The sequence below is a fragment of the Mesorhizobium sp. INR15 genome, assembly GCF_015500075.1.
Lineage (GTDB): Bacteria > Pseudomonadota > Alphaproteobacteria > Rhizobiales > Rhizobiaceae > Mesorhizobium.
In genome coordinates this window covers 3749954-3977959 of the sequence record NZ_CP045496.1, presented here as the reverse complement: position 1 = coordinate 3977959, position 228006 = coordinate 3749954, and the positions used below count along the sequence as shown (strand labels likewise).

Genomic DNA, 228006 nt, shown 5'->3' with positions numbered 1-228006 from the left:
GCCGAACTGGTTCTCGATCTGGCCGCGCACCACGTCACGCAGGCGCTCCAGCGACTCAAGGCCAAGATTCTTGGCGGTCTCGTCGTTGATTTCCAGCTCGCCGGGCTTCGACACTTCCTTGACGGTGACGTCGAAGGTCGCTTCCTTGCCGGCAAGATGCGCCGCCTGGTAGTTTTCCGGGAAGGTCACGGTAACCTGCTTTTCGTCACCGGCCTTGGCGCCGACCAGCTGATCCTCGAAGCCGGGGATGAACTCCTTGGAGCCCAGCACCAGCGGCTGATCGGTGCCGGCGCCGCCATTGAAGGCCTCGCCATCGATCTTGCCGAGGTAATCGATCGTCACGCGGTCGCCACTGGCGGCCTTGCCGGTCTTCGGCTCATAGCTGCGCGCCGATTCGGCAACGCGCTGGACCTGTTCGTCGATCTCGGCATCCGGCACGTCGAACACCTGACGCGTCACCTTGATGTCGGAGAAATCCTTGATCTCGATCGCCGGGATGATCTCGTAGTTCAGGCGGAATTCGAAGTCGGCGCCGCCGGCCAGGATCTTCTCGGCTTCCTTCTCGTCCTCGGTCATGATGACTTCGGGCTGCATGGCGGCCTTTTCGCCACGGCCGGAAATGATCGAGCGGGTCGAATCGTTGAGGATCTCGTTGACCACTTCCGCCATGAACGACTTGCCATAGACCTTGCGCAGGTGCTGCACCGGCACCTTGCCGGGACGGAAGCCGTTGATGCGGACCTTGTTCCTGGCGTCCGAAAGCCTAGCCATCAGCTTGGCTTCCATGTCACCCGCCGGCACGGTGATCTTGATCTCGCGCTTGAGACCGGAGTTGAGCGTTTCGGTGACCTGCATCGTAAAACCTTTGTTTTCACCAATGAGACTGCCAAACGGCTTCTGCCGTTTACAGCCTGCCGGTATATTCTTGCCGGGAATGGCTTTTGGTACGGAACCTGGCGATTTGACCGAAAATACGGCTCAAATTCTCCCAAACTGCGTTCCAAAATGTGAATAAGTTCTTGTTTTTCCTACTTCTTATCACATTTTGCAGAAGCGGATCGTCGCGTCCCGTCACATTTGACACGCCTTTTGTCACAGGCGAGGCTAATTTTCAACCGTCTTCGCGTTTAGGCGAATAACGTCATTTTGGACCTGACATTGACAGAATGATGGCTACATGGGATTGCCGGGCGACGCGGGTATGGCGGAATTGGTAGACGCACCAGATTTAGGTTCTGGCGAGCAATCGTGGGGGTTCGAGTCCCTCTACCCGCACCAAAACGCACCCTGAAATGCCCGGAGACACTGGTTTCTTGCGGTGCATGGGTTGAACGATGGTACAAAGATCGGTACAAAGACCCCTTCAAACGGGGATTGCCGATGACCACACCACACCTCAAGCGCTCACCATCTGGGGCCTATCACTACCGCTTCGTCGTGCCCGAGGCCTTTCGGGACTTCGTTGGACGGCGGGAGATCAAGAAGGCTCTTGGAAAGGACCCAGCGGAAGCCATGCGGCTCTATGCCAGGGTACACCGGGAGACCGAACTGCTCCTCAAGAATGCGAAGACCCAAGCGCCGCCGGGCGATAGAGCCTTGGTCCTCAGAAGAATGCGGCAGATGGGATTTTCTCCGCAAGACATTGAGATCGTTTCGGGGCACCGGGTTGAACCCGCGTCCTATCTGGACGAAGGCCTGAGCATCTTTCAGGACGAACTGATACGCGAATACGAAGACGCTGAGGAACGCGGTAAGAGCCCTGCGCTTTCCCTTGAGGCCATCCGAGCAATCGGTCAGAAGCGTCTTCCCAAGGAAACCTATACCGTCGCCTCTGCCTTGGACGACTATCTCAGCGCGAAGTCGACTGGAGTTCACGCGCGTGACCTCGCCCTGACCAATCGCGTCAACAAGGTGAAAGAGCGCCTCATTTCCGTGATTGGCAAACATGAGATCACCAAACGTCCGCTTGAGAAATTGACCCGCGCGGAGGCGCTATCATTCCGCGACCACCTTGCCGGGGAAATGGCACCTGCATCGGTCAAGCGAACAATCGAGATCGTGAGCCCTGCCATCAACAACCTGATACAGGAACACACCCTCGACGTCCGCAACCCCTTCGCGCAGTTAAAGATCAAGGGTGCTGCAAACAGTCGGGATGCTCGCCTCCCCTTGCATGAAGAAGACATGATCAAGCTCGCCCCTGTCATGGAAAAAGGGGACGCATCACTGGTGGCGATTTGGATTGCACTCAGGGATACCGGCGCTCGCCTTGGAGAAGTCTGCAACCTCAGGAGAATGGATGTCGATGAGGACGCGGAATGCATTCGCATTCGCCCGTATGGTGACCACACACTCAAGACCAAAAACTCAGCGCGTAACGTCCCTTTGTCGCCGACTGCGTTGAGCTACCTTAAGTCCTTGGCTGATGGCCTTGCTCCTGAGGACACATTGTTTGGCCGTTACGCGGGTCCCCGGAAGTCCGAAACAGCATCAGCCGCGCTTATGAAGCGCCTCCGGACCGTGGTCACCGAGAAGAAGAAGACAATCCACAGCTTGCGTCATCGTATGAAAGACCTCCTGCGTAACACCAGTTGCCCTGAGAGTTTGGCTCAGGAGATCATGGGACATTCCGCGCAGACCGTTGCCGACAATTATGGCGAAGGGCCTGCGCTCAGGATGAAACGCGAGGCTCTGGAAAAGGCGTGGTAATTACGGCCCCATCTGGAGAGAGGTAAGGCCATATGAGCGCCTGCTAATCTAAATACAGCTTCATATGGTACATAGAGAACGCGCCTCAATATCTAAAACCCGCTCATATGGTACATAGCGAACGGCCTTGCCTGCGTTTCCTCGCACGTCCTCCCCTCTGTCCGTTGTTTTTGTCCCGGTGGTGCGCTCTGTATCGCCGGGGTACCTCGTCTATATCTTGCGTTCAACAACGCATTCGACACAACATCTAGGCCCCTATGACCTATCCGGCCGAACTCACCACCACCATCGACGCCATGCGTTCCGCCCCACAGGGCACCTCACTTGCCTCGACCTTCCCAACCGGCCACAACTGGCACCACAGCCGCAACGCACCGCTGACCGTCCGCTACACCCGGACAGCCCGCAAGCTGGCCCACTGCGGGGCCATGGCTCCCGAGGGATGCTCCTCGAAGGACATCCAGCGAGCCCGCGACAATCACCGGCTTAACGTCGAGGGTCTTAAGGCGGTCCTCGGAACCGTGTGGTCCTTCCGGCTCCTCGGGTGGCTCCCATCGGACACCAACTATCTGGAGTACGACCAGATTGCCGAGATCGTGGCCAATGGCACCATCCGCCCGGATGACACCCAAGACCTGATGCCCGAATGGTTCACTCGCCGACACTCGGTCGATGAACTCAAGGCCCTTCGGGACGGCAAGGCCGCATAGCGTTTCCTTGAGTCGTGGACGCGCTTTCCAGCGCCACCACGTCCTCCCGCCTTCCTATACCCACCAGAACCTAAAGCCGCTCCTGCGTCCCCCATGACGCAAGGAGGCCCTATCCCATCCAGTAAAGGATTTTCGATGAGCAGACTTATCGAAGCTACCGAGGCCCTTGCGATCATCCGCGCGGCTCTCAACGAACACGGCCCAACGCCGCCAACTTCGGCCGCCAATCTCAGCCTCGACCGGAAAGAGATTTCCATGATGGCTGCTATCTTCCAGCCCCGCGACCGAGACCGGATGTATGTTGCCGACAAGCGGCACATTGCGGCACTCGCGGACGCCATCGGGAAGAATGCGAACAAGCCTCGCTACCTCGACCGCATCGTTGTCTGGTGGGGCGGTGACCGCTGGTATGTGATCGACGGCCACCATCGTCTTGACGCCTACGCCACACGCGCCGTTCGTGAGGCCATCCCCTGCCACGCTTTCTCAGGCACCCTTGACGATGCCATGGCTTTCTCAGGTCTGGCCAATTCCAAGGACCGTCTGCCTATGAGCAAGACCGACAAACTGAATTATGCGTGGCGTCTCGAACTGCTTACTGATCTGTCCAAGGTGAAGATTGCCCAGGCATCGTCTTGCGCCACGCGCACTGTGGCAAACATGCGAACCGTTAAAGCCGCACTTCTGTCCAACCCTGAGAATTCCATCGCTGACCTGTTGGAACAAGGCTGGAAACGTTGTGACGCCATGGCGCGAGGGGTCACGTTTGACACCTCGAATTACGACCATGAAGCAGAGGTCTCAAGACGAGCCGCTATCTACAGGGATCGGCTCTACAAGGCCCTCGGCAACAAACCACATACGGACCCCGAGGCTTTCGCCTTGGCCTTGCTTCGCTCAGATGAACAGTTACCATCATCACTCATGCAAACCGCCGCGTGGCGTGACGCCTTCCACGATGTGGTGATCGCATTGCGGGATGAGCAGGTCGCCGAGGTCTCATCGGTCGCTGCCGCGTATCTCGACGGCGCGGCGAAGCACGACGACTACTAAACCGCTCAGGGTATGCATTTGCACCAGTTATGGAATGCACACCTTGAGGCACCGTGTGCATCTTCCCAGCACCGAACTTTGTCAGAACGTTCCGACAATCTCGCCACCCGAGTTTCCCTCGGCGTGGCTCTTTCTATCCAACCAAAGGACATCGCCATGTGCGACTTAGCCTTCGCCCTGTCTCTCGCAGCCGGGGCCGCAAGTGCTGCCGGTGAGGCAGCGACCGCGAGCAAGAAACAACAGGTTGCTCTCTCCAACTACCAGCTTGACCAAGCCGTCAATGAACGCGAGTTCATCGTGAAAACCAACGCCACCAACAAGGACGCCTATCAGGCCACCCTCGAAGGGGACCGCGCGAAGTCCCTCGCGGTGGCCTCAGGTTCCGGCATGACCGGCAGCACCGCAGGCCTTCGCGTGGCCGAACAGTCCCGCCAGACCGCATTGTCCATCGCGAACGCCAAGGACCAGCGAGACGGTGCCGCAGCGAACTACGTGCTGACTGGCAAGTCCCAGCAGATGCAAACCCAGAATGCCATCAACAGCATCCGGCCCAACCCGATGACATCGTTCATGGACGTTGCGACATCCGGTCTCAAGAACTACGGCGCTTTCAAGTAACCCCAAAGGAAACCCTATGGCCTATCCCACCACGCGGGGGCTCCCGCGCGACTGGCGTGTGGGCATCCACTCTGCCGACCACGGCTACCAGTTGCGTTGCCGCCAAGTCCTCAACGAAACGAAATCCTGCGATTGCCCTGGCTGTGCCCGCAATCGTTCCGGGGTCTCCCGCTACTGCGGACCTCACCGGGACGCTGCGAGTTCTCGCGGTGACCCCTTGGCCCGCCTCCCGGCTCGAAACGAACTGGCCATCTTCAAGAAGGCCATCGGCATCTTCATGCAGGTGGACCCGAAGTTTGCCGCGCGTGTGGCGTTCGACCTCAGGCACCTTGAGCGGCGCATGACCCTCCCGCAGTCCTTCTGCCTCGGTGTCGGTGACCTACACCCGAAGCTACCCCAGATCGCCAAGGCCAAGGGTCTCCTCGCCAACTGGCAGCACAAGGAACAGCGGTCCTATACCGAGGCAGTCATCCACACCGTGGCCTTGATCGGATGGATGCAGGTCTATTTCCATTCCGGCCCCGCAGGGGGCCTTTGGGATAACCGGGAGCGGTTCCTTGAGACCCGCGCGGGAGCCCTCATGGGCGACTTCCGCAAGACCATCGGCTTGTCCACGCTCGTCAAGAAGGCCTCAGGGGCCACCCACAGACGCCTTGGCCGCGACCTCGTCCGCCATGCCCAACACATCTACGGCAAGGCCTTCTGGTCCTCAGCCGTCTCCACCAACGCGCCGAACGGCGCTGACGATGGTCAGCCCATGTCCATCCTCGACTACACCAAGCGAGCCCTCAAGGCCGCTGCCCTGCTCTAGCTGCTCCGCAGCATTTAAGGAAACCACCCTATGTCTTACTCCTCCGATGACGGCATGATGCGTATGCCCAACCCTATCGACAGCCATTCCGGCTGGACCGATCGTTCCGACAATCCCGGCTATGCCAGCGGCTCCGCTCCCGGCCCCGCCCCCGAGGGCAAGGTCTTCATCCCCGGCATGAACACCTACGTCGACCGCGACATTGCCGAAGAGCTTGGCCTCATGGGGCCTCAGGGCAACTCCAATATCCCGGCGAGCAACCCCGCCGCCTTCGATCCCCGCGCGGTCCCTGCCGGTGATGATCCTCTTGAAAGCATCGACTTTGAAGAACTGTCCGATGCAGACCTTGAGGCGCTCCAGCAGGAGCTTGAGATCGAGACCGACCATGAGCCCGGCCCCTCGGAAACCTTCGACGACATCGCCGACTGTTTCGACCCAGCCGACTTCAACGATGGTCTCGACGCGATGGTTGCCACTGGCGACGTCGACGACACCTTGAGGCGTCTTTCCGATGCCACCGGCATGGACCCGGCCACGGCCTCCGTACTGATCGAAACGACAGTGATGGAAACGGCTCCGGTTGCCTCCGAGCATATCGGTGGGGATCGCTGGGACGCTCTGGTCTACGCCGCTTCCCGTACCGATGACCCGTTCGCCCGGCGCATCGTGACCGACATGGTTGCGGGCAATCTGCATCCATCCAAGCTGGCAGGGGCCTATGACCTCTGGTTCCAGTCGCTTCCCGACGTTGACGGCTGACCGATGCTGAACATCACCGTTGCCCTTTACGTCGCATCGCTATGCGGCCTCTGCCTCTACTCATTCATCTAAGAAGGATCACCATCAACATGTCCAAGAAACCAATGACCCGCGAGGAACTCCTCGCCCAACTCGAAACCCTCGACAACTCCACCGAGGTCGCCAAGCTCACCGCAACCGTCTCTCGCCTGACCGGGGAGAACGCCTCGCTACTGTCTCAGCGCAGCGAACTTGAGAGGCAGCTAAAGAGTGAACGGGACGCCCTGCAAGCGATCCGTGACGCCCTCGGCAAGGTTGAGGTTAGCAACCGCACGTTTGGTGCTAATCGCCCAGGCTACGCGGAAACAAACGAAGCCGCTGCACGGTCCAGCCGTATGGCCATGGCATCGGTCCAGCACGGCATTAAGAACGGCACCCATGATCCCTCAACGGGCCTGCCCTTTACCGCCGACACCAAGCCGCAGCGCGTGTTGACCGCAGGGGCCCCCAAGGTAACCAATGCCGAACTCGCATCCTTCTTCCCGTCCCTCAGCGGCCCTGAGGTAGACGTGACGGTCACCGCCGACACCATGCTGGACAGCGAGCTTGGCGAGCTTAAGTCCGCCTTGGACATTGCGAGCGGCAGCTAAAGCCTATCGAAGTTTCCTGCGCTTCCTCCCATCCCGCTTTCGTATGTCACATTCGGTCTGATGGGATCAGGGAGGGGACGCGGGTTGCCTCGGGTGCCCATGCGTTTTCGTTACGGTCTACGCATGGGCACCGGGAGGCTCAGTGCCTCCGGCACGTTGGAGCTTTAGGCACCCAACGTCGCACCCGTCATCTGAATGAATGCGTCTTCCGTGAAGACCTGAAAGTCGTCGGTGCCCTTGAGCGCGTTGTCCCAGCCGAACTCGCAGGCATCCCAGTGGGACCATGCGGCGGTCTGGAGGTGCCCAAGGTGTTGCCCGGCATTGTCGGTGAACATGATCAGGTAGGTTGTCATCGGCTTTTGTCCTCATGGCGTCATTGCCGATGCCCATGTTTCACATGCTTCGGTGATAATGAAGTCAGGTAGTGCAGTCTCTGCAGCATCAGTGGTAATCTTTTATCCGTAGGCCACGGAAGTTCATTATTCCGGTATGTCCCGTAGCAGTTTGCCTTCTTCATTCGCAGCCAGCCGGAAGTGCCTCCGCACCTCTTGCGGGGTTGCCTGATCCGCCAACGCTGCTGAGCAGACCTTGACCGCGAGTTCCCACTTGGGACCCCGCTTGGTCCACTTGAGGAGTTCGGCAAATGCGCCCTCGACGTTGTTGCAGTCGTATCGCTGCCCCAGTCCCGAGCGCACGGCAACCGGAGGTGAAAACCAGCGTAGGCTCATTGGGTTTCTTGGGCCTTCCTGTCTGACCGGTCACAGGCGTTCAAGAGGTCAACCAGAACGTCCGCCTCCTCAACACCCATCCCCAACGCCGTAGCGCCATCAAACATTGCTGGAAGGCCGGTAACCTTGTCGAACACCGTCCACGTTCCGTCCGGTTCTGTTCTCACATCGTACGGTTGCTTCGCCAAGGGTCGCTCCTCTGAAAAATCTATAGCACACCGGACAAAATTTGTGAAAAATCTGTTTCGGTATTCATGTACATGGATGGGCCTCAATCCCCCCGTGGCCCCCTGCGGTGAAGCGTGACGCCGCACCTATACCCGGAGATTTTCGGTACATAAAACAGTCCACATCAGTACATGGCGCGACGTCGAAATCCTTACTGCACAAGGCCTCCAGAGACCCCAAGAGTCCCTCTACCCGCACCAATTATTCAATTTGTCCGTGCCTACGCATCGAACACTTGGCGGTTGAACCACCCGGCCAGTTTGGCCAACTCGGGCCCCAGCACGCGATCGTCGCCAACCGGCGGCATGATATCCCTGATTTCCGCGACAAACGACTGCAGCGCCGGCGGGGCCTCGCGCCCGGTGACATGCAGTGCCTGAGAGGCAATCATGGCCAGCATCGCCAATGCGGCATCGACGCAGCGGCCGGCGATCGCTTCCTTCGTCCAGGCGAAGAATGCTGTGGTGGCGACATCATCCTGGCCGGCGCCGGCCGACTCCGTGCCTGGAATGAAGGTTCGCTGCGCGGCAAGTTTTGCCTGCTCGAGATAGCCGGTTATCGCCATCGGCACGTAACCCACATTGCCGTGACCGTCGCTGTCGGCCCAGTGCCGCCCGGTCATCAGGAGATCGGGCAGCAGCGACACCTTGCCGTTCAGCAATTTCGAACCGTGGCGGTCGCAGAGCAGGCAGATGTCGGCCCAAATCGCGGCCAGATCATCCAAGGCAGGCGTCGCCATGGCATTGTGATAGCCGCCGGTCGAGATGCAGCGCCCGAACGGGTTTGCGGCATCGGGCGGAATATAGACCGGGTTGTCCGATATCGATGCCAGCGACACGGTTGCTGCCCGCTCCGCCGCAGCCAACGCGCGATGCATTTGGCCTAGCACGCGCGGCACGATGCGGTAGCTGACCGGCGCCTGATAGTTGCGCCGTCCGTCGCCGGCGCCAACCAGAAACTCTCGCAGGCCGCGCAGCGCCGCTGCTTCATGTTCGTCGCCCCACAGCGTGTCGAGCGCTGCATCATAATGCTCAAGCGGCGCGCGAAACGCCTCGATAGACAGGGCGAACACCTTTTGCACCAGCCGGACACGCCGGCGCGCGGCAAGCGCTGCGTCGGCCACGAGTGCCGCCGCGCAGGGCGAGCCGTTGATCAGCGATCCGCGTTCCTTGACCTCCAGGTCGAAGCGCGTCGTCAGGTCGGCAAACAGCGGATAGAGCGCGAGGATCTCGCCTGCCCCACCCTGGCCCGAAGCCGCCACAGCCGGCATGGGTCCGCCATCCAGCATCGCGGCGACGGCAAGCGCGATGCGCGGCGTGGTCGCGGCATTGCCTTCGATGAAGTTCGTCAACCGGGCAAGAACGATCGCCCTGACGACGCGGTCGGGCAAGGGATCACCGAACGAGGTGGCGGCGGCGAATGCCTTGATACGTGCATGGCGGTCGCGCTCGTCAAGTTCGAGCTTGCGGCTCGCAAGTTCTCCCATGGCGGTGGTGACGCCATAGATGACCGGTGGCGGATCGGATTCGATCAGCTGCAGGAATGAAGCTCGGCATTCGGCGATGCGCCGCAAGGCTTTCTCGCCAATCTCCACCGTATCCTTCTGCCAGGCGACGCGGAAAACGCTGTCGAGATTGATGTCGTCACGCGTCGTCAGGAGAATGGGCATGCTTCACACCACGGCAAGTACGAACATTAATAGAGCGGCTCTTGAAACAGCGTCTTGTCGCCGTCCACCAGCGCCTTGATTTGCGCCGTCCCATCGCCGGCGATGGCAAGGCGGATGCCGAATGGCCGTATCCGCATGTCGTTCTGGATCGCCATCCCTTCGCCTTCCGGCAGATAGAACCGCTCGATGCCATAGTCCGGTGCGATCGTGTTGCCTTCGCTGAGATCCCAGCCCGCGGCGACGTGCCCAACGATATCGGCTTCATCGGCGGCGGCCGCTCCCGGTGCCTTGCCGAACCAGGCGGCTGTCGAGGTCCAGTAGCCGTCAGCGCCCTTCTTCAGCCTGACGACAACAGATGTATCGTCTGTCGACAGTTTTCCGGCCGGGATGTTGGCGATGAGCTTCACCGGAATCCGCGAGATCTCGTAGCCAAGCACGATGTAGTCGCCGCGCAGCAGGTCGCGTGGATCGATCGGCTCGACTTTCAAAAGCACTTCCGTGCCATTGCGCAGGATTGCTGCCCGGCCAGCGATGATCCAGCTGAGGAAACCGATCTGAACGAGCGCCAGCAGCAGCGCCGAGATAACAAGTCTCTTCCCGGTCATCATGCTGCCGCTCCCTGGACACTTGGCCCCTTCATGCGCGTTTCAACGCGGATGATGATGAGTGCGAGGATGCCGAGCAACACCGCCGCCGCGAGAAAGAAGCCGGCCGTGTCGAGCATCGATTGCAAGGTCACCACATAGATAATGGCAAGTTCGAAGGCGAAGCCGGCATAGGCCAGCCAGCGCAGCCCTCGGCTTTCCCGCCCCGCCAGCACGATGGCTGCGACAACACCGGCCAACGCCACGACCGAGGCCAAGGTAAACCCGCTGTTGTAGATGCTTTGATCCGCCAGTTCGAACTGGATGATCGCCAGGCCGGTGAGGAAGCCGAGCAGTGCGTGCAAGGGCAAGCGGCCGCCAAGCTGCACGATCCTGTCCACGGGTTCAGGAGCAAAAACAGATATGGCAAACAGCAAGGCAGACACGGCAACCAGCGGAATGGCCACCTGCAATGCGGCGTGATCCGAGGCAAACAGCACAAGATAGAAGAGCAATGACAGGATGATCAGATGCCGCGCGGCCTGGCTTCGGGTCCAGAACGAGACGACAAACAGAACGATCGCCATGACAACGAAGAGATGCGGAAACTCACTGCGGCTCGAATAGTCGAACCCTTTGAAGAACAGCCAGGCATCCGCAATGCCGACCGAGGCGACTGTCAACGGGTTCGAGCGCAATGCCACCGCCGCCAATGCGGTGCCCGCTCCCCAGGTGACCAAGGCCGAGGCTTCATCACCCGACAAGTGATACATCTGGCCGATCAGCGCGATCGACCCGCCGAATGCTGCAGCGGCAACAATCCACAGCGCCTCGCCGATCGCCTCGTGGTCACGCATCTTCAGCACCGCGCCGCCGACATAGCCGCCCAGGATAAGCGCAAACAGCGCGACCACACGCGCCAGCCTTGGTATAGCGTCCCAGTTGGCGGCAACGAAAATCAGGATAGCCGCGCCAAACAGCAACGCAGCCAGCATCGCCAGGACAGAACCGAAGCTCAGCGATTTGCGCTTATTGGCCACGACATCCCGCGCCAGCGAATCGCCGGTCGCCGCATCGATCAGGCCTGCTTGCACCCATCGCGCAATGTCCGACCTCACGCGTGTCGAATAGCTCGCCATGCTTCTCCCCTCGCCGATCGGTAATTCAGCCGGCGCCGCCAAACCGTTGACGCAGCGGCATTTTCCGATTCGGGCTTCTTTGTGTCGGCCGCGTGAACGCTCGTTAATGCTGCATTGCACAATTTGCATTGCTGCCATGCAACCATAGCGCTTTTAAATCGATATGAGCCCGCCTATTTATAGTTCGTACACAAACGGAATGATCCGCAACAAAGACGAAATGAGAACTACCATGAACCTGATCCGCAACTACCGCAACTGGCGCCGCTACCGGGACACCGTTTCCGAGCTGAGCCGCCTGAGCAACCGTGAACTGACCGACCTCGGCATCAGCCGCAGCGACATTCCTTACGTCGCTCGCAAGGCGGTCTAATTCTTCGGACCGCGAATGGTCCGAACAAGTTTCTGAAAAGAGAACGACAATGAACCTGATCCGCAACTATCGTAACTGGCGCGTTTATCGCGAGACGGTTACTGAGCTGGGTCGCCTTTCGAACCGCCAGCTCCACGATCTCGGTATCGTCCGCGACGAGATCAAGATCATCGCCCGCAAGGCGATCTGAGCGTAAGGAATTTCGCCAAGGTCGACCTCCTCCCCGACCTTGACGAATATGGTCAACCTTCACCTCCTCCCGAGGGTTGACCCCAAAAACGGCGCCCGCTGCACCTCCTCCCGCGGCGGGCGCTGTTTCCCCCGAGCAAAATGAATTTTGCTCCAGAGGTTTCGCCCCTTTCAAAAATGGCGAACGAGTTTTCGTCAAAGCCGACCTCCTCCCCGGCGATGACGAATATGGTCGGCCTTCACCTCCTCCCGAGGGTCGACCCCCAAAACGACACCCGCCGGACCTCCTCCCCCGGCGGGTGTTGTTTCCCCCGAGCAAAATGAATTTTGCTCCAGAGGTTTCGCCCCTTTCAAAAATGGCGAACGAGTTTTCGTCAAAGCCGACCTCCTCCCCGGCAATGACGAATATGGTCGACCTTCACCTCCTCCCGAGGGTCGACCCCAAAAACGACACCCGCCGGACCTCCTCCCCCGGCGGGTGTTGTTGTTTTCAGGGTAGCCTAGTCACCGCAGCCGGTAGCCGCCGGCAATTGCAATCGCCGCGACAAGCGATTATTCCGGCGCTCATGAGCAAAAATCCAATCCACATCATCGGCGGCGGGCTCGCCGGATCCGAAGCCGCATGGCAGGCAGCGCAGGCTGGCGTTCCCGTCGTCCTGCATGAAATGCGTCCCGTGCGCGGCACCGACGCCCACAAGACCGATGGCCTGGCCGAGCTTGTCTGTTCCAATTCCTTTCGTTCCGACGATGCCCAGAACAATGCCGTCGGCCTGCTGCATGCCGAAATGCGGCTCGCCGGCTCACTGATCATGAGCGCCGGCGATGCGCACCAGGTGCCGGCTGGCGGTGCTCTTGCCGTCGACCGCGACGGCTTTTCCGAAGCGGTGACCAAAAGGCTTGAAGCGCACCCGCTGATCACCATCCAGCGCGAGGAAGTGCCGGGCCTGCCGCCGGCGGAATGGGATCAGGCGATCATCGCCACCGGCCCGCTGACAGCGCCGGGGCTTGCACAGTCCATCGCCGAAGCGACCGGTGCCGATGCGCTGGCCTTTTTCGACGCCATCGCGCCCATCATCCATTTCGACACGATCGACATGAACACGTGCTGGTTTCAGTCGCGCTACGACAAGGTTGGTCCCGGCGGCACCGGCAAGGATTACATCAACTGCCCGATGGACAAGGAGCAATACCTTGCCTTCGTGCAGGCATTGATCGACGGCCAGAAAACCGAATTCAAACAATGGGAAGGCACGCCTTACTTCGACGGCTGCCTGCCGATCGAGATCATGGCCGAACGCGGCGTCGAAACCCTGCGCTACGGGCCGATGAAACCGATGGGGCTGACCAATGCGCATAACCCGACGGTCAAGGCCTACGCCGTCGTCCAGCTACGCCAGGACAATGCGCTGGGCACGCTCTACAACATGGTCGGCTTCCAGACCAAGCTGAAGCATGCCGAGCAGGTGCGCGTGTTCCGCACCATTCCGGGCCTGGAAAATGCCGACTTCGCCCGCCTCGGCGGCTTGCATCGCAACACCTACATCAATTCGCCGACCTTGCTCGACGCCTCGCTGCAGCTGAAGTCGCGGCCAGGCTTGCGTTTCGCCGGCCAGATCACCGGCTGCGAAGGCTATGTCGAGAGCGCCGCCATCGGCCTGCTCGCCGGCCGCTTCGCCGCTGCCGAGAGGCTTGGCCATGCGGCGTCGCTGCCGCCACTCACCACCGCCTTCGGCGCGTTGCTCAACCACATCACCGGCGGACATATTGTTTCCGACGATGAGCCGGGCAAACGATCCTTCCAGCCCATGAACGTCAATTTCGGCCTGTTCCCACCGGTGGAAGCACCGAAAATCGAAGGCAAGCGCATGCGCGGCAAAGACAAGACCGTCGCCAAGCGCCACGCCGTGACATCGCGCGCGCTGGTCGATTGCCGTGAATGGCTGGGGCTTGAGGCGGCTGCAGCCGAGGCTGCGGAATAGGCCGTGCTACTCCGCCGGCTCGGCGCCCGCCATCGGTAGTCCCGGCTTGCCTGCCTCGCCCGGATTTCTCCGGACATAGGCAGCCTTCAGGCTCTCCGAGGTTTCGCGCGAGCCGTCATGGCTCCAGCCCGGCGGCTTGATCAGATAATTCAAGCGGTCACCAAAAGTCAGGCCCGGCGAAAACGCATCCCTGAACATGCCGATCCATTCGTGGAACGCCACCTTCAGCGGATTGAAGGTACCGAGATTTTTCACGATTCCGTAGCGCGGCTGGTCTTCCTCCAACTCCGCGACGAAAGTGCCGAACATGCGGTCCCAGATGATCAGCGTGCCGGCATAGTTGGCGTCGAGATAGCGCGGATTGGTGGCGTGGTGGACGCGGTGATGCGACGGCGTGTTGAAGATGAATTCAAACCAGCCCGACATCTTGCCGATAGCCTCGGTGTGGATCCAGAACTGCCAGACCAGGTTGAAGCCGAAGGTGAAGGCGATCACCGCCGGGTGAAAGCCGAGCAGCACCAGCGGTGCCTGCAACACGAACATGAAGGTGAACAGGCCCGTCCAGCTCTGCCGCAGCGCCGTCGACAGATTGTAATGTTGGCTGGAGTGATGGTTGACGTGCTCCGCCCACACCCAGCGCACCCGGTGCGCGATGCGGTGGTAGACATAGTAGCGCAGATCATCGAGCAGGAAGGCGACCAGGAACACCCAGACCGACAGGCCGAGATTGAAGACGCGGAACTGCCACAACCAAAGCAGCGCCCAGTAGGACACGACGCCAAGCAATAACCCCGCGACGACATTGCCGGTGCCCATCATCAAACTGGTCAAGGTATCGCGCGTCTCGAACGAGCCTTTGGCGCGGCCGGTTCGCACCAGCCAAAGCTCGATCAGGATCGCCGCGACAAAGAACGGAATGGCAAGCTGGGTAACCTGCGGGAAATCATAAGTTTCCATCACGCGGCCTCCTTGGCCGAGATCGAGTTGAGCGGCTCAAGCACCGTCGCCACAGCCTTGGCGTCCGATGCATCCGCGAAGATGAAGCGCCCGCCCTTCCAGGTGAAATCGGCAAGCCGAAATGAGATCGTGGCGCCATCAACGCTCAAGGCCGTGATGTCCGACGGTTCGACGATCCGTGTCAGGAAACAATCGCCGACCGCGCTCACGATACCGACGCGCACTTGCCCAAGATCCAGAAATGCCGTCCGGCCGTCGAGTGTCAGACGAACCGAGGTCACCGCTTCGTCGGGAAAATCCTCAGCGAAACGGCCTCGCGCCTGCTCGGCATTGGCGAGCTTCGCCGTGCGGCTGCCGCCGGTGAAGTGGACGGCGGCGACCGACAGCGCAATGCCGAAGACGACGATCGCGACCAGCACGGGCAAACTCATGAACAGATATCCTCCAGGCCGACCCGTTGTCTGCGGCAACGGTTCCGGTTCGAAGAATCTTTAACACGATTGACGTTTACGTCAAAGTGGAGGCCAGCCCTTTGTCGCGCGGCGCAACAGCAGCCAATGCCGGCGCAAGGCCGAAAGCCTCACAACACCGTTGAGCGGCGAAGAGCGCGGGCTTTCCATCCGGTCGAGATAGGCACGCGACAGGGCCAGCGGCAGAAATGCCGGACGCAGCGAAACCGGCAAGGACGAAGCACCCTTTTCAAAAGCGGAAACATGCTCCCGCGCCAGGGCGGTCATGGCGGCAACGGCGCGTTGCGCACCGGGCCCTCCGTCGCCAGACACGAATTCCTCCGGCGACGAACCGGCAGCAGCCAGGATATCCGCCGGCACGAAACATTGCCCACGCCTGCGGTGCAGCGGCAACAAAAGCAGCAGGCCGGTCGTCGCTTGCGCGCAACCTGCCCTGCCCGCAAGCTCGGCAAAGCCTGGCGCTTCGGTGGGCGCGAGCACCATTGAAGCAAGCTGGATCAGGGCCGCGGCCGTTTCGCCGCAATAGCCTTCGAGATCGGTGCGCGACGGCATCGGATCGTCGTAGAGGTCAAAGATGCGGGCATCCAGCATGTTGTCGAAGGCCCGCTTTGGCAGATCGTGAGCCGAGATGGTCGCCTTTAGCGCGACGGCCACCGGATGTCCGGCTGCGGCGCCATCATCATCCGCTGCGATCACATCGCGCCACCATTGCAACCGCACTTCGCCCGGCAGCGCTTCACGGATACGGTCGCGAATACCGGCTATCTCCGCATTGAAAGCGTAGAGCGAAAACAGTGCGTTGCGTTTGTCAGAAGGTGCGTAGAGCGCGCTGAGATAACGGTCGTGGTCGGCGGCGCGCACCGCGTCCATGACGATCTTGGCCGCGTCCGACATGTCAGTCGACAGCAATCAGCGCGGCAGCCACGGCGCGCTCTTCCGCCAGAAGAACATTGTATGTCCGCACCGCCGCACCCGTCGACATCGGATCCGACGCAATGCCGGCAGCCTTCAGCGCGGCACGCAATGCGGCCGGCAGCGGCCGCAAGTCCTTGCCGGTGCCGACCAGCAGGATCTCGATCTTGCCAGCCTCGGCGAACAGTTTTTCAAAGTCTGTTTCCGCCAGGATCAGCGGGTCGGCAGGTTCCCAGCCGTGAATGCCCGACGGCAGGCACAGCAGCGAGCCGCGATGCGACATGTCGGCAAAACGGAACCCACCATTGCCGTACGCCTCGATCGGCGCGCGGCCTGGGAAGTGCGCCTCACGGATGACGATGCCTTTGCTGGTCACCGCTCTGTCACCCCCTTTGGCAGTCGCGTCAGGTCGCGACGGCCTTGCTGGGAACCGGTGTCTGTTCGTCCGCCGTTCCGGACGAAGGACGCAGCTTGAACAGGATCAGCAGCGGTGCGGCGATGAAGATCGACGAATAGGTGCCGAAGACGACGCCGAACAGCATGGCCATGGTGAACGAGCGGATCACCTCGCCGCCGAACAGCACCAGCGCCAGCAGCGCCAAGGTGGTCGTTACCGAGGTCAGCGTCGTTCTCGACAGTGTCTCGTTGATCGCGTTGTTCAACAGTTGCGGCAGCGGCATCTTCTTGTATTTTCGCAGATCCTCGCGGACACGGTCATAAACCACGATCGTATCGTTCAGCGAATAGCCGATGATGGTCAGGATCGCCGCCAGTGATGACTGGTTGAACTCCAGCCCGGTGATGACGAAGAAGCCGATCGTCATGACCACATCGTGCACGGTCGCGACGATAGCACCGACAGCAAACTGCCATTCGAAGCGGAACCAGACATAGACCAGGATACCGAGCAATGCGACCAGCATGGCGATCGTGCCTTGCTTGGCAAGCTCACCTGATACCGTCGGTCCCACCACTTCGACGCGGCGGAAATCATAACCGTCCTGCAGTTCGCCGCGCACCTTGTCGATCACGCTCTGTTCAGCATTCTCGCCTCCACCCTGCGAGCCAACGCGGATCAGCACGTCGTTCGGATCGCCGAATTGCTGCACCTGCACTTCACCGATGTTGAGCTCAGTCAGCCTGGAACGGATGTCGGCAAGATCTGCGGTACCAGTCTTGGCCTTGACCTCGATCAGCGAGCCGCCCTTGAAGTCGATGCCATAGTTGATGTCGACAGTGAAGAACAAGACGACCGAAAGGATCGACAACGCGCTCGAAAGCGCGAAGGTCCAGCGGCGGATGCCCATGAACGGAATTTTCGTCCCAGGCTTGACGAAGGTCACCGGCGCGCGCGGCAATTCTTTCGGACGGGCGCGGCGCAGCCAGATCGAAACCAGCAACCGGGTGAAGGTGAAGGCGGTAAAGACCGTGGTCAAAATACCGATGGCGTAGGTGATGGCAAAGCCCTTCACCGGCCCGGTGCCGAGATAGAACAGCACCACGGTCGCGATCAGCGAGGTGACGTTGGAATCGACGATCGTCGCCAGCGCCTTCGAGAAGCCGGTATCGATCGCCTGGATCACCGAACGCCCGGCTCTTCGCTCCTCACGGATACGCTCGTAGATCAGCACGTTGGAATCGACCGCCATGCCGATGGTCAGCACGATACCGGCGATACCGGGCAAGGTCAGCGTCGCACCAAGCAGCGAGAGCAACCCGACGATCATCGCCACGTGCACCGCCAGTGCGATATTGGCAAGGAAGCCCAGCAGGCCGTAGGCAACGAACATGAACGCAACGACGAGGATCGAGCCGATGATGCCGGCCACCTTGCCGGCATGGATGGAATCCTGACCAAGGCCTGGGCCCACCGTGCGTTCTTCGATCACCGTCAGCGTTGCCGGCAAGGCGCCAGCGCGCAGCAGCACCGCGAGGTCATTGGCGCTCTGGGCGGTGAAGTTTCCGGAAATCTGACCGGTGCCGCCCAGGATCGGTTCGCGGATCTGCGGCGCCGAAATCACCTGATTGTCGAGGATGATGGCAAACAGCTTGCCGACATTCTGCGCCGTCGCCTGACCGAAGCGAGCCGCCCCTTTCGAGTCGAAACGGAACGAAACCACCGGCTCATTGTTCTGCGAATTGTAGGTCGCCTGGGCATCGACGAGGTTTTCACCCGAAACGATGACGCGGTTCTCGATCAGATAGGGAACCGGCGGATCGTCCTGCGAATAAAGCACCGTGGAGCCTGCCGGCGGACGGCCGTTCAGCGCATCCTGCACCGGCATCGACTGATCGACCATCTGGAAGGTCAGCTTCGCGGTCTGGCCCAGGATTTCCTTCAGCCTTTGCGGATCCTGCAACCCGGGCACCTGCACCAGGATACGGTCGTCGCCCTGGCGCTGCACGATCGGTTCCGTGGTGCCGAGTTCGTTGACGCGGCGCCCCACCACTTCAATCGACTGCGCCAAGGCCGTCGAGGTGCGGTATTTAATGCCTGCATCGGTCACGTTGAATTTGAGCAGCCCGGCCTCGGAATCATCCAGCGTCATTTCCTGGATGGAGCCGCCAGTGAACAGGCCGGCGGCCACGGGATCGGTCAGCGTCTTCAGCGCGGTCTTGGCAGCGTCCAGCTGCGCGGGGTCGGTGATGCGGACCTGTATGACCCGCCCGGTGCCAGCAAGACCGGTGTAGCCGATCTTGGCGTCACGCAAGAGCGTGCGGATTTCGTCACGCGTCGTCTCGAGCCGGTCCTTGATCAGATCGTTCTGATTCATCTCCAGCAGGATGTGCGAGCCGCCCTGCAGATCGAGACCGAGCGTCATCTGGCGCTTCGGCACCCAGCTCGGAAGTTGCGCCAGCGTGCTTGCGGGGAACAGATTGGGCGCAGCGAGGATCACGGTGATGGCCACGGCCACCCAGATCAGGATCATCTTGAAGCGCGAAAAATACAGCATATGGCGTCGTCCGTCAGGGCATGCTGGCGGATCGTTCCGCCGACAATTCGGTTATTTCTTGGCGTTCTGGTTCGCCACCGGCTCACCCTTGACGCGCACATCGGCGAGCGTCGAGCGCAAAGCGGTCACCTTGGTACCACCGCCGAGGTCGATCTCGAGCTCATTGTCGTCGATCACCTTGGTCACCTTGCCGATGAAGCCGCCGCCGGTGACAACCGTGTCGCCGCGACGAACCGCGGCCAGCATCTCGCCACGCTTCTTCAACTGCGTGCGCTGCGGCCGGATGATCAAAAAATACATGATCACGAAAATCAGCACAAACGGCAAAACGCTGATCAGCATGTCGGGAGAGGTGCCCATGGAGGTACTCCGAATTTTGAAAAAGAGCCGCAATGCGGCCCCGTGAAATTTGGCCGGAATATAGTCGGTAAAGTTCTCAATGCAACTGCGCGACCGGCCAAATCGGCTGCTTTTCCGGCCTGTTGAGCCGTGTTAGAGCATGAACGCGAAAAGCGCGAGCCGGTTTTCGGAAAAGATCACGCTCGAACAAAAGCTTGGAACCGGTTTCGAACCCGCCGGATTCGCAAGGGTGGGCAACCTCTAGACGCTCAAGAACGCAAAGCACAAAAGACCGACATGACCGACAGCAGCATTGAAGCCCTGAACCAGAAACTCGACCGGCTGATCGAAGCGGTAGCCCGCCTCGCCCCGCCGCCGGTGCCTAAAACCGACCTCGCCGAGGCCGATTGCTTCGTCTGGCAGGCCGATCCTGGCTTCCTCGAGCCGGTGCGCAAGGTCAATCGCGTCGACATCGGCCTGATCCGTGGCGTCGATCGTGTGCGCGACATCTTGGTCGAAAACACAGAACGCTTCGCTGCCGGCCATGCCGCCAACAACGTCTTGTTGTGGGGCGCGCGCGGCATGGGCAAATCGTCGCTGGTCAAGGCCGTGCATGCCGAGATCAATGCATCGGCCAAGCTCGATCGCCCGCTCAAGCTGATCGAAATCCACCGCGAAGACATCGACACATTGCCGAAACTGATGATGCTGCTGAAGGCCGCCCCCTATCGCTTCATCCTGTTTTGCGACGACCTGTCCTTCGACCATGACGACACATCCTACAAGTCGCTCAAGGCAGCGCTCGAAGGCGGCGTCGAGGGCCGGCCGGCCAATGTCATCTTCTACGCCACTTCGAACCGCCGTCATCTCTTGCCGCGCGACATGATCGACAATGAACGCTCGACCGCTATCAACCCGTCCGAGGCTGTCGAGGAAAAGGTTTCGCTGTCCGACCGTTTCGGCCTGTGGCTCGGCTTTCACAAATGTTCGCAGGACGAATATCTCGACATGATCGACGGCTATGTCCGCCATCATGGCCTGGCCATGGATCCCGAGACTTTGCGCGCCGAGGCGCTGGAATGGGCAACGACACGCGGCAGCCGTTCGGGCCGCGTCGCCTGGCAGTTCACACAGGATCTCGCCGGACGGCTGGGCAAGCCGCTGAAGGATTGATGGATCCACAGGCTGCGTGAACTGAAAAAGCCCGCCCCTTGCGGAGCGGGCTGAGCCGGCGGGCTGGACTGGAGGTCAGACGGCCCGCAAATCGCTTTTTTTCTTCTATTCGAGATAGCCCGACGGATCGACCGGGGCCGAGTTCTTGCGCACTTCGAAGTGCAGCTTCGGCGAGTCGGTGGTGCCGCTCATGCCTGACAGCGCGATCTCCTGGCCGCGCTTGACCTTCTGGCCGCGCTGCACCTCGATCGAGCTGGCGTGGCCGTAGACGGTGACCAATCCATTCTCGTGGCGCACCAGCACCGTGTTGCCGAATTCCTTGAGGCCGTCGCCGGCGTAGATGACGACACCGTTCTCGGCTGCCTTGACCGGCGTGCCTGACGGCACCGCGATGTCGACACCGTCCTTGCCGCCGCCAAAGCCGGAAATTACGCGGCCACGCACCGGCCAGCGCATCTTGCTGATACCGGTGGCATTCGGCGCCACGGCATCATCGTCCTCGGCCGCCGCGATGACCTTCGCGTCCTTCTTCGGCGGCGTGTAGGAGGCCAGCGTTTCCGTCGGCTTGGCCGCTGGCTGCGTGGTGGCCGTGGTCACCGGATCGACCTTTGCCGGCTTGGCGCTGGCAACAGTCGCGGTTCCGCCGGCCGGCACCTTGAGCGTCTGGCCGATCTTCAGAATTCCGTCCTTCATGCCGTTCGCCTGTTTGATGGCAACGGCGCCGACGCCGGTCTTCCTGGCAATGGAGGACAATGTGTCTCCCGACTGGACCGTGTACGTCCCGGCAGCCGCCCTGGGCGCAGCGGCGGCAACCTTCGCGTTCTTCGGCTGATTTGCAGCGGCAGACGTGTCCACCTGCGCGGCGGACTTGCCTTCCTTAAGTTTGGGCTGCTGCGGCAGCACGGCCACTTTTTCCGGCGCGGTAGCCGGCTGGTCATGCTTGCCGTTCGCGGGCTTGGCATCTGCGACCTTCGGAGCTGATGCGGCATCCTTGCTGGAATAGGCATAGGCCGGGATGACCAGCTTCTGGCCCGTCTTCAGCCCCTTGGTTGCACTCAGGCCGTTGACCTTCATGATCACGTCGGCCGGCACCTTGTAGTGCTGTGCCAGAGCGGAAATCGTCTCGCCGTCCCTGACGACGATCTCGGTGGCGCGCGGCGTACCAGCCGTCGCCATCTTCGGCGCGTCGGGCTGTGCATCCTTGAAGGGCTTCGCGGCGGGCGCAACGGTGCCGGTTGTCGTCCTGTCGACATGAGGCGCCGGACGAACCAGAGCCGGCGCCGACGCGGTGCGGACCGGATTGGCGGCAGGTGCGAGAGCCGGAGCCGGCTGCGACTGGGCAACAGGCGGCAGCTGCCGAACCGAAACCGGCTCGAGACTGGAGCGGCTCACCGACTGCGTATGGGCGCCATCGAGCGGGGCCGCCGAAACGTCGCCCGGATAGGGCTGCGCGGTGTCCTGCTTGTTGATGATGTTGCGCTGATTGTTGGTCGAGGAGGTGAAGACGTCGTCGACACCATTGAAACGTGAAGCTTGGGAACTGCATCCCGCAGCAGCACCCGCAACCATCAGTATGGCGCAGCCTCGCGCCAGATTGCGACCGTTGTTCTTCAAAACACTGAGTTGCATCGCACTAACCCGCACATACCCGGTACAAACTAGGCTCGATTAAAGCGCGTTAATGTTACTGGTCGGTTAACCCGTTAGAATCCGACGAAAATTTTCTTAAAACATTTGAGAGTTCTTGGAGAAGGCCGCTGGTTAATGCCAAACCGGGCCGAACACATTCGTTCCGGTTGCCGGCACAGGAGCTCAAGACCGCTCAAAGGCGGCATTGAGCAAGCGGAGCGATTAGATGACGGCGGCCACGCTGCGCAGGATCGGTTGCAGGCGCACAAGGCCGATATCCTCGCGCTCGAAGCGGCTGCCGACCTTGGTCAGCTTGGCCAGCACCTGTTCGCCCTCCTCGGGTCCGATCGGTGCGATGACGATACCGCCGCTCGACAATTGATCGAGCAGGAAGCGCGGCAGGCTGTCGAAGGCGGCCCAGGCAACGATGCGATCGAACGGTCCTTCGTTTGGCAAGCCGCCGGAGCCGTCGGCCTGGCGCGCGATGACATTGCCGATGCCGATTGCCTCGAAGCGCTGCCTGGCCTGCTCCACAAGCGTCTTGTAGCGATCGACGGTGACAACGCGTGTCGCCAGCCGCGACATCACCGCCGCCGTGTAGCCGGAGCCGGTGCCGATCTCGAGCACGCGGTTGGTCGGTTCGATGGCAAGTGCCGCGATGACGGCTGCTTGCAGGTCGGCACCTTCGATCGCCTCGCCGCATTCAATCGGCAGCATGCGGTCTGACCAGGCGATCGGATGCAGCGCACCAGCGAGAAAGCCACGCCGTGGCGTCGCCTCGAAGGCCGCGATCAGCGCCTTCGGCACCGAGCCCCTGCCGCGCAGGCGGAGCAGGAAGGCGGCAAAGCCTTCGCGGTCATCGATCGGCAGGTTCATGAGAGCGCCTTGGTCAATTGGTCCCGGATTTCATAGGCCGTGAGGTCGAGATGCAGCGGCGTCACCGACACCAGCCTGTTGCGCAGGGCGTGGAGGTCGGTGCCTTGCTTGCCTTCGACCGGCTCGCGGCCGAAACGCAGCCAGTAATAAGGCAGGCCACGGCCGTCGCGGCGCTCATCAACCCACAGGCTGTGGATCAGCTTGCCTTGCGAGGTGACCACCGTCCCGGCAACCTCATCAGGCAAGCAGTTGGGGAAATTGACATTGAGCAGCACGCCCTCGGGTAGCGGCATGGCGACCAGCTTCTTGAGCAATGCCGGCGCCAACGCCTCGGTCGTCTCGTAGGGAACAACGCGATCCTCGCCGACGTAACTGTAGGCCTGGCTGATCGCGATCGAGCGCACGCCGAGCAGCGTGCCCTCCATGGCGCCGGCGACCGTGCCTGAATAAGTGACATCATCGGCGATGTTGGCGCCCGAATTGATGCCGGAGAGGATCAGGTCCGGCATACCGGGCAGGATCTTCTTGACACCCATGATGACGCAATCGGTCGGCGTGCCGCGCACGGCGAAGTGTTTCTCGCCGATTTTCCGCAAGCGCAGCGGCTCGGAGATCGACAGTGAATGGGCGTAGCCGGACTGGTCCTGCTCCGGCGCCACCACCCAGACATCGTCGGACAGCGTGCGCGCCACCCTTTCGAGCGACGCAAGGCCCTCGGCATGAATGCCGTCGTCATTGGTCAGAAGAATGCGCATTATCTCGCTTCGATCTTTTCCAGACCACCCATGTAAGGCCGCAGCACTTCAGGAATGGTTACGCTACCATCTTCGTTCTGGTAGTTTTCGATGACAGCGATGAGCGCGCGGCCAACGGCGGTGCCCGAGCCGTTGAGCGTGTGGACGAAGCGGTTGCCCTTGCCATCCTTGTCCTTGTAGCGGGCGTCCATGCGGCGCGCCTGGAAATCGCCGCACACAGAGCAGGACGAGATTTCACGATAGGCGTTCTGGCCTGGCAGCCAGACCTCGATGTCGTAGGTCTTGCGCGCGCCAAAGCCCATGTCGCCGGTGCACAACACCATGGTGCGGAACGGCAGGCCGAGGCGTTTCAGCACCTCCTCGGCGCATTGCGTCATCCGCTCGTGTTCTGCCTGTGAAGACTCCTGGTCGGTGACCGACACCAACTCGACCTTGTAGAACTGGTGCTGGCGCAGCATGCCGCGCGTATCGCGCCCGGCCGAGCCTGCTTCCGAGCGGAAACAGGGCGTCAGCGCGGTGTAGCGCAGCGGCAGCTTTTCATGCGCGGTGATTTCCTCGCGCACCAGATTGGTCAGCGGCACCTCTGAGGTCGGGATGAGCCAGAGGCGTTGCACAGGTGCAGAAATGAACGACTCATCCGGCTGCTTCATCAGGGCGTCTAGAACTCGTTCACGCGGGGAACGGGTATCGACATCTGGAGGACCCGGATCATTTGCCAAAGCGAGAGCTCGAGCAACCTTTTCAATGGAAGTGAGACTCCTCGCTGTGGCAAACAAGTCGTCAGCAAATTTCGGCAACTGTCCGGTGCCAAACATCGCCTCATCGCGCACCATCAGCGGCGGAATGATTTCCTCGTAGCCGTGCTCGGTCGTGTGCAGGTCGAGCATGAACTGGCCAAGCGCGCGTTCCATCCGCGCCAGCCCGCTCTTCAGCACGGTGAAGCGCGAGCCGGACAGTTTCGCCGCCCGCTCGAAATCCATCATGCCGAGCGCTTCGCCGATCTCGAAATGCTCTTTCACCCAGTTGGGCCTCGTCGGCACCTGGCCAACGCTATGCTTGACGACATTGTCATGCTCGTCGTTGCCGACGGGCACATCATCAAACGGCACGTTGGGCAGCACCGCCAATGCGTCGTTCAGCGCCTTGTCGAGCTCGCGTTCGCGTGCCTCGCCATTCTGGATGAAGGCCTTGATGTCGCCGACCTCGGCCTTCAGCTTCTCGGCGAGTGCCGCGTCGCCCGAGCGCATGGCATTGCCGATCTCTTTCGAGGCGGCGTTGCGGCGCTCCTGCCGGGTCTGCAGTTCAGTTAGATGTTCGCGCCGGGCCTCGTCCCTGGCGACCAGATCATCGACCGTGGACTGCGCGTCAGCTCCCGACCACGAGCGCTTGACCAGCGCCTCGACAAGGGCTTTCGGGTTGTCGCGAATCCATTTGATGTCAAGCATGGTCTATTCCGTCCTCAGGAAGCATGTCGCCCAAAAGTGCGCAGCGGTTTTGGGACAGCGACATGCTCAAAACAAAAACTGAAACGCATCGCCGTGATGGCGATGCGTTTCAGCAGAGGGCGTAAACCGCATCCTTGATCGATGCAAGATGAGGGCTTTGCGACGGCGGCGTTTTTCCGCCGGCGCGAGCGCCAAGGCCTATGAAGGAACCTCGGTTGACGGCGCTTCCGCGGCTTTTTCCGCCACGCTCTCGGCGGCATCCTGCTTCTCGCGCGCCGCCCGCTGCTTTTCCTGATCGCGCTCGATCAGCCGTGCAGCCCAGATGGAAACTTCGTAGAGCAGGATCGTCGGAATGGCCAAGCCGATCTGGCTCATCGGATCGGGCGGCGTCAGCACGGCCGCCACGACAAAGGCAATGACGATCGCCCATTTGCGCTTCTCGGCCAGCGCCTTGGACGACAGCATGCCGACCCGCGTCATCAGGCTGGTCACTACCGGCAGTTGGAACACCAGGCCGAAGGAGAAGATCAGCGTCATGATCAGGCTGAGATATTCCGACACCTTCGGCAGCAGTGAAATCTGCACCTGGTCGTCGGTGCCGGCCTGCTGCATGGCGAGGAAGAACCACATCACCATCGGCGTGAAGAAGAAATAGACCAGCGACGCGCCCATCAGGAACAGGAGCGGCGAGGCGATCAGGAACGGCAGGAAGGCGTTGCGCTCGTTCTTGTAGAGGCCGGGGGCGATGAACTTGTAGATTTGGGTCGCGATCAGCGGAAAGGCGATGACCATGCCGCCGAACATGGCGAGCTTGACCTGCGTGAAGAAGAATTCCTGCGGCGCCGTATAGATCAGCTCGACCTTGTGCGGATCGAGCCCCGCCCATTTGGTCGCCCATTTGAATGGGATGACCAGAAGGTTGAACAGCTTCTTGGCGAAGAAGAAGCAGACCAGGAAGGCAACGAAAAAGCCGCCGATCGACCAGATCAGCCGGCGGCGCAATTCAATCAGATGCTCCATCAGCGGAGCGGACGACTTTTCGATTTCGTCCTTTTCCTTGTCTGAAGTACTCACTTGGCGGCTCCCGGCGTTTTTTTGCCGGACGGCTTCTTTGCCGGAACAGGCTTGGGTTCAGCAGGCTTGGGCTCAGCCTTTACCGACACTTTTGGCGCAGCGGCCTTCGAGGCAGCGGGCTTCTCAGCCCTTGACGCTGCGGGCTTTGCCGTCACGGTTGCGCCCTTCGCCGGCACCTTGGATGCCGGCATTGCTTTCGCGGGCACGGCTTTTATCGGCGCGGGCTCCCTCGCCGCAGAAGCTTTGGCTGGCGCCTTCGCGACCGGAGTCACCTTGGCCATCTTCTTTGCTGCTGTCTTCTTTGCAGCAGGTTCTGCCGGGACTGACGCCGTAACCACCGACTCATCGGTCATTGCCGGGAAAATCGGTGCTGCCGGCGCGCCTTCCGACCCATTGACGCCAGGCATCATCGTCGCGCCGTTTTTCAACGGCTCGGCCGCCTGCGGCGTTGAAGCTGCTGGTGTCTCGGGGTCGGCCGCCGGCTTCGGCTTCATCACCCCATCGACGCCGGAGCGGACATCTGCCGCTGCCTGCTCGAACGGATTGAGCTGTTTCCTGATCTCGGCCGCTGGGTTGAGGCTGCGCAATGAATCGACAGACTTCTTGACGTCGTCGAGTTCAGCTTCCTTGAGCGCCTCGTTGAACTGTTTTTGGAAGTCGGCCGCCATGGCGCGCAGCTTCGCCGTCGTGCGGCCGAAGGTGCGCAGCATATTGGGCAAATCCTTGGGCCCGACGACCACGATCATGACGATCGCGATCACCAGCATTTCGGTCCAGCCGACTTCAAACATGGCTATCAGTTCCGACTAAAGACTTTTGGGCTCAGCTCTTGCTGGCCTTTTCCTTCGCTGCCGAAACGGTCTCGTCGGCACGGTGCTCGACGGTGCGCTTGTCCTCGGCAACGTCGTCGTCCGCCATGCCCTTCTTGAAGCTCTTGATGCCCTTGGCCATGTCGCCCATCAGTTCCGGAATCTTGCCGCGGCCGAACACCAGCAGCACGATCACCAGCACGATCATCCAGTGCCAAATCGAAAATGAACCCATAGCAAATCTCTCTCGAATGTTTTCCCTGGCGATGATCTAGGCGTTTTCGCGTTGGGATTCAAACACAACTGCGACAGAGTTTATGAAAGGGTGGCGGATGTCACGCACTTTCCGCGTGATGCCCCGCTACGAATCGGCGCATCCTAGCGATATTGACTCTGGCTGGCGGTCAATCTTCCGTGACGCGTGGCGTCAAAAGCCCGAGTTCCTCGAGGTCGATGTCCGTCAACGGATCCTCGTCATCGGTCAGCGCATCGGGATCGGCTGGCGGCAGCGGGATGGAAAAATTCGACGGCATGCGGCCTGACAGCAGCCCGGCGCCCTTCAATTCGTCGATGCCGGGAAGATCGCGGATTTCCTCCAGCGCGAAATGGTCAAGGAACGTGTCGGTCGTGCCGTAGGTGACGGGCCGACCTGGTGTCCGGCGCCGGCCTCGCATGCGCACCCATTCGGTCTCCAGCAGCGTGTCGAGCGTGCCCTTGGACGTTTCGACACCCCGGATGTCCTCGATCTCGGCGCGTGTCACCGGCTGGTGGTAGGCGATGATCGCCAGCACTTCGAGCGCCGCGCGGGAGAGCTTGCGTTGTTGAACCGTGTCGCGGCTCATCAGGAAGGCAAGGTCGCCAGCGGTGCGAAACGCCCAGGCATCGCCGACACGCACCAGATTGACGCCGCGCCGCGCGTAGATCTGCTGCAGTTCAGCCATGGCGGTCGAAACGTTGATACCGTCCGGCAGACGCGCTGCAAGCTGCTTTTCGCTGACCGGCTGAGCGCTGGCAAAGACGATTGCCTCGGCCATGCGGATGGCTTCCGCCAGATGCAGCCGTTCAGCCGGATTCTGAGCCGAGGTCTGGTCAGTCACCTCATCCTCCGGCTTGTCATCGACCTTGAACGGAATGACCGAAGCGTTGGCGCGTTCGCTCATGATGCCACCTCGATTGCCTTGATGCCTTGCACCCGGCCACGCAGATAGATCGGCGCGAACACCTCGTCCTGCCGCATCTCCATCGTACCGTCGCGCACCAGTTCCAGCGTCGCCGCGAAAGAGCTGGCGATCGCGGTGCGGCGCTCCTCAGGACTGGTCATGTATTCGATCAGGAAACTCTCCAGCGCCGTCCAGTCGCCCACGGCTCCGACCAGCCGGGTCAGGATATCGCGCGCGTCCTTGAGCGACCACACACCGCGCCTGGCGATCGTCACATTGGTGATCGCCTGCTTCTGGCGCTGCTGCGCATAGGCGGTCAACAGGTCGTAGAGCGAGGCCGAATAGGCGTTGCGCTTCTCGATAATGACCATTTCCGGCATGCCGCGCGCGAACACGTCGCGGCCAAGACGGTTGCGGTTGACCAGCCGCGCCGAGGCATCCCGCATGGCTTCCAACCGCTTGAGCCGGAACTGCAGCACCGCCGCCAGTTCCTCGCCGCTTTCGCCCTCTTCGCCTGGCTGCTTGGGGATCAGAAGCTTGGATTTAAGAAAGGCCAGCCATGCCGCCATCACCAGGTAGTCGGCGGCGAGTTCCAGTCTCAGCACCCTCACCTTCTCGACGAAAGCCAGATACTGTTCGACCAGCGCCAGGATCGAAATGCGTGACAGGTCGACCTTCTGGTTACGGGCAAGATGCAGCAAAAGGTCGAGCGGGCCTTCGAAACCGGCAACGTCGACGACCAACGACGGATCGCCGGTCAACCGTGAATCGTCGTTCTCGGCCCAAAGACGGTCCATCGGTGCGGCCTTCCCGGCCTTGCTTTCCAATGTTTCCGCCACTTGCCCTTGCTTCCCTCTGGGTCAGGCCACCGCTTCAAAAAAGGTGGCGAATTCCGCGCGTGTCTCGGCTTCGTCAGCCGCGTCCGATTTCTTTATATAGGTCAGTGCCCGCCTGGCGCGCTCAAGCGACGTTCCTTCGAGCCCTTTGGTGCGCGATGCGATGCCCGCCATCTCGTCGAAAACACCATTGCAGTGAAGGACCAGATCGCATCCCGCCGCAAGGATAGACGCCGCCTTTGTCGGGAAATCCCCAGAAAGTGCTTTCATCGAGGTGTCGTCACTCATCAACAGCCCGTCAAAGCCGATTTCGCGGCGGATGATCTCGTCGATGACCTTGCCGGACGTCGTTGCCGGGTTGGTCGGGTCGATCGCGCTGTAGATGACATGCGCGGTCATCGCCATCGGCAGATGGTTGAGCTCCCGGAACGGGGCAAAATCATGCCGCTGCAAGTCGCTCATCGAGGCATTCACAACAGGCAGTTCGAAATGCGTATCGGCAAGTGCCCTACCATGTCCCGGAATATGCTTCATGACGGGAAGCACGCCACCCGATGTCAGGCCTTCGGCGGCGGCACGGCCAAGCTCGATCACGGCACGTGGCTCCTTGCCATAGGCGCGGGCGCCGATGACGTCACTGGCGCCTTCGATCGGTACGTCGAGCACCGGCAGGCAGTCCGCCGTGATCCCGTAGCGCAACAGGTCGAAGGCATGCAGCCGCGCCTGCAGCCAGGCCGCGCGGGCGCCGGCATCATGATCATCGCGCCACAGCGCGCCCAGCGCACCGCCGGCTGGATAGTTCGGCGCCAAGGGTGGCCGCAAGCGCTGCACCCGGCCACCTTCCTGATCGATGAACACGAGGGCGTCCGGACGGCCGATGCAGTCGCGCATCTCGTCGACCAGATCGCGGATCTGTTCAGGCTCGCTGATGTTGCGGGCAAACAGGATGAAGCCCCATGGGCATTCGTTGCGATAGAAATTGATCTCCTGGCGGGTAAGCGATTTCCCGGCGCAGCCAAGGATCATGGATTTTGATTCGGTCATGCCAGAAGTCTAGTGCCTTCCGCGGCCAAAAGGAATCATCGCGAAATTCAGGGTTTCCGTGCCAGAGAGCCGATCGGCGGCGGGGCGATGCCCGAGGCGCAAACTGCTACCTCCTCTGAAATGAAACCGGCGCAGCCATTGGCCGCGCCGGTTTCAATTGCTTCCTCTAAGGGCGGGCGCTTACCTCGATACGAAGCAGTTGCCGCCAGCGGCCTTGTAGCTGGTGCAAAGGTTGATGGCGTCGTTGCGCGACTGCGCCGGAACGCGAACGCGGTAGAACGTCCCCTTGCCGGCGATTTCGGCCTTGACGATGTTGGCGGTGCGGCCGGCCAGCACGCTGCCATAGCGGCGCTGCAGGTCCTGATAGGTCGACTGTGCGCTGTCGACGGTCGGCTGCGATGCGATCTGCATCGACCAGGAGCCACCGCCGGCCGCCGTTGCCGGATCGATGGAAGCAACCTGATCGGGCTTCACTTCGCCAACCACGTCAACCGGCTGATCGGATGGACGCTGCGGTGCAAGCGGAACCTTGGCCGGCGTGTTGGCCGACTGGGCTTTCGCTTCCGCCTTGACCGCCGGCTTGGCGGCAACCGGCTTGGCGGGCTGATCGGCATTTGCCTGGTCGCTGGCCTGCGGCACGGTGCCGGTCTGGTCTGCGTCAGCCTGAGCCGAGGGCGCAACGTGCTGAGGTGCGGGATCAACCGGCTCCGCCGCGGCAACCTGCGGCGCTACAGGCGCCGGATCCTCGCGCGGCACAAGCGAACCGTCGGACTTGACGACCATGGTCCTCACCTTGCGCGGCGCGACAGCGACCACATCGGGATTGGTAGCCTTCTCGGCATCCTGCAATACCTGCGCAATGCGATCCTCGGACTTCGGCGCAGGCGCAACGGCTTGCGTGCCGCCGACCGCTTGCGTGCCGCCGACTGCTTGCGTGCCGTCGGCTGCATCGGCACCATCGCTCGGCACGGGCGAAAGGTCGACAACGCGGCTTTGCTGATCCTTGGCGGCCACATCCACCGGCTGTTCTGTATTGGTCACCAGCTTTTCCTGGACCGGCGCGGCGGACTTCGCCCCCTTGACCACCGCGTCATAGACCTTGTTGTCCTGGTTCGGCACCACCGTGCCGCCTGGGTTTTCCGGCTTGATCTTGATCGGCGCATTGTCTGCCTTGACGATCACAGGGGCTTGCGTGCCGCCCTTGCCGCCGAGAGACAGCGCGAATGCGCCAAGACCGCCGGCAATCGCCACCGCGCCGACAATGGCCACGATAAAGAGGCCACGACCGCGTGACGGCCTTCCGGTCTCGCGGTCGGCGAGGCCTGGAACCGACATCGCCTCGTCGAGCTCGGGGTCATAATCGAGTTCATCGACAGTGAAGTCGTCGGCTTGCGAAACCGGCTGGCTGCCGGGCAAGTCATCAACGTCGAAGCCATCGGCGGCATCGGCATAGGCCGAGGGCGCAGCCGCCCGGGCCGGCACCTCAACTGGCCGCGCCGCGTAGGTCCGTGCCTCGGGGCGGTGCTGCTCATAGCCTGGCTTGAAGCCGGCATTGTAGGATTCGTCCTCATAGGCAACGGCACGCGCCGGAGCTGGGGCGACATCCGCCGTGTTCATCTCGGTGAGGAGACTGGCGAACTCTGCGTCGAGATCGTCATAGCCAGCTCCCGCCGGCCGGTCCTCTTCGAAATGCAATTCCGGGATATCGAGATCGTCGGCCAGCGCCACGACACGCTCAGGCACATCAACCGTCTCAACATCGGGCATTTCTTCGTAGCGCGGGGATTGCCGATATTGCGGCACGGATACCGGGGCTGCGTAGGCGACAGTCTCAACCGGTTCGGGCGCACGATAGGCTGGCACCACGGCCGGCGCGACGGGCGCAGCCGAAGCGATCGGCTGGGCGGCAAATGCCAGCTGCTGCGGAACGGGGGTAACGCGGCTCCACGAACGGGCCGGCTCTGTCTGCGGCGAGCGCTCCGTCAGCCAATCCATGGAATCGGCCTGCTCGTGGTGCGAAGCCGCCGTGTCGCGCGAATCAAGGCTTTTGGCCAAAGCCGCATCGAAGGCATCATCGTCGAAATCGACATCGCCATGCCCGGCGGCGCCGTCCGAACCCTGGACATGAAGTTCATCGAGCGCGGAGTCGTCAAGATTCCAATCGAGGTCGCCGACAAGATCGGTCGGCTCGTCGATGGACCTTGCAGGCGCGGCGACTGGCTGCTGAACCATGACAGGCTCCTTTGCCACCGGCACGGTGCGTGCGCTCATGGCGCCCAGCAGCGCGTTTAATTCGTCTTCCAGGCTTCGCCCGTCGGCGACGGGTGCTTGCACAGCCGGCTCGGCCATGGCCGCCACGGCGACCGGTGCAACAGCGGCAACAACCGGTGCAACTAGCTCTTCGGAGACCGCATCGTCAAAATTCAGGTCGAAAGCGTCATCCAAAGCGTCTTCGGAGGGAACACCGGAAAGCTCGTCGCTTGCGTTCGCGACAAACATGTCTTGCGCCACCGGCGCTTCGACAGCCACCAACTCGTCGGCATGACGGTCAAAATCCATATCGACATCAGCCATGGCCTCGTCGAAGTGGCCGACGAAGTCATGGTCGGATGCCGCGTGGGCTTCATTCGGGACGACATGGGGCGGGTCGGCATAGTTGACCTCGGCCTCGGCCGCATAGTGCTCGTGCACCGAATGGTCATCGAGCATCAGCTCATCTTCGAGCGAGCCCGCAACCATATCGTCGAATTCATGGTCGAAAGCTGGTTCAACAGCCATCGCAGGCGCTTCAGCGACGCCAATGGCGTACCGCGGCTCCTCGATTTCATCGGCAACCTGGAAGTCCTGATCGAGCGACGCCGCAAGCTCGTCCTGCATCGGCTGGTCGTCTTCGAACGGCGAAACGCCTTCGAGGGAACTGGCAACCGCATTGTCAAAATCAGCGTCAAAAGCCACTTCGGCGGATGGCGCGGCAGCGGCAATGTCGCTGGCGCCAGCGTCGTCATAGGCGACTTCCGCTGTGTCCAGATGGAAATCGTCGTCCAACGACATGGCAAAGTCATCGTCCATCGCCTCGGCGGCGGCCGATTCGAATGCCGGCTCATGAGCCGCGGCGACCGGAACCGTATCGCCCGCATCCGCGCCGAACTCGCCCATCAACTCCTTCTCGAGGTCGATGTCGAAATCGCCCTCCTCCGCCACAGGGTCGGTGACGACGGCTTTCGGCTGGGCAGGCACCTGCGGCTTGACCGGCTGTCGCGGGTCGAAACCCATGATCCTGGTCAGTTCCGCGAACGGATCATCGTCAGCGATGTCGTTGTGGTCGGCTACTCTCAGCTGGGTTCTGTCTGCCATTATTGTTCCCGAACTCGCACTCATTCGGACGCCATGGACGTCGCGTAGGGTTGGCCCTTACCAGCGCAATGTGGGCAAAAGGTGACAGGTGTTTTAGTCAAACCTAACGCATTTCGGTGGGCGCATCAGCCCCGATCAGCGTCAGACCGGACGTCAGAACGTCCGAAACAGCCTGCACCAGCCCTAGTCTGGCATGAGTCAATTGTCGGTCGTTAACCTTAACAAAACGTAAGTCCGGATTCTCGGTGCCACGGTTCCAGTGTCCATGGAAACTTGAAGCCAGATCATAGAGGTAAAATGCCAGCCTATGCGGCTCGAGCGCAAGTGCGGCCGACTCGATCAAACGCGGATATTCGGCAAGCTTGCGGATCAGCCCGATCTCGCCCTCGTCCGTCAGTGACGCCGAGGCCGCTGCCAGTATGTTGCGGTCGAAATTGGCCTCGCCCAATTGTTCGCTCGCCTGCCGGAACACCGAATGGCACCGCGCCGAGGCATATTGAACGTAGAACACCGGGTTGTCCTTCGACTGCTCGGTGACCTTGGCAAAGTCGAAATCAAGCGGCGCATCGTTCTTGCGATAGAGCATCATGAAGCGGATCGCGTCGCGGCCGACCTCCTCCACCACTTCGCGCAGCGTCACGAAATCGCCTGACCGTTTGGACATCCGCACCGGCTCGCCATCACGGAACAGCTTCACCAGTTGGCAGAGGAGCACCGTGAGCTTCACGCGATCGCCGGCAACGGCGCGCGCCAAGGCCTCCAGCCGCTTCACATAGCCGCCATGGTCCGCGCCGAGCACATAGATGAGATCAACGAAGCCGCGATCGACCTTGTCCTTGAGATAGGCAACGTCGGCCGCGAAATAGGTGAACGAGCCGTCGGACTTGGCCAGCGCCCGGTCCATGTCGTCGCCGACCGCTGTCGAGCGGAACAGCGTCTGCTCGCGGTCTTCCCAGTCGTCAGGCTTCTCGCCCTTGGGGGGCGGCAGCTTGCCCTTGTAGATATGGCCCTTGAGCGTCAGGTCATTGATGGCCGAACGGATCTTCTTGGCGTTGTCGGCATGCAGGGTGCGCTCCGAAAAGAACACGTCGTGACGCACGTTGAGCAGCGCCAGATCCTCGCGGATCATCGCCATCATCGCATCGATCGTGCGGTCCTTGACGATGGCGAGTGCCTCATCGTCGGGCATCTGAAGCAAGCCCCGGCCGAATTCCTTGACCAGCGCCTCGCCAACCGGAACGAGATAGTCGCCCGGATATAGCCCGGCAGGGATTTCGCCAATCTGGTCGCCGAGTGCCTCGCGATAGCGCAACAGCGCCGACCGCCCGAGAACATCGATCTGCGAGCCTGCGTCGTTGATGACATATTCCTTGGTCACGTCGTAACCGGCGAACGCCATCAGGTTGGCGAGCGCATCGCCCACCACGGCACCACGGCAATGGCCGACATGCATCGGGCCGGTCGGATTGGCCGAGACATATTCGACATTGGTTTTCTTGCCGCCACCAACTGTCGAGCGGCCATAGTCGCGGCCCGCGCCGAGCAACGCGACCAGATGTGCCTGCCAGAACCCGTCCTTGAGCCTCAGATTGACGAAACCGGGTCCCGCGACCTCGGCGGCCGCAACGTCCTTATCGGCGCGCAGCGCGTCCGCGAGCTTTTCCGCCAGCACGCGCGGATTCTGCCCAGTCGGCTTGGCCAGGACCATGGCCGCATTGGTGGCCAGGTCGCCATGGGTGGCGTCACGCGGCGGTTCGACGGCAATGCGCGACAGATCGGGCGAAACGCCTTCATTGTCTTTCAGATCAAGCGCTTCGACGGCTTTTATGATCCGCGCGTTAAAATCGGCGAAAATGTTCATGGGTCTGGCTCTGGCGACTTTACAGGGAATCCGGCTCGTTGGCCGGCAAAATCGAGCCCGGACTAGCTCAAATCCGGCGTATGGTCAAACAAACGGCGGTGTTCTTTCAACGCGTAAGTATCGGTCATACCGGCCAGGAAGTCGGCGACGCTGCGCGCCTTGATGCGGTCGTCGGCTCGATCGAGCCCTTCACGCCAGCCGTCCGGCATGGCGCGCGGGTCGGCGAAATAGACGTCGAACAGGTCCTTGACGATCTGCTCTGCGTCGGCACGCACCCGCATGACTTCCGCGTGCCGGTAGAGATGTTTGTACAGGAAGGCCTTCAGTTCCTTTTCGGCCTTGGCCATGTCAGCTGAAAAGGTCACCAGCGTCTCGCCCGCGGCCCGAACCGCATCGGCATTTCCAGGCTTGATGCGGGCAAGATTGCTTTTGGTGGAGACAACGACATCCTCGACCATGATCGTGATCTGCCGCCGCAGAAGCTCATGACCGGTGCGCACGTCATCCAGCACCGGATAGCGCTGGCGGACACCCTTGAGAATCGTGCCCGGCAGCGAAATCCCGTCCAGCATGTCCAAGGTCAGGAACCCTGCCCTCAGGCCATCATCGATATCATGCGTGTTGTAAGCAATGTCGTCGGCGATCGCCGCGCATTGCGCTTCGATCCCGGCAAAGCGGTCGAGCTCGAGGTCCTGCAGCTCGGAATAGTCTCGAATCGCTTGCGGCACCGGCCCCTTCAAGCCCTTGCCGTCGGCATCGGTCAACGGTCCGTTGTGCTTGACCAGGCCCTCGAGCGTTTCCCACGTCAGATTGAGCCCATCGAATTCGGCGTAGCGCCGCTCCAGCCTGGTCACGATGCGCAGCGATTGCGCATTGTGGTCGAAACCGCCCCAGGCGGCCATTTTCTCGTTCAGCGCGTCCTCACCGGTGTGGCCAAACGGCGTGTGGCCGAAATCGTGCACCAGCGCCACGGCTTCGGCGAGATCCTCATCGCCGCGCAGCGCTCGCGCCAGCGCTCGCGCGATCTGCGCCACTTCGATCGAATGGGTCAGCCGGGTGCGGTAGTGGTCGCCTTCATGGGCGATGAAGACCTGCGTCTTGTGCTTCAACCGCCGGAAAGCCGTTGAATGGATGATGCGGTCTCGATCGCGCTGGAAGGGCGTGCGTGTCGGGCTCTCGACCTCGTCGAACAGCCGCCCGCGTGACAGCCCCGGATCGCAGGCATAGTCCGCGCGCGGCCGATAACCGAAGCCGATGTCGCCCAACTCATTGCTCATGATCGATGCCGCAGTTGACTGGTCTAGTTGACTTGGCCCCTCGCGCTTCATACCTATCATGTGAAACCGAAAGCAAGGTGACGCCCATGGGCGCGGATGCCAAGACTGCCATGAAAGTCGACATGACCGAGGCCGCCGCCAGGCGGATCGCCAAAATTGTCTCGGGCGAAGCCGGCAAGACGGCGCTGCGCGTGTCCGTCGAAGGCGGCGGTTGTTCCGGCTTTTCCTACAAGTTCGACCTCGTTGACGCCCGCAATGATGACGACGTGGCCATCGAGAAGGACGGCGCCACCGTGCTGATCGACGACCTGTCGCTGGTCTATATGGGCGGCTCGGTGATCGACTTTGTTGACGATCTGATGGGCCAGTCGTTCCAGATCAGAAATCCGAATGCGGTCGCCTCCTGCGGCTGCGGCACCAGCTTCTCCATATAGAAATGCCTGCCATCGGCGCGGTCCGTCAGGTCGCGCTTTCGGCTGGCCGCGACCTGGATGTCACGCTGTCGTTCTGGCGCGATGTGCTGGGCCTCGGCGTGCACGCGCGATTCGATCCGCCAGGCATTGCCTTCATCATGGCCGGCGACGTGCGCCTGCTCTTCACGGACGGGGTTCCGGCTGGCACCGTCTATCTCGACATGACAAGTCTTGACGATTTCCACGCAGGGGCAAAATCCGCCGGCGTGCCGTTCACCGCACCGCCCAAGCTGGTCCATCGCGATACCGAAGGACAGTTCGGCCGAGCGGGGGAAAGCGAGTGGATGGCCTTCCTAAAAGATCCCGCAGGCAATACGATCGGCCTCGTCGAACGTCTTGCGCCGGAAGAGCATTGAGGTCCCCATGAAGATCGTCACCTGGAACATCAATGGCGTGCGCGCGCGCATCGGCAATCTGACGCATTGGCTGACCGAGAGCGCACCCGACATTGTCTGCCTGCAGGAGATCAAGACGGTCGACGAGCAGTTTCCGCGCGCCGAGATCGAGGCGCTTGGCTACAATGTCGAGACCCATGGCCAAAAAGGCTTCAATGGCGTCGCCATCCTGTCGAAGCTGCGTTTCGACGAAGTCATCAGAGGCCTGCCCGGTGACGACACGGACGAACAGGCGCGTTTCATCGAAGGTGTGTTCTCGACCGACAAGGGCGCATTGCGTGTCGCCTCGCTCTATCTGCCCAACGGCAATCCGATCGATGACGAGAGAAAATATCCCTACAAGCTGGCCTGGATGGCGCGCCTGGAGCGCTGGGCCGAGCAGCGGCTTCTCCTGGAAGAGGCGCTGGTGCTGGCCGGCGACTACAATGTCATCCCGGAGCCGATCGATGCAAGGTATCCCGAGAACTGGCTTGGTGATGCCCTGTTCCAGCCGGCAACGCGGCAGGCGTTTCGCCGGTTGAAGAACCTCGGCTTCACCGAAGCTGTCCGTTCGGTGACCGACGCGCCGGATACCTACACGTTCTGGGATTATCAGGCCGGCGCCTGGCAGAAGAACAACGGCATTCGCATCGACCATCTCTTGCTGTCGCCCGAGGCCGCCAACCGCTTTTCATCGGCCTCGATCGAAAAGCACGTGCGCGCCTGGGAAAAGCCATCCGACCACGTGCCGGTGGCGATCGATCTCGCCTTGCAACCAGCCTGACACACGGACGCCAGATCCCTGGCGAGGCCTGAACCCTCATATCGCCACAATCAGGCGCATGATAGGAGATCATCATGGCGGCCGGGGTTCCCATGACCATCAGAATTGCACTTTTTCCGATCGGCTTGGCATTGGCCACGACCATGCCAGCGTTCGCGGCCCCCGAATGCCTTGCCAACGGAAAGTCGTTCCAGATCGGCCAGATTACCTGCCTGACGGTCGCCGACCAGAGCCACCTCGCCCGTTGCGACATGGTGCTCAACAACACGTCGTGGACGAAAATTCAGGATAGCTGTCCGGAAAACACGCTGGCCCCGCACCTGCACGTCACGCCGATCTCGACGCCGGCGCCCAGCATGGTGCCGACGGAACCGACAGAGAACTGATCAGAATAGAAAATCGACGGCGAATCCAGCGCGACCAGTCTATTTCGCCGGAGCGACCAGTTTGTTGGTCGTCGCCGGCGCGACCTATTGATCGTCGCCGCCACCCTTGGTGAGAATGTCGTCGGCCAGTGAAATCGCCGTGCGGCGATCGGCTTCGCCGGCAGCGGCAAAGGCTTCTTCCTGCATGCCGCGAATCCATGGCTGATCGGCGGGGGATGCGCGTTCGAGCGCCGCGGTCATCATTGCCAGACCGCGAACGATCTTGCCGCTCTGGAACAAGAGATTGCCAAGTGTCGCCTGGGCGCCTGCATGGCCCTTTTCAGCGGCGAGCTGAAACCAGCGCCCGGCCTGCTTGACGCTGGCCTTGACGCCGCCCTCGCCCTTCAGGAACATCTGGCCCATCTCGAACTGGGCGTTCGGATTGCGGTAATTGGCGGCGGCGCGCATGTAATATTCCTGGGCCGCCACTTCATTCTCGGCGACCGGGCTGCCGGGAATGCCCTTGCGCAGATAGTCGCCCAGCGCCACCAGCGCGTCGGAGACATAACTCTCCTCGGGCGAACCGGGCTCGACATCCTGGTCGACGATCTCGGAGAAGAACTTGAACGCTTCATAGTCGTCGCGCGCCACGCCGTCGCCCTCGGCATACATGCGGGCGAGTTTCCAGGTGGCGCCAATCTGGCCGTTTTCGGCGGCGTATTTGTAGGCCTCGGCAGCCTGCTCCTTGTGCCCGTTCTTGTAGGCGGAAAAGCCGAACTGGAACACCGCCCACGGGCTGGACTGCGGCTTCACGCCGGTCTTGTCGTCAAACACCTTGTCGTCGAAGGCCATGGCCTGTCCAACGGCGCCCAAGGTCGCGCCAAAAGTGGCGACAACGACCAGTGCCGAAAAGACAGACGACCTCAACAACTCAAATGTCCGCATAGCAGTGTGTTTCTTTCGCACCGCCCGGATGGGTGACTGCGCCCTCGCGCGCCGGCCCTACCGTCTGTGCATATTTCCATATCGCGCCCGACTGATAGTCGGTCGTGCGCGCCTTCCATGTCTTTGCCCTCGCCGCCAGTTCGTCTTCCGACAGTGCCACCTCGATCGTGCCATTCACCGCATCGATCGAGATCACATCGCCATTTTTCAACAGTCCGATCGGGCCGCCGACGGCTGCTTCCGGCCCGACATGGCCGATGCAGAAGCCGCGTGTCGCGCCCGAGAAGCGGCCGTCGGTGATCAGCGCCACCTTGCCACCCATGCCCTGGCCGTAGAGCGCCGCCGTCGTCGACAGCATCTCCCGCATGCCTGGGCCACCGCGCGGTCCCTCGTAACGGATGACGAGAACCTCGCCTTCTTCGTAGCCACGATGCGTCACCGCTTCGAAGCACTCCTCTTCCGAATCGAAACAGCGCGCTGGGCCGGAGAATTTCAGCTCCGACATGCCGGCGACCTTCACGATCGCGCCATCGGGGGCAAGGTTTCCCTTCAAGCCCACAACGCCGCCGGTTTGAGTAATGGGTCTGTTGGCCGGGCGGACCACGTCTTGATGTTCATTCCAGACAACATGCTGCATGTTTTCGGCCAAAGTACGGCCAGTCACCGTCAGGCACTCGCCATGCAGATAGCCGTGGTCGAGCAGCGTCTTCATCAGCAGCGGAATGCCGCCGGCCTCGAACATGTCCTTCGCGACATATTTGCCGCCCGGCTTGAGGTCGGCGATGTAGGGCGTCTTCTCGAAAATCCTCGCGACATCGAAGAGATCGAACTTGATCCCGGCCTCATGCGCGATCGCCGGCAGATGCAGCGCCGCGTTGGTCGAGCCGCCGGTAGCCGAAACAACGGTCGCGGCATTCTCCAGCGCCTTCAGCGTGACGATGTCGCGCGGACGGATGTTTTTCGCGATCAATTCCATGATCTTTTCGCCCGAGGCGAAATTGAAGCGGTCGCGCATCTCGTAGGGTGCAGGCGCGCCGCAGGAATAGGGCAAGGCCAGGCCGATCGCCTCGGCGACAGTCGCCATGGTGTTGGCGGTAAACTGCGCGCCGCAGGAGCCGGCCGACGGGCAGGCTGCCTGCTCGATTTCCAGCAGTTCGGAATCATCGATAGTACCGACCGAATGCTGGCCGACAGCCTCGAACACATCCTGAACGGTGATCTGGCGGCCGCGATAGCTGCCGGGCAGGATCGATCCGCCATAGATGAAGATCGACGGCACATTGAGCCGCACCATGGCCATCATCATGCCGGGCAGCGACTTGTCGCACCCGGCGAGCCCAACCAGCGCGTCATAGCAATGGCCACGCATGGTGAGCTCGACTGAATCGGCGATGACATCGCGGGACACCAGCGACGACTTCATCCCCTGATGGCCCATGGCGATGCCATCGGTGACGGTGATGGTGCAGAATTCGCGTGGCGTGCCACTGGCGGCAGCGACGCCCTTCTTGACCACTTGCGCCTGGCGCATCAGCGAAATGTTGCAGGGTGCGGCTTCGTTCCAGCATGAGGCGACGCCGACCAGCGGCTGCGCGATCTCGGCAGCAGAAAGGCCCATGGCATAGAGATAAGAGCGGTGCGGCGCACGCGCCGGCCCGACAGTCACATGGCGGCTAGGGAGCTTAGCCTTGGAAATGACTTTGGCGTCCATACTCTTCCTTGCCGCGGGCGGTGCGGCCTGTCCCATCGCCGAGCCTTTTGGCGCGTGTCCCGAGACAAATTCGAGGTGCGCCGGGTTTATGGCGGGAAATGGGCAATTTCCTCGCCGAACTCTGTAGCGCAAGGGTTGTTCAGAAAGTGTTGCCAAAACGTCACAATTGCATGAACGGGAGTGAGTGCGGCTTATATGCAACGCAGCTTGGGTACCGGCATCAGCATTGATCGCCGCTCACACGAAAAGGCCGGGCATTGCCCGGCCTTTATTCTGAATTTTCAGCGGTTTAGAACTTGATTTTGACACCGCCGGAAATCGCGGTGATCAGGTCGTTTCCGAAATCATAGCTGGCGTCGGTGCCAGCTATGTAACCGTTTTCGCCTGCCAATGTACCGGAATGACCGCTGGTCAAGACACCGATAGCGCCAGCAACACGAAACTCGATGTTTGGCTTCGGTGTGTAGGCAACGCCGCCACCCAGGGTCCAGGTGTCGGTTTGTGCGCCATAGCCGTGCGAGGTACCGCGATCCCATGAAAGCTGGCCAGCCGCGCTCCATTGATCGTTGAATTTATGGCCGAGGCCGCCTGAAACGGTCCAGCCATCGCGATACATCAGATCAAGCGAAGTCACCTGACCCGGGCCATTGGTAAAGCATGCCGATGAGGGAGCAATCGTCGGGCAAATCGGAACGCTTTGCAGCACGCTCCAATTGACCCACTTGATCGAACCGAAAGCCAGCCAGCCCGGCGCGATGCCCGACTGAACTTTCAATTCCAGCGAATCTGGCATTGACTCGGTCGCGCCATAGATCGCTCGAGATCCAAGCGGAGTCGTAAGCGTGCCGGAGATGTTGTCGAGCTTGACCTGTGAATTGTAGACCAAGCTCGCGCGAAGCGCGATGTCGGGGATTTCGTAAGCAACGCCAGCGCGCCAGCCCCAGCCGTTAGCCTCCAGATCAACACGGCCAACAGCCCCAGGCCCCACCAAGCTCTCCTTGAAGCCCGAAATATCCTGGTAGAATAACCCTCCGATAAAGCGGATCTGGCCCTTGCCGGCATCCATCCTATAGGAGCAGGTCCCTGCGTAGTTGTTGCTCTTGATATCAGTTTCAATGTTGGAAACCGCTCCATTCCACGCACTACCCGGCGCGGTATGCGCACCCCAGGGCTGCGAATAGTCGACCATGCAGTCGACGCCTTGCACGACCTGAACCTTTACTCCCACGCGCGGGACCCAATACCCCTCCGCTCCATCGGCCGTGCTACCCAAGCCGATGTTGGCCCCTCCTGGGCCGAGCGCGTTCTTGTATTTACGATCCGGCATCACATAGGTCGCTTCCGCTTCCGTTGCGACCGGTGCCGGATCAAACAGCAAATCGATATCGTAGCCGCCGCGCTCCAAGCCGCCGGCATGAGCCGAACTCATCGCCGTGCCGATCAAGGCCAGTGAAAAGCACCCTGCCCCCAGCAGCGACTTCAAACGCAGAATGTCCATGAATCTCTCCCGAATTCCAGCACAACCCAAGCTAGAACCAATTCTGTTAGGCAGTGCAAGAACGATTTCAAGAGGCGTACACGTACATGTTTCGCAAATGCATTTGGCTGGGGGTACGTGCAGACAACATGAGCGCTCACGCCATGCCGAATGCCGGTAAGAACAGCGAAAAACTCTTAAAACAGCTTGAAATTGACCAGTTAGCGGCGCGCTCACGTGCTGTTGCACTATGGCAACAGCCGGGCAAAAAACTTCCGTTTACGTCAATTGCAACGTCCTGCACTGCCTGGGAGCCCCGACAAACAAAAAGGCCGGGCAATGCCCGGCCTTTTCTCGTCGATATTAGAGACTTACCACTTCACGCTCATTGACAGGGAACCTGCGTATCCAACATCGCCAGGAGAGTGCCAGATGCCAGGAGCCGCCACCTCTACATGCCCGGCCGCTTGGGTATAATTCTGAGTGCCTTCGGCGAGGAACAAAATGCCAAGGCCGCCGCGCAATTCCACGTTCTTCATCGGCTTGTACGAGCCACCAAAACCGAGCGTCCAGACATCAGACTGGATGTCATGACCGGTGCTGACACCCCTATCCCAGGTCAGACTGACCGTTCCTGCCAGACTATCCGTAAAGGCATGTGCTACGCCGCCCGTGACGGTCCAGCCGTCGCGCCAGAGGAAATTCAAGCTGTTGGGACCCAGAGGGGTGGAGTAATCGACATAATTCATCACACTCCAATCGGTCCACTTGACAGAGCCGTACGCCAACCAGCCGGGAGCGACGCCGCTCTGCACCTTGGCTTCGAAACTCTGGGGGAACTTACCGTGGCCCTCGGCGTGGGGATTTGGGAAACCCGGCCCACCACTTGTCAGAGTCAGGTCACCACTGGCATCAATGGCCGTCCCCGATCGATACATGACCTGAGCGCGAAGCGCGATCTCCGGAATTTCGTAAGCAGCGCCTACGCGCCAACCAACTTGTCCGTCTTCCAGATGGAAGATAAAAGGTCGAGCCGGGCCACCGACCCACTGATCGAAATCGAGGGTCTGATAGAAAACGCCGCCAAGCAGGCTGAACCGGCCTTTGCCCATATTGAAGCCGTAGGCGCAAGTGCCGCCAAATTCGTGCGTAATGAATTTCTGTTCCGAGGAACCAGTAGTTGAGGTCGGATCGAACCCGACGTGACCACCTCCTATTGTCAGGCCCGTAAAATCGGAGTGACCGCCGAACGGCGTGGTATAGGTAAGGGCGCAAGCTAACGCGTCGTTGACCTTATATTTTGCCGCCAGCGAGGGGATCACATAGGTGGGGTTTTCATAGCCGGAGACCGGAACGCCACCAGCGAAGGAGTTCCGACTGCGGTTCGGCACCACCACCGTAAAGCCCGCCCGTGCGGCGTTGCCGTCTTCGAAAAGAATGTCTGTGTCCGCCGTGCCGCGCGAGAAGCCGCCAGCGTGCGCGGTACCGATCAAAGCCAGTGAAAAGCACCCAGCCCCCAGCAGCGCCTTCAAACCAAAATTGTTCATGAAATCTCTCCCCGAAATCAAGTGGCTCAAGCTAGAACCAATTCGGGTTAACGACGCAACAACGAATTCCCGGGTCGTACATGTACGTATTCGTCTGACGCATTTTCGACAAAGTGCGCGAGTTCCCGGCAAGGCCCGAAAGACGCCTTTTGGGATCGGATCAATAGAAAAAATATGAAAAACGACCGAAAACTTCGCGAAATAGCGTGTTTTTCGAGGTCTGCGGCCCCATTGTTACATTAAGGCAACAATGGGGCGAAAACATTCCGTTTACGTCAACATTAACGCAACGGAATGCCTATTTTCGAGGCAAAAACGCCACTTCGAAGGCATCGCAAAGGCCTCACGAATCCACTGTTCAGCCAGCGTCGCGTACCCGCGTCAACGCGACGGAAAGCTTCTCTTGCGCCTCGCGATATTCGGTGAGTTTTTCACGCTCGGCGTCGACGATCTCGGCAGGCGCGCTCGCGACGAACCTCTCGTTCGAAAGCTTCTTGTGCAGGCGCGCGATTTCCTCGGTCACCTTGGCCAATTCCTTCTGCAGCCGTGCCGCCTCGGCGGTGAGGTCGATCAGGCTGCCGAGCGGCAGGCAAATGGTCGCTTCGTTGAGCACGATCTGCGCCGAGCCCTTGGGCGCGGCATCGACCAGCGAAATATCGCCGACGCGCGCCAGACGCTTGATGGCCGACGCATGGCGTTCCAGCCGCGCCTGCGTAACCGTGTTCGCGCCAATCACCATCAACGGCGCGATGGCCGCCGGCGGCACGTTCATCTCCGAACGCACCGAACGAATGCCCGAGACCAGATCGACCAGCCAGTTGATATCAGCGGCGGCCTCCGCGTCCTCGAAATCAGGCGACGGCCAGGCCGCATGACACAGCAGCGACGGCCGCTCCTGGCCCTCGCCCGCGGTCTGAGCCCACAATTCTTCCGTCATGAATGGCATCATCGGGTGCAGCAGCTTGTAGATCTCATCGAGCACGAAGGCGACGCAGGCGCGGCTCTCGGCCTTGGCCGCCTCGTCCGTGCCCATGAACACCGGCTTCAGCAGCTCGAGATACCAGTCGCAGAACATGTTCCAGACGAAGCGATAGGCTGCACCGGCCGCCTCGTTGAAGCGGTAGGAGGTAATGCCGTCGGTGATCTCGCGCGTGGCACGCGTCAGTTCGGTCAGAATCCATCGGTTGACCGCAAGCTTGGCGTCGTTCAGCCAGAATTCGTCGTTGCGCGCCACTTCGTTCATTTCTGCGAAGCGGGTCGCGTTCCACAGCTTGGTGCCGAAATTGCGATAGCCGGCGATGCGCGCTGGGTCGAGCTTCACGTCGCGGCCCTGCGCCGCCATCACGGTCAGCGTGAAGCGCAGCGCGTCGGCGCCATACTCGTCGATCAGATCGAGCGGATCGATGACGTTGCCTTTCGACTTCGACATCTTGGCGCCGTTCTTGTCGCGCACCAGCGCGTGGACATAAACCGTGTGGAACGGCTCCTCCTCCATGAAATGCAGACCCATCATCATCATCCGGGCGACCCAGAAGAAGATGATGTCGAAGCCGGTCACCAGCACATCCGTCTGGTAATAGGTCTTCAGCTCCGGTGTCTGGTCAGGCCATCCCAGTGTCGAGAACGGCCACAGCGCCGACGAGAACCAGGTGTCGAGCACGTCCTCGTCGCGGGTCAGGATTTCGCCCGGCTTGAAGTTCTCGAGCTTGTCCTCGACCCAGGCCTTCCAAGGACCCTCCAGCGCGAGATAATATTCGATTGCCGCGCCCAGCGCCTCTTCCTCGGTCTTCTCGACGAAGACACGCCCGTCCGGTCCGTACCATGCTGGAATCTGGTGGCCCCACCACAGCTGGCGCGAAATACACCAGGGCTGGATGTTCTCCATCCAGTCGAAATAGGTCTTCTCCCAGTTCTTGGGCACGAAGTTGGTACGGCCCTCGCGCACCGACGCGATCGCTGGCTTGGCGAGTTCGGCGGCGTTGGCATACCACTGTTCGGTCAGGAACGGTTCGATCGGCACACCGCCGCGATCGCCATGCGGCACGGCGTGGCGATGCGGCTCGATCTTTTCGAGGAAGCCGCCCGCCTCCATCAGCTCGACAATCTTCTTGCGCGCGACGAAGCGGTCGAGGCCGTTGAGTTCATCCCAGACGGACTGACGCTCTGGCGTCACGTCCAGGCCAGCCAGGAAGTCCTCATTGTCCTTGAGGTTGATTGCAGCCTCGATGGTGAGGATGTTGATGGCCGGCAGCTTGTGGCGCTTGCCAACCTCAAAATCGTTGAAATCATGCGCCGGCGTAATCTTGACCGCACCAGAACCCTTTTCCGGATCGGAATATTCGTCAGCCACCACCGGGATCTTGCGGCCGACGATCGGCAGGACGAGATTCTTGCCGACGAGATGCCGAAACCGCTCGTCCTCTGGATTTACCGCGACCGCCGTGTCGCCCAGCATCGTCTCGGGGCGGGTCGTCGCCACGATGATGAAGGTTGCCGGATTTTCCGGATCGAAGGCCACGCCCTCGATCGGATAACGGAAGTGCCAGAGGTTGCCGTTGACCTCCTGCTGCTCGACCTCAAGATCGGAGATCGCGGTCAACAGCTTAGGATCCCAGTTCACAAGGCGCTTGTCCTTGTAGATCAACCCCTGCTTGTAGAGCGTGACGAAGACTTCAAGCACGGCCTTCGACAGGCCCTCGTCCATGGTGAAGCGTTCGCGCGACCAGTCAGCCGAGGCGCCCAGGCGCTTCAGCTGGTTGAAGATCGCGCCGCCGGATTCAGCCTTCCATTCCCACACCTTGTCGATGAACTGTTCGCGCGTGAGGTCGCGGCGATGGATCTGCTTTTCCATCAGCTGGCGCTCGACCACCATTTGCGTGGCGATGCCAGCGTGGTCCATGCCGGGCTGCCACAACACGTTCTTGCCGCGCATGCGCTCGAAGCGCACCAATATGTCTTGCAGCGTGTTGTTGAGCGCGTGGCCCATGTGCAGTGATCCCGTGACGTTCGGCGGCGGGATGACGATGGTGAAGGCCTCGGCCCCTTCGTCCGCGCCGGCGCCGGCGCGAAAGGCATCGGCCTCTTCCCACACCTTGGCGATCTTCGGTTCGACGGTCTTTGCGTCGTAGGTCTTTTCAAGCATGGGAAAATGGTCCGCGCTGTCGGGATTTTTGCTGGTTCGGTGTAAATCGGAAGGCCTTGGCCAAGTCAACCGCAAGGGTTGCCTGGCACATCAACAGCAAATAGGCCGGCCGATGGTCATTTCAACGGGAGGTAGAGCGCAGGATGCACCATCCCCTTGACCGCAGGCAACATGCCGCCATAGCTTGAAGGGCTGCTGTAGGGCGCATCGGCTTCGGCCGGAGGGGCATTGCCCGCCTACGCCACATCAACTCGAAAAATGCGCTCAGCCATTTCGATATGTCCAATTTCGAAAACCTCAGGAAACAGGCCAAGCTCTATCTGCGCTGGCATCGCGAGCGGTATTATCCGGTTGCCAACATCATCGGATCGACGCTTCCGCGTTTCCATGGCCTCACCGACAGCCAGATCCTCGATCACCATTTCAAGCTCGCCGATGCGCAGGAACTGGTCGCCAGGAAATCGGGCTTCGAAAGCTGGCAGGCGCTCAGGAAAGGACATGATGCAATGACCAGCCGCACAACCGATGCCACGAAACCGTTGCTTGCCTTTGCCGAACCGCAACTCTTTGTTTCCGACATCGAGGCAGCCTGCGATTTCTACAGGCAAAAGCTCGGCTTCGAGACACGCTTCACCCACGGCGAGCCACCCTTCTACGCTCAGGTCGTGCGCGATGGGGCGCGGCTGAACTTTCGCCATGTCGACAAGCCTCCGTTCGCCGATGTGCAAGGTGCGGACCTCCTGGCGGCGACGATCGTTCTCGACAACATCAAGGTGCTGTTCCTTGAGTACCAGGCGGCCGGCGTCCCGTTCCATCAGGCGTTGCGAACCGAACCGTGGGGCGCCCGCACATTCATCGTCAGGGACCCTGATGGCAACCTGCTCTGCTTCGCCGCCAACGCCGGTTGACCTCGCAAACGAAAAACGCCGCCTCGAGGGCGGCGTTTTCTCTCCAAGCAAGCTTGAAAGCTACTGCGCCCCGCGCGCCACGCGCTCGATCTCCTCGCGCACCAGCCGTTCGACCAGTGTCGGCAGATTGTTGTCCAGCCAGTCCTGCAGCATCGGCCTCAGCATCTCTTCGGCCATGTCGTCGAAGGTCTTCTTGCTGCGGCTGGCGAATGCATCGGAAAGCTCGCCGAAAGCAGCGGCAACCTGACGGCCGGTATGTTCGGAAACGATTGTCGGACGGGCTGACTGTGCATCGCCGGTGATCGGTCGAGACGGGCTTGCGTCAGGCAGAGACCTCTCGAAAGCCGGCTCGGCCATCGGTTCGTCCCTGAAAATCTCGACCGTGGGCTCCGCGGGCGGCTTCCGCCCAACAGGAGCTTTCGCCTGTTCGCCAACAGCGGCAATCTCACGCCGCCAATCGGCAATGATGGCGTCGACCTTCCCATCCGTCTCGGCAACCGATCGCGCCTCAATCCGGGCGACAGGCGCAATCGGCTCGGCGGCTATGCGGGCGCTGACGTCGGCAAGCCTCACCGGCGCTCTTGCTGGCGCGGGCTCGGAGCGCGCCGGCATTTCCATGCGGGCAATCATCGGATCGGCGGCCGACAATTGCGCCTGTACATCCGCCAGCGTCGCCGGCCTCCTGACCTCGGGCTCGGCATGGAGCTCGGCACGAAACGCATCCACCTCAGGTGCAGGGCTTGCGATCGCGGCTGGCTCGAGATCCTGACGCAGCCCATCGGCCTCGTCAGGCTGCTTGCGGCCCGTGTCGCTGTCTTCGATGATCCGCCTGATGGAAGCCAGAATCTCTTCCATCGAAGGTTCGCGCTGTGCGCTGCTTGCCGTTGCCATCGTCACATCCGCCGCCTTTGTGACCTGTTGCAGATTTCCGGTCCGGCAAAAGCCGGATTCGAATCATGGCGACAGCGTAACCGACGGATCGTCGCACGAGAATCCCCAATCTGGGGAGTTGTGGGATTTCAACAGATTAGACCGCCAGCCTTGAACCCGTGTGTTCAACGGCCATCCGGGGTGCGCAGGCCAATCCACTTGTCCTTGACCGCGTTGTAATGCTCTTCAGGCTTGTACTTGGTCACCTGCAGGGCAAGGCGGTCGACAGACAGGCGGCCGATCGCGGAGAGGATGGCGTAGCTCGCCACCACCACGTCGCGCTCGGAGCTGGCCTGGTTGATCTTGGCGGTGATCAGCGTTGCCTGCGCGTTCAGCACGTCGAGCGTGGTGCGCTGACCGACATTGCGCTCCTCGATGACACCGTTCAACGCCAGTTGCGCGGCGTCGATCACTTGCTTGTTGGCAGCGACGCTCTCCTGCGCGGCCGTGTACTGCGTCCATGCCGAGGTCACGGCCTGCCGCACCTGATCGCGGCTGACGTCAACGTCGATACGAGCCTTGCTCAGGGATTCCTTGTTCTGGCGCACGATCGCGGAGGTGCGGCCGCCCGAATAGATCGGAATGGTCAGCGTCGCGCCAATGCTGGCCGAATTGGTCGTGCCGTCCTGCGATGACGCAAGGCCAGGCACCGTGTTGCGATAGGCGCTCGAAACGCCCGCGTTGGCGGAAAGCTGCGGCAACAATGCACCCTCAGCCGACTTCACCGAAAACGCAGCCGCATCAACCAGATGCTGGGTAGCAAGGATCGCCGGATGTTCGGCCGAAGCAATCGAGATCGCCGAACCGAGGTTCGATGGCAACAGCTTGCCCAGCGGCGACGCGCCCTTCAGCTTGCCCGGCTCATCACCAACGATCTGGTGGTAGGTCGCCGCGCTTGCCAGCGCCTGCGCACGGGCGGCACTCAACTGTGCCACGGCGGAGGCGCGCTGAGCGTCGGCCTGGGCGACGTCGGTGCGTGTGCCTTCACCGACTTCGAAGCGCGAGCGAGCCGCGCGTGCCTGCTCGGTGAGGAACTGCAGGTTCTGTTCGGTCAGGACTGCGACCTGACGGTCGCGAATCACGTCCATGTAGGCGCTTGCCGCGTTGAACAGGGTGTTCTCTTCGGTGTTCCGCAGGCTCTCGACAGAGGCGCTGACCTGCGATTCGGCCGCTGCGACATTGTTCCTGGTCTGGAACCCGTCAAACAGCGACTGATTGATCGAAACACCGAAATTGCCGGTGGTCAGATTGACGCTCTGATTCGTGCCGTTGAGGTGGCTGCTGGAATAGTCGATGCTCGCCGAACCCGTGATCGTAGGGCGCCAGCCCGACTTGGCGATAGCCACGCCCTCATCGGTGACACGGACGCCGGCGCGAGCCGAATTCAGTTGCGAATTGTTCATATAGGCCTTGGAAAGCGCACCAAGGATGGATTCCGCTGAAGCCGCGAATGGAGAAAGCGCGGTCGCGGAAACGAGGACGGCGGCGAAAAGACTATTGCGTACAGGCAGCACGGTATATCCCTCATTCGTTTTCCATGGGAACCGCGCCGCGCCTACCTCTCCTTCGAGCAGTTGGCGCCGCGTGTTTCATGTTCCCTGCTGCTCAGCCCCAAAGCGCCCCCAGTTTTGCGGATCAGCAACGATTGTTCAAATGCAAGCGACCATGACAAAGCCTCTCCTGCAAGGCAAAATCACTCAGAACTCGAAGGCCCGAATACGTTCAAATCCCGGTAGTGGCTTAATTGCCGCATTAAATGCGCGTCTTCCGGTTACAACCCCCCCAGCTTTAAGAAAAAGTCGGGCCACACCTGAATTCCCCTGCCCTTCGACAGCGACAAGGCGGCCGCCTTCGGCAAGCTGGTCAAGCAGCGCCGCCGGCACTTCCTCGACGCTGCCACCAATGAAAATGACATCATAGGGAGCCTTCGCCGCATGCCCTTTGGCAAGGGGGCCTGTGACCACGGCCACATTGCCGCAACCCAGTTCCGAAAGCGTCGATCCAGCGGTTCCAGCCAATGCTGGGTCACTCTCCAGCGCCACCACCGACTTGGCCAGGTGCGAGAGGATGGCAGCGGCATAGCCGGTGCCGGTGCCGACATCGAGTGCCGAATCGGTCTGGCTGATCTCGGCCAGTTGCATCAGCTTGGCCAGTGGCGATGCCTCCATCAGATAGCGCGGACCATCCGCTCCGGCGGCGATACGGATATCCTCGTCGATATAGGCGAGATCGCGCTGGCCGGCGCCGACAAAGGCCTCGCGCGGCACGATAAGCATTGCGTCGAGCAGCGGTGCGCTGGTCACATCGGTGGTGCGGACCTGACCATCGACCATCTTGACGCGAAGCTCGGAAAAATCAGCGCTCATGTTCCAACCAATCCGCTTGCCGCGCCAAACCGCGGTTCATTTCGACTGGAACCTCAGGCTCCGGCGCGAATGCGCGGGAGCCCGGGTATTGGAGGCCTCGCCCGGAATCGAACCGGGGTGCAAGGATTTGCAGTCCTCTGCGTAACCACTCCGCCACGAGGCCTCATTGCTCCCGGCGTTCCACCCGGTTCCAATAGGTTGCGGCGAAAATGCCGTCAAGCGGCCAAGCTGCATTCCGAACGGTTTCCTCCACGCCAATCGAAGCATTGGCGTGGAAACATCGGTCTTGGTGCTTGGTCAGTACATTAGTTGATTGTTAAACATGGCCAACGATCGCCGGAAACTCTCGCGCGCCGCTCACGTAGGGTAACTAGGAGGATCGCCGCCATGGCCCGGGCACCGGCACAAACCGAACGGAATGCCGCGCGCGGTTTATCGCTGTTAAGATGCGAGGAACTGGCTCGCTATGCGATTGATCGGCTCCACATCGAGGACGCGAGCTGTCTGTCGCCGCACGACCGGGCTCGACTGGCGTCAGCGGCCGCGATTCTCAAGGAGCTTTGCGAGATGCTGACAAAACGCCCGAACCATTGAGCCGTGTCCACCCGCCTTGCGGTAAGGGACCAATCCGGGTCGCCCGGTCCGATCAAGACTGCAAAACTCGCGCGTCTTCAGCTCGGCCGACGCCGCCTCTCCCACCAGACCACCAAGCGGCGCCTATGGCGGCGCACTAGGGCGAATTCATACGAAAGCACCAGAAACCCGAGCGGGATCATCCAGAAGCCAAGGATCGGCAGAAAGCCGAGGATGCCTCCGATGGCAAGCAGGATGCCGATGGTGATTCTCAAGCCACGCGAGCGCGGCATTTTGAATTCGCGCCCGAAAACTGAAATCTTCCGCGCCGGTATCTGATTGTCGTGAGCTGTCATTGTCCTGAAAGATTGACCCGTTTGATCGTTCAAAAATCACCGCTTGACGAATGCCGCAACCGCAGTTTCGGTTCCGTATTCCCGCGCAAGACGGCTAATATGAGGGCGCGTATCAGCGATTGCGAGAAACCGCCGCGCGAAAAAGGCTAGGAAAAATGCGAAAAGCTTCTTTGCAAAGCCGAAAAGGGCAGCTATAGGCTGCCCCACTCACATAAAGAGCCCCGTTCCCCGGTAGCTCAGTGGTAGAGCAACCGGCTGTTAACCGGTTGGTCGCTGGTTCGAATCCGGCCCGGGGAGCCAATATTTTCAAGGCCTTACGCGAGTTTTCCACTCTTTGCCAAACAGCCGTTCTCCCTCTGGGGCTATATTGGGGGCTACAAATGAAAGCCCGCCAGAAATGAAAAACCCGCCAGAAATGAGCCACGAGACGGTTGAGCAGACGCTTCTGCCCCGGCACCGGGACAGCATCCGATCGATTCCGGCATAGTTAGGAACGCATGTGGCGAACGCCGGCCGGCGATCTCTGCCGACCGCCTTTCGACCATAGGTGGCACCCATTGATCTGCGGGCCGCGCTCCACCACTTGCGGTCTACTTGTGGCGCACGGTACAATTCTTTCGGGAAAAATAGCGGCTGTGTTGGGGAACGAGGGTGCCGGTATTTGCAGTGGCGGAAATGCGCTTTAACCAAGTGATCAGGACTAAGGCAATCGAGGCGCCTGATCCTCCCACAGCCGCATCCGAAATGAATGGCGACAAAGTCACCGCGGTGGGAAGGTGGGCCCGGGACTGGATCCGCGTTACTGACGAAGGAACCGGAGAAATATTTGCATACTCTGGCGTTGTGAAAACCCGCTGACCCCGCGTTGAGAACGTTCATATCAGCCAGCAGAAGGGACTTTTCCACTACTAATGCAGACGCCTGCAAGGGTTTAGCTATCTGCCGATGCTCGACTCAGTTAGCGATAGCTAATGGAACAGCGGTACGCTATCCGAAGGGTCAAGGACGAGTTTTGGGAAGTCTACGAGATAGGCAGCGAGGAGGTTGTCTTCGTGGAGAAGGTTGCTCTGACAAATCTTACCGGTGAGGAAGCGCTTGACGCCTTGGAACTGCTAGCGGGAAAATTCCTTGTCCCGGGCAAGCGAAGAGTTTCGTCTCGTAAAAGCTGAACGGCAAGTCGGCGACGATGCCGCCGCGACTACCTAAAAAGGCCCGAAAGCCGAAGTGGTCGGGGCTGCTCAGCCATCTCGTTCGCGTCCCGCTCGCAGTCCGCAATCTCCCATTCAGTTGGCTGCATGGGAGCGTGATCTTGGTTGCAGGCCGTGGCCCAGCCGATCGATGCCTCGTCGTCGTCGTCTGGTTCGAAGTCGCTGAAATCGCTGTTATCCATGCCGCAAGCCTGTGGCCCTCGCTCTGTCCAGCCCAACCAAGGTTCCTCGTCTGCCGTCTCCTCCAGGCCGGGATCTGACGACCGAATTCGAGGCAGGTCTTTTCATCCTTGGCGCCATGGACAGATGGGAGCCTTGGACGCCCTCTAACACATGCGAAGAACACCAGCCGCCGGTCCCTGTCCGTTTGGTGACACCGCTCGCGCCGGAACACCTCCACCAAATCATTGTGCATTTCGCCGTGATCGAGCCGCTGGCCGCCACATGATCAGCGATGATCGCTTGCAAGCCCATATGGCGCGGAACCAAAGCGACTGCGCACAGTTGTCCAAGCACTTGCTAATTCACAAAATGGAGAATTCGCTGTGAAAAAGATACTGATCACGAGCGCTTTGGCGCTTCTGTTTGCTGTTCCTGCAGCTCAGTCGGCCGAGTTGGTCATTAAGACCCACCACCGCCATCATCACGGAAATGTCCAGACCATCAACGAGGACGGCCAGCGCCTGCATCACCGCCACCACGGCACGTTGGCCTTCTACGATCATGGTCGCCGGCATCACCGTCCAGATGCCGCGGTTGTGGTGACGAGTTCTATCCACCGTCATCACAACCACCCCGTCGTCATCGAGAACGACAGCCAGTACTAAGCGATATTGAGGAGCCGGGTCTGGCTGATAGCGTTCGACGTTGGAGCTCTGACGGTCAGCCCTGACTTCTCTTCCCAGCCTTGATTGGAGGGGAGCGCAACCACGGATGCTGAAAAAATGGTTGAACTTTTGAATATGGAACTGGCCAGGGCCAGGCAACGCGTGAACAAGGCGGAACTCGCCCTCGAACGCGCCGAAGAAATGTTGAACGAAGACTGTGGCGTCGGAATCAATCTCGCTCTCTGCAGCAGGATAAGATTCGAACAACGGCGTGTGGCCGAAGCCAAAGACCGCCTGCTTAGGCCGTGTGGACGAATTTGATCAAGCATAGGCCTGCGGCGAAGCTTACGATTGAGCGGAAGTTTCGTGCGGTCTTTTCGCATCGCAGGGCAACGCGTTTGAAGCGCTTGAGCCGCCCGAAGCCTTGTTCGATGCGGGCGCGCGCCTTGTAGAGCGTCTTGGCGAAGAAGGCTGGCCTGTTTTTCTCGTTGGCCTTGTGAGGGATCACCGGGGCGATGCCGCGTGTCCGCGCGGCGGCGCGATTGGCCTTGCTGGAATAGCCTTTGTCGCCCAGCGCGGCGCGTGGGGTGATGTCCGGCCCTATGTCGAGCAGGGTCTCGAAGCGGGTTGTGTCGGCAACCTGGCCACCGGTCAGATCGAACGCGATGATGTCGCCAGAATTGTCCGCCTTGGCGTGGATTTTCGTTGTGAACCCGCCGCGCGAGCGGCCGAGCGCCTGGCCTTGCTGCCCCCCTTTGCGCCCGCTGCCGAGACATGGGCGCGGACAATGGTGGAGTCGAACATTTGGATCAGATGGGCCGATGCGCTCATCTCGGCCAACGTGTCGAAGAAGGCTTCGAACACGCCGGCCTTGCTCAGCCGGTCAAAGCGCTTCCACACTGAGTTCCAGTGGCCGAAGCGTTCCGGCAGCGCACGCCAGCGCACATTCTCCACCGTGAAGAAGTGCATGGCTTCCAGAAACAGCCGGTCGTCCGCAGCCTTGCGGCCTCGCCGTGGCAGGCAGGCCCGGAAAACCTCCAGCGTGTTCGCCCAATCCGTTTCCGTCATCCTCGTGGACATCGCCGACCTCCAAATCAGTCGACAATCCATGAATCAGACTGGATTCGTCAGCGGAACCCCAAAACCTATACCTGAGTCAATTCGTCCACACGGCCTAAGATCGATGCCACCGAGATGAATTGAGGTTTCCCCGATGATGATTGTGACATCAGAGGTCCAAGCCAAGAGAACCCGTGATCACCGCGCCGCTCGGCTCTGGATGATGCGGCAACAGCTTCTGCAGCACATCAAGCGCACGGACGTATCGGCTCATCGAGTTGAGCAAGCTTTGGACAGATTGATCGAAGCAAACGCTCACAGTGCCGCGGCCGGAATGTGTTGGGATCTGCCCGCAACGTGAAACCTCGCGGCCCATTGCGCGTTACCTGTCGTTCAACGGGAGAAATGCATGGATCCGGCAACGGCGGCAGTCATGGTTTTGCTTTCATGCAACCAAGGCACGACGTTGTGCCGGCCCATTGATGCGCACCCGGCGGTCTATTCGTCGATTGATGATTGCCGGACGGACGGCACTCGCAACCAGGTTGGCGCCATGGCCGCACAGCGAAATGGTCGGCCGGTGCGAACAGGTCGACTCCAAGGCGACCAACTCTGTTCCAGAAGGATACACGGCGGTTCAAGTTACCCGTGGCCTGGGCACTGATGCACTTACCACCACCTACTTTGTCCTCAAGGCAGGTGAATAACGGGGCCACCACAGTGGCCTGTTACCCCTCGGCAATGCCTTTGTGCCGGTTCGCAAAATCAAGGCATGCACTCAATTTCGCAATTAAGCTTGGCCGCGCCGGGAATCAAAACGCCGCTGTTGCGAAGTTGGCACGACCGGCTCCTTGTTGGTGGTGTCCGTATCTGGTTCCGCCTGTTGATCGGCAGGCAGATTTGAGATGCGCCTGACCACCACCGCGAAATATCCGACCTGCAACACAATGGCGGCGATGATTGTCCAGACAAGGGCTTTCCAGATTGATCCAGTGGCCGTGTAGGCCCAGATCGCGACGATGCCAGATGTCGCGAACATTCCGATCAGAAATCGCGGGAAATACATACTCACCCTGTACTCAAGCTCTGATGCCATTCGCCTTGATTTTAATCAAATCCGACTTGTGACATTTACAATTCATTCAGGCTGCGAAACCATATGCGCGTGCACAAGCTGCTTTTGCGCGCGCTGCCAGGTTTCGCCTGCTCCATTGTGCTGTAGGCGGACCGGGGCGGCATTCGCCGCTCCGGTCGACGCGGGCCCAGAGCACATCCCAACAAATGCTGCCTCCAAGTCTGCGTCGATCACCACCAAGCAATCGCGGTGCCATGCGCTCTGACCCATTGCGGGACATCTGGAGCGCATGAGCCCTCCGCTGGGCACTTCGGTCCGACACTGTCCCAGCATGGGGGCGGTTACGTGAGCCGATATGCACTCAATCACTAATTTAGATGCTTGGAACGCCTCTTGGGATAGGACGTTCTCGGGCGCCGGGGTTCGATTCGATAGAGAGAACTGCCCACATGTCGTCGAGTGAACCGAAACCAACCGCGCCCACCGGCGGGGCAGCGAACGACAGTCAAACACTCGCGTCCGAGGAATTTTCGCTGGCCGGCCTCGTTGCTGACGACGTCGACATGGCCGAGCTTTCAAGGCGCGCGGAACGGTTGGGAAATATTGTCGTAGTTGGAATGGTCACCTGTTTGACCATTGGGCCCCTGGTGTACTTCGTACTTACCCACTGGATCTAAACGGACGCTGCAGCACCGAAATCATGATTTCTTGACCAGGATCACGGAAGTCACAGAGTTTGGCTGACTTCTCATGGTCAAAAGGGAGGCCGCCAATTCGCCTTTCTTGCGATACCAGATTACTTGCAAGGCACTCTCGAGGGCGCAACGGGATCAGCCCGTCACGCTTGCGCGGGACGATGCGCCGCGCGATGCTGGCGCAGGGGTGGAGAGAATCATGCGAAAAATTCTGGTGTCGGTGCTGCTGATCGCGGCTTCCTTGTCCGCGAATCCCGCTTCAGCGCTGGACAGCAGCGGAACCCCGGTTGTCGTGACGCCACTGGCGTCACGCACGCAGACGGCCTCTGGCCAGCCAATCACGCTGCCGCAAAAGAACGTTCAGGTGCTGGTTTCGACCTACGATATCGCACCGGGCGCGACTTTGCCGGTCCACAGGCATCCGTTTCCACGTTATGCTTATGTTCAGGCTGGCACGCTTCAGGTCACCAATGTCGAGACCGGCAAAAGCAACACCTACAAATCAGGCGACTTCATCATCGAAATGATCGGACAATGGCATCAGGCGACCAATGTCGGTGACGGCCCGGTCAAGCTGCTGGTGATCGACCAGGTTGAAGAAGGCGCCAAGAATACCGAACTGCGCCAGTAATTGCGGCCGGCCTCCGACGAACCGGCCACATCGCACAACCAGTCTCGCCCCGGCCAAGTCAGGCCCAGGCGCCAACCACCTGCCTTGTCGTGGCGTTGAGGCGGTTGAAAGCGTTGATCAGCGCAATCTGGATGACCAGGGCGGCAAGCGCCTTTTCATCATAGTGGCGTGCAGCCTCGTCCCAGACATCATCCGGCACCGCGTCCGGCCGGTCGGCGAGCCTTGTGGCGGCCTCGGTGAGGGCAAGGGCGGCGCGTTCGGCATCGGTGAAATATGGCGTTTCCCGCCATGCCGCGAGGGCAAAGATGCGCTCGTCCTTTTCGCCGGCCTTCTTCAGTTCGCGCGCATGCATGTCGACACAGACGCCGCAGCCATTGATCTGGCTGGCCCGCAGATGGACGAGTTTGCGCATCACATAGGATACGTCCGCAGCCTCCGTCGACTTGTCCAGGGCCAGCAGAGCCTGCAGGGCGCCGGGAATGAGCATCACCGGGTTCTTCAATCGTGATTGCATGGCGGGGTCCTTCATTCCTGGCAGGGTTGATAAAATACATAACTTTACAGCTATGTATTTCTCATAACCAGAAAGTTATGTATTCGTCAAGATGGGTGTTGCCCCTGGACCCAAGCCGCGTTCACGCTTTCGCGGCGGCCGGGCCGATGCTAGGGCTGTCCGCGAAACCATGAATGGATAGAATCTTGACTCAAAACCCTCGCCTGCCTCTGATTGAAATCTGTGTTGAAGGCATTGATGGCCTTCTGGCAGCGCAAGCCGCTGGCGCCGACCGGGTCGAACTCTGCGCCAGCCTGGTTGAAGGCGGTATCACGCCCAGCCTTGGCACAGTGCGCGCGGCACTCGATCAGGCGACGGTGCCTTTTCACGTGATGGTGCGGCCGCGCGGCGGCGACTTCCTTTACAGCGAGACCGAATATCGCTCGATGCTCGCCGATGTCGCGGCACTGCGCGACCTCGGCGTGGCCGGCGTTGTGTTCGGCTGCCTAAACAGCGACGGCACAATTGACGAACAGCGCATGAGTGAGTTGACCAAAGCCGCGGGCCCAATCAACGTCACATGCCATCGCGCCTTCGACATGACGCGCGACCCAGCCGAGGCGCTCGAAACGCTGATCCGCTGCAAGGTCGGCCGCGTGCTGACCAGCGGCCAACGCGACACAGCGGTTGAGGGCTCGGCACTGCTGGCGGATCTGGTCCGGCAAGCCGGCGACCGCATCATCATCCTCGGCTGCGGTGGTCTCGACCTGCACAACATCGCCGATATCCGCGCGAGAACCGGCCTGTCCGAAATGCATTTCGCGGCACTCCGGGAAGGACCCAGCGGCATGGTCTACCGCAATTCCAAGGTCGGCATGGGCGGCTCCGACCTCGACCGCGAGTATCGCAACACGCTGACCGACGAAGCAGCGGTGGCGGCGACGATCGCCGCGGCCAAGGCGTGACTTCGAGAACAGAAGGCAAGGCGCGATGACTGCCCCATCTCCGATCGATCGCATCTTGCCGAATGATGAAGCCGCGATCCTGGCGCTCAACAACGAGCATGCGGCCGAATTGTCCTGGCTTGAGCCAGAGCGATTGTCCTTTCTGCTTGGCGAGGCGTTTTACGCGCGCCGCATTGGCAATCTCGAAGCCTTCATCATGACCTTCGACCAGAATGCCCGCTACGACAGCCCGAATTTCCTCTGGTTCCGCGAACGTTACGAGCGCTTCGTTTATGTAGACCGCGTTGTGGTGGCGGCAGATGCGCGCGGGCGCGGCCATGCCCGCCGAATCTACCAGGACCTGTTCGACCACGCGCTGCGCGCCGAACACACGGTGGTTACCTGCGAGGTCAACAAGGATCCGCCCAATCCGGCCTCGGATGCCTTCCACGCCGCACTTGGTTTCGCCGAGGCCGGCGAGGCGGTGATCCATGGCGGCGAGAAGGCCGTGCGCTACTATGTCAGGCGGATTGCCGCCTGAGGCGGCGGCTCTGGTCAGGCAAAGAAGCCATGGCTACCATGGACGTTTCCGCCATGTGGAGGAAACGCGATGCCAAGCAACGTCTTCCGCTTCGACGAAAGCTGGCATATCCCGGAGGCAACACCTCAGGAAGTGTGGGAGGTCTTGTCCGATGCTGAACTGCTGCCGCTCTGGTGGGGTGATGTCTACAAGGAAGTCGAGCCACTCGACCGAAAGGGCAAGGCGACGGTTTGCTCCCGCGCAAGGGCGCGGGCTCGCGGCGCCCTGCCCTACGAACTGAACTTCATCGTCGAGGCAGCGGAACTCGAACCGGGCCGGCTGGTGGTTGTCAAAACCTTCGGCGATTTCGACGGGCTTTGGCGCGCGGAACTGTCGCCATCAGGTACTAGCACCCAGGTTCAATTGACCTGGCAGGTCACTGTGCTGAGGCCGATCCTGAAGTTCCTCGCTCCGCTGCTGCGGCCAGCTTTCGCCTGGAACCACCGCTGGACGACACCACGCGGCGAGGCTGGGCTTAAGCGGTATCTGGCCGAGAACAAGAAACGAACCGCCTGATCCACCCGCCTCAAAGCCTCACGAACTGCTTGCCTTCCAGCGTGTCGGCAAGGCGCCATAAGGACTGATCCTTCCAGTCCCCCAACGCTGCATGACGCCGTCATTCACCAGTTGCGATTCAGCCATTGCCGTGCCGGCCGCTCGACGACGTAGTAACTGAACAGCGCGCAGGCAAAGGCACCAGCCAGCATCGGTATCGGCGCGCTGCCCTGATCAAAGACGAATTTGTAAAAGGGCTGCTGCCAGAGGTAGAGCGAGTACGACCACAGGCCGAGTGTCGCCATCGGCCAGGATGACAGCATTCCGGATATATAACGGCCGCTGAAATCGAGCGCATTGACCGCCAATGCCAGCAGCGGCACCGCGAGCAGATAGTGGATTGGCGTTGACACCGCGTCGAGGAACAGGATGACCGCACCACAAGTTGCAGCGAGCGCGATATGGTTGCCCCGGAGGATTTGCGGCAGCCTGCCGTCGGCCTTGAGCAGGCAGATGGCGGCCGACAGCAGGATCGACGCGATATGCACGTCGGTGCGCCAATAGGTGGCCTCGTAGTCCATCTTGAACACCCAGTACGAGACCGCGCCATTCGCCATCGCCAGCAGGGCCAGCCCGACCAGCAGCGTGATGACACGGTCGCGGCGCGAAACCAGCACGCTGATCAGCGCCAGGATGACATAGGCGTGCTCTTCGACGCACAGCGACCAGATATGATCGAGCGCCCCTGCCCTTGTCACAAAGGCTCCGGCATAATTGTAGGTGAATGTCAGCGCGGTCAGCGCCGCCTTCCATTTGAACGCGATGAATGTCCCGGTCAGGGCAGTCATCGCCACTGCCACGAAGACCAGAAGCGCGGGGTAGATGCGTGAGAACCGGCGCTTGAAGAATTTTTTCAGCGGATAGCGTTCGACAAACAGGATCTCGGCCATCAGCCGCCCGCTGAGCACGAAGAAAAATTCGACGCCCATCACACCGAGATTGATTCCCGGGACAGGAAAGAAATGGCCGATCAAGACCAGCGCGATCGACAGGCCACGCCAGCCGTCGAGATAGGCGAGCCTTGCCCTGGGCGAACTGTCGGCGACAGACCGGGGCAAGGCACCATGCGTCGCGGAGATGTCGGCCATGCCAGTCCTTTCGCGTTGAACGATGCGAAAAGGGGCCACGGGTCGCGCCGCGATCCGAGCCCCGGTTCGCATTATCCCGCCCGAAAGAGATATTGCAGTGCAATATCATTTTGTGCAAGCGCGAGATGAGTGCAAAGCCCTCGCAAGAGAAAGGGGCCACGAAGGCCCCTTTCTCAAGATAGCGATACCGCCTGGCTCAGCCGTTGGCGGCAGCCACCGCGCGCTTGGCCATCACCACGATCAGATTGGCGCGGTAATCCGCCGAAGCGTGAATGTCCGTCATCAGGCTCTTGGCCGGCACCTTCATGCCTTCCAGCGCGGATGCCTCGAAGCTCTTGGCCAGTGCCGCCTCGATTTCCTTCGAGCGGAACACACCGTCGTCGCCGGCGCCGGTGACGGCTACGCTGACGCCATCCTTGCCCTTGGCCACGAACACACCGACGATCGCGTACCGTGACGCCGGGTTGCGGAACTTCTCGTAGGCGGCCTTCGCCGGTGCGGTGAAAGTGACAGTAGTGACGATCTCACCTTCCTTCAGTGACGTCTCGAACAGGCCCTTGAAGAACTTGTCGGCCGCGATCTGGCGCTTGTTGGTGGTGATTGTGGCACCCAGCGCCAAGAGTGCAGCCGGATAGTCGGCGGCCGGGTCGTTGTTGGCGATCGAACCGCCGATCGTGCCTCTGTAGCGCACCGCCGGATCGCCGATCAGCGACGCCAGATGGGCAAGCGCCGGACAGGCCTTCCGGAGTTTCTCGTCGCGGGCGACGTCGTAATGCGTGGTGCCGGCACCGATGGTGACCGTCTTGCCCGACACCTTGATGCCTTGCAGCTCCTTGAGACGCGACAGGTCGACTAGATCGGAAGGTGCCGCAAGCCGCGTCTTCATCGCCGGGATCAGCGTCATCCCGCCCGACAGCGGTTTTGCATCACCCGTCTTGAGCAACTTGGCTGCGTCAGTGACCGAGGCGGCGCGGTGGTAGTTGACCGAATACATGGGCTTCCTCCTCAGTGTTTCGCGGCGGCGCGGATCGCTGCCCAGACCGTGGACGGCGATGCCGGCATGGCAAGATCATTGCTGCCGATGGCGTCGGTGATGGCATTGATGACAGCCGGCGGCGAGCCGATGGCGCCGGCCTCGCCGCAGCCCTTGATGCCGAGCGGATTGCCCGGGCATGGCGTGTTCGAGGTCGAGACCTTGAACGACGGCAGGTCGCCGGCGCGCGGCATGGTGTAGTCCATGAAGCTGGCGGTCAGCAGCTGGCCGCTGCTGTCGTAGTGGGCGCCCTCGAGCAGCGCCTGGCCGATGCCTTGAGCCAATCCACCATGCACCTGTCCCTCGACGATCATCGGGTTGATGATGTTGCCGAAATCGTCGGCGGCGACGAACTGGATGATCTCGGTCATGCCGGTTTCGGGGTCGACCTCGACTTCGCAGATGTAGCAGCCGGCGGGGAAGGTGAAATTCGACGGATCGTAGAACGCAGTTTCCTTCAGGCCGGGCTCCATGCCGCCCGGCAGATTGTGGGCAGTGTAGGCGGCGAGCGCCATCTGGAACCAGGGCACGTTCTTGTCCGTGCCCGCGACCTTCAGCGCGCCATTCTCGATGACGATGTCGCTCTCATCGGCCTCGAGCAGATGCGCCGCGATCTTCTTGGCCTTGGCCTCGACCTTGTCGAGTGCCTTGACGATCGCGGACATGCCGACCGCGCCCGAGCGCGAGCCGTAGGTGCCCATGCCCATCTGCACCTTGTCGGTGTCGCCATGGATGATCGAGACCGAATCGATCGGCACGCCAAAGCGCTCGTTGACCAGTTGCGCGAAGGTTGTCTCATGGCCCTGACCGTGGCTGTGCGATCCGGTCAGCACTTCGATCGTGCCAACCGCGTTGACGCGCACCTCGGCCGATTCCCAAAGACCGACACCAGCGCCGAGCGATCCCACCGCCGCCGATGGTGCGATGCCGCAGGCCTCGATATAGCAGCTCATGCCGATGCCGCGCAGCAGGCCCTTCTTGGCCGCCGCCGCCTTGCGCTTGGCAAAGCCGGCATAGTCGGAAGCCTTCATCGCCGCGTCGAGCGAGGCTCCATAATCGCCAGCGTCGTAGCACATGATGACCGGCGTCTGATGCGGGAACGCCGTGACGAAATTCTTGCGGCGCAACTCGGCCGGCGACACGCCGAACTGCCGCGCGGCGGTCTCCATCATCCGCTCCATGACGAAGGTGGCTTCTGGCCGCCCTGCCCCGCGATAGGCATCGACGGGTGCGGTGTTGGTGTAGATCGCCTTCACATTGGCGTGGATCGCCGGGATATTGTACTGGCCCGACAAAAGCGTCGCGTAGAGGTAGGTTGGCGTCGCCGACGAGAACAGCGACATGTAGGCGCCGAGATTGGCTTTCGTCTCGACCTTCAGGCCGAGAATCTTGTGGTCCTTGTCGAAGGCCATTTCAGCATGGGTATGATGGTCGCGGCCATGCGCGTCGGTGAGGAAGCTCTCAGTGCGGTCGGCCACCCATTTGACCGGTACTCCGGTCTTCTTCGAAGCCCACAGGCAGACGAGCTCTTCCGGGTAAATGTAGATCTTCGAGCCGAAACCGCCGCCGACGTCGGGCGCTATGACGCGCAGCTTGTTTTCCGGCGCGACATTGTAGAAGGCGCTCATCACCAGCCGCGCGACATGCGGGTTCTGCGACGTTGTCCAGCAGGTGTAGTGGTCTTCGGCCTTGTCATAGTGGCCTAGCGCCGCGCGCGGCTCCATCGCATTGGGCACGAGACGATTGTTGATGATGTCCATCTTGACGACATGGGCGGCCTTCGTGAAGGCGGCCGCCGTCTCATCGGCGTTGCCGATATCCCAGTCGAAAATCAGATTGTTGTCGGCTTCGGGATGTATCTGCGGCGCACCCTTGTCCATCGCCTTGGATGCATCGACGACCGATTTCAATTCCTTGTAGGTGATGTCGACGGCTTCGGCCGCGTCGCGGGCCTGGCTCTTGGTCTCGGCTACGACGATGACGACGGCATCGCCGACATAGCGGACCCTGTCGAACGCCAAGGGCGACCATGCGCCCATCTTCATCGGCGAGCCATCCTTGGAATGGATCATCCAGCCGCAGATGAGGTTGCCGATGCCGTCGGCCTTGAGTTCCTTGCCGGTCAGAACGCCAATGACGCCCGGCATGGCCTGCGCCTGTTTCACGTCGATCTTCTTGATCTGTGCGTGTGCGTGCGGACTGCGCACGAACGCGGCATGCTTCATGCCAGGAACCACCATGTCGTCGACATAACGGCCGGCGCCGGTGATGAACCGCTTGTCTTCCTTGCGCGCAACGCGAGCGCCAACACCTTCAATGCCCATCGCAAAAATTCCTCCCGAATTAAGGCAGTAGGTGATTAGGGGAGTAAGGCAGTGGGGGAAAATCGATCCTGGATTTCCTGCTGCCTACTGCCCTACTCCCTTATTCCCCTGCTTAAGCTGCTTGTTTCGCCTTGCCCTTCGCACCCTTGGACATCGTCTTGGATGCGGCGAGGATCGCCTTCACGATGTTGTGGTATCCGGTGCAGCGGCAGATGTTGCCTTCCAGTTCGGCCCGTACCGTGGCCTCGTCGAGACCTTCCGGATGACGGTTGATCATGTCGGTCGCCGTCATGATCATGCCAGGCGTGCAGAAGCCGCATTGCAGCCCGTGATGTTCCTTGAACGCCGCCTGCACCGGGTGGAGATCGCCGCCGATGGCCAGCCCTTCGATCGTCACCACCGTCGACCCGGACGCCTGGGCGGCCAGCATCGAGCAGGATTTGACCGCCTTGCCGTCGACATGGACGACGCAGGCGCCGCATTGCGAGGTGTCACACCCGACATGCGTGCCGGTAAGGCCGAGATTTTCGCGCAAGAAATGGACCAGAAGCGTTCGGTCTTCGGCAACGCCGCTGACCCGCTTACCGTTCACCATCAACGATACGTCCGACATGAATCCTCCCTGGGTATCAACCTTGGTCATCACGTTGCCGACGCGGTGCTGGCGCTTCGGCCATGCGTTATTCGTACACCGCATAACGCACAAAAAACAGGGCGCCGGAACCTCGCAACATTGTACTTTCGGTCATGGCTGCATCCAAACGTGCCAGCCCCCCTTCCCCATTGCCAAACCGCAGATTGAAGACAACAATGTTGCTCGACGCCCGCGCGCCAGAAGCCTGCAAAAAACAGCCGCGCACCAAGGCAGCGTCGGAGGAATGCGGAGGACGTCGCTGGGCAATTCACGGACGCGCTATGCATGCGGCCTGTCGGCGCTCACCACGGATGAGCCCGACATGGATGCGTTCGCCAAGACGATCGCCTCGGAAGCCGCTGCAATCGGTGCCGGCTTTGCCTTGCTGTTCTTTTCCCAGAGCCTTGTCGAGGCCGGCGCCCTTTCTCAGGCACTCGCAACCCACGCCCCGACGCTCGACCATGCCGGCTGCTCGACCGCCGGCGAGATCACGCCGCAAGGTCTTGAGGACGGCCATGTGCTGGCCATGCTGCTTCCCTCGGCGACCTTTACCGCCGTCAGCACGATGGTCGACAACCTGTCCTCGTCGGGCATGGACAGGATCACCGGCGAAGTCGAGGCCTTGCGGCGGTCACTGCGCGGGCGCCTAGGTCACGGGCGGACCAGAAACACGTTCGCGCTCTGCTTTATCGACGGCCTGTCCTATGCCGAGGAGGCCGTGAGTTCGGCCATCCACTGGGGCCTCGACGATATCCCACTGATCGGCGGCTCGGCCGGCGACGACCTGAAATTCGAAACGACCAGTCTGATCTCGAACGGCAAGGTCACCACCGACAGCGCCATCATCGTGCTCATCGCCACCGAAATTCCCTTCCACGTCTTCAAGACCGACAATTTCATTCCGACCGATGAAAAGCTCGTGGTCACGGCATCCGATCCCGACCATCGCATCGTCAGCGAGTTCAATGCCACCAATGCGGCGGAGGAATACGCCGCCTCGGTCGGCATCCTGCCGCAGACCCTGACGCCGCTGAGCTTCGCTTCCCATCCGGTGGTGGTGAAGGTGGGCGGCGAATTCTATTGCCGTTCTATCCAGAAGATGCACCCGGACGGCTCGCTGTCCTTCTTCTGCGCCATCGACGACGGCGTCGTGCTGTCGATCGCCCAGCCCATGGATCTGGTGGAATCGACACGCGCAGCACTCAGGGATGTCGAGGAGAGACTGGGCGGCATCGACATGATCCTCGGTTTCGACTGCGTGCTGCGCCGCCTGGATGCGCGTAACCGCCAGGTCTTTCGCGACATTTCGGAGCTTTACCGGGTCAACAATGTCATCGGCTTCGGCACCTACGGCGAGCAGTACCGGTCGATGCATCTGAACCAGACTTTCACCGGCATCGCCTTTGGCGAGCGACAGGCGGCGGAATGACATGCCGCTCAGGGACATAAACGACCTCGAAAAACTGAAGAAGATCAACGCCGCACTCGTCAGCCGTGTCGAGCGGTCGATGGACCAGCAAGGCAATGCCTTTTCGCTGTTCCAGACCGCGATTTCGCTTGAGAACCGGGTGCGCACGCGAACCGAGGAACTGCACTCCACCTTGCGCCGGCTGGAGCAGTCGAACATCGACCTGAGTGCCGCCAAGGAGAACGCGGAACTCGCGAATCTGTCCAAGACCCGCTTCCTCGCCGCAGCCAGCCACGACGTGCTGCAGCCGCTGAACGCGGCGCATCTGTCCGTCTCGGCGCTCGCCGAAGTGCAGACCAGCGACGAAGGCAAGAAGCTGGTGCGGCAGGTCGAACGCTCGCTGGAGACGATGGAAGATCTACTACGCACGCTGCTCGACATCTCAAAGCTCGACGCCGGCGTGGTGCAACCGGATATCAGCGACGTCAGCCTGGAGACGCTGTTTTCGTCGCTGCGCTCGGACTTTCAGCCGGTCGCGGAAATGAAAGGCCTGTCGCTGAAATTCCGGCCGGTCAATGCCGTGGTCCGCTCCGACAGGACGCTGCTGCGCCGCATCCTGCAGAACATCCTCTCCAATGCACTGGGCTATACCCGCTCCGGCGGCGTTCTGGTCGGCACAAGGCATCGCGGTGACACGATCCGCATCGATGTCGCCGACACCGGTTGTGGCATTCCAGACGACCAGCGCGAGGCCGTGTTCGAGGAATTCCATCGAGGTACCTTGTCGGCCAATGCTGAACTTGAAGGCGGCGGACTCGGGCTTGGGCTGGCAATCGTGCGCCGCATGGCCGCCGCGCTTGGCCATCCCGTCACCTTTTCCTCCAAGGTCGGGCGCGGCACGATTTTCCACATCGACGTTCCCGTCGGCATCGGCGCCTCGGCCGATGTCATCGCCAGCGTCGCCGAGATGGAGCGGCCACGCGGCTACGGCCTGTTCGGCACCAAGGTGCTGCTCGTCGAGAATGACATCGAAGTGCTGCAGGCCATGACCTTCCTGCTCGAACGCTGGCAATGCATTGTTCGGGCCGCGACCTCCACCGACGATGCGCTTGACCTGCTCGGCGATACCGATTGGGTGCCGGACATCGTCATCGCTGACCAGCATCTCGACGGCGGCGATCTCGGCACCGCCACCATAGCCGAAGTGCGCGACTATCTTGGCCGCGCCGTGCCCGCGTTGATCGTTACCGCCGACAGTTCCGAGGCCGTCGCCAAGGCTACCCGCGCGGCGGGTATAGAATTGATGCGCAAGCCGCTGAAGCCGGCACAGTTGCGCGCACTGCTGGCGCATCTCCTGGCTTAACTGTCAAAATCCGGCCTGATCCCGAAACAGCTCCGCATTGTCGAGTTTTGAAACCTCGATGACGGCCTGCGTGCGGCTGTAGACGTTGAGCTTGCGCAGGATTTCGGAGACATGCGCCTTCACTGTGGTTTCGCCGACCTGCAATTCATAGGCGATCTGCTTGTTGAGCAGGCCCTGCCGCAGCATCTGCAGCACCCGCAACTGTTGCGGCGTCAGCTTGGAAAGCCGCTGCACCATGTCGGCGCGGTCGGTGCTGTCGGCGTCCGGCGGCGCGCCCTCATACGTGACGGGCACGTAGATCGCGCCCTCCATCACCGAGCGTATGGCGGCGGCCAGATCGCTCTTGCGCGCCGATTTCGGGATGAAACCGGCGGCACCATAAGAGAGAGCCTCGGAAATGATCTTGGGTTCTTCGTAGCCTGAAACGACGACCACCGGCAGCCTGGGATAGCGGATCCTGAGTTGCAGCAGCCCGTCGAAACCGTGCACGTCGGGCATGCTGAGGTCGAGAAGCGCAAGATCGAACGGCTTTGTGCCCGCCAGCAGTTCGAGCGCTTCGGTAATCGACCGTGCCTCCACCGTATCGACCTCCGGATAGGCCATTTGCACGGCGCTGTGCAGCGCCTCGCGAAACAGCGGATGGTCGTCGATGATCAGGAACCGGGCGCGGTCGTTGGTAGCGGTCATGGCAATCATTTCAGGTCAGCCATTTCAGTGCGGCCATATCGGCCTGGCGCAGACTAGTCCCGCGACAGTGGCTGCATCATTGGCAAATAGTACACTGCCATCTTTGGCCGCCAGATAGAACCGTTGCTTTTCGAAATGCGACGCCTTGCCGGGCTGTTCAAATCGGCCGAATGTGCCGCCACCCTCGGTCAAACGGTCGTGAAGCGCATGAATGATATCGTCCTCCACAATTACTTCCGCTCCTCGACATCCCACCGCGTGCGGATCGCGCTGGAAATGAAGGGGCTTACCTACAAATATGTGCCGCATCACCTGCGCCACGGCGAACACCTGGAACCCGCCTACCTCGCGGTCAATCCGCAAGGGCTGGTGCCGGCGATGATCTGGAGCGACGGCACGCTGTTGACCCAGTCGCTGGCCATCATGGAATTTCTCGACGAGACCCAGCCGGACCCGCCGCTGCTGCCGAACGACCCGCTTGGCCGGGCCCGCGTCAGGATGCTGGCGCAGATGATCGCCTGCGACATCCACCCGGTGAACAATCTGCGTGTGCTGACCTCGCTCCGCGCCTTGTTCGGCGCTGGCGACGAGGATGTCGCCAACTGGTTCCGGCACTGGGTGAACGAGGGTTTCCTGCCGCTTGAAAAGCTCCTGGCCTCTTCGCCCGAAACCGGCACGTTCTGTCACGGCGGCACACCGGGGCTGGCCGACATCTGCCTTGCCGCGCAAGTCACCAGCAACACCCGTTTTGATGTCGACCTGACGCCCTACCCGACGATCGCGCGCATCAACGCCGCCTGCATGTCGCTGCCCGCCTTCCAGAAAGCCGCGCCCAAAAACCAGATCGATGCCGAATAGAGAACTAGAGAAACCCGGCGGATCCGGAATCCATGGCGTTTCTGGCCATATCGATTTCCCATTGACCCCGTAGGGAATCGGCTATCGTCGACTTCCGGGGCGTAAGCCTTGGGGATTGGGTAGGAGTTGCCAATGAAAGCCGTGGTCTTCGAAAAGTTCGGCGAAGCGCCAACCATCCAGACCGTTCCAGATCCCAAGCCGGCTGCCGAAGGCGTCGTCATCAAGGTCGAGGCGACCGGCCTTTGCCGCAGCGACTGGCATGGCTGGATGGGCCATGACGATGATATCCGCTTGCCCCATGTTCCGGGCCACGAACTGGCCGGCACCGTGGTGGCGGTGGGCAAACGCGTCACCCGTTGGAAGGCCGGCGAGCGGGTCACCGTGCCCTTTGTCAGCGGCTGTGGCCGCTGCTTTGAATGCACTTCGGGCAATCATCAGGTCTGCGAGCACCAGTTCCAGCCGGGATTCACCGCCTGGGGCTCCTTCGCCGAATATGTCGCGATCGACTACGCCGACACCAACCTCGTCCGCTTGCCCGAAGAGATGGAATTCGCAACGGCGGCCAGCCTCGGCTGCCGCTTTGTCACCTCCTTCCGTGCCATCGTCGATCGGGGCCGCGTAACGCCGGGTGAATGGGTAGCGGTGCACGGCTGCGGCGGCGTCGGCCTGTCGGCAATCATGATTGCCAGTGCCATGGGCGCCAATGTCATCGCCATCGACCTCACCGACGAGAAGCTGGACTTCGCCCGGAAGATCGGTGCGGTCGCCACCATCAACGCCTCGACGACGCCCAATGTCGTGAAAGCCGTCAAGCAGATCACCAATGGCGGCGCCCATATGTCGATGGACGCGCTCGGCCATCCAACAACCTGCTTCAATTCAATCTCCAACCTGCGTCGGCGCGGCCGTCACGTGCAGGTCGGCTTGATGCTGGGCGACCACGCCAAGGCAGCAGTGCCGATGAGCAAGGTGATCGCCTTCGAACTAGAAATCCTCGGCAGCCACGGCATGCAGGCTTTCCGCTATCAGGCGATGATGGACATGATCAGCACTGGCAAGCTCAAGCCGGAACTGCTGGTCGGCAAGAAGATCAGCCTCGACGAAGCACCCGCCGCACTGATGGCGATGGGTGGCTTCGAGGGCATCGGCATTGGGGTGGTGACAAAATTTTAGCCGGCTAAAAGAAGTATCGAAACCGGTCTATTTCGCGAACCTTTTCGCGCCGAACACGCACGCCACGACGCCCAGCGTAACAACAATCATCATCGGGCTGACCTGCTCATGCAGCAGCGTCGCAGCCAGGGCGAGGCCGAAGAACGGCTGCAGTAACTGCAACTGTCCTACGGCGGCGATGCCGCCGAGCGCCAATCCGCGATACCAGAACACGAAGCCGATCAGCATGCTGAACAGTGAGACATAGGCAAGGCCAATCCAGGCCTTGGACCCGACCGCGGCAAAGGATGGCGGCTGCGTTGCAAACGTCAGCACCAGCATGACCGGCAAGGACAGCGCCAGCGCCCAGCAGATCACTTGCCAGCCGCCGAGCTTGCGCGACAACGCAGCGCCCTCGGCATAGCCGAGCCCGCAGGCGACGATCGCCGCCAGCATCAGGCCATCGCCGATCGGCGAGGCGGTCACGCCTTGCATCAGGGCAAAACCCGCGACCAGTGCACTGCCCACGCACGAAAACAGCCAGAACGCGGGCCGGGGACGCTCGCCACCGCGCAGCACGCCGAAGATCGCCGTTGCAAGCGGCAGCAGGCCGACGAAGATGATGGAGTGCGCCGAGGTCACGTGCTTGAGCGCCAGCGCGGTCAGCAAGGGAAAACCGACAACCACGCCGAGCGCCACGATCACCAGCGACAGCACATCTCCTCGCTCCGGCCGCTTCTGGCGAAACAGCAGCAGCATCGCCAGACCAAGCAGTCCGGCAATCACGGCGCGGGCCGCGGTCACGAAGGTCGGATCGAAATCCATCACCGCCACGCGCGTTGCCGGCAGCGATCCGCTGAAGATCACAACACCGATGAATCCGCTTAACCAGCCACTCGCTGCCTTGTCCATTTCATGCTCCGTTTGCTTGTTCTGTATCGGCGTCGGGGGCGTGGCATCGCCAGAGACAATGCGGTACAGTTCAACAAAACTGTCGTGGCTGATTGAGCAGTACAGATGGATGAGAAAGCTTTAGGAACGGAAAGAAACGGAACCCTTGTCGGGGGTGTCATGACGACGATACGGCACAGGATTGCCGCGCGGACGCTGACGCCGGGAACACGGCTGCCGTCGATCCGGGCCTTTGCCAAAACCATGCAGGTTTCCAAATCCACGGTGGTCGAAGCCTATGAACGGCTGGCGGCGGAAGGCGTTATCCGTTCCCGGCCGGGCTCGGGCTTCTATGCGGCCGGGCCATTGGCGCCATTGTCCCTCGCCGAGATTGGCCCCCGGCTCGACCGTGCCGTCGATCCGCTCTGGGTCTCCCGGCAGTCGCTTGAAGCCGGCGACGACACCCTCAAGCCAGGCTGCGGCTGGCTTCCGGCCTCATGGATGCCGGAGACCGGGCTGCGCCGTGCCTTGCGGACCGTGGCGCGTGCCGACGCCGTTGCGCTGGCGGACTACGGCACACCGCTTGGTTCGCCGCCATTGCGTCACCTCTTGGCTCGCCGCATGGCGGAACATGGCATCGATGCCTCCCCCGAGCAGATCATGCTGACGGAATCGGGCACCCAGGCCATCGATCTTCTGTGCCGGTTCCTGCTCGAGCCGGGCGACACGGTGCTGGTGGACGACCCCTGCTATTTCAATTTCCATGCCTTGTTGCGCGCCCACAGGGTCAAGGTGGTCGGCGTTCCCTATACACCGTCGGGTCCGGATATCGACCTGTTCGCGCAGGCGCTGACGGAACATCAGCCGCGCCTCTACATCACCAATTCCGCGCTTCACAATCCGACCGGCGCCATCCTGTCACCGGTAACGGCCCATCGCTTGCTGAAACTCGCCGACCAGGCTGGGCTGACCATCATCGAGGACGACATCTTTGCCGACTTCGAACACACCCCCGCCCCCAGGTTGGCGGCGTTTGATGGCCTCAACCGGGTCATCCACATCGGCAGCTTCTCGAAAACGCTATCGGCCTCGATACGCTGCGGCTATATCGCTGTGCCCCGCGACTGGATCGAAGGGCTGACCGGCCTGAAGATCGCCACGACCTTCGGCGGAGGGCGGCTCGCGGCCGAACTGGTGTTGACGCTCTTGAAGGACGGCAGCTATCGCAAGCATGTGGAATTGCTGCGCGCGCGGCTTTCACGCGCCATGGGCGACACGAGCAGCCGCCTGAAGGCGATCGGCATCATACCCTGGATAGAACAGCCGGCCGGGATGTTTCTGTGGTGCCGGCTGCCCGAAGGCGTCGATGCGGCCGAAATGGCGCGCCACGCCTTGTCGGCCGGCATTGTGCTGGCGCCCGGCAATGCGTTCAGCCTGTCGCAGACCGCCAACCGCTACCTCCGTTTCAACGTTGCCCAATGCGCGGACGAGCGCATTTTCGCAACGCTCGAGGCGGCCATGGCGCATTGATTTGACGCCGCCCGGCCCTGTTGCCGCTGTCCGTCAATCGCGCTCAGGTGGTTCCGTAAACGGCAAGCCGCCGAACAAGCGCAATTCGCGGAAGAGCCGGGCAGCGCCACGGATTTTCCGCTTCGCGTTTCGCGACGGAGACACAGCTGCTCGCAGGCCGGCTGAATCTAAAATACGTTAGGCGCCGGCCCGTTTGCGGCGCTCATAGAGCATGACCAGCGTTTCGGCCGTCAGCGCCGGCTTTTGCTCGCCTTCGATCTCAACCGTATTGGCGGCTTTCATCAGATACTGGCCGGGCCCCCTGTCCTCCATCGACAGCAGCGTGACGCGCAGCCTGATCCGCGCGCCAACTTTGACCGGCGCCAGGAAACGCACCTTGTCGAAGCCATAGTTGAAGGCGGCTTGGGTGTTTTCAGGCACTATGCCCATGCCAAGCGCCAGCGCGCCGATGATCGACAATGTCAGATAGCCATGCGCGATCGTGGTGCGGAACGGGCTTTGCCGCTTCGCCCGTTCAGGGTCGACGTGGATCCATTGATGGTCGCCCGTGCACTCGGCGAACTGGTTGATGCGATTCTGATCGACCGTCGTCCAGTCCGACACGCCAAGTTCTTGCCCGGCCATTGTCCTCAATTCTACGTAGGTCGGCGGCGTTTTAGGCCGTATTTCAGTCATTCCTGCTTTCCCGATCGCTTCACATGCCTCCGGACCACGAACCGACAGCCCCTGTCAATTCGCTCCGCACGATTCCGTTCCGCCATTTTTCAGCCGGGATGGCATCCACGCTTGCCGTAACGCGGCGGAAACCGCTGCCCGTACCAATGGGCGGCAGCCAGCGCCTAGGGCAAATGGACGCTGCGGCTCGATCAGCCGCGTCAGCCTCAGGGCTACTTCTTGTCGTATCCGGCGCGGATTTCCTCCATCGCCTCCTTGATACGGGCACGCAGGATATCAACGGAATCGCTGCCGGATTTCTTGACCAGTTCAGCCACTTCGCCGGCATTCTTCAACGCGGCTTCGAAGGATTTGCGGGCGAACTCGGTTTGCTTGGCCATTAGTTCCTGCGGGTTTCCCGGAGCCTTGTAGCTCTGCGCCATATCGGTCACCTCCCGCAGCGTGTCCTGCAGCATCTCGCGCTGCCGCGACAGCAGCGAGGTCGCACCGGCGGCGCCGGCCCGCGCCGACTTTTCCAGCGCCTCGAGATTCTTGCGGTGGTGACTGAGAATTGCCTCGACATCCACATTGGGCATCTTCAGGTCGCGGCCGAACCGGCTGAACATGTCCATGAAGGAATCGGTGTCAGGTTGCTTGGCCATGCTGCTCTTCTCCCCTGTTGCCGCGGATGCAGGCACCCAGGCTGAGAATAGCACCGTGGCGCCACCTGTCCATTCGAGCTTGATGGATTCAGCGCCGGGCTAAAAATGCGCGTCAGCCGACAAGGAACAGCCGCTCGGCGACATAGAGCACGACCCCGGCAAGGCCGCCGATGACCATGCCGTTGAAACGGATATATTGCAGATCCCTGCCGATGTTCATTTCGATCAGCCGCGTCAGTTGGGCGAGGTCCCAGCGCTTGACCTGATCGGCGATGAATTTCGACACGCCGCTCTTCTGGCTTTCGACGAAAGAGGCGAGCGCCACCACGAAACCCTGGTTCATGTCGGCACGGATCTGCGGGTCGCCGGCAAGATGCCGACCAACCTCGACGAACATATTGGCAAGATGCGCGCGGATCATCGAGTTCGGCGCCTTGGCGTCTTGTTCGATGAACAGGCTGAGGCTTTCCCACATGTCGCCAGCCAGCGCCTTCAACTCGGGCCTGGCCAGAAAATCCCGCTTCATCTTCTCGGCGCGCTTGGCGTATTGTTTGGAGGTCCTGAGCCGCTCGATGAAGCTCTGTGCGAAACGGTCGAATTCAGCCCGCATCGGGTGATCGGGATCGGCGCGCACCTCGTCCAGCAGCGAGCCGGCGGATGCGACGATCTTCTTCAAGAGATAGGCGTCAGCGCGAAACAGGTTGAACAGCGACGGCAGTTCCTCGCGGATCTTTTCGCGCATCGTCGCCAGTGCTTGCTCATCACTCAGAAACCGACCGATCACCTTGGTGAATTCGTCGAACAGTTTCTGATGGCGGCGGTCGTCCGTGAGTGCTGAGAGGAGCTCGGCCGCAAGCGGCGCCAGCGGCACCTTCTCGATCTGTTCCAGCATGCGGCTGGTGACGAAGCCGCGCAGCCCGGACTGCTCGACGGCGGCCAATGTCTGCGGCACCAGCCGCACGACAAAGCGCGACAGGCCGGCGGCACGCTCGGCATCAGCCAGCCAATCCGCGACAAGTGCAGAAAAATCGACCTCGGCCAGCTTTTCGCGCACCGGCTCCGGCGCCAGGAAATTGACCTCGATGAACCGGCCGAGATTGTCGGCGATCCGGGTCTGGTTTTCCGGGATGATCGCGGTGTGCGGGATCGGCAGGCCCAATGGCCGCTTGAACAAGGCAACCACAGCATACCAGTCGGCCAGCCCGCCGATCGTCGCGGCCTCGGCGAAGGCGGCGACGAAACCGAGCCACGGATGGGCACTTTCGAACACCTTGGCCGCGGCGAAGACGAGCACGCAGAGCGCCAGCGCCGCGGTGGCCGTGAACTTGGTGCGCCGCAATGCAGAAAGCTTGGCATCCGCGTCGCCATCGATTCGCATTGGGGCCGATTGCGCCATGGTTGAGCTGCTCCTCGTCGACATTGCGGGCTAATCTAATGTCTCGCCGGTCCGAATGCCCGCCCTATCCCGCGCAACTCACGTTTTCCTTGATCACGCACATAAAGTTGACGAGAATATTCATATATCCTGCCTTGCTAGTCTGGAATTATTCCAAGGTATAGGCCATATTCACGCCAGCCTATTGCTTCGCGAGGATAAAATGCGGCTTACGCGCCAGACCAACTATGCCATGCGCATCTTGATGTATTGCGCGGCGAATGACGACCGGTTGAGCCGCATCCCGGAGATCGCGGCCGCCTATTCGGTGTCGGAGCTTTTCCTGTTCAAGATCCTGCAGCCGCTGGTCGAGCATGGTCTCGTCCAGACGGTGCGTGGCCGGAATGGCGGCGTCAAGCTTGGCCGGGCAGCCGAATCGATCAGCCTGTTCGATGTCGTGCGCGTGACGGAAGAAAGCTTCGCCATGGCCGAATGCTTCGAAAACGATGCCGCCGAGTGCCCGCTGATCGACAGCTGTGCGCTGAATTCGGCTTTGCGCGAAGCGCTCAACGCCTTCTTCGCCGTTCTGGCCCGCTACACCATCGCCGACCTTGTGGCCGCGCGCCCCAACGTGCGTAACCTGCTCGGCATCGACATGCTGCAGCAGCGCGCGCCAGCCGCCTGACCCTTTTGCGGCAGCGCACCTCCGCAAAACCGCCTTGCAGACTTGCGGAGCGAGAATAGCAATCAAGCCGCTGATTGCGGCAGTACGAACGGCACATTGCCGGTCGGCAGAACACCGACCTTGAGCCGGCAATCGAACACCTTTTCGATCAGATCGTCGCTCAGCACGTCCTGCGGTGAGCCGGTGGCGGCAAGCCTGCCGCGATGCATGACAAAAATCCGGTCGGCGAACATCGCTGTCAGGTTGAGGTCGTGCAGGATGGCGACCACGCCGCCGCCCCTTCTGGCGAAATCACGGGCAATGTTCATGATGATCAGCTGGTGCTTTATGTCGAGGCTGGAGACAGGCTCGTCCAGGAACAGGTAGCGAGGCTTGCCATCGAGCACAGGCGCCCAGACTTGGCACAGCACACGAGCCAGTTGGACGCGCTGTTGTTCGCCGCCGGAGAGTTCCTGGTAGAACCGGCCGGCGAAACCTTCGAGATCGACGCGCGCCAACGCCCGCTCAGGCAACCGCGTATCCTCGCTAGACAGCACGCCGGAGCGCCCGCCGACAAGGCCAAGCTTGACGATCTCGCGCACCGTGAAGGGGAACGACAGTGTCATTGCTTGCGGCAGCACGGCGCGATGGATCGCGGTCTCGACAGGCTTCATCACCGAGAGGTCGCGGCCGTTGACCGTGATGCCGCCCGAATAGGCAAGCTCGCCCGAAAGCGCTTTGAGAAAGGTCGTCTTGCCCGAACCGTTGGGGCCGACGATGGCTGCCACTTCGCCGGGCCGCGCCTCGAAATCGACATTGGCGACAATACGCTTGCCGCCGATCGCCACGGAAACGTCGCGCGCTTCGATCATGAAAACCTCACAGGTCGATGACGCCGCGCTTGCGCAGCAGGATCCAGAGGAAGAACGGCGCGCCGGCGATCGCGGTGACGATGCCGATCGGCAGTTCGGCGGGCGCCACGATGGTGCGCGCGACCGCGTCGGCGAGAAGCAACAGCGATGCACCAAGCAGAGCCGACGCGGGCAACAGGTAACGATTGTCCGGGCCGATCAGCAGGCGCAGCAGGTGCGGCACGACGATGCCGACGAAACCGATGCCACCGCTGACCGCGACAGAGGCTCCGACCGCCGCCGAGACACCAATGATCGCTATGTATTTCAACCGCTGCACCGGAATGCCGAGATGGCTGGCGGTCGCCTCGCCGAGCGCCAGGGCATTGAGGCCACGCGCCAGGAAAGGCATGGCCGCCAGCGCCAGCACGATAACCGGGCCGACGGAGCCGATCTTCTGCCAGGTCGCGCCGGCCAGCGAACCAAGCTGCCAGAATGTCAGGTCGCGCAATTGCCGGTCGTCGGCCATGAAGATCAGGATGCCGGTCAGCGCCATTGCCAGGGCCGCCAGTGCGATACCGGCCAGCAGCATGGTGGCAACCGAGGTGCGGCCCTGCCGTGTCGCCACCTGGTACAGCACCAATGTCGTGGCGAGACCGCCGCAGAAAGCAGCAAGCGGCAGCGCTAGCGCGCCAAGCAAGGCAGTCACCGGCGCGAGCAGCGTGGCGCCCAGCACAATCACGGCAACGGCGCCGAGACTGGAACCAGCCGAAACACCGATAAGGCCGGGATCGGCCAGCGGGTTGCGGAACAGCCCCTGCATGACGGCCCCAGAGACGGCAAGGGCTGCCCCAACCAGCATGCCGAGAATGACACGCGGCAGCCTGATGTCATAGACGATCAAGCGGTCACGGGCGCTTAGCACCGCATCGGCCGGCGCCGCGCCAGTCAGCCAGTCGCCAATGACATTGACCGCCGACGCGTCCGAAGCGCCTGAGGTCAGGGACAACAGCACGGCAACGGCAAGTGCTGCGCAGAGCAGCAGGATGACCAGACGGGCACGCCCTGAACGATCGCCTTCAGGTGCCATGATCGTGCCCGTCGAACCGGCGATCGATTGCTCTGCCATGATGCGTCAGTTCATTCCGTGACCTGCCCGCCATACAGCGAGACGGCGAGATCATGGATGGCTCCGGCCGTGCGCGGCCCAAAGCCGAGCAGATAGCTGCCGTCAATGCGGATGAGCTTGCGCGCGATGCCGGCCGGCGTCGACGAAATGGCCGGATTGGCAAGCAGCACATCATCAGGCGTCGGGGGCCCGGCATTGCTCATCATCAGGATCATGTCCGGCTTGGCGGTAATGATCGCCTCGTCGGACAATTGCTTGTAGCCGGAAAAGCCTCCGACCGCGTTGATGCCGCCGGCGAGCTTGATGATGCCATCGGCGGCCGTTTCGCTGCCTGCCGCAAGCACCTTGCCGCCTTGCATCGACAAAACGAACAGCACGCGCTTGCGGTCCTTGATCGACGCCGTCTGCTTTTCGGCGGCCTTCAGCTTGGCATCGATCTCCTTGACCAGCACCTCGGCCTTCGCATCGGCGCCAAGCGCCTCGCCGACGACACGGATCTTTTCGAGGATGCCTTCATGATTGTAGTGATCCGGCACCTCGATGAACGGGATGCTGGTCTTCTTCAGCACATCGACGGCTTCCTTGGGGCCACTGCCATGCAGCGCCAATATGCCTGACGGATTGACCGACAGCACGCCCTCGGGTGACAGCTGACGCATATAGCCGACATCTGGCAGCTTGAGTGCGGCCTCCGGATAGCGGCTGGTGGAGTCGCGGGCGACCAGACGGCCCTCCTCGCCAAGCGCGTAGACGATCTCGGTAATCGAACCGCCAATGGCCGCGACTTTCAACGGATCGGCAAAGACCGTCGCACCCTCGGCGGCGCTGGCGGGCTGCGGAGCCGCAACCACCAGGGAAAGCCCGACGACCGGACCAAGCGCCAACCTGAAGAAAGGCGCCAGTTTGGAAAGAGAAGTCATTTCGTTGTCCTCAGGCAGCCGTCGGGCTTGGGATGCGAGGCAGGTTCTCAGCAAGGAAGCGCCAGTCGTCGCGCTCGCCCTCACCTTCATGACGCTTGCCGAAGAACTGGATGATCATGGCGCCGTTGGCGGCATAGACCTCAAGCGAGGTGACATGGCCGTCCTTGGTCGGCTTGCGCACGGCCCAGACCTCATGAATGTGATCGGTTCGCAGATGCAGGTGGAAGGTCTCATCCAGCACGTTGATCCACGGCCCCATCGGCTTGATCGACTTGATCGGACCTGAATGGATCTGGATGCAGCCACGATTACCGACGAAACACATGATCGGCATGGCGCTCTCGGCGGCGTGATGGAACATGGCGCCGACCGCATCATTGTCGAGCAGCCACGCGTAGTCCTGGCCAACCATGCGCACCGCCTGACGGCGGCTGAGCTTGAGCGCCTTCAGCATGCCGAAGAACTGATGGACGTCGGTCAACTGGCTCCAGCGGTTGCGCAGATCGTCGAGATTCGCGGACGTGCTGGCCACTTCGGCTTCGTCATCATAGCCGCCGCCTGAAATGGAGACCGTCGGCTCTTGATTCGACGATTCGAGCGCCGCCACCAGCTTCTGATAAGCGTAGAGGTTTGACGAAGGGCGCAAATGCACCTTGTGCACCGCCTCGCCGGCCGCATCGAAGAACTGCAGGCTGCGGCGGATGTCATCGCCATCGCGCTTTTCCACGGCAAAGCCATGCACCCAGATCTTCGGGAAGATGCGCAGATCTATGTTTTCGCCCAGCACCATGGCGTTGTGATTGCCGGTGACCACCTTGTCGTAAATGCCGATTTTCTCATGCACGGCACTTTCATTGCGGGTCAGCGCCATGACCTCGCCGACAGCCTCCAGGCCGGTCAGCAGGTCGTTGACGCGCGGCTCGACCCGCACGACCCCGTCGCCGCAATGCGCGGCGACCAGTTCGGCCTCCGAAATGCCGAGTTGAGCAGCCAGATCACGCTCGCGCGTTTTCGGATTGTCTATCCGCGCCCGCCGGATTTCATGAGGGGCGGGTTTTACGCGCTGGTCCATGTCCTACTTCCTGTTGCCTTGTCCTACTTGTTAAGGATGAGCTTGCCCTGGCGGGTGATCTTCAGCCGATAGAGCGCGCCGTGATGTTCGATGCCGATCTCGTGCTCGCCCTGGAACAGCGTGTTGCTGGAGAGCGTACGCACCGCCATTGGCACACGTTCGAAACGGGTCACCGAGACATCGTCGGAACGGCGGACGCGATAGCGGAAGTCGTTGGGATTGTGGGTATTCATCTGGATCGTTCCCTTTCCTGTGCCGGGCACACTGGCTAGGCGTTGCACGAATGCCGATTCATTTCTTGACTTGAATAATCATGTTTATTAGTCAGTGCAATACCGGATTAAATGAGTCAACATTTAAGACACCGGACACGATCAAAAATGCCAGCAAGCCCCGGGCCAGCCAGCACGAAACCTGGAATTTTGGAGTTGGGGCATGGGGTTGATGATTTTGGAACGGCGCGGCGAGAAAAGCCGCGCGGGTCGCTCAATAGCGGCTTTGCTGGCAAGCGCGGCGGCGATCGCATTGCTCATTCCCACAGCCAGTGCGCAGCAGGCCAAACCGGCCACCGACCAGCAGAAGCCTGAAGAAGCCAAGCCAGCTCCGGCAGGCGTGACGCTGCTCGACAAGATCCTTGTCCTCAGCCGCACCGGCGAAACCGCAATCGAGTCACTTGCTTCCGCCAGTCACGTCGGTCAGGAACAGCTCGACCGCCGCATGGCGACGACACCCAACGAAATGCTGCTCGGCGTGCCCGGCATCACGGCACAGGCCGATGCAAGGCGCGTCAGCACCAGCATCAACATCCGCGGCCTGCAGGATTTCGGCCGTGTCGCGGTCATCGTCGATGGCGCACGGCAGGATTTCCAGCGTTCCGACCACGGCACGCAATCGACGTTCTATATCGATCCCGAATTGGTCAAATCCGTCGACGTCATCCGTGGGCCTGTCGCCAATACTTATGGGTCGGGCGCTATCGGCGGCGTGGTCTTCTTCGACACCAAGGATGCCGGAGATTTCCTCAAGCCCGAAGAAACCTGGGCCGCATCGGCGACCGGGCGTTACGAGAGCAATGGCAAGGGCTGGACCACCAGCGCCACCGGCGCTTACCGGCTCAACGAGAACTGGGATGTTCTGGGCAACATCGTCTACCGCGACTATGACAACTACAAGGACGGTGGTGGCAGCACTGTCAAAGGCACAGGCTTCGACGTGCTGGGCGGCCTTCTCAAGACAACCATTCGCCCAACCGAAAACAGCGAGCTAAAACTCGGTTGGACCGGCTCAAGCGACAGCTGGAACGAAATCAGCGGCGGCATCCCGACGAACGATCTCGACTTGAAGCAAAACACCTTTACCGGTCGCTACAACATCACCGACGATGCCAAGAGCTGGCTCGATCTGCACATCAACGCTTCCTACAACAAGGCTAATCTCGAGCAGACCAGTCTTGTCGCGATACCGCGCCGCTTCGACCCGGTCACCGGTCTTCCCGTGGTCCTGCCCGCTGGCTCGAAATCGACTTTCGACATCGGCACATACTCCTTTGACATCTGGAACACGTCCAGATTCGAGACCGGCGGCATCGCGCATGAGCTGACCTATGGCGGTGACTGGGTTGGCGACAATGTCAAAACCGGCGGCACCGCCGGCGGCGACAGTTTCTATACGCCCTCCGGCAAGCGCAACGTCTCCGGCGCATATATCCAGGACAAGCTTAGCTGGAATTGGTTCGAGGTCATCACCGGCCTGCGGTATGACAGTTACAGCCTGAAGGGCAGCAACACCGAAACGTCCGGCGACCGGTTGTCGCCGCGGGTTACCGTCGGTGTCTCGCCATTCGAAAGCGCAGGCCTCGCAGGCTTGCAGTTCTACGGTACCTATGCCGAGGGCTACCGGTCGCCGTCCCTGACGGAAACACTCATCAGCGGACGCCACCCGGCCGGCGTCACCTTCCCGTTCCTCCCCAATCCCAATCTGCGGCCAGAGACCGGCAAGACCACCGAATTCGGTGTGAACTACAAGCAGAACGACATCTTGGAAGCCGGCGATGCGTTCCGCCTGAAGGCAGCCTACTTCAACAACAATGTGGACGACTACATTGGCGGGGTTACGTTGTCGCGATTCGATCCGACAGCGGGCTGCCCGAGCGGCCCGGGTGTCCCGATATGCTTCCAGTATCAGAATTTCGCCAAGGCCAAGATCAACGGCTTCGAGCTCGAAGGCGTCTATGACGCAGGATGGGGCTATGCTGGCCTTTCGGCATCGATCATCGATGGCCACACCATCTCCAACAAGGGCGTTCAGGCTGCTCTGCTGACCATCCCCTCGTCGCAGGTCACCGCGCAACTGGGGCTGCGCTTCCTGGAGGACAAGCTCACCATCGGTGGCGAGGTGCAGTACAATGGCAAGCCGAAGGACAATCCCATCGCCGAGGACTATACGCTGGTCAATGCCTTCGCGAGCTACCAAGCGACCGACAATTTGAAGATTGATTTCCGCGCCGACAACCTGTTCGATGTCAAATACGCCAACCCGCTCAACATCCTCCCGCCCAGTCCGCCTTCCACCACGTCGACTTTCGCGGCCTACGAGCCGGGCATAACGTTGAAGCTGGCGGCAACGATGCGGTTTGGAGGCTAAACGGCAATGAAGAGCTTGACGGCATCGCTTCGTCTGCTGACCTCGATGGTGGCGATGCCGCTTGCGACGGTTCCGGCGTGGGCGCAACAGTCCGCGCCGGTCCTGACCCTCGAACTCAACGACGCGCAAGCTTCCGACAAAGGGTGCCGCCTGACATTCGTGGTCAACAACAATCTTGGCGCCGACCTCTCCAAGGCGGCGTTCGAAATCGCGCTGTTCAACGAGGCCGGCGTTGTCGACCGGCTGACGGTGCTCGACTTCAAGGAACTGACGGCAGGCAAGACCAAGGTGACGCGTTTCGACCTCGCCGGCACCGACTGCACCAGGATCAGCCGCGTGCTGATCAACAGCGCGACCGAATGCGCCGGCACGGGCGTCGAGCCGAATGCCTGCATGAACAAACTCAAGACAGACACCAAGACCGGTATCGCTTTCGGCGTCTGAGAGAAGCGTTGGGATTTCACCCCACATTTGCTCGACCGGCAGCGGCGTGGCCCGGTCACCTCGGTTGGCCAATACCGGCAACCGATGTTGATTTGACAATGACGCACTGGTCGCGGCAGGTCTCGCCGCCAGACATGCAGGACATCACCCCTTTCCCCGACACCGGCGCCGAGCTGCCAATAACACCGGCCGAGCCGCTCGCCCCGGCGCAGCCTTCGGCTCGGAACTACAAATGGCAGGCTGCCATCGTCATATCCGGTGCGCTCCATGCCGCCGTGGCGGCTGCGTTCCTCATGTCACCTCCAGGCACATTCGATTTCAAGGACACAGCGCAGAGCGAAGGCACGGATCGGACCGGCGCGGACGTGGCCGGCACCACGCTCGACCGCGAATCGTCAGCACTCGATGTTACCCTGGTGCCCGCCCCGCAACCGTCGAAGCCACGGCAGGCCAAGCCAGAGACGCCAAAATCTGAAACGGCCAAATCCTTGCCGCCAATCGAGCCTGTTCAGGCCGCCAAGCAGCCAAAGGAACAGGCTCCCAAGCCGGAAGCCGTCAAACAGCCAGCGCCCACGCCTGACATCTTGGCGGAAAGCGCTCCACGTCCCGATAACCAGAGCGTCGTTCAAAAGAACGCGGCACCGGCTCAGCCTGCTGTTCAACCCGAAAGCGTAGAGGCGCCCGCTGCCGTTGCAGCCGAGCTGCCTGTCCCCAGCCAAAGGCCAAATCAGGCGATCGCCCCCGCGCCAGAACAAGCAAGCGACGCGGATGAGAAGCGCGGCGCGGCGGATGGCAAGGAACAATCGGCGGCAGCGGCCAGCAAGGGCAAGAAAGAAGACGAGGCAGGCGCCGCAGCCGAAGCCAGCTACCGCAACGATGTCATCAAAAAGCTCAGCCGCGTCAATCGCGGCGTGCCGCCGTCTGTTCAGGCAACCGCTCGCAACAACGCGGTCGTCACATTCGTCATCGGCGGCAAGGGCAACATAAACGAATTGCGTATCCTCGAAAGCTCGGGATCGGAAAACTTTGATCAGGCCGTCCTCGGCATCGTGCGCAAGGCGGCACCCTTCCCGCCAATCCCGAAAAAGGCAGGCGGCAGCTTGGTGTTCACTGGTGCAATCGGCCCATTCTGAGCGATCGCCAAACAATCATCATAGCCCCACGAAAGGAACCACGATGTATATCGCCATGAACCGCTTCAAGGTCGAAAAAGGCTCGGAGGAGGCTTTCGAAGCAGTGTGGAAGAACCGCGATTCCAGCCTCTCGGAAATGAAAGGGTTCGAGCAGTTTCACCTGCTTCGCGGCCCGGTCAACGAGGCCGAAGGCTATACGCTGTTTGCCTCGCACACGGTCTGGGCGAGCCACGACGATTTCGTCGCCTGGACAAAGTCGGAGAACTTTCGCGCCGCCCACAGAAATGTCGGCACCACCAAGGTTCACTATCTCGGCCATCCGCGGTTCGAAGGCTTTTCCATCGTCGAAGGCGCATAGTCGCGCCATGCCGCGGTAGGGAACTCGGACAAGCGAATGCCGCCGGCCGCAAGGCCGGCGGCATTCGTGCCTATCAGTTGTCCTGGAACTGGTTTTGCTCGGTGAACACCACCGTGCGGTCGGTCACGCCCTGGAACACCACCTGGAAAGCGTTCGACGAGGTGGCCGTGTCGATGACCTGGCCCTGCACGAACGAGCCGGCGATGATGTAGTAAGTCGGCTTCGGCGTGAACTGATAGAGCAGGTTTGGCAGCGCCTGCACGGCGATGGTCGGCTTGGCATTCATGGCGATACCGACATTGACGCTGACCGCCTGGCTCGCCTGAACGATCGAGGTCGGGATCAATGCATCCGATTGCACGCAGATCAGGCCCGCCTTGCCGTTCGTCGGGCCCGATGGGAAAGCCGGCGCACCATATGGGAACGGCCCGAGATAGGTAATGCCGATCGAGTTCTGGGTGTTGATCATCACATCGGCGTTGGATGCGGTGGTGAAGCGCCTGGGATTGGTGGTCGTGCCCTGATCCTGGATATAGCCAGTGTTGACCTGATAGTTGATCTCCCAGGAGAAGACCGACTGGCTTGGATTTGAAATGCTGCCGGGTGCCGCACCGCCGAGCATCCAGGCCAAGGATACCGGATTGACGGAAGGGCCGACAATATCGGGAATTGTCTGGAACAGAGCAAACTGCTGGAATTTGCTGTTCTGGTTCAGGACGGTCAGCGAGTAGGGCTGCCCCAAAGCGGCATCAGCCTTGGCATTGACCATATTGCCCATCAAGAATCTCATTCTGGTAGCTCCTCGTCGTTGGGTTGACCGCCGTGTCGCCGGCGGCCGCCAGGGCCGAGCCGGTCACATTGGGTGCAATCCGCTGCAATTGAAGATTGAGCAATTGGGCTTGCACGACCACAAGGTATTCGAAGTTATATTCTTTGACTGTCCCCTATGTAACATCGAATAATCTTTTACAATACTAACATCATCCTGTAGATATTACTGACATCTAAAGTTAACTCGTCTCACACAAGCCGGGCATACATGTCGTATAGCGCGAAAAATGAAGTTCGGATCTCATGGCTTCTTGCGACCAACATCTTTGGCGACTTGGGCCACAGCCGGCTAATAGACATCGCCCAAGCTGCCCACGAATATCGGTATGAACCCGGCCAAGTGATCTTCCAGCCGGGCGATCCGTGCAACCAGCTCTCGATCATCACCTCCGGCAGCGTCAACGTCTCCTTCAACTCGGAAGACGGCAAAGAGGTCATCGTCGCCGAACTTCGGGTCGGCGACACAATTGGCGAAACGGAACTGCTTTCGAACTCGCGACGATTGACCAATTGCGTGGCCAATCGCAAAACGCATCTTCTCGCGCTCGACAAGATGGCTTTCGAAGGCTTGCTGACAAACCCAGCCTTTACCAAGGGCCTCCTCGAAACCATCTGCCGGCGGCTGCAGCAATCGCTGTTGTTCGCCGAGGGCCTGTCAATCCACTCCCTGGAGACGAGGCTTGCCCGCCTGCTGGTTTCCATGAGCGAAACTCATGGCCGGCGTGTTGGCGATGGCGTGATCATTGACCGCGCTATATCGCAAAGTCTCATCGGTCAGATGATCAATGCCAGCCGGCCCAGGATCAATGTTCAGCTTCAATCCTGGAAACAGGAGAAATTGATCAGCCTCAGTGGCAACCGCATCACCATTCTCGACGAAGGGGCGATACGCACCATTTCGCGGCCGCCCCTGGCCGACCGCTAGACCTCCAGGGTCATGTCATCCGCAGGCAAGGCCTGGATGACGTCTTGCGACCCTGCCTCAGTTGCAGCCGCCCTTGACGAAGGCGATCATCGCCTCGGTGGTCGCCGTAAGGGCCGGCCCGGTCATTGCCAGGGTTTTGCCCTGCATGACTTGCGCGGACACAACGCTGACGATGCTGTTGTCGGGTGCGAACCATGCGCCGCCGCTGGCACCGGTGCCGAATTCGGTGGGCGCGGCCAGATATGTGCCGCCGACTTGCGCAAGCTTGGTTGAGACCTGCTTGTACATGTACCTCCCGCCGCCAAAATTGCCGGGATAGCCCATCATGCTGACCGCTGTGAAACCGCCGTCCTGGCTGAGCACGAACTTTCCGGCATCTGAGTTCGCGGTGGTGCGCAGCGCGGCATAGTCGAACGCGCTTTTCTCCGCGCTCGGCGGATTCGGGCTGATCGGAATCCAGTCGGTCAGCACCGCGGCTTGATCGACAACGAACCGCGTCCCGGCGCCATCATCATAGGCGCGGTAAAACACGACGTTCACAGCATGCTTGTCGCCACGCCACATGCTGTGCGCTGCCGCCAGCAGAACATTGTCTTCGGTCACGAACTGTGCGCTTGCGGTGTAGTCGACACCATCGCGCGTATAGAAGAGCTTGCCGCCATATTTGTAGGGCGTCAGCGTCACATCAACCCGTGCCGTGGCTGCAAGCCCCTCGGGTTTCGGCGCTGTCACGGCGCCACCGTCGTTTTCGGAAACAGCCCTGTCGCGACGCTCCTTGGTCCAGTAGCCCTCACCGGCTTCGTTCTCAGCCAGAAGTGTCTTGTTGGGCTGCCAGCAAGCAAAGTCCGCCGCCTCGGCGCCGCTGCAGAAAATCAGCCCACCCAGCACCGCCAGCGAGCCCGATACGATCGACCCTGGTACCATGTCCCATCTCCTCGTCTTCCTCGAAACCGGACCCACCGCCAGTTTGATCTGGCCGAAGAACACCCGGCTGGCGTCGGACCACCCGACACCGGGAAAGACTAGGAGATACTGAAGACGGCGGCAGTTCCGCAGGTTACAGCGCGAACGAATGAAAGCCTCAGGCGCACTTTCTTCAATCCTCGGCCCGAACCAACATACGCCGCAGTGCCAGGACGACGCGCTTGCGATGTCGCCGCCAGCGGTTTTTGCGGTCAAGAAGAGGCACGATGCGCGGATCATCGATCAAGCGATGGAACCGCCGGACATGATACGCGAGGATTCCTGCCACGAAGCCTCTGCCGTGTATTGCGCCAAGAGGTTCGGCATTGGCCACCACGTAGTCGAGAACATCGGCGCCCAAAGCGAATTGCTTGGCGTTGTTTGCCGGCGAAAATTGCACATGTCCACCAGCATAGGGGCTGTTGGTGGAGATATTGGCACCGTGCAGACGATAGAGGCCCAGGGATTCCGACAACAGCAGGCTGCCGGCCACCAAATGCGCGCAAGTCGCCGCCAGGTAGTCCGTCCCCGTCTTAACCTTGAATGGGAAAGCCAACACCGGTTCCAGTGCGCCACGCCGGAAAACCATTGACGATGTCGGCGCCCATATCCAGCCATAGGTTTCGGGTCCGAAGTAGGTGATCGGATATTCCGATGAATAGACGATCCCCGCCACCTCGCCGAGCCGATTGGCGGGCGGTATGGCGACGCCGGTTGGGCCCTTCCCCGAACGTGGCTTGCGCAACGCAACGTAGGTGCCGCTCAGGACGACACAGTCGCGATCGACCAGAAGAACATCGGAACTGGACAGAGACGCCGAGTGTGCCGAGTTCAGATGTGCCGAGAGATGCGCGGCGAGAAAATTCGGCAACCAGACATCGTCGGCATCGAGGAACGCCACGAATGGCTGATTGCCAGCGGCAAAACCATCACGGAATGCTTCAATCTGGCCACCATTTTGCGGTCGCACCAGCAGACTTAGGCGTGGATCGCCTATCGTTTCGAGAAGCTGGCGGACATGTTCGGCTGAACCATCCGCCGAGGCGTCATCAACGATGGCGCAGTCCCACTTCTGGTAAGTCTGCGCCAGCACCGAGCGGATCGCATCCTCGACATAGGCGCGATAATTGTGACAAGTGATGACAACGCCTACGCGAGGAAGCTCAAACGGCGCGGTCGTGCTTGGCATGGGTGGTTTGTCCGTTTTACACCCATGTTCTCGGGCTCACGCCCTTTGCACCGGCCCAAAGCCGATGACAAGCGAAAAGCCTCGTTCCTTATGCTCCAGCCAGCAGGCTCGCATTGCCTCCAGCTGCCGTGGTGTCGACGCAGACCGCGCGTTCATGCGCATAGGCCGCCGGGTTGAGCACCTCGCTGACCAGCGGCACGATCGGACCTATGCGGTCGGCGATGACCTTGCGCACGATACGCGCCGTCTCTGGCGTGCCTGAGAAAGCGACAACATCGACGCGCAGCGAGCGCGCCTCAACCGGATCGGGACGGCCGTCAATAGCCGCCAGCGGCAAGCCCTTGCCGGTCAGCGCCGACAGTGCCGCCGGTGCGCCGGGCGCCACGGCCAGGACAGCATTGCCCGCGGCCAGCGCCTGGATTGTCTGGGCGAGTAGCGTGTCGCCATCGGGGCCGAGGCACAGCACCCGCCCACGCGGCGACAGCGACAGCGTGTTGGCCTCGCCGGTCGGCCCGGGCAGATCGACCTGGCCGAAATCGATGCCGGCGGCGGCAGCGATCGCCGCCGCTCCCTTGCCGCGCAGATGCTTGCGCAGGATGGCGATGCGGTCAGGCCGCGTAGACCAGCCACCCAGGGCCGGATCGGGCAGATTGTCGGCAAGCTCGGTCGCCGTCACCTTGTGGCCTTCGGCAATATGCGTGCCGGCTTCCGGTCCCTTGCGGAAGCGGCGAAGGTAGTGCGGACCGCCGGCCTTCGGGCCGGTGCCAGAGAGCCCCTCGCCGCCGAACGGCTGCGAGCCCACGACGGCGCCGATCTGGTTGCGGTTGACATAGATGTTTCCGGCATGAATGCCGTCGACGAAATGCTGGACGCGGCCCTCGATACGGGTGTGCAGGCCGAATGTCAGGCCATAGCCCTTGCGGTTGATCTCGGCGATGACGGTGTCGATCTTGTCGGCGTCGAAACTGGCGACATGCAGCACCGGCCCGAAAACCTCACGCTCCATCTCCTCGATGCCCTTGACGCGGAAGACATGTGGTGCGACGAAGCGGCCATCCTTCGGCGCCTCGAGCTTGGCGATCAGCCGGCCCTGCAGCCCCATCCTGGTGCAATAGTCGCTGATGGAAGCCTGCGCTTCGTCGTCGATGACCGGACCGACATCGGTCGAGATCCGCCAGGGGTCGCCGATGCTGAGCGCCTCCATGGCGCCCTTGAGCATTTCCAGCATCTTCTTCTCGACGTCCTTCTGGACGTAGAGCACACGCAGCGCCGAGCAGCGCTGGCCGGCACTCTGGAAGGCCGATGCCAGGATATCACGCACCGCCTGTTCGGGCAGCGCGGTGGAATCGACGATCATGGCATTGAGGCCGCCGGTCTCGGCGATCAGCATGGCATCGGGCGCGGCGGTCTCGGCCAGTTGCTTCTCGATCAGCTTGGCAACCTCGGTCGAGCCGGTGAAGCAGACGCCGGCAATGCGCGGATCCGATGTCAGCGGCCCACCGACCGATGGACCATCACCCGGCAGAAGCTGAATGACATCTTCCGGCACGCCAGCTTCGCGTAGCATCTCGACGGCGCGGAACGCGATCAGCGGCGTCTGTTCGGCCGGCTTGGCGATCACCGAATTGCCAGTGACCAGGGCGGCCGCGATCTGGCCGGTGAAGATGGCGAGCGGGAAATTCCACGGCGAGATGCAGACGATGACGCCGCGCGCCTGCGTCCCCGCTTCGGCATTGACGGCCTCGGCGGCGTAATAGCGCAGGAAGTCGACGGCTTCGCGCACTTCGGCGACACCATCGGCCAGCGATTTTCCGGCTTCTCGCGTTGCCAGCGCGAAGAATTCAACCGCATTGGCCTCGTAGAGATCGGCGGCGCGGTCGAGGATCGCGGCGCGCTCGGCGGCGGGACGCTTGGCCCAGGCCGGTTGCGCCTCCACCGCGATGCGCACGGCGGTCGCCACCTGTTTGGCCGCGGCCTCATGCACAGTGCCGACGACTTCCGAAGGCTTGGCCGGGTTCACGATCGGGCGCTGCTTGCCATAGCCGGCGGCACGGGTGATCGGCTTGGCATGCCAGCGGTCCGGCCCGGAAAAAGCCGCCTTGGCCTTGTCGATCGCCGCCAGCGTCACCGTGTCGGTGATGTCAAAACCCTTCGAATTGCGGCGTCCGGCACCGAAGATGGCCGACGGCCGGGCAATCGCCGGATTGGCGGCAGGGCCCTGGCTTTCGACGGTTTCGAGCGGATCGCGGGCAATATCTTCCGGCTCGACTTCCTCATCGGTCAACTGATGAACAAAAGACGAGTTGGCGCCGTTTTCCAGCAATCGCCGGACCAGATAGGCCAACAAGTCGGAATGCGCGCCGACCGGTGCGTAGATACGGCAGCGCGTGCCTTCGGCCTGGCGCACCGTCTCGTGCAGCGCTTCTCCCATGCCGTGCAGGCGCTGGAACTCGAAGGAATCCCGATTGTCAGCCATGGACAGAATGGCAGCAACGGTATGGGCGTTGTGGGTGGCGAACTGCGGGTAGATGCGATCGGTCATGCCAAGCAGCTTTTTCGCGCAGGCCATGTAGGAAACGTCGGTGTTGGCCTTGCGGGTAAAGACGGGATAGCCGGTCAGCCCGAGCGTCTGCGCGCGCTTGATCTCGGTATCCCAGTAGGCGCCCTTGACCAGCCGCACCATGATGTTGCGGTCATACTTCTTCGCCAGCGCGTAGAGCCAGTCAATGGCGAAGGCGGCGCGCGGGCCATAGGCCTGCACGACGACGCCAAAACCGTTCCAGCCGGCCAGTTCCGGTTCGGACAGCACCCGTTCGATGACGTCGAGCGACAGGTCGAGGCGATCCGCTTCCTCGGCGTCGATGTTGAGGCCCATGCGTGAATGACGCGCGGCCAGCGCCAGCGACAAGAGCCGCTCGGCCATCACAGGCAGCATCTCTTCCTTCTGCGCCACCTCGTAGCGTGGATGCAGCGCGGAAAGCTTGACCGAGATGCCGTGGTTGTGACGGATGTCAGGGCCGTTGGAGCCGCCATCAAGCGAGGAAATGGCGTCGGCATAGGCCTTCAGGTAGCGCAAGGCGTCAGCCTCGGTGCGGGCCGCCTCGCCCAGCATGTCGAAGGAGTAGAGATAGCCCTTCTGCGTCATCGGCCGGCCGCGCTTGACGGCCTCGGTGATGGTACGGCCGAGCACGAACTGCTCACCCATTTCGCGCATGGCGGCGGCCACCGCCTTGCGGATGACTGGCTCGCCCAGCCGGCGCACCATGGAACGCAAAGTGCCTTCGATGCCGCCCTCGCCTTCATCGAGAACGCGGCCGGTCAGCATCAGCGCCCAGGTCGAGGCGTTGACGAAGATGGAGCTAGAACCACCGGAATGCGCCGACCAGTCGTGGGGCGCGATCTTGTCGGCGATCAGGTCATCCATGGTTTCGGTGTCGGGCACGCGCAGCAGCGCCTCGGCCAGGCACATCAGCGCCACGCCTTCCTTGGTGGAAAGGCCATAGGCGGAGAGGAAGACTTCCATCAGCCGAGGGTCGGACGAGCCGCGCACGGCGCGCACCAGATCAGCGGCACGAGCCGAAATCGCCTGGCGATCGCCAGCCGAAAGTGCGGTCGCCTCGGCCAGCCGCTTCACGGCCTCGTCTTCATCGGGAAGATAGTTGGCACGGATCTGCTGACGGATGGCATCAAGCGCTGGCATGGCGGTCCTGTGAGACGAGCGTTAGGGAGCGGACCGGCGGCCACCGGACCGAATGCGCCAAGCTAGCACAATTGCGGATTTTGGTCGGTCCAAAGAAATCGACAAGTCAGGCCGATCGATCTATCATTTTGTCAAAATTCACGTGGATGGACTGCCATTTCAATGACAGAAGACCAATTGGACCGCATTGACCGAAACATCCTTTCGGCCCTGGCGAGCGATGGCCGGCTTTCCATGTCCGAACTGGCGGCAAAGGTCGGCCTGTCGAAGACGCCGGTGCAGGCGCGGGTAAAGCGGCTGGAGAAGGACGGCTATATCAGGGGCTACCAGGCAATCATCGACCGTGAGCGCATGGGCGAAGGCCATGTCGCTTTCGTCCAGGTGAAACTGTCGGACACCCGCTCGGCCGCGCTTGATGCTTTCAACCGTGCCGTACAGTCCGTGCCGGAGATCGAGCAGTGCCACATGATGGCGTCGAGCTTCGACTATCTGCTGAAGGTCCGCACCCGCGACATCGCCGCCTACCGGCGCGTGCTGGGGGAACGCATCTCGGCCCTGCCTCACGTCGCCCAGACATCGACCTTCGTGGCGATGGAGACGGTGAAGGACCGATGACCATGAGTTCGAAAGATGGACGCCGGTTTTCGGACAAGATCATGGTCAAACAAGATAGCGATCACTCCGCCAGCGTCTTCAAAAACGCCACCAGGGCGGCGCGCTCGCGGTCCGACAGCTGCAGTGGATGAACCTCTGAGGTGCCTTCGACGCTCGGCGCCGCCGCTGCATAATGCGCCACCACATCGTCGAGCGAGGAAAACTGCCCGGCATGCATATAGGGCGGGCGCGTGGCGGCCCCGCGCAGCGATGGCGTCTTGTAGGCACGGATCAGTTCCGGGCCATCCTTGACCATGAAGCGCAGTTCGCCGCAGGCGCTGGCATCACCGTCGCGGTAGGCGCCGAAGCAGTTGAACGGATCGGCCTGAACTTGCGCTACCGCATCGATGCGGCCACGGTCCAGCGGCAAATCCTTCACCGGCGGCACGCCGGTGTTGTGAAAACCGTTGTCGGTGAAACGCGGTCCGTCATGGCAGGTCACGCAATTGGCCTTGCCGATGAACAGTTTCAGTCCAAGAATCTCTTCCGCTGAAAAAGCATCCTGCTCGGTGGGTTTGGCGCCGGTCGCTAGATCCAGCGCGAAGCGGTCGAAGCGCGTCCGTGAGGGTTCGATCGACCGTTCGAAAGCCGCGATCGCCTTGCCGATGTTAGAAAAGACGCGGTTGACCGCATCGCGCTGCGTGTCGTTCATCGTGTTCCATACCGCCTTGTCGGCATCGCTGCCAAGCGGACTGGCATTGGCCGGCACGGTCGAAAGATCGGGCAACGGGCCAAAAATGCGCTCGTAGCGTTCGCCGAAACGCGCCTTGATGTAATGCGCGTAGGCAGCGCGGTTTCCCGCCTGCTCCAATGGGTTTTCGAGTGGCGTCATCGCCTGTGACCACAGACTGTCGCGCCGGCCATCCCAGAAGAACCAGGGATCGCGCGCTATACCGGCAAGCGGCATGGTCCGCCGGTTGGTGCGGCCAACGCCAACCGCTTGCGGCAGGCCGTCCTGGAACTGGCGGTCGAGCTTGTGGCAGGTCGAGCATGAAACCGTGCCGTCGCGGCTCATGCTGCTGTCGAAGAACAGCGTCGAGCCAAGTGCAGCCGCGGCCGGCACATCGGCGAAGCGGTTGGTCGTGTCAGGTTTCAGCGCCGGCAGTGTCGACAGCGCCAAGGAGGCAATGGTCTTCTTCTCGGCATCGGAGAACTCCGGCTTGCCGCAACCGGCAAGAATGGCCATCGCCACCAGCCCGAAAAGGCGCGCAAGCCGCCTCATTGGCCGCTCACAGCACCACGTTGAAGATGACCGTGTCGGAACCGGCGGTGGCTGAAATGGCAAAATGCAATTGCCACCAGCCACTCATGGTGAACTTCAGCCCTTCGATGCGATAACGCCCGTCGCCGAGATAATCGGTCGCCTGCGGACTGGTCGGCAGGCCGTGATTGTGCTGTGGCATGCCGCCCGATACCGAGATGGCTGCCCCTTCCACGGGCGCGCCGGCCATCGTCTTCAGCGTCAGCAGCCAGGATTGCAGTTCGCCTTGCCGCACAACGCCACGCTCCGGCGCGAAGCTTGCCACGAAAAGCCCGTTGTCGGTCTTCTTCGTGCGCGAGACATCCGGGCCTACCGGCCCCGCCGAACGCGGCGCGGTAAGATAGACCACAGCCAGGATGCCGGCCAGCAAGGCAGCCAGACCAAGACCTGCCAGAAGATAACGCCATATCGATGCCAAACCGGTTCCTCTTGCGCAGATAACGTTGCTGCGGACACATAGCGTCCCGCCAGCCTGTGGGAAAACGCATCTGACGGAAAAAACCGCCTTTGCCAAGCATGGCGCTGCCGATGGCAAAAAGCTACAGCACCAGCGTCACAGGGAGACAGACAGGATGACTGGCAAAGGCGTCGCCTCGATTGGTGAATGCATGCTCGAGCTCTCGGGCCAGACGGGCCCGAACTGGCGCATGGGTTTTGCCGGCGACACATTCAACACGCTGTGGGCGTTGCATGCGCTGAGCAGTGGCCGGCCAGCCACCTTCGTGTCGGCCTTTGGTGACGATCCGTTCTCGCAAGGCCAGATCGGCTTTTTTGCCGAAAACGGCATCGGCGTCGGTGCCAGCCCGGTCATATCGGGCGCGCGGCCTGGCCTCTATGCCATCACGCTGACCGGCGCCGAGCGTTCCTTCACCTATTGGCGTCGCGACGCCGCCGCGCGCCAACTCGCATCCGATCCTATCGCATTGGCGAAAAGCCTTTCAGATCAGTCTCTTGTCTACTTTTCCGGAATCACTTTGGCAATTCTGGAAGAGCCTGCCCGGCACGTGCTGCTTGCGGCTGTCGCCAGGGCACGCCAGGCGGGTTCGCTGATCGCCTTCGACCCCAACTACCGTCCACGGCTCTGGCCTACCCGCGAAGACGCGCAGGCGGCAATCGTCGAGGCACTCGCCGTCACCGACATCGCCTTGCCGACTTTTCCCGACGAGCAGATGCTGTTTGGCGATACAACGCCGCGAGCGACAGCCGAGCGCCTGGGACAATTGGTTGGTGAAGTCGTCGTCAAGAATGGCGAGATGCCCGCTCTGATCGCCGAAAGGGGCACGACGCAGGATATCCCGGCGATCCACGTCGCCACACCTGTCGATACGACCGGCGCCGGCGATTCCTTCAACGGTGCTTATCTCGCGGCCCGCCTCGCCGGCCATCCCCCGGCAGAAGCCGCTATGCGGGCCCACCGCGTCGCAGCCGCCGTCGTGCAAGTGCGCGGTGCCTTGGCGCCGTTCGAGACGCTGCGGGCGGCATCCGAAAACTAGGCTTTCTGACCGGCTCTATGGCAGCCGGAACCGATATTCCGTGACGTGGTGGTAGATCGCGCCCGGCCACAGCGTCGCTTGCGGGAAATACGGCCGGTTGGGCGCATCGGGCCACACCTGCGGCTCCAGGCAGAAGCCGGAAAACGCCTTGTAGTTGCGTCCCTCCAAGCCTGGGCGTGGCGTCACATACTGTCCCGTATAGAGCTGTACGCCAGGTTCCGTGGTCCACACCTCCATCTCGACGCCGGAACTCGCCCCCTGCACCCAGGCTGCATGCTTGAGCGGACCGCGCGTCGGCGCCAGGCAGAAATTCTGGTCGTAGGGCAGTTGTTCGCCCTCAAGCTCCATGCGCAATGGCCGTGCCTGGCGGAAATCGAAAGGTGTGCCGTCGACCGGCTTCACCGTACCGGTCGGGATCATCTCGCTGTCGACGGGCAGATAGGCCGCCGCGTTCAGCATCATCCGGTGATCGAGAATATCGCCGGCGCCGCCGTCATCGAGGTTGAAATAGGAATGCTGGGTGAGATTGCAGGGCGTTGGCTCCTCGCAGGTGGCGGTGAGTTCGACGCTGAGCGTACCGGGAATCTTCAGCCGATAGGTGCAGGTGACATCGAGCGCGCCGGGAAAGCCCATCGTGCCATCCGGATCATGCAAGGTCAGCGTGACAAAGTCGCGGCCATGCAGCGAAACGGTCCAGAGCCGGTGTGAGTAACCTTCCGAGCCGCCATGCAGCGTGTGCTTGTCGAGAAAGTTGCGCTCGGTCTGATAGCGCTTGCCCGCGAGGGTGAAACGGCCATCGCGGAGCCGATTGGCATAACGGCCGACGACCGTGCCAAAGAAGGCGTTGTCCGTCTCATAAGGTTCGAAACTGTCGTAGCCGAGCACCAGCGGTGCGTCGTGCCCGGTCAGGCGCAAATCCTGGACGATCGCACCCAGCCCGATGATGTTGGCGGTGAGGCCGCCGCCCCTGATGGTAAAACGGCGGACGGCTTCGCCCGCCTGCGTTGTGCCGAAAACCTCGCCGTCCTTCATCGCCATGCCCGCAAACGCCAGTTCTTTGATCGACTTCGGCCAGCGATTTCGCCACCCCGAAGATGGCAGGCTATAACCTGCCATCTCAAGGATTGGCTATATCAGAGGCCGAGGCCGCCGATGCAGACATATTTGGTGTCGAGATAGTCCTCGATGCCCTGATGCCCGCCTTCCTTGCCGAGGCCGGATTCCTTGACGCCGCCAAACGGCGCTTCCGGTGTGGTGATCAGGCCTTCGTTGACACCGACCATGCCATATTTCAGACCTTCCATGACCCGGAAGGCGCGACCGAGATCGCCGGTGTAGAAATAGCAGGCCAGGCCGAATTCCGTGTCATTGGCGAGCGCGATGGCCTCTTCCTCGGTCTCGAACTTGAACACCGGGGCAATCGGGCCAAAGATCTCTTCCTTCATGAAGCGCATCTTGGGCGTCGCGTTGGCGATGACCGTCGGCTGGAAGAACGAACCGCCAAGCGCGTGACGCTTCCCGCCGGCGACGACCTTGCCGCCCTTGGAAGTCGCATCGGCGATCAGTTCCTCGACCTTCTCGACCGCCTTCTCGTCGATCAACGGCCCCTGCTGGACTCCGTCCTCGAGGCCGGAACCGACCTTGAGGCCGTTGCTGGCCACGGCAAGCTTCTCGACGAACTTGTCGTAGACACCGGCCTGAACCAGGAAACGATTGGTGCAGACGCAGGTCTGGCCGGAATTGCGGTATTTCGCGGTGACCGCGCCGGCCACCGCACGCTCGAGGTCGGCGTCGTCAAAGACGATGAACGGCGCATTGCCGCCAAGTTCCATCGACACTTTCTTGACGGTGACAGACGACTTCTGGATCAGGATCTTGCCGACTTCGGTCGAACCGGTGAAGGTGATCTTCTTGACCAGGGGATTGGAGCAGATCTCGTCACCGATCTCACCGGCGGCACCGGTCAGGATGTTGATCACGCCCTTCGGGAAGCCGACTTCCTCGGCAAGCGCGCCCCAGGCCAGGCCGGAATACGGCGTCTGCGAAGCCGGCTTGACCACGGCGGTGCAGCCGGCGGCCAGCGCCGGGCCGAGCTTGCGGGCCAGCATCGAAGACGGGAAATTCCACGGCGTGATGGCGGCGATGACGCCGACCGGCTCCTTGGTCACCAGGATGCGGCGGTCCGCCCACGGAGACGGCACGACATCGCCGTAGGTGCGACGGCCTTCCTCGGCGAACCACATGATATAGGCGGCGGCGGAGCCGATCTCGCCCTTCGATTCAAACAGCGACTTGCCTTGCTCGATGGTCAGCAGTTCGGCCAGCACATCCTGATTGTCCATGATCGCGTCATGCAGCTTGCGCAGCAGCTTCGAGCGCTCGAGCGCGGTGGTTTTGCGCCACGATTTGAAAGCGGCCTCGGCGGCTTCGATGGCGCGGCGCGTCTCGGCCTTGCCCGACTTCGGCACGGTGCCGATCTTGAGGCCGGTGGCTGGATTGTTGACGTCGACCGTCAGGCCGCTGTCGGCCTGCACCCATTCGCCATTGATGAGATTGGCCTGCCGCATGAAGTGGCTGGTTTTTTGAAGCATGGTCTCGCCTCCCTTCGGCGCACTGACGGGCCGGTCTGTGGATTTCTTCGATGAGCGTGGCCGATGGCATGACGCCGGCACGCTGGAGCCACTGCTCTTTACCTAGGGCAAGCCCGGCAAGCAATTGCAAGATGGCATATAGGCTTTGGGCCAGTGCAAGACCAGAAAATCGACACGCCCTAGCCGAAGACATGAGCCACAATCATCAGCCAGAAGGCCGTGGTGACGGCGGCACCGGCCGTGGCGATGGTCATCTGGTTCGAGGCCAGGGCCTGGCCGGTGTTGAACTGCACCGCGATAAGGTAGGAATTGACGCCGGACGGCAGCGCCGCAACCATCACCGCCACCTTGGCGGTCAGCGGCGGAAGGCCGAACAGCCAGACGAGGCCGAGAACCAGCGCCGGCATCAGGAGAAGCTTCAGGGCCGAAAGTGCGAGCGCCGGCCGGATGTTGCCGGAAATGCCGAAACGGCGCAGGCTGAGCCCCATTGCAAACAGCGCCACCGGCCCAGCAGTGTTGGCCAGCGCGTCGACCAGCCGCCCGGTGAGTTGCGGCAACGGTTGACCGGTGATGCGCCATGCCAGGCCGGCCAGGATGCCGATGATCAGCGGGTTGACGAAGAGCTTCCCGAGAAAACTCCGGACAACACGCAACGGATGCACCGGCTCGCCGCCACCACGGCCGAACATCTCGAACAGCACGATCGAAGCCATCATCATGGTCGGCAGGTGGACTGAGACGAGCAGCGACAGCACTTCGAACCCGCTTGGCCCGAATACGCCCAGGATGAAGGGCGCCCCAAGCAGCACGACGTTGGAAAAGGATGACGATACGCCGCCGACGATGCCTGCGCGGGCATCCCGCCCGAAGACCCTTGTCATGACCAGATGGCCGAGCGACCAGGTGATCGCCACCGCCGTGAAATAGATACTCCACAGCGACCACGGCGCGGCGCCATGGAAATCGGCCTTCACCATCGTCTGGAACAGGAGCAGCGGCATCGCCACGCGCACCGCGAAGTCGGATATCCCCTCGCCGCTCGCCGGTTTCAGATAGCCGGTCAACCCAGCGAGATAGCCGAGCGCGACCAGACTGAAGACGAAGAGCACGGTTTCGGTGAGCGGAGACATTGTTCAGGGATAGGCGACCCGGAATTGCCGCGCAATCCTGCCCGAATTTGATCATGGTCGGCAGGCAACGTAATAGTGGGTTTGCGATCATCAGGGCGGATACGAACGACAGAATGGCTTTTGTCGAAATCCCGAAACCGTATCTCTTGCGGCGCACATGGCTGGCGGTTTTTGTCGCCATGCTGTTTTGCCTTGCCGCGACGACGCTTCAGGCCGCCGAGACCAGGAGCCTCAAGGGCGTGGCGCTGATCGTCGGCCAGTCGAATTACCAACACATCGCCGCCCTTCCCAACCCGGCGAACGATGCCCGCGACATGGCCAAGATGCTGACCGATCTTGGATTCGACGCCCGCAGCGTTACCGATCGCGATGCCGCCAAGCTGAAGCGCGACCTTGAGAGATTCGCCGAGGATGCCGAGGGCGCCGACGTCGCCTTCATCTACTATTCCGGTCACGGCATCGAAGCCGATGGCGAGAATTATCTGGTTCCGGTCGATGCCGACGTCTCGTCGCTGAAGGATGCCGACGCGGCCCTGGTGCCGATTTCCGCCGTCATGGATGAATTGAAGAAGACGGTGCCTGTGACGATCATCCTGCTCGATGCTTGCCGCACCAACCCGTTTCCACCAGACGCGATGGTACGCAAGGCGCCAACCGCATCGGCTTCGCCGATCGGCGAAGGCGGTCTCGAACCCTTGCGCGGCGCCAAGACCCTTGCCAATGCGCCGGCGGCAACCGAGAGCCTCGGCACCGTGATCGGCTTCGCCGCTGAACCAGGGCGCCCGGCGATGGACGGCGCCGCCGGCGAAAACAGCCCCTACGCGGCGGCTTTGTTGCGCCATCTCGCTGCGATGAAGGGCACCGAGTTCGGCTCGGTCATGCGCATGGTGACCGAAGAAGTCTATCTCGACACCAAGGCCAAGCAGCGTCCCTGGGTCAACGAGAGCCTGCGCCGCCTGCTCTATTTCGGCGTCGCTCCGCCGGAACCGACGGGCGATGACGGGCTGATCACCGGCGAGCGGCGGCAGCTGCTGCTCACCATTTCCGACCTGCCTGATCCCAAGCGGGCGCAAGTGGAACTGGCCTCGCTGCAGGATGGCGTGCCCCTCGACGCGCTCTATGGCGTGCTGAGGGCACTTGGCACGGAAAAGATTCCGGAAGACCCGACCGAGCTGCAAAAGGTGCTCGACGCCCAGTCCGAGCGCTTGAAGAAGATGATGTCCGAGCAGGCCGCATTGCGCACCGACGATCCGGAGATCAAACGCCTTGTCGCGTCCGCCGACAAGGCGATCGGCCAGGGCGCGATCGCGACGGCACGCAAATTCCTCGATGAGGCTGTTGGCCGGGTCGAGGAAACAGGCAGCGCGGTCGATGATGCCGAGGCCTTGGTCAAGCAGAAGCGTATCGCCGACGCCGCTATCTATGCCAGGCGCGCCGATGCCTCGGCGCTGGTCTTCGATTATCTCGCGGCTGCCAATGACTATGGCAAGGCCTTCTCGCTGGTCGAGAAGTGGGACGACAAGCTGCGCTGGAACTACAAGAACCAGGAGGCCGAGGCGCTGAGCGCCCATGGCTATGCGACCGGCGACCTGGACGCGCTGCAGCGCTCTCTCAAGGCCTATGGCGTCATCCTCGATTTCATCCCCAATGGTGAGCAAAACCGTGACTGGGCGATCACCCGCAACAACATGGCGGTGGTGCTGCAGACGATCGGCGAGCGGGAAACCGCAACGGCGCATCTGGAAGAGGCAGCACAGATCTTTCGCGATTCGCTTGTCGTATTCGAACGCGAGAAGGATGATCTCAACTGGGCCGCGGCGCAGAACAACCTGGCCAATGTCTTGTTGAAGGTCGGCGAGCGCGAGAGCGATCCGAAGCGCCTGAACGAAGCGGTGGCAGCCATGCTCGCCACCATCGAGAAACGCCCGCGCGACAAGGTACCATTCGACTGGGCCTCATCGCAGAACAATCTTGGTCTGGCGCTCTATGCGCTGTCCGAACGCGAGCCGGCCGGCAAGCATCTCGCTGAAGCGGAAGCCGCCTATCGGCTGGCGCTTGAGGAATACACGCGGCAAAAGGCGCCCGTGCAGTGGGCGATGGTCGAGAACAATCTCGGCAACACCCTTGTTTCGCTTGGCACTCAGCTCAACGACAAGGCCAAGATCGACGAGGCGGCGGATGCTTTCCGGGCCTCACTTGAGGTTCGGACCCGCGAAACCTTCCCGATCTCCTGGGCAACCAGCCGCCTCAACCTCGGCAACGCATTGAGCGGTGCTGCCCGCTTCGATATGGGCACCGCCGCGCTGGAGGAGGCCGCGCTTGCCTATGGCGATGCATTGACCATCTTCACCCGCCAGCGTTTTCCAATGGACTGGGCCTCGGCGCAGAACAATCTCGGCTCGATCTACCAGACGCTCGGCCAGCGCAACCGCGATCCGGCCAAACTTGAGGAGTCGGTCGCTGCATTCCAGGCGGCGCGTCGGGTCTACACCAGAAGGGCGTTTCCACTCGACTGGGCGATGAGCCATTACAATCTCGGCAACACGCTGCAGCTGCTTGGCGGCCTCGCCGACAAGCCCGAACATTACACAGATGCGATCGCGGCATATCGCGACGCGCTGCGCGAATACAAACGCGAGACGAACCCGCGCCAATGGGCGTTGACCGAGGCGGGTCTCGGCTCGGCGCTGCATTGGCTGAGCATGAGCGATGCCAACCCGAAGACCCTGCAGGATTCGATCGCCGCGCGGCGTGCCGCCCTTGAGGTGCTGACCATCGAGGGCGCACCCGTCGACTGGGCCAACGCCCAGAATGGCATCGGCATGAGCCTGCTCAATCTCGGCAATCTCCAGCGTACCGACAAATACCTCAACGAAGCAGAGGCGGCCTTCACGGCGACCTTGAAAGTCTTCACCCGCGAAAGCCAGCCGCTGCAATGGGCGTTTGAGCAGAACAATCTCGGTGACATCCACTGGAACCGCGCCAGCTATGGCGGCGGCAAGGCCGAATATCTCAAAGCGATCGAGTTCTTCGAGAATGCCAAGCAGGGCTTTACCGAAGCCGGCTACACGATCCCCATCCCGCTCACCGACAAAAAGATCGACCTGGCCAAACAGCAGATGGCGAAGAAGTAGGAACTTTCCCTCACCCTAGCGTGCCTTGTCTTTCGGCTGGCTTTACCGTCCCTATATGTCCTCTCACCGGATCCCATGCCGGGAACCGGAGAAGGATAGCCTATGATTCGATTTGTGCTGGCGCTGCTTCTGTTTGCTATCCCTGCCACGGCCCAGGCGACGGATGCTGGCTGGGCGCTGCTGCGCGACGGCGGCCACGTGGTGCTGCTTCGCCATGCGATGGTCACCGGCACGACTGACCCGGCCAATTTCGACATCGCCAATTGTGCGACCCAGATCAACCTGTCGGCACGCGGCAAGCAGCAGGCGAGCAAGATCGGTGCACTGTTTGCCGCGCGCGCGGCCCCTATCGAGCGCATCTTGTCCAGCCGCTACTGCCGGTGCCTTGACACCGCCCGCATCGCCTTCGAGGCGGAGCCAGTTCTTTTCGAGCCGCTCGACCTCTTGAAAACCGATGAGGCCGAAAAAGCCGCGCAGATCGCAGCGATCATGAAGGAAGTCCGTGGTTATTCCGGCTCCGACAATCTGGTCATGGTCACCCATCTGGAAAACATCCTGGCGCTGACCGGAATTTCGCCGCGTGAAGGCGAAGCCGTGGTGGTTGAGCCGCAGGGCGACGGCCTGCGCGTGCTTGGCCGCGTCACATTCTAAGGCACGCTCCGGTTGCGCTGACTGTTGCCAAAACATCACACTCAAAGAAGCCGCGATTTGGCCACGACAATGCCGCTTGCGACAACCCGTCGCAGGGGCTATAGGCGCGCTCCCGGTCACGAAAACCGAAGCGAGCACAACGGTTGGAGCTTTCGTCTCCGCCCGTGCAGGCGGCTTTGCCGCCCTGTATACGGCGCCGCTTTGGGGATTGGGATCGCGGATGTAGCTCAACTGGGAGAGCGCCGGACATACTCCGGAGGTTGTGGGTTCGAGTCCCGTCGTCTGCACCACGGATAGCTCAGCTGGAAGAGCATCAGATTGTTAATCTGACTGTCGAAGGTTCGATCCCTTCTCCATTGGCCTGATAAGCCAGCACCTTGCCACGGTGTTATCTGAAAAACGGTCCGGGGACTGGAATGCTGAAGATCTGATGGACGGCCCAGACCTTCGGGTGCAGGCCGGACAAAGGATCCGGTGCCATCGGCTCGCGGCCAGGCCCGCGGTGACGATCAAGGCGCAACGATGCCGTCAAGAGAGGCTTTGGCTTCTCAAGCCCGCTTCGCTGCCTCGCGATCCGCTCCCTCGGGCCCGCCACAAGCGGATGCCGCCAGTCCCCGGATCATTCGTGCCGGAATTCGACGTAGGAAGCATGTGAAACGAGAAACGAAAGGAACGATCGACGCATGACGTGACGCCTCGCATGGGGCCATGCCCGACAGGAGTGAAGACAATGACAACCATTCTCGACAAGGTTCTTGGACGCGAACACGTCCTCGTAAAGGAAAACGAACGTGCCCTCACCCTCTACAAGGGAGAGATCAAGGCTGTCCTGCTGCCGGGCGAGCACTCGCTCGTCAACCGGCGCGGCAACCTTGAAGTGTCCCGGCACGATCTGAGGAACCCGGAATTCGTTTCGGCTTATGAGAAGGCGTTGTTCGACAAGCTCCCGGATGTGGCCGCGCGTCATTTCACCATCGTTCGCACCGGGCGCACGGACGTCGCCGTCATCGAGCGTGACGGCAACCTGCACGCCGTGCTGGCGCCGGACCGCAAGCTGGTGTTGTGGACGGATGCCGGGCCGTGGAAGGTGACGCTGGTCGACACGTCGGCCGATCTCGCCATCGACCCAGCGGTCATGCGCCGGCTCGGCCAAAGCAGGAAGGCGGAATTGATGTCCGTGCATCCGGTCGTTGACGGCCAGGCCGGATTGCTGTTCGTCGACGGTGTGCTGGTCCGCACGCTTGCCGCTGGAGTGCACGCGTTCTGGAATGTCGGGCGCATGGTGCAGGTCAAGGTCGTTGATCTGAAGCGCCAGTCGCTCGACGTTGCAGGGCAGGAAGTATTGACCAAGGATCGCGTGACGATCCGCGTCAACATATCAGCCGAGTACCGTGTCGTTGATCCGGTCAAGGCGGTAAGCATGGTGAAGGACTTCTCCGAAGCCCTCTACCGCGCCTTGCAATACGCCTTCCGCAAGACGCTTGCCGCGCTGACGCTCGACCAGATCCTTGAAAAGAAGGTGACGGTCGATGAAGAGGCCGCCGGCAAGGTCCGTGCCGACATGGCCGAGATCGGGGTTGAGGTCAGCGATATCGCTCTGAAGGATGTGATCCTGCCGGGCGAGATGCGCGAAATCCTCAACCAGGTGGTTTCGGCCGAGAAGCAGGCCGAGGCCAACGTGATCCGCCGCCGCGAGGAGACGAACGCCACGCGTTCGCTGCTCAACACGGCCAAGCTGATGGCGGAGAACCCGGTCATGCTGCGGCTGAAGGAGCTTGAAGCTCTGGAAACCATCGCCGGCAAGATCGAGCGCCTGACCGTCCACAACGGAACGGGCGGGCTCTTGAACGACCTGGTCAAGCTCCGCGACAGCTGAGACCGGCCAAAAAATGGGAAGGGCCATCGGTCAAACGGTGGCCCTTCTTGCGTTTCCGAAACAGCCATCCCATCTGCGCCCGGCGCATCAGGCCTTTTCCTGCAGGGAAAAACCGATTAGACAGCGCCCAAACACATGCGGACAGATTCCACCCGCAACCGAAGGAAAAGCCCTTGTCCACCACGTTCGACAAAGTCGCCAAGATCATCGCCGACACCAGCGAGATCGATATCGACACGATCACGCCTGAAAGCCACACCATCGACGATCTCGGCATCGACAGCCTGGACTTCCTCGACATCGTCTTTGCCATCGACAAGGAATTCGGCATCAAGGTGCCGCTGGAAAAGTGGACGCAGGAAGTCAACGACGGCAAGGCTTCGACCGACGATTACTTCGTCATGAAGAACCTGTGCGCCAAGATCGACGCACTTGTTGCCGCCAAGACGGCCTGACCTTGACGCGTCGCATTGCCTGACCGACAACACCCAGCCATGAGCGCTCGCGACGTCGTCATCACCGGCATTGGCCTTGTCTCCTCTCTGGGAGAGGGTCCGGATGCGCATTGGCAGAAGCTCGCACGGCCGGGCCTGGAACCGGTGCTTGAGGCCGCGCGCTTCTCGCCCTACACCGTGCATCCGCTGCCGGAAATCGACTGGAACCTGCAGATTGCCAAGCGTGGCGACCAGCGCCAGATGGAAACCTGGCAGAGGCTGGGCACCTATTCCGCCGGGCTGGCGCTGGACGATGCCGGCATCAAGGGCAATGACGAACTCTGCGCGACCATGGACATGGTGGTGGCTGCCGGCGGCGGCGAGCGTGACGAAGCCGTTGATGCCGCCATTCTTGCCGCTTCGGAAAGCCGCAACGACCGCGACGTGCTGCTCAATGAAAAGCTGACAACCGAACTGCGGCCGACGCTGTTCCTGGCCCAGCTTTCCAACCTTCTCGCCGGCAACATCTCCATCGTCCACAAGGTGACCGGCTCGTCGCGCACCTTCATGGGTGAGGAAGGTGCGGGGGTCGCCGCGGTCGAAACCGCCGCCGCGCGCATCCGCTCCGGCCAGTCGACGCATATCCTGGTCGGCGGCGCGTTTCAGACCGAACATTCCGACATGCTGCTCGGCTATGAACTGGCGGGTTACCTGCATCGTGGCCCGTGGAAGCCGGTCTGGCAACGCCAGGGCGCTGAAGGCGGTGGTGTGGTGACCGGCTCCGGTGGCGCCTTCCTGGTGCTGGAGCAGCGCGAACACGCCACAAGGCGCGGGCAAAGAATTTACGCCGAACTCGGTCCGGTCATGTCCAGCCGCGCCAGACGGCGGCAGGGCGAACTCGATGCCGAGATCGCCGCTTTGCTCAAGCAGGCGGCGCTGCCCAATGGTCAGTTGCTGGCCATGTCGGGCGCATCGGGCGCGCACGCGGCAACCATCGCCGAGAAGACGGCGCTCGAAGCCAATGCGGCAATCGCCGCGCGCGGCTTCTCGACCCTGACCGGCCACATGAAGGAGGCGCAGTTCCCCTTCGCCGTGGCGCTGGCCGCACTCGCTGTCGACCGCAAGGCCGCCTACCCTGTTTTTGATACCGCGGCCGAAAAGCCGTTCGAGGGTATTCCAAAAACCGTGCTTGCAACGGCAATCGGCTATCACCAATTCGAGGGCATGGCTTTGGTCAACGCCGCCTAAGGCGACGTTGAGGATCCATGCCAAAGAGACAAACGGTCGAGGGCACATGGCCAATCTGAACGATCACATGGGCAGGCCAATCGTCGCTGTCACCGGCATCGGCGTGGTAACCTCGCTTGGCGTCGGCAAGACCGACAACTGGGCGGCGCTGACCGCGGGCAAATCCGGCATCCACCCGATCACCCGTTTCCCGGTCGACCATCTGAACACCCGTATCTCCGGCACGGTCGACTTTCTGGCATCAAGCTCGAAGGGTGCAAGCCTCCTTACCTATGAACTGGCCGAGACCGCCGCGCATGAGGCCGTTGCCGAAGCCGGCTTTAACGCGAGCAATTTCGGCGGACCGCTCTTTCTTGCCTCGCCGCCGGTCGAACTCGACTGGAGCGAGCGGTTTTCACTCTACAATTCCGACAAGGAAGATACCGGCACCGAAAGGCTGCTGCGGGTTGCGCGGGGGCTGAAGGAACTCGACATCTTCGAAACCACCCAGTTCGGCTCGATTGCCGACCGGCTCGCCGACCGTTTCGGCACACGCGGCCTGCCGATCACGCTATCGACGGCTTGCGCGTCGGGCGCCACCGCCATCCAGCTTGGCGTCGAGGCGATCCGCCGCGGAGAATGCGATCGGGCGTTGTCGATCGGCGCCGACGGCTCGGCGACCGCCGAGGCGCTGATCCGGTTCTCGCTGCTGTCGGCGCTTTCGACGCACAACGACATTCCGGAAAAGGCCTCGAAGCCCTTCTCCAAGGACCGTGACGGCTTCGTTTTGGCCGAGGGCTCCGGCGCACTTGTGCTGGAATCGCTGGAGGCGGCGCTGGCGCGTGGCGCCACGGTTCTCGGCATCCTGCGCGGCTGCGGCGAAAAGGCCGATGATTTCCATCGCACCCGCTCCAAGCCGGATGGTTCGCCGGCAATCGCGGCGGTGCGTGCCGCTCTTGCCGATGCCGGCCTGAGCGAAGACGAGATAGACTATGTCAACGCGCACGGCACCTCGACACCCGAAAACGACAAGATGGAGCATCTGTCGCTATCGACAGTGTTCGGCGAGCGGATCGGCTCGATCCCGGTCTCGTCCAACAAGTCGATGATTGGTCACACCCTGTCGGCCGCCGGTGCGGTCGAGGCGGCATTTTCGCTGATGACCATGCGTGAAAGCGTCATCCCGCCGACCATCAACTACGACAATCCCGACCCGGCAATCCTGCTCGACGTGGTGCCCAACAAGAAGCGCAACGCCGAGGTCAGCAGCGTTTTGTCGAACTCGTTCGGCTTCGGCGGCCAGAACACTTGCCTTGTCATGGCGCGGGAACCGGTCTAAGCGAGCGCCTTCCGCTCAAACAGAACCGACAGGCTCAATGCGCGCATTGCAACTTATCGAGGACCGCCGTCTTGAAACGGTGGACCTGCCATCTCCCCCACCGCCCGCCCTGGGCGAAGTGACGCTGCGCATCAAGGCCGTAGCGCTGAACCACATCGACGTGTGGGGCTGGCGCGGCATGGCTTTCGCCAAGCGCAAGCTGCCGCTGGTCGTCGGCGCCGAAGCCTCCGGCGAGGTCGAGACGGTCGGCCCCGGCGTTTCCAATCTCCTGCCTGGCCAATTGGTATCCATCTATGGCGCCCGCACCTGCGGGCTTTGCCGCGCCTGCCGCGAAGGCCGCGACAATCTGTGCGAGCATGTCTCCGGCGTGCACGGTTTCCATCTCGACGGCTTTGCCCAGGAGAAGATCAACCTGCCGGCGCGCCTGCTGGTGCCCGCGCCGCCCGGCGTGAGCGATATCGGCGCGGCTGTCGCCCCCGTCACCTTCGGCACCGTCGAACACATGCTCTTCGACAACGCCAGGCTTCAGCCCGGCGAAACGATCCTCGTTCATGCCGGCGGTTCCGGTATCGGTTCGGCGGCCATCCAGCTGGCGAAGCGGATGGGTTGCACCGTCATCACCACCGTCGGTTCGAACGAGAAGATCGACAAGGCCAAGGCGCTCGGCGCCGATCATGTCATCAACTATCGCGACGACCGCTTTGAAGGCGTCGTGCGCAAATTGACCAAGAAGAAGGGCGTCGACGTTGTCTTCGAGCATGTCGGCACCGACACCTTTGCCGCGTCGATGCTGTGCATGAAGCGCGGTGGACGCCTGGTCACCTGCGGGTCGACCTCTGGTGTGTCGACGCAGATCAACCTGATGCAACTGTTCCAGCAACAGCTGAAACTGCTGGGCTCCTTTGGCTGCCGTATGGAAAACATGGCCAACGCCATGCAAAAGATGGCGGCGGGACAGGTCGCGCCGGTGATCGACACCGAAGTCGGCTTTGACGATATCGACGCGGCGTTGAAGCGCATGGAAGGCCGCGACGTCTTCGGCAAGATCATTTTACGCGTCTAGGATCCCGAAAAGTGGCTAGCGGTTTTCGGATCAGATCGTGGACAGTGCCCCACTCCCATTCCATCAGGGTGGAACAGGCTCCAGGAACGCTTCGCCTTGACCAGTGAGTTCAAGAAGGTTCGCCGGGACTTCAAGTTTCGGTATGGCCGGCTGCTCCGCCAGGCCAACTACTGGTTGGTCGCGCGTGTCGCCATGCTGATCATTTCCTTGCTGCGCCTGCTGCCGGTCGACAGTGCGCTGAACTTCGCCGACCGCGTTGCCCGCCGCGTCGGGCCCCGGGTCGGCCGCCATCAAGTGGCTGTCGACAATCTGCGCCTGGCCTACCCCGAAAAGAGCGAAGCCGAAATCCAGGCCATCGCCTCCGACATGTGGGGCAACATGGCCCGCCTCGCCGCCGAGTACATCTTTCTCGACGCCCTGTTCGACTATGATCCGAAGGCGACGACGCCTGGCCGCATCGAGGTCAAGGGCGCCGATCATTTCCTGGAGATCGCCGGCGAGCAGAAGCCGCACATTATTTTCACCGGGCATCTCGGCAATTTCGAGCTGCTGCCGGTGGCGGCGGCTACGTTCGGCATGAACATCACGGCGCTGTTTCGCCCGCCCAACAATCCATATCTCGCCGACTACATCCATTCGACGCGCCGCTCGACCATGGGGTCGCTGCTGCCGTCGTCGACCGGCGCTTCATTCGCGCTGGCGTCGGTTTTGGAGAATGGCGGCAATATCGGCATTCTTGTCGATCAGAAGTTCTCCAACGGGCTTGCGACGACATTCTTTGGCCGGCCCTGCCAGAGCAACCGCGTGCTTGGCACACTTGCCCGGCACTATGACTGCGATGTCTATCCGGCGCGCTGCGTGCGGCTGCCCGGCAACCGCTTCCGGCTGGAGATCGAGGACAAGCTGACATTGCCGCGTGCCGCCAACGGCAGCGTTGATGTTCCTGCCCTCACCCAGCTTCTCAACGACGTGGTCGAGCGCTGGGTGCGCGAGGATCCGGGTCAGTGGATGTGGTTCCACAAGCGTTGGGAAATCAGCATCTGGAAGCGTGGGCCGCGTCCGAAAGCGACGCAGGCAAATTAGGCTGCGCCAGCGAACTGTAAGCGTAAAAAAACCGCGAAGATCGTTCTTCGCGGCTTTTCAAATCGGGTCTTTGGCCCGATGCGCCGTCAACCACCCCCGAACGGCTGGATAATATTCGGCCGATAGGTATCCATCGTGGCGCCGTTACGGTCTTCGTCAAGCAACGTGTCGGAACCGAAGCTCGCCCGCAGGCCGATCACATATTTGTGGATGTTCTCACTCACACCGCTTGTCGACAGATGATCCAGTTGATAGCGGCCAAACACCGAAAGCGGCGTCCCGGAAAACCGATACATAGCCTGCAGTGCCCCGGTTACGGTATTGAGATGCTCGCCACCGAGCGAGATCGTCGAGTAGCCGAGTTCGGCATCGAAGCGAAGATTATCCCGGGCGAAATAGCGCACCACGCCACGGCCGCCCCAGGTGTCCAAATGATCCGACGAACCGCTGGCCCGTATCTGACCATAGTCAACCTGGCCATAGAGTGTCACATTGCCGAAATAGGCCTGAGCCTCGGGGCCGACCGTGAAGTTGTAGAGGTTCTGGCCGCCAAAATTAACGCCGCCATAGCCTTCAATTGTGGCGAATCCGCCAAGAGCGTATGAACTGGGGTCGCGCCAGTAGCCGTGAACCGCGCCGCCATACCCGTAGAGATTCTGTCCCTGGATCCAAAGCGAATCGACAAACGCGTCAGTTTGGACGTTCCAGCGGGAATCGATCGGGAAATTCACCCGACCGGTGCCACCTGCGGTCGTAGCGGACGCATGGTCGCCGGGGACGGTCAGATAGAGCCCCCCGAGATAAGCTTCGACATAGCCTGAGATATGTGGACCTGCGACTTCCGGAGTCATGACGATGGCATCAGCCGCGAACGCGGACGTTGCGGTTGCGGTTGCGGCAATTGCCGCTGCGCCAAGAAGAAGTCGATACATCAGAGCCCTCATAAGTTGCCTGTCAGAAAGCTAGCACAACCGGCGGCGGCTCAAAAACATTAGCGAGACGAAATATGACGTAACGGCACCCTTTTGGGTGCCGATGCGATATTCCTGCAACGTTTTGAGCCGGAATCGCCGAAAACGCGACACCTCGAAGCCTGCCCTCGGGCAATGCGCGGCTGGGGCAGAGAGACAGCGGCATCCGTCTAGTTGGTGACGACGATCCGTGTATTGCCGAAGCCGACTTCCTTCACCATCGAATAGAAGGTGGCGGCATTGGCGGTATGCAGCCTTACGCAACCATGCGAGGCCGGACGCCCAAGCTGCCGGACCGCGCCAGTGCCGTGGATGGCATAGCCACCATGGAAGAACACGGAATACGGCATCGGCGACATATGGTATTTTTTCGAATACCACATCCTCGCCGTCCGCTGCGGCCTATACGTGCCGCGCGGCGTGAAATAGCCGGGCCGCGCGGTGGACACGGTCCACCGGTAAACCTCCATGCCGTACCGGACCGTCATGGTCTGCGAGGACACGTCGATATTTGCTTCCAACATCGCCGCCTGGCTCGCAACCGGCGCGCCAAAGAGTGCGGTTGCCAGCATCGCGGCTACAAGAAAGAACTTTTTCATGCGATCAAACCCCTTTGATTGCCCCTTGCCTGCCTGCCATCACGTTGTTTTTCAGTTTTTTAATGGCAGGTGAACGGGATACCACACACTCCTTGATCAATTGGCCAATTCAATGCGTCCAATTTGAACGATTTTCCCGTGATAGTTGCCGCAACGACACGGCGCCACCGGCCTTCTCCCAACAGGCTTGCAAAACCATCGAGATCGCTGCTCAATCGTCCGAATGAATGAACGACTCCTCAAGGCGATCGATGACCGGGCCGACGACCTGGTCGCACTGACCACCGACCTGATCAGATTTCCAACCATCAACCCGCCAGGCGAGGCCTACCGGCCCTGCGCGGAATACATTGGCGCGCGGCTGAAACGGCGCGGCTTCGAAACCGAGTTCATCCGGGCGGAAGGCACGCCCGGCGACACTGATCGCTACCCACGAGTCAATGTCGTCGCCCGTTTCGACGGGAGATCATCCGGCCCCTGCGTTCATTTCAATTCGCACATAGACGTGGTCGAGGCTGGCGACGGGTGGACCGTCGATCCGTTCGCCGGCCTTGTCAGGGATGGCAAGGTTTATGGCCGTGGCGCCTGTGACATGAAGGGCGGGCTCGCGGCATCCATCATCGCCGCCGAGGCTTTCATGGAAGTTTTTCCCGACTTTCCCGGCGCCATCGAAATTTCAGGCACGGTCGACGAGGAATCCGGCGGCTTCGGTGGCGTCGCCCATCTGGCCGGGCTTGGCTATTTCTCGAAACCCAGGGTCGACCACGTCATCATTCCCGAACCGTTGAACAAGGACCGCATCTGCCTTGGCCATCGCGGCGTCTGGTGGGCGGAGATCGAGACCAAGGGCGAGATGGCTCATGGCTCGATGCCCTTCCTCGGCGACAATGCGGTGCGCCACATGGGCGCCGTGCTCCGGGCATTCGAGGACGAGTTGTTTCCCGCACTCGACCGCAAGATGACGCGCATGCCCGTGGTGCCGGAGGGCGCGAAACGCTCGACCATGAACATCAATTCGATCCATGGTGGCCAGACCGAGGATTTCCGCCCCGGCCTGCCCTCGCCCAACGTGCCCGATTCCTGCCGGCTGACAATCGATCGCCGCTTCCTGCTCGAGGAGGACCTCGGCACGGTCAAAAGCGAAGTGACCGATATTCTCGACCGGCTGAAGCGCGAGCGAAAGAAATTCGACTATAAAATCCGCGACATCATGGAAGTGCTGCCGCTGATGACCGAGCGTGACGCGCCGGTGGTGAAGGCCGTGGCGCAAGGCATCATGGAAATCTTCGACCGCGAGCCCGACTATGTCATTTCGCCCGGCACCTATGACCAGAAGCACATTGCCCGCATCGGCCATATCTATGACTGTATCGCCTATGGTCCGGGCATTCTCGACCTGGCCCACAGGCCTGACGAATGGGTCGGCATCGCCGACATGGTGCAATCGGCCAAGGTCATGGCGATCGGCCTCAATGTGCTGCTACGGAACGGCGCCGGATAGGCCGCCCGCGCCAGCAATCTTCGATCGATCGAGCCGCCTCGAGTAAAAACATTCCTTTTGTTGCTGCAATGCAGCAAGAAACGCAATTTACTCCGCCGCGAAATCACGCTTCTATCCGCCCGGTTCGAGCATTGGGGAGTTGCACGATGAAATTGTGGAAAACCATTCTGGCCGCCGCCACGCTGGCACTGGCAACGGGAACCTCGGCATTTGCCGCCCGCACCGATCTTGTCATCGGCATTCCGCTCGAACCGCCACATCTCGATCCGACCGCTGGTGCTGCCGCGGCGATCGACGAGGTGCTCTACGCCAATGTCTTCGAGGGCCTGACCCGCATTGGTCCCAATGGCGAGGTGCTGCCCGACCTGGCCGAAAGCTGGACGATTTCCGACGACGGCAAGGCCTACACATTCAAGCTGCATACCGGCGTGAAATTCCACGACGGCACCGACTTCGATGCCACCGACGTGAAATTCTCGCTGGACCGCGCCCGCGCCGACAATTCGGTCAATGCCCAGAAAGGCCTGTTCGCGGCCATCGACAAGGTTGATGTCGTCGATCCGGCGACGGTGAAGGTCACGCTGAAGAACCCCGAGGGTTCCTTCCTCTACAACATGGGCTGGGGCGACGCGGTGATCGTGGCGCCGGAATCAGCCGATACCAACAAGGAAAAGCCAATCGGCACCGGTCCCTTCAAATTCCAGAGCTGGGCCAAGGGTTCGTCGATCACCCTGGTCAAGGCGGACCATTACTGGGGCACGCCCCCGTCACTCGAAAAGGCCGAGTTCCGCATCGTGCCGGACGCCGCGGCCTATGTGCCGGCACTGCTTTCCGGCGACATTCAGGCCTTCCCCTTCTTCGATCCCGACAGCCTCGCGCAGATCAAGGACGATCCCCGCTTCAAGGTGGTGATCGGTTCGACCGAAGGCGAAACCATCCTGTCGATCAACAACAAGAAGCCGCCTTTCGACAAGCTGCAGGTCAGGCAGGCGATTTCCTACGCACTCGACCGCAAGGCGATCATCGACGGCGCCTCGGCTGGCCTCGGCCAGCCGATCGGTTCGCATATGTCTCCGGCCAACAAGGATTATGTCGACCTCACCGGCCGCTATCCGCACGATATCGCCAAGGCCAAGGAACTGTTGAAGGAGGCAGGTCTCGAAAACGGCTTCAAGGCAACGTTGAAACTGCCTCCGCCTAGCTATGCGCGGCTTGGCGGCGAGATCATCGCCTCGCAGCTTCGCGATGTCGGCATCAACCTGGAGATCATCCCGGTCGAGTGGGCGCAATGGCTGGACCAGGTGTTCACCAAGAAGGACTACGACCTGACCATCGTCTCCCACACCGAGCCCAACGACATCGATATCTATTCGCGCAAGGATTATTACTTCAACTACGACAATCCTGTCTTCAACAAGGTGATTGCCGACCTGAACCTCACCTCCGACGAGGCCAAACGCAAGGAGCTTTTGGGACAGGCGCAGAAGATCCTGGCCGATGATGCCGTCGTCGGCTTCCTCTACGAATTGCCCAAGGTGGGCGTCTGGGATGCCAAGCTGCAGGGCCTGTGGGAAAACGCACCGATCCAGGCCAATGACCTGACCAAGGTGAAGTGGTCGGATTGATTTTGCCTGTCCTGACAAACTCATGCCCCGGAGCCGAAACAGCTTCCGGGGCATGTGTTTTTCCGGCACGTTGAGCCAATGACCGCCTATCTCCTCAAGCGCCTCGCCATAGCCGCCGCCACGCTGGTGCTGGCCTCGATGGTGGTCTTTGCCGTGCTGGAGATCCTTCCTGGTGATCCGGCTCGCTTGATGCTGGGCCTGAACGCCAGTGCCGACCAGATCGAACTGCTGCGCGACCAGATGGGCCTGAACGCGCCTCTTGCCTGGCGTTATCTGCATTGGGCCGGTGGATTGCTCAGCCTCGATTTTGGCCGCTCCTATACCTATTCGGTCCCGGTCATCGATCTCGTGCGCGAGCGGCTTGCCGTGTCGCTGCCACTGGCGCTGATTGCGCTTGCCCTCTCGACGCTCATCGCCATCCCGGTCGGGCTGTTCTCCGCCAGCCGCCGGGGACGGGCCGGTGACACGATCTCCATGGGCGCTGCCCAGCTCGGTGTCGCCGTGCCGAATTTCTGGTTCGCGCTGATGCTGATCTACCTCTTTGCCGTCTGGCTGCGGCTGGTGCCGGCCGGCGGCTTTCCCGGCTGGAGCGCCGGCATATGGCTGGCGCTGAAATCACTGTTGTTGCCGGCGGTGGCGCTGGCGCTGCCGCAGGCCGCGATCCTGGCGCGTGTTACACGCTCGGCGTTGATCGAGGTGTTGAACGAGGACTATATCCGCACCGCCCGCGCCAAGGGCCTGCCCTATCGCGCCGTGCTGTGGCGGCACGCGTTGCGCAACGCCATGATCCCGGTGCTGACCATTCTCGGCCTGCAATTCGCCTTCCTGCTCGCCGGCACCATCATCATCGAGAACGTCTTCTACCTTCCCGGACTTGGCCGCCTGGTGTTCCAGGCGATCACCCAGCGCGATCTGATTGTCGTCGAGAGCGTCGTCATGCTGCTGGTCGCTGCCGTCATTGCCGTCAACCTCATTGTCGATATCTCCTATGCGGTCGTCGATCCCCGCCTGAGAGGCCGGCAATGACGCTGCATATAGACATCCCCGAGGAGACTTTCGGCGCCATTCTCGCCAAGGCATTCAGGAACCGCTCGTTCGTCATTGGCATGATCGTAACGGCATTTGTGCTTGCGGTCGCTCTCGCCTCCTACATCTGGACGCCTTATGACGTTGCCAAACTGATCATCGCCGACAAGACGCAAAGCCCCTCGCCGGCGCACTGGTTCGGCACCGACCATTTCGGCCGCGATATCCTGTCGATGGTCATGGTTGGCGCCCGCAACTCGATCGCCGTCGCCCTGGTCGCGGTCGGCATCGGCATGGGTGTAGGCGTACCGCTCGGCGCCTATGCGGCCGCACGCGGCGGTCTCGTCGACGAAGCGCTGATGCGGCTCAACGATCTCGTCTTCGCCTTCCCGGCCCTTCTGTCGGCGATCATGATCACCGCCATTTTCGGGCCGGGCGCGGTCAACGCCATCATTGCCATCGGCATCTTCAACATTCCGGTTTTTGCGCGCGTTGCCCGCGCCGGTGCTCTCGCGATCTGGCCGCGCGAGTTCATCCTCGCCGCGCGTGCCGCCGGCAAAAGCAAGGCACGGATCACCATCGAACATGTCCTGCCCAACGTCGCGACTCTGCTCCTCGTGCAAGGCACGATCCAGTTCGCGCTTGGCATTCTCGCCGAAGCCGGGCTTTCCTATCTCGGCCTCGGCGCACAACCGCCCATGCCGAGTTGGGGCCGCATGCTGTTCGATGCGCAAACCCGCATGGTGGTGGCGCCATGGATGGCGATCTTTCCTGGCATGGCCATCGTCATCACCGTGCTCGGGCTGAACCTTCTTGGCGACGGCATCGCCGACATCCTCGATCCGAAATCGCGGCGGCAACGATGAGCCTGCTCGAAATCGAGAACCTGTCGTTGAGCATCGGCGACACTCCGATCCTGAAGAAGGTCGAGCTTGCCGTGGCTCCCGGCGAGGTAATGGGGCTTGTCGGCGAATCCGGCTCGGGCAAGTCCATGACCGCGCTGACGCTGATGCAGTTGCTGCCCCACGCCGCGCGCGCCAGCGGCCGCGTTGTTTTCGACGGCATCGATATTCTCGCCGCGACCGAGGATCAGATGTGCGCGCTGCGTGGCGACGACATCGGCATGGTGTTCCAGGAGCCGATGACAGCGCTCAACCCGGTCAAGACCATCGGCGAGCAGGTTGCCGAAGGCATCCGCTGGCACACCAGGGCAAGCCGCGCCGAAGCCGAGGACCGGGCGAGGAAAATGCTCGACCGTGTCGGCTTGCCCGAAGCACAATTTCCGCTGTCGCGTTATCCGCACGAATTGTCCGGCGGCCAGCGCCAGCGCGTCGTCATCGCCATCGCTTGTGCGTTGAAACCGAAACTGCTGATCGCCGACGAACCGACCACCGCGCTCGACGTGGTGCTGCAGGCGCAGGTCCTCGACCTCCTTCGCGGCCTCGTTGCAGAGAACCGCATGGGCCTGCTGTTGATCTCGCACGATCTCGCGGTCGTGACCGAGATGGCAGACCGCATCACCATCCTGCGCCATGGCGAGGTGATGGAGGCCGGCGACACCGCGCGCACTCTTTCCGAGCAGCTACACCCTTACACGCGCCAACTGGCGCAGGCCTCGATGCATGTGCCGGCGCGCGCCAGGATACATGGCGCCGGGTCGGCCAAGCCGTTGCTCGAGGTCGAGAATGTGACCCGCGATTATCCGGGACGGCGGACCTCTCTGTTCAAGCGCGGGGCCGCGATCCGCGCTGTCGACGACGTCTCGCTGTCGATGACGCCGGGCCAATCCATTGCGCTGGTCGGCCGCTCCGGCTGCGGCAAGTCCACACTCGCCCGCATGATCCTGGCGCTCGACCGGCCGACATCGGGAGACATCCGTTTTCGCGGCGAGATCATCACCGGCAAGGACGAAGCCGAACTGAAGCCGGCGCGGCGCGACATGCAGGTGGTCTTCCAGGACCCCTACGGCTCCTTCGATCCGCGCCAGAAAGTTGAGAAGCTGGTGGCCGAACCACTGCATGTTCTGGAGAAGCAGCCATCCCGCGCCGAGCGGCGCGAAATGGTGGCGCATGCCTTTCACGAAGTTGGCCTCGACCAGCGCGACATGGACAAATATCCGCACGAGTTTTCAGGCGGCCAGCGTCAGCGCCTGTCGATCGCCCGCGCCATCATCACCCGCCCGAAACTGGTGGTGGCCGATGAGCCGGTCTCGGCGCTCGATGTCTCGATCCGCGCCCAGATCCTCGACCTGTTCGCTGACCTCAACCAGAAGCTCGGCATCGCCTATCTCTTCATCACCCATGACCTGACGGTTGCCCGCGCCATCACGGATGAAGTGCTGGTGATGCATGACGGCAGGATCGTCGAGCGCGGCAAGACGAGCGAGGTACTCGATCACCCGCGATCGGACGCAGCCAAGGCTCTGGTTTCAGCAGCGCCTGATCTGCACCGGGCGATCGCCCGGCGGATGCAGGAACAAGGGTGAGCGGCCCGAGGCGCCTATTCTTCAGGCGTCACCACATCGACCGGGCTGATGTCGAGCAAGTCGAGTGTGCGGCGCAGCAGCCGGACTTCGCTCTCGGCAAGCTGCGAATCGGCCTTGGCGATCTCGGCCATGTGGCGCGCCAGCTGCTTGCGCCGCTCGACATCGAGATCGCGGAACAGCGCGATGGCCTGCGAACCATTGGTCTCGTAGCCGAACTCGTTGAGATATTCGATGACGGCGTCGATGCTGGTTTCGGGAATGTCGAAGGCATCCTTGCAGATGCGCCGGAAGGCAACCATCTCGCTCTCGCTGACCGAGCCGTCGGCCAGGATCATGCGGAACAGCATCAGCAATTCCGCCGACAGAATCGGATCGTCCGCCACCTTGCGCACACCCGGGTCGCCGTCGAAGATCGAGCGTATCTGATCCAGCAGAGCAATCGCCATCAGCGTTCCTTTCGAAGCCATCTGGAATACGTAAAGCAATTCGGGGAAAAGTGTGAAGCGGTTTTCCATCCGGGATTGCACCAGACAAGACGTAATCGCGCTTGCGCAAACGGGGTGGCCGTGGTCGAACCCCCATATCCTCACCGCATGCCGCCATCCGCCAATGTTCGATCTCGCCACACAAACTGTCGTCATGCTTGCGCTGGCTGCCTTTGCCGCCGGCTTTGTCGATTCGATTGCGGGCGGCGGCGGGTTGATCACCGTGCCGGCGCTGCTGCTAGCCGGCTTCACACCAGTTCAGGCGCTCGCCACCAACAAGCTGCAAGGCATGTTCGGCTCGGGCTCGGCGACGATCCACTATGCCTCCAAGGGCCATGTCGACCTGCGCCGGCAATTGCCCTCGGCCCTGTTGGCGCTTGTCGGCAGCGCCATCGGCGCCTTGCTGGCGACGATCGTGCCGGGTGATCTGCTGCGGGCGTTGCTGCCGCTGGTGCTGATCGCCATCGCGCTCTACTTCGCGCTCAAGCCCAACATGAACGACGTCGATCGCGCCGAGCGCCTGTCGCCGTTCCTCTTCGGGTTGACGCTCGTGCCGGTCATCGGCTTCTATGACGGCCTGTTCGGGCCGGGAGCCGGTTCCTTCTATATGCTGGCTTTCGTCGCGCTCGCCGGCTACGGCGTGCTCAAGGCGACGGCACACACCAAGCTGCTCAACTTCGCCTCCAACATCGGCGGTTTCATCGTCTTCGCCGCTGTCGGCGTCGTCTACTGGAAGATCGGCCTGATGATGGGTGTTGCCCAGTTCCTCGGCGCCCGCGTCGGCGCCAGCCTCGCCATGCGCATCGGCGCCAGGCTGATCAAGCCATTGCTTGTGGTCGTCTGTCTGGCGCTGGCGGTGAAGCTCCTGGCCGACCCGGCCAACCCGTTGCGAACCCTGATTGGTGTGTAACATCGCGCCTGATAGACTGGCGTTGTTCGAATCATGTTGGAGGAACCAGACATGAATCTCAGCGCACCCACTCAAATTGTTTTCATCATCTCTCTTGTTGTCGCCATCGTCGGCGTTCTCGTCGCACTTGGCGTTCTTGCGTTTATTCCGATCGCATCAGTGTGGATTGTCCTAATCGCTTACATCATTCTTGCCGGCGCCTGCATGATGCGCGGCGCCTGAACAATCCAACTTCAAGCATTTCCAGGCGCTCGGCCAAAAGCCGGGCGCTTTTTTGATTTTAGACAATGCTCTGCTAGGTTCTCCAGCGTAGGGAGAGCATTGATGCCGGTCGAGACGCAGCGCCAGAACGAACAGGATCGGCACATCGCCGGCCGGTTCGAGATGTTGCGGCACATCCCCGGGCCACGGCTTGAAGGCATCGTTACCGACATTCTCGGCTACCGCGAAACGGCTCCCGGCCACTTCCGCAACGTCGAATACGCCTCATTGACCGTGCCGCTGGTGATCAGCTTTGCCGAGCCCTTCGCCATCGGCCTTGGCAAGGACCCCGGCCACAACGACCGCTTCGCCAGTTTCGCCGCCGGCCTCTATGCCGGCCCGGTGGTGATCGAATCCTTCGGCGGCTCCTGCTGTGTCCAGGTCAACTTCACGCCGCTCGGTGCGCGCCGCTTTTTCCGCCAACCGATGAGCGAACTGGCTGACCGCATGCTCGGTCTTGACGATGTGCTCGGCCTCGAAGGCATCACGTTGCGCGAGAGGCTGGGCAATGCGCCGGACTGGAGCGAGCGCTTCGCCATCGTCGAGATGTTCGTCGCCGGCCGGCTCGCCGATGCCCGCGAAACACAGACCGAGATTGCATGGGCCTACGACAGGATCATCATTTCTGGCGGCCGCACGCGCATTTCATCGCTTGCCGAAAAGCTGGGCTGGAGCCGCAAGCATCTCGCGGGAAAGTTCACCGATGCGACCGGCATGGGTCCGAAGACGCTGTCGCGCATCGTCCGCTTCAACCGCGCGCTCAACTTGTCGCGGCAACAGGCCAGCGACTGGGCCGACATCGCCGCCGATTGCGGCTACTCCGACCAGGCGCATCTGGTGCGTGAATTCCGCGACCTTGCCGGCGAAACGCCGACATCGCTTTCAGTACAAGCGTAAATCTGCCGCTCCTTTCCGCGAATGCAGGTAACATTTCTTCAAGACGCCTGAGCGGCCTTCGCCCAGAGTGGGTTATCGACCAACCCAACGAAGGAGAATGTCATGCCCGCATCAAGTGAACCGCCACGGCTCTACCCGACGCTGCGCTACAGGAATGCCTCTGAAATGATCGACTGGCTGGGCGAGGCTTTCGGCTTCACCGTCCGCGAGCGTCATGGCCAGGGCGATGTCGTGCACCATGCCGAACTGGTCTTCGGCTCCTCGGTGATCATGATGGGCACCGCGCGCGAAGACAGGTTCGGCAAGATGGTCGGGATGCCCGGCACCAGCGGCGGCAAGGCGATCTATGTCGCCGTCGATGACGCGGATGCAGCTTATGCCAAAGCGAAGAAGGCCGGCGCCGAAATCCTCGAAGAGCTGAACGACCGCGACTATGGCAGCCGCGAATTCATCTGCCGTGATCCGGAAGGCAATATCTGGTCCTTCGGCACCTATTGGCCGAAGGTTGGAGAAAAGGCCTAGAAACGGAGGCTACCGCGCCAGGCCAAAGATCGCGTCGCAGTCGAGATGGGTTTCCAGTTCGGCGGCGATCTCGTCCAGCGCCCGCTCGACTTCGGCGCGATAGTCGATGCCACCGCCCTGCACGCCCAGGCTTTCGAGAAACCTTGTCCTGAACGCGTCGGCGCCGAACAGCCCGTGCAGGTATGTACCCATCACCTTGCCGTCGGCGGACATGGCGCCGTCATCGACGTTGTTGATGACGGCGGATGGGCGCAGCGTGTCCGGACCGGTGGTGCGGCCAAGGTGGATTTCGTAGCCTTCGAGCGGCAGGTTGAAAGGCACCGAGCGCGCCTTGACATTGCGCACCGTCTTCTCCGGCTCCATCACCGTCTCGACGTCGAGCAGGCCAAGACCTTCTGTCTCGGTGACGCTGCCCTCGATGCCATCGGGGTCACGCACGATGCGGCCAAGCATCTGGAAGCCGCCGCAGATGCCGACGACATGACCACCACGCCTGGCATGCGCGAGGAGATCACGGTCCCAGCCATTCTCGCGGAATTTCAGGAGATCGCCGATGGTCGATTTCGAACCGGGAATGACCACCAGCCCGGCATCGTAAGGCAAGCGCTGGCCAGGTGGCACGAAGACGACTTCGACCTGCGGCTCGGCTTTGAGCGGATCAAGATCGTCGAAATTGGCGATACGGCCCAGCATCGGCACCGCCACTTTCAGCGCGCGCTTCTCGGCCAACGCCAACCGCTCCAGCACGACGGAGTCCTCTGAAGGCAATCGCGCCGCCGCTTTCAACCATGGCACGACGCCGAAGCAGCGCCATCCCGTGAATTCGTCGATCGACCTGATGCCGTCATCGAACAGCGTGACGTCGCCACGGAACTTGTTGATGAGATAGCCGACGATCATGCGCCGGTCTTCTTCCGGCAGGATCAGATGCGTGCCCGCGACCGAGGCGATGACGCCACCACGGTCGATATCGCCGACCAGCACCACCGGCACATTGGCGCGTGTCGCAAAGCCCATATTGGCAATGTCGCGGCTTCGCAGGTTGATCTCGGCGGGCGAGCCCGCGCCTTCGACGATGACAAGATCGGCACCCTCACCGACCTTGGCCCAGGAATCCAGCACCGCGTCCATCAACTGGCCCTTGAGCGCCTGATAGTCGCGTGCCCGGGCCTCGCCGAAAACCTTGCCTTGCACGATGACCTGCGCGCCGACATCGGTCTGCGGCTTCAGCAGCACCGGGTTCATGTGGACTGTAGGCGCGACACCGCAAGCAATCGCCTGCAGCCATTGCCCACGGCCGATTTCGCCGCCGCCCGCCTCGCCAGGAATATCCGCGACGGCGGCATTGTTCGACATGTTCTGCGGCTTGAACGGGCGCACCTTCAGCCCGCGCTTCCTCGCTGCCCGGCAGAGGCCGGCGACCAGCACCGTCTTGCCGACATCCGAGCCGGTGCCTTGCAGCATGATCGCCCTGACCATCAGTCCCTGCCCTGCGCCACGGTTCCGGTGATGTCGGATTTCTGCGCCAATGGTCCGCCGCGCCAGATGTAGAGCGCCAGCAAGGGCTCCCGGCCCGTGCGCATGGCATGGCTGACATTGGACTTGTGGTGGATCACCTCGCCCGCCGTGCGCGTCTGAAAAGTCCCTTCGCCCATGCGCCATTCGGTGCCGCCGGTCAGCGGAATGTAGATCTCCTCGGCAATGTGGTGATGGTCGGGGTAGACGATGCCGGGCCCGAGAATCAGCAAACCGGCCGCCACCGTGTCATTGGCGAAGGCACCGCGTGTGCCAAAAACCTCCAGCCAGCCATAATTGTCGATGAAATCCTTGCCGAAATCGGCTTCACTGTAAGTCTGGCCCCAGCGAAAGTCGGCGCCGTGCTCGGCAAGCAAGCGCACCAGCGGCTTGGCCTCCAACGGCGCCAGTTCAGCAGCGCGGTCGAGGTGACACAGGCAGGCTAGAGGGTGCGGTTCGAGCGCGCGGGCGGACATGTCCCAGTCAATTCGTGCGACGGCATCTCGCACCAGCGCATCCTCCACTGTGCCGAGATAGCCACGGAAATCTTCAAGCAGCTCATCGAATTTTGTTGTCATGTCTCCGTCCGAACATCGATCCACGCACAGCCGGTCCGCGGATGGTCGGGTTGCGCGGCGGCATCATTGGTCTAGATTGGTGCCCGCGCAAAGCCAAAAACGACAGGCCAACGGGCCGAAAACATCAGGGAGCACGCCATGGACGCCGCGGTCGATGCGAGCACCAGCCAGTTCGAACTCAACGAAGAGCAGCGCGCCATCCAGGAGATGGCGCAGGCCTTCGCCACCGATCGCGTCGCGCCCAACGCGCTTGACTGGGATCGCCGAAAACACTTCCCCGCCGATGTGATCCGCGAGACCGGCCCGCTCGGCCTCGGCGGCATCTATGTCCGCGACGATGTCGGCGGCTCGGCACTTGGCCGGCTCGATGCCGTTCTGATCTTCGAAGCGCTTTCACGCGCCGATCCGGCCTTTTCATCGTTCATTTCGATCCACAACATGGTGGCATCGATGATCGACCGCTTTGGCAATGACGAGCAGCGCCAGCGCTTTCTGCCGAAACTGACCTCGATGGAATGGCTGGCCAGCTACTGCCTGACCGAGCCCGGCTCCGGGTCCGACGCGGCAGCACTGAAGACACGGGCAGTGAAAAGCGGCGGCGACTACGTGCTGAACGGCACCAAGCAATTCATCTCCGGCGCCGGCGACAGCGATGTCTATGCCGTCATGGTCAGAACCGGCTCCGATGGACCAAAGGGTATTTCAACCATCGTCGTGCCCAAGGATGCGCCCGGCCTCTCCTTTGGCGCCAACGAGCACAAGATGGGCTGGCACATGCAGTCGACCCGCCAGGTCATTTTCGAGGATTGCAAGGTGCCGGCCGAAAATCTGCTGTCGGGCGAAGGCGCCGGCTTCGGCATCGCCATGGCAGGGCTCGACGGCGGCCGGCTGAACATTGCCGCCTGTTCGCTGGGCGGCGCGCAATCGGCCCTCGACAAGGCACTGTCCTACACTTCGGAGCGCAAGGCCTTCGGCTCGAAGATCAACCAATTCCAGGCGCTGCAGTTCAAGCTTGCCGACATGGAGACGGAGCTGCAGGCAGCGCGCATTTTCCTGTATGCCGCCGCCTCGAAGCTCGACCGCAAGGCGCCTGATGCCGGAAAATGGTCGGCGATGGCCAAGCGTTTCGTCACCGACACCGGCTTCACCATCGCCAACGACGCACTGCAACTGCTAGGCGGCTACGGCTACCTGCATGACTACGGCATCGAGAAGCTGGTGCGGGACCTGCGCGTCCACCAGATTCTCGAAGGCACCAACGAGATCATGCGCGTTATCATCGCACGCACGTTGATTGGCAGGTGAGGCAGTAGGCAGTAGGCAGTAGGCAGTAGGCAGTAGGCAGTAGGCAGTAGAATGAGCGGCAAGATCAATTCATACAAGGATCTTCTCGTATGGCAGCAGGCGATGGATCTGGCCGTCGCTACCTACTCCTTGACCAAGACGTTGCCAAAAGAAGAATTGTATGGGCTGACCAGCCAAATCCGCCGCTCGGCAAACTCTATCCCCGCGAACATCGCGGAAGGGTATGGCCGCGACAACAGAGGCTCTTATCAACAATTCCTCAGGATTGCCCAAGGCTCCCTGAAGGAGTTCGAAACACACCTCCAGATCGCGGAGCGCATTGGTTTTAGCACGCACGATCAAGCTCATCACATGCTACTGGCGGCCGAGGGCATCGGAAAAATGCTTCGCCAACTTATTATAAAACTTGCACCGGAATAGACTGCCTACTGCCTACTGCCTACTGCCTACTGCCTACTGCCTACTGCCTACTGCCTACTGCCTACTGCCTACTGCCTACTGCCTAACACCAATCACGGAGCTCTATAATGACCACGATCGCCTTCATCGGCCTCGGCAACATGGGCAATCCAATGGCCGCCAATCTGGTCAAGGCTGGGCACACCGTGCATGGCTTCGACCTGATGCCGGAGAACCTGGTGGTTGCCCGCGAGCATGGTGTCGTCATCATGGCCAATGCGCTGGCCGCGGTGAAGGACGCCGATGTGGTCATCACCATGCTGCCCGCCGGCAAGCATGTTCTGTCCGTCTATGAAGACATCGCGCCGAAAGCAAAAAGCGGCGCGCTGTTCATCGATTCCTCCACCATCGACGTTGAATCGGCGCGAAAGGCGCACGCCATCGCCAGCAAGAATGGGTTGCTGTCGATCGACGCGCCGGTATCGGGCGGCACCGGTGGCGCCAGCGCGGGAACGCTGACCTTCATGGCCGGCGGCTCAAAGGATGCCTTCGCCGCCGCCGAACCGGTGCTGAAGCCCATGGCCGGCCGCGTCGTCCATTGCGGCGACGGCGGCGCTGGCCAGGCTGCCAAGATCTGCAACAACATGATCCTCGGCATTTCGATGATCGGCGTTGCCGAGGCCTTTGTGCTGGCGGAAAAACTCGGACTGTCGCACCAAGCGCTGTTCGATGTCGCCTCGACCTCGTCCGGCCAGTGCTGGTCGCTGACCACCTATTGCCCCGTACCCGGCCCGGTGCCGACCTCGCCCGCCAACCGCGACTACAAGCCCGGCTTTGCCGCCGCCCTGATGCTGAAAGATCTGAAGCTGGCGCAGGAAGCAGCCCAGGGTTCCGGGGCGGTGACACCGCTTGGCGCCGAGGCAGCGCAGCTCTACGCACTGTTCAACGCGCAAGGGAACGGCGGCGCCGATTTTTCCGGCATCATTAATTTCTTGCGTGGCGAAAATCGATAAGCGGCTCATATGGCTGCGCTTTTTTCGCCGATTTCGCGACAAACAGGCCAAATTTAGGTTTGCTTAAGCTCTCGATAACTCCCCGGTAACGATGTCCCTATACAACGGACTTCGAGGCGGACATATCGCATCCGCCCGGCGCTCCGGATCAGGTCTCGCGTACCGGAGCCCGTAAGTTTCGCAGTGTTTCAGTAGCGAAGCGCCATGCGTATCTGGCAAAGCCGCGTTCCCGATGGAGCGCGGTTTTTGCGTTTATGCCAGCTCTGCTTCCGGCAGCCCTATATTCCGATCGCTGCATTCGGGATCGGAACATGATCTTCATTGAGCAGAACGATTGGCGCCTCGACACCATCAACCCTGACGACAAGCAGGCGCTGGCTCCATGTTCCGGCCGTGCGAATGGCGGTTGAATACACGGTGCCTTTTCCCTTGGCGCCGTGGACCGGAATGCTGAGCTGCGCCGCGCCAGTGCCATTTGCGTTGACATTGATGCTGCCGCCGATCCAGAAATTGGCGGCCAGATCGTCACCGATCGCCGCCTTGACACGGTCGTCGGCACGGACGGCATCCATCGTCATGTGATAGGCGTCGCTGCCCTTCAGGATGTAGGGGATGCTGCCGATCGTGACGGCAAGTCCGCCGAGCGCCACGACCCAGACGAGCAGTCCGGCGATTGCCCAGTTGCGCTGTGTCTTGCGGAACTGTTCCGCGTCGCGCCACGCGCGGTTCTTCCACGCCCAGCGGCTGCCCCGCGCGCCCAGCACGATGATCATGATGATGTTGACGCCCGGGATCAGTGCTAGCAGCGCAATGAAGGTGCTGTTGCCGATGCCCCAGATCCAGTTGAGGAAGAAAGCGCCCCAATTCCAGCGGTCAAGCTCGGCCGGAATTTCGGCGGGCTGGTTCAGCGGTTGTCCGGCCATGATTCCCCCAATAGGCAAACTGCCTCGGCGGGTTCTAGACCTCAAGGAGAGATATGCGCAAGGCCGCCGCTTGATCAGGCCTTGTTGGACAACCGGCGAAAATTGGCCTTCACGGTACGGCTCGCCGGCTTCAGCGCGGCGCTGATCGACTGCTCCGCCGCCACGCCGTTGAACAGAGACGGCGTGCGGCCGGAAAAGACCTCCGGCCAGAACCGCGATGCCGACTGCAGAAATGACATCTGTGCCGCGAACACACCTTCCGCCAAGGCCACGGTCTTCTCGTTTACAGCCCGCGCGGTCTCGGTGCCCCATGGCCGGCTGCTTTGCGCATCCATCGCCATCAAAGGCAGGCGCATCATCGCCACCATCGGTGCCAGCATCAGGTCGCCGCCGATCGCGGCAGCCTCTCGGGTGCGTCTGCCCTTGCCCGTTCTGCTCATGAAACAAACCCCTTGTCGCGGCCGTGCTGGCCGCTGCCTGACACACTACGCGCCAAGCGTAGCATTCGTTCCATGTCGCGGCGGTTTCTGCGAAGAGACCGGGCGCCCCGATCAAGGACGCCCGGTCTTAGTCTGCTTTTTAGCGCTTGTGCAGATCGGCCTGCGCCAGGTCCAGCGCCCTGGCGATGCGATCGCAAGCCATGTCGATGGTGTCGCGGGTCCAGATCAGCGGCGGCGACAGGATCATCGTGTCGCCGGTGGCGCGCAGCATCATGCCCTGCGCGATCGCATGGTCGCGAACCGTCACCGCTGCACTGCCCGCGGGCAGGAAGCGCTCTTTGGTTGCCTTGTCCTTGACGATCTCGATCGCCCCCATCAGGCCGATAGAGCGCACCTCGCCAACCAGATCATGTCCGGCGATGCGTTCCTGCAGCGCCTTGGCGAAGTAAGGGCCGGTGTCGTCCCTGACACGGTCGACCAGCCCTTCCCGTTCGATGATCTCAAGGTTCTTCAGCGCCACCGCGCAGGCCACCGGATGACCGGAATAGGTGTAGCCGTGATTGAACTCGCCACCCTTCTCGACCAGGGTCGATGCGATGCGGTCGCCAACCAGCAGCGCCGACAGCGGCTGATAGCCTGATGTCAGCGCCTTGGCGGTGGTGATCGTATCCGGCTCGATGCCGAGCGTCTGTGCGGCGAACCATTCGCCGGTGCGGCCATAGCCGGTGATGACCTCGTCCAGCATCAGCAGCACATCATATTTGCGGCAGATGCGCTGCACTTCCGGCCAATAGCTGACCGGCGGGATCTTGACGCCGCCTGCCCCCATCACCGGCTCACCGATGAACGCGGCAACCTTGTCGGCCCCGGCCTCGAGGATCGCATCCTCAACCGCCTTGGCTGCGCGCAGGCCGAAATCATCGTCGCTTTCGCCAGGCAAGGCCAATTCGTAGGCGTAAGGCATCATCACATGGACGATGTTGGGCACGGCGCCGCCGAGTTGCTTGTGCATGCCGTCCATGCCGCCCAGCGAGGTGCCGGCAACGGTCGACCCGTGATAGGCCATCTTGCGCGAGATGATGCGGTTCTTCTCGGGCTTGCCTTCCAGCACCCAGTAATGGCGGACAAGGCGCAGCGCCGTGTCATTGGCCTCCGAGCCGGACGAACCATAAAACACCTGGTTGACGTGCTTCGGCGCGATCTCGGCCAGCTTCTTGGACAGAAGCACCGGGGTCGGGGTCGAGCATTTGAAGAAGGAATTGTAGTAGGGCAATTCCTTCATCTGGGTATAGGCGGCCTCGGCCAGTTCATCACGGCCATAGCCGATGTTGACGCACCAGAGCCCGGCCATGCCGTCGAGGATTTCAGCCCCTTCGGAATCATAGATGAACGGCCCATTGGCATGGGTGATGATGCGCGAGCCGGCCTCGCGCAATTCCTTGTGGTCGGTGAACGGATGCAGGTGATGCGCGGCGTCGATCTGCTGAAGCTGCTTCAGCGAATAGTTTTGATAGGTCATGTCTTTGATCTTTCCTCTGGAATCAATCCGGCAGCGCCGGGGGCGGATTCGTCAGAGGGCGGCGGGCGGCGAATAGCCGATTCGGGCGCACAGCCGCAAAAGCTCGGCGCGCAGCGTGCGCGGCGACGGAGTCACCGCGATCCTGAACGCGCGGAGCCCAAATTCGCCAGCCAATGTCGCCACGGTAGCCATGGGCGGCACCTTAGAGCAAAGAATGGTCAACGTGAACCACCCTTTGCCCTGTCTTTTGCGCACGTCGACGGCTGCTCAGGCCTTGGCGCTCAACGCCCTCTGCAGGAAGACATACTTCATCGCCGTCTGTGCCGCCTGCGGCCGGCGATCGCCACGGCCGCCATGACCACCCTCGGTCTCCTCGAAGAACAAGGTCTTGCCGTGTCCGGCTTCCTGCAGCCGCGCCGCCATCTTGCGGGCATGACCAGGATGAACGCGGTCGTCAGCGGTCGAGGTGGTCAACAGCACCGGCGGATAGGCGGCACCGGCTTTGACATGCTGGTAGGGCGAATAGGCGGCAAGCCAGGCGGCATCCTCCGGCTTGGCCGGGTCGCCATACTCGGCCATCCAGGAGGCGCCGGGCGGCAGCTCGGTATAGCGCAGCATGTCCAGCAGCGGCACTTCGATGATGACCGCGCCAAAAAGCTCGGGATGCTGCGTCAGGGAAACGCCGGTCAGAAGGCCGCCGTTCGAGCCGCCCTGGATACCGATTGAGGCCGCCGTGGCGATGCCGCGTTTGACGACATCCTGCGCGACCGCGGCGAAATCGTCGAAGGCGTTCTGGCGATTGCCCTTCAGCGCCGCCTGATGCCAGTTCGGGCCGAACTCGCCGCCGCCACGGATACAGGCCTGCACATAGGCATTGCCCTTCTCCAGCCACAGCCTGCCGCGCACACCGGCATAGCCGGGGAGCAAAGGCACTTCGAAACCGCCATAGCCATAGAGCAGCGTCGGCACTGGCCCCTTCTGGTCGCGCCGCCGTACGACGAAATAAGGGATCATCGTGCCGTCCTTGGAGCGCGCCTCGAACTGTTCCGAGATGAGCGGCGATGCGTCGAAGCGGGCCGGCTGCGCCTTCACGGTCTCCAGCGTCTCGCCATTGTCGTCCGACCAGATGATCGAGCTGGGCGTCAGGAAATCGGTGAACGAGAAAGAGACACTGGACCCGAAATGCTCGGCATGGCTGATGCCGACATTGCCGTTCTCTGGCAGCGCCACGGGCTTAAGCGTCCAAGCGCCATCGTTGCGCTCGCAGACGACGACCTTGCCGCGCACATTGTCCATTAGGTTGATGAAAAGACGGTCCTGCGTCCGCGCCAACCCAGCGATCGAGACGCGATGCGCCGGCTCAAGCAAGATCTGGATCGGCCCAAGCGCCCCGGTATCGGCCCAATGCGCCAAATCAAGCGAATAGAGGCCATCGGACTTGCAGATCGTGCCGTCAGGCGCCGTCCATGGGTTGCGCACGCCGAACACCAGCTGATCCCTGAAGATCGCGGTGTCGGTCATGTCGTCGGGCATGGGCAGCCGCCTGTTTTCGCCGGATGCCAACCGCAGGAAGATGTGCGAGGCGAAAAAATTCAGCGTCCGCGCCAAGATCAGGTAGCGCCTGTCACCATCGAACTCGACGGCGGCACCCACGGCGAGGTCCTCCTTCTCAGCCTCGAAGATCGATGTCGCCTCTTCCAGTGCGGTGCCGCGTTTCCAAAGCTTGATGACACGCGGATAGCCGGATTCGGTCTGGTCAGCCGCGTCGAAGGCCGCCGACACGATCACCGTATCCTGGTCCAGCCAACCAAAACCTGACTTGGAAGCCGGCGCGCGAAAACCGCCATCGACAAAAGCCTTTGTCTCGATATCGAATTCGCGCATCTCGCTGGCATCGCCGCCATCCGGCGACATCGAGAGCAGGCAACGGCTGAAATCCGGATTAAGACGGCTGGCGCCGCTGAACACCCATTTCACGCCCTCTTTCGCCGCCAGTTGGTCGAAATCAAGGATCGTTTCCCACTGCGGCTTGTCGGTCTTATAGGAGGCGACGCTAGTACGGCGCCAGAGGCCGAGAACATTGGTCTTGTCCTGCCAGAAATTGTAGACATGGCCATGGATGGCGGAGCCGACAGCGATGTTGTCTTCGGCGGTCATCAGATCGAGCGCGGTCTCGAATGACGCCTGATAGGACGGATCGCCCTGCAGCTCCGCAACCGTGACTTCGTTCTGGCGATGCACCCAGTCAAGCGACTGCTTGCTGGTTCTCTCCTCGAGCCACAGGAACGGATCGTTGGTCGAGTTGACGGACTGAGGCTTCGGCTTGTTCATAGGCTCTCCGATGGACGCATGGCTTTTCGTGCCGCCAACATCGATATGTTGCGCCCGATATTCAATATGCTCAGGCGAGTTTCCATCGGCCAACGAGGCTGGCAGCGGCCAGCGCCAGGCAAAGCAGGCCGAGCGTCAGCGGCAAGCCGCCTGCGCCCAGAACGTCCATGGCGGCGCCGGCCAGCGGTGGCATGGTGATGCCGCCTACGCCCCACATCAACGAGAAAGCGGCATTGCCGGCAATTAGCGTCGAGCCGGTGAAGCGCTCGCCGAGTTCGATGATCGACATCGTGTAGATGCCGTAGGAGACCGCGCCCCAGACAAAGATCATCGGCCAGATCAGCGGCGTTTCGATCAGCAGCGGCAGCAGCAGGCAGCCGAGCACCGTGATTGCGACACAGGCAAGCCCGACCGCACGCGCCGAGATCCTTTCCGCCAGCAGCCCGAGCGGCACCTGCATGGCGATGTTGCCGGCAATCATCACCGACAGCAGCGCCGACATCCTGATATCCCCGATGCCATAATGCGTTCCGTACACCGGCAGCAGCGCCAGGGCCGCTTGTTCAAAGCCGGCGGCGACAACGACGGCAAACAGCAACAGCCAGGCCATCGGGATGAAGCCAAGAACGGAGACCTGATGCCCCGCCTCCTCGACCTTGGGCAGGCGCGGCAGCACCGACGCCAGGCAGATCCCGCACAGCACGAAAGCGCAAATGCCGACCAGGAATGGCGGCCAGCCTTCCGTGCCGACGGCGAGAAGGCAAAGCGGGCCGGCGGCGAAACCGGCTGAGATGATCGTGGAATAGACCCCCATGATGCGGCCTCGCTTTGCCGCAGGCGCAAGCGAAATCACCCAGATTTCGCTCAGCACGTAGAGGGGGTTGGTCACCGCGCCGATCAGGAAGCGCAGCGGAAACCACAGATAGACATTCTGCGTCCAGCCGATCAGCGCCAGCACGATCGCAGAAAGTGCCGCACAGGTGAGTGCGGTGCGCCCTGCCCCGAACCGCCGCGCCAGCGCCGGGATCAAGGGCGATGACACGATGAAGCCGATCGGCGTCATCGCCGCCGAAATGCCGATCATGGCAGGCGAAACGCCCTGGCGCTGCAGGATGAAGCTCAGCAAGGGATAGGAGAGCCCTTGCGCGATGGCGAATACGGAGACGGTCGCGATCACGCCAGTGATCGCCGCCCATTGAATCCTCGCCTCTTCGTCCCCGCTGACCGCGATCATGCCTTGCCGCTCCGGCGCACGGACGCACGATAGAGTGCGAATGCCACCAGCAACGCATCGAGACCCGCGATCACGACAGGCAAGCCGAGCGGGCCAATTCCTTGCATCAGCAGCCCTGCCCCTGGTGGACCGATAATGCCGCCGGCGCCCCACATCAGCGCGAAGGCAGCGTTGCCGGCGACCAGTGCCGAGCCCTTGAAGCGGCTGCCGAGCTCGACCAGCGCCATGGTGTAGACGCCGTAGCCGACAGCGCCCATCACCAGAAGCACGACCCAGACCAGCGGCGTCAGGATCAGCAACGGCAACAGAAACGCGCAGGCAGCGGTGGCCAGTGCACAGACGACGATCATGGCGCGGCCGCCAAAGCGTTCCGCCAGCAAGCCGAGCGGAATCTGCAGCAGGATGTTGCCCAGCGACAGCGCCATCACCAGTGCGGCGAGCACGGCTTCCGCCAGGCCGTAGCTGGCGCCGAACACCGGGATCAGCGCGTAAGTGCTCTGCTGGACCGCCGCCGAGACCAGGACGGCAAGCAGCAGCGCCGGCGCCATCCTGGCGAAACCGGCAAGGCCGCTGGCAGGTTGGCCATCGTCCTCGAAACCGGTGAGCTTCGAAGAGACCGCGCGCAGGATCACGGCGCAGAGCACGAAGCCGGCGACGCCAACCATGAAGGGCGCCAGGCCTGACGTACCGACCAGGGTCAGCGTGAACGGCCCGGCGGCATAGCCGGCGCCAAGGACTGTGTTGAAGACACCCATCACCCGGCCACGGCGCGATGGCGGCGCCAGCGACAGCGCCCAGACCTCGCCGAGGATATAGAGCGGGTTGATGACCACACCGATGATGAAGCGGATGAGGTACCAGGCCACCCAGTCCTGGAGATAGCCGATCGCCAGGAAGCAAAGCGCGCCGATCAGCGAGCAACCGACGGCCAGGGACCGTGCGCCGACCAACCGGACAGCCGCCGGCACGACGGATGCCGAAAGGATCAGCCCGAGCGGCATCATTGCCGCCGACAGGCCAATCAGGCCCGGTGACAGGCCCTGCTTCTGCATCAGCAGGGTGAACAGCGGCGAGCTCAAGCCTTGAGCCGCGCCGAACATCGCCAGCGCCGCGGTGACGCCGGCAAGCGCTGCCCATTGCACAGGCGGCTCGGTGGATTGAACGGAAGAGGTCATTGCGGCTCGCGGTCGGAGTTCAATCACCCCCTATCGATCGGCCGGCGCTTGCGAAAGCCACAGTGCAACGAAATCGGCGATCCAGCCGCCTTCCCCACCGGCATGTCGCTTCCCTCGCCCTAGTGGTCGCCGCCTCCGCAATCGCCGGACGGCCGCCGGTCCATTATGCCGCTCGTTATTGCATCCTGCGAGGACCATCATGACCGCCGCTCTTCATCCTGCCGAACCGGCCTTGGCTTCCGACCGGGCCCGCCGTGGCGGCCGCGCCGGAAAACGTGCCGGCGGCTCGGCAGCGTTCGAGCAGCCCGCTTTCCGCCAGCTGAAAAACCCGCTGCAGCCGACCAAGCTGGTCTCGGACGATGAGCTGGAATCGATCCACCTCGCCTCGCTGCGGGTACTGAAGGAGATCGGCGTCGACGTTCTGCACGACGAAGCCCGCCGCATCATGAAGGCGCATGGCGCGGACGTGCGCGACGGCTCGGAGCGTGTGCGCTTCGACAGCGACATGATCCTCGAACTGGTCTCGCACTGCCCGTCGGAATTCACCATCCATGCCCGCAACCCGGCGCATAATGTGCGTTTTGGCGGCAACAACCTGATCATTTCGATGATGGCGTCAGCGCCGAACTGCTCTGATATCGATCGCGGCCGCCGGCCGGGCAACCAGCAGGACTACCGCAACTTCCTCAAGCTCGCGCAGATGCACAACATTCTGAACTGCACGGGCGGCTATCCGGTCGAGCCTATCGACATCCATCCGTCGGTCCGGCATCTCGAATGCATCCGCGATCTCGCCACCCTGACCGACAAGGTGTTTCACATCTATTCGCTCGGCAAGGAGCGCAATGTCGATGGTATCGAGATCACCCGCATCGCACGTGGCATCAGCCATGAGCAGATGCTGGAAGAACCCTCCGTCTTCACCATCATCAACACCAATTCGCCGCTAAAGCTCGATGTGCCGATGATGGAAGGCATCATCCAGATGTCGAGCAAGGGTCAGGTCGTCATCGTCACGCCGTTCACGCTGTCGGGCGCCATGGCCCCGGTGACCATCGCCGGTGCGCTGGTGCAGCAGAACGCCGAGGCGCTTTCCGGCATCGCCTTCGCCCAGATGGTGCGCAAGGGCGCGCCAGTCGGTTATGGCGGCTTCACCTCCAATGTCGACATGAAATCAGGTGCGCCCGCCTTCGGCACGCCGGAATACATGAAGGCACAGCTGGTCGGCGGTCAGCTGGCGCGCCGCTACAACATCCCTTACCGCACCTCCAACACCTGCGCCGCCAACACGGTCGATGCGCAGGCCGCCTATGAGAGCGTCTTCTCACTGTGGGGCGCGGTGCAAGGCGGCGGCAATCTGATGATGCATGCGGCCGGCTGGCTCGAAGGCGGCCTGCGCTGTTCCTATGAAAAGACCATCCTCGACATCGACATGCTGCAGATGGTGGCGGAATTCCTGACCCCGCTGGACCTCTCGGAAGAAGCACTGGCCATCGACGCCATCCGCGACGTCGGCCCCGGCGGCCACTTCTTCGGCACCCAGCACACGCAGGACCGCTACAAGACCGCCTTCTATGCGCCGATCCTGTCCGATTGGCGCAATTTCGAGACCTGGGCGGAAGCCGGCTCACCGACAGCGATGGAAAAGGCCAATCGCGTCTGGAAGGAACGGCTCGCGTCCTACGACGAACCCTATATGGACCCGGCGATTCGCGAAGAGCTCAACGCCTTCGTCGAAAAGCGCCGTTCCGAAGGCGGCGCACCGACCGATTTCTGATCATCTGTGTATGGCTTGATGAATAATCGACCCCCACTCCGTCGAGCTTCGCTCGACACCTATCCCCCGATCGACGGGGGAGAGGAAGGGCGCGCGACGATTCCAGCTGGCACCTTTCCTCTCCCTCCGGAGGGGGGAGAGGTGGCGCTGCGAAGCAGCGACGGAGTGGGGGAAGCCATTCCTGAGACGCGCAGCCGCCGCAAGATAGGGTCAACCCGACGGGCACGGCAGCTCAGACAAGCCGGCAATCAGGCGGAAGCATTACTTTGGCTTGAACTGAAGGCGCGCAAACTTGGTGGCTATCGCTTCACACGCCAGCTATCCATCGGCCCCTTTTTTGCGGACTTCGCTTGCCGCGAAAAATGGCTTGTTGTTGAAGTCGACGGACACCAGCATGCAGACAGTACCTATGATCGGCGCCGCGACGATTTAATGCGCGCTGAAGGCTATTCGATCTTGCGGCTCTGGAGCCATGACGTTGTGAAACATCGCACTTCCGCTTGTGAAACCATCCTTGCCGCGCTTGACGGCAAGCTGACCGAAAACATCGTTGCATCCGACATGCGCTTTGTTTTCACGCCCCGCTCTCTCGATTAGAAATCTTCAAAAAACGGACCTATCCCTCATGAAATCTCACGTAAAAGCGGTTGTCATTGGCGGCGGCGTCGTCGGCTGCTCGGTTCTCTATCACCTGGCCAAGGCCGGCTGGACCGACATCATGCTGATCGAGCGTTCGGAGCTCACCTCGGGCTCGTCCTGGCATGCGGCGGGCGGCTTCCACACGCTGAACGGCGACCCCAACGTCGCCAAGCTGCAGGCCTATACCGTGCAGCTCTACAAGGAGATCGAGGAGATTTCAGGCCAGTCCTGCTCGCTGCACCTGACCGGCGGCGTGATGATGGCCGATACACCAGAGCGCATGGACTTCCTGCGCCTTGCCCACGCCAAGGGCCGCTATCTCGGCATGGACACCGAGCTGATCACGCCGTCCGAGGCCAAGGCGATGTTCCCGCTGATGGACGAGACCAATTTCGTCGGCGCCATGTGGGATCCGGTCGAAGGCCATCTCGATCCGTCCGGCACCACCATCGCCTATTCCAAGGCGGCGAAGAAGCTGGGCGCCGAAATCGTGCTGCGCAACCGTGTCGTTGAACTGACGCAGGAAGTCGACGGCACCTGGAACGTCGTCACCGAACAAGGCACGGTTCATGCCGAGCATGTCGTCAACTGCGGTGGCCTGTGGGCGCGTGAAATCGGCCGGATGGTCGGCGTCGAACTGCCAGTGCTCGCCATGGAGCACATGTATCTCTTGACCGAGCCGATGCCGGAGGTCGAGGAATTCAACAAATCGACAGGCCGCGAGATGATCGGTGTGCTCGACTTCAAGGGCGAGATCTACACGCGCCAGGAACGCAACGGCATCCTGCTCGGCACCTATGAAAAGGCTTGCAAGCCATGGTCGCCGGTCAACACGCCGTGGGATTTCGGCCATGAACTGCTGCCGCCGGACCTCGACCGCATCGCACCGTCGCTGGAGATCGGCTTCAAGCATTTCCCCGGCATCGAGAAGGCCGGGATCAAGCAGATCATCAACGGCCCCTTCACCTTCGCGCTCGACGGCAACCCGCTGGTCGGCCCGGTGCAGGGCCTGACCAATTTCTGGTGCGCCTGCGCCGTCATGGCCGGCTTCAGCCAGGGTGGTGGCGTCGGTCTCGCATTGTCGAACTGGATGGTCCATGGCGACCCAGGCTTCGACGTCTGGGGCATGGATGTCACTCGCTTCGGCGAATATGCCGGCTTGCGCTACACCAACGCCAAGGTGCGCGAGAACTATTCGCGCCGCTTCTCGATCCGCTTCCCCAACGAGGAACTGCCGGCGGCACGCCCGGCGCAGACGACGCCGCTCTACGACACCATGCTGGCCAACAACGCCGTGATGGGCGACTCATGGGGTCTCGAAACCCCGCTGTGGTTCGCGCCGAAGGGCAAGGAACCTAAGGATATCGTCTCCTTCCATCGCTCTAATGATTTCGGGCCGATCGGCGAGGAAGTGCGCGCCACTCGTGAGCGCGTCGGCGTCACCGAGATCGCCAACTTCGCCAAATACGAAGTGTCGGGACCGGCGGCGGAAGATTTCCTCAACCGCCTGATGACCAACCGCATGCCGAAGATAGGCCGCATCGTGCTGACGCCGATGCTCAACGAGTTCGGCAAGCTGATCGGCGACTTCACCATCGCCAAGGCCGGCGAAGACCGCTTCATGATCTGGGGTTCGTCGGCGGCGCAGAAGTACCACATGCGCTGGTTCGAGAAGCATCTGCCCAAGGACGGTTCGGTGCGCATTCACCGCTTCGACCAGACGCTGGTCGGCCTGTCGATCGCCGGGCCGAAATCGCGTGAGCTGCTGCAGAAACTGGTCGATGTCGACATCTCGACCAAGGCCTTCCGCTTCATGGATTTCCGCCAGATGGCGGTCGGCGGCGCACCGTGCCTGGTCAACCGCATCACTTACACCGGTGACCTCGGCTACGAGATCTGGATGGCGCCGGCCTACCAGCGTCTCGTCTACAAGGCGATCAAGGATGCCGGCGAGGAGTTCGGCCTTGTCGATTTCGGCATGCGCGCCCTGCTCTCGATGCGCCTGGAAAAGAACTTCCCAACCTGGTTCCGCGAGCTGCGTCCGATCTACGGGCCGTTCGAGGGCTCGATGGAGCGCTTCATCAAGCTCGACAAGAACGACTTCATCGGCCGCGAAGCCGCCGCCAAGGAACAGGCCGAGGGACCGAAACTGCGCCGCGTCTCCTTCATCGTCGACGCCACGGATGCCGATGTCATGGGCGACGAGCCGATCTGGGCCAAGGTCAGCAAGGACTATGGCACCGTCGAAAAGCCGCATGGTTACGGCGCGCCGCGCTTCGACATATCAGGCAAGGAAATCCGCGGTTCCAAGGCGGCTGAGGGTGCTTCCGCCGTGCGTGGCATCGTCGACGGCGAATGGCGCGTGGTCGGCTGGGTAACGTCAGGCGGCTATGCCCACTACGTGCAGAAGTCGATGGCGCAAGGCTATGTGCCGGCTGCCCTTGCCGAGGACGAAAGTGCCGGGCTGTTCGAGATCGAGATTCTCGGACATCGCCGTCCGGCCCGCATCAACGTCGAAGCCCCGTTCGACCCGAGCGGCGAGAAGATGCGGACCTGAGGATCGACCTTGGACAGCGCGGGGCCAAAAGGCGGCTTCGGCCGCCATCGCAAGATCATGCCGTTCGAGCCCGGCTCGATCGAGGCCCTGCGCGACGGCTCCCGCCAGAAGGCGGCGTCACTCAACCAGCATGTGCTGGGCTATGGCGTCCAAGCTGAAGCGGAATGGGCAGCGGCAGGCATAGACGCTCCCGATCTGCCGGCAATGCGAAAGTACCGGCTGGAGCGCATCCGGGCCGAGCTGAAGCGGCGTGGCTATGCCGGCGCCCTGCTCTATGACCCCGTCAACATCCGCTACGCGACCGACTCGACCAACATGCAGCTGTGGGTGGCGCACAACCCGACGCGGCATTGCTTCGTCGCCACCGAAGGCCCGGTGGTGCTGTTCGACTATTTCTCCTGCGAGCATCTGTCCGACCATTCGGGCGTCGTCGACGAGGTCCGCCCAGCGGTTTCGTGGATGTATCTCTATGGCGGCGAACTCACGGAGCAAAAAGTCCGCCGCTGGGCCGCAGGGATAGCCGATCTGGTCAAGGAACATGGCGGCAGCAACCGCCGCATCGCCGTCGACCACATCAACCCGGAAGGCGTCGAGGAACTCGCGCGGCTTGGCATCTCCATCGGCAATGGCGAAGCGGTGATGGAAAACGCGCGGCTGATCAAGTCGCCGGACGAAATCCTGGCCATGCGCCGCGCGATCGTCGCTTGCGAAGCGGCGATGGGCGAGATGGAACAGGCGCTGAAGCCTGGCATCTCCGAAAACGAACTTTGGGCGGAACTCCATCGCGGCAACATCGCACGCGGCGGCGAGTGGATCGAAACCCGGCTACTCGCTTCAGGACCACGCACCAACCCGTGGTTCCAGGAATGCTCGTCGCGCCAGATCGAAGCTGGCGATCTCGTCGCCTTCGACACCGATCTGATCGGCCCCTATGGCTTCTGCGCCGACCTGTCACGCACCTGGCTTTGCGGCGATGCCAAGCCGACCAACGAACAGCGTGACCTGTTCCGGATCGCTGCCGACCAGATCGCGCACAACACGGAATTGATGCAGCCCGGCATCTCGTTCCGCGACCTTGTCGAGCGTTCGGCGGTGCCGCCGGGAGACTGTTTCCCGACCCGTTACGGCGTGCTCTATCATGGCGTCGGATTGGCCGACGAGTACCCGACCTTGCCGCATGCCAGCGATTGGACATCGGACACGCCGGATGGCGTGCTGGAACCGGGCATGGTGCTGTGCGTGGAAAGCTATATCGGCCGGCTTGGTGGACGCGAAGGCGTCAAGATCGAGGAGCAGATCCTGATCACCGGGACCGGCAACGAGCAGCTTTCAACCTACCCGCTCGATGAGCGGATGCTTGCCGTAAGCTAGTCGCGCTCTTCAATATCTGCAATCGCGCTTCTTCTGTGCGGCAGCGACTTGGGCGTCGAAACGAGCGCGTTTGTTTTCGGGACTACCCTGGCTATCGTCGAGCCCCAGATGTTTCCAGATGTCGTCCGGTTGCAAGCCGAAGCCGACAAGGGCTTGAATTGTAATATCCCTGTAGGGGTGGCCTGTTTTTACCATCAGACCGCTGTCGAGGCGGTCCAACACCGGTTCGATTGCCGAAGCCCCCTGGATGCCGAGACCGCAAAGCCCGACCAGGCCGGCGGCGTAATCAGGTTGCCACAATTCACCACGCGGTTTTCCGTACAACCAGGATGCGTCGTCGATCACATGCAGCAAGGTCGGCACGGCGTCAGCGCCAAAAGCGTTCAGCCGGGCCAACGCTTGATAAGCTGAAACGCGCAGCATTTTCTGTCGTGCCAGCCACTCCAGATCGTCGCGGTGCAGCCGGACGACCTCATCGGGAAGTGCCGCAATGGCCATTGCCGCATGGGACGCATTGAGTTCGTCGGTAGAAGGTATACTCGTACTCACGACGATCTTGACCTCACGCAATCGCTCGAACAGAACCTGCCCGAAACGCTGCGAAACACCGTCAGATAGGCCGCGAGAATACTGCACCGGCGCCCAACTGTCCTGAGGTACGGGTAGCCGCCGATCCGCGAGGATTCTGAGCGCCAGTTCTGCATCCGGGGCGCTGATCTTCTTTCCCGCCTCTATGCCCCTGAAAAAACTGAGCGTCAGGTCAGCCAGAAGCGGATTGATTTTTCCTGGCTGGTCCAGGCCTGCGACAAGAGCCGCATTTGTTGCACCCGGGACTCCACCTGCTTGCAGGGCGAGGTCCATCCCGAGCGTTTTGGTGAACAAGTAAGACCAATCCGGGCCTTCACTGTACCAATGCTTGTTATCGATATTCTTGCGTTGGGCGAAGCGCTGAAAACCCGACCTGACGTCGAATTCATAGCCGCCGACATAGGTTGGCAGAAGCAGTGGATACATCATGTAGGTGACGACGCCGGTCCATCGATAAGTCTCCTGATAGGCACTGCCGGATCGCACGTAGACGCTGACGCGATCAGCCTGAACTGTGTCGGCCAATGGATTGAGACCGGCCGCGTAAGTGCTGTCCCCGCGCTTGATACGCCCGATCGATACGATCGTATCCGCCTCGCCCAGCTTGGCATCCTCTTCGATGAGACAATTCCCCGCGTCGATCTGCAGTCGCATGAGATCGACGGCAATCGTGCTTCCGTAGGTGGGTTTCTCGCCTTCGATCTTGATCGGATCGATGCCTGCACTGAGTTTCATTGCGGGGCAGACCCCGCGTCTTTCCATCCGAAACGCCGTGCCGACAGCCGCAGGATCGATGGGGTCGCCCAGATCCTTTGTCTCAACGACCAGCAGCCGTTTGACCGTGCCGTTCAGCAGCGCGCGCAGGCAGAAATCGTCACATCGCGTATCGTCTCGCATCCATCTCGTACCGGGCGGCACACGCATGGCAAGAGTGCTTGCCGAGAATGGAACCTTGAGCTGATGAATATCTTCCGCCACGTAGGTTCTTGCATGCAATTCCAGCATGACGTCGACCAGAATAGGGACAATCGAGAGCAAAACGAGAGCGTAAACGACACTCCCCAGCCATCCAAATGCTGCTCCCTCCCCGCGAAATTTGCCAACCAGGCGAACAAGCAACAGGAAAATGAACAGCGGAGGAAGGATCGGCATGACAAGCGCGAGCGGAGCCCCGATCACGCTGAACAGAGCGTAGATGGACAAAGTGGGAAAAAGAAAACAGACCAACGCCAAAGCACCGAGAACCACCATTCCGATGCTGAACACGGGCCTTGTCTCGATGCCGCTTGCCATTGACATACACCCCGGCAGACTTCAACTCTGGGTAGTTAAGGTCTATCGGATTGAAATTGTCGCTAAGCAACGCCCGCGCAGCCGAAGAAGTGTGGGATTCTCAACGCAAGGTTAGCGCTTACCTAAATGCGGCGACTGAATGAGGGTAATCCGGCTGCAACGCGTCGCGCAGTGCCGCGACGGTCGCGGCCGTCGTCGTTCTCGAGGTGATGAAAGGCAGGCCCTTGCGCCGCGCCGTCCAGCCCACGATCACCACCTTGCGCTCCGCTGGTTCGAAACGTTGCGCCAGTGCCCAGCTTTCGCAATCGATCGCGGCTACATCCGCCTTACCTTCGGCAACGGCGACAATCGAGCCGCGATGGCCACCGCTTTCACTGCGCGATGAAAAGATGTCCAGGCTTTCGCTCGATGCTTCGAGGTCTCGCGTCAGCGCGATGATGCCGGACATGGAATCGAGACTGTTAAAGGTGAACCGCTTGCCGCGCATCAGATCGATCGGGGGCAAGGCCTTGCCGTCCGCAGGCGAGCCAACCTCCGGCCCCTCGCCCGCCCGCATCACCAGCGCGCTGGAATAAAGCTCACCTTGCCCGCCCTCATAGGCGTCATAGCTTGGCTGGCCGACCACCTGCACATGATTGGATAGGCCGAGTTCCATCGGACCCCAGCAGGTCTGCGCGAACAGCAGCGCCGGGTGCAGCCACAATTTGTGGAAGTCCAGTTCGTCTGGTGGCAAGGTTCTGGGATCGGGTGCGATCAGATTACCGGTAGCGTCATGGATGCCGCCAGGCACCGCGGGCAGATCCCCATTGCGGCGCACGATGGTCTCAGGTGCGTCGATGCCCTTCTTCCGAAAAGCATCGCGCATCAGCGCCCATTGCGCGTCGACCGCGTCGCGCATTTCGGGCCAGTCATACATCGGCAACGCCGCAATCAATTCGCTCATGCCGACACTCAATCATCATGTCTGGAGAAGAGATCGCAAAAACGCGGCGTCCAATCAGAATTGGCCGACACGGGTTCCTGGTATCCCCGGTTTTATTCCTTCGGCGGCTCGGCCGGGACCGGCGCGCTGCCAAGCCCGTTGATGCTGCGAGCCCTGACACGCGGCTTGAATGCCCTGCCCGGTTCCGGCGCGCGGCGCAGCACCGGATGAATGATCGGCTCCTTGGGCTTGAAGGCATAGGCTTTGATCAGCGCGAAATAGTTCGGGTAGGCATAGCCATTGTTCATCCGCAGCCATTCGTCCCGGCGGTCACGGAACAGCTTCGGCAACTGATACCAGGCGACGGTGGGGCTCTTGTGATGAACGAAGTGCAGATTATTGTTGAGGAACAGGAACGACAGCGGCGTGCGCTCGATGATCACCGTGCGGCCTTCCGGATGCTCTGACCACTGATGCTCGGCATAGGTGCGGATCGATATCAGCGACTGACCAAGCCAGACCGGCACCAGCACGTAGAGCCAAACCGGAATGCCGAACCCGAACTGGACAATCGGCAGCACAATAGCGAGGCCAATCGCGTGCAACAGCCAAGCCTTGCAGATTGGCTTGTCGCCGGCAATCACGTGCTTGGCGTCGTCGATGAAGAAGCCGATGCAAGAGAGCCATGGGCCAAGCACCAGGCGACCGGCCATGGTGTTGTTGACCTTGAGCAGGAATTTCATCCATGACGGCATGTCTTCGTGCATCCAGAGTGCCTGGTAATAGCTCTCGGGATCATCCAGCGGATCGGTCAACCGCTCGTCGGCATGGTGGCGCAGGTGAATGGTCTTGAAGCGACGAAACGGCCAAGTGACGCCGATCGGCAGGAAAACGAAAGCTTCGTTGACCAGCGCATTGCGGGTCGGATGACCATGCAGCACCTCATGCATGATCGAGGACTGCAGCGCCAGCGTAACCGCCATGACGATGAGGGCGAGAATTGGATAGGATGGCCAGAGGAAGAGGCCGGCGGCGAACCATGTACCGTAGCAGAAGAAGGCGAGGACCACGGTCGGCCATTCGATGGCCGGCTTGCTGCTTCGACGGATGCTCTTGCCTGGTATGCTTGCCATGCTATCGACCACTGTCCCTCAGTCGCCGGAACCCCAACTGGTTCCTGACAGCATTGTGTCAGGAGACGCGATTCCACTCAACGCGACAAAGTGCACAAAATGTTGCGTCTGCGCATTTTTGGCTGCATATGTTGTACATTGTAAACAGCCTTAGGGATTCATTTACGCCTGAAGAGCCGTCCGAGCATCTTCGGCGCAAATTTTTCCTTCCGATGCGTGGAGCAAGAGGATGGATAAACGCGACCTGTCGGCACTCTTTCGGGACCGTTTGAAGCTGCTCCTGACACGGTCCGACCTTAACCAGTCGGCCTTCGCGTCAGCAGTCGGCATCGATCGGTCGGCGTTGTCACAGCTGCTTTCAGGTGTCTCGACACGTCTGCCGCGCGCCGAAACGCTGCTCAACATCGCCGCCGAATTCAAGGTGTCGCTGGACTGGCTGCTCGGTCTCAGCCAGGACGAAGGTCTCACCGGCGAAATCCGCGAAAGCCTGGAGATCGAGGAAGCGCCGGACGGTTTCGACCGCACGCTGCTCGCCAAATGGTTCGCCGAAGCAGCAGGTACCAAGATCCGCTACGTGCCGGCCGGCATCCCCGACCTCCTGCGCACCCGCGCGCTGGTCGATTACGAGGCCAACATCACCAACCGGAGCCGCCTGGCGCAGGCCAGCGAGACCCAATACCGCATCGAATACAACCGGCGCCCGGAAACCGACATGGAAGTCTGCATGCCGCGCCACACGCTGGAGATTTTTGCCCGCGGCCTCGGCGTCTGGGATCGTTTTCCGGAGGCGGACCGCCAGCAGCAGCTTGCCCACATGGCGACGCTGCTCGACGACCTCTACCCGACGTTCCGGCTGTTTCTTTATGACGGTCGCATGCGCTATTCGATCCCGCTCACCATCTTCGGCCCTTACCGGGCGGCGATCTATGTCGGTGACATGTATGTGGTGCTGAACGCCACGCAGCCGATCCAGGCACTGACGCAGCATTTTGACAACCTGATCCGCGCCGCCGACGTCAACCCGCATGAGGCGGCCGCCTTCGCACGTAATCTGGCAGGCATGTCATTCCCATCAGGCTCTGTCTGACCAGAATCTCGCTGTGGATCCAGCCCGGATCGTGAAGAACAGCCTCCGGTCTGGCTCTATCGTCGTAGCTATTTCATTGACTAGACATAAAGACTTCTTTATATCCTTATCTAACTTCGAAACATGAAAGCCGATCCGATGACGCCGACCAATCCGATTGATGCGCTGCTGGCTGAAAAAGGCGTGCTGCTGGCCGATGGCGCCACCGGCACCAATCTGTTCGCCATGGGATTGGAGGCCGGCGAAGCGCCTGAACTCCTCAATGAGACCGCGCCCGACACCATCACCAGCCTGCACCAGAATTTTGTCGACGCTGGTGCCGACATCATCCTGACCAATTCGTTCGGCGGCACCCGCCACCGGCTGAAGCTGCATCATGCGCAGGACCGTGCCCACGCGCTGAACAAGCGTGCCGCTGAACTCGCCCGCGCCGTTGCCGACAAGGCCGGCCGCAAGGTGATTGTCGCCGGCTCGGTCGGCCCGACCGGCGAACTTCTAGTGCCGCTCGGCGCCATGACCTATGACGAGGCGGTCGATGCCTTCGCCGAACAGATCGAAGGCTTGAAGGCCGGTGGCGCCGAAGTCGCCTGGATCGAGACAATGTCGGCCCCCGACGAAATCCGCGCCGCCGCCGAAGCAGCCATCCGTGTCGGCCTGCCCTACACCTATACCGGTTCTTTCGACACTGCCGGCCGCACCATGATGGGCTTGCTGCCGAAAGACATCCACGGCGTCACTGATGGCCTGTCACAGGCGCCGCTCGGCGTCGGCGCGAATTGCGGTGTCGGCGCTTCCGACATCCTGGCCTCGCTGCTCGACATGACCGAGGCGAAGCCGGAAGCAACGGTCATCGTCAAGGGCAATTGCGGCATTCCGGAATTTCGCGGCACCGAGATCCACTATTCCGGCACACCCGAACTGATGGCCGACTACGTCAGGCTGGCGATCGATGCCGGCGCGAAAATCATCGGCGGCTGCTGCGGCACGTCGTTCCAGCACCTTGCAGCGATGCGCAAGGCGCTCGACGCGCATCACAAGTCCGACCGTCCGACGGTTGCCGCGATCGTCGAGCGCATCGGCCCGATGCGCAACAAGGTGGCGACGGAAAACACCGCCGAGACCAGCGAAGCCCGCCGCGAGCGGCGTCGCGGCCGCGCCTGAGCAATTCCAGGAAAGTGTGAAACGGCTTTCCCGGGAAATGCGCATAGCGCTTTCCCTTGGGAATTTGCGTGAAATACAGGGCTGGTTATTCTCTGTTGTCGGCGTAGCTTGACTGCGCCGACTTGAAATCAGTGCCAGCGCCAGCCGCGGAATCGCCGCGCATCGTCATCAAGGCGCCGGATGCGGCTGGATCGCTGATTTGTTCCAGCATGGCGCGAAAGCGGTCATTGTTCAGCGCCGACATTGCCGTGTTTCGCGCTTGCGCGACATCATCCCTGATACGTCTGGATTCCGCTGATGGTGCCTGCGGCGCCGCTCCCTGGGTCGGCATGTCTAGTGTCGTCGGTGTCGAGTTGGCAATATTCGTGATCTGCAATTCTGGCCCCCTCAAGCCCGTACATTAGTCACTCATAACGAGGCAGGGGTTGCGATCCTGTGCGGGAATTCCAGCGCAATTTAACAATTCCAAAAAAAGGCCGGCAAGGGAATGAATCCCTCGCCGGCCTGCCTCACCCGCCCGTGGGTCGGTTTCCCGTATCAGAACGATCCCATCTGAAAGAAACCGGCCGTCATTGCCACTACCGGTTAACGCCCAGCGCCGAGGCAAGGCGCACAAGCGAGAGGAACTCGGACCTGTACCCAAACGGGTCGGCTCCTCGGGCGGCAGTAGCAATCTCCATGATCTTGTCGTAGCCGAACTTCGCGGTCGCATCCTCGTCGCGCAGCTTCTGGCCGAAGGCCGCGACGGCGATCGAGAAACGCTGGTCGGTGCTGGCCTGGTCGAAGGATGATATCTCGTTGGCCGAGGTCACCGGCGTGGTGATCAGCTTCGAGATGTCCTCGTTCGGCAGCTTGTAGCGGATCTTGACGAAGGCATATTCATCCGCATTGGCGACGCCGCCATTGTTCACCGTCGCCTGGCCATAGCGCAGCGGGTCCATCTGCTCGCCGCCACTGCCCTTCGGCGTGATCTCGTAGATGGCGGTGACCGCATGGCCGGAGCCAATGTCGCCGGCATCGACGCGGTCATTGTTGAAATCCTCACGGTTCAAGGCCCGCGTCTCATAACCGATCAGCCGGTATTCAGAGACCTTGTCGGGATTGAATTCGACCTGGATCTTCACGTCCTTGGCGATGGTGAACAGCGTCGAGGACGCGTCCTCGACCAGCACCTTCTCGGCCTCGGCCAACGTATCGATATAGGCAGCGGTACCATTGCCGTTCTGGGCGATGGTCTGCATCATCTGGTCGTTCAGATTGTCGCGGCCGAAGCCGAACACCGACAGGAACACGCCGGTCTTGCGCTCCTTCTCGATCAGCCGCTTCAGGTCGTCATCATCGGACTGGCCGACATTGAAATCGCCGTCAGTGGCCAGCATCACCCGGTTGACGCCATCCTTGACGAAGGATTGCTGGGCAAGCTTGTAGGCTTCCTTGATGCCGGCCTCGCCGGCTGTCGAGCCACCCGGCTGCAGATTGTCGATCGCCGCCAGGATCTTGTCCTTCTCGGACCCCTTGGTCGGCATCAGCACCGTACCGGCTTCACCCGCATAAGTGACGATCGAGACCGTGTCATCGGGCTTCAGCTTGTTGACCAGCAGACGGAACGCCGACTGCAGCAACGGCAACTTGTCAGGCTCGTCCATGGAGCCCGAAACGTCGATCAGGAAGACCAGGTTGGCCTTCGGCTGCTCCGTTGGCTTGATGTCGAAACCCTTGATGGCGACATGCATCAGCTTGGTATGCGTATTCCACGGCGTCGGCATGACGCTGACCGTCGAGTTGAATGGCGTCGAAGCCGTATCAGGGCCCTTCCAGTCATAGGGAAAGTAATTGATCATCTCTTCGACGCGGACCGTGTCGGCCTGCGGCACGAAGCCTTCCTTCAGCGAACGCCGCACGAAGGAATAGGAAGCCGTGTCGACGTCGATCGAGAAGGTCGAGACCGGATCCGCAAGTGCGGCATGCACCGGATTGGTCTTGAAATCCTCGATGCGGTCACGGTTTTCCTCCTGTGGCGCAATCTGATCCGCTGGCGCCATGGACGGCTGCGGCGCCATCAGCTTGGACTCCGCCATGGGCGCCACCCGCGCATTCCTGGGCGCGTTTGTCGCGCCATCCAGCGCGAATTCGCCGGTCGGTGCAGGCGCCGCCTCGGGCACCTGCTTGTAAGTCTGCAAGGTGCCGTACTCAGTTTCGTTGGCTGCCGGAACCCCGGTCGGCGACGCCTTTCCTCCCGATTCGGACTTCGGCGGCGCGGCCGGCGCTACGAGCGCATCGGTGGCGTCACGGCTTTCCACATCCGCGTCGGCCTTCTTGTCCTTGGCCAGTTCGGTCGGAGCCTGTTTGAGCTCCGCGGTGGTCGGCTTGATGGTCGCGGGCTTGTCGGCCAGCGTCTCGGTGACCTTGCCGTTGTCGCCGAAATGGCTCGGCGTCTCCTCAAGCATATAGAAGGTGGCGTATCCGGCGATCGGCAGGGCGACGAGCCCGGCGATGGCTGGCGTGGCGATGAGTTTCTTTTGCATGATCTCGCTCCAGAGCTTTTGTGCTCGCTCAGTGAGACGAAGCCCGGCGGTCGATCCTTGGGTGACGGTCGAAATATTTTCCTGATCGAAGGCGCGCATGGCGGCCTGGAAGGCGCGTGCCTTGGCGTCCTCGCCGGGTGCCGGCACCGCGATGTCGCGCAATCTGTTGAGTTCGTTGTCGTCGACCATGGTCACACTTCCCCGGCTGAGCGCATGAGCACTTTCAGCCGTTTCTTCGCTTCATGGATGTGCCAGGAAACCGTTGTCTCCGAGATCGCCATCGCCTCGGCGGTTGCCGCATGGCTCAAGCCTTCGCCATAGACAAAGAGCACCGCGTCACGCTGCTTGTCCGGCAATTGCCGCACTGCCGCCCACAGCGCCTCGGCCGGGTCTTCCGGTTCGGCTGGCGCCTCGCCAGAGATCAGCGCGTGAACGCCGAAAGCCTCGGTCTTTGCCATGTCACGGGCGGATTTGCGCATCATGTCGCGCGCCGCGTTCAAGGTCATGGTGTAGAGCCAGGTGGTGAAGGCGCCACGGCCATGATAGTCGCGCAGCGCCTTGCCAAGCCGGACACAGACTTCCTGGGCGATGTCTTCGGCATCGGCCTTCTTTCCGCACCACCGATAGGCAGCGCGATAGACAAAGCCATAGTGCCTTTCCAGCAATTTGCCGAAGGCACCCCTGTCTCCACCCTTCGCCCGCCCGATCAGATCGGCGTCGGAGGCTTCGCTTTCATCCAGCATCATCGCCATCATTTGACTGTTGGACGAAGGCTAATGGTGATTCCTTGGGCCGATGGAAAGATTTTTTTCAAAACAGTGCTTTTGAGTGCAGGCATGTTGAGATTCAGGTCAGGCCGAGCCGAGAATGGTTGGGACCGAGAACCGGAACGGAGCGTACGTTTGGGTACGTGAGTACCGGAAGCGCAGGTACTAGCCATTCGCAGGCCGGCATCACCTGAATATCAGCATGCCTGGCCTGCGACCCAGCCAGACGACCACGCCCACTGGAAATTATAGCCGCCGAGCCAGCCCGTGACGTCAACGGCCTCACCGATGAAAAACAGGCCAGGCACGGATTTCGCCTGCATGGTCTTCTGGTCGAGCCCGTTCGTATCCACCCCGCCAAGCGTCACTTCCGCTGTCCGGTAGCCCTCCGACCCGGCTGGCTTGATGCGCCAGTCGTTGACCGCGGCCTCGATGATCTTGATCTGGGCGTCGGATAGATCGGCAAGATTGCCATCGATGCCGGTTCGCTCAGCAATCGCCTGGGCAAGCCGTTTCGGCAGATGATTTGCCAGCACCGTCTGCACCGCCTGCCGGCCATTGCCGCGCTTGGCGGCACGGACGAGCTCGGCCACATCCACCCCCGGCAGCATGGCGATGCGGATTTCGTCACCCTCGCGCCAATAAGAGGAGATTTGCAGGATGGACGGCCCGCTGGCGCCGCGATGCGTGAACAGCATCGCCTCGGAAAACCGCACCTTGCCGCAGGCGACTTCGGCGTCGACCGCATTGCCGGCCAGCGGCGAAAGCCGCTCAAGCGTCATGGCGTCGAAGGTCAAAGGCACCAGAGCCGGCCGCGTCTCGACAACGGCAAGGCCAAACTGCGCCGCAAGCTCGTAGCCGAAGCCAGTCGCCCCCATCTTGGGAATAGACTTGCCGCCACAGGCAACGACCACGGACCGGCAGGAGATTGTGCCGGTGGAGAGCGTGAGTTCAAAACCATCCACGGCTTTGCTGACGTTTTGAACCTGCGTCGACAGCGCCAATTCCACGCCCCTGCCCTGCATTTCCGAGACCAGCATCTCGATGATCTGGCGCGCGGAGCCATCACAGAACAGCTGGCCCAAGGTCTTCTCGTGATAGGCGATGCGGTGGCGTTCAACCATCGCAATGAAATCGCGCTGCGTATATCGGCTGAGCGCCGAGATGCAGAAATGCGGATTCCTCGAGATAAAATTCTTCGGGCTGGCATGGATGTTGGTGAAGTTGCAGCGGCCACCGCCGGAGATGCGGATCTTTTCGCCGGGCATCGCCGCGTGATCGAGGATCAGCACCGAACGGCCGCGCTTGGCGGCCTCCACGGCGCACATCATTCCGGCAGCGCCGGCGCCGATGATCACGACATCATAGTATTGCATCAGGCCAATTCGTTCCCGCTCGGCCCGCGCCGCTTAGCCGGGCGAGCCACTCATTGCGCCTGATACCCTCAAATATGCCCTGCGGCCAACAGGATGGTGAACTCAGGCCAGCGTTTCGGCGAACAAGGCCGTCAATCGCTTCCAGTGGCGCTCGGCCCCGATGGCGTTGAAGACGCTGTGGTCGGGTACACACCAGCCATGCGCCATGCCGAGATAGTTCTCCAGAACATGGTCGACCTCGGCAACGCGCAGCGCCTCGGCCAGCCGCGCCGACTGCTCCGGCGGGAAACTTCTGTCGACGCCCGCCATGCCGACATAGACGCGCGCCTTGAGCGAAGCCGCCTTGCGATGCGGACTGTCGCCGGCATCGCTGGCCAGATTGCCGCCGTGAAAGCTGGCCGCTGCCTCTATCCTGTCGGGATAGGCTGCGGCGGCATTCAGCGCCCGGCCACCGCCCATGCAATAGCCGACGGTGCCGACCGGTCCGGTGACGCCCTCCGCTGCCAGCGCGTCGAGGAACGCGCCGGTGTCGCTGATGGTCATCTCCTGCGTGGTGCCGGTCACCAGGGCCATCAACGCGGCCTTGCTCTTTTCCTCGACGAAAGCTGTCTTGGCATCGAACGGGCCATAGGGCGCGTTGCGGTAAAAAAGATCGGGCACCAGCACCGCATAGCCCTCGCCCGCCAGCCGCTCGGCCATGCCGTCAAGCGCTGGACGCGGACCGAAGGCGTCCTGGTAGAGAATGACACCGGCCTTGGCCGGGGAAGCCGTCGCGGAGTGGAACAGCCCGGCCTTTGCGGTGCCATCCCTGGTCTTGATTTGCAGATCCTGCTTGGTCATCGCCCGCTCCGTTGGTGTATCGTGCGATACATATCCGCACGGCTTGGCAGGGCAAGACTTAGCCTGAACGCAGCAGTCAACATTTCGTGCGGCATTGCTGCGCTCGGCGGTTGACGCGAGAGACGTCAGCCTTCGGTGTGCACGGTTCGGGCGCCGACATGCAGCGCACGTCCGGCACCAAATCCCATGATGGCGACGCCGAGTCCGAGCCCGACAAACAGGAAGGCCGTCTCCGAGAAACTTCCGGTCCAACCCCGGATCAATCCGACCAGCAGCGGACCGAATGCGGCCAGCACATAGCCGACGCCTTGCGCCATGCCCGAAAGGTGAGCGGCGACATGCGAATCCGGCGAACGCAGCACGATCAAGGTCATGGCCGCAGCGATCAAACCACCCTGCCCGATGCCTTGCAGGATCGCCCAGAAAAGCACGGTTGAGGTCGGAGCGAACAGAATGCCGAGCAGTGCAATCACCGCTATGGCGACAAGCGCCACATTGATGACCCGTTGGTCCTTGAGCCGCATTGCCAGGGAAGGTACGCCCAGACAGGTGATGACCTGCGCCATGACGGATACCGAGACGAGGACGCCGGCGGTCGCCGCGTCGAAGCCGCGCTCACGCAGGATCGGCGCCAGCCAGCCGAAGATGCAATAGGCAAGCGCCGACTGTAGCCCCATGAACAGCGTCACCTGCCATGCCAAGCGATCACGCCAGAGGCCAACGACACGAAAGCCGCGATGGCTTGCTTGCCGCCGGCTGCCGAGCGCCTGCGGGATCCAGATCAGCAGCACCACCAATGTCGGCACGGCCCACGCCGCCAGCGCCCCTGACCAGGAGCCCGTGACAAGATGCTCGATTGGCAGCGTCAGGCCGGCGGCAGCGGCTGAGCCGGCGCAAAGGGCCATTGTGTACAGGCCGGTCATGACGGCGGCCTTGTCGGCAAAGTCGCGTTTCACCAGGCCCGGCAGCAGCACATTGCCAATGGCGATGGCACCACCCGCCAGGAAGGTCGCGGCAAACAGCAGCGGGACAGATCCGAACCAACGCAGCCCAGTTCCCAGTGTCAAAAGCGCGAGCGCGCCAAGCAAGGTGCGTTCAGCCCCGTAGCGCTGGGCAAGTCCAGGTGCAAAGGGCGCGAACAGGCCCAGGCACAACACCGGCAGCGTGGTCAGCAGGCTGGCGCCCGTCGTCGACAGCCCGGTTTCGTGCATCACCTCGGGCAACAGCACCGACAGGCTGGAAAACAGCGGCCGCAAGCTGAAGGCGATCAACACCAGGCTGGCCCCAAGCACGATGCGCGCGGCACGGCTTCGCGGTTCGGGTGGCTGCGGCTGGGGCAAGCTGTCGGCTTCAGCATCGACAAGCTGGGCATCCAGACCCTTGGCGGCTTCGGATTGCGCCTTGGGATCAGGCTGGCGAAATGTCTGGTTCATTGTGAGAGCAGTCTTTCGAGTTCGGCAAGCACCGGCGCCATGAAGGCGCGAACAGCGGCAACCGCGCGGTCGGGATCGCCCGAGGCGATGGCGTCGACGATAGCCGCATGCGCCTGCTGATCCGGTTCCGGCAGGTCTCCATCGAGGGTGGCGTGAATGGTTTCGGTGATGGCAGCGGTGAAGAAGTCGTAGAGTTCCATCATCGCCTTGTTGCCGGATGCAGCGACAACCGACTTGTGGAAAGCGATGTCACGACCGATGAAGGCTTCGCTGCCGCCGTCGGCGACGCTGCCGCGCACGGCAAGCAGTTGCCTGATACAGTCCAGGTCGGCGGGCGTGTGGCGCAAGGCGGCGAGCCGTGCGGCCTCGAGGTCCAGCGCCGCCCGCGCCTCCCACTGGTCGCGCAGGCTGGCGCGCTTTACCCGGTCGAGCGCGGCTGACGAATCGATGACAGATCGCACATAGGTGCCGGAGCCCTGGCGCGTATCCAGCAGGCCTTGCGAGACCAGCACCCGCACCGCTTCCCGCACCGTGCCGCGGCTGACCAACAACAGGTCGGTCAAGGCCGCCTCATTGGGAATACGCGCGCCCACGGCCCAGCGGCCGCGCAATATCTCGGCACGCAGGCTGTCGGTGGCACTGTCGGTAAGGTTGGTTCTAAAGGCGGGTTGCATCGGCCTATTCATCAAGTCATCAGATGACTTGATGAATAGGCTCGCTTGCAGCTGAGGTCAAGCCAGTCCGAGAGATTCTCGACTAGGCAGGCAGCGCCGCAAAGCTCGCCATGTGAAATGCCTGGATCCCCTTGGGATAGCGGTAGGCCGTGCCATAAGGACAAGCGTTGCGGTCAAGGCAGCCGCCGCTCCGGCACGGTTCGCCATGCGAACCTCGCACATGCGTCAGACACGTCTGATAGGCAAATCCCTCCGGAGAATAGGCGTCGACCGGACAGGATTTCATGCAGGGTTTTCCGACACATGCATCGCAAAGGTGAATCACCGTCTCAGCAATTTGAATAGGCAGCTCGCTCTCGGACAGCAGCGCGCCGCGATAGGCGTGCCAAAGCCCGTATCTGGGGTGCATGAGGATACCGAGCGGCGACGGCTTCAGCCCCTCTACCCGCATCGCCCATTGCTGGAACGGCAGATAGGGCTTGTCCGAGGGCGAGACGGCGCGCGCACCGAACTGCTTGGCCACAACGCCAATCAGCTCGCGCGACCAGGTGTCGAGGGGGTCTTTGATGTCCTGCGGCTGGCGCTCGCGCCATTTCAGAAAGTGGGGCCAAGGCGCCGCACCCGCCTGCCCGACCAACAATACGGACTTGGCCGGCGCGCCTGACGCGCCGGTTGTCGGCGCTTCGCCAGGTGCGAAGTTGAAACCACCGCGCAGGATGAGGCCGTTGGCAAGCAGCGCCGCGGCGATACCGTCAACGCTGCCCGCGGGCACGCTCATCCCTTCTTGACCGGATCGGAGAATGCACTCCGCCAGACTTCCTTGTGGATGATGTTGGCGACTTTAGCCCCGCCTGACTCGGGCTCCTTTCACGTGAAGGCGTCGGGCATCGACCCCTTCTTCTTGGCGATGAAGTCCTTCAGGGCCTCGTCGATGCTCGGATCGAGATACGGCGCCTCGTAGCTTTCAAGCCAGCGGCGGGCGAGATCATTGGCGCGCTGCGGTGCGGTCTTCTCGCCCTCGGCCAGCCACTGCTCGTAGGAATTGTTGTCGGCGATGTTGGAGCGGTAGAAGGCGGTCTGGAAATTGGCCTGGGTGTGGTCGCAGCCGAGATAGTGGCTGCCTGGGCCAACCTGGCGGATGGCATCCATCGCCTGGCCGTTCTCCGACAGGTCGACGCCTTCGGAGAATTTTTGCGTCATGCCGAGCTGGTCGATATCCATCATGAATTTTTCGTAGCAGGAGGCGAGCCCGCCCTCGAGCCAGCCAGCCGAGTGCAGCACGAAATTGGTGCCGGCCAGAATGGTCGAGTTCAGCGTGTTGGCGCTTTCATAGGCAGCCTGCGCATCAGGAACCTTTGACGCGCACAGTGAACCGCCGGTGCGGAACGGCAGGCCGAGACGGCGGGCAAGCTGTGCCGCGCCATAGGATACCAGCGACGGCTCCGGCGTACCGAAGGTCGGTGCGCCCGACTGCATGGAGATCGACGAGGCGAAGGTGCCGAACAGCACCGGCGCGCCCGGCCGGATCAGCTGCGTGAACGACGCGCCGGCCAGCACCTCGGCCAGAACCTGCGTCAGCGTGCCGGCCACCGTCACTGGGCTCATCGCGCCGGCGAGGATGAACGGCGTGACGATGCAGGCCTGGTTGTGACGCGAATAGACTTTCAGCGCACCCAGCATCGTCTCGTCGAACACCATCGGCGAGTTGGCGTTGATCAGGCTGGTCAGCACCGTGTTGTTTTCGACGAAATCGTCACCGAACAGGATCTTGGCCATGGCAACGGTGTCTTCAGCACGCTCCGGCGCGGTCACCGAGCCCATGAACGGCTTGTCCGAATATTTGATGTGCGAATAGATCATGTCGAGGTGGCGCTTGTTGACCGGCACATCGACCGGCTCACACACCGTGCCGCCCGAATGGTGGATTGATGGCGCCATGTAGGCGAGCTTCACGAAATTCCGGAAATCCTCGATCGTGGCGTAGCGGCGGTTGCCGTCGAGATCGCGAACGAAGGGAGGTCCGTAGACCGGCGCGAAGACGGTGGCATTGCCGCCGATCTGCACCGAGCGCTCGGGGTTGCGGGCATGCTGGGTGTAGATTGAAGGCGCGGTCTTCAGCAGCGAGCGGCAGAGGCCTTTGGGAAAGTGCACGCGCTCGCCCTTGACGTCGGCGCCGGCTTCTTTCCAGAGCTGCAGCGCCTCGGCGTCGTCGCGGAAGATGATGCCGATCTCTTCGAGCACCGTGTCGGTGTTCTTCTCGATCAGCGCCAGGCCTTCCTCGTTCAGCACCTCGTATACGTTGATCTGGCGCTTGATGTAGGTGAGCTGGGTGCCGGGGCCGCCGCCCGAACGCGCCGCGCGGCGCGCCGCCGCTCCGCCGCTGGCGCCGCGCCCGCGCCGCGCGTTTGACGCTTCCTGATCAACTGCCGCGTGTTCGCTCATGGTGGTTCTTCCCTGAATTTGTTCTTGCCTGGAATCCATCGCGGCCTCGGATCGCCGCTTCTTCCCGGATCGTAGCCATGCACCCTATTCGAAACGGCCCGCCAGCGCCAACGCCTGTCGCAAAATCGACAAGAATTCCAAGAGAGTTACGGTCGCTTTCCTTTTGCGGGAAGTCGCAAATCAGCTATGGATACCTGCCCCTCGCGGGTTAGGTATGAACGCGAATATTTTGTGCCTTGCGACACAGTCGCGATGCCGGCAGGAGCTCGATACATATGGCCGACGACGAGATCATCCTTTCCGAACTTTCCGACGATGAGTTGGTGCAGCAGATGCACGACGATCTCTATGACGGGTTGAAGGAAGAGATCGAGGAAGGCACCAACATCCTGCTCGGGCGCGGCTGGATACCTTACAAAGTGCTGACCGAGGCGCTGGTCGAAGGCATGCGCATCGTCGGCGAGGATTTTCGTGACGGCATCCTGTTTGTTCCGGAAGTGCTGCTTTCGGCCAATGCGATGAAGGCCGGCATGTTCATCCTGCGCCCGCTGCTTGCCGCCACCGGCGCGCCGAAGCAGGGCAAGATGGTGATCGGCACGGTCAAGGGCGACATTCACGACATCGGCAAGAACCTTGTCGGCATGATGATGGAAGGCGCCGGCTTCGACGTCATCGATCTCGGCATCAACAACGCGGTCGAAAAGTATCTCGATGCGATCGAGCAGCATCAGCCTGACATCATCGGCATGTCGGCGCTGCTGACCACGACCATGCCCTACATGAAGGTCGTCATCGACACGATGAAGGAAAAGGGCATCCGCGACGACTACGTCGTGCTGGTTGGCGGTGCGCCGCTCAACGAGGAATTCGGCAAGGCCGTTGGCGCCGACGCCTATTGCCGCGATGCGGCGGTAGCGGTCGAGACCGCCAAGGACTACATGAAGCGCAAGCACAACGTGCGCGCTTCCGCCTGAAGAAAAGGCCGCCTGTCATGGCGGCCGTTTCGCTCGATAATATATGCCTCCGAGGAGGATAACGTCTTATTGAGTAGCGTTGGCGACCTTCTTGCCGGCGCTCTTGGTAGCGTCAATCGTATTCGCGGCATCCTTGCCGACGCCACGGATGGTATTCGCGCAAGCTGAAACCAGCAGCACGCTGGCTAGCACCGCGACGACTGCATATGTGGATGTTTTCATGGACGGTTTATCTCTCTCTCGGTAGATTCGCCTCAAAGCAACGAAAGCCGGCTTAGCTGGTTCCATGGCCAAGACCCGAACAACGAAACCAGACCAGGCCGACAGGCTGCTAGTCATCGCCTGCGGGATGATTGCGCGCGAGGTTTTGGCCATCAAGGAACAGCTCGGCCTCGATCACCTTGAATTGACCTGTCTGCCGGCGGAATTTCATTTCTATCCGGACCGCATCGCGCCTGCCATGGACAAGGCGATCGAGAAGGCCAAGGCGGAAGGGTACAGCAACATCTTCGTCGGCTATGCCGACTGCGGCACCGGCGGCTTGCTCGACCGCGTGCTGGAGAAACATGGCGTCGAGCGCATGGCCGGCCCGCATTGCTTCGCTTTCTATCAGGGCATGGAAGCCTATGCGAAGGTTGCCGACGACGACATGATGTCGTTCTACATGACCGATTTCCTGTGTCGCCAGTTCGACGCCTTCTTCATGAAGCCGCTCGGCCTCGACAGGCATCCGGAACTGATCAAGGACTATTTCGGCAACTACGAGAAGCTGATCTACCTCGCCCAGACCAACGATCCGGAACTCGACAAAGTCGCCGAAAAGGCGGCGAAAATGCTCGGCCTCGTCTACGAACGCCGTGCCACCGGCTATGGCGACCTGACCGCCGGGATGGCGCAGGCCGCGGCTGTTGCCTGACTAGGTGCCTACAGTTCCGCAAGCACATCGGCGAAGCTCGTCTTGCACACGAACCCCAGCCGGTCCCGTACGCGCGAGGCATCGTAAACGCGGTCAATCGAGGAAAACATCGTCCAGCCTTTGCGCGCATAAAGCCCTGGAAACTCTGGGAAATACCGCGCAACCACGGATGGTGCATCCATAATCAGCGCCGCGCAATCGTCGGGCTGAAACGGCGTCGGCGCCGAAACGATAAAAGTGTCGAAGCCGAGCTGCCGCACCTTGTCCAGCGCGACAACATGAGCTTCGGCGGCATCCTCCACCGTCAGCCTGCGGAACAGCAACTCGTTGACCTTGGTGTTGGCGTCCGTTTGCTCGATCGCATGCGCCATGTCGTCGGCCTCCGGAAAGAACCGTGCCGTGCGCAGGATGATCACCGGCAGGCCGTGCCGCAGGTGATAGAGGCGGCAAAGATGTTCCGCCGACAGCTTGGTGACACCATAGATATTGCGCGGCTCGGGCAACATGGTTTCCGTCAGCCAGGCAGCCTTGCGCGCGCCGCCAATGAAGCCGTCGCGTATCGCTTGCGAAATCATCAGCGAGGTCGTCGATGTCATAACAAAGCGCTGCACACCAGCCGTCACGGCCGCATCGAGCAGGTTGAGCGTGCCTTGGACATTCGTGGCGACGAATTCGCTGTTGCCATGATTTTCGATGTTCGGCTTGTGCAAAGCGCCGCTGTGAATGATGGCCTCGATGCGATTCTCCGCGACCACGCGCATGACAAGCTCACGATCGGCGATTGAACCGACAATGCGCGTTTCAGCTGAAGGGGCCGGGTCGAGCCCGGTGACCTCGTGACCAAGGGCGCGCAGGCGCGGCGCCAGGGAGCTGCCCAACCAACCCGATGATCCCGTCAGCAAGATTCGCATTTCGCCGCGCCATGATTTTTGACCTGTGACGCTGTTAAGCACGGATGACAGGCCGCCGCGAATGGGTAAATTGAGCGCCAGCCGGACAAAGACGCTGCTCCAGTCATCAACTGACACTCACCAACAGGAAATCCTCGATGACCCTTCGCCCCTTGCTCGCCGTGGTCGGCCTACTCTGCTGCACCCTCCCTGCCCTTGCTGATGGCGAAGTTCAGAAATTGATCACGGCAGCCGACAAGGCGCGGCTCGAAAAATATGGCGAGACGCGCAAGGCTGCCTTGGCCGAGGCAAAGGCTGGCGAGCCAGCCGAGGTCAAGCAGCTCGACGCCCTGTTGGCAAAACCCATCGTTTCCTTCTCCGACAAGGACCTGACCGGCAACTGGCAGTGCCGCACCATCAAGGCCGGCGGCATCAGCCCGCTGGTTATCTATGGCTGGTTCAAGTGCAAGGTAACCGATGACGGTTCGGGCTGGCGTCTGGAAAAGATCAGCGGCTCGCAGCGCACCACGGGCCGCTTTTTCGATGATGGTGAAAAACGCTCGATCTATCTCGGCTCCGGCTACGTCAATGATAACAAGGCAAAGCCCTATGGCAGCGGCCCGCAAACCGACCAGGTCGGCTACGCGTTCCGAACCGGCGCCAAGGAATGGCGCATTGAATTCCCGGCGCCCTATTACGAATCGAAGCTCGACATCGTTGAGTTCAAGCGCTGATCGGGGTAATTCCAATCATCAAGGATTAACCTGGACGCCCTAGCATCCGGCCCACCAAGGCCGGTATCGGCCGCATCTCGTCTGGCGGTGCGACACGACGCATGGAACCCCTGAAGTCGAACATTGTCATCGTCACTGAAGGTGGCCCGCATATCTGGGCAATCGTCAATGCCATCGTCGATCGATTGGGGCCGGTCAATGTCATCCTCGAAACACCTGAATCCAAAAAGCAATTGCTGCTCAGGCGGGCTCGCCGGCAGGGCTGGATTTCGGCCGTCGGACAGCTCGGCACCATGGTGCTGACGCGGTTGGGAAAACGCTTCTTCGCCGGCCAAGCGGCGCGCATGATCGCCGAACAAAAGCTGCAGACAGAACCGAAGCCGAGCCAGTCGATCATCGACGTTTCGTCAGCCAACGCCTCCGAGTGCCTGGATGCGATCGCCAAGCTGCAACCAAGCGTCGTCTTTCTTGCCGGATGCCGGATGCTGACGCGCGAGACGCTATCCAAAATCCCCTGCCCGGTCATCAACTACCACGCTGGCATCACGCCCAAATACCGGGGCATGAACGGCGGCTATTGGGCGTTGGTGAGCGACGACGCTGACAATTTTGGCGCCACCGTGCTGCTCGTCGACGCCGGCGTCGACACCGGCGGCGCGCTGCGGCAGGTGCGAGGCAAGCCTGAGCGTCGCGACAGCATTTCAAGCTATGCTCTGCGGCAGGCTGCATTCTCGCGCGATATCTGCGTCGAGGCGATCAGCGATGTTCTGGCCGGCAAGCTCGCCACCATCGACCCCAGCCTGCCTTCGAAGCAATGGTATCACCCGACTGTCTGGTTTTACCTTTGGACAGGCATCCGAACCGGCATCTGGTAGCACATGCGCCCCTCCAGGCCGCGGGTCGTGCGCTGGACTTTTGTCGCCGCGAACCCGCCTCCAGGTCATGCCGCCAACGAATAAACACACCTTTCATTTTACGACATTCAAATGCGTCGCTTTTGAATGCGCGCGCGTCGTCCCATAACAAGCAGCCCAACAGCGCTTCCGGCAAAGCTCGATACCACGAGGAGTGAGAATTCATGGCCGATCTTATTGTCGTCTACTGGCGCGACATCCCAGCCCAGGTCATCGTCAAGAAGGGCCGGCAGAACGCCAAGCGCGAACTGCCGCTGCGCTTCACGGAGGCGATCGACATGTGTGCGATGCGCACTGGCGCCGGCGGCACAGACGACTATCTGGCCGAATGGCGCAAGGCCGATCCGGTTCCAGTCGGCGACGACCTCGAAGCTGAAGTCGAAAAAGCCTTCAACGACCTCGACACCAAATATGACCGTGAGCGGCTGGTCGCTCTGGTGAAAGCGGGCGGGAAAGAAAATGTCTGAAGCCACCCCTGCCAAGGATGGGCCGGCGGTTACCCAGGCCACACTGGTCAAGAAGGCAGCGCCGAAGTCCGACTACAAGCCTGCCGACGTGTCGCCGCAGCGGCGCGTGCAGCGCTCCTTCGCGGTCCGGCTATGGTCGATCAGGCATTCGCGCCTGCTTGAGTGGTTCTACGCCCGTTTCGCCGACACGTTCCTGCTCCTGCATCCCTTGTGGAAAGGCATCGGCTACGGCCGTGTCGAAGCTCCGATCAAATTTGTCGAAAAGCGCGTCAAGGGTTTCATGTTCGATTGCCGCATGTGCGGCCAGTGCATCTTGTCATCGACCGGCATGTCGTGCCCGATGAACTGCCCGAAGCAGTTGCGCAACGGACCTTGCGGCGGCGTGCGCGCCAACGGCAATTGCGAGGTCGAGCCTGATATGCCCTGTGTCTGGGTCAAGGCCTGGGAGGGGTCGCAGAACATGGTCAATAATGAAAAGATCCTGACCGTACAGAAGCCGGTCGACCAGTCGCTGCGCGAAACCTCGGCCTTCCTGCGGGTGACCGCTCAGGCGGCGGTTGCCCGCGAAGCAGCAGATGCGGCCAAGACCGGGGCATCCGCATGATCGGCCGCCAGCGCGACGAGAACCCGGAAGGCATCCACCTGCCGCTCGAACCCTTGCCCGGCCACACCTCGCGTGGCCGGTTGGAGCGCGTGTTGCGGCGCGGCGAATTCGCGGTGACGACCGAGCTCAATCCGCCCGACAGCGCCGATCCGGAAGACGTCTACAACAGAGCGAAAATCTTCGACGGCTGGGTCGACGCCATCAACGCCGTCGACGCGTCGGGCGCCAACTGCCACATGTCGTCGGTCGGCATCTGCGCCTTGCTGACCCGCATGGGCTATGCGCCGATCATGCAGATCGCCTGCCGCGACAAGAACCGCATTGCCATCCAGGGCGACGTGCTGGGCGGAGCGGCGATGGGCGTCGCCAACATGCTGTGCCTTACTGGCGACGGCGTGCAGGCCGGCGACCAGCCCGGCGCCAAGCCGGTGTTCGATCTCGATTCCATGTCGCTGCTCGAAACCTGCCGCATCATGCGCGACAACGGCAAATTCCTGTCCGGGCGCAAGCTGACGACGCCGCCGCAGCTGTTCCTGGGCGCCGCCGTCAACCCCTTCGCGCCGCCGTTTGATTTCCGTCCTATCCACCTCGGCAAGAAGATTGCCGCCGGTGCGCAGTTCGTTCAGACGCAATATTGCTTCGACGTGCCGATGTTCAAAACCTTCATGCAGAAGGCGCGTGATCTCGGTCACACGGAAAAGGTGTTCATCCTGGTCGGCGTCGGCCCGCTGGCCTCGGCCAAGACCGCCAAGTGGATCCGCTCCAACGTGCCGGGCATTCACATTCCGGATGCCATCATCAAGCGGCTGGAAGGCGCACAGGACCAGAAGAAGGAAGGCAAGCAGCTCTGCACCGACATCATCAACGAGGTGAAGGAAATTCCCGGCGTCTCCGGTATCCATGTGATGGCCTATCGGCAGGAAGAGTATGTCGCGGAGATCGTCGATGAATCGGGCGTGCTCAAAGGGCGCCAGCCGTGGAAACGCGAGATTCGCCGTGACGACCAGATGGTCGCCGACCGGCTTGACCACATATTGCATGACGACATTACCGAAACGCAGGTGGACATGGTGAAGACCGCGCACTGACGGCGCGGACAACCACCCGTTCGCTTGAACGAAACCAGACAACGATATAAAGAAATCTTTATATCATGGCGGAGAGAATTCATGACGCGTACCATTGTCGCCTCGGCGACACGAGAAATCATCATCGGCTTCGACCAGCCGTTCTGCGTGATCGGCGAACGCATCAACCCGACTGGCCGCAAGAAGCTGGCCGCCGAGATGATCGCTGGCAATTTCGACACCGTCATCAGGGACGCGCTTGAGCAGGCCGCCTGCGGCGCCACCATGCTCGACGTCAATGCCGGCGTCACCTCGGTCAACCCCAACGAAACCGAGCCCGGCCTTCTGGTGCAGACGCTGGAGATCGTGCAGGGTCTGGTCGACTTGCCGCTGTCGATCGACTCCTCGGTAACGGCTGCGATCGAGGCAGCACTGAAAGTTGCCAAGGGCCGCCCGCTGGTCAACTCCGTGACCGGTGAGGAAGAGAAACTCGAGGCCATCCTGCCGCTGGTCAAAAAGTACAACGTGCCAGTCGTTGCCATCTCCAACGACGAGACCGGCATTTCGATGGATCCGGATGTGCGCTTCGCCGTCGCCAAGAAGATCGTCCAGCGCTGCGCCGATTTCGGCATTCCGGCGCATGACGTTGTTGTCGACCCGCTGGTCATGCCGATCGGCGCGCTGGGCGACGCTGGCCGCCAGGTGTTCGCCCTGCTGCGCCGCCTGCGCGAAGAGCTGAAGGTCAACACCACCTGCGGTCTGTCCAACATCTCGTTCGGCCTGCCGCATCGCCATGGCATCAACGCCGCTTTCATCCCGATGGTGATCGGCGCCGGCATGACCTCGGCGATCATGAACCCGGTGCGTCCGCAGGAAATGGAAGCCGTGCGCGGCGCCAATGTGCTCAACGGCACCGACGAGAACTGCACCAACTGGATCAGGACCTACAAGGACTACAAGCCGGCCGAAGGCGGTCAGGCGGTCGCGGCGCCCGTGGCCGTCAACGCCCCGGGCGACGCCAACAACAATGGTGGCCGCCGCCGTGGCGGCCGTGAAGCCCGCATGGGCCGGGGATAAGCGCGCAATCGTGAATCTGGCCGCAAACCTCACCAAGCCGATCGTGCTGTTGATGCCGTCGGACAGGTGCGCTTTGCGGTCAGGCGATGCTCAGCAAGGTGTCGAAAAGCACCATGCCCGCCCACGATCCGAAAACACCCGTCAGGCCGCCGATGACAAAATCATCGTCGGCGCCAGGCCAGAATCCTTGCAGCAGCAGGGCGGCGACGACCGCTCCGACAATACCCGACGCCAGGTATTGCGGATTGCGCAGCCATGGGCCCCGCAACAAGCGCACCATTGTGAAGGCGGTGAATACGGCGGACAGGAGGAGATCGGACATGATTGGCCTCTGGACCACCAGACACTCCGCCCAATAGTAAAACGATCCGTTAAACGGCATCGACAATCGATCTTGAGACCAGTGCAAGCATGAACTCACCTGCAAACATCACCGATCCACTCGTGCTGTTCATGCCGTCCGGCAAGCGCGGGCGGTTTCCTGTCGGCACGCCGGTGCTGGATGCCGCGCGCCAGCTCGGCGTCTATGTCGAAAGCGTCTGCGGCGGACGCGCCACATGCGGGCGCTGCCAGATCGAAGTGCAGGAAGGCAATTTCGCCAAGCACAAGATCGTCTCGTCCAACGACCACATCACGCCCAAGGGCGCCAAGGAAGAGCGCTATGAGCGCGTGCGCGGCCTGCCTGAACGACGCCGCCTTTCCTGCTCGGCTCAGATTCTCGGCGACCTCGTCATCGACGTGCCGCAGGATACGGTCATCAACGCGCAGACCATCCGCAAGGATGCCGACACAAGGGTTATCGCCCGCGATTCAGCGATCCGCATGTGCTATGTCGAGATCGAAGAGCCCGACATGCACAAGCCGCTCGGCGATCTCGATCGCCTGAAGATCGCGCTGATGCATGACTGGAATCTGAAAAGCCTCGATTTTGATTTTCATCTGTTGCCGCAGGTGCAAGGCATCCTGCGCAAGGGCAACTGGACCGCGACCGCCGCCATCTACAAGGATGCCGAAACGGAGACAGCGCGCGTCGTCGCGCTGTGGCCAGGCCTCAAGAACGAGGCCTATGGCCTGGCCTGCGACATCGGCTCGACCACCATCGCCATGCACCTTGTGTCGCTGCTGTCCGGCCGTGTCGCCGCTTCTTCGGGCACGTCGAACCCGCAGATCCGCTTCGGCGAGGATCTGATGAGCCGCGTTTCCTATGTGATGATGAACCCCGACGGCCGCGAAGGCATGACGGTGGCCGTGCGTGAAGCGATCTCGGGGCTGGTCGACAAGGTCTGCGCCGAAGGCAATGTCCAGCGCAACGACATCCTGGATTCGGTGTTCGTCGGCAATCCGATCATGCACCATCTGTTCCTCGGCATCGACCCGACCGAACTCGGCGGCGCCCCCTTCGCGCTCGCTGTCTCCGGCGCGGTGCACGTCAAGGCTTCGGATATCGGCCTGAAGCTCAACCAGGGCGCCCGTCTCTACATGCTGCCTTGCATCGCCGGCCATGTCGGCGCCGATGCGGCAGCGGTCACGCTGTCGGAAGGACCGCACCGCCAGGACGAAATGATGCTGATCGTCGACGTCGGCACCAATGCCGAGATCGTGCTCGGCAACAGGACACGGGTCGTCGCTGCTTCCTCTCCCACCGGCCCGGCCTTCGAAGGGGCCGAAATCTCCGGCGGCCAGCGCGCCGCACCCGGCGCGATCGAGCGCGTCCGCATCGACCCCGATACGCTGGAGCCAAAATACCGCGTCATCGGTTCGGAACTTTGGTCCGATGAGCCCGCGTTCCTGGAAAGCGTACAGGCGACCGGCGTTACCGGTATCTGCGGCTCCGGCATCATCGAGATCGTCGCCGAGATGTATCTCGCCGGCATCATCTCCGAGGACGGTGTCTTGGACGGTTCGCTTGCCGCGCGCTCGCCGCGTATCGTCGCCAATGGCCGCACCTTCTCCTATGTGCTGAAGGAAGGCGAGCCGAAGATCACCATCACCCAGACCGACGTGCGCGCCATCCAGCTCGCCAAGGCAGCTCTCTATGCCGGCACCAAGCTGTTGATGGAGAAGCAGAACACCGAGCATGTCGACCGCATCCACTTCGCCGGCGCTTTCGGCTCCTTCATCGATCCGAAATACGCCATGGTGCTCGGCCTGATCCCGGACTGCGATCTCGACAAGGTCTCGGCTGTCGGCAACGCCGCCGGTGCAGGCGCGCGCATGGCGCTGCTCAATCGCGGCTATCGCCGCGAGATCGAGGAGACCGTCAGCAGGATCGAGAAAATCGAAACGGCGCTGGAACCCAAATTCCAGGAGCATTTCGTCTACGCCATGGCGCTGCCGAACAAGGTCGACCCGTTCCCGAAGCTGTCGGCCGCGGTGAAACTGCCGCCGCGCAAGACGGTCAGCGAAGATGGCGTTGCCGGCGACGCCGCCCCGCGCCGGCGCTCTCGCGAAGGCCACGCCGCCCGGCGCGGTCGGGAATAAGCCACCGCCACCTCGCGGAACTTGTTTGTATGCAAATGTTTCCAGATCAGGCCGATCTGGAAACCAAAACCCGTTTTCGTGAAATCCGCCAGATACAGGAGCGGCGCATTTAATCGGCATCGAACGGTCGGCGGAAAACATCTTTCAGCCGGCGCAACGCTCCAAGGGAGACAATGATGTCGATGCTCGAAAGCCTGGGCCGCTATGGCGCGGCCATCAAGAATGCCCATGACCGCGGCAAGGCTCGCCGCCTGCTGAACAGCCTGCCGCCGGAAATCCAGAAGGATATCGGCTGGCCGGTGGTGCCGTGTTCAAGCGAAAAGGCGGCAATCACCAGCACCATCCGGGGCGCCGCGCGCTGATGACCTTCGCTGACAAATGCAAGCTGCTCGGCACGCGCCGGGACGGCCGCTCGGCGCCTGCTACCGACACCCGGCTTCGCGCGGCACTGCTGCCGCGCCGCTGAACGCCGCCCGCGCACGCCAGAGTGGCGATGCCGGATCACACCACCGTGTAGACTGCAGCGTAAACTTGACATTTCGGCCCGGCGAACGATCTTCGAGAACAGTGGGGGTTCTCTTAGTCGGCTTTGGCCGAAGTTCGTGTATGCGCATGCCAAGTTTTAAAAGCCACGTCGTTTCCTTCGTCCTCAGGCACAGCCGCAAGCAGGCATTTTCCAGTCCGGAAAACATGCAGCGCTGGATCGCCGCCGCGCGCAAGACCGAAACACACCAGCCGCCTGCCGCGCTGCGCGCGCGTCTCGACATCCAGACACACACGGTCGATGGGTTTCCGGTCTATGAGATCGCCGCCAAAGGCGGCGAACAGAAGCGGATTCTCTATCTGCACGGCGGCGCCTATGTCTTTGAAATCACAGCCTATCACTGGCATCTGATTGGCGAGATGGCCGATCGCCTCGGTTACGGCATCACCGTGCCAATTTACCCGATCGCACCCGAGCACAATTTTCACGCCATGTTCGGCATGGTCGGTGGCGTCTATCGCCAGATGCTCGAAGAGACCGATGCCGAAAACATCATCTTCATGGGCGATTCCGCCGGCGGCAACATGGCCGTGGTGCTGACCATGATGGCCGCGGAAGAGGCCCTGCCCTTGCCGTCGCGCCATGTGCTGATCTCGCCTGGCCTGGATATGTCGCTCGCCAATCCGGAAGTCTTCGAGGCCGAGCGCAACGATCCCTGGCTAGGTATATCAGGCGGACTGGAAGCGATCCGGATGTACAGCGCCGGCATCGACCGCAGCGACTGGCACATCAGCCCGGTCTACGGCGACCTCTCGGTGCTGCCGAAGACGCTGATGCTGATCGGCTCACGCGATCTCTTGACCCCTGACAATCTGATCTTTGCCGAAAAGGCCCGCGCTGCCGGTGTCGATGTCGAAATCGTCTACGAGGAAGGCATGGTCCACGTCTGGCCGCTGATCGACATGCCGGAAGCCCGGCGTGCGCGACAGAGCATCGTGGCGTTTCTCAGCCAGGAAACGCGAAGCTCGGCCGCTCGCGAGGACGCGCGGCCCTCAACCGGAACGGATTGGACAACCGCCGAGGCGGCCGAGTAGCCGATCAGAACTTGTAGCCGATCAGAACTTGCCGGTTTCCCGGAACAGTTCGAACGTGTCGCGGATGTGGTCGGCCACCGCTTTCACCGGCGCGCTGGCATCCGGCGCCACCACCATCGCCAGATTGTAGGTGCCAATGTCGGGCATGCCATCCTTTGGGCAAAGCTCGACCATGTCATTGCCAAGGAAGGATCTCGGCAATGGCGCGACTGCCAGATCGGACATGATCGCGGCGCGCTGGCCGGCCGTGTGCGCGCTCATATAGGCAATGCGGTAGCTGCGGCCCTCGCGGCTCAACGCATCGAGCGCGCCGGCCCGCCAGGCACAGCCCTCTTCCCACAGCGACACAGGCAAAGGCTCGCGCAGATGCGCGCAGCCACCCTTGGCGCCGGCCCAGACCAGCGGTTCGGTCAAGAGCACCTCGGCGCCGAGCGCGCTGGTCTTGTAGGAATTGGTGAGCAGCGTGATATCGAGCGCCCTGTCGTCCATGCGGCGGCGCAGATTGATGCTCTGGTCGATAGTGACATCGACGGCGATCGACGGGTGTGACTGCGCGAAGCGCTTCAGCACATGCGGCAGCACCCGTTCGCCGTAATCGTCCGGCGAACCGAGCCGCACCACGCCCACGATGTCGGGAATGATGAACTTCGACACCACCTCGCGGTTGATCGACAGCAGCCGGCGGGCATAGCCGAGCAGCATCTCGCCGTCGGTGGTCAAGGTGACCGAGCGCGCGTCGCGCGCGAACACCGAGCGGCCGAGAATGTCCTCCAGCTTCTTGATCTGCATGGAGACCGCCGACGGCGTGCGGAACACGGCATTGGCGGCAGCGGTGAAGCTTCCCGTCTCCGCAATTGCCACGAAAGTGCGCAAAACATCGAGATCGAGCAGAGGCAAGGGATGATTGAGCGGGGCGTTCATGCGATCGGCCTTCAATTTTTCTGATGTAAACCATCATTTCATTTCGTTTGATTGAACATCAGAACTAGAGGATAGTCAACACTATCGGGGCAGACGTATCGAATGCGGTCATGAAACGACCACGACGCAGACCCGCAATCGACATGAAATGAAGCTGAAACAAACCGGGTGTAACGCCTCGTGCATCCAAGGCCTGGAAATCCGGGCTGAACACTCAAGGAGACTGAAATGTCTATTATCTCGTCCATCGGTCGGATCGCGACCGAGTTCAGCGCGGCCCGCGCCCGCTACCAGACCGAACGCGCCATCCGCGCACTGCCGGTCGAACTGCAGAAGGATATCGGTTGGCCTGAAGCCGCCGACACCAAAGCCCGTGCTCACAACGGCGTCGGATCCTGGGCTGGAGCAAAGTAAACCGTGTGTATCAAGTGCTGAAGGCCTGCCGCGCGCACCAGCCCGGCAGGCCTTTTCGGTTTTTATTTGTATTCAAATGAATTTTGGAGCCATGCCGCCAGCGCATGGCGCATATGAGCAAGCCGCATAGCAACGCAAAAATCTCATTAATGCCTTGTAAATAATCAAGAATCCTGGACCCTCCGCCCAAATTTGTCGCATTAGGTGTCGCATTTCATATCAAGCGCTTCGCATTTGCGATTTAGTTTTCCCTCACACAAGCCTATATCAACGCCAGCAAACGAGCTGCCCCACTCCATCAAGCGAAGGCGACCCGTCTAAGCAACCAAATGGAGATTGTGATGAAGCTTTTTGCCCGCCTCTTCGCCCGCCGCGAGATGAACCTGACCACCGCGCTCGAGCGCCAGCGCCTTGCCAACACCATGCCTGGCCAGACCGGCGCCATGGCAGCGGCTCGCCTCGGCTTCGTCGCCTGATTTACAAAAAAGATACCTCCAGAGCCGCGCCTCCCTGCAGCGGCTTGGATTGACTGACGCCGCTTCGGTTCGCCGAGGCGGCGTTTTTGTATCACGGACCGCTCTTCGACGATCTGTTGCAACCAGGCGGTGGTGGGTTTTTGAGCAACACCGCCCGACGATTGCCCATTTGCGACCCATGTCGCAAATTTAATCTTGCCCAACCAGCCTAGCCCATTGACACGAATGATTTTTCCTGATGTCGCTATGCTATTCGCGACATCCTGTTCGCGTCATCGTGGCCGCATGAGGTTCCCGTGAACGCCGTAAAGCATCCGATCAAGCGATCGTTTGTATTTTTCCTTGTGCCTGATTTCACCATGATCGCCTTTGCGACGGCGCTAGACCCGCTGCGCTCGGCAAACCGCATGCTCGGCTACGAGGCCTATCGCTGGCGCCTTGCCAGCATCGACGGCAAGCCGGTTCGCGCCTCGAACGGCGTCGAATGCGCGGTCAACACCTCGCTTGAAGAAGAACGCAAGAAGATGGCCGGGCCGGACCGCCCCAACATGGCCATCGTCTGCAGCGGCATCAATGTAGAGCGCTACCAGAACAAGTCGGCCTTTGCCTGGCTGCGCGAGGAATACAATCGCGGCGTCGCCGTTGGCGGCCTCTGCACCGGCGCGCATATTCTTGCTGCCGCCGGCCTGCTGTCGAACAAGCGCTGCGCCATCCATTGGGAAAACCTCCCCGGCTTTTCCGAGGCCTTCCCGAAGGCCAATGTCTTTGCCGACCTCTTCGAGATCGACCAGAACATCTACACATGCGCCGGCGGCACCGCCGCGCTTGACATGATGCTGAAGCTGATCGGCGATGATTTCGACGAGAACCTCGTCAACCGGGTGTGCGAACAGGTGCTGACCGACCGCGTGCGCAGCCCGACCGATCGCCAGCGCCTGCCGCTGCGCGCGCGCCTCGGCGTACAGAACTCCAAGGTGCTGACGATCATCGAGCTGATGGAAGGTAACCTCTCCGAGCCGCTGTCGCTGATCGAGATCGCCGACCATGTCGACCTGTCGCGGCGCCAGATCGAGCGTCTGTTCCGCACCGAAATGGGGCGGTCCCCTGCCCGCTACTATCTCGAAATCCGGCTCGACCGTGCCAGGCATCTGCTGATCCAGTCGTCGATGCCGGTGGTCGAGGTCGCGGTTGCCTGCGGTTTCGTCTCGGCCTCGCATTTCTCCAAATGCTACCGCGAGCTCTATGCCCGCTCGCCGCAGCAGGAGCGTGTCGACCGCAAGCAGTTGCTGGCGGCCTGAAGCTCAGCGTACCTCAGCCGTGCGCATCGCTTCGACGCGGATATCCTCGGTCAGCCGCGCCTTCAGCGCGGAGAATTCCGGGCTGGTCTTCAGCGTGTAGTGGCGCGGGTGCGGCAGGTCGATGGCGACGTCCGACTTGACGCGGCCGGGACGCGCCGTCATCACCACCACACGCGAGGCCATGAAGATCGCCTCTTCTATGTCGTGGGTGACGAACAGCACCGTCTTCTTGCGCCGCTCCCAGATGCCCAGCAGCAATTCCTGCATCAGCCCGCGCGTCTGGTTGTCGAGCGCGCCGAACGGCTCGTCGAGCAGCAGGATCGCCGGGTCATTGGCCAGCGCCCGAGCGATCGCCGTGCGCTGCTGCATGCCGCCGGAAAGCTGTTTGGGCCAATGGTTCTCGAACCCTTTCAACCCGACGAGATCGACATAGGAAGCGACAATCCCGTCCCGTTCCTTCTCTGCCATGCCGCGTTCGCGCAGGCCGAAAGCGATGTTCTGTCCGACCGTCAGCCAGGGAAACAGTGTGTAGGACTGGAACACCATACCGCGATCCGGCCCGGGCCGCGTCACCGCCTTGCCGTCGAGCAGCACCCGGCCCTCGCTCGGCGCCTCCAGGCCGGCAACGATGCGCAGAAGCGTCGACTTCCCACAGCCTGAGGGCCCGAGAATGGTGATGAAGTCATTGGCCTCGACTGTCAGGTTGACCGGCATCAGCGCCTTGACCGGCGCCCCGCCGCGCACGCCGGCAAATGTGCGCGAAACGCCCTCGATGAGAAGCTTGCTCATGCCAGGCTCCATGGAAAGAGCCAGCGATTGAGCGCCTTGAAGGCGAAATCGGACAAGAGCCCGATCAGCCCAATGACGATGATGCCGAAGATGATCTGGCCCGTCGCCAGCCGCGACTGGCTGTTGATGATCATGTAACCGATGCCCGAGGATGAACCGATCAGTTCGGCGACGATGACATAGGTCCAGGCCCAGCCAAGCACCAGCCGCAGCGTCTCGGCGATCTCGGGCGCATTGGCCGGCATGATCACCCGCCGCACGATGCCGTTGTCGGTGGAGCCCAACGTATAGGCGGCTTCGACAAGGTCCCGCCTGGTGCCGCCTACTTTGACGGCGATGATCAGGATGATCTGGAACACCGAGCCAACGAAGATGACCAGCAGCTTCTCCAACTCGCCAATGCCGGCCCACAGGATCAGCAGCGGAATGAAGGCCGAGGCCGGCAGGTAGCGGGCGAAGGAGACGAACGGCTCCAGGAATGCTTCCACCGGCTTCCAGGCCCCCATCATGATGCCGATCGGCACCGCGACGATGGATGCCAGCACAAAGCCGCCGAAGACCCGCCAGATGGTGATCAGGATGTCGAGCCAGAAACGGTCTTCGACCAGAAGCCGCCAGCCATCCTTCAGCATCGACAGCGGATCGGCGAGAAAGATGCGGTTGACGTGACCGCCAAGCGTGATCCACGCCCAGAAGGCGACGAACAGCACGAAAAAGGAAATGCCGAGCACGGTTCGGGTGCCCGGCGAGACCGGATGCAGGGGGCGCGGCATCGACAACGATCCTTGATGAAAAGGGAAACGGCGGCACTTGAGCCGCCGTCTGAAATGAAACTCTATCGCTCAGTTCGCGACAGCGCTGGTGTCAGCCAGCGTGGCGACGTCGGGCGCTTCCTTGATCAGGCCCATCTGCAGCAGCAATTCGCCGGCTGTCTTGGAAAAGTCCTGGAATTCCTTGGTGAAGAACTGCTTGTTCTCGGCCCTGTCCGCCCATTTCAGATATTTGGCCGAGTCCTCGAATTCCTTGGCCGACTGCTTCACGTCGGCGCCCATGATCTCGTAGGATTTCTTCGGATCGCTCTTGATCAGGTCAAGCGCATCGAAGTAGCTGTCGGCGAGCGCCTTGGCGGCATCGGGATTGGCCTTGAGGAATTCGGGCGTGCAGCCGACCGTGTCGAGCACCATCGGATAGTCGAGCGTCGTCGCCAGGATGTGGCCCTGGTCGGACTTGTCACGCACGGCTGAGATGAACGGCTCATAGGTGACAGCCGCATCGTTCTGCCCGGCGAGGAAGGCCTGCGCTGCCGCATCCGGCTCGAGGTTGACGACGGTCACATCCTTGGTCGACATGCCAGCCTTGTTGAGCACCCAGGCGAGCATGAAATAGGGTGACGTGCCCGGCGCCGATGACGCGACGGTCTTGCCCTTGAGATCGGCGACGGTCTTGATGTCCTTGCGGGCGACGATGCCGTCGGCGCCATAGGATTTGTCGAGCTGGAATATCTGCTTGGTGGTGACGCCGCTGGCGTTCCAGACCAGCCAGGTCTCCACCGTGGTCGCGGCGCATTGCAGGTCGCCACTGGCAATGGCAAGAGGCCGGCTCGCCTGCGGCACCTTCTTCAGGGTCACGTCGAGGCCATGCTTCTCGAAGATTCCGGCCTGCTTGGCGAGCGTCAGCGGAGCAAAACCCGTCCATCCGCTGATGCCGATGGTCAGCGATGTGGCGGCCATGGCCGGCGCGGCCAATCCGGCGGCAAGGGCAAATGCCGTGGCAAATATACTGGTTCTTTTCATGTCAGCTCCCCTTTTTGTCTTGAATGCGGAATTGTGGCACAGACAGGACCCGGCTTGTCAATGTATCCATTCTCACACTGTGGTGTAGAGCAGCGGCGTTGTATTCGCCTGCGCTTAGCGGCTTTCGAAATTCCGGCTACGGTCGCGCCACATACGCTCGCCGGCCAGGCAATCGGTCGCCGGCCTGTCCTGCGCCAACATGACAGGCGGATGTGCTGCCTCTTCCATTGCCCATTGCCGCGATGCAGGCCCCGCAAGCTCCAGCACCAGCTTGCGCCGGATGGCTTCCGGAAACTGCGTCCAGTCGTTGACCGGGATCATGAAGGCGCCGGGGCCGCCAATGACGCAGTCACTGTAATAGTGATCCAGATTGTTGGCATCGTAGGCGCCGGAGAAGCCGCCACGGGTCATCAAGGGCAGACCGTTGATGATGATGCCTTGTTTGACGACATCGTCACGGGAGAGATTGACCGGCGCACCCTGGTTGTTGGGGCCATCGCCCGAGATATCGATGACCCGCTTGACGCCCTGATAGCCGCTTTCGGCGAAGAGATCGCTGCCGAACTCCAGCGCCCCTGAGATCGATGTGCGCCGCGCGCTGTTGGGCGGCTGGGCGGAGAGTTTTTCGACCACTCGCTCTGCGTCGGCACGGTTGGCAATCACCGTCCACGGCACGATGACCCGTTGCCAGTTGGTGCCGGCCCATTCGACATAAGTGACCGCGATCTTGCCATAGGCGCCGTCGGCGATGGCTTGCAGCACATGGTCATGCGTCAGCGCAGCCGCGTAGCCGTGACGCTGGATCTCCAACTCGTCGGGCGACATCGACAGCGAAACGTCGACCGCGAGCACCAGTTCGACGTCGACCGGCTCGTCCGCGCGAGACTGTGGGGCGACAAAGAGCGCCAACGCCAATGCAGTAGCGCCGGAAAGCAGATGTCTTGCACGAGCAAAAGCAGACATGCCGCAAGGGTAAGCCAGAATCACCTTGCGAAAAAGCCCGACCAAAGCCGGGCTTTTCAAATCGGTATGAAACACGCTTCTCCGCTCAGCTGCGCGGCTTCAGGTTCTCCGGATCGTAGAGCGGCTTGTAGCCGACGGACGTCACCTCGACCGGGTAGGTCTCGTTGAAATACTCGACAGCAAGCTTGCGGCCTTCCTGGGCATAAGCCCACGGCAGATAGGCAAGCGCGATGTTCTTGCCGATGGTCGGGCCATAGGCCACCGAGGTGGTGAACGACCGGCGACCGAGTTCGTCGACCAGCGTCTCGCCGGTCTTCGGGTCCATCACCGGCATGATGCCGACCGGATAGCGCGCGACGCCCTTGGCATCCTTGTTGTCGGTCATCACCAGCGTGCAAAGCATGGCTGGCTGATGCTCGCGAGCGCGGTACTCGACGTGCTTGGCCTTGCCACAGAAATCGTTCTCCTTGACCTTCGGGCGCGCAAGATCGGCCTCGAGCAGATTGTACTCAGTCAGAAGATCGGCATTCTGCAGGCGCAGGCTCTTTTCCATGCGCCGGGTGTTGGCGTAGGTCTCGACGCCGAAGGGCATGACACCAGTCGAGCGCAACGCATCCCAGACGGCGAGGCCGTCTTCATAGCGCATATGCAGTTCCCAGCCCTGCTCGCCGACATAGGAGATGCGGAACGCGGTGACATCCTTGCCGCCGATCCTGACTGGCTTGATGGCCGCGAATGGGAAGTTCTCGAGCGAAAGCCCATCCGGATTCTCGACCACCTTCTGCAAGGTTGTCCGGGCATTCGGACCCCAGATACCGATGGTGACGACTTTCTCGGTCACGTCGGTGATCGTGACGTCGAAACCTTTGTCCTGTGCCGTGCGGCGCATGTACTGGAAGTCGCGCGGGCCGGCATCCGCCCCGTCGATCACGCGGCAGCGATCGGCCATGCGGATGACGGTAAAGTCCGCGCGCACCATGCCTTCCTCGTCGAGGAAGTGGGTGTAGATGCCCTTGCCGATGTTGTTGTCGCCGCCGATCTTGGCCGCGCATAGCCATTCCAGCAGTGCGACATGGTCGGGCCCTTCGACGTCATACATCGAGAAATGCGAGAGATTGACGATGCCGCAATCCTCGCTCATCGCGAGGTGCTCGGCGTTGGAGACGCGCCAGAAATGGCGGTTGTCCCACTCGTTCTCGCGCACCGGCACGCGGTTACCGTATTTCTCCAGAAGGTGCTCGTTGGCGGCATAGCCATGCGCACGCTCCCAGCCGCCGAGCTCCATGAAATGGCCGCCGAGTTCCTTCTCGCGCTCCCAGAACGGCGAGCGCCTGATGTTGCGGGCCTTGGAGAACGGCTCGCGCGGATGCACCGCCGGATTGTAGACCTTCATCGCCGTCTCGGTGCAGCGGTCCCAGATGAACTGCTCCTTCATCTGGTGCGGGTAGAAACGCGCATAGTCTATGGCGTGATGGTCGATCCCGGTGCGGCCGTCCGTCATCCAGTCGGCGATGAGCTTGCCCATGCCGGGGCCATCCTTGACCCAGATGGCAACCGCATACCAGAGGCCCCTGACCTTCTGGCTCTCGCCCATCGACGGGCCGCCGTCAGCCGTTACCTGCAGAAGTCCGTTGAAGGAATGGCTCTCGTTGTAGCCGAGTTCGCCCAGGATCGGCGTCAGTTCCATGGCGCGCTCCAGCGGCGCCAGGATCTGCTCCATGTCGAGGTCACGCTGCGATGGTGAAAGCCGCGCCTGGTCTTTTTCCAAGAGATCGCGCGGATGACAAAGGCGCGGATTGTTCTCTTCGTAATAGCCCCATTCGATCTGGCCGCCTTCGGCGGTCTTGGGATCGCCGGTGTCGCGCATATAGGCCGAGTTGCCCTGGTCGCGCAGCAGCGGCCAGCCGATCTCTTTGCCTGTGCCGGCGAACTCATTATACGGGCCAAAGAAGGTCAGCGGATGGTCGATCGGCATGACCGGCAGGTCTTCGCCGACCATTTCGGCGATCAGCCGGCCCCAGATGCCGGCGCAGACGATGACATAATCAGCTTCGATCGTGCCACGGTCTGTCACCACGCCTGTGATGCGGCCATCCTTGACGATGAGCGACCTGGCCGAGGTGTTGGCGAAGGATTTGAGCTTGCCGGAGGCTTCCGCCTGGTCGACCAGCTTGCCGGCAACGGTCTGCGAACGCGGAATGACCAGGCCGGCATCCGGGTCCCACAGGCCACCCTGCACCATCCCTTCCTCGATCAGCGGGAATTTTTCCTTGATTTCGGCGGGTTCGATCAGGCGGGCACGCGTGCCAAAAGCCTTGGCCGAGGCGATCTTGCGCTTGATCTCGTCCATGCGGCTATCATCGCCGACGCGAGCGACCTCAAGGCCGCCGATACGCGCGTAATGGCCCATCTTCTCATAGAAATCGATGGAATAGAGCGTCGTCCAGCACGACAGGAAGTCATGGCTGGTCGTGTAGCAGAAGTCGGAGGCATGCGCTGTCGAGCCGATGTCGGTCGGAATGCCCGACTTGTCGATGCCGACAATATCGTCCCAGCCGCGCTCGATCAGATGGTGGGCGATCGATGCGCCAACAATACCACCCAGGCCGATGATGACGACCTTCGCCTTTTCCGGAAACCCTGCCATTGCCCGCGACTCCAAAGCGTTTTGCGGGCGGACTATAGGGCGTAGCCGTGCGGCTGATGAAGCCTGTTTGCGACATTGGCAAAAAGCCGAGCGACGGGACCGCTGCCAAGGCTCAGTCCAGGCCGGTTTTGCCCGAACTCAGGATTGATCGCCGACATGCGCGGCGATGGGGCGCCGCGCATTGAGGCTGGCCGATGCCCACAGCCCCATCAACGGCGCGGCGAGCAACAGGAACGGCGGGATCAGGTTGGGGAAGTAGATACGGGTGTCGTGGATCGGGAAGACGGTGAACTTCGCCAGCACACCAAGCACGAGAGCGGCAAGCAGGATACCGGCGCGGCGATCAAGGCGGAAACCGGCACGGCCCGCCGCGTACCAGGCGGCCAGCGCCAGCACCGACACACCAACCCAGGTGTTCATGGTGACCGCGCGCAGCAGCGACGCGGCAAACGCCCTGAGATAGGCAGCAACCGAAAACGCCGGATCGAACCCGTCCATATTGTAGTGCTGTTCGATACTGGAGAACCACAGATGCGGCCACCAGCCGGGATGGTGAGCCCAGTGTGAAATGGCGAAATAGGCAGCCAGGGAAGCGGCAAAACCTGCCAGTGCCCCCCACGCCTTCTGCCGGAACGCCACCAGCAAGACAGCAAAAACGGCAAGGAAGACAATGTTGTCCGGTCGAGCCATGAAGGCGAGGAACAAAAGGATCGCCGTTGCCGCCTCCCGGCCTCGGACATAGGCATAAAGCCCGCCGAGAAACAGCGCGGAGGTCAGCACATCCGGGGTCGCGGCCCGTGCCGCATCGCCGAATTCGGCCACGATGAGAACCGCGCCAACGACAGGCGCCAATGCCAGTGCACCTTCGGAGCGCAGCCAGAGCAGCGTGATCGCACCAAACAGCAGGACGGAAAACACCGAGACCAGCCGCATCGCCTCCACCGGCGACATCACCGAACTCATCGTCGACAGGATCTCGGCGTAGAGGAATTTGATGCGGTACATGCCGAGCAGCGAATGGAAATCGGCGGCATTGACGGTCATATGGCTGCGGAAACCACCGCCATCATCGGTCAATACCCTGTATTCCTCAGCCGACACTCCCGATTTGACGGTGCTATAGGCATAATCGTGCAGCACCTGCGGGTCGGGATAGGTGCCTTCCTCGGCGATGGCGAGATAGGGCAGCATGTCCCAGTTGGCATCCGGCAACACCCATGCCGTCATGGCCGTGAGCAGGATATAAAGCGCGAAAGCCGCCGCCCCGATCGGAGCGGCAAACCGTGCATAGGTCCCCTCACCCCATGCCAGACCGGCCTCGGTGAGCCGGTCAAGCGGGTTCTTGGGGATGGGCGAATTGGTCAGCATGACTTTTGCTCGGCGAGCCCGGCCTTTTCAGCGAACCTGGCTTTTGACGAAATCCTTCACGATCGAGACGATGCCGCGCGACAGCAGGCTGTCGAAAGCATCGACGAAGCGGTCGACATGTTCGCGCTGGCAGATCAGCGGCGGCTCGAGCCTGATGACGTTGCGGTTATATTCGGTGAAGGCAACCAACACATCGTAATCGCGCAACAGCAGCGCGCCGACAAACCCGGACAGCGAGCCCTTGAGCTTGTCATCGAGCACGCTGACGATTGGGCGCAGCACCATCGGTAAGGTCTGCGAGAAGTCATGGAACTCCAGGCCGATCATGAAGCCTTTGCCGCGCACGTCCTTGATGATCTTTGGGAATTTTTCCTTAAGTGCCTGCAGGCGCTGCAGCAGATAGTCGCCGGTGACGGCGGCATTGTCGATCAACCCCTCGTCATAGAGCACGTTCAGCCCTTCGATCGAAGTCACGCAGGCCTCGCCCATGCCGCCGAACGTCGCCATGGCATGGATCATCGCCGTCTTCGGCGTGCCATAGGCCTTCATGTAGACCTCGCGGCGCGCGATCATCGCACCAACCGCCGCCTTTCCGGCGCCGAGCGACTTGGCCAGCGCTGTTACGTCGGGGATGACGCCATAATGCTCAAAGGCATAGAAGCGGCCAGATCGGCCGTAGCCACATTGCACTTCGTCGGCCACCCACAGCACGCCATACTGGTCGCACAAAGCCCGCAGCTTCTGCCAGTATTCCGCCGGCGCCTGGATGATGCCGCCGCCGCCCTGGATGGTTTCGAGCACGATGACGCCGATCTCGGGATCGGTGCGGAAAACCCGCTCGACCGCCTCGATGTCGGCAAAGGGAATGCGGACCGTATTGTCGGCCATCTTGAAATCGGCGCGGTAGAGCTGGCCGTCGGTGATGCCCAGCACGCCCTTGGTCTTGCCGTGGAAGGAATTCTCGGCATAGACGACCTTCGGCCGCTTCGGGCCGGCGGCGCGCTCCGCCAGTTTCACCGCGGCTTCCATCGCTTCCGAGCCGGAAGAGCCCAGAAACACCATGTCGAGATCGCCCGGCGAGCATTTGGCGATGTTATGCGCCAGCGCCGCCGCGTATTGCGACATGAAGGCGATGGCGATCTCCTGCCGCTTCTCCTCCTGGAACGCCTTGCGGGCCTCAAGGATGCGCGGGTGGTTGTGGCCGAAGGCCAGCGAGCCGAAGCCGCCGAAGAAGTCGAGTATCTTGCGGCCGTTCTGGTCGATGTAGAACATGCCTTCGGCACGCTCGATCTTGATCTTATGGAAGCCGAGTAGCTTCATGAAATGCAGCTGGCCGGGGTTGAGATGCGCCTTGAACAGGTCGGTCATCCGCGCGACATCCATCGCCTTCGCCTGCTCGACGCTGATCAGGTCGGGCTTGGCGATGGTCGCGGGCGACAGCGCCGGCGCGCTGACCAGAGTGCGCGCATTGGTCTGTTCGGGCTTGGCCATGACGGTCATCTCAGAAATCTCCAGAAATGCGCATCGGCAAGTCCGCGCGCGAACGAAACTATTCGACTGAGCCGCTACTCGGCGGGCACGTGTTTGGTGGCGACGGCGGGACCGGCTTTCTTGGCGCGGTATTCGCTGTAGGCGGCGATCAGCATGTCCTCGTCGCGATATTGCGGCACCCAGCCGAGCTGACGTCCGGCCTTCGAGACATCGAGCACGCATTCCTCGTCGGCGATCAGATATTGTTCCGGATCCATGATCGGCATGTTCATGAGATCGAGCAGGTCGAGCGTGCGCTTGACCGCCCAGCCCGGCGTCGGGATCAGGACCGATTTCGAACCGGCATGCTTGATCAGGTCGCCGAGCAGCTTCTTTACCGGCGGCGGATTGATCGACCCGAGATTATAGGCCTCATCAGGCACACCGGCTTTCCAGGCGGCGCGGGCGGCCTCGGCGCAGTCGAACACCGAGATGAACTGATAGGGGTTCCTGCCTGATCCGATCATCGGCACGGGAAGATTCCAGTCGATCAGCTTGAACAGCTTCTCCAAAATGCCGAGCCGGCCGGGGCCGATGATCAGGCGCGGGCGAAACAGCGAGATCGACATGCCGCGCTTGCGCCACTCGACGGCCAGTTCCTCGGTCTTCTGCTTCGACCAGCCGTATTCGCCGAGCGGCGCGACCGGATGCTCTTCCGTCATCGGCTGGGTCACCGTATGGCCGTAGATCATATCGGTCGTGTAGTGGACGAGTTTCGACGCGCCGGCCTTGTCCATGGCCTGCATGATGTGCTCGGTGCCGTGGAAATTGACCGGGAAAAAGAAGTCGTGACGCTTGGCCCGCACCTGGATCGGCGACAGCATTTTTGCCGACAGGTTGTAGACCATGTCGTCGGCCTTCAGCCCGACGCCGGCAACCGACCCCGGATCGGTGACATCGCAGTTGCTGAAGCGGACATTGCGGTAATGCGGCAGGTCGCTCTTGACGATGTCGGCAACAACGACCTCCTCGCCGTCAGCCACGAGTTTTGGCGCAAGGTGGCGGCCGACGAAACCGTCGCCACCGAAAATCACATGTCTCATCGAACGATCTCGCTGTGAATCTTGTCGGACGAAAGGGAAGCCGTTTCCGCGTCATGCCCGCGACCGCCCAAATCCCGGCTGCCCAAATCCTGGCCGCCCAAATCCCGGCCGCCCAAATCCCGGCCGCTCTGCGCGATCAGCACTGTGCCAACGCAGATGCAGGCAATGCCGGCGATGCGCCATGCATTGAGGTCTTCGCGGAAAACGAAATAGGCAAAGATCGCGACAGCCACATAGGCAAGGCTGAGGAACGGATAGGCGAAGGACAGCTCGACTTTGGACAGCACGTAAAGGTGCGAAGCCATCGAGATGACGAATGTGCACAAGCCGAGGAAAACCCACGGGCTGAACACGATCTGCAACAGCTTGACTAGAGGATTGGTGCCCTCGAACGAAATCGGCCCAAGCGACATCATGCCTTGCTTGAGCATCAACTGCGCTGCGGCGTTGGTCATGACTGTAAAGAGAATGAAGACGATGTATTTCATAGCTTCTCACTCACCCCCTCATTCGTCCTATTGCAAATCCACGAATATTTCGTGAAGCCACAAGCATGTTTTGATTGAACCGCCGATCTACGGTTATCACAATCAATAATTATTCAAATTTTACCTATTCGGCAGCTTCGGCTGCATTGTGCCGCCCATCAAGTTTCTTCGCCGTCCGCACCCAGAACGTCGACATGAAGGCAGGATCGCGAAGCGCCTCCAGGCGTTGCCATTCGGGAAAGGACGCGGCGAAGATATCCGCGCCCATGCGAGCGTCCTTGTAGGGATTGACCGCCCCGCCTGCCCCGGCGGTGATGCGGTCGAGTTCGCGCAGCAAATTCAGCGTCGCGGTCCCCTTGTTGGGGAAATCCAGCGTCAGCGTGTAACCAGGCCGCGGGAACGACAGCAAAGCCGGTGAGCGGACCGCGCCGAAGCGCTTCAGCACGGTGAGGAACGACCCCTGCCCGGCTCGCTCCGCGGCGCCAAGCAGCATCGGCACGACCTCACGAGCGGTGTCTTCCGGTATCACGCTCTGGTGCTGGAACAACCCCTTCGGCCCATAAAGGCGATTCCAGTCGCGGACACCGTCAAGCGGAAAGAAGAAGCCTTGATAGCCGACCGGGTGTGGTGCCACCGACCGGCCTTTCCTCCACCGGTAGGCAGTGTTGAAAGCTTTCAGGAACGGCCGGTTAAGCGCATTGAACGGCAGTTGGAACGGCACCGAAAGATTGCCGCCGGCGCGCGAGGCCGCATGCGAGCCGTGTTCGGCGTGATTGCCGGTAAGCAGCAAGCCGCGCCCGCGGTTGCGGCCGCCGGCGAGCTGGTCGATCCAGGCCACGGCATATTCATTGGCCTGGTCCGCGGCCTCGGTCAGCCCAAAGAACTCGGCGAGATCGCGAAACGGCGTTGTCTTCTCGACGATATCGAGCGAAGGCACCCGCATCAGCCGGATCGAGGCCGAGAGGATGAGCCCGGTCAGCCCCATGCCACCAATCGTTGCCCGAAACAGCCGTGCATTGTCGGTTGCCGAACAGCGATAGGTCCGTCCGTCGGAACGCAACAGCGTGAAGGATTCGACATGGCAGCCGAACGTGCCGCGCCGATGGTGGTTCTTGCCATGGATGTCATTGGCGATAGCGCCGCCGAGCGTGACGAACTGCGTGCCGGGAACGACGGCCGGAAAGAAGCCGTAAGGGGCCGCATAAGCGATGATTTCGGACAGCAAAACACCGGAGTCCGCCTCAAGCAGGCCGGTCTCGGCATTGAAGGCGCGTATACGGTCAAGTGACCGCATGTCGACAACCATGCCGGCCTCGTTCTGGCAGGAATCGCCGTAGGAGCGGCCATTTCCATAGGCAAGCAAGGATGCATTTTTCGCCTGTCTGTTCTTCAGCAGCGCGATGCCCTCCTCGGCCGGGATCGCGCCCGCCGCAGCCGGCGTGGCAAGGCCAAAACTCTGGAAGCGGTCTCCGGCCATGCCTACCAGCCCCCGACGACCAGCAGCGCCGCTCCGATCAGCACGACGATCTGGCTGCGCCAGTCGCGGATGATGAACACGACCGGATCGTCATGCATCTCGTTGCGGCGGGCGAGGATCCAGACGCGCATGGTGAGATAGAGGACGATTGGCGCCAGCGGCCAGATCAGCCATGGGTGCGGATAGAGTTCGCGCACCGAAACGCTATCCATATAGAGCGCCAGCACCAGTGCGGAGGAAAAAGCAGAGGCCATGCCGGCCTGGGCGACGATCTCCTGGTCCTCGCTGCGATAACCGCGGCCGGCAATGCGTTCACCTGGCGAAATGCATGTGGTGCGCAATTCGACAAAGCGCTTCACCAGAGCCAGCGACAGAAAGAAGAAGATCGAAAAGGCAAGCAGCCAGAACGAGACATCGACTCCGGTCGCAGCCGCGCCCGCCAGTACTCGAACCGTGTAGAGGCCGGCAAGCGTCAGCACATCGACCAGAAGCATGCGCTTGAACGACAGCGAATAGGCCGTCGTTATGATCATGTAGCCGCCAAGAACGGCCAGAAACTCGATTGGCAGCAGCAACCCGGTGCCGACACCAATGGCCAGCAGCACGGCAATCGCGCCGAGACCGAATGGGATCGACAGCACGCCGCTGGCAAATGGCCGGTTGCGTTTGGTCAGGTGCGTGCGATCGAGTGACAGGTCGAAGAAATCGTTGAGGATGTAGATTGCCGACGCCACCGCGCTGAACGAGATGAATGCCAGCAGGCACTGCCAGATCATGCCGGTGTTGAAATATTCGTGCGACAGGACCATCGGCACGGCGATCAGCGTGTTCTTCAACCACTGATGCACGCGCAGCATCTTGACGATGGTCCTGAATGTCGGCTTCGGCGTCGGCACCGTTTCGGCGCCATGTGTTGCCTGCCAACGCGCGGCATGACGGTCGGGTGCCACTATGATGGCGTTGCGCGCGGCGTCGAAGACCTTGAGATCGTGACGGCTGTTGCCGGCATAATCGAAGCCGCCGTCGCCATAGGCCGCGACCAGCGAAGCGCGCTTCTTGCCGGAAGTCAGATTGTCGAGGCCGTCGGTTGCAAGAACACGGTCGAAAATGCCGAGATACCCAGCGATGGCGTCGGCGAATTTGCGCGGCGTACCGGTCGCCAGCACGATCTTGCGGCCTTCCGCGTGTTCGGTGCGCAGGCGGCACAGCAACGCCTCGCGATAAGGCAGCGATGCCGGGTCGATGTCGATGCGCTGGGCGATCGCCTGCTTCAGCCGCGCCGGTCCGCCGGGAGCCCAGAATGGCACAAGGAAAATGTAGAGCGGGTTCTTCTTGAGAAGGATGAACAGCCCTTCCCACAACAGGTCGGTTGCGATCAACGTGCCGTCGAGATCGACCGCGAGCGGTATTGCGTTCCTGTCCGACCGCGCGTCCATATCCGTCCCTGTCTGCGTATGATCCGGAAAACCGGACTCTCGGTGCGCGCCATTGTTCGGCGTCTTTGGCCAGCTATAGCGGGGAACGGCATATTGAACGTTAAAAACGCCCGGCGCGGGCATATGCGAAGGGCGCTATTTCCCACTCATCGTTAAGCAACGGTAACCACAAACGAGAAAAGGCCGGGCAATTGCCCGGCCTTTTCAGAACATTTGGTCAAGATTACTTGATGCGGGCGACGCCGCCGGAAATTTCGACCGTTTCCGAACCCGTAAGGGCTTCGAGGTCACCATTCGGCAAGGTGACGAAACAGCCGCTCGGACAGAATTCCACGGTTTCACCGGCGGCCAGCGCCAGATCGCTTTTGGTGCTGCCTTCGGTCACGATGAGCGTGCGGGTCTCGGCGTCCTTGTTGACCGCGCTTGCGGCAAAGGCCGAGCCGCTTGCGGCGAGCAAGGCGACGGCAGCGACGAGAGACTTCCACATGTGCAATATCGGTGTTCCCACCGCCTCTGTTGCATTTCGCAAGGCATTCTCGCCCTTTGCATGGGAGCTTATATGAGATGGAAGCTGAACCGCAACTGAATGCCGCATTCATGCCGCAATCGGTCTTCGGCGACGCAAAGCGCGCTAAGATTCAGACAAGGCCACGCCATTCGTAGCCCAGCGTGACCTGAATCTCAGCACATCAGTCGGGATCGGGCTTGCGCACCTTCCGCCCGGTTTTGGCCAGACGCTTCTTCTCGGCCTCGGCCTCCGCCTTGGCTTGCTCCTGCTCGACGAAATCGGCCTCGATCTTGTCGTCGTCGGTCGGCCAGGCTTTCGCATGCTTGACGTCGATGACCGCACGCGGCGTCGAAGGGATCTCGATATGCTTGTCGTTGAAGGTTTCGAGAACCGTGAAGCGGATGTCGTTCTGCACGATGTTGCCGTTCATCACATCGGCAAGAAACACCCGAATCTCGAACTCGAGCGCCGCGGGTCCAAAATTGGAAAACAGCACGAAGGGTTCGGGGTTCTTCAGCACCAGCGCATGGCCGCGTGCGATCTCGAGCAGGATGGCGTGGACCTGCTTGACGTCTGTGCCGTAGGCAACACCGACCTTGATGTCGATGCGGCCAAGCTTGTTGCGATGTGTCCAGTTGCCGACGGCATTGTTGATCAGGTTGGAATTGGGCAGGATCACCGACTGCCGTTGGAATGTCTCGATCTCGGTCGCGCGCACACTGATCTTCTTGACCGTGCCGCTGACGTCGCCGGCAACGATCCAGTCGCCAACCTTGAATGGCCGCTCGGCAAGCAGGATCAGGCCGGAGACGAAATTGGACACGACATTCTGCAGGCCAAAACCGATACCGAGGGAAAGGGCACCGGCAACGAGCGCCAGGCTGGAGAGATCGATGCCCGCCGCCGAGATGCCGACGAGCGCCGCCAATGCCACGCCGGCATAGCCAACCGCCAGCCGGATCGAATTGCGCACACCGGTGTCGACCCGGCCACGCGCCATGACCGAACCATCGAGCCAGCCCTGGAACCAGCGGGTCAGGAAATAGCCGATGATGAAGACGACGATGCCGGAGAGGATGCCGGTGACCGAAATCGTCACCGACCCAATCGTGATGCCTGTCGCCAGTTTGTAAGCCCAGGCCTGGATGTCGCCTGGCTGGAACCCCCACATCAGCAGGATCAGCGGCAGGAACACCAGCACGATCATCACGTTGATGGCGACACTCACGACAAGACCAAGTTGGTCGAGTGCGGTGTCTTCGTAGCTGGAGTTGGCGGACAGCCAGCGCCCCACGGACGTGTTGGCGAAAGCGCCCTCCTCGCCAATCGCCCGCGCCGACAGGAAGCCGATATAGGCGGTGATCAGCACGGTGCCGGTGACGACGACCTGCTGCGAGACAAACAGGGCAAGGCCGATATAGCCGAGCAGCGCCGCAACGATGGTGAACAGGCCGAGCGCAAACGACAGGTAACGCAGCCATGCCGGCCACGGCCGCCAGCTACCGTCGCGCGCCCTGAACGGCCGCAGCATCGCCATCAGGATCAGGATGATGCCGACGATGACGGTGGCGACAAAACTGCGGGCAATGGTCAGCGACAGCGGCGACCCCATCTTGTCGTTGACGATAGAGAGGAAATAGTTGAGGCCGATGACCACGGCCATGGCGGTCGTCAGGCGTACCAGCCAACGTGCCGGCCCAGTTTCAACCGGAATGAGGCGCCAGTTCGGCAGCCGCGGCGACAGCGCCGCGTTGGTCAGGCGATTGACGCAGAACACCACCGCGATCACGGAGGCCAGCGCATTGAGGAATAGGCCAATGTCGCCGCGCAACACGTTGTAATAGTTGAAAAAGAAAATGGTTGAGCCGAGAAAGGCGCCGACCGCCAGCGTCGGCAGCAATGTCGACCAGAAGGCCACAGACAAGCGGCTGAGGTAGGACGGATCCTCTACTGCGGGATCGGCTTCGAAAATCCGGCCGAACATGCGCCTGCCACCGACCAGCAGCACCAGCGCAAGGCCGAGCGCCACGAAGGTTGCGGCGAGGATAGCCTGGAATTTGAACTTGAAAGCGAAGGCCAGCCAAGACGACACCGCCTTGTAGAAATTGCCGACCTCGTCGCCGGCGTCGGAAAACACCTGCGGGCTCAGCGCATCGGACAACACATAGCGCTTGGTCAAAAGGTTGCGGAAAAGCTCACTGCGCATGTTGCCGATCTTGTCGATCAACCCGCTGATGCGGATCGACAGCGTCTGCGCCAAGGCGATGACCGAGTTGATCTCCGCCTTTTCGGACACCAGCCCCTGGCGCTCGCCGCTGACAATGTCGGGCTCCGGCGGCTGGCCGGAGGTCGGTGCGGCGCCCAATTGCTCGAGCCGGGCGTTGATCTCGCCAAGGCGGGCACGGAAGGCCAGCGCACTGTTCAGGGACTGGCGCGACAGCTCCTCGAGCTGCAGGCGGATATCGACGAGGCTGCCATCGTCCTCGGCGTCCTGCTGAATCTTCTTTTCGAGATTGTCGGTCTTGGTCGTCAGGTCCTGCAGGATTTTCTGCTGGTCGGCGACCAGTCCTGCAGGCGCCTGGCCGAGCCCTTGTGCCACCGCGCCAGGCGACAGCGGCGCTGCAACGACAAGCGCGACGAGCAAAAACAGACGGAGCAATCGGAAAAGCATGATTTCTTGGCGACTCAGCAACTGAAAAGGCATTTGAAAAGCCTGTCCTTGATAAAGACGGCCATATCATGGGGCAAGCCGTCGTGTCCGGCCGATCCCTGGCCTTATCGATCATCGGCCCAGGCGTCGGCCAGTCGAAAGGCGATGGCGCAATATTGGCTTTGCGGCGGCGGCCTGCTCTATAGTCTGCCGCATCGCCCGAACCGGATGACAACAAGAATGGCAGAGTACTCGGCCTTTTCGCTGCTTGCGAACGCGCTCAAGGGAAACAAGGACTGGAAGCCGGCCTGGCGCAAGCCGGATCCGAAGGCGTCCTATGATGTCATCATCATCGGCGGTGGCGGCCACGGGCTGGCAACCGCCTATTACCTGGCCAAGGAACACGGCATCACCAATGTCGCGGTGCTGGAAAAGGGCTGGCTCGGCTCCGGCAATGTCGGCCGCAACACGACAGCTGTGCGCTCCAACTACCTCTTGCCAGCCAACACCCGCTTCTACGAGCACTCGATGAAGCTGTGGGAGGACCTCTCGCACGACCTCAACTACAACGTCATGTTCTCGCAGCGCGGCTGCCTGAACCTTGCCCATACGCCGGCCCAGTTCGACGACTATGCCCGGCGCGGCAACGCCATGCGCCATCTCGGCGTCGATGCCGAATTGATGACGCCGGCGCAGATCAAGCGCCTGATCCCGGCGCTGGATATCTCCGACAGTGCCCGCTTCCCGGTGGTCGGCGGCCTGATGCAGCGGCGGGCCGGCACCGCTCGCCACGATGCGGTGGCCTGGGGTTATGCACGCGGCGCTGACCGTCGTGGCGTCGACATTGTCGAGAATTGCGAAGTCACCGGCTTCCTGCGTGACGGCGACCGCATCACGGGCGTTTCGACCTCGCGCGGCGAAATCCGCGCCAAGAAGGTGGCGGTCGCGGTGGCCGGCAGCACTGGCCGCGTCATGCAGCTTGCCGGCATCGAGACTATGCCGATCGAAAGCCATGTGCTGCAGGCCTTTGTGACAGAATCGCTGAAGCCGTTCATCGACACCGTGGTGACCTTCGGCATGGGGCATTTCTACATGTCGCAGTCCGACAAGGGCGGCCTCGTCTACGGCGGCGACATCGACGGCTACAACAGCTATGCCCAACGCGGCAATCTGCCTGTCGTCGACGAGGTGATGAGCGAGATGCTGGCGCTGTTCCCAGGCCTCGCCCGGGTCCGCATGCTGCGCTCCTGGGGCGGCGTCTGCGACATGTCGATGGACGGCTCGCCGATCATCACCACCGGGCCCCTGCACGGAATGTATCTCAATTGCGGCTGGTGCTACGGCGGCTTCAAGGCGACGCCGGCCTCCGGCTGGTGCTTTGCCTGGACCATCGCCAAGGATCAGCCGCACGAGTTCAATGCGCCTTTCACGCTCGACCGCTTCCATCGCGGCCTGGTCATCGACGACAAGGGCCAAGGTGCGAACCCCCGCCTTCACTAGGCCAGATTTCGATAGACAAGACTTCACCAGGCAAGGCTTCGTTAGGAACAAACCGTGCTGATCACCTGCCCCTATTGCGGCCCGCGCGATGTCATCGAATTCACCTACCAGGGTGACGGCAATCGCGAACGCCCCAACCCCGCCTCGCAGAACCTCGACGCGTGGAACGCCTATGTCTATGACCGGCTCAACCCGGCCGGCGATCACAACGAGATCTGGCAGCATTCCGGCGGTTGCCGCGCCCATCTGCGGGTCGTGCGCAACACGGTGACGCACGAGATTTCCAGCGTCGCTTTCGTGCACGGCGACCACACATCCGCCGCACGGCGCAAGGCGGAGAGCAAGTCATGAGCCCGCGCCGTACCGAGGCCGGCGGCCGCATCGACCGGCTGAAAACCATCCGCTTCACCTTCGATGGCGCGGCTTACACCGGCCATGCCGGCGACACACTGGCGTCGGCACTTCTGGCCAATGGCGTTACGCTCTTTGGCCGTTCGTTCAAGTATCATCGCCCGCGCGGCCTGCTGACCGCCGGCGTCGAGGAACCGAATGCCCTGGTGACTGTGTTGAAGGGCGAGGTTCGCGAGCCCAACATCGCCGCGACCATGGTCGAGATCCATGATGGACTGGTAGCCGTCAGCCAGAACCGCTTTCCTTCGCTCGCGTGGGACGTCAACGCGATCAACCAGCTCGGCGGCAAGATCCTCTCCGCTGGCTTCTACTACAAGACCTTCATGGGACCGGTGATCGGCCCGCTCAAGGGCACCCGCTTCTGGATGTTCTGCGAGCATTTCATCCGCCGCGCCGCCGGCCTCGGCAGCGCCGGATCGGCGAAGGACCCGGCCCGCTACGAACGCATGAACGCCTTTTGCGACGTGCTGGTGGTCGGCTCCGGCCCCGCCGGCCTGATGGCAGCCAAGGCCGCCGCCGACCAGGGCGCCCGTGTCATCCTCAGCGAACTCGAACCGCATTTCGGCGGTTCGGCCAAATGGTCGAACGAAACGATCGACGGCATGCCGGCGGCGGATTGGGCAAGGCGTGCGGTCGCCCAGCTCGAAGGCCATGACAATGTCCGCCTGCTGCCGCGCACGACCGTCTGGGGCTATTACGACGGCAACACGATTGCCGCCCTGGAGCGGGTTAGCGACCACAAGGAAAATCCGGCCAAGGGCGAGCCACGCCACCGCTACTGGGCAATCCGCGCCAAGTCAGTGGTGCTCGCCACCGGCTCGTTCGAGCGGCCGCTGGTGTTTCCGGGCAATGACAGGCCAGGCGTGATGCTGGCGCATGCCGGCGAGCGCTATGCCAATGAGTATGGCGTATTGCCTGGCAGCAGGGTCGCGCTGTTCACCAACAATGACAGCGCCTACCGCTCCGCTCTTGCGCTGAAGAAGGCAGGCGCTGCCGTCGTCGCCGTCATCGATGTGCGCCCCGAGATCTCCAGTAACATGCTCAAGATGGCCGGTGAAGCCGAAGCCGAGATTTTCGCCGGCCATGCAGTGATCGCCACCGAGGGCGGCAAGGCGCTGTCGGGCATCAAGGTGCAGCGCTTCGACATGGTGACCGGCGCGCTCAGCGGCGATGCGCGCAGCATCCATGCCGATTGCCTGCTGATGTCGGGCGGCTGGTCGCCAACCATCCATCTCGCCAGCCAGGCCGGCGCCAAGGCGGAATGGAACGCCGACCGGCAAGCCTTCCTGCCGCCGAAGCCGACGCAGAAATGGATCGGCGCCGGCGCTTTCACCGGCAGTTTCTCCACATTGGAAGCCATCGCCGAAGGCCGCGCCGCCGGCCTCTCAGCCGCGGGCGGCCAAGGCACACCGTCGGTATTGCCGACGGTCGAAGCCGCCCCGGGCTATCCCGATCCGGCGCCCGTCTTCGAGATCAGAGCCAAGGGCAAGAGTTTCGTCGATTTCCAGCATGACGTGACAGCAGAAGATGTGCGGCTGGCGCATCGCGAGGGGTTTGTCTCGGTTGAGCACCTGAAGCGCTACACCACGCTTGGCATGGCCACCGACCAGGGCAAGAGCTCCAACGTCCCTGGCCTGGCCATCATGGCCGAGGCATTGGGCAAGCCGATCCCCGAGGTTGGCACGACGCGGTTCCGCCCGCCCTTCTCGGCGGTGTCGATCGGCTCGCTGGCCGCCGAGCGTTTTGGCGATCTCAGGCCCGAGCGGCTGACGCCGATGCATGACTGGCACATCGCCAATGGCGCGACGGTGTATTCGGCTGGCCTCTGGTATCGCCCGATGATCTATGGGCTTTCAGGTGAAACGGTCGAGCAGGCCTATGTCCGCGAAGCCAGGGCAACGCGCGAAAGCGCCGGCATCGTTGATGTCTCGACCCTTGGCAAGATCGCCGTGAAGGGTCCGGACGCGGCCGAATTCCTCGACCGGGTCTATACCAACATGTTCTCGACACTTGCGGTCGGCAAGGCGCGCTACGGGCTGATGCTGCGCGAGGACGGGCTGGCCTTCGACGACGGCACGACATGGCGGCTCGGCGAACAGGACTTCCTGATGACCACCACCACGGCCAATGCCGGCAAGGTGATGCAGCATCTCGAATATTTCCTCGACGTTATCTGGCCGGAGTTGAAAGTTCACGTCACTTCGGTGACCGATGAATGGGCCGGCGCTGCCATCGGCGGGCCGAAAGCAAGGCAGATCCTTGCCGCCTGTGTCACTGGCACGCCAGTCGACAATGCGGCTCTGCCGTTCATGGGCATCGTGCATGGCCAGATAGCAGGTGTACCAGTGATGATTTGCCGGCTCTCCTTCTCCGGTGAAATGGCATTCGAGGTCTATTCCGGCGCCGGCCATGGCACCCATGTCTGGGAGGCGCTGATCGGGGCCGGCAAGCCATTCGGGCTGGTCACATACGGGCTCGAGGCGCTGGGCACAATGCGCATCGAGAAGGGCCACGTCACCGGCGCCGAGATCGATGGCCGCACCACGGCGCGCGATCTGCATCTCGATTGGATGCTGTCGAAGAAGAAGCCTTTCATCGGTTCGGCGATGATGGACCGCGAAGGCCTGATCGCGCCCGACCGGCTCGAACTGGTTGGCGTGGTCGCGCTCGACAATCGGCCGCTCAGCGGCGGCGCGCATATTGTCGAGGAACTCGACGAGGCCAATCCGCACGGCTCGATCGGCCACATCACCGCTTGCTGCTACTCGCCGGCGCTCGGCAAGCATATCGCGCTGGCGCTGATCAAGGGCGGCAAGACGCGGCATGGCACACGCGCCCATGTCTCCGATCCCTTGCGCAACCGGTTCGGACCGGTCGAGATCGTCTCCAACCACTTCTTCGATCCGGACGGGAGCCGCATGCATGGTTGATCGCCAATCACCACTTGAACCGGAGTTTCATCCGGGTTCGCATGGCAATTTCGAGCACGGCGTCGATATCATCCTGACCGAGACCAAGCCGGGGTCGATCGTCCAGCTCGCGGCCTGGCCGGGCGAGGAAAAGACGCTGATGGCTGCTATCCGCACGGTTACCGGGCTGGCTTTGCCTGACGGCGCCGGTGGCGGCACCAGTGACGGGGTGAAATCGGTGTTCGGCTTCGCGCCGGGAAAGTTCACGGTCGCCGACGAAGCCGGAGGGCTTGCCGCCGCCTTTGCCAAGGTCGTCACGCCAGCCATCGGCACGGTGACCGACCTGTCGCACGGAAGAACCGCGATCCGCATTGCCGGTCCGAAGGCCGAATGGGTGATGGCGAAATTCTTCGCCATCGACTTCGCGCTGCCGGCCTTTCCGATCGGCGCCGGCCGATCGACCACCCACCATGATGTTTTCGCCCAGATCCAGCGCACCGGCTCGGATCAGTTCGACATCTACGTCTTCCGCTCGTTCGCGCGCTCGTTCTGGAAGGCGCTCTGTCACGCCAGCGAAGAAGTCGGCTACGAGGTGCAATAGGGCCAAAGCCCTGCACAGCCCCATTCGATGCTCGTAGCTGGCTCAAAGGAATTTCACGGCTGGCGCCCATGATGGACAAAAATGGCCATCAAACAGGGCTAAGGGGTATAAATACCCCGCCTGAGAGTCGGCGCAGTCTTTTGGTTCGAACATTCCCATGACCGCAGAAGTTTCCGCCGGCGCCACCGATCGCGCCGATGTTTCGGCAAGGGCACTGCTCTTGCTGCCGCTGACGGTCGCCTGCGGTGTCTTCATGACCAGCCTCGACCAGAATGTCGTGGTGACGGCGCTTCCCGGCATCAGCGAAAGCCTTGGCCGGCCGCCGAGCCAGCTTGGCCTACTGATCACCGTCTACGTCGCAAGCCTGATCATCTCGATGCCGCTCGGCGGCTGGGCCGCCGACCGTTTCGGCCTGCGCAATGTCTACTGCTTCGCCTTGCTGGTCTTCGCCACCGCATCGGCCTTGTGCGGCCTGTCGAGCGATATCTGGACGCTGGTCGGCGCCCGCGCGCTACAAGGCTTCGGCGGCGCTTTGATGGGCACGCTCGGCCAAGTCGTCATCCTGCAGACCTTTCCGCGCAGCCGCACGCTCAAGATCAACATGTATATCTCGCTCGCCGGCCAGTCCGGACCACTGGTCGGTCCGCTCGTCGGCGGCGCGCTCACCACCTACATTTCCTGGCGTTGGATCTTCTTCATCAATGTGCCTTTTGCGCTGGCGGCGGCATTGCTGGCGGCCTCGCTGTTTCCCACGGTGACCAAGCCGGTGCGCACGCCTTTCGACTTTCCGGGCTTCGTCCTGGTCGGTGCCGGCATGGTACTGCTGGTTTTCGGCATGGATTCGCTGGCCGCGAAAGACGCCGGCGGCGGCATGATCGCCGGTGAACTGGCGCTGGCTATCATCATCCTGGCGGTGGCCTCGTTCTATTGCCTGCGCGCCCGCAACCCGCTGCTTGACCTCAACCTGCTGCGCATCCGCACCTTCCGTGTCAGCTTCCTCACCGGTGGCGGACTGGACACGATCGGCCTCAGTTCCGTTGTGTTCCTGCTGCCGTTGATGTTCCAGCTCGGCTTCGGCATGAGCGCGGTACAGGCGGGATCGTTGACTTTCGTTGCCGCCGTCGGATCGGTCGCCATGCGTTTCTTCATGCCACGGCTTCTCAACCGCTTCGGCTTCCGCCGCGTGCTGGTCTTCAACACCCCTATTGTGGCTTGCATGGTCGCGGGTTTTGCCTTGATACAAGCGACGACGCCGGCCTGGATCGTGCTCACCTACATCTTTGTCTTCGGCGTCTTCCGCTCGGTGCAGTGGGCCTCGACCGGCAACCTCGCCTACTCCGACATCGCGCCCGAACAGCTCGCCCGCTTCAGCGCACTCTACTACATCCTGTGGCAGCTGGCGGTCGCGATCGGCGTGGGCCTTGCCGCGGCCACGCTCTCATTCCTCGCCGGAGGCGGCCCGGCGGTCGCCAACGACTTCCGGATCATGTTCGTCATCGAAGGCATCATCACGCTCTGTGCGCTGCTTGCCTATCTCAGGCTGACGCCGCAGGACGGCGCCCATGTCAGCGGCCATGGCGCGCAGATGAACACCGAGTAGTGCTCGCCCAAAAAGCACCGACGGTGCCGAGGCTGCTATCCACTTTATTCGCTGAAACTCACCCACTCTTCCAAAGGCACGCGGTCGGTGCGGAAGGTGTTTTCGGGCTTGGACGTGTCTTCATGGCCGAGCGCCATGCCGCAGACGACGATTTCTTCGTCCGGAATGTTGAGCACCGGCCTGATCTGCCGGTGATAGGGCGCAAAGGCCGCCTGTGGGCAGGTATGCAGACCCCGGCCCCGCGCCGCGACCATGATGTTCTGCAGGAACATGCCGTAGTCGATCCACGAACCCTGATTGAGCCGCCGGTCGATGGTGAAGATCATGCCGACCGGCGCGTCGAAGAAGACAAAGTTGCGGTCGTGCTGGGCGCGCATCTTGTCGACCTCACGGCGGCCAATGCCAAGCGCGCCATAGAGACCGAAGCCATTGGCGCGGCGGCGTGTGAGATAGGGTTCGAAGAACTGCGTGGGATAATAGCGGTATTCATCCCAGTCGGCTTTTTCGGCGCGGATGCCGGAGTTGAGGATGGCGTCCGTGATCTTCTGCTTGCTTTCGCCCTTCGTAACGTAGACCCGCCACGGCTGCATATTGGTGCCGGACGGCGCTCGCGCGGCAACCGTCAGAATGGCGCGAATGGTGTCGTCATCGACCATGTCGGGCAAAAATGCGCGAACCGACCGGCGCGACAGGATCGCCTCGTCGACAATCTCGGCATCGCCCGCAAATCGGGTGTTGTTTTTCAGCATGGGCCGTCCCTTAACCCTCGTCTCGACCGGACGTCCCCAATCGCCGCTCGTGCCCGAGCCTTTGCATGAACCGTCAAAACGGCGCAAGCAAATCTTGTGGTTGTGTGAAAATACACTTGATTTTTTCACGGGCCTGGCATCTCATGAAATTCAGGTAACATTTTTCATGAGCGCACCATTGCCCTCGCCTAGCCCAAGACCATTGCAGGAACATTGCGAACGGCTGCTGGCCAGCGACATCAGGGCGCTGCGCAAGGCACGCGGACTGACGCTGGCTGAGATCGGCCTTAAACTGGGCCGCTCGGTCGGCTGGGTCAGCCAGGTCGAACGGGGACTGTCGATGCCCTCGATCAGCGACCTCAGAGCCTTTGCCGAACTGTTCGGCGTGCCGGTCAGCCTGTTCTTCAGCCACGACGTGCCTTCAGAAAGCGAACGCGGCGTGGTCGTGCGCGCCGGCAGCAGGCGCACGCTTGGCACAAGTGAATCCGGCCTGGTGGAAGAGCTTCTGTCGCCGGATCTCGGCGGTAGCTTCGAGATGCTGCGTTCGGTCTTCGCGCCGGGCGCGGAACTGAAGACGGAGGCGCGCCGGCCAACGGAGGAAGCCGGCTATGTCGCCTCCGGCATTTTCGAGATCGAAATATCCGGCGTCTGGCATCGGCTCGGCGAAGGCGATTCGTTCCGCTTCGAGGGCAAGCCTTTCCGCTGGCGCAATCCGGGTAACGAGCCGGCAATTGTCATCTGGGTGGTTTCACCGCCTGTCTATTGAATGCATGTCGCCCAAAAGCGGTTTTGGGATCACGACCAGCATCACGAAAAATGAAAGCGCAACGCGCTTGAGGTTGGGAGAAGAACATGGCCGGTTTGCCGACCACGGCGCGCGTGGTGATCATCGGAGGCGGCGCCGTCGGCGCCTCCTCGCTCTATCATCTGGCGAAGGCTGGCTGGACCGATTGCGTGCTCCTGGAAAAGAACGAGCTGACCTCAGGCTCGACCTGGCACGCGGCCGGCAACGTGCCGACCTTCTCCTCGTCCTGGTCGCTGATGAACATGCAGCGCTACTCGACCGAACTCTATCGCGGCCTCGCCGACGCCGTCGACTATCCCATGAACTACCACGTCACCGGATCGCTGCGGCTCGCTCACTCGGTGGAGCGCATGCAGGAGTTCCAGCGCGCCAAGGGCATGGGCCGCTACCAGGGCATGGACATCGACGTGGTCGGTGTCGACGAGATCAAGCGCCGTTACCCCTTCATCGAGACGCATGACCTGAAAGGCGCGCTCTATGACCCGAGCGACGGCGATATCGATCCGGCACAGCTGACCCAGGCGCTGGCCAAGGGCGCGCGCGACATGGGCGCGAAGATAATCCGCTTCTGCCCGGTGTCAGGCGTGCGCCGCGAGAACGATGAATGGGTGGTGGAGACCCCGCAAGGCGAAATCCGCTGCGAGATCGTCGTCAACGCCGCCGGCTACCGCGCCGCCGAAGTCGGCAAGATGTTCGGCCGTGACGTGCCGATGATGGTGATGAGCCACCAATACATCCTGTTCGAGGAAATCCCTGAACTCGCGGCATGGTCGAAGGAACAAGGCCAGAAACTGCCGCTGCTGCGCGACGTCGACACGTCCTACTATCTGCGCCAGGAGAAGAACGGCATGAACCTCGGCCCTTATGAGCGCAATTGCCGCGCGCATTGGGCAAGCCATAACGATCCGATGCCGGACGACTTCTCCTTCCAGCTGTTCCCCGACGATCTCGACCGGCTCGAGCATTATCTGGCCGACGCCGTGGCCCGCGTGCCGATCCTTGGCACCGCCGGCCTGTCCAAGGTCATCAACGGCCCGATACCCTACACGCCCGATGGCAACCCGTTGATCGGCCCGATGCCTGGCGTGCCCAACGCTTTCGAGGCCTGCGTCTTCACCTTTGGCATCGCCCAGGGTGGCGGCGCCGGCAAGGTGCTGGCCGAATGGATCACGCAAGGCCAGACCGAGTGGGACATGTGGTCGTGCGATCCGCGTCGCTTCACATCCTTTGCCTCGGCACCGGACTACTGCGTCGCCAAGGGCAAGGAGATCTACGGCAACGAATACGCCATCCAGTTCCCCCGCCATGCCTGGCCGGAAGGCCGTGACAGAAAATTGTCGCCGATCCACGACCGTATCAAGGCGCTCGGCGGCCGGTTCGACGCCTACAATGGCTGGGAGCGCGCCACCTGGTACGCGCAAGATGGCGATGACATCTCGGAAGAAGCCACGTTGACCTTCCGCCGTGACGGCCCCTGGCAGCATCGCGTGCGGGAAGAATGCCTGGCGGTGCGCGACGCCGCCGGCATTCTCGACCTGCCAGGTTTCTCGCGCTTCAATCTCGACGGCCCGGGTGCCGCCGAATGGCTGAGCCGGCAAGTGACCGGTCTGGTGCCGAAGCCCGGCCGTATCGGCCTCGTTTATTTTTCCGACGACAAGGGCCGCATCGTCACGGAAATGTCGGTCGTGCGTCACGATGAGGACCTGATGACGCTGATCACGGCATCGGTGGCGCAATGGCATGATTTCGAATGGCTGAAATCGCACATGCCCAAGGACGCGGCCTTCAAGCTGATCGACCGGACCGAGGAATTCTCCACCCAGATCCTGGCCGGCCCCAACGCGCGAAAAATCCTCGCCGATGTCTGCGAAGCCGACCTTTCAATGTCTTGGCTGACGCACCAGGAAACAAGGATCGCCGGCCGCTGGGCCAAGCTGGTGCGCGTGTCCTTCGCCGGCGAGCTCGGCTGGGAAATCCACACCAGGGTCGACGACACATCAGCCGTTTTCGACGCGGTCTGGGCGGCAGGACAGAAGCACGGCCTGAAGCCGTTCGGCATGTACGCGCTGGATTCGCTTCGGTTGGAAAAAGGCTATCGCACCTGGAAGGGCGACCTGTCGACCGATTACTCAATCTTGCAAGGCGGGCTCGAGCGTTTCGTCAGATGGGACAAGCCGGACTTCCGTGGCAAGGCCGCCCTTCAGAACGAGAAGCAGCAAGGCGTGAAGAAGCGCTTCGTCACGCTGGTGATCGAAAACCCAGGCGATTGCGACGCACCTTCCGTGTCGACGCTGTGGCATGACGGCCAGATCGTCGGCGAGACGACATCAGGCGGCTGGGGCCATCGCATCGACAAGTCGATCGCGCTCGGCATGCTGCGCGCCGACCTGGCAGAGCCAGGCACCGCCATCGAGGTCGAAATCTTCGGCGACCGCTTCAAGGCGATCGTGCAGACAGACGAGCCCCTGTGGGATCCGAAAAACGAGAGGCTGAGAAGCTAATGCCAAGACCATCATCGCGCATTTCCGGCATCGTGCCTTCGGGCAAGGATGGCTGGGAAGTCCACACCGCCGCCTGGGCTCGCAGGGAGGCCGGTGAGGACATCATCATGCTGTCGGTCGGCGATCATGACTTCGACACGCCTTCGCAAACGATCGAAGCCTGCGTGGCGGCGGTTCGCGGCAGCAACCATCACTACACGCCGCTGCAGGGTTTGCCGCGCCTGCGCAACGCCATGGCGGTGGCCTCAAGCGCCTGCACAGGCGTCGAAACGACACCGGACCAGGTGATCGCCACGCCTGGCGGGCAGGCAGCACTCTATGCCGCCGTGCAAGCCGTGCTCGATCAGGGCGACCACGCCGTTGTGGTCGCGCCCTATTACGCCACCTACCCCAACACGTTCAGCGCCGCCGGTGCGACATTCACGGTTGTCGAGACGCCGGCGGAAGGTGGTTTCCAACCTCGGGCGGATATGATCCGCGCGGCACTTCGGCCCAACACACGTGCCATTCTCATCAACACGCCCAACAATCCGACAGGCGCGGTCTATTCAAAGGAGCATCTGGAAGAACTGGCCAAGCTTTGCCGGGAGCATGATCTGTGGCTTTTGTCCGACGAGGTTTACTGGACGCTTGGCGGCGGCGAGCACATCTCGCCGCGTTCCCTGCCCGGCATGGCTGAGCGCACGCTGGTCATCAACTCGATGTCCAAAAGCCACGGCATGACCGGCTGGCGCATGGGCTGGCTGACCGGCCCGGCCGAGATGATTTCACTGCTGATCAACCTCAATCTGGTAACGACCTACGGCTTGCCCGCCTTCATCTCGATCGCTTGCGCCGAGGCGCTGGAAAACCGCTATGGCGTGCGGGAGATCGCCGAACGCTATGCCGCGCGACGGACCATCTTCATCGAGGCCGTGCGCAGCATGAACGATGTCGTCATACGCGGTTCGGAAGGCGGCATGTATGTCATGCTCGACGTCAGCGCCATCGAGCCGGACGATGAAAAATTCGCTTGGGCCTTCCTCGACAACGAGAAGGTCGGCGTCATGCCCGGCTCCAGCTTCGGCGAAGCCGCCGCCGGCCATATCCGCATCAGCCTTTGCCAGCCGGAACCCGTACTGCAGGAAGCGGCACTTCGGTTGCGCCGTTTCGTTTCCGCCTATCGCCGCGAGGCGGCATGACCGCCAAAGCCATCCCTGCCAAAGCGAGGGCCGTCATCATCGGCGGCGGCGTCTCCGGCTGCTCGGTCGCCTATCATCTGGCCAAGCTCGGCTGGACCGACATCGTGCTGCTTGAGCGCAAGCAGCTGACCTCTGGTACGACCTGGCACGCCGCCGGCCTGATCGGCCAGTTGCGCGGTTCGCAGAACATGACCCGGCTGGCGAAATATTCCGCCGACCTCTACGTCAAGCTGGAGGCCGAGACCGAGGTCGGCACCGGCATGCGCCAGGTTGGCTCCATCACCGTCGCGCTGACCGAGGAGCGCAAGCACGAGATCTACCGGCAGGCGTCGCTGGCCCGCGCCTTCGACGTCGATGTGCGCGAGATTTCGCCAAGTGAAGTCAAGCAGATGTACCCGCATCTCAATGTCTCCGATGTCGTCGGCGCCGTGCATCTGCCGCTCGATGGCCAGTGCGACCCGGCCAACATCGCCATGGCGCTGGCCAAGGGCGCACGCCAGCGCGGCGCCACCATCATTGAGAATGTGAAAGTCACCAAGGTTCACACCAAGGATGGCCGCGTGGCCGGCGTGTCCTGGGCGCAAGGCGAGGAGCAAGGCACGATCGAGGCCGACATCGTCGTCAACTGCGCCGGCATGTGGGCGCGCGAACTCGGCGCCCAGAACGGCGTCACCATCCCGCTGCATGCCTGCGAACATTTCTATCTCGTCACCGAGCCAATCCCCGGCCTCACCCGCCTGCCGGTGCTGCGCGTTCCCGACGAGTGCGCCTACTACAAGGAAGATGCCGGCAAGATGATGCTCGGCGCCTTCGAGCCGGTGGCGAAACCATGGGGCATGGACGGCATCCGCGAGGATTTCTGCTTCGACCAGTTGCCCGAGGATTTCGAGCATTTCGAACCGATCCTCGAAATGGGCGTCAACCGCATGCCGATGCTGGGCAGTGCCGGCATCCACACATTCTTCAACGGGCCAGAGAGTTTTACTCCGGACGATCGCTACTATCTCGGCGAGGCGCCGGAACTCCGGGGCTACTGGATGGCGACGGGCTACAACTCCATCGGCATCGTCTCTTCCGGCGGGGCCGGCATGGCACTGGCGCAGTGGATGAACGACGGCGAAGCACCCTTCGACCTCTGGGAAGTCGATATCCGCCGCGCCCAGCCGTTCCAGAAGAATCGCCGCTATCTCAAGGAGCGCGTCTCCGAAACGCTCGGCCTGCTCTATGCCGATCATTTCCCCTACCGCCAGATGGCAACATCACGCAACGTGCGCCGTTCGCCGCTGCACGAACATCTGAAGGCACGCGGCGCCGTGTTCGGCGAAGTCGCCGGCTGGGAGCGCGCCAACTGGTTTGCCCGTGAAGGCCAGGAGCGTGAATACCGCTATTCCTGGAAGCGGCAGAACTGGTTTGACAACCAGCGCGAGGAACATCTGGCCGTGCGCAACAATGTCGGCCTGTTCGACATGACCTCGTTCGGCAAGATCCGCGTCGAGGGCCGAGACGCCTGTGCCTTCCTGCAAAAGCTCTGCGCCAACGACATGGACGTGGCGCCGGGCAAGATCGTCTACACCCAGATGCTCAACGCCCGAGGCGGTATCGAGAGCGACCTCACCGTGTCGCGCCTGTCGGAGACCGCGTTCTTCCTTGTCGTGCCGGGTGCGACGCTGCAGCGTGACCTGGCGTGGCTCAGAAAACATCTCGCCGACGAGTTCGTCGTCATCACCGACGTGACGGCGGCGGAAAGCGTGCTGTGCCTGATGGGGCCGGATGCGCGAAAGCTGATCCAGAAGGTGAGCCCCAACGACTTCTCCAATGAAGCCAATCCATTCGGAACGTTTCAGGAAATCGAGATCGGCATGGGCCTAGCCCGCGCCCACCGCGTCACCTATGTCGGCGAACTCGGCTGGGAACTCTATGTCTCGACCGACCAGGCGGCGCATGTGTTCGAAGCGATCGAAGAGGCCGGTGCCGATGTCGGCCTGAAGCTCTGCGGCCTGCACACGCTGGATTCTTGCCGCATCGAAAAGGCCTTCCGCCATTTCGGCCACGACATCACCGACGAGGACCATGTGCTTGAAGCTGGCCTTGGCTTCGCGGTAAAGACCGCCAAGGGCGATTTCCTTGGCCGCGACGCGGTGTTGAAGAAGAAGGAGGCCGGCCTGGACCGGCGGCTGGTCCAGTTCCGGCTCAAGGACCCGCAGCCTCTGCTCTTCCACAACGAGGCGATCCTGCGCGACGGCAAGATAGTCGGACCGATCACTTCGGGCAATTACGGCCATTTTCTTGGTGGTGCCGTCGGCTTGGGCTACTTGCCGTGCAAGGGCGAGAGCGAGGCGGATGTACTGGCTTCTGCCTATGAGATCGAGATTGCCGGCGAACGCTTCGCCGCCGAGGCCTCGCTGAAGCCGATGTATGATCCGAAGTCCGAACGGGTGAAGATGTAGCGCTACTCAAAACCGCTCGAGCTTCGCCTTCACCTTCGCCAGAAATGCCGCCCGTGTTTGCGGCGTCGAGGCATCCATCAGATAGTGCGCCAGGAAGAATGTCTTGCAGCGCGTGGCGCATAGCGCCCGCATGCCGCGCAGGATGGTCTTGCGTCCGGGCTGGCCGACAACGACGCTCCACCATGTCGGCGCGCCACAGGTGGTGATCACACCGATCCTGGTCACATGCGTCATCAGCGAGGTGATCCGCCCCTTGCCCGCTGGCAGCTTGAAGGCGACGTCGGTCGCCCACACCCGGTCGAGCCAGCCTTTCAGCATCGCCGGCAACCCGTACCACCAGGTTGGATAGACAAACAGGATCGCTTCGGCCCAGTTCAGAAGCTCGAAATGCGGCTTCAGCGCCGGGTCCTGCGGTGCGCTGTCATTGTAGGTGCGCCGCTCCTCGCAACCCATGACGGGATCGAAGTTTTCGGCATAGAGGTCAAGCAACCGCACCTCCCAGCCTCGCCGCTTCAGCACCTCGACGGCGCTATCGCGGATGGAAGCGCAGAAGCTCTCTGGCACCGGATGGCAATAAACGACGAGCGCGCGCATCAGAAGGCGTCCATTCTGGCCGCGACCTTGGCCATGAAGGCCTTGCGCGTCTCGTCCGTCGACAGGTTCATCGAATAATGCGCGAGGTAGGACACCGGCGCGCCTGGTTTTACGGTTGCACGCAGCAGCCGGTTGACCAGCTTGCGCGGCGGGTCGCCCATCAGCATGGCCCGAAACCGGCTGCCGCCATAAGTGGTGACCGCCGCGACCTTGCGGATGTTGTGCAGCGACGGCTGCACCTTGCCGTCGACCAGCTTGAACGACACGCCGGGCAGGAACACGCGGTCGAAAAAGCCTTTCAGGATTGCCGGATAGCCGAAATTCCAGACGGGATAGGACAGCACCAGCGCCTCGGCCCGCTGCAGCCTCTCGACATAGGGTGCGGCCGCATCATCGGCGCCACGGATGTTGTGGTAGCCCAGCCGTTCGGCGCGCGTCAGCCGTGGGTCGAAATCCTCGGCATAGAGATCACAATCATCGATCGCATGGCCCGCCACCGTCAGCCGCTCGACGATCATCCGGTGCAGACCGGCATTGAAGCTGGTCTCGACCGGATGCGCGTGGAGAACCAGGATGTTCATCAGCCCGCCTTCTGCAGCCCTTTGAACAGGAATGTCCGGCCCGAACGATAGTCATAGTTGGGGTTCTCCCAGGCAATCATCTTGCCGGGGTTGAGCAGGCCCTGCGGATCGGTCTCGCGCTTGAAGGCGAGTTGTATCGCATCGGTCTGCTTCATGCCGCCCTCCTCCAGCGTGTAGCGGTGCGGGTTGAAGATCGGACAGCCGTTTTCCTCATGCAGGCGCACGATCTCGTCGAGCCGTGCCTCGGTGGTGAACTTCACCAGCGGCAGGCCAAAGCAGGTGATGTTGCCATCCAGCCGCACGAATTCGAGATGCGAGAAAACCTCGCCGGGAAACATCGCATCCATCTTCTCGACCAGAGCAAGCTGGTTGGGAAAAGGATAGAGCGATTGCAGATAGGTAATCGACGGATCGACCCGCAGCGCCCGCAACGTGGTGTGGTTCCACGCCAGCTCATAGGCTGGCGGCAGTCCCTTCTTCTCCTCCGCCGATGCCGTCGCGGCATTGTAGATCACTTCGCCGCCGGCGCGGCGAGTGAAGGCAAGGAAGGCATCGAGCCCATGCCGCGCCACCATGACGACGCAGATGCTCTGCCCTTCCCTGAGAAATTTCTGGTGCCGCTTGAAATAGAGCTGCGGCACGGGTGCTGCGATCGGCGTGATCAGCTTGGTCAGGATGCCATCCTGGCAGGCCAGCGCATTGCCGTAGCGCGCCGCATCCATGAAGGCGTCGAAGCCGACAATGACATCGACCCAGTCGTAAGCCGCCGTCAGCGGCATCTCGACCTCTGATATGATGCCGTTCGTACCATAGGCATGCGTAACCTTGTGCAGGTCCTCTCCGGTCAATTCGAGCACCTTCGGCTCGGCCTCCATGGTGACGACCCGCAAGCGCAGCACGTTGCCAAAATCGCGCAGGCCACCGAAATTGATCGAGCCGACGCCGCCTGAACCGCCGGCGATGAAACCGCCGATCGATGCGGTGTTGTAGGTAGAGGGCGACAGCCGAAGCTCCTGTCCGGAATGTGCCCGCGTCGCCTTGTCGATCTCGGCCAGAACCGCTCCCGGTCCGGTCACCACGCAGCCAGGCCCGATCGACCTGATCTCGTTCATCTCGGCAAGATTGAGCACGACGCCGCCGGAAAGCGGCATTGCCTGCCCGTAATTGCCGGTGCCGCTGCCGCGCGGTGTCACCGGCACGCCATGCCGATGACAGGCCGCAAGCACACGGATCACCTCGGCTTCATTCCTGGGCGTCACGATCAGGTCGCCGGTGACATGGTCCAGCTGCCGCTTCAACACCGGGCTGTACCAGTAGAAGTCACGGCTCTTCTGCTGGACGATCGCCGGGTTGTCGTCGAGCTTCAGCCCGTCGAGATCGCGTTTGAGCGTAGCGATATCCATCATTCCACCATCAGGTCGTCGAGTTCGGCATAGTCGGGCAATTGCCGGTCGATCGCCCGCCCGCCGCGCACGACGATGCGATCCGATTCGGGCCGCGACAGCAATTCCGTCCAGCTTCGACCTTTGAACAGGATGAAATCAGCCGCGCCGCCAACGGTAAGCGTGCCGACGCCGTCAAGCCGCATCACCTTTGCCGGAGTCGCGGTCACCGTTTGCGGCCAATCGCTCACCGGATGATCAAAATGCAGGATGCGCGTCGCCATGCGGTAGACCTCGAGCATGTCGAGATCGCCATAGGCATAGAACGGATCACGCGTGTTGTCGGAAGCGACCGCCACCGGAATGCCCCGCGCCTTCATCTCGTGCAGCAGCGTCACGCCGCGCCAGCGTGGCGTGGTCTGGTCGGCACGCCGGTCCTGCAGATAGAGATTGCACATCGGCAGCGATACGACCGCCAGCCCAGCCTTCGCCACCTTGTCCAGCGTGTCGAGCACGTCGAGATCGGGTTGGCGTGCCAGCGAACAGCAATGGCCGACCAGGATGTTGCCCTCGAAACCATTCCACAAGGCGGCTTCGGCGATCTTCTTCAGCGAGACCGCCGCGACATCGTCGGTCTCGTCGGCGTGAAAATCGAGATCGAGCCCGTGCTTGATCGCTTGCGCGAAGACACGGTCAAGCAATTCCTCAAGGTCCGGCACCATGTAGGTGACGACGCCAAGCACCCCCTTGGCGGCCGCGACCCGCTTGGCCAGCCGCTCGAACCATTTCTTGTCGCGCACGCCCTCAATGCCGAGCAGGCAGGCGGCCTGCAGGTCGATGCGGCCGCGCCATGTCTCGCGCATCGCCTCGAACACCGGCCAGGAAATCTCCTCCTGTGGTGCAACGCTGTCGAGATGCGTGCGCAGTGCGCTGGTGCCATGCGCGTAGGCCGAGCGCAGCGAGAAATCCATGCGGCGGGCGACATCCTCGGCGCTCCAGCGCGCCGTGCGGTCGGCACCGGTGGCATTCAACGCCCCCATGAAGGAACCGTCCGGGTTGGGTTTTCGTGCCCAGATATGGCCCTTGTCGATATGCGTGTGGCAGTCGACGAAACAGGGCAGCACGATGCGGCCGGCGAGATCTATGGCATCAGCCGGCATATGCGATAGGCGATGCGCGCTGATGCCTGCGATTTTGCCGCCAGCGACAGAAATATCAGCGAGCGCAAAACCATCTGCGTCGAAGGTTGCAGCGAGCCCCGGCGTGACCGACCCGTGGACGCGAACAGCTGTCAGTACGAATTGCCCAGCTTGAGGAATCATCTCCAAAGTCATCGCTGCCCCTCATCCGCCTGCCGGCACCTTCTCCCCGTATAGAGACGGGGAGAAGGGTAAAGCTCCAACGCTGACGCCCCCCTCTCCCCGTCTCTATACGGGGAGAGGGTGAGGGTGAGGGGCAGCGCTGACTTCAGGATAAGTGAGAGGCACCGACCGCCTGCGAAATGCAACACCATCATCGCTCCTGCTTCAGCGCGCTTTCATGCCAGCGCCGGAGGATGAGGTGGGAAATCAGCGACAGCACCAGAAAGATCAGGATGCCGGTGAGCGAGATCAGGAATAGCGCCGCGAACAGCCGTGGTGCGTTGAGCCGGTAGCCCGCCTCGATGATGCGCGAGGCAAGGCCTGATGACTGGCCGGTGGCGCCGGCAACGAACTCGGCGACAACCGCGCCGATCAGCGACAAGCCGCCGGCGATCTTCAGCCCGCCAAGGAAATAGGGCATCGCTGCCGGCAGCCTGAGATAGCGCAATTGCTGCCAGCGCGTCGCACCATTGAGCTTGAACATGTCGCGCAGGTTGCGGTCGACGGAATTGAGGCCAAGGGTGGTGTTGGACAGGATCGGAAAGAAGGCGACGATCCATGCACAGAGCAGAAGCTTGGCCGTCTGGTTGTCGACATAGATGTTGATCAGCGGAAAGATCGCCACGATCGGCGTCACCTGCAGCACGATGGCGAAGGGGAAGAACGACATCTCCACCCACTTCGACTGCGCGAACAGCACCGCCAGCCCGACGCCGCCGACCACCGCCAGAAGCAGACTGAGAAAGGTGATCCGCAACGTGACCAGCAGTGAGGAAAACAGCAGCCCGGCATCGTCATGCAGCGTCTGCAAGACCACGCCCGGACGCGGCAGGATGTATTTCGGAATCTCGTTCCAGACGCAGATGCGGTCCCAGAACCAGATCGCCAGGATCATGATCGCCAGTGGCAGCACCCAGCGGCCGATGCGCTCAAGCCGCTCCTGGCGCACGCGGCGCGCCTCCTCGGGGTCGAGTTTCAACGCGCCCTCAATGGCCGTCATGATGCGAGCCCGCTGTTGAATTGATGGCGTTGACCAGCACGTCCGACGTTTGCCGGCAAAGCGCGGCATAGTCAGGCGAGGTGCGGAAGGCCTCGTCGCGCGGATAGGCCGCGTCTACGGCAAGCTCGTCGAACACCCGGCCCGGACGGGCCGCCATGACAACGATGCGGTTGGAGAGAAAGACGCTTTCAAACACACTGTGGGTGACGAAGACGACGGTAAAGCGCTCGTCCTGCCACAGCTCCAGCAGGTCGTTGTTGAGCTTGAAGCGGGTGATTTCGTCGAGTGCGGCGAACGGCTCGTCCATCAGCAGCACGCGCGGCTTTGTCACCATGGCGCGCGCGATCGAGACGCGCATTTTCATGCCGCCCGAGAGTTCGCGCGGCACGGCATCGGCGAAACGGTCGAGGTGCACACGCTCCAGCATCTGCATCACCGCCGGCGCTGCCTTGGCGCGTGAAACGCCCTTCAGCCGCAGCGGCAGCCAGACATTGTCAAAGACACTGGCCCAGGGCAGCAGCGTCGGCTCCTGGAAGACGAAGCCGATATTCGAACGGTCGAAGGACCCGCCACCACGCCAGTCCAGCGCACCGGAAGTCGGCATCGACAGGCCGGCGATCAGCCGCAAGGCTGTCGACTTGCCGCAGCCGGACGGCCCGAGCAGGCTGACAAAATCACCCTCCCCGATCGTCAGGTCAACGTCGCTCAGCGCCGTCACACCGTTGGAAAAGACCTTGCCGACCCCGCGCAGCGCCAGCAGCTCGGGGGCCTTGCCCAACGCTGCCGGCGCCTGCGCCACGTTCTCCTGCATCATGCAGACCGGCCTATTTCTTCAGTTCGATCCCGACGCCTTTGTTGACGAAGGCAAGCGTGTAGGCCTTCTTGATGTCGATCCCGGCCGGCGTGACCTTGGCCTTGACCATCTTGTCGTAGAAGCTCTGGATGCGCGCATCGGTCATGGCGCCGATGCCGAGCTTTTCCGTGTCGCCGGAATCGGCAAGACCGAACTTCTTCATCTGTTCGATCGAGAAGGCGATTTGCTCATCCGTCATATCGGGATTGTCTTTCTTGATCAGCTCGTTGGCGGCCTTGTTGTCGCCGTACAGATAATTGTACCAACCCTTGGCCGAGCCATCGACGAAGCACTGCACCACCTCCGGCTTCTTGTCGATCGTGTCCTGCATGACCTCGACTGTCGTCGAGTAGGTGTCCCAGCCATAGTCGGCGAGCAGGAACTGGTTCGGCACGAAGCCGCCTTCTTTCTTGACGGCGAATGGCTCTGATGTGACGTAGCCCTGCTGGATCGACTTCTTGTTGGCGATGAAGGGCGCCGAGTTGAACGTGTAGGGCACCCGCTTGGCCGCATCGAAGCCAAGCTCGGTCACCATCCATAGGAAGAAAGTCTGCGCGCCTTCGTCGCCCAGGATATACTGGTCAGCGTTCTTCAGATCCTCCCATTTGTCCAGGCCGTTGCCAGGCTGGGACATGATCACTTGCGGATCCTTCTGGAAATCCGCGGCCACCACCCGCATCGGAATACCTTGCTGCACGGCATCGAAGGCCGAGAGCAGATTGCCGCCCATGTAAAAATCGATCTTGCCGGCAAGCAGCAGCGGCCTTCCGCTGACCTGCGGGCCGCCCTGCATGATGGTCACGTCAAGGCCGCAGGCGGCATATGTGCCGTCCGTCATCGCCTGGTAATATCCGCCATGTTCCGGCTCGGCCAGCCAGTTGGTGCCAAAGGTGACCTTTTCATTGGCCGCCGCTCCCAGCGTGCTGGCCGCGAGCAGTGCAATCACGCCCACCGAAATCTTCTGTTTTCCGTACATCGACACCACCCTCTGTTTGCTCCGGCACGTCACGCGCCGGGCTCGACACCATTGGCCTAGGAAGCAAGACACATGCCACCGGCGTCTTGCGCCAGGTCCGTCCCGCTTGCGCACCATTCGTGCGCGCGGCCCGGAAGGTCATGCTGCAAAAAAAGCATCGTGCCTACTTTTTGAACCTCTGTCCATAATCGCCCCGATGACATGCACCGTATCTTGAAGGCCCCCACATACGGTCTTAGGCTGCTGGCAAACAGGAGATTGCCGTGTTCAAATTTCTCAAGCCAAAGTCGATCAAGCCTCCTTTCGCCCGTTACAGCCACGGCGTCGAAGTGCCGCCCGGAAAACGGCTGGTTTTGTGTTCCGGCCAGCTTGGCATCCGGCCCGACGATTTTGTTCCGGAAGATGCCGGCGCACAGACGGAGCTTTGCTTTGCCAACGTCGCCGCCATTCTCGGTGAAGCCGGATTGGGGTTGACGGATATCGTGCGCATCAATGCCTTCGTCTCCGACCGTGCCTATCTGCAAGCCTATATGGACGTCCGCAACCGGCTGTTCTCCGACCCCGCACCGGCCTCGACGCTTGTGATTGTCTCCGGATTCGCCCGGCCGGAATTCAAGGTCGAGGTGGAAGTGCTGGCGGCGGGGTGAGGATTGGTCGGTTTGACGGGCGCAAAGCCGCGAAATTGGCTTTCCAGGCGACGAACGCCTGAAGCCATGGCCAGGGGCCGGATCGACAGGCAGGCTTTGCCGCGCTAGGTCTGACCCGTCCAGCAAAGAGGCATGACATGACTGTTGCGAAGAAGCGCGTCTGGTGGGGCGACTACCGGACCACCGAATACGCCTCGATCGATCCGGAGGCGACGATCGCCGTACTGCCGGTGGCGGCGATCGAACAGCATGGTCCGCATCTGCCCGTCTCGACCGACACTTCGATCATGAATGGCATGCTCGACACCATGATCGCGCGCCTGCCTGATGATCTCGACATCCGCATCCTGCCTGTCCAGGCCGTCGGCAAATCGAACGAACACCTCCATGCGCCGGGAACCCTCACCCTGCCGGCGCCAACCCTGATCGAGGCCTGGACAGAACTTGGCCTGTCGATCGCGCGGGCCGGCATACGCAAGTTGATCGTCATCAACTCGCATGGCGGCAACGAAGAGATCATGGGCATCGTCACGCGCGAGTTGCGCGTGCGCGAAAAAATGCTGGCGGTAAAGACGAGCTGGCAACGCTTTGGCCGGCCGGCCGGCATGTACACCGAACTCGAAGACCGCCACGGCATCCATGGCGGCGATGTCGAGACATCGCTGATGCTGCATTTCCGGCCCGATCTCGTCGATATGAGCAAGGCCGACAATTTTGTGTCCAAGGTCGCCCGCGCCGAACAGGAATTCGCGCTGCTGCGCCACACCGGCACCCATGCCTTTGCCTGGATCGCCAGTGACCTCAATCCCAACGGAGTGGTTGGCGACGCCAGCATCGCCACCGCTGAAAAAGGCCGCCAGACGGCAGAGCATCAGGCCGACGGGTTCATCACCTTGCTCAGGGACGTGCGCAAGGCGAAGCTGGCGGAGTGGCTGGCGTAAACAGCTAGATTTTCAACACGAAGGGTTTGCCCTCGAAGGCATCCGCGCCGCGCCCGATCGCTTCGATCGCCTCGACCATGCGGCCCTTGCGGTCGAGCAGCATGTCGGCCACCGCGATCAGTCGCGGATTGGGGGTTGCCGACGGCGACAGCGCCCGCAATGTCTGCGCCAGTTCGGCCTCGTCGCGCTTCGGCGCCAGCGCCGCCGCGATAATATAGGCCGACGCCGTCGAGCGGCTGATGCCGGCGTAGCAATGCACCACCAGCGGTTTCGCGCGATCCCATCGCCGGGCAAAATCGAGCAGATTGCGGACATGCGCCTCACCCGGCATGGTCATGCCGTCCTGCGCTATCGCAATGTCGTGCATGACGAGGTGGAGATGATTTTCCCTGGTGATGGAAGCCGGGCGGACAACCTCGGTGCCGGCTGCGAGCAGCGACAACAGCCGCTCGGCCCCGGTCTTCGCCACGGTTTCCGGCATCTTCGCCAGTGAGCAGACATGGATCATCACATAGCTTCCTTTGCCTGATCGTCGCGCCGTACAGCCCATTCGGCAAGAGCCGATTGCAGCCGCTGCCATTCCTCCTCGATACCCGGCAGTCCGGCGCGCAGCACATGCGGCCGGTCAGCGAAATGGCGAAGCAGGATGCCGCGCTCACCCAGCGCGGCAAACAGGCCGCCGGCATCGGGCAGATGGAGATAGCGATAGAGTGTGGTGCCGCCCGCGACGGCAACGTCGGACCGGGCAAGCAGCGCATCGAGCCGTGCCGCTGCCGCCGACAACGATGCCCGCATCTCATCTTGCCAAGCGATGTCGGCAAGCGCGCGGATACCGTATTCCAGCGCCGGGCCCGCGACCGCCCAGGGCCCGAATTGTGTTTCCAGCCGTTCGACCGTCCGAGCATCGGACAAGGCAAAACCGAGCCGCAGGCCGGCCAGGCCGAAAAACTTGCCAAAGGAGCGCAGCACGACGATACCGCCTTGCCCGACATCGCCGGTCAGGCTTTCCCGGCGCGGCCCGACATCCATGAAAGCCTCGTCAACGACCAGCAAGCCGCCTTTGGCGCGCAACCTTTCGGCCATATAAAGCAATTTTTCGCGCGCCACGACGCGGCCGTCCGGATTGTTGGGATTGACGACGATGGCAAGGTCGGCGTCCGCCAGGGCCTCGAAATCATCAACCTCTGACACAGCGTGGCCGGCGATCGCCGCCGCGCGTGCGTGTTCGGCATAGGTTGGCCCCAGCACCAGCGCCTTGCCGGGGGCGATCAGCGAAGCGACGCGCGGCAAAAGGATCTGCGTGCCGGGCGCCGACACCACATTGGCCGGTGAAGGCGCGCCATAGGCATGCGCCGCCACTTCCGCCAGTTCGTGGGCACGCGCAGCCTCGGGCAACCGCGACAGCGCGGTGGCGGGCAACTCGAAAAGCGGGTAGGAGTGCGGGTTGATCCCGGTCGAGAGATCGACGAAAGGCTGCGGCGCCCGAGGGAAAAGCGCCCTCGCCCGACCAAGACTCCCGCCATGGTCCACCGCCGCCGTCGCTCCAGCAAGAAGCTTCATGTCAGTCCTGATCGCCTTTCTTTCATTGGTCGTCGAATTCGCTCTGGGCTACCCGGACGGGCTCTTCCGTGCCATCGGCCATCCCGTGACGTGGTTCGGCAGGCTGATATCCTTTCTCGACCGCACGCTCAACCGCGCCACTGATTCCGACGCGCTGCGTCGTCAACGTGGCGTCCTGGCGCTTCTGGTCATCGTTCTGCTTCCGGCGGCAATCGCCTTCGCGCTGCAAGCCCTGCTGTGGTTCATCCCTTCCGGCTTGATCATCACGGCCATCCTGGCAAGTTCGCTGCTGTCGCAGAAAAGCCTGTACGAACATGTCGAAGCCGTCGCCGACGCACTCGACACCGGTGGCCTCACCATGGGCCGTCTCGCCGTCTCGCGCATCGTTGGCCGCGATCCTGAAAAGCTTGACACCGCGGGCGTTAGCCGCGCGGCCATCGAAAGCCTGGCCGAGAACTTTTCCGACGGCATTGTCGCCCCCGCTTTCTGGACCGGCATTGGCGGCCTTGCCGGCGGCGTCGCCTACAAGGCCGCCAACACCGCCGATTCGATGATCGGCCACCGCACCCCGCGCCACGAAGCGTTCGGCTGGGCAGCAGCGCGTTTCGACGACCTCATCAACCTGCCGGCATCGCGGCTGACGGCATTGCTGATCGTGGCGGCTGCATTCCTCGTCAAAGGCGCCGACCCGAAATCCGCCTGGCAAGCGATCTGGCGCGATGCCAGGAAACATCGGTCCCCAAATGCCGGCTGGCCGGAAGCGGCTATGGCCGGCGCGCTCGGCCTGGCGCTCGCCGGCCCGCGCAGCTATGGCGGCGTCATGGTCGACGACGTGTTCATGGGCGAAGGCGGCCGCCGCGAGGTCGACAGCATCGACATCCGGCAAGCCCTGAAACTCTACCGGGCCGCCGACTTCCTCCTGATTGGCCTGTTCGGCGTGATTTCAGTTATTGTTATCGTGGCATAAGCCTTCGGCGTCAGAACTCGATGCCTTGCTGCGCCTTAACACCCGCCGAGAAATGATGCTTGGTGACACCCATCTCGGTGACCAGATCGGCGGCCTCGATCAAGGCTGGCTTGGCGTTGCGGCCGGTGACGACGACATGCAGGCCCTCGCGCCGGGCTTTCAGGGCGGCGACCACCTTGTCGAGATCGAGATAGTCATAACGCAGCGCGATGTTCAGCTCGTCGAGCACCAGCAGGCTGATCGACGGATCGGCCATGAGCTCCAGCACCTTTGCCCAGGCCGCTTCGGCGGCGGCAATGTCGCGCTTCAGATCCTGTGTTTCCCAGGTGAAGCCCTCACCCATCGCATGCCAGATCACGCGGTCGCCAAAGGCGGCGAAGGCATCCTTCTCGCCGGTATGCCACTTGCCCTTGATGAACTGGACGACGCCGACACGCTTGCCGTAGCCGAGCATGCGGAGCGCCAGCCCAAAGGCGGCGGTGGTCTTGCCCTTGCCTGGGCCAGTGTTGACGATCAGCAGCCCTTTCTCGACGGTCTTCCCGGCAACCTCGGCATCCTGCACGGCCTTGCGCTTGGCCATCTTGGCGCGGTGGCGCTCCTCGTCCTTCTCGTCGATGATCTTGTTTTCGATATCGGTCATCTCATTTCACCTTGAGCGGCAGCCCTGCCACCATCAGCAGCACCGTGCTGGCAACCGCCGCGACCTGCTGGTTGAGCCGGCCCGCGGCATCGCGGAAGCGCCTTGCCAATGCATTGTCCGGCACGATGCCTTGCCCGACCTCATTGGAAACCACGAACCACGGCCCGCGTGGCCGCGACAGCACATCGGTCAGTCGCCGGCATTCCCCTTCGAGATCATGTTCGGCCAGCATGTGGTTGGTAAGCCACAGGGTCAGGCAGTCGAGCAGCAGCGGCTGATTGTCCGGCAAGGCATCGAGAGCGCCGGCAAGATCGAGCGGCGCGTCGGTGGTCGCCCAGCCCTCGCCTCGGCGCGAGCGGTGCAGCGCGATGCGCTCGCGCATCTCATCATCATAGGCTTCGGCCGTCGCGATATAGGTCCATGGCGCCGGCTGAGCCGTCACCAGGGTTTCGGCATGCGCGCTCTTGCCGGAGCGCGCCCCGCCAATGATGAAGGTCAGCTTGTTTTCAGGCAAAGCTGTCGCGCAGGCTGGTCGCAGCGCCGGTGAAGCGTCCGCGTACGACGCCGACAACAGCGCCAAGCACCAGCCAGAACACCAGATTGGTCAGCGTCACCGCCACCACGAACTGGTGGTGCAGGCCTTCCGGGATCGGCGTCTCGAAGCTGTCGGGCTGCGGCGCACCAACGATGTGCGGTGCGACGATCAGCAAGACGGCAAGGATGGCCAGAGGCAGCGACTTGCGGAACGCAATCAGGCCAAGCCCGATCGCCGTCGCCACTGCTGTTGCAGTCCACCATATCTGGCGCGGGAGCAACTCGGCCGCCGGCATCGCCGGCAGTTCGGGTTGCAGGCCGAGGCCCGGCGCCAACGTGAACACGGCAAAGCCGGCAAGACCCGAGAACACGCCTTGGCGCCAGTTGCCGATGCCGCCGGCGAATTCGGAAACCGCGACCAGGATCAGGGCGAAACCAATACCGGTGGCGACATTGAAAAGCGCACTAAAGGCATGGCGCTCAAAACCGTCAGCCGGCTCCCATCCTTCATCTTCGTGCTCGGCGGCAGATGCCGCGGCCGGCGCCATGCTCATGGTGCTGGCGGCGGGTTCGGTGGTGCTGGCGGCGGCATTGGTGCCTGCGGCGTTTTCTGCGGGAGCCACGGCATGGACGTGCTCGTGGCCGCCGGCCTTTTCAAAAACTTCCGCCTGCAGGATCAGCGGATCAGTAGCAAAAGCCTGCATGCAGGCGAGAACGACGCCAGCCACAAGCCCGGCGATCGCCGCGATGAACACGACGTTACGAAACAGGTTCATGATGTCAAATCCTCGTCAGTGGCAGGGAAACGCCATTGAATGGCGATTGTCATGACCGGCATTGTGAACGGCATCGATGTGCGAGAAACCGACAAAGCCGATGACGAAAATGCCGAGCAGCGCGGAAAGCGCCAGCTGCATGAAACGCGACTGCGAAGAGACGGAGGTGCCGAGGGAAACGGAAGCGGTATTCATCTTTGTCCTTTCGCCCTCCACCCGAGGGCCTGTAAGTCAACTTCACCGTCGCCGGCAGGTCTCCTGGCTCACGGATTAGCGCCCTTCTCCACCTTCCCGAAGAAAAATCCTCAGTGGCATATGGAGAGGACTACCGCACACAGTTGCGGGGGCAGCCACGGCATTGAGCAAAAACTTTGCCCGCACCGCATTCCCTCTTGGCTCCAAACGGAACCGACGACAGCGCGACTATAGGGAAATTCGCCGCGCCCGGCAAACCAAATTCCGCCGGGTAACAGCGCGAATGCGCCATGGCGAAAACCGCCGCCCACAGCGCAATTGACAAACTTCATGGCCGGGTGTCGGGTCAAGGTCCAACAGGAAGCCAGCCATGCAGCCCCCAGTCCTGCAGCCCCCAGTCCTGCAGCCTATAGCCAGCGAGCGCGCCCCCTATAACGGACTGACCAAGGCCGAACAGACGCTGCCGTCGTCGGCCTATTGGGATGCGGACAATTATCAGCGCGATCTCGACGCGATCTGGTACAAGGATTGGCTGCTCGTCTGCCGCGAGGCCGACCTTGCCCAGCCGCTGGCTTTCCGCACTTTCCGCATCGGAACGCAGGAAGTCGTCGTGCTGCGCGACGATACCGGGGTGCTGCGCGCCTTCCACAACACCTGCCGTCATCGCGGCTCGCAGCTTTGCCAGGAAAGCGAAGGGCGGCTGAAGGCACGGTTGATCACCTGTCCTTACCACGCCTGGTCCTATTCGCTGCGCGGGGACCTCGTGCGCGTGCCGTCGAAATCGCTTCCCGACGGTTTCGACAAGGCCGATCATCCGCTGTATCGGGTGGCGCTGTCGGTGTGGCGCGGCTTTGTCTTCGTCAATCTCGCTGAAGACGCAGCCGGTTCGGCGCAAGCCGCTTTTGACCCCGCCTCCGGCGATCTCTGCAACTGGCCGCTCGAAACGCTGGTCAGCGGCCACGTGCTGCGCAAGGTGATGAACTGCAACTGGAAGATCTTCTGGGAAAACTTCAACGAGTGCCTGCATTGCCCGGGCGTCCACAAGGACCTGTCGCGGCTGGTGCCGATCTATGGCCGTGGCTTGATGGGCCGTCACGATGATCCCGAATGGGCGCGCCACGCCGACAACGACGCGCCGGAGTTTTCCGGCGGCCTGCGCGACGGGGCGCAAACCTGGTCGAGCGATGGCCAGGCGCATGGCCCGGTCTTTGCCGGGCTGACGCCCGCCGAGCACGCCGCCGGCCAGACCTACGCTACCAGCCTGCCGTCAATGTTCATCGTTGGCCATGTCGACTATGTCAGGTCAGTGCGGCTGGTGCCGCTCGGCCCCGAACAGACCGAGCTGACCGCCGAGTGGCTGTTCGCGCCGGACGCGCTTGCCGCGACCGACATCGACAACATCATCACCTTCGGCACGCAGGTGCTGGAGGAGGATGCCGCTATCTGCGAGGTCAACCAGAAAGGCCTGCGCTCGATGCGCCATCAGGCAGGCGTACTGATGCCCGAGGAATACGACCTGCATCGCTTCCACAACTGGGTGCGCGATCGCCATCAGGCAGCACTGTAAGGCCTTAAAGCGACTTGGGCAGATAGCGCCAGGTCACAAAACCGCAGATCGCCGCCAGGATGCCAAGCGTGGCGAAGACCGAGCCCAACCCGAAGAACGCCAGCACCACCGAATAGACCAGCGGCGGTGTCAGTTCGGAAAAGTCGAGATAGGTGCGATAGACCGCCGCCATCTGCGCGCGCTCGTAGGAGCGTACCGAGCGCATGAAGGCGGTTGAGCCGAGCGCGTCAAGCGCGATGGTGAAAAAGGCGCCGCACAGCAGGAAGGCGCCGGTGAGCAGCGGCACGCTCTCGCCGACGAAGCCGGCGGCCAGCAGCGCGATCGACATGGCGAAATAGGCAAATGTCATGGTGCGGCGGCCACCAAAACGCTGTCCGGCCTTGCCCCAGAAGATCGCCATGAACAGCAGCGCATTGCCGGCGGAAACCAGCAGGCCACCGGCGAGCTTGCCCTCACCGGTAATGACCATGAACAGCGGTCCGTAGACGAAGAACGTCGTCCAGAAACAGGACCGGCCGAAGGCAATCAGCCAGGCCAGCCGTAGCCTTGGTTGGCTGATGAAGCGGCCAATATTGGCGAGCGGATTGGCGGGCCGTGTCTTGCCTGGCCGGATCGACTGGTTGTCGCTGAGCCGGTAGAACCAGAACAGCGCCAGCAGGATCATGGCGAAGACCGCGACCGCGCCATGCGCGGCATAGATGCCGAAGCGTGTGTAGAGAAAGATGCCGAGCGTCGGCCCGCCCGTCCAGGCGAACATCGACCAGGCCATGCGCAGCGATTCGGCTTGCATGAAGTCGGTCTTGCGGATGTGGTCCATGATGTAGAGGTTGAGCGTGATCGACAAGGCGCTGGCGCCCATGACGCGGCAGAGCATGCCGGCCAGTTGCCCGGCAAGCGTATGGGTAACGAAGAACAGCGAACCGATGGCGAGCAGGCATGCGCCTGCGGTATAGACCCAGCGCCGGGCAAATCGCCGGATCAGCATCGGCATGAACAGCGTGACCGACAGGCCGAGCATCGCCACGATGGTGTAGAGGATCGAGACGATCTGCTCGTTGTGGAGGATTTCATAGGCCTGGATCGGAATGACGCTCGACACCGTGGCGCGGGCAAAGGATTCGACCGCATAGAGCGAGGCAAAGGTGCGGGCATCCGCCGGCCGCAGGGCCGGGAGCCAGATCGGATGGCGCACATGGGTGGACATCGCTCTCCCCAAAGCAGAATCGTCGGTTGAAATCTGCCGTGGCGGTATTGGCGCCGGTAACAGGAAACCGACGCCTTCCCGGCAAAAAGCGAAGCCGGCCAAAGGCTTTCCCGCACTGGCCTAAAGCGGCCGTGCAGCAATCGTCGGAGGCGGAGAGGAAGCCAGGCGGCGACCCTCATCACGGCATCGGCACCACAGCCTTGCCCGGCCTGCTTCTTTTGTGCGGGGCAACCGTGATAGCAATCCTGCAAAGCCTGAATCAGATTGCGAGACCATGAGCATCCAGACCGCCCCTGACACTGTGCAGCCCAAACGCATCGTCGCCATCGACGTGCTGCGCGGCATCGCCCTGCTTGCCATGGCGAGCTACCACTTCACCTGGGATCTCGAGTTCTTCGGCTATACCGATCCGGGCCTGACGGCCTTCGGCTTGTGGAAGATTTATGCGCGTTGCATCGCCTCGACCTTCCTGTTCCTGGTCGGCGTCAGCCTGTTCCTCGCCCACAACAGGCAAATCCGCTGGAACGGCTTCTTGAAACGTTTCGCCATGGTCGCCGGAGCAGCGATCGCGATATCGATCGCCACCCGCATCGCCACGCCGGACGGTTTCATCTTCTTCGGCATCCTGCATGAGATTGCGCTGGCCAGCCTGCTCGGCCTGGCATTCCTGCGGTTGCCGGCGCTGCTGACGCTGTTGGCGGCGGCATTGGTCATCGCCGCTCCCGTCTATCTGCGGTTTGATTCCTTCGACCACCCGGCGCTCTGGTGGGTCGGACTGTCGGCAATCAATCCGCGCTCCAACGATTACGTTCCGCTGTTTCCGTGGTTTGGCGCCGTGCTTCTCGGCATCGCCACGGCGAAACTTGCCTCCGGTGCCGGTGTGCTGGCGCGATTGGCGAATTTGGCGCCGGGCCGATGGGCAAACCCGCTCGTCTTCATCGGCCGACACAGCCTGGCCTTCTACCTGATCCACCAGCCCTTGATGATCGGCTGCGTGTGGCTGTTCTCGCAAGTCATGCCGGCCCGGGTCGAAACCCCGCAGGTGCAATTCCTCAAAACCTGCCAGATGTCGTGCGAACAGTCGCGCGACACGGAATTCTGTTCGAGCTACTGTGTCTGCATGCTCGACACGCTTGAGGGCGAAGCCACGCTTGATAAGCTCTACAAGGGTGACCAGAGTCCGGCATGGAAGGCGCATCTGTCCGACCTCGCCGGCGCCTGCACCGCCAAGACCGAGAGCAAGATGACGGAGGGAGGGCAGCAATGACCGACAGCCAGCCGAAGCTTGGGATCATACCGTGGCCGCCGGTGATCTATGCCGCCGCCATCCTCATCAGCATCCTGCTTGGCCTCTACGTCCCGCTGCCATGGATCGGCGACCTTCTGGGCGACATCCTGTTCGCCGCCGGCTGGGTGGCGCTGTTTGGCGCGGCAGCGCTCTGGTTCACCGCGATCCGCGCCATGATGCGCGCAAAAACCACGCTGAGCCCAACCGCCGTGCCCGACCATCTGGTTACATCGGGCCCGTTCGGCATCACCCGCAACCCGATCTATCTGGCCCTGACGCTGATGCTGATCGGCGTTGCCTTCGTCTCCGGCATTGCCTGGTTCCTGCTGATGGCGTTCATCGCCGCCTTCGCCACGCAAAAAGTCACGATCGAGGGCGAGGAAAAAATCCTGACGGCGAAATTCGGCAAGAAATACCGCGACTATGCCAAACGGGTGCGGCGCTGGATTTAGGCAGCTCTGCCCTGTAACGCTAGGTGTTGACGCCGAGCTCCACCAGCCGCTCGACGCAGGACTCTTCGGCCTGATCGAGCTCGGCCAAGGTCTCCTCAAGGTCCCGGCGCTTCTGCCTGAGATCCTCGCGCTTTTCCTCGATCCGCTTGATCATCAGGTTGAGTTGGCCGACCTCGCCGGGCGGCGCCTTGTACATCTGGATGATTTCGCGGATCTCGTTGATCGAGAAGCCGAGCCTTTTTCCGCGCATGATCTGGCGAATGAGGTGCCGATCCGATGGGCGAAACAGCCGCGTGCGGCCGCGCCGCACCGGCTGCACCAGCCCCTCATCCTCATAGAAGCGCAGCGTCCGCGTCGACACGTCGAATTCGCGGGTCAGCTCTGTGATCGAATAGTATTCCCGCATAGCCACTCCCAATGCCTGAGCGTCGGCGTGCCACATTCTGCGGCATCGCCCTTCCGTCCGGCCAAAACCCATCCAATGCCGGAATCGGCATTGAACCCCAGCCGAGCGTCGCACGGCATTTACGTAAAAGTCAATTGAGGTGTCTTGCCACTGCGATCAACGAACCGGAGCCGGTCAAGGCACGGCGAACCACCATGTCGCGAGGCCGAGAAAGGCAAAGAAGCCGACGACATCGGTGACCGTGGTGACGAACACCGCTGAAGCCACGGCCGGATCGATCTTGAACCGGTCGAGCAACAGCGGGATCAGGATGCCGGCCAGGGCCGCCACGAACATGTTGATGATCATCGCCGCGGCAATGATGCCGCCCAGATTGGGGTCGCGGAACCAGGCCGCCGCGACGATGCCGATCAGGACGGCGAAGATGATGCCGTTGATGAAGCCCACCCCCATTTCGCGGCGAATGATGCGGCTGGCATTGTAGATGTCGATATCCTTGGTCGCCAACGCCCGCACCGTGACGGTCATGGTCTGCGAGCCCGCGTTGCCGCCCATGCCGGCCACGATCGGCATCAGCACCGCCAGCGCCACGATATGCTCGATCGTGCGGTCGAACAGGCTGATCACCGATGCGGCCAGGAAGGCCGTCAGAAGATTGATCAGCAGCCATGGCACGCGCGAGCGCGAGGTGGAAAGGATGCTGTCGGAGAGCTCTTCGTCACCGACACCGCCCATGCGCATCAGATCTTCCTCGGCTTCCTGCTGGATGACGTCGACCACGTCGTCGATGGTCAGCACGCCGACCAGCCGCTCGTTCTCGTCGACGACGGCGGCCGAGAGCAGATCGTATTGCTCGAAATCGCGCGCCGCCTCTTCCTGGTCCATGGTGGCCGGAATGGCATGCCGCGTCTCGTGCATGACCTCCTCGACCTTGACCGCGCGCTTGGCGCGCAGGATCTGATCAAGATCGATGGCGCCAAGCAGCTTGAAGGTCGGATCGATGACGAAGATCTGGCTGAAGCGCTCAGGAAGGTTCTTGTCCTCGCGCATGTAGTCGATGGTCTGGCCGATGGTCCAGAACGGCGGCACCGCCACGAACTCCGTCTGCATGCGGCGCCCGGCCGTCTCTTCCGGATAATCCAGGGACCGGCGCAGCCGGATCCGCTCGGTGAACGGCAGTTGCGACAGGATCTCGTCCTGATCCTCCTCGTCGAGATCCTCGAGGATGTAGACGGCGTCGTCGGAATCAAGTTCCTGCACCGCCTGCGCAATCTGCGCATTGGGCAGGTTGTCGACGATCTCCATGCGGATCGCTTCGTCGACCTCGGTCAGCGAAGAGAAATCGAAGTCGGCGCCCAGGAGTTCGACCAGCGCACGGCGCTGTTCGGGGTGAAGCGCTTCGAGCAGATCGCCCAGTTCCGACTGGTGCAGATCGTCGACTTCGCGCTTCAGCGTCAGCGTATCGCGATCGGCGATCGCCGCACCGATCTGGGCCAGAAACGACGCAAGGACAGCGCCATCCTCGCCATAGATATCGGCGTGGATATCGTCAGCGGCCTTGGCGCCGGCCGTCCGTTCGTCCTGACCTTCCACCAGCGCCTCCCACCATTCCCGAAAAGGTGCGCCTCAGGTCTAGAACATCACAGCTGAAAGTGGAAACCGGTTTTGGCGGAATCCGATGGCCAAACAAAACGATAGGACCACGGCACGATCAGGCTTGGCTGGCCGGAATGCCTTTTGTGTCAGCGGGAAAATGGGACTGTGCGGATGCGGCACCCAAAGCCTCGGTCCATCAAGAAAGAGCGCCGAATTTGATCAGCATTTCCCTCTTGGGAGCGCCAAGATGAAAACAAGATTGCGCAACAAAACTTAACCTCACTTAACGCATGCGGCCACTTTCAGCTGAAATAGTAAGGGCATCAGGGGCTAACCGCCTCGCTGCTCTGGAGCCCGCATGTTCAAGACAAATTCCGAAATGATTGCCGGTCGGACATCTCTCGCCGCGATGGCACTCGTGTTTCTGACGCATCCGGAGATCGCGCGGGCAGCCGACGCGATTGCCGTGAACGCCGACGACTTCAGCGCGCCGCCCGATCCGTCCCGTTTCGGCCGCATCGAACGGAAACTGTCCGACTGGCATGTCGTGCTCGGCGGCGGCGCCATCATCGCCCCCAAATATGAGGGCAGTGACGAATTCAAGATCATTCCCGTGCCTTTCATCTCGGCCACGTTTCTCGACACGGTGACGATCGATCCGACAGGCGCCACCATCCCTGTCTATCAGCAAGGCGCGTTCGAATTCAGCGCGCGGCTTGGCTATGAAATGGGCCGCAAGGAAGACGATTCCGATCGGCTGCGCGGCCTGGGGGATGTCGGCATGGGCGGGACCGCCGGCGCCAAGGCCTTGGTGAAGTTCGGCGCGGCCGAAATCTACGCGCAAATGGACAAGACCATAGGCGGCAGCGAGGGCCTGCTTGGCACGGTCGGCATCGAGCTGACGCAGCCCTTGTCCGAATCGCTGACAATCGGCGCCGGCGCATCCGCCGTGTTCGCCGACGAAAAGCACATGCAGGCCTATTTTGGCGTCAGTTCGGAACAATCGGCCCGTTCGGGGTTGGCGCGCTATGATGCCGGCGCCGGGTTTAAGCGCGCGGATTTCTCTATTTCCGCCACATATATGCTCAACGGGAACTGGATGGTGCGTGGCCAGGCGGGGGTCGGTGTTCTCACGGGTGACGCGGCTGACAGCCCGATCGTCGTCGACAAGATCCAGCCCTCGGGGATGCTTCTCGTCGGATATCGGTTCTGACGCCCGCACAGGGTAAAATGCAAGTTATGGCAAGCTCCGGTACCGCGCGGCAAAGGCACACGAGAGACTTGAGCGCCGAGCCCAGATCGGCAAGGCAAGGTTGGCATATCCTCATTGTCGAGGACGATCTCGAGATCGCGCGCATGCTGGGCGAGACGCTCACCGAAAACGGCATGACCGTGGAGATAGCAGAGAGCGGCGTCCGCATGAATGCCGCGCTTCGCTGCCAGAAATTCGATCTCATCGTACTCGACGTCATGTTGCCCGGTGAGAACGGGTTCAACATCTGCCGCCGCCTCCGTGCCCAGACCAACATCCCGATCCTGATGCTGACCGCGCTTGGCGAAGAAATCGACAGGATTTTCGGGCTGGAGATCGGCGCCGATGACTACGTCACGAAACCGTTCAGCGCCCGCGAACTGACGGCCAGGATACGGGCATTGCTGCGCCGGACCTCCTATGCCCCTGACGAACGGGACCGCTCCAAGGTGCTTTGCTTCAATGGCTGGCGCCTCGACCCGATACGCCGGCAACTGCATGACCCGACCCATGCGCGTGTTTCGACCACGACCCATGAATTCGACCTGTTGCTGGCGTTCTGCCGCAATGCGGGCCGGGTGCTTTCGCGTGAGGAACTTCTTGGCGTAACGCATGCCGGGCTTGCCGGCCCGATCGAACGAAGCGTCGATGTCCATGTCAGCCGGATCCGCCAGAAGATTGAAAAGGATGCGCGTGATCCGGTGCTTCTGAGGACGGTTCGGCTGGGCGGCTATATCTTTACCGCGACGGTGGAGGAGGCATGAGAGCCCTCATCCGCGACAGCTTGCTCCAGTCGGTGCGTGGGCAACTCGCGGCAATCATTCTCATCGCGGTGATTGTGATCATGTCGGCTGGATCGGCTATCGAGAGCTTTACAAAGAGCATCGACCTGCCGGTGATGGACGACAGCGGCAAACGAGCCGGCGTGATTGCCGCCTTGCTGCGCGAAACACCGGCGGAGGCTCGTGACATTATCCTGGCCGCTGCCGCTCGTTCGGGCCTGGATTTCAAGTTACTGCCGAAAAGCCAGATCGACAGCATTCCGACCTCCTACGCACCGTGGCGTAATATTGAATGGTTCTTCCGGCTGGGGAATGAACCGGTCGCCGGACGATGGCTTACGATCGGCGGTCAATACGCGTTTGTGCTTGACCTCGACCGGCAGTCCGTCCTGGCGCATTTCGGAATTCCCGAAACTTTGCTGACAACAGATTTCGTCCGTGCCCTGTTCTATAGATTCACGGCCTTCATCGCGTTGCCCGCCCTGATCTGGCTTTTCGCCGTCTGGGCCGTGACGGAGCCGCTGAAACGCATCTCGGCGGCTGTCGGCTCGGCGGAGATCGAGAATGGCGACGAGTTCTTCATCGAACGCGGCTCTGTCGAGATGGTTGGCCTGGCGCGCGCCTTGAACCGGATGAGAACGCGCATCAGGACGATGATCGAGAACCGCACGCGCATGCTGCGCAGTGTCAGCCACGATCTGCGCACGCCTTTGACCCGGCTGCGGCTCCGCGCCGAGCGCATGGACGACAGCCCGACCCGAACAGCGATATTGTCCGACGTGCAGCATATCGAAGACTTGATCGACGAGACCTTGACCTATCTGCGCAACGATGTGTCGACGGAGAAGCTGCAGCGTGCCGATATTGCCAGCGTGTTGCAGACCGTGTGCGCCGAATTCTCGGATGTCGGATTTTCGGTTTCATACTCGGGGCCGGACCGCCTTCCAGGCTGGTGCAAACCCAATGCGCTGGCGCGCGCGGTCACCAATCTCTGTGACAACGGGGTCAAATTCGCCGGCAATGTCACCGTCGCGTTGACGCCGACCGATACCGTGGCACGCATCGCGGTCAGCGATGACGGGCCGGGCATTCCGACAACGGTGCGCGCCCGTGTCTTCGAACCGTTCTTCAAGCAAGACATGGCTCGCGGCGTGACATCGAAGCATGGCTTCGGCCTTGGTCTCTCGATCGTTGCCGACATCATCCAGGGCCATGGCGGCAAGATCGAATTGGGCGACAACCACCCGACCGGGCTCGTCGTTACCGTCGACCTGCCAAATGGCCCGATTTCCCAACCGTCATAGGACGGCCGGACCGCGCCTGGCCTGACGATCACCGATCGCCTTGGCGGCGATTTCAGGATCTGGGAGGTTTCCTCGAAAAACTTGGTGCGGTCGAGAAGACTCGAACTTCCACGGGTTGCCCCACAGCGACCTCAACGCTGCGCGTCTACCAATTCCGCCACGACCGCACGTGGTAGGAGCCGGAACGAACCGGCTCGCGGCGTGTAGCAAATCGTTTCCGGCGAAACAAGTGCGCTACGAGCAATAATCGCCGCCGATTGGCATAACATTCCACAGGACCGGAATGAGCGGCCGGAACTGGACGTTTCGGCCAGATATCGCCATATGGAGGACAACACGAGACACGCCATGACAGAACGCAGCCAGATTGCCACGTCGTTCCTGCCCCTGCCCGGCTCAGCGCCGGTTGAGTGGCGGGTAGAGCCTGGTCTCACTGCCTATCCCGACGCCCTTGCGGTGATGGAGGCGCGTGCCGAAGCGATCCGAAGTGGTGCTGCTGGCGAGATGGTCTGGCTGGTTGAGCACCCGCCCCTCTACACGGCCGGCACCAGCGCCCGCATCGAGGACCTGATCGACCCGGAGCGGTTTCCGGTTTTCGCGGCCGGACGTGGCGGCGAATATACCTATCATGGGCCGGGTCAGCGGGTCGCCTATGTCATGCTCGACCTGAAGCGTCGGCGGGAGGACGTGCGGGCCTTCGTCGCCGCGCTCGAACAGTGGATCATCGGCACGCTCGCCGCCTTCAACGTGCGCGGCGAACGGCGTGAGGATCGCGTCGGTGTCTGGGTGGTGCGGCCGGATCGCCCACCACTACCAGACGGCTCGGCCGCCGAAGACAAGATAGCCGCGATTGGCATCAGGCTGCGGCGCTGGGTGAGCTTTCACGGAATCGCCATCAATGTCGAGCCGGACCTCGGCCATTTCAGCGGCATCGTGCCCTGTGGCGTGCAGGATCACGGCGTCACCAGCCTCGTCGATCTCGGCCTGCCGGTGACGATGGCCGATCTCGACGGAGCGCTGAAATCGGCCTTCGAGGATGTGTTCGGCGCTGTCGCCGCTTCCCAAGTCGAGGCAGTCCGCAAGGCGGGTTGATTTCTTTTCCGC

212 protein-coding genes, 6 tRNA genes, 1 pseudogene and 1 riboswitch (1 of these 220 running past the window's edge) are annotated in these 228006 nt (G+C 61.8%); of the genes and pseudogenes, 97 read left to right on the top strand and 122 right to left on the bottom strand.

Annotated features, from left to right (window positions below; all coding sequences use genetic code 11):
• Positions 1-855, bottom strand: partial view of a trigger factor gene (gene tig, locus GA829_RS19370; protein ID WP_195174297.1) — the 5' portion only. Its footprint begins 621 nt before the window's first position; 855 of the gene's 1476 nt are visible here — the first part of the coding sequence; it begins with the start codon at positions 853-855; its stop codon lies beyond the left edge, outside the window.
• Between the two features lie 340 nt (positions 856-1195).
• On the opposite strand from tig, the gene GA829_RS19365 reads away from it, so the two are divergent.
• The 8 genes from GA829_RS19365 to GA829_RS19330 all read left to right on the top strand — a co-directional run bounded on the left by GA829_RS19365 (position 1196) and on the right by GA829_RS19330 (position 7289).
• Positions 1196-1278: transfer RNA gene (locus tag GA829_RS19365), tRNA-Leu, on the top strand.
• Positions 1279-1380: 102 nt separating this feature from the next.
• Positions 1381-2709 (top strand): tyrosine-type recombinase/integrase, encoded by a 1329-nt coding sequence (locus GA829_RS19360; RefSeq protein WP_195174296.1) that lies wholly within the window; start codon positions 1381-1383, stop codon positions 2707-2709.
• 257 nt (positions 2710-2966) lie between these two features.
• A complete protein-coding gene (locus tag GA829_RS19355) occupies positions 2967-3419 on the top strand; it encodes a hypothetical protein (RefSeq protein ID WP_195174295.1) in 453 nt (150 codons plus the stop codon).
• A gap of 135 nt (positions 3420-3554) precedes the next feature.
• Positions 3555-4472 (top strand): ParB/Srx family N-terminal domain-containing protein, encoded by a 918-nt coding sequence (locus tag GA829_RS19350; RefSeq protein ID WP_195174294.1) that lies wholly within the window; start codon positions 3555-3557, stop codon positions 4470-4472.
• Positions 4473-4628: 156 nt separating this feature from the next.
• Positions 4629-5090, top strand: a complete 462-nt coding sequence (locus tag GA829_RS19345; protein WP_195174293.1) for a hypothetical protein — start codon at positions 4629-4631, stop codon at positions 5088-5090.
• Positions 5091-5106: 16 nt separating this feature from the next.
• The gene (locus tag GA829_RS19340) at positions 5107-5901 is read left to right on the top strand and encodes a hypothetical protein (protein ID WP_195174292.1); all 795 of its coding nucleotides are present in this window, start codon (positions 5107-5109) and stop codon (positions 5899-5901) included.
• Between the two features lie 30 nt (positions 5902-5931).
• Positions 5932-6660: a hypothetical protein gene (locus tag GA829_RS19335; protein ID WP_195174291.1), complete on the top strand. Its 729-nt coding sequence runs from the start codon at positions 5932-5934 to the stop codon at positions 6658-6660.
• Between the two features lie 89 nt (positions 6661-6749).
• Complete coding sequence (locus tag GA829_RS19330) at positions 6750-7289, top strand: hypothetical protein (protein ID WP_195174290.1); 540 nt, start codon at positions 6750-6752, stop codon at positions 7287-7289.
• 164 nt (positions 7290-7453) lie between these two features.
• On the opposite strand, the gene GA829_RS19325 is transcribed toward GA829_RS19330, so the two are convergent.
• The 5 genes from GA829_RS19325 to GA829_RS19305 all read right to left on the bottom strand — a co-directional run bounded on the left by GA829_RS19325 (position 7454) and on the right by GA829_RS19305 (position 11637).
• A complete protein-coding gene (locus GA829_RS19325; RefSeq protein WP_195174289.1) occupies positions 7454-7642 on the bottom strand; it encodes a hypothetical protein in 189 nt (62 codons plus the stop codon).
• 126 nt (positions 7643-7768) lie between these two features.
• A complete protein-coding gene (locus GA829_RS19320; RefSeq protein ID WP_195174288.1) occupies positions 7769-8017 on the bottom strand; it encodes a DUF982 domain-containing protein in 249 nt (82 codons plus the stop codon).
• Positions 8018-8465: 448 nt separating this feature from the next.
• On the bottom strand, positions 8466-9914 hold the full coding sequence (locus tag GA829_RS19315) for an aromatic amino acid lyase (protein WP_195174287.1): 1449 nt from the start codon (positions 9912-9914) through the stop codon (positions 8466-8468).
• A 26-nt stretch (positions 9915-9940) separates the two neighbouring features.
• Entirely contained in the window at positions 9941-10522 is a 582-nt protein-coding gene (locus GA829_RS19310; RefSeq protein WP_195174286.1) for a GDYXXLXY domain-containing protein, read from the bottom strand.
• The gene (locus GA829_RS19305; RefSeq protein WP_195174285.1) at positions 10519-11637 is read right to left on the bottom strand and encodes a DUF2157 domain-containing protein; all 1119 of its coding nucleotides are present in this window, start codon (positions 11635-11637) and stop codon (positions 10519-10521) included. Before GA829_RS19305 ends, GA829_RS19310 begins: the two co-directional genes overlap by 4 nt.
• A gap of 232 nt (positions 11638-11869) precedes the next feature.
• Between GA829_RS19305 and GA829_RS19300 the strand changes: the two genes are divergently transcribed.
• From GA829_RS19300 to trmFO, 3 genes are all read left to right on the top strand, one after another.
• Positions 11870-12010 carry a DUF1127 domain-containing protein gene (locus GA829_RS19300; RefSeq protein WP_013531315.1) on the top strand — a complete coding sequence of 47 codons (141 nt, stop codon included), beginning with the start codon at positions 11870-11872 and terminating at the stop codon, positions 12008-12010.
• Positions 12011-12059: 49 nt separating this feature from the next.
• Entirely contained in the window at positions 12060-12200 is a 141-nt protein-coding gene (locus GA829_RS19295; RefSeq protein WP_065005581.1) for a DUF1127 domain-containing protein, read from the top strand.
• Positions 12201-12765: 565 nt separating this feature from the next.
• On the top strand, positions 12766-14178 hold the full coding sequence (gene trmFO / locus GA829_RS19290; protein ID WP_195174284.1) for a methylenetetrahydrofolate--tRNA-(uracil(54)-C(5))-methyltransferase (FADH(2)-oxidizing) TrmFO: 1413 nt from the start codon (positions 12766-12768) through the stop codon (positions 14176-14178).
• Between the two features lie 6 nt (positions 14179-14184).
• Here trmFO and GA829_RS19285 read toward each other — a convergent pair whose 3' ends face one another.
• From GA829_RS19285 to yajC, 6 genes are all read right to left on the bottom strand, one after another.
• On the bottom strand, positions 14185-15135 hold the full coding sequence (locus tag GA829_RS19285; RefSeq protein ID WP_195174283.1) for a sterol desaturase family protein: 951 nt from the start codon (positions 15133-15135) through the stop codon (positions 14185-14187).
• Positions 15135-15566, bottom strand: a complete 432-nt coding sequence (locus GA829_RS19280) for a hypothetical protein (protein WP_195174282.1) — start codon at positions 15564-15566, stop codon at positions 15135-15137. Before GA829_RS19280 ends, GA829_RS19285 begins: the two co-directional genes overlap by 1 nt.
• A gap of 81 nt (positions 15567-15647) precedes the next feature.
• The gene (locus tag GA829_RS19275) at positions 15648-16499 is read right to left on the bottom strand and encodes a phytoene/squalene synthase family protein (protein WP_195179729.1); all 852 of its coding nucleotides are present in this window, start codon (positions 16497-16499) and stop codon (positions 15648-15650) included.
• Between the two features lies 1 nt (position 16500).
• The gene (locus tag GA829_RS19270) at positions 16501-16893 is read right to left on the bottom strand and encodes an Mth938-like domain-containing protein (RefSeq protein WP_195174281.1); all 393 of its coding nucleotides are present in this window, start codon (positions 16891-16893) and stop codon (positions 16501-16503) included.
• 28 nt (positions 16894-16921) lie between these two features.
• A complete protein-coding gene (secDF, locus tag GA829_RS19265) occupies positions 16922-19471 on the bottom strand; it encodes a protein translocase subunit SecDF (RefSeq protein WP_195174280.1) in 2550 nt (849 codons plus the stop codon).
• 51 nt (positions 19472-19522) lie between these two features.
• Complete coding sequence (gene yajC / locus GA829_RS19260) at positions 19523-19831, bottom strand: preprotein translocase subunit YajC (RefSeq protein ID WP_195174279.1); 309 nt, start codon at positions 19829-19831, stop codon at positions 19523-19525.
• 276 nt (positions 19832-20107) lie between these two features.
• On the opposite strand from yajC, the gene GA829_RS19255 reads away from it, so the two are divergent.
• The gene (locus tag GA829_RS19255) at positions 20108-20983 is read left to right on the top strand and encodes an ATP-binding protein (RefSeq protein WP_195174278.1); all 876 of its coding nucleotides are present in this window, start codon (positions 20108-20110) and stop codon (positions 20981-20983) included.
• 105 nt (positions 20984-21088) lie between these two features.
• On the opposite strand, the gene GA829_RS19250 is transcribed toward GA829_RS19255, so the two are convergent.
• The 13 genes from GA829_RS19250 to GA829_RS19190 all read right to left on the bottom strand — a co-directional run bounded on the left by GA829_RS19250 (position 21089) and on the right by GA829_RS19190 (position 37103).
• On the bottom strand, positions 21089-22612 hold the full coding sequence (locus GA829_RS19250; RefSeq protein ID WP_195174277.1) for a LysM peptidoglycan-binding domain-containing M23 family metallopeptidase: 1524 nt from the start codon (positions 22610-22612) through the stop codon (positions 21089-21091).
• A 222-nt stretch (positions 22613-22834) separates the two neighbouring features.
• The gene (locus GA829_RS19245) at positions 22835-23488 is read right to left on the bottom strand and encodes a protein-L-isoaspartate(D-aspartate) O-methyltransferase (RefSeq protein ID WP_195174276.1); all 654 of its coding nucleotides are present in this window, start codon (positions 23486-23488) and stop codon (positions 22835-22837) included.
• Positions 23485-24243: a 5'/3'-nucleotidase SurE gene (surE, locus tag GA829_RS19240; RefSeq protein WP_195174275.1), complete on the bottom strand. Its 759-nt coding sequence runs from the start codon at positions 24241-24243 to the stop codon at positions 23485-23487. Before surE ends, GA829_RS19245 begins: the two co-directional genes overlap by 4 nt.
• The gene (gene serS, locus GA829_RS37565; RefSeq protein ID WP_195174274.1) at positions 24243-25688 is read right to left on the bottom strand and encodes a serine--tRNA ligase; all 1446 of its coding nucleotides are present in this window, start codon (positions 25686-25688) and stop codon (positions 24243-24245) included. The genes surE and serS overlap by 1 nt, the downstream gene beginning before the upstream one ends.
• A 198-nt stretch (positions 25689-25886) precedes the next feature.
• The gene (gene tatC / locus GA829_RS19230; protein WP_195174273.1) at positions 25887-26762 is read right to left on the bottom strand and encodes a twin-arginine translocase subunit TatC; all 876 of its coding nucleotides are present in this window, start codon (positions 26760-26762) and stop codon (positions 25887-25889) included.
• On the bottom strand, positions 26759-27553 hold the full coding sequence (tatB, locus tag GA829_RS19225) for a Sec-independent protein translocase protein TatB (protein WP_195174272.1): 795 nt from the start codon (positions 27551-27553) through the stop codon (positions 26759-26761). Before tatB ends, tatC begins: the two co-directional genes overlap by 4 nt.
• A gap of 31 nt (positions 27554-27584) precedes the next feature.
• Complete coding sequence (locus tag GA829_RS19220; RefSeq protein WP_095087696.1) at positions 27585-27806, bottom strand: twin-arginine translocase TatA/TatE family subunit; 222 nt, start codon at positions 27804-27806, stop codon at positions 27585-27587.
• 169 nt (positions 27807-27975) lie between these two features.
• Complete coding sequence (gene scpB, locus GA829_RS19215) at positions 27976-28731, bottom strand: SMC-Scp complex subunit ScpB (RefSeq protein ID WP_195174271.1); 756 nt, start codon at positions 28729-28731, stop codon at positions 27976-27978.
• Positions 28728-29528 carry a segregation and condensation protein A gene (locus tag GA829_RS19210; RefSeq protein ID WP_195174270.1) on the bottom strand — a complete coding sequence of 267 codons (801 nt, stop codon included), beginning with the start codon at positions 29526-29528 and terminating at the stop codon, positions 28728-28730. Before GA829_RS19210 ends, scpB begins: the two co-directional genes overlap by 4 nt.
• 63 nt (positions 29529-29591) lie before the next feature.
• The gene (gene nagZ / locus GA829_RS19205) at positions 29592-30611 is read right to left on the bottom strand and encodes a beta-N-acetylhexosaminidase (protein WP_195174269.1); all 1020 of its coding nucleotides are present in this window, start codon (positions 30609-30611) and stop codon (positions 29592-29594) included.
• A 180-nt stretch (positions 30612-30791) separates the two neighbouring features.
• A complete protein-coding gene (locus tag GA829_RS19200; protein ID WP_195174268.1) occupies positions 30792-33965 on the bottom strand; it encodes an SPOR domain-containing protein in 3174 nt (1057 codons plus the stop codon).
• A gap of 103 nt (positions 33966-34068) precedes the next feature.
• Positions 34069-35826: an arginine--tRNA ligase gene (gene argS, locus GA829_RS19195; protein ID WP_195174267.1), complete on the bottom strand. Its 1758-nt coding sequence runs from the start codon at positions 35824-35826 to the stop codon at positions 34069-34071.
• Positions 35827-35888: 62 nt separating this feature from the next.
• Entirely contained in the window at positions 35889-37103 is a 1215-nt protein-coding gene (locus GA829_RS19190; protein ID WP_195174266.1) for a deoxyguanosinetriphosphate triphosphohydrolase, read from the bottom strand.
• 86 nt (positions 37104-37189) lie between these two features.
• On the opposite strand from GA829_RS19190, the gene erpA reads away from it, so the two are divergent.
• From erpA to GA829_RS19170, 4 genes are all read left to right on the top strand, one after another.
• On the top strand, positions 37190-37537 hold the full coding sequence (gene erpA, locus GA829_RS19185) for an iron-sulfur cluster insertion protein ErpA (protein WP_195174265.1): 348 nt from the start codon (positions 37190-37192) through the stop codon (positions 37535-37537).
• Positions 37538-37539: 2 nt separating this feature from the next.
• Positions 37540-37932, top strand: a complete 393-nt coding sequence (locus GA829_RS19180) for a VOC family protein (RefSeq protein ID WP_195174264.1) — start codon at positions 37540-37542, stop codon at positions 37930-37932.
• 7 nt (positions 37933-37939) lie between these two features.
• Entirely contained in the window at positions 37940-38734 is a 795-nt protein-coding gene (gene xth / locus GA829_RS19175) for an exodeoxyribonuclease III (RefSeq protein ID WP_195174263.1), read from the top strand.
• A 74-nt stretch (positions 38735-38808) separates the two neighbouring features.
• The gene (locus tag GA829_RS19170) at positions 38809-39120 is read left to right on the top strand and encodes a hypothetical protein (protein WP_195174262.1); all 312 of its coding nucleotides are present in this window, start codon (positions 38809-38811) and stop codon (positions 39118-39120) included.
• Positions 39121-39204: 84 nt separating this feature from the next.
• Here GA829_RS19170 and GA829_RS19165 read toward each other — a convergent pair whose 3' ends face one another.
• The 5 genes from GA829_RS19165 to GA829_RS19145 form a co-directional block, all read right to left on the bottom strand.
• Positions 39205-40044 carry a tetratricopeptide repeat protein gene (locus GA829_RS19165; RefSeq protein ID WP_195174261.1) on the bottom strand — a complete coding sequence of 280 codons (840 nt, stop codon included), beginning with the start codon at positions 40042-40044 and terminating at the stop codon, positions 39205-39207.
• Complete coding sequence (gene ilvD, locus GA829_RS19160; RefSeq protein WP_195174260.1) at positions 40031-41755, bottom strand: dihydroxy-acid dehydratase; 1725 nt, start codon at positions 41753-41755, stop codon at positions 40031-40033. Before ilvD ends, GA829_RS19165 begins: the two co-directional genes overlap by 14 nt.
• A 289-nt stretch (positions 41756-42044) precedes the next feature.
• Positions 42045-43253 (bottom strand): OmpP1/FadL family transporter, encoded by a 1209-nt coding sequence (locus GA829_RS19155; RefSeq protein ID WP_195174259.1) that lies wholly within the window; start codon positions 43251-43253, stop codon positions 42045-42047.
• A gap of 350 nt (positions 43254-43603) precedes the next feature.
• Positions 43604-44779 (bottom strand): OmpP1/FadL family transporter, encoded by a 1176-nt coding sequence (locus GA829_RS19150; RefSeq protein WP_195174258.1) that lies wholly within the window; start codon positions 44777-44779, stop codon positions 43604-43606.
• Between the two features lie 358 nt (positions 44780-45137).
• Positions 45138-47921, bottom strand: a complete 2784-nt coding sequence (locus GA829_RS19145; protein WP_195174257.1) for a valine--tRNA ligase — start codon at positions 47919-47921, stop codon at positions 45138-45140.
• A 278-nt stretch (positions 47922-48199) separates the two neighbouring features.
• Between GA829_RS19145 and GA829_RS19140 the strand changes: the two genes are divergently transcribed.
• Positions 48200-48829, top strand: a complete 630-nt coding sequence (locus tag GA829_RS19140; RefSeq protein WP_195174256.1) for a bleomycin resistance protein — start codon at positions 48200-48202, stop codon at positions 48827-48829.
• Positions 48830-48889: 60 nt separating this feature from the next.
• Here GA829_RS19140 and GA829_RS19135 read toward each other — a convergent pair whose 3' ends face one another.
• The 4 genes from GA829_RS19135 to GA829_RS19120 all read right to left on the bottom strand — a co-directional run bounded on the left by GA829_RS19135 (position 48890) and on the right by GA829_RS19120 (position 52288).
• Positions 48890-49720 carry a PopZ family protein gene (locus GA829_RS19135; protein WP_195174255.1) on the bottom strand — a complete coding sequence of 277 codons (831 nt, stop codon included), beginning with the start codon at positions 49718-49720 and terminating at the stop codon, positions 48890-48892.
• 164 nt (positions 49721-49884) lie between these two features.
• A complete protein-coding gene (locus tag GA829_RS19130) occupies positions 49885-51270 on the bottom strand; it encodes a TolC family outer membrane protein (RefSeq protein ID WP_195179728.1) in 1386 nt (461 codons plus the stop codon).
• A 186-nt stretch (positions 51271-51456) separates the two neighbouring features.
• Complete coding sequence (locus GA829_RS19125; protein ID WP_195174254.1) at positions 51457-52125, bottom strand: protein-L-isoaspartate O-methyltransferase family protein; 669 nt, start codon at positions 52123-52125, stop codon at positions 51457-51459.
• Positions 52126-52214: 89 nt separating this feature from the next.
• Positions 52215-52288, bottom strand: a tRNA-Cys gene (locus tag GA829_RS19120).
• Between the two features lie 224 nt (positions 52289-52512).
• On the opposite strand from GA829_RS19120, the gene GA829_RS19115 reads away from it, so the two are divergent.
• Positions 52513-52719 carry a hypothetical protein gene (locus GA829_RS19115; RefSeq protein ID WP_195174253.1) on the top strand — a complete coding sequence of 69 codons (207 nt, stop codon included), beginning with the start codon at positions 52513-52515 and terminating at the stop codon, positions 52717-52719.
• Between the two features lie 77 nt (positions 52720-52796).
• On the opposite strand, the gene GA829_RS19110 is transcribed toward GA829_RS19115, so the two are convergent.
• Positions 52797-53054: a hypothetical protein gene (locus GA829_RS19110; RefSeq protein ID WP_195174252.1), complete on the bottom strand. Its 258-nt coding sequence runs from the start codon at positions 53052-53054 to the stop codon at positions 52797-52799.
• Between the two features lie 225 nt (positions 53055-53279).
• Between GA829_RS19110 and GA829_RS19105 the strand changes: the two genes are divergently transcribed.
• Positions 53280-53354: transfer RNA gene (locus GA829_RS19105), tRNA-Asn, on the top strand.
• 1432 nt (positions 53355-54786) lie between these two features.
• Here GA829_RS19105 and GA829_RS19100 read toward each other — a convergent pair.
• The 4 genes and pseudogenes from GA829_RS19100 to GA829_RS19090 form a co-directional block, all read right to left on the bottom strand.
• On the bottom strand, positions 54787-55356 hold the full coding sequence (locus tag GA829_RS19100) for a hypothetical protein (protein WP_195174251.1): 570 nt from the start codon (positions 55354-55356) through the stop codon (positions 54787-54789).
• 31 nt (positions 55357-55387) lie between these two features.
• The gene (locus tag GA829_RS37560; RefSeq protein WP_195179712.1) at positions 55388-55912 is read right to left on the bottom strand and encodes an IS5 family transposase; all 525 of its coding nucleotides are present in this window, start codon (positions 55910-55912) and stop codon (positions 55388-55390) included.
• 86 nt (positions 55913-55998) lie between these two features.
• A pseudogene (locus tag GA829_RS37555) lies at positions 55999-56157 on the bottom strand (hypothetical protein); the annotation flags it as partial.
• A gap of 781 nt (positions 56158-56938) precedes the next feature.
• Positions 56939-57244: an exopolysaccharide production repressor protein gene (locus GA829_RS19090; RefSeq protein ID WP_308462068.1), complete on the bottom strand. Its 306-nt coding sequence runs from the start codon at positions 57242-57244 to the stop codon at positions 56939-56941.
• 873 nt (positions 57245-58117) lie between these two features.
• Here GA829_RS19090 and GA829_RS19085 point away from each other — a divergent pair.
• Entirely contained in the window at positions 58118-58549 is a 432-nt protein-coding gene (locus GA829_RS19085) for a cupin domain-containing protein (RefSeq protein ID WP_195174250.1), read from the top strand.
• A 58-nt stretch (positions 58550-58607) separates the two neighbouring features.
• Here the strand turns inward: GA829_RS19085 and GA829_RS19080 are convergent, their stop codons facing one another.
• On the bottom strand, positions 58608-59063 hold the full coding sequence (locus GA829_RS19080) for a carboxymuconolactone decarboxylase family protein (RefSeq protein ID WP_195174249.1): 456 nt from the start codon (positions 59061-59063) through the stop codon (positions 58608-58610).
• A gap of 173 nt (positions 59064-59236) precedes the next feature.
• On the opposite strand from GA829_RS19080, the gene GA829_RS19075 reads away from it, so the two are divergent.
• The 3 genes from GA829_RS19075 (at position 59237) to GA829_RS19065 (ending at position 61082) form a co-directional block, all read left to right on the top strand.
• The gene (locus GA829_RS19075) at positions 59237-60007 is read left to right on the top strand and encodes a copper homeostasis protein CutC (protein ID WP_195174248.1); all 771 of its coding nucleotides are present in this window, start codon (positions 59237-59239) and stop codon (positions 60005-60007) included.
• Positions 60008-60032: 25 nt separating this feature from the next.
• A complete protein-coding gene (locus GA829_RS19070) occupies positions 60033-60527 on the top strand; it encodes a GNAT family N-acetyltransferase (protein ID WP_195174247.1) in 495 nt (164 codons plus the stop codon).
• Between the two features lie 69 nt (positions 60528-60596).
• A complete protein-coding gene (locus GA829_RS19065) occupies positions 60597-61082 on the top strand; it encodes an SRPBCC family protein (RefSeq protein ID WP_195174246.1) in 486 nt (161 codons plus the stop codon).
• A 104-nt stretch (positions 61083-61186) separates the two neighbouring features.
• Here GA829_RS19065 and GA829_RS19060 read toward each other — a convergent pair whose 3' ends face one another.
• The 4 genes from GA829_RS19060 to GA829_RS19045 form a co-directional block, all read right to left on the bottom strand.
• Positions 61187-62209: an acyltransferase family protein gene (locus GA829_RS19060; RefSeq protein ID WP_195174245.1), complete on the bottom strand. Its 1023-nt coding sequence runs from the start codon at positions 62207-62209 to the stop codon at positions 61187-61189.
• 196 nt (positions 62210-62405) lie between these two features.
• A complete protein-coding gene (locus GA829_RS19055) occupies positions 62406-63203 on the bottom strand; it encodes an FAD binding domain-containing protein (protein ID WP_195174244.1) in 798 nt (265 codons plus the stop codon).
• Between the two features lie 11 nt (positions 63204-63214).
• A complete protein-coding gene (locus GA829_RS19050) occupies positions 63215-65566 on the bottom strand; it encodes a xanthine dehydrogenase family protein molybdopterin-binding subunit (RefSeq protein ID WP_195174243.1) in 2352 nt (783 codons plus the stop codon).
• A 112-nt stretch (positions 65567-65678) separates the two neighbouring features.
• Positions 65679-66179: a (2Fe-2S)-binding protein gene (locus tag GA829_RS19045; RefSeq protein WP_195174242.1), complete on the bottom strand. Its 501-nt coding sequence runs from the start codon at positions 66177-66179 to the stop codon at positions 65679-65681.
• A gap of 265 nt (positions 66180-66444) precedes the next feature.
• Here GA829_RS19045 and GA829_RS19040 point away from each other — a divergent pair, with 265 nt between their 5' ends.
• Together GA829_RS19040 and GA829_RS19035 are read left to right on the top strand one after the other, a co-directional pair.
• On the top strand, positions 66445-67629 hold the full coding sequence (locus tag GA829_RS19040; RefSeq protein ID WP_195174241.1) for an FIST signal transduction protein: 1185 nt from the start codon (positions 66445-66447) through the stop codon (positions 67627-67629).
• A 1-nt stretch (position 67630) separates the two neighbouring features.
• Positions 67631-68971 carry an ATP-binding response regulator gene (locus tag GA829_RS19035; protein WP_195174240.1) on the top strand — a complete coding sequence of 447 codons (1341 nt, stop codon included), beginning with the start codon at positions 67631-67633 and terminating at the stop codon, positions 68969-68971.
• 3 nt (positions 68972-68974) lie between these two features.
• On the opposite strand, the gene GA829_RS19030 is transcribed toward GA829_RS19035, so the two are convergent.
• A complete protein-coding gene (locus tag GA829_RS19030; RefSeq protein ID WP_195174239.1) occupies positions 68975-69658 on the bottom strand; it encodes a response regulator in 684 nt (227 codons plus the stop codon).
• Positions 69659-69865: 207 nt separating this feature from the next.
• On the opposite strand from GA829_RS19030, the gene maiA reads away from it, so the two are divergent.
• Positions 69866-70516 carry a maleylacetoacetate isomerase gene (gene maiA / locus GA829_RS19025; RefSeq protein ID WP_195174238.1) on the top strand — a complete coding sequence of 217 codons (651 nt, stop codon included), beginning with the start codon at positions 69866-69868 and terminating at the stop codon, positions 70514-70516.
• Between the two features lie 132 nt (positions 70517-70648).
• Positions 70649-71689 carry a zinc-dependent alcohol dehydrogenase family protein gene (locus GA829_RS19020; RefSeq protein WP_195174237.1) on the top strand — a complete coding sequence of 347 codons (1041 nt, stop codon included), beginning with the start codon at positions 70649-70651 and terminating at the stop codon, positions 71687-71689.
• Between the two features lie 27 nt (positions 71690-71716).
• Here GA829_RS19020 and GA829_RS19015 read toward each other — a convergent pair whose 3' ends face one another.
• Positions 71717-72580 (bottom strand): DMT family transporter, encoded by an 864-nt coding sequence (locus GA829_RS19015; protein WP_195174236.1) that lies wholly within the window; start codon positions 72578-72580, stop codon positions 71717-71719.
• A 159-nt stretch (positions 72581-72739) separates the two neighbouring features.
• Here GA829_RS19015 and GA829_RS19010 point away from each other — a divergent pair, with 159 nt between their 5' ends.
• The gene (locus tag GA829_RS19010) at positions 72740-74089 is read left to right on the top strand and encodes an aminotransferase-like domain-containing protein (RefSeq protein WP_374940360.1); all 1350 of its coding nucleotides are present in this window, start codon (positions 72740-72742) and stop codon (positions 74087-74089) included.
• A 177-nt stretch (positions 74090-74266) separates the two neighbouring features.
• Here the strand turns inward: GA829_RS19010 and GA829_RS19005 are convergent, their stop codons facing one another.
• The 3 genes from GA829_RS19005 to GA829_RS18995 all read right to left on the bottom strand — a co-directional run bounded on the left by GA829_RS19005 (position 74267) and on the right by GA829_RS18995 (position 76801).
• Positions 74267-74764, bottom strand: coding sequence for a MaoC family dehydratase (locus tag GA829_RS19005; RefSeq protein WP_195174234.1), 498 nt, complete (start codon positions 74762-74764; stop codon positions 74267-74269).
• Between the two features lie 212 nt (positions 74765-74976).
• The gene (locus GA829_RS19000; RefSeq protein WP_195174233.1) at positions 74977-75405 is read right to left on the bottom strand and encodes a phasin family protein; all 429 of its coding nucleotides are present in this window, start codon (positions 75403-75405) and stop codon (positions 74977-74979) included.
• Between the two features lie 112 nt (positions 75406-75517).
• A complete protein-coding gene (locus GA829_RS18995) occupies positions 75518-76801 on the bottom strand; it encodes a DUF445 domain-containing protein (protein WP_195174232.1) in 1284 nt (427 codons plus the stop codon).
• A 202-nt stretch (positions 76802-77003) separates the two neighbouring features.
• Between GA829_RS18995 and rirA the strand changes: the two genes are divergently transcribed.
• Entirely contained in the window at positions 77004-77465 is a 462-nt protein-coding gene (gene rirA, locus GA829_RS18990) for an iron-responsive transcriptional regulator RirA (protein ID WP_195174231.1), read from the top strand.
• A gap of 62 nt (positions 77466-77527) precedes the next feature.
• On the opposite strand, the gene GA829_RS18985 is transcribed toward rirA, so the two are convergent.
• From GA829_RS18985 to hemP, 5 genes are read right to left on the bottom strand one after another with little or no spacing between them, the layout of a single operon-like run.
• Complete coding sequence (locus tag GA829_RS18985; protein ID WP_195174230.1) at positions 77528-78316, bottom strand: heme ABC transporter ATP-binding protein; 789 nt, start codon at positions 78314-78316, stop codon at positions 77528-77530.
• 7 nt (positions 78317-78323) lie between these two features.
• On the bottom strand, positions 78324-79424 hold the full coding sequence (locus GA829_RS18980) for a FecCD family ABC transporter permease (RefSeq protein ID WP_195174229.1): 1101 nt from the start codon (positions 79422-79424) through the stop codon (positions 78324-78326).
• 11 nt (positions 79425-79435) lie between these two features.
• Positions 79436-80344, bottom strand: coding sequence for a heme/hemin ABC transporter substrate-binding protein (locus GA829_RS18975; RefSeq protein ID WP_195174228.1), 909 nt, complete (start codon positions 80342-80344; stop codon positions 79436-79438).
• A gap of 10 nt (positions 80345-80354) precedes the next feature.
• A complete protein-coding gene (locus GA829_RS18970) occupies positions 80355-81416 on the bottom strand; it encodes a hemin-degrading factor (protein ID WP_195174227.1) in 1062 nt (353 codons plus the stop codon).
• A gap of 23 nt (positions 81417-81439) precedes the next feature.
• Entirely contained in the window at positions 81440-81649 is a 210-nt protein-coding gene (hemP, locus tag GA829_RS18965; protein WP_195174226.1) for a hemin uptake protein HemP, read from the bottom strand.
• A 202-nt stretch (positions 81650-81851) separates the two neighbouring features.
• On the opposite strand from hemP, the gene GA829_RS18960 reads away from it, so the two are divergent.
• The 4 genes from GA829_RS18960 (at position 81852) to GA829_RS18945 (ending at position 85994) form a co-directional block, all read left to right on the top strand.
• The gene (locus tag GA829_RS18960; RefSeq protein WP_195174225.1) at positions 81852-84059 is read left to right on the top strand and encodes a TonB-dependent hemoglobin/transferrin/lactoferrin family receptor; all 2208 of its coding nucleotides are present in this window, start codon (positions 81852-81854) and stop codon (positions 84057-84059) included.
• A 6-nt stretch (positions 84060-84065) separates the two neighbouring features.
• Positions 84066-84503: a hypothetical protein gene (locus GA829_RS18955; protein ID WP_195174224.1), complete on the top strand. Its 438-nt coding sequence runs from the start codon at positions 84066-84068 to the stop codon at positions 84501-84503.
• A gap of 98 nt (positions 84504-84601) precedes the next feature.
• Positions 84602-85636: a TonB family protein gene (locus GA829_RS18950; RefSeq protein ID WP_258051739.1), complete on the top strand. Its 1035-nt coding sequence runs from the start codon at positions 84602-84604 to the stop codon at positions 85634-85636.
• A gap of 43 nt (positions 85637-85679) precedes the next feature.
• On the top strand, positions 85680-85994 hold the full coding sequence (locus GA829_RS18945) for an antibiotic biosynthesis monooxygenase family protein (RefSeq protein WP_195174223.1): 315 nt from the start codon (positions 85680-85682) through the stop codon (positions 85992-85994).
• 73 nt (positions 85995-86067) lie between these two features.
• Here the strand turns inward: GA829_RS18945 and GA829_RS18940 are convergent, their stop codons facing one another.
• Positions 86068-86784 carry a hypothetical protein gene (locus GA829_RS18940; RefSeq protein ID WP_195174222.1) on the bottom strand — a complete coding sequence of 239 codons (717 nt, stop codon included), beginning with the start codon at positions 86782-86784 and terminating at the stop codon, positions 86068-86070.
• Positions 86785-87033: 249 nt separating this feature from the next.
• On the opposite strand from GA829_RS18940, the gene GA829_RS18935 reads away from it, so the two are divergent.
• Complete coding sequence (locus GA829_RS18935) at positions 87034-87750, top strand: Crp/Fnr family transcriptional regulator (protein WP_195174221.1); 717 nt, start codon at positions 87034-87036, stop codon at positions 87748-87750.
• Positions 87751-87807: 57 nt separating this feature from the next.
• Here GA829_RS18935 and GA829_RS18930 read toward each other — a convergent pair whose 3' ends face one another.
• From GA829_RS18930 to putA, 3 genes are all read right to left on the bottom strand, one after another.
• Entirely contained in the window at positions 87808-88674 is an 867-nt protein-coding gene (locus tag GA829_RS18930) for a hypothetical protein (protein WP_195174220.1), read from the bottom strand.
• A gap of 172 nt (positions 88675-88846) precedes the next feature.
• Positions 88847-89902: a glycosyltransferase family 2 protein gene (locus tag GA829_RS18925; RefSeq protein WP_195174219.1), complete on the bottom strand. Its 1056-nt coding sequence runs from the start codon at positions 89900-89902 to the stop codon at positions 88847-88849.
• Between the two features lie 88 nt (positions 89903-89990).
• A complete protein-coding gene (gene putA / locus GA829_RS18920) occupies positions 89991-93602 on the bottom strand; it encodes a bifunctional proline dehydrogenase/L-glutamate gamma-semialdehyde dehydrogenase PutA (RefSeq protein WP_195174218.1) in 3612 nt (1203 codons plus the stop codon).
• 162 nt (positions 93603-93764) lie between these two features.
• Between putA and GA829_RS18915 the strand changes: the two genes are divergently transcribed.
• On the top strand, positions 93765-94217 hold the full coding sequence (locus GA829_RS18915) for an Lrp/AsnC family transcriptional regulator (RefSeq protein ID WP_195174217.1): 453 nt from the start codon (positions 93765-93767) through the stop codon (positions 94215-94217).
• Between the two features lie 61 nt (positions 94218-94278).
• On the opposite strand, the gene GA829_RS18910 is transcribed toward GA829_RS18915, so the two are convergent.
• Together GA829_RS18910 and GA829_RS18905 are read right to left on the bottom strand one after the other, a co-directional pair.
• Positions 94279-95478, bottom strand: a complete 1200-nt coding sequence (locus GA829_RS18910) for a cytochrome-c peroxidase (RefSeq protein ID WP_195174216.1) — start codon at positions 95476-95478, stop codon at positions 94279-94281.
• Between the two features lie 7 nt (positions 95479-95485).
• Entirely contained in the window at positions 95486-95935 is a 450-nt protein-coding gene (locus GA829_RS18905) for a FixH family protein (protein ID WP_195174215.1), read from the bottom strand.
• A gap of 154 nt (positions 95936-96089) precedes the next feature.
• Here GA829_RS18905 and GA829_RS18900 point away from each other — a divergent pair, with 154 nt between their 5' ends.
• Positions 96090-97010 (top strand): sugar kinase, encoded by a 921-nt coding sequence (locus tag GA829_RS18900; protein ID WP_195174214.1) that lies wholly within the window; start codon positions 96090-96092, stop codon positions 97008-97010.
• A gap of 15 nt (positions 97011-97025) precedes the next feature.
• On the opposite strand, the gene GA829_RS18895 is transcribed toward GA829_RS18900, so the two are convergent.
• The 3 genes from GA829_RS18895 to GA829_RS18885 form a co-directional block, all read right to left on the bottom strand.
• Positions 97026-98048 (bottom strand): aldose epimerase family protein, encoded by a 1023-nt coding sequence (locus GA829_RS18895; RefSeq protein WP_195174213.1) that lies wholly within the window; start codon positions 98046-98048, stop codon positions 97026-97028.
• A 95-nt stretch (positions 98049-98143) separates the two neighbouring features.
• On the bottom strand, positions 98144-99601 hold the full coding sequence (locus tag GA829_RS18890) for an NAD-dependent succinate-semialdehyde dehydrogenase (protein ID WP_195174212.1): 1458 nt from the start codon (positions 99599-99601) through the stop codon (positions 98144-98146).
• 179 nt (positions 99602-99780) lie between these two features.
• The gene (locus GA829_RS18885; RefSeq protein ID WP_195174211.1) at positions 99781-100731 is read right to left on the bottom strand and encodes an AEC family transporter; all 951 of its coding nucleotides are present in this window, start codon (positions 100729-100731) and stop codon (positions 99781-99783) included.
• Between the two features lie 113 nt (positions 100732-100844).
• Here GA829_RS18885 and GA829_RS18880 point away from each other — a divergent pair, with 113 nt between their 5' ends.
• The 10 genes from GA829_RS18880 (at position 100845) to GA829_RS18835 (ending at position 111538) form a co-directional block, all read left to right on the top strand.
• Complete coding sequence (locus GA829_RS18880; protein WP_195174210.1) at positions 100845-103865, top strand: caspase family protein; 3021 nt, start codon at positions 100845-100847, stop codon at positions 103863-103865.
• Between the two features lie 102 nt (positions 103866-103967).
• On the top strand, positions 103968-104516 hold the full coding sequence (locus GA829_RS18875) for a histidine phosphatase family protein (protein WP_195174209.1): 549 nt from the start codon (positions 103968-103970) through the stop codon (positions 104514-104516).
• 216 nt (positions 104517-104732) lie between these two features.
• Positions 104733-104806 (top strand) — tRNA-Tyr (locus GA829_RS18870).
• A 2-nt stretch (positions 104807-104808) separates the two neighbouring features.
• Positions 104809-104876: transfer RNA gene (locus GA829_RS18865), tRNA-Asn, on the top strand.
• Between the two features lie 370 nt (positions 104877-105246).
• Entirely contained in the window at positions 105247-106392 is a 1146-nt protein-coding gene (locus GA829_RS18860) for a slipin family protein (RefSeq protein ID WP_195174208.1), read from the top strand.
• Positions 106393-106565: 173 nt separating this feature from the next.
• The gene (locus tag GA829_RS18855) at positions 106566-106847 is read left to right on the top strand and encodes an acyl carrier protein (RefSeq protein ID WP_010909964.1); all 282 of its coding nucleotides are present in this window, start codon (positions 106566-106568) and stop codon (positions 106845-106847) included.
• 39 nt (positions 106848-106886) lie between these two features.
• The gene (locus GA829_RS18850) at positions 106887-108074 is read left to right on the top strand and encodes a beta-ketoacyl-ACP synthase (RefSeq protein ID WP_195174207.1); all 1188 of its coding nucleotides are present in this window, start codon (positions 106887-106889) and stop codon (positions 108072-108074) included.
• A gap of 46 nt (positions 108075-108120) precedes the next feature.
• On the top strand, positions 108121-109392 hold the full coding sequence (locus GA829_RS18845) for a beta-ketoacyl-ACP synthase (protein WP_195174206.1): 1272 nt from the start codon (positions 108121-108123) through the stop codon (positions 109390-109392).
• Positions 109393-109429: 37 nt separating this feature from the next.
• Positions 109430-110455, top strand: a complete 1026-nt coding sequence (locus tag GA829_RS18840) for a zinc-binding dehydrogenase (protein WP_195174205.1) — start codon at positions 109430-109432, stop codon at positions 110453-110455.
• Positions 110456-110551: 96 nt separating this feature from the next.
• Positions 110552-111538, top strand: a complete 987-nt coding sequence (locus tag GA829_RS18835; protein WP_195174204.1) for a lipid A biosynthesis lauroyl acyltransferase — start codon at positions 110552-110554, stop codon at positions 111536-111538.
• Positions 111539-111624: 86 nt separating this feature from the next.
• Here the strand turns inward: GA829_RS18835 and GA829_RS18830 are convergent, their stop codons facing one another.
• Together GA829_RS18830 and GA829_RS18825 are read right to left on the bottom strand one after the other, a co-directional pair.
• Positions 111625-112482, bottom strand: a complete 858-nt coding sequence (locus GA829_RS18830) for a hypothetical protein (protein ID WP_195174203.1) — start codon at positions 112480-112482, stop codon at positions 111625-111627.
• Positions 112483-112679: 197 nt separating this feature from the next.
• Positions 112680-113108: a L,D-transpeptidase gene (locus GA829_RS18825; protein ID WP_195174202.1), complete on the bottom strand. Its 429-nt coding sequence runs from the start codon at positions 113106-113108 to the stop codon at positions 112680-112682.
• Positions 113109-113331: 223 nt separating this feature from the next.
• On the opposite strand from GA829_RS18825, the gene GA829_RS18820 reads away from it, so the two are divergent.
• The 5 genes from GA829_RS18820 to GA829_RS18800 all read left to right on the top strand — a co-directional run bounded on the left by GA829_RS18820 (position 113332) and on the right by GA829_RS18800 (position 119745).
• Positions 113332-114609, top strand: coding sequence for an acetylornithine deacetylase/succinyl-diaminopimelate desuccinylase family protein (locus GA829_RS18820; protein WP_195174201.1), 1278 nt, complete (start codon positions 113332-113334; stop codon positions 114607-114609).
• A 146-nt stretch (positions 114610-114755) separates the two neighbouring features.
• Positions 114756-116234 (top strand): ABC transporter substrate-binding protein, encoded by a 1479-nt coding sequence (locus tag GA829_RS18815; protein ID WP_195174200.1) that lies wholly within the window; start codon positions 114756-114758, stop codon positions 116232-116234.
• A 78-nt stretch (positions 116235-116312) separates the two neighbouring features.
• Positions 116313-117260, top strand: coding sequence for an ABC transporter permease (locus GA829_RS18810; protein ID WP_195174199.1), 948 nt, complete (start codon positions 116313-116315; stop codon positions 117258-117260).
• Positions 117257-118126, top strand: coding sequence for an ABC transporter permease (locus GA829_RS18805; protein ID WP_195174198.1), 870 nt, complete (start codon positions 117257-117259; stop codon positions 118124-118126). The genes GA829_RS18810 and GA829_RS18805 overlap by 4 nt, the downstream gene beginning before the upstream one ends.
• Positions 118123-119745 (top strand): ABC transporter ATP-binding protein, encoded by a 1623-nt coding sequence (locus GA829_RS18800; RefSeq protein ID WP_195174197.1) that lies wholly within the window; start codon positions 118123-118125, stop codon positions 119743-119745. The genes GA829_RS18805 and GA829_RS18800 overlap by 4 nt, the downstream gene beginning before the upstream one ends.
• A gap of 14 nt (positions 119746-119759) precedes the next feature.
• On the opposite strand, the gene GA829_RS18795 is transcribed toward GA829_RS18800, so the two are convergent.
• Entirely contained in the window at positions 119760-120191 is a 432-nt protein-coding gene (locus GA829_RS18795) for a TerB family tellurite resistance protein (protein WP_195174196.1), read from the bottom strand.
• A gap of 163 nt (positions 120192-120354) precedes the next feature.
• Here GA829_RS18795 and GA829_RS18790 point away from each other — a divergent pair, with 163 nt between their 5' ends.
• The 4 genes from GA829_RS18790 (at position 120355) to GA829_RS18775 (ending at position 122820) form a co-directional block, all read left to right on the top strand.
• Positions 120355-121140, top strand: coding sequence for a TSUP family transporter (locus GA829_RS18790; protein WP_195174195.1), 786 nt, complete (start codon positions 120355-120357; stop codon positions 121138-121140).
• Positions 121141-121191: 51 nt separating this feature from the next.
• On the top strand, positions 121192-121362 hold the full coding sequence (locus GA829_RS18785; RefSeq protein ID WP_195174194.1) for a hypothetical protein: 171 nt from the start codon (positions 121192-121194) through the stop codon (positions 121360-121362).
• 102 nt (positions 121363-121464) lie between these two features.
• Positions 121465-122298 carry a helix-turn-helix domain-containing protein gene (locus GA829_RS18780; RefSeq protein ID WP_195174193.1) on the top strand — a complete coding sequence of 278 codons (834 nt, stop codon included), beginning with the start codon at positions 121465-121467 and terminating at the stop codon, positions 122296-122298.
• Between the two features lie 102 nt (positions 122299-122400).
• On the top strand, positions 122401-122820 hold the full coding sequence (locus tag GA829_RS18775; protein WP_195174192.1) for a VOC family protein: 420 nt from the start codon (positions 122401-122403) through the stop codon (positions 122818-122820).
• A gap of 9 nt (positions 122821-122829) precedes the next feature.
• Here the strand turns inward: GA829_RS18775 and GA829_RS18770 are convergent, their stop codons facing one another.
• Together GA829_RS18770 and GA829_RS18765 are read right to left on the bottom strand one after the other, a co-directional pair.
• Positions 122830-124299, bottom strand: coding sequence for a cobyric acid synthase (locus GA829_RS18770; protein ID WP_195174191.1), 1470 nt, complete (start codon positions 124297-124299; stop codon positions 122830-122832).
• On the bottom strand, positions 124299-124913 hold the full coding sequence (locus GA829_RS18765; protein WP_195174190.1) for a dimethylsulfonioproprionate lyase family protein: 615 nt from the start codon (positions 124911-124913) through the stop codon (positions 124299-124301). Before GA829_RS18765 ends, GA829_RS18770 begins: the two co-directional genes overlap by 1 nt.
• Positions 124914-125051: 138 nt before the next feature.
• On the opposite strand from GA829_RS18765, the gene GA829_RS18760 reads away from it, so the two are divergent.
• The 3 genes from GA829_RS18760 (at position 125052) to mmsB (ending at position 127630) form a co-directional block, all read left to right on the top strand.
• Positions 125052-126218 (top strand): isobutyryl-CoA dehydrogenase, encoded by a 1167-nt coding sequence (locus GA829_RS18760; protein ID WP_195174189.1) that lies wholly within the window; start codon positions 125052-125054, stop codon positions 126216-126218.
• A gap of 51 nt (positions 126219-126269) precedes the next feature.
• Positions 126270-126638, top strand: coding sequence for a four helix bundle protein (locus tag GA829_RS18755; protein WP_195174188.1), 369 nt, complete (start codon positions 126270-126272; stop codon positions 126636-126638).
• Between the two features lie 107 nt (positions 126639-126745).
• Positions 126746-127630 (top strand): 3-hydroxyisobutyrate dehydrogenase, encoded by an 885-nt coding sequence (gene mmsB / locus GA829_RS18750; RefSeq protein WP_195174187.1) that lies wholly within the window; start codon positions 126746-126748, stop codon positions 127628-127630.
• 278 nt (positions 127631-127908) lie between these two features.
• Here mmsB and GA829_RS18745 read toward each other — a convergent pair whose 3' ends face one another.
• The 7 genes from GA829_RS18745 to GA829_RS18715 all read right to left on the bottom strand — a co-directional run bounded on the left by GA829_RS18745 (position 127909) and on the right by GA829_RS18715 (position 135252).
• Positions 127909-128553: a cytochrome c oxidase assembly factor Coa1 family protein gene (locus tag GA829_RS18745; protein WP_195174186.1), complete on the bottom strand. Its 645-nt coding sequence runs from the start codon at positions 128551-128553 to the stop codon at positions 127909-127911.
• Between the two features lie 74 nt (positions 128554-128627).
• Positions 128628-128993 (bottom strand): hypothetical protein, encoded by a 366-nt coding sequence (locus GA829_RS18740; protein ID WP_195174185.1) that lies wholly within the window; start codon positions 128991-128993, stop codon positions 128628-128630.
• A 139-nt stretch (positions 128994-129132) separates the two neighbouring features.
• Entirely contained in the window at positions 129133-130512 is a 1380-nt protein-coding gene (locus GA829_RS18735; protein ID WP_195174184.1) for an aspartate aminotransferase family protein, read from the bottom strand.
• Positions 130513-130563: 51 nt separating this feature from the next.
• Positions 130564-130704, bottom strand: a complete 141-nt coding sequence (locus tag GA829_RS18730; RefSeq protein WP_195174183.1) for a capsid protein — start codon at positions 130702-130704, stop codon at positions 130564-130566.
• Between the two features lie 75 nt (positions 130705-130779).
• Positions 130780-132843, bottom strand: a complete 2064-nt coding sequence (locus GA829_RS18725; RefSeq protein ID WP_195174182.1) for a prolyl oligopeptidase family serine peptidase — start codon at positions 132841-132843, stop codon at positions 130780-130782.
• Between the two features lie 70 nt (positions 132844-132913).
• On the bottom strand, positions 132914-134077 hold the full coding sequence (locus GA829_RS18720; protein ID WP_195174181.1) for an MFS transporter: 1164 nt from the start codon (positions 134075-134077) through the stop codon (positions 132914-132916).
• Positions 134074-135252, bottom strand: coding sequence for an MFS transporter (locus GA829_RS18715; protein ID WP_195174180.1), 1179 nt, complete (start codon positions 135250-135252; stop codon positions 134074-134076). Before GA829_RS18715 ends, GA829_RS18720 begins: the two co-directional genes overlap by 4 nt.
• 199 nt (positions 135253-135451) lie before the next feature.
• Here GA829_RS18715 and GA829_RS18710 point away from each other — a divergent pair, with 199 nt between their 5' ends.
• The 4 genes from GA829_RS18710 to GA829_RS18695 all read left to right on the top strand — a co-directional run bounded on the left by GA829_RS18710 (position 135452) and on the right by GA829_RS18695 (position 141596).
• The gene (locus GA829_RS18710) at positions 135452-137029 is read left to right on the top strand and encodes a trimethylamine methyltransferase family protein (protein ID WP_195174179.1); all 1578 of its coding nucleotides are present in this window, start codon (positions 135452-135454) and stop codon (positions 137027-137029) included.
• A gap of 141 nt (positions 137030-137170) precedes the next feature.
• Positions 137171-137626: an endonuclease domain-containing protein gene (locus tag GA829_RS18705; RefSeq protein ID WP_195174178.1), complete on the top strand. Its 456-nt coding sequence runs from the start codon at positions 137171-137173 to the stop codon at positions 137624-137626.
• A gap of 28 nt (positions 137627-137654) precedes the next feature.
• A complete protein-coding gene (locus GA829_RS18700) occupies positions 137655-140225 on the top strand; it encodes a GcvT family protein (protein ID WP_195174177.1) in 2571 nt (856 codons plus the stop codon).
• A 9-nt stretch (positions 140226-140234) separates the two neighbouring features.
• Positions 140235-141596, top strand: coding sequence for a M24 family metallopeptidase (locus GA829_RS18695; protein WP_195174176.1), 1362 nt, complete (start codon positions 140235-140237; stop codon positions 141594-141596).
• Between the two features lie 9 nt (positions 141597-141605).
• Here the strand turns inward: GA829_RS18695 and GA829_RS18690 are convergent, their stop codons facing one another.
• The 3 genes from GA829_RS18690 to GA829_RS18680 all read right to left on the bottom strand — a co-directional run bounded on the left by GA829_RS18690 (position 141606) and on the right by GA829_RS18680 (position 145532).
• Positions 141606-143477 (bottom strand): hypothetical protein, encoded by a 1872-nt coding sequence (locus tag GA829_RS18690; RefSeq protein ID WP_195174175.1) that lies wholly within the window; start codon positions 143475-143477, stop codon positions 141606-141608.
• 118 nt (positions 143478-143595) lie between these two features.
• Positions 143596-144420, bottom strand: coding sequence for a phosphate/phosphite/phosphonate ABC transporter substrate-binding protein (locus GA829_RS18685; protein WP_195174174.1), 825 nt, complete (start codon positions 144418-144420; stop codon positions 143596-143598).
• Positions 144421-144512: 92 nt separating this feature from the next.
• Complete coding sequence (locus tag GA829_RS18680; protein ID WP_195174173.1) at positions 144513-145532, bottom strand: fatty acid desaturase; 1020 nt, start codon at positions 145530-145532, stop codon at positions 144513-144515.
• A gap of 229 nt (positions 145533-145761) precedes the next feature.
• On the opposite strand from GA829_RS18680, the gene GA829_RS18675 reads away from it, so the two are divergent.
• Complete coding sequence (locus GA829_RS18675) at positions 145762-146619, top strand: helix-turn-helix domain-containing protein (protein WP_195174172.1); 858 nt, start codon at positions 145762-145764, stop codon at positions 146617-146619.
• A gap of 138 nt (positions 146620-146757) precedes the next feature.
• Positions 146758-147780 carry a betaine--homocysteine S-methyltransferase gene (gene bmt, locus GA829_RS18670; RefSeq protein ID WP_195174171.1) on the top strand — a complete coding sequence of 341 codons (1023 nt, stop codon included), beginning with the start codon at positions 146758-146760 and terminating at the stop codon, positions 147778-147780.
• An 85-nt stretch (positions 147781-147865) separates the two neighbouring features.
• Here the strand turns inward: bmt and GA829_RS18665 are convergent, their stop codons facing one another.
• From GA829_RS18665 to GA829_RS18625, 9 genes are all read right to left on the bottom strand, one after another.
• The gene (locus GA829_RS18665) at positions 147866-148156 is read right to left on the bottom strand and encodes a hypothetical protein (RefSeq protein WP_258051707.1); all 291 of its coding nucleotides are present in this window, start codon (positions 148154-148156) and stop codon (positions 147866-147868) included.
• A gap of 202 nt (positions 148157-148358) precedes the next feature.
• Complete coding sequence (locus GA829_RS18660; protein ID WP_195174170.1) at positions 148359-150494, bottom strand: YfbK domain-containing protein; 2136 nt, start codon at positions 150492-150494, stop codon at positions 148359-148361.
• Between the two features lie 2 nt (positions 150495-150496).
• Positions 150497-151057, bottom strand: coding sequence for an RNA polymerase sigma factor (locus GA829_RS18655; RefSeq protein WP_195179724.1), 561 nt, complete (start codon positions 151055-151057; stop codon positions 150497-150499).
• A gap of 212 nt (positions 151058-151269) precedes the next feature.
• Positions 151270-152448, bottom strand: a complete 1179-nt coding sequence (locus GA829_RS18650; RefSeq protein WP_195174169.1) for a BaiN/RdsA family NAD(P)/FAD-dependent oxidoreductase — start codon at positions 152446-152448, stop codon at positions 151270-151272.
• 102 nt (positions 152449-152550) lie between these two features.
• On the bottom strand, positions 152551-153288 hold the full coding sequence (locus GA829_RS18645; RefSeq protein ID WP_195174168.1) for a dienelactone hydrolase family protein: 738 nt from the start codon (positions 153286-153288) through the stop codon (positions 152551-152553).
• A gap of 125 nt (positions 153289-153413) precedes the next feature.
• Positions 153414-154721, bottom strand: a complete 1308-nt coding sequence (locus GA829_RS18640; protein ID WP_195174167.1) for a CynX/NimT family MFS transporter — start codon at positions 154719-154721, stop codon at positions 153414-153416.
• Positions 154718-155395 carry a FadR/GntR family transcriptional regulator gene (locus GA829_RS18635; protein ID WP_195174166.1) on the bottom strand — a complete coding sequence of 226 codons (678 nt, stop codon included), beginning with the start codon at positions 155393-155395 and terminating at the stop codon, positions 154718-154720. The genes GA829_RS18640 and GA829_RS18635 overlap by 4 nt, the downstream gene beginning before the upstream one ends.
• 82 nt (positions 155396-155477) lie before the next feature.
• Positions 155478-156173: a hypothetical protein gene (locus GA829_RS18630; RefSeq protein ID WP_195174165.1), complete on the bottom strand. Its 696-nt coding sequence runs from the start codon at positions 156171-156173 to the stop codon at positions 155478-155480.
• Positions 156174-156262: 89 nt separating this feature from the next.
• Positions 156263-157837, bottom strand: coding sequence for a trimethylamine methyltransferase family protein (locus GA829_RS18625; protein ID WP_195174164.1), 1575 nt, complete (start codon positions 157835-157837; stop codon positions 156263-156265).
• Positions 157838-158112: 275 nt separating this feature from the next.
• Between GA829_RS18625 and GA829_RS18620 the strand changes: the two genes are divergently transcribed.
• Positions 158113-158811: a corrinoid protein gene (locus GA829_RS18620; RefSeq protein ID WP_195174163.1), complete on the top strand. Its 699-nt coding sequence runs from the start codon at positions 158113-158115 to the stop codon at positions 158809-158811.
• A 66-nt stretch (positions 158812-158877) separates the two neighbouring features.
• Here GA829_RS18620 and GA829_RS18615 read toward each other — a convergent pair whose 3' ends face one another.
• Positions 158878-159033, bottom strand: coding sequence for an entericidin domain-containing protein (locus GA829_RS18615; RefSeq protein ID WP_195174162.1), 156 nt, complete (start codon positions 159031-159033; stop codon positions 158878-158880).
• A 64-nt stretch (positions 159034-159097) separates the two neighbouring features.
• Here GA829_RS18615 and GA829_RS18610 point away from each other — a divergent pair, with 64 nt between their 5' ends.
• Positions 159098-159727 (top strand): DUF1638 domain-containing protein, encoded by a 630-nt coding sequence (locus GA829_RS18610; RefSeq protein WP_195174161.1) that lies wholly within the window; start codon positions 159098-159100, stop codon positions 159725-159727.
• An 8-nt stretch (positions 159728-159735) separates the two neighbouring features.
• Here the strand turns inward: GA829_RS18610 and GA829_RS18605 are convergent, their stop codons facing one another.
• Complete coding sequence (locus GA829_RS18605) at positions 159736-160638, bottom strand: NAD-dependent epimerase/dehydratase family protein (protein ID WP_195174160.1); 903 nt, start codon at positions 160636-160638, stop codon at positions 159736-159738.
• Between the two features lie 137 nt (positions 160639-160775).
• Between GA829_RS18605 and GA829_RS18600 the strand changes: the two genes are divergently transcribed.
• From GA829_RS18600 to GA829_RS18575, 6 genes are all read left to right on the top strand, one after another.
• Positions 160776-161351 carry a DUF4893 domain-containing protein gene (locus GA829_RS18600; RefSeq protein ID WP_195174159.1) on the top strand — a complete coding sequence of 192 codons (576 nt, stop codon included), beginning with the start codon at positions 160776-160778 and terminating at the stop codon, positions 161349-161351.
• Between the two features lie 101 nt (positions 161352-161452).
• Positions 161453-162226: a formyl transferase gene (locus tag GA829_RS18595; RefSeq protein ID WP_195174158.1), complete on the top strand. Its 774-nt coding sequence runs from the start codon at positions 161453-161455 to the stop codon at positions 162224-162226.
• 203 nt (positions 162227-162429) lie between these two features.
• The gene (locus tag GA829_RS18590; RefSeq protein ID WP_195174157.1) at positions 162430-162732 is read left to right on the top strand and encodes a virulence factor; all 303 of its coding nucleotides are present in this window, start codon (positions 162430-162432) and stop codon (positions 162730-162732) included.
• Positions 162725-163336 carry a methylenetetrahydrofolate reductase C-terminal domain-containing protein gene (locus tag GA829_RS18585; RefSeq protein WP_195174156.1) on the top strand — a complete coding sequence of 204 codons (612 nt, stop codon included), beginning with the start codon at positions 162725-162727 and terminating at the stop codon, positions 163334-163336. The genes GA829_RS18590 and GA829_RS18585 overlap by 8 nt, the downstream gene beginning before the upstream one ends.
• Positions 163333-164424, top strand: a complete 1092-nt coding sequence (locus GA829_RS18580) for a methylenetetrahydrofolate reductase (RefSeq protein WP_195174155.1) — start codon at positions 163333-163335, stop codon at positions 164422-164424. The genes GA829_RS18585 and GA829_RS18580 overlap by 4 nt, the downstream gene beginning before the upstream one ends.
• A gap of 81 nt (positions 164425-164505) precedes the next feature.
• Positions 164506-165480, top strand: a complete 975-nt coding sequence (locus GA829_RS18575; RefSeq protein WP_195174154.1) for a methyltetrahydrofolate cobalamin methyltransferase — start codon at positions 164506-164508, stop codon at positions 165478-165480.
• A 79-nt stretch (positions 165481-165559) separates the two neighbouring features.
• Here the strand turns inward: GA829_RS18575 and GA829_RS18570 are convergent, their stop codons facing one another.
• Entirely contained in the window at positions 165560-165802 is a 243-nt protein-coding gene (locus GA829_RS18570; protein WP_258051704.1) for a hypothetical protein, read from the bottom strand.
• A gap of 89 nt (positions 165803-165891) precedes the next feature.
• On the opposite strand from GA829_RS18570, the gene GA829_RS18565 reads away from it, so the two are divergent.
• The 3 genes from GA829_RS18565 to GA829_RS18555 all read left to right on the top strand — a co-directional run bounded on the left by GA829_RS18565 (position 165892) and on the right by GA829_RS18555 (position 169539).
• A complete protein-coding gene (locus GA829_RS18565; RefSeq protein WP_195174153.1) occupies positions 165892-167961 on the top strand; it encodes an ASKHA domain-containing protein in 2070 nt (689 codons plus the stop codon).
• A 176-nt stretch (positions 167962-168137) separates the two neighbouring features.
• Positions 168138-168323 (top strand): hypothetical protein, encoded by a 186-nt coding sequence (locus GA829_RS18560; protein WP_195174152.1) that lies wholly within the window; start codon positions 168138-168140, stop codon positions 168321-168323.
• A 250-nt stretch (positions 168324-168573) separates the two neighbouring features.
• Positions 168574-169539, top strand: coding sequence for an alpha/beta hydrolase (locus GA829_RS18555; protein ID WP_195174151.1), 966 nt, complete (start codon positions 168574-168576; stop codon positions 169537-169539).
• A 21-nt stretch (positions 169540-169560) separates the two neighbouring features.
• Here GA829_RS18555 and GA829_RS18550 read toward each other — a convergent pair whose 3' ends face one another.
• Complete coding sequence (locus GA829_RS18550) at positions 169561-170460, bottom strand: LysR substrate-binding domain-containing protein (protein WP_195174150.1); 900 nt, start codon at positions 170458-170460, stop codon at positions 169561-169563.
• Between the two features lie 228 nt (positions 170461-170688).
• Here GA829_RS18550 and GA829_RS18545 point away from each other — a divergent pair, with 228 nt between their 5' ends.
• The 3 genes from GA829_RS18545 (at position 170689) to GA829_RS18540 (ending at position 172648) form a co-directional block, all read left to right on the top strand.
• On the top strand, positions 170689-170874 hold the full coding sequence (locus tag GA829_RS18545; protein WP_195174149.1) for a hypothetical protein: 186 nt from the start codon (positions 170689-170691) through the stop codon (positions 170872-170874).
• Positions 170875-171215: 341 nt separating this feature from the next.
• Positions 171216-171350: a hypothetical protein gene (locus GA829_RS36715; RefSeq protein ID WP_013894968.1), complete on the top strand. Its 135-nt coding sequence runs from the start codon at positions 171216-171218 to the stop codon at positions 171348-171350.
• A 359-nt stretch (positions 171351-171709) separates the two neighbouring features.
• Positions 171710-172648, top strand: a complete 939-nt coding sequence (locus GA829_RS18540; protein ID WP_374940426.1) for a GlxA family transcriptional regulator — start codon at positions 171710-171712, stop codon at positions 172646-172648.
• Between the two features lie 3 nt (positions 172649-172651).
• Here the strand turns inward: GA829_RS18540 and GA829_RS18535 are convergent, their stop codons facing one another.
• The 13 genes from GA829_RS18535 to GA829_RS18475 form a co-directional block, all read right to left on the bottom strand.
• On the bottom strand, positions 172652-173437 hold the full coding sequence (locus GA829_RS18535) for an ABC transporter ATP-binding protein (RefSeq protein WP_195174147.1): 786 nt from the start codon (positions 173435-173437) through the stop codon (positions 172652-172654).
• Positions 173434-174210: an ABC transporter permease gene (locus GA829_RS18530; RefSeq protein WP_195174146.1), complete on the bottom strand. Its 777-nt coding sequence runs from the start codon at positions 174208-174210 to the stop codon at positions 173434-173436. The genes GA829_RS18535 and GA829_RS18530 overlap by 4 nt, the downstream gene beginning before the upstream one ends.
• 69 nt (positions 174211-174279) lie before the next feature.
• The gene (locus GA829_RS18525) at positions 174280-175230 is read right to left on the bottom strand and encodes an ABC transporter substrate-binding protein (protein WP_195174145.1); all 951 of its coding nucleotides are present in this window, start codon (positions 175228-175230) and stop codon (positions 174280-174282) included.
• 114 nt (positions 175231-175344) lie between these two features.
• A complete protein-coding gene (locus GA829_RS18520) occupies positions 175345-176193 on the bottom strand; it encodes a DUF1194 domain-containing protein (protein ID WP_195174144.1) in 849 nt (282 codons plus the stop codon).
• An 85-nt stretch (positions 176194-176278) separates the two neighbouring features.
• Positions 176279-178840 carry a GcvT family protein gene (locus GA829_RS18515; RefSeq protein WP_195174143.1) on the bottom strand — a complete coding sequence of 854 codons (2562 nt, stop codon included), beginning with the start codon at positions 178838-178840 and terminating at the stop codon, positions 176279-176281.
• A gap of 138 nt (positions 178841-178978) precedes the next feature.
• The gene (locus GA829_RS18510; protein ID WP_195174142.1) at positions 178979-180208 is read right to left on the bottom strand and encodes a hypothetical protein; all 1230 of its coding nucleotides are present in this window, start codon (positions 180206-180208) and stop codon (positions 178979-178981) included.
• Positions 180209-180235: 27 nt separating this feature from the next.
• A complete protein-coding gene (locus tag GA829_RS18505) occupies positions 180236-181708 on the bottom strand; it encodes an aspartate aminotransferase family protein (RefSeq protein ID WP_374940359.1) in 1473 nt (490 codons plus the stop codon).
• A 65-nt stretch (positions 181709-181773) separates the two neighbouring features.
• Positions 181774-182781, bottom strand: coding sequence for an NAD-dependent epimerase/dehydratase family protein (locus tag GA829_RS18500; RefSeq protein ID WP_195174141.1), 1008 nt, complete (start codon positions 182779-182781; stop codon positions 181774-181776).
• Complete coding sequence (locus tag GA829_RS18495) at positions 182778-183269, bottom strand: EamA family transporter (protein WP_195174140.1); 492 nt, start codon at positions 183267-183269, stop codon at positions 182778-182780. Before GA829_RS18495 ends, GA829_RS18500 begins: the two co-directional genes overlap by 4 nt.
• Positions 183270-183393: 124 nt before the next feature.
• On the bottom strand, positions 183394-184746 hold the full coding sequence (locus GA829_RS18490) for an FAD-binding oxidoreductase (protein ID WP_195174139.1): 1353 nt from the start codon (positions 184744-184746) through the stop codon (positions 183394-183396).
• A gap of 2 nt (positions 184747-184748) precedes the next feature.
• Entirely contained in the window at positions 184749-186182 is a 1434-nt protein-coding gene (locus GA829_RS18485; protein ID WP_195174138.1) for a UbiA family prenyltransferase, read from the bottom strand.
• 223 nt (positions 186183-186405) lie between these two features.
• On the bottom strand, positions 186406-186669 hold the full coding sequence (locus tag GA829_RS18480) for a hypothetical protein (protein WP_195174137.1): 264 nt from the start codon (positions 186667-186669) through the stop codon (positions 186406-186408).
• A 202-nt stretch (positions 186670-186871) separates the two neighbouring features.
• Positions 186872-189361 (bottom strand): mechanosensitive ion channel family protein, encoded by a 2490-nt coding sequence (locus GA829_RS18475; protein WP_195174136.1) that lies wholly within the window; start codon positions 189359-189361, stop codon positions 186872-186874.
• Positions 189362-189580: 219 nt separating this feature from the next.
• On the opposite strand from GA829_RS18475, the gene GA829_RS18470 reads away from it, so the two are divergent.
• From GA829_RS18470 to GA829_RS18450, 5 genes are all read left to right on the top strand, one after another.
• Positions 189581-190840 carry a sarcosine oxidase subunit beta gene (locus GA829_RS18470; protein ID WP_195174135.1) on the top strand — a complete coding sequence of 420 codons (1260 nt, stop codon included), beginning with the start codon at positions 189581-189583 and terminating at the stop codon, positions 190838-190840.
• Positions 190841-190894: 54 nt separating this feature from the next.
• Positions 190895-191191 carry a sarcosine oxidase subunit delta gene (locus GA829_RS18465; RefSeq protein ID WP_195174134.1) on the top strand — a complete coding sequence of 99 codons (297 nt, stop codon included), beginning with the start codon at positions 190895-190897 and terminating at the stop codon, positions 191189-191191.
• Entirely contained in the window at positions 191188-194181 is a 2994-nt protein-coding gene (locus tag GA829_RS18460) for a sarcosine oxidase subunit alpha (RefSeq protein ID WP_195174133.1), read from the top strand. Before GA829_RS18465 ends, GA829_RS18460 begins: the two co-directional genes overlap by 4 nt.
• The gene (locus GA829_RS18455; protein WP_195174132.1) at positions 194174-194761 is read left to right on the top strand and encodes a sarcosine oxidase subunit gamma; all 588 of its coding nucleotides are present in this window, start codon (positions 194174-194176) and stop codon (positions 194759-194761) included. The genes GA829_RS18460 and GA829_RS18455 overlap by 8 nt, the downstream gene beginning before the upstream one ends.
• A gap of 157 nt (positions 194762-194918) precedes the next feature.
• Positions 194919-196361 carry an MFS transporter gene (locus tag GA829_RS18450; RefSeq protein ID WP_195174131.1) on the top strand — a complete coding sequence of 481 codons (1443 nt, stop codon included), beginning with the start codon at positions 194919-194921 and terminating at the stop codon, positions 196359-196361.
• A 44-nt stretch (positions 196362-196405) separates the two neighbouring features.
• Here GA829_RS18450 and GA829_RS18445 read toward each other — a convergent pair whose 3' ends face one another.
• Entirely contained in the window at positions 196406-197110 is a 705-nt protein-coding gene (locus GA829_RS18445; RefSeq protein WP_195174130.1) for a nitroreductase, read from the bottom strand.
• A gap of 166 nt (positions 197111-197276) precedes the next feature.
• On the opposite strand from GA829_RS18445, the gene GA829_RS18440 reads away from it, so the two are divergent.
• The 4 genes from GA829_RS18440 (at position 197277) to GA829_RS18425 (ending at position 204044) form a co-directional block, all read left to right on the top strand.
• On the top strand, positions 197277-197876 hold the full coding sequence (locus GA829_RS18440; protein WP_195174129.1) for a helix-turn-helix domain-containing protein: 600 nt from the start codon (positions 197277-197279) through the stop codon (positions 197874-197876).
• A gap of 86 nt (positions 197877-197962) precedes the next feature.
• The gene (locus GA829_RS18435; RefSeq protein ID WP_195174128.1) at positions 197963-200416 is read left to right on the top strand and encodes a GcvT family protein; all 2454 of its coding nucleotides are present in this window, start codon (positions 197963-197965) and stop codon (positions 200414-200416) included.
• Positions 200416-201597, top strand: coding sequence for a pyridoxal phosphate-dependent aminotransferase (locus GA829_RS18430; protein ID WP_195174127.1), 1182 nt, complete (start codon positions 200416-200418; stop codon positions 201595-201597). Before GA829_RS18435 ends, GA829_RS18430 begins: the two co-directional genes overlap by 1 nt.
• Positions 201594-204044 carry a GcvT family protein gene (locus GA829_RS18425; protein ID WP_195174126.1) on the top strand — a complete coding sequence of 817 codons (2451 nt, stop codon included), beginning with the start codon at positions 201594-201596 and terminating at the stop codon, positions 204042-204044. Before GA829_RS18430 ends, GA829_RS18425 begins: the two co-directional genes overlap by 4 nt.
• 6 nt (positions 204045-204050) lie before the next feature.
• Here GA829_RS18425 and GA829_RS18420 read toward each other — a convergent pair whose 3' ends face one another.
• The 7 genes from GA829_RS18420 to GA829_RS18390 form a co-directional block, all read right to left on the bottom strand.
• Positions 204051-204638: an NAD(P)H-dependent oxidoreductase gene (locus tag GA829_RS18420; protein WP_195174125.1), complete on the bottom strand. Its 588-nt coding sequence runs from the start codon at positions 204636-204638 to the stop codon at positions 204051-204053.
• Complete coding sequence (locus GA829_RS18415; RefSeq protein ID WP_195174124.1) at positions 204638-205219, bottom strand: NAD(P)H-dependent oxidoreductase; 582 nt, start codon at positions 205217-205219, stop codon at positions 204638-204640. The genes GA829_RS18420 and GA829_RS18415 overlap by 1 nt, the downstream gene beginning before the upstream one ends.
• Entirely contained in the window at positions 205219-206622 is a 1404-nt protein-coding gene (locus tag GA829_RS18410; protein ID WP_195179721.1) for an FAD-binding oxidoreductase, read from the bottom strand. The genes GA829_RS18415 and GA829_RS18410 overlap by 1 nt, the downstream gene beginning before the upstream one ends.
• Positions 206622-207935, bottom strand: a complete 1314-nt coding sequence (locus GA829_RS18405; RefSeq protein ID WP_374940358.1) for a cytosine deaminase — start codon at positions 207933-207935, stop codon at positions 206622-206624. Before GA829_RS18405 ends, GA829_RS18410 begins: the two co-directional genes overlap by 1 nt.
• 178 nt (positions 207936-208113) lie before the next feature.
• Positions 208114-208962, bottom strand: coding sequence for an ABC transporter permease (locus tag GA829_RS18400; protein ID WP_195174123.1), 849 nt, complete (start codon positions 208960-208962; stop codon positions 208114-208116).
• Positions 208949-209776 carry an ABC transporter ATP-binding protein gene (locus tag GA829_RS18395; RefSeq protein ID WP_195174122.1) on the bottom strand — a complete coding sequence of 276 codons (828 nt, stop codon included), beginning with the start codon at positions 209774-209776 and terminating at the stop codon, positions 208949-208951. The genes GA829_RS18400 and GA829_RS18395 overlap by 14 nt, the downstream gene beginning before the upstream one ends.
• Before the next feature lie 10 nt (positions 209777-209786).
• On the bottom strand, positions 209787-210791 hold the full coding sequence (locus GA829_RS18390; protein ID WP_195174121.1) for an ABC transporter substrate-binding protein: 1005 nt from the start codon (positions 210789-210791) through the stop codon (positions 209787-209789).
• Between the two features lie 263 nt (positions 210792-211054).
• On the opposite strand from GA829_RS18390, the gene GA829_RS18385 reads away from it, so the two are divergent.
• Together GA829_RS18385 and GA829_RS18380 are read left to right on the top strand one after the other, a co-directional pair.
• Positions 211055-211438, top strand: a complete 384-nt coding sequence (locus GA829_RS18385) for a RidA family protein (protein ID WP_195174120.1) — start codon at positions 211055-211057, stop codon at positions 211436-211438.
• Between the two features lie 137 nt (positions 211439-211575).
• Positions 211576-212379, top strand: coding sequence for a creatininase family protein (locus GA829_RS18380; protein WP_195174119.1), 804 nt, complete (start codon positions 211576-211578; stop codon positions 212377-212379).
• Positions 212380-212383: 4 nt separating this feature from the next.
• Here the strand turns inward: GA829_RS18380 and GA829_RS18375 are convergent, their stop codons facing one another.
• Positions 212384-212887 (bottom strand): tyrosine phosphatase family protein, encoded by a 504-nt coding sequence (locus tag GA829_RS18375; protein ID WP_195174118.1) that lies wholly within the window; start codon positions 212885-212887, stop codon positions 212384-212386.
• Entirely contained in the window at positions 212887-213939 is a 1053-nt protein-coding gene (gene cobD / locus GA829_RS18370; RefSeq protein ID WP_195174117.1) for a threonine-phosphate decarboxylase CobD, read from the bottom strand. Before cobD ends, GA829_RS18375 begins: the two co-directional genes overlap by 1 nt.
• Here cobD and cbiB point away from each other — a divergent pair.
• Entirely contained in the window at positions 213938-214906 is a 969-nt protein-coding gene (gene cbiB / locus GA829_RS18365; protein ID WP_195174116.1) for an adenosylcobinamide-phosphate synthase CbiB, read from the top strand. The two genes, cobD and cbiB, sit on opposite strands and share 2 nt — an antisense overlap.
• 10 nt (positions 214907-214916) lie before the next feature.
• On the opposite strand, the gene cobO is transcribed toward cbiB, so the two are convergent.
• Genes cobO through GA829_RS18345 form a run of 4 tightly spaced genes read right to left on the bottom strand, consistent with a single transcriptional unit; the run spans position 214917 to position 217051 of the window.
• A complete protein-coding gene (gene cobO, locus GA829_RS18360) occupies positions 214917-215546 on the bottom strand; it encodes a cob(I)yrinic acid a,c-diamide adenosyltransferase (protein WP_195174115.1) in 630 nt (209 codons plus the stop codon).
• Between the two features lies 1 nt (position 215547).
• On the bottom strand, positions 215548-216060 hold the full coding sequence (gene cobU / locus GA829_RS18355; RefSeq protein WP_195174114.1) for a bifunctional adenosylcobinamide kinase/adenosylcobinamide-phosphate guanylyltransferase: 513 nt from the start codon (positions 216058-216060) through the stop codon (positions 215548-215550).
• A complete protein-coding gene (locus GA829_RS18350) occupies positions 216053-216856 on the bottom strand; it encodes a CbtA family protein (RefSeq protein ID WP_195174113.1) in 804 nt (267 codons plus the stop codon). Before GA829_RS18350 ends, cobU begins: the two co-directional genes overlap by 8 nt.
• Positions 216857-216871: 15 nt before the next feature.
• Positions 216872-217051 (bottom strand): CbtB domain-containing protein, encoded by a 180-nt coding sequence (locus tag GA829_RS18345; RefSeq protein ID WP_195174112.1) that lies wholly within the window; start codon positions 217049-217051, stop codon positions 216872-216874.
• A 36-nt stretch (positions 217052-217087) separates the two neighbouring features.
• A riboswitch (cobalamin riboswitch) is annotated at positions 217088-217284 on the bottom strand.
• A gap of 137 nt (positions 217285-217421) precedes the next feature.
• Here GA829_RS18345 and GA829_RS18340 point away from each other — a divergent pair.
• On the top strand, positions 217422-218618 hold the full coding sequence (locus tag GA829_RS18340; protein ID WP_258051693.1) for an aromatic ring-hydroxylating oxygenase subunit alpha: 1197 nt from the start codon (positions 217422-217424) through the stop codon (positions 218616-218618).
• 4 nt (positions 218619-218622) lie between these two features.
• Here the strand turns inward: GA829_RS18340 and GA829_RS18335 are convergent, their stop codons facing one another.
• Positions 218623-219822 carry an MFS transporter gene (locus GA829_RS18335; protein ID WP_195174111.1) on the bottom strand — a complete coding sequence of 400 codons (1200 nt, stop codon included), beginning with the start codon at positions 219820-219822 and terminating at the stop codon, positions 218623-218625.
• 274 nt (positions 219823-220096) lie between these two features.
• Between GA829_RS18335 and GA829_RS18330 the strand changes: the two genes are divergently transcribed.
• The gene (locus GA829_RS18330; protein ID WP_195174110.1) at positions 220097-221089 is read left to right on the top strand and encodes an acetyltransferase domain-containing protein; all 993 of its coding nucleotides are present in this window, start codon (positions 220097-220099) and stop codon (positions 221087-221089) included.
• Positions 221086-221562, top strand: coding sequence for a methyltransferase family protein (locus GA829_RS18325; RefSeq protein ID WP_195174109.1), 477 nt, complete (start codon positions 221086-221088; stop codon positions 221560-221562). The genes GA829_RS18330 and GA829_RS18325 overlap by 4 nt, the downstream gene beginning before the upstream one ends.
• Positions 221563-221581: 19 nt before the next feature.
• Here GA829_RS18325 and GA829_RS18320 read toward each other — a convergent pair whose 3' ends face one another.
• Positions 221582-221968 (bottom strand): MerR family transcriptional regulator, encoded by a 387-nt coding sequence (locus GA829_RS18320; RefSeq protein ID WP_195174108.1) that lies wholly within the window; start codon positions 221966-221968, stop codon positions 221582-221584.
• A gap of 174 nt (positions 221969-222142) precedes the next feature.
• On the bottom strand, positions 222143-223561 hold the full coding sequence (mgtE, locus tag GA829_RS18315; protein WP_195174107.1) for a magnesium transporter: 1419 nt from the start codon (positions 223559-223561) through the stop codon (positions 222143-222145).
• A 361-nt stretch (positions 223562-223922) separates the two neighbouring features.
• Here mgtE and GA829_RS18310 point away from each other — a divergent pair, with 361 nt between their 5' ends.
• Genes GA829_RS18310 through GA829_RS18300 form a run of 3 tightly spaced genes read left to right on the top strand, consistent with a single transcriptional unit; the run spans position 223923 to position 226902 of the window.
• Complete coding sequence (locus GA829_RS18310; protein ID WP_195174106.1) at positions 223923-224777, top strand: MipA/OmpV family protein; 855 nt, start codon at positions 223923-223925, stop codon at positions 224775-224777.
• Between the two features lie 17 nt (positions 224778-224794).
• A complete protein-coding gene (locus GA829_RS18305; protein ID WP_374940357.1) occupies positions 224795-225580 on the top strand; it encodes a response regulator transcription factor in 786 nt (261 codons plus the stop codon).
• Complete coding sequence (locus tag GA829_RS18300; protein ID WP_195174104.1) at positions 225577-226902, top strand: ATP-binding protein; 1326 nt, start codon at positions 225577-225579, stop codon at positions 226900-226902. The genes GA829_RS18305 and GA829_RS18300 overlap by 4 nt, the downstream gene beginning before the upstream one ends.
• An 82-nt stretch (positions 226903-226984) precedes the next feature.
• On the opposite strand, the gene GA829_RS18295 is transcribed toward GA829_RS18300, so the two are convergent.
• Positions 226985-227069, bottom strand: a tRNA-Leu gene (locus GA829_RS18295).
• Positions 227070-227250: 181 nt separating this feature from the next.
• Here GA829_RS18295 and lipB point away from each other — a divergent pair.
• Positions 227251-227994: a lipoyl(octanoyl) transferase LipB gene (gene lipB / locus GA829_RS18290; RefSeq protein ID WP_195174103.1), complete on the top strand. Its 744-nt coding sequence runs from the start codon at positions 227251-227253 to the stop codon at positions 227992-227994.
• The last annotated feature ends 12 nt before the right edge of the window (positions 227995-228006 follow it).

Excerpts from the sequence above, each read along its gene's own strand:
- putA (WP_195174218.1), bottom strand. The coding sequence starts at position 93,602 with ATGCCAGCGCTTGATGCCATCCGTCAGCAGATCCGTGCCAACTATCTT.
- GA829_RS18935 (WP_195174221.1), top strand. The coding sequence starts at position 87,034 with ATGTCGTATAGCGCGAAAAATGAAGTTCGGATCTCATGGCTTCTTGCG.
- GA829_RS18395 (WP_195174122.1), bottom strand. The coding sequence starts at position 209,776 with ATGATGCAGGAGAACGTGGCGCAGGCGCCGGCAGCGTTGGGCAAGGCC.
- GA829_RS18680 (WP_195174173.1), bottom strand. The coding sequence starts at position 145,532 with ATGGCAAGCATACCAGGCAAGAGCATCCGTCGAAGCAGCAAGCCGGCC.
- GA829_RS18590 (WP_195174157.1), top strand. The coding sequence starts at position 162,430 with ATGGCCGATCTTATTGTCGTCTACTGGCGCGACATCCCAGCCCAGGTC.
- GA829_RS19310 (WP_195174286.1), bottom strand. The coding sequence starts at position 10,522 with ATGATGACCGGGAAGAGACTTGTTATCTCGGCGCTGCTGCTGGCGCTC.
- GA829_RS18625 (WP_195174164.1), bottom strand. The coding sequence starts at position 157,837 with ATGAGCGAACACGCGGCAGTTGATCAGGAAGCGTCAAACGCGCGGCGC.
- surE (WP_195174275.1), bottom strand. The coding sequence starts at position 24,243 with ATGCGCATTCTTCTGACCAATGACGACGGCATTCATGCCGAGGGCCTT.
- cbiB (WP_195174116.1), top strand. The coding sequence starts at position 213,938 with ATGTCAGTCCTGATCGCCTTTCTTTCATTGGTCGTCGAATTCGCTCTG.
- GA829_RS18700 (WP_195174177.1), top strand. The coding sequence starts at position 137,655 with ATGAAATCTCACGTAAAAGCGGTTGTCATTGGCGGCGGCGTCGTCGGC.
- GA829_RS18755 (WP_195174188.1), top strand. The coding sequence starts at position 126,270 with ATGAGCGGCAAGATCAATTCATACAAGGATCTTCTCGTATGGCAGCAG.
- GA829_RS19275 (WP_195179729.1), bottom strand. The coding sequence starts at position 16,499 with ATGTCGGACGCGGCCAAGATCGTCATGGACGCGGTGCGCGCCGCCGAC.
- GA829_RS18475 (WP_195174136.1), bottom strand. The coding sequence starts at position 189,361 with ATGCTTTTCCGATTGCTCCGTCTGTTTTTGCTCGTCGCGCTTGTCGTT.
- GA829_RS19140 (WP_195174256.1), top strand. The coding sequence starts at position 48,200 with ATGTCCAATTTCGAAAACCTCAGGAAACAGGCCAAGCTCTATCTGCGC.
- GA829_RS19320 (WP_195174288.1), bottom strand. The coding sequence starts at position 8,017 with ATGAGCCTACGCTGGTTTTCACCTCCGGTTGCCGTGCGCTCGGGACTG.
- GA829_RS19045 (WP_195174242.1), bottom strand. The coding sequence starts at position 66,179 with ATGTCGGACGTATCGTTGATGGTGAACGGTAAGCGGGTCAGCGGCGTT.
- GA829_RS18945 (WP_195174223.1), top strand. The coding sequence starts at position 85,680 with ATGTATATCGCCATGAACCGCTTCAAGGTCGAAAAAGGCTCGGAGGAG.
- GA829_RS18415 (WP_195174124.1), bottom strand. The coding sequence starts at position 205,219 with ATGAACATCCTGGTTCTCCACGCGCATCCGGTCGAGACCAGCTTCAAT.
- GA829_RS18940 (WP_195174222.1), bottom strand. The coding sequence starts at position 86,784 with ATGAGATTCTTGATGGGCAATATGGTCAATGCCAAGGCTGATGCCGCT.
- GA829_RS18655 (WP_195179724.1), bottom strand. The coding sequence starts at position 151,057 with ATGGCGATGATGCTGGATGAAAGCGAAGCCTCCGACGCCGATCTGATC.
- rirA (WP_195174231.1), top strand. The coding sequence starts at position 77,004 with ATGCGGCTTACGCGCCAGACCAACTATGCCATGCGCATCTTGATGTAT.
- GA829_RS19245 (WP_195174276.1), bottom strand. The coding sequence starts at position 23,488 with ATGAACCTGCCGATCGATGACCGCGAAGGCTTTGCCGCCTTCCTGCTC.
- GA829_RS18760 (WP_195174189.1), top strand. The coding sequence starts at position 125,052 with ATGGACGCCGCGGTCGATGCGAGCACCAGCCAGTTCGAACTCAACGAA.
- GA829_RS19330 (WP_195174290.1), top strand. The coding sequence starts at position 6,750 with ATGTCCAAGAAACCAATGACCCGCGAGGAACTCCTCGCCCAACTCGAA.
- GA829_RS19325 (WP_195174289.1), bottom strand. The coding sequence starts at position 7,642 with ATGACAACCTACCTGATCATGTTCACCGACAATGCCGGGCAACACCTT.
- GA829_RS18630 (WP_195174165.1), bottom strand. The coding sequence starts at position 156,173 with ATGAGCGTGCCCGCGGGCAGCGTTGACGGTATCGCCGCGGCGCTGCTT.
- GA829_RS18500 (WP_195174141.1), bottom strand. The coding sequence starts at position 182,781 with ATGAGACATGTGATTTTCGGTGGCGACGGTTTCGTCGGCCGCCACCTT.
- GA829_RS18490 (WP_195174139.1), bottom strand. The coding sequence starts at position 184,746 with ATGGCCGGAGACCGCTTCCAGAGTTTTGGCCTTGCCACGCCGGCTGCG.
- GA829_RS18850 (WP_195174207.1), top strand. The coding sequence starts at position 106,887 with ATGAGCGCTCGCGACGTCGTCATCACCGGCATTGGCCTTGTCTCCTCT.
- GA829_RS19300 (WP_013531315.1), top strand. The coding sequence starts at position 11,870 with ATGAACCTGATCCGCAACTACCGCAACTGGCGCCGCTACCGGGACACC.
- GA829_RS18580 (WP_195174155.1), top strand. The coding sequence starts at position 163,333 with ATGATCGGCCGCCAGCGCGACGAGAACCCGGAAGGCATCCACCTGCCG.
- GA829_RS18765 (WP_195174190.1), bottom strand. The coding sequence starts at position 124,913 with ATGACAACAAAATTCGATGAGCTGCTTGAAGATTTCCGTGGCTATCTC.
- nagZ (WP_195174269.1), bottom strand. The coding sequence starts at position 30,611 with ATGACCGAATCAAAATCCATGATCCTTGGCTGCGCCGGGAAATCGCTT.
- GA829_RS18775 (WP_195174192.1), top strand. The coding sequence starts at position 122,401 with ATGCCCGCATCAAGTGAACCGCCACGGCTCTACCCGACGCTGCGCTAC.
- GA829_RS19355 (WP_195174295.1), top strand. The coding sequence starts at position 2,967 with ATGACCTATCCGGCCGAACTCACCACCACCATCGACGCCATGCGTTCC.
- GA829_RS18825 (WP_195174202.1), bottom strand. The coding sequence starts at position 113,108 with ATGAAAAAGTTCTTTCTTGTAGCCGCGATGCTGGCAACCGCACTCTTT.
- GA829_RS18820 (WP_195174201.1), top strand. The coding sequence starts at position 113,332 with ATGAATGAACGACTCCTCAAGGCGATCGATGACCGGGCCGACGACCTG.
- GA829_RS19305 (WP_195174285.1), bottom strand. The coding sequence starts at position 11,637 with ATGGCGAGCTATTCGACACGCGTGAGGTCGGACATTGCGCGATGGGTG.
- GA829_RS18930 (WP_195174220.1), bottom strand. The coding sequence starts at position 88,674 with ATGGTACCAGGGTCGATCGTATCGGGCTCGCTGGCGGTGCTGGGTGGG.
- GA829_RS18860 (WP_195174208.1), top strand. The coding sequence starts at position 105,247 with ATGACAACCATTCTCGACAAGGTTCTTGGACGCGAACACGTCCTCGTA.
- hemP (WP_195174226.1), bottom strand. The coding sequence starts at position 81,649 with ATGAATACCCACAATCCCAACGACTTCCGCTATCGCGTCCGCCGTTCC.
- tatB (WP_195174272.1), bottom strand. The coding sequence starts at position 27,553 with ATGTTTGAAGTCGGCTGGACCGAAATGCTGGTGATCGCGATCGTCATG.
- GA829_RS18555 (WP_195174151.1), top strand. The coding sequence starts at position 168,574 with ATGCCAAGTTTTAAAAGCCACGTCGTTTCCTTCGTCCTCAGGCACAGC.
- GA829_RS18645 (WP_195174168.1), bottom strand. The coding sequence starts at position 153,288 with ATGACCAAGCAGGATCTGCAAATCAAGACCAGGGATGGCACCGCAAAG.
- GA829_RS36715 (WP_013894968.1), top strand. The coding sequence starts at position 171,216 with ATGAAGCTTTTTGCCCGCCTCTTCGCCCGCCGCGAGATGAACCTGACC.
- GA829_RS18895 (WP_195174213.1), bottom strand. The coding sequence starts at position 98,048 with ATGGCGATGAAGGACGGCGAGGTTTTCGGCACAACGCAGGCGGGCGAA.
- GA829_RS19180 (WP_195174264.1), top strand. The coding sequence starts at position 37,540 with ATGCCTGCCATCGGCGCGGTCCGTCAGGTCGCGCTTTCGGCTGGCCGC.
- argS (WP_195174267.1), bottom strand. The coding sequence starts at position 35,826 with ATGAACATTTTCGCCGATTTTAACGCGCGGATCATAAAAGCCGTCGAA.
- GA829_RS18720 (WP_195174181.1), bottom strand. The coding sequence starts at position 134,077 with ATGATCGCGGTCAGCGGGGACGAAGAGGCGAGGATTCAATGGGCGGCG.
- GA829_RS19145 (WP_195174257.1), bottom strand. The coding sequence starts at position 47,921 with ATGCTTGAAAAGACCTACGACGCAAAGACCGTCGAACCGAAGATCGCC.
- GA829_RS18620 (WP_195174163.1), top strand. The coding sequence starts at position 158,113 with ATGGCCGACGACGAGATCATCCTTTCCGAACTTTCCGACGATGAGTTG.
- GA829_RS19285 (WP_195174283.1), bottom strand. The coding sequence starts at position 15,135 with ATGGAAACTTATGATTTCCCGCAGGTTACCCAGCTTGCCATTCCGTTC.
- GA829_RS19170 (WP_195174262.1), top strand. The coding sequence starts at position 38,809 with ATGGCGGCCGGGGTTCCCATGACCATCAGAATTGCACTTTTTCCGATC.
- GA829_RS18455 (WP_195174132.1), top strand. The coding sequence starts at position 194,174 with ATGGTTGATCGCCAATCACCACTTGAACCGGAGTTTCATCCGGGTTCG.
- cobD (WP_195174117.1), bottom strand. The coding sequence starts at position 213,939 with ATGAAGCTTCTTGCTGGAGCGACGGCGGCGGTGGACCATGGCGGGAGT.
- GA829_RS19065 (WP_195174246.1), top strand. The coding sequence starts at position 60,597 with ATGCCAAGCAACGTCTTCCGCTTCGACGAAAGCTGGCATATCCCGGAG.
- GA829_RS18430 (WP_195174127.1), top strand. The coding sequence starts at position 200,416 with ATGCCAAGACCATCATCGCGCATTTCCGGCATCGTGCCTTCGGGCAAG.
- xth (WP_195174263.1), top strand. The coding sequence starts at position 37,940 with ATGAAGATCGTCACCTGGAACATCAATGGCGTGCGCGCGCGCATCGGC.
- lipB (WP_195174103.1), top strand. The coding sequence starts at position 227,251 with ATGACAGAACGCAGCCAGATTGCCACGTCGTTCCTGCCCCTGCCCGGC.
- GA829_RS18325 (WP_195174109.1), top strand. The coding sequence starts at position 221,086 with ATGACCGACAGCCAGCCGAAGCTTGGGATCATACCGTGGCCGCCGGTG.
- GA829_RS19165 (WP_195174261.1), bottom strand. The coding sequence starts at position 40,044 with ATGCGGACATTTGAGTTGTTGAGGTCGTCTGTCTTTTCGGCACTGGTC.
- GA829_RS18335 (WP_195174111.1), bottom strand. The coding sequence starts at position 219,822 with ATGTCCACCCATGTGCGCCATCCGATCTGGCTCCCGGCCCTGCGGCCG.
- serS (WP_195174274.1), bottom strand. The coding sequence starts at position 25,688 with ATGCTTGACATCAAATGGATTCGCGACAACCCGAAAGCCCTTGTCGAG.
- GA829_RS18610 (WP_195174161.1), top strand. The coding sequence starts at position 159,098 with ATGGCCAAGACCCGAACAACGAAACCAGACCAGGCCGACAGGCTGCTA.
- GA829_RS18615 (WP_195174162.1), bottom strand. The coding sequence starts at position 159,033 with ATGAAAACATCCACATATGCAGTCGTCGCGGTGCTAGCCAGCGTGCTG.
- scpB (WP_195174271.1), bottom strand. The coding sequence starts at position 28,731 with ATGAGCGAACGCGCCAACGCTTCGGTCATTCCGTTCAAGGTCGATGAC.
- GA829_RS19005 (WP_195174234.1), bottom strand. The coding sequence starts at position 74,764 with ATGACTGAAATACGGCCTAAAACGCCGCCGACCTACGTAGAATTGAGG.
- GA829_RS19085 (WP_195174250.1), top strand. The coding sequence starts at position 58,118 with ATGCGAAAAATTCTGGTGTCGGTGCTGCTGATCGCGGCTTCCTTGTCC.
- bmt (WP_195174171.1), top strand. The coding sequence starts at position 146,758 with ATGACGCCGACCAATCCGATTGATGCGCTGCTGGCTGAAAAAGGCGTG.
- GA829_RS18795 (WP_195174196.1), bottom strand. The coding sequence starts at position 120,191 with ATGGCGATTGCTCTGCTGGATCAGATACGCTCGATCTTCGACGGCGAC.
- GA829_RS18910 (WP_195174216.1), bottom strand. The coding sequence starts at position 95,478 with ATGAGGCGGCTTGCGCGCCTTTTCGGGCTGGTGGCGATGGCCATTCTT.
- GA829_RS18830 (WP_195174203.1), bottom strand. The coding sequence starts at position 112,482 with ATGAGGGCTCTGATGTATCGACTTCTTCTTGGCGCAGCGGCAATTGCC.
- GA829_RS18390 (WP_195174121.1), bottom strand. The coding sequence starts at position 210,791 with ATGTACGGAAAACAGAAGATTTCGGTGGGCGTGATTGCACTGCTCGCG.
- GA829_RS18915 (WP_195174217.1), top strand. The coding sequence starts at position 93,765 with ATGACAGAAGACCAATTGGACCGCATTGACCGAAACATCCTTTCGGCC.
- GA829_RS18300 (WP_195174104.1), top strand. The coding sequence starts at position 225,577 with ATGAGAGCCCTCATCCGCGACAGCTTGCTCCAGTCGGTGCGTGGGCAA.
- GA829_RS18420 (WP_195174125.1), bottom strand. The coding sequence starts at position 204,638 with ATGCGCGCGCTCGTCGTTTATTGCCATCCGGTGCCAGAGAGCTTCTGC.
- GA829_RS19350 (WP_195174294.1), top strand. The coding sequence starts at position 3,555 with ATGAGCAGACTTATCGAAGCTACCGAGGCCCTTGCGATCATCCGCGCG.
- GA829_RS18510 (WP_195174142.1), bottom strand. The coding sequence starts at position 180,208 with ATGCTGACCAATTCGCCCATCCCCAAGAACCCGCTTGACCGGCTCACC.
- GA829_RS18725 (WP_195174182.1), bottom strand. The coding sequence starts at position 132,843 with ATGAACAAGCCGAAGCCTCAGTCCGTCAACTCGACCAACGATCCGTTC.
- mmsB (WP_195174187.1), top strand. The coding sequence starts at position 126,746 with ATGACCACGATCGCCTTCATCGGCCTCGGCAACATGGGCAATCCAATG.
- GA829_RS18525 (WP_195174145.1), bottom strand. The coding sequence starts at position 175,230 with ATGAAAAGAACCAGTATATTTGCCACGGCATTTGCCCTTGCCGCCGGA.
- GA829_RS18400 (WP_195174123.1), bottom strand. The coding sequence starts at position 208,962 with ATGACGGCCATTGAGGGCGCGTTGAAACTCGACCCCGAGGAGGCGCGC.
- GA829_RS18900 (WP_195174214.1), top strand. The coding sequence starts at position 96,090 with ATGACTGGCAAAGGCGTCGCCTCGATTGGTGAATGCATGCTCGAGCTC.
- GA829_RS18520 (WP_195174144.1), bottom strand. The coding sequence starts at position 176,193 with ATGTCTGCTTTTGCTCGTGCAAGACATCTGCTTTCCGGCGCTACTGCA.
- GA829_RS18460 (WP_195174133.1), top strand. The coding sequence starts at position 191,188 with ATGAGCCCGCGCCGTACCGAGGCCGGCGGCCGCATCGACCGGCTGAAA.
- GA829_RS19020 (WP_195174237.1), top strand. The coding sequence starts at position 70,649 with ATGAAAGCCGTGGTCTTCGAAAAGTTCGGCGAAGCGCCAACCATCCAG.
- GA829_RS18985 (WP_195174230.1), bottom strand. The coding sequence starts at position 78,316 with ATGATCGAAGCGCGCGACGTTTCCGTGGCGATCGGCGGCAAGCGTATT.
- GA829_RS18550 (WP_195174150.1), bottom strand. The coding sequence starts at position 170,460 with ATGAACGCCCCGCTCAATCATCCCTTGCCTCTGCTCGATCTCGATGTT.
- GA829_RS18410 (WP_195179721.1), bottom strand. The coding sequence starts at position 206,622 with ATGGATATCGCTACGCTCAAACGCGATCTCGACGGGCTGAAGCTCGAC.
- GA829_RS18515 (WP_195174143.1), bottom strand. The coding sequence starts at position 178,840 with ATGGCAGGGTTTCCGGAAAAGGCGAAGGTCGTCATCATCGGCCTGGGT.
- GA829_RS18575 (WP_195174154.1), top strand. The coding sequence starts at position 164,506 with ATGACGCGTACCATTGTCGCCTCGGCGACACGAGAAATCATCATCGGC.
- GA829_RS18505 (WP_374940359.1), bottom strand. The coding sequence starts at position 181,708 with ATGACCGTCATGGCCAAGCCCGAACAGACCAATGCGCGCACTCTGGTC.
- GA829_RS18785 (WP_195174194.1), top strand. The coding sequence starts at position 121,192 with ATGAATCTCAGCGCACCCACTCAAATTGTTTTCATCATCTCTCTTGTT.
- GA829_RS18735 (WP_195174184.1), bottom strand. The coding sequence starts at position 130,512 with ATGACCTATCAAAACTATTCGCTGAAGCAGCTTCAGCAGATCGACGCC.
- GA829_RS18955 (WP_195174224.1), top strand. The coding sequence starts at position 84,066 with ATGAAGAGCTTGACGGCATCGCTTCGTCTGCTGACCTCGATGGTGGCG.
- GA829_RS18320 (WP_195174108.1), bottom strand. The coding sequence starts at position 221,968 with ATGCGGGAATACTATTCGATCACAGAGCTGACCCGCGAATTCGACGTG.
- yajC (WP_195174279.1), bottom strand. The coding sequence starts at position 19,831 with ATGGGCACCTCTCCCGACATGCTGATCAGCGTTTTGCCGTTTGTGCTG.
- GA829_RS19210 (WP_195174270.1), bottom strand. The coding sequence starts at position 29,528 with ATGGACCGTCTTTGGGCCGAGAACGACGATTCACGGTTGACCGGCGAT.
- GA829_RS19040 (WP_195174241.1), top strand. The coding sequence starts at position 66,445 with ATGCGGAGGACGTCGCTGGGCAATTCACGGACGCGCTATGCATGCGGC.
- GA829_RS18880 (WP_195174210.1), top strand. The coding sequence starts at position 100,845 with ATGGCTTTTGTCGAAATCCCGAAACCGTATCTCTTGCGGCGCACATGG.
- GA829_RS18600 (WP_195174159.1), top strand. The coding sequence starts at position 160,776 with ATGACCCTTCGCCCCTTGCTCGCCGTGGTCGGCCTACTCTGCTGCACC.
- secDF (WP_195174280.1), bottom strand. The coding sequence starts at position 19,471 with ATGCTGTATTTTTCGCGCTTCAAGATGATCCTGATCTGGGTGGCCGTG.
- GA829_RS19255 (WP_195174278.1), top strand. The coding sequence starts at position 20,108 with ATGACCGACAGCAGCATTGAAGCCCTGAACCAGAAACTCGACCGGCTG.
- GA829_RS18740 (WP_195174185.1), bottom strand. The coding sequence starts at position 128,993 with ATGAGCAGAACGGGCAAGGGCAGACGCACCCGAGAGGCTGCCGCGATC.
- GA829_RS19090 (WP_308462068.1), bottom strand. The coding sequence starts at position 57,244 with ATGGCATCAGAGCTTGAGTACAGGGTGAGTATGTATTTCCCGCGATTT.
- trmFO (WP_195174284.1), top strand. The coding sequence starts at position 12,766 with ATGAGCAAAAATCCAATCCACATCATCGGCGGCGGGCTCGCCGGATCC.
- GA829_RS18715 (WP_195174180.1), bottom strand. The coding sequence starts at position 135,252 with ATGACCTCTTCCGTTCAATCCACCGAGCCGCCTGTGCAATGGGCAGCG.
- GA829_RS18675 (WP_195174172.1), top strand. The coding sequence starts at position 145,762 with ATGGATAAACGCGACCTGTCGGCACTCTTTCGGGACCGTTTGAAGCTG.
- GA829_RS19190 (WP_195174266.1), bottom strand. The coding sequence starts at position 37,103 with ATGAGCAATGAGTTGGGCGACATCGGCTTCGGTTATCGGCCGCGCGCG.
- GA829_RS19115 (WP_195174253.1), top strand. The coding sequence starts at position 52,513 with ATGGCCCGGGCACCGGCACAAACCGAACGGAATGCCGCGCGCGGTTTA.
- GA829_RS18330 (WP_195174110.1), top strand. The coding sequence starts at position 220,097 with ATGAGCATCCAGACCGCCCCTGACACTGTGCAGCCCAAACGCATCGTC.
- GA829_RS18710 (WP_195174179.1), top strand. The coding sequence starts at position 135,452 with ATGACCGCCGCTCTTCATCCTGCCGAACCGGCCTTGGCTTCCGACCGG.
- GA829_RS18495 (WP_195174140.1), bottom strand. The coding sequence starts at position 183,269 with ATGAAATACATCGTCTTCATTCTCTTTACAGTCATGACCAACGCCGCA.
- GA829_RS18440 (WP_195174129.1), top strand. The coding sequence starts at position 197,277 with ATGAGCGCACCATTGCCCTCGCCTAGCCCAAGACCATTGCAGGAACAT.
- GA829_RS18815 (WP_195174200.1), top strand. The coding sequence starts at position 114,756 with ATGAAATTGTGGAAAACCATTCTGGCCGCCGCCACGCTGGCACTGGCA.
- GA829_RS18585 (WP_195174156.1), top strand. The coding sequence starts at position 162,725 with ATGTCTGAAGCCACCCCTGCCAAGGATGGGCCGGCGGTTACCCAGGCC.
- GA829_RS19070 (WP_195174247.1), top strand. The coding sequence starts at position 60,033 with ATGACTGCCCCATCTCCGATCGATCGCATCTTGCCGAATGATGAAGCC.
- GA829_RS19060 (WP_195174245.1), bottom strand. The coding sequence starts at position 62,209 with ATGGCCGACATCTCCGCGACGCATGGTGCCTTGCCCCGGTCTGTCGCC.
- GA829_RS18540 (WP_374940426.1), top strand. The coding sequence starts at position 171,710 with ATGATCGCCTTTGCGACGGCGCTAGACCCGCTGCGCTCGGCAAACCGC.
- GA829_RS19055 (WP_195174244.1), bottom strand. The coding sequence starts at position 63,203 with ATGTATTCGGTCAACTACCACCGCGCCGCCTCGGTCACTGACGCAGCC.
- GA829_RS19135 (WP_195174255.1), bottom strand. The coding sequence starts at position 49,720 with ATGGCAACGGCAAGCAGCGCACAGCGCGAACCTTCGATGGAAGAGATT.
- GA829_RS18435 (WP_195174128.1), top strand. The coding sequence starts at position 197,963 with ATGGCCGGTTTGCCGACCACGGCGCGCGTGGTGATCATCGGAGGCGGC.
- GA829_RS18595 (WP_195174158.1), top strand. The coding sequence starts at position 161,453 with ATGGAACCCCTGAAGTCGAACATTGTCATCGTCACTGAAGGTGGCCCG.
- GA829_RS18650 (WP_195174169.1), bottom strand. The coding sequence starts at position 152,448 with ATGCAATACTATGATGTCGTGATCATCGGCGCCGGCGCTGCCGGAATG.
- GA829_RS19035 (WP_195174240.1), top strand. The coding sequence starts at position 67,631 with ATGCCGCTCAGGGACATAAACGACCTCGAAAAACTGAAGAAGATCAAC.
- GA829_RS18845 (WP_195174206.1), top strand. The coding sequence starts at position 108,121 with ATGGCCAATCTGAACGATCACATGGGCAGGCCAATCGTCGCTGTCACC.
- GA829_RS19080 (WP_195174249.1), bottom strand. The coding sequence starts at position 59,063 with ATGCAATCACGATTGAAGAACCCGGTGATGCTCATTCCCGGCGCCCTG.
- GA829_RS18350 (WP_195174113.1), bottom strand. The coding sequence starts at position 216,856 with ATGAACCTGTTTCGTAACGTCGTGTTCATCGCGGCGATCGCCGGGCTT.
- GA829_RS18405 (WP_374940358.1), bottom strand. The coding sequence starts at position 207,935 with ATGACTTTGGAGATGATTCCTCAAGCTGGGCAATTCGTACTGACAGCT.
- GA829_RS18925 (WP_195174219.1), bottom strand. The coding sequence starts at position 89,902 with ATGCCAAGCACGACCGCGCCGTTTGAGCTTCCTCGCGTAGGCGTTGTC.
- GA829_RS18745 (WP_195174186.1), bottom strand. The coding sequence starts at position 128,553 with ATGGCCGGACAACCGCTGAACCAGCCCGCCGAAATTCCGGCCGAGCTT.
- GA829_RS19335 (WP_195174291.1), top strand. The coding sequence starts at position 5,932 with ATGTCTTACTCCTCCGATGACGGCATGATGCGTATGCCCAACCCTATC.
- GA829_RS19220 (WP_095087696.1), bottom strand. The coding sequence starts at position 27,806 with ATGGGTTCATTTTCGATTTGGCACTGGATGATCGTGCTGGTGATCGTG.
- GA829_RS18805 (WP_195174198.1), top strand. The coding sequence starts at position 117,257 with ATGACGCTGCATATAGACATCCCCGAGGAGACTTTCGGCGCCATTCTC.
- GA829_RS19250 (WP_195174277.1), bottom strand. The coding sequence starts at position 22,612 with ATGCAACTCAGTGTTTTGAAGAACAACGGTCGCAATCTGGCGCGAGGC.
- GA829_RS18450 (WP_195174131.1), top strand. The coding sequence starts at position 194,919 with ATGACCGCAGAAGTTTCCGCCGGCGCCACCGATCGCGCCGATGTTTCG.
- GA829_RS19010 (WP_374940360.1), top strand. The coding sequence starts at position 72,740 with ATGACGACGATACGGCACAGGATTGCCGCGCGGACGCTGACGCCGGGA.
- GA829_RS18640 (WP_195174167.1), bottom strand. The coding sequence starts at position 154,721 with ATGAACCAGACATTTCGCCAGCCTGATCCCAAGGCGCAATCCGAAGCC.
- GA829_RS19015 (WP_195174236.1), bottom strand. The coding sequence starts at position 72,580 with ATGGACAAGGCAGCGAGTGGCTGGTTAAGCGGATTCATCGGTGTTGTG.
- GA829_RS18635 (WP_195174166.1), bottom strand. The coding sequence starts at position 155,395 with ATGCAACCCGCCTTTAGAACCAACCTTACCGACAGTGCCACCGACAGC.
- GA829_RS18305 (WP_374940357.1), top strand. The coding sequence starts at position 224,795 with ATGCAAGTTATGGCAAGCTCCGGTACCGCGCGGCAAAGGCACACGAGA.
- GA829_RS18685 (WP_195174174.1), bottom strand. The coding sequence starts at position 144,420 with ATGAGCGAATTGATTGCGGCGTTGCCGATGTATGACTGGCCCGAAATG.
- erpA (WP_195174265.1), top strand. The coding sequence starts at position 37,190 with ATGGGCGCGGATGCCAAGACTGCCATGAAAGTCGACATGACCGAGGCC.
- GA829_RS18890 (WP_195174212.1), bottom strand. The coding sequence starts at position 99,601 with ATGCTTCAAAAAACCAGCCACTTCATGCGGCAGGCCAATCTCATCAAT.
- GA829_RS18810 (WP_195174199.1), top strand. The coding sequence starts at position 116,313 with ATGACCGCCTATCTCCTCAAGCGCCTCGCCATAGCCGCCGCCACGCTG.
- GA829_RS18770 (WP_195174191.1), bottom strand. The coding sequence starts at position 124,299 with ATGGTCAGGGCGATCATGCTGCAAGGCACCGGCTCGGATGTCGGCAAG.
- GA829_RS18790 (WP_195174195.1), top strand. The coding sequence starts at position 120,355 with ATGTTCGATCTCGCCACACAAACTGTCGTCATGCTTGCGCTGGCTGCC.
- GA829_RS18445 (WP_195174130.1), bottom strand. The coding sequence starts at position 197,110 with ATGCTGAAAAACAACACCCGATTTGCGGGCGATGCCGAGATTGTCGAC.
- GA829_RS18380 (WP_195174119.1), top strand. The coding sequence starts at position 211,576 with ATGACTGTTGCGAAGAAGCGCGTCTGGTGGGGCGACTACCGGACCACC.
- GA829_RS18780 (WP_195174193.1), top strand. The coding sequence starts at position 121,465 with ATGCCGGTCGAGACGCAGCGCCAGAACGAACAGGATCGGCACATCGCC.
- GA829_RS18470 (WP_195174135.1), top strand. The coding sequence starts at position 189,581 with ATGGCAGAGTACTCGGCCTTTTCGCTGCTTGCGAACGCGCTCAAGGGA.
- GA829_RS18885 (WP_195174211.1), bottom strand. The coding sequence starts at position 100,731 with ATGTCTCCGCTCACCGAAACCGTGCTCTTCGTCTTCAGTCTGGTCGCG.
- GA829_RS18960 (WP_195174225.1), top strand. The coding sequence starts at position 81,852 with ATGGGGTTGATGATTTTGGAACGGCGCGGCGAGAAAAGCCGCGCGGGT.
- GA829_RS18535 (WP_195174147.1), bottom strand. The coding sequence starts at position 173,437 with ATGAGCAAGCTTCTCATCGAGGGCGTTTCGCGCACATTTGCCGGCGTG.
- GA829_RS18560 (WP_195174152.1), top strand. The coding sequence starts at position 168,138 with ATGTCGATGCTCGAAAGCCTGGGCCGCTATGGCGCGGCCATCAAGAAT.
- GA829_RS18570 (WP_258051704.1), bottom strand. The coding sequence starts at position 165,802 with ATGTCCGATCTCCTCCTGTCCGCCGTATTCACCGCCTTCACAATGGTG.
- GA829_RS19155 (WP_195174259.1), bottom strand. The coding sequence starts at position 43,253 with ATGGACATTCTGCGTTTGAAGTCGCTGCTGGGGGCAGGGTGCTTTTCA.
- GA829_RS18565 (WP_195174153.1), top strand. The coding sequence starts at position 165,892 with ATGAACTCACCTGCAAACATCACCGATCCACTCGTGCTGTTCATGCCG.
- GA829_RS18975 (WP_195174228.1), bottom strand. The coding sequence starts at position 80,344 with ATGACTTCTCTTTCCAAACTGGCGCCTTTCTTCAGGTTGGCGCTTGGT.
- GA829_RS18690 (WP_195174175.1), bottom strand. The coding sequence starts at position 143,477 with ATGGCAAGCGGCATCGAGACAAGGCCCGTGTTCAGCATCGGAATGGTG.
- GA829_RS19280 (WP_195174282.1), bottom strand. The coding sequence starts at position 15,566 with ATGAGTTTGCCCGTGCTGGTCGCGATCGTCGTCTTCGGCATTGCGCTG.
- GA829_RS19050 (WP_195174243.1), bottom strand. The coding sequence starts at position 65,566 with ATGGGCATTGAAGGTGTTGGCGCTCGCGTTGCGCGCAAGGAAGACAAG.
- GA829_RS19150 (WP_195174258.1), bottom strand. The coding sequence starts at position 44,779 with ATGAACAATTTTGGTTTGAAGGCGCTGCTGGGGGCTGGGTGCTTTTCA.
- GA829_RS18970 (WP_195174227.1), bottom strand. The coding sequence starts at position 81,416 with ATGGACCAGCGCGTAAAACCCGCCCCTCATGAAATCCGGCGGGCGCGG.
- GA829_RS19000 (WP_195174233.1), bottom strand. The coding sequence starts at position 75,405 with ATGGCCAAGCAACCTGACACCGATTCCTTCATGGACATGTTCAGCCGG.
- GA829_RS18995 (WP_195174232.1), bottom strand. The coding sequence starts at position 76,801 with ATGGCGCAATCGGCCCCAATGCGAATCGATGGCGACGCGGATGCCAAG.
- GA829_RS18800 (WP_195174197.1), top strand. The coding sequence starts at position 118,123 with ATGAGCCTGCTCGAAATCGAGAACCTGTCGTTGAGCATCGGCGACACT.
- GA829_RS19125 (WP_195174254.1), bottom strand. The coding sequence starts at position 52,125 with ATGAGCGCTGATTTTTCCGAGCTTCGCGTCAAGATGGTCGATGGTCAG.
- GA829_RS18485 (WP_195174138.1), bottom strand. The coding sequence starts at position 186,182 with ATGGACGCGCGGTCGGACAGGAACGCAATACCGCTCGCGGTCGATCTC.
- maiA (WP_195174238.1), top strand. The coding sequence starts at position 69,866 with ATGAATGATATCGTCCTCCACAATTACTTCCGCTCCTCGACATCCCAC.
- GA829_RS18875 (WP_195174209.1), top strand. The coding sequence starts at position 103,968 with ATGATTCGATTTGTGCTGGCGCTGCTTCTGTTTGCTATCCCTGCCACG.
- GA829_RS19200 (WP_195174268.1), bottom strand. The coding sequence starts at position 33,965 with ATGGCAGACAGAACCCAGCTGAGAGTAGCCGACCACAACGACATCGCT.
- GA829_RS18480 (WP_195174137.1), bottom strand. The coding sequence starts at position 186,669 with ATGTGGAAGTCTCTCGTCGCTGCCGTCGCCTTGCTCGCCGCAAGCGGC.
- GA829_RS19075 (WP_195174248.1), top strand. The coding sequence starts at position 59,237 with ATGGATAGAATCTTGACTCAAAACCCTCGCCTGCCTCTGATTGAAATC.
- GA829_RS19340 (WP_195174292.1), top strand. The coding sequence starts at position 5,107 with ATGGCCTATCCCACCACGCGGGGGCTCCCGCGCGACTGGCGTGTGGGC.
- GA829_RS18980 (WP_195174229.1), bottom strand. The coding sequence starts at position 79,424 with ATGGCAGAGCAATCGATCGCCGGTTCGACGGGCACGATCATGGCACCT.
- GA829_RS18840 (WP_195174205.1), top strand. The coding sequence starts at position 109,430 with ATGCGCGCATTGCAACTTATCGAGGACCGCCGTCTTGAAACGGTGGAC.
- GA829_RS19360 (WP_195174296.1), top strand. The coding sequence starts at position 1,381 with ATGACCACACCACACCTCAAGCGCTCACCATCTGGGGCCTATCACTAC.
- GA829_RS19345 (WP_195174293.1), top strand. The coding sequence starts at position 4,629 with ATGTGCGACTTAGCCTTCGCCCTGTCTCTCGCAGCCGGGGCCGCAAGT.
- GA829_RS18310 (WP_195174106.1), top strand. The coding sequence starts at position 223,923 with ATGTTCAAGACAAATTCCGAAATGATTGCCGGTCGGACATCTCTCGCC.
- GA829_RS18545 (WP_195174149.1), top strand. The coding sequence starts at position 170,689 with ATGTCTATTATCTCGTCCATCGGTCGGATCGCGACCGAGTTCAGCGCG.
- ilvD (WP_195174260.1), bottom strand. The coding sequence starts at position 41,755 with ATGGACGCCAAAGTCATTTCCAAGGCTAAGCTCCCTAGCCGCCATGTG.
- GA829_RS18345 (WP_195174112.1), bottom strand. The coding sequence starts at position 217,051 with ATGAATACCGCTTCCGTTTCCCTCGGCACCTCCGTCTCTTCGCAGTCG.
- cobO (WP_195174115.1), bottom strand. The coding sequence starts at position 215,546 with ATGACCGATATCGAAAACAAGATCATCGACGAGAAGGACGAGGAGCGC.
- GA829_RS19110 (WP_195174252.1), bottom strand. The coding sequence starts at position 53,054 with ATGACAGCTCACGACAATCAGATACCGGCGCGGAAGATTTCAGTTTTC.
- GA829_RS18730 (WP_195174183.1), bottom strand. The coding sequence starts at position 130,704 with ATGGCTACCGTGGCGACATTGGCTGGCGAATTTGGGCTCCGCGCGTTC.
- GA829_RS19030 (WP_195174239.1), bottom strand. The coding sequence starts at position 69,658 with ATGACCGCTACCAACGACCGCGCCCGGTTCCTGATCATCGACGACCAT.
- GA829_RS18375 (WP_195174118.1), bottom strand. The coding sequence starts at position 212,887 with ATGATCCATGTCTGCTCACTGGCGAAGATGCCGGAAACCGTGGCGAAG.
- GA829_RS18660 (WP_195174170.1), bottom strand. The coding sequence starts at position 150,494 with ATGGTCGACGACAACGAACTCAACAGATTGCGCGACATCGCGGTGCCG.
- GA829_RS18425 (WP_195174126.1), top strand. The coding sequence starts at position 201,594 with ATGACCGCCAAAGCCATCCCTGCCAAAGCGAGGGCCGTCATCATCGGC.
- GA829_RS19295 (WP_065005581.1), top strand. The coding sequence starts at position 12,060 with ATGAACCTGATCCGCAACTATCGTAACTGGCGCGTTTATCGCGAGACG.
- GA829_RS18530 (WP_195174146.1), bottom strand. The coding sequence starts at position 174,210 with ATGCCGCGCCCCCTGCATCCGGTCTCGCCGGGCACCCGAACCGTGCTC.
- GA829_RS19315 (WP_195174287.1), bottom strand. The coding sequence starts at position 9,914 with ATGCCCATTCTCCTGACGACGCGTGACGACATCAATCTCGACAGCGTT.
- GA829_RS18950 (WP_258051739.1), top strand. The coding sequence starts at position 84,602 with ATGACGCACTGGTCGCGGCAGGTCTCGCCGCCAGACATGCAGGACATC.
- GA829_RS18605 (WP_195174160.1), bottom strand. The coding sequence starts at position 160,638 with ATGCGAATCTTGCTGACGGGATCATCGGGTTGGTTGGGCAGCTCCCTG.
- GA829_RS18340 (WP_258051693.1), top strand. The coding sequence starts at position 217,422 with ATGCAGCCCCCAGTCCTGCAGCCCCCAGTCCTGCAGCCTATAGCCAGC.